General features: G+C 45.4%; 199 protein-coding genes, 1 other RNA gene, 5 pseudogenes and 3 other annotated features (1 of these 208 running past the window's edge). Of the genes and pseudogenes, 170 read left to right on the top strand and 35 right to left on the bottom strand.

Going from position 1 to position 190,032, the window contains the following annotated elements; all coding sequences use genetic code 11:
• Window positions 1-16: 16 nt before the first annotated feature.
• Window positions 17-433, bottom strand: coding sequence for a type II toxin-antitoxin system HicB family antitoxin (locus RUW00_RS08130; protein ID WP_032867698.1), 417 nt, complete (start codon window positions 431-433; stop codon window positions 17-19).
• Between the two features lie 26 nt (window positions 434-459).
• Window positions 460-645: a type II toxin-antitoxin system HicA family toxin gene (locus tag RUW00_RS08125; RefSeq protein ID WP_032867696.1), complete on the bottom strand. Its 186-nt coding sequence runs from the start codon at window positions 643-645 to the stop codon at window positions 460-462.
• Between the two features lie 298 nt (window positions 646-943).
• Between RUW00_RS08125 and RUW00_RS08120 the strand changes: the two genes are divergently transcribed.
• From RUW00_RS08120 to RUW00_RS07990, 27 genes are all read left to right on the top strand, one after another.
• Entirely contained in the window at window positions 944-1,231 is a 288-nt protein-coding gene (locus RUW00_RS08120) for a hypothetical protein (RefSeq protein ID WP_315956579.1), read from the top strand.
• Window positions 1,232-1,749: 518 nt separating this feature from the next.
• Entirely contained in the window at window positions 1,750-2,358 is a 609-nt protein-coding gene (locus RUW00_RS08115) for a hypothetical protein (RefSeq protein ID WP_315956578.1), read from the top strand.
• A complete protein-coding gene (locus RUW00_RS08110; RefSeq protein ID WP_265987823.1) occupies window positions 2,358-2,732 on the top strand; it encodes an HNH endonuclease signature motif containing protein in 375 nt (124 codons plus the stop codon). The genes RUW00_RS08115 and RUW00_RS08110 overlap by 1 nt, the downstream gene beginning before the upstream one ends.
• Window positions 2,692-3,027: a transglycosylase gene (locus RUW00_RS08105; protein WP_250620679.1), complete on the top strand. Its 336-nt coding sequence runs from the start codon at window positions 2,692-2,694 to the stop codon at window positions 3,025-3,027. The genes RUW00_RS08110 and RUW00_RS08105 overlap by 41 nt, the downstream gene beginning before the upstream one ends.
• 86 nt (window positions 3,028-3,113) lie before the next feature.
• Entirely contained in the window at window positions 3,114-3,620 is a 507-nt protein-coding gene (locus RUW00_RS08100) for a phage terminase small subunit P27 family (RefSeq protein ID WP_046559655.1), read from the top strand.
• Window positions 3,620-5,329 carry a terminase large subunit gene (locus RUW00_RS08095; RefSeq protein ID WP_315956577.1) on the top strand — a complete coding sequence of 570 codons (1,710 nt, stop codon included), beginning with the start codon at window positions 3,620-3,622 and terminating at the stop codon, window positions 5,327-5,329. Before RUW00_RS08100 ends, RUW00_RS08095 begins: the two co-directional genes overlap by 1 nt.
• Window positions 5,330-5,576: 247 nt before the next feature.
• Window positions 5,577-6,827 carry a phage portal protein gene (locus RUW00_RS08090; RefSeq protein WP_172870014.1) on the top strand — a complete coding sequence of 417 codons (1,251 nt, stop codon included), beginning with the start codon at window positions 5,577-5,579 and terminating at the stop codon, window positions 6,825-6,827.
• The gene (locus RUW00_RS08085) at window positions 6,817-7,443 is read left to right on the top strand and encodes an HK97 family phage prohead protease (RefSeq protein ID WP_172870015.1); all 627 of its coding nucleotides are present in this window, start codon (window positions 6,817-6,819) and stop codon (window positions 7,441-7,443) included. Before RUW00_RS08090 ends, RUW00_RS08085 begins: the two co-directional genes overlap by 11 nt.
• A 40-nt stretch (window positions 7,444-7,483) precedes the next feature.
• The gene (locus tag RUW00_RS08080) at window positions 7,484-8,677 is read left to right on the top strand and encodes a phage major capsid protein (protein ID WP_172870016.1); all 1,194 of its coding nucleotides are present in this window, start codon (window positions 7,484-7,486) and stop codon (window positions 8,675-8,677) included.
• A gap of 11 nt (window positions 8,678-8,688) precedes the next feature.
• Complete coding sequence (locus RUW00_RS08075) at window positions 8,689-9,003, top strand: hypothetical protein (RefSeq protein ID WP_165409700.1); 315 nt, start codon at window positions 8,689-8,691, stop codon at window positions 9,001-9,003.
• Between the two features lie 27 nt (window positions 9,004-9,030).
• On the top strand, window positions 9,031-9,504 hold the full coding sequence (locus RUW00_RS08070) for a collagen-like protein (protein ID WP_315956576.1): 474 nt from the start codon (window positions 9,031-9,033) through the stop codon (window positions 9,502-9,504).
• A 14-nt stretch (window positions 9,505-9,518) separates the two neighbouring features.
• Window positions 9,519-9,866 carry a head-tail connector protein gene (locus RUW00_RS08065; RefSeq protein WP_315956575.1) on the top strand — a complete coding sequence of 116 codons (348 nt, stop codon included), beginning with the start codon at window positions 9,519-9,521 and terminating at the stop codon, window positions 9,864-9,866.
• A complete protein-coding gene (locus tag RUW00_RS08060) occupies window positions 9,799-10,158 on the top strand; it encodes a phage head closure protein (RefSeq protein ID WP_315956574.1) in 360 nt (119 codons plus the stop codon). The genes RUW00_RS08065 and RUW00_RS08060 overlap by 68 nt, the downstream gene beginning before the upstream one ends.
• On the top strand, window positions 10,151-10,534 hold the full coding sequence (locus RUW00_RS08055) for an HK97-gp10 family putative phage morphogenesis protein (RefSeq protein ID WP_061521161.1): 384 nt from the start codon (window positions 10,151-10,153) through the stop codon (window positions 10,532-10,534). The genes RUW00_RS08060 and RUW00_RS08055 overlap by 8 nt, the downstream gene beginning before the upstream one ends.
• Window positions 10,531-10,911 (top strand): tail completion protein gp17, encoded by a 381-nt coding sequence (gp17, locus tag RUW00_RS08050; RefSeq protein ID WP_315956573.1) that lies wholly within the window; start codon window positions 10,531-10,533, stop codon window positions 10,909-10,911. Before RUW00_RS08055 ends, gp17 begins: the two co-directional genes overlap by 4 nt.
• On the top strand, window positions 10,912-11,520 hold the full coding sequence (locus RUW00_RS08045) for a major tail protein (protein ID WP_201488941.1): 609 nt from the start codon (window positions 10,912-10,914) through the stop codon (window positions 11,518-11,520).
• A gap of 51 nt (window positions 11,521-11,571) precedes the next feature.
• A complete protein-coding gene (gene gpG / locus RUW00_RS08040; RefSeq protein ID WP_172870021.1) occupies window positions 11,572-11,910 on the top strand; it encodes a phage tail assembly chaperone G in 339 nt (112 codons plus the stop codon).
• 23 nt (window positions 11,911-11,933) lie between these two features.
• A complete protein-coding gene (locus RUW00_RS08035) occupies window positions 11,934-12,098 on the top strand; it encodes a hypothetical protein (protein ID WP_164965951.1) in 165 nt (54 codons plus the stop codon).
• Window positions 12,099-12,110: 12 nt separating this feature from the next.
• Complete coding sequence (locus tag RUW00_RS08030; RefSeq protein WP_315956572.1) at window positions 12,111-15,986, top strand: phage tail tape measure protein; 3,876 nt, start codon at window positions 12,111-12,113, stop codon at window positions 15,984-15,986.
• Window positions 15,986-16,825 carry a phage tail domain-containing protein gene (locus tag RUW00_RS08025; RefSeq protein ID WP_061521165.1) on the top strand — a complete coding sequence of 280 codons (840 nt, stop codon included), beginning with the start codon at window positions 15,986-15,988 and terminating at the stop codon, window positions 16,823-16,825. The genes RUW00_RS08030 and RUW00_RS08025 overlap by 1 nt, the downstream gene beginning before the upstream one ends.
• Window positions 16,826-16,836: 11 nt before the next feature.
• On the top strand, window positions 16,837-18,540 hold the full coding sequence (locus tag RUW00_RS08020) for a phage tail spike protein (RefSeq protein ID WP_315956571.1): 1,704 nt from the start codon (window positions 16,837-16,839) through the stop codon (window positions 18,538-18,540).
• A gap of 38 nt (window positions 18,541-18,578) precedes the next feature.
• Window positions 18,579-21,140, top strand: a complete 2,562-nt coding sequence (locus RUW00_RS08015) for a peptidase G2 autoproteolytic cleavage domain-containing protein (RefSeq protein ID WP_315956570.1) — start codon at window positions 18,579-18,581, stop codon at window positions 21,138-21,140.
• 16 nt (window positions 21,141-21,156) lie between these two features.
• Window positions 21,157-22,389: a phage baseplate upper protein gene (locus tag RUW00_RS08010; protein ID WP_315956569.1), complete on the top strand. Its 1,233-nt coding sequence runs from the start codon at window positions 21,157-21,159 to the stop codon at window positions 22,387-22,389.
• On the top strand, window positions 22,386-22,748 hold the full coding sequence (locus RUW00_RS08005; protein ID WP_240679707.1) for a hypothetical protein: 363 nt from the start codon (window positions 22,386-22,388) through the stop codon (window positions 22,746-22,748). The genes RUW00_RS08010 and RUW00_RS08005 overlap by 4 nt, the downstream gene beginning before the upstream one ends.
• Window positions 22,745-22,933 carry an XkdX family protein gene (locus tag RUW00_RS08000; RefSeq protein WP_045510247.1) on the top strand — a complete coding sequence of 63 codons (189 nt, stop codon included), beginning with the start codon at window positions 22,745-22,747 and terminating at the stop codon, window positions 22,931-22,933. The genes RUW00_RS08005 and RUW00_RS08000 overlap by 4 nt, the downstream gene beginning before the upstream one ends.
• 51 nt (window positions 22,934-22,984) lie before the next feature.
• Window positions 22,985-23,407, top strand: a complete 423-nt coding sequence (locus tag RUW00_RS07995; RefSeq protein ID WP_045510252.1) for a phage holin family protein — start codon at window positions 22,985-22,987, stop codon at window positions 23,405-23,407.
• A 48-nt stretch (window positions 23,408-23,455) separates the two neighbouring features.
• On the top strand, window positions 23,456-24,469 hold the full coding sequence (locus tag RUW00_RS07990) for an N-acetylmuramoyl-L-alanine amidase (RefSeq protein WP_315956568.1): 1,014 nt from the start codon (window positions 23,456-23,458) through the stop codon (window positions 24,467-24,469).
• Window positions 24,470-24,513: 44 nt separating this feature from the next.
• On the opposite strand, the gene RUW00_RS07985 is transcribed toward RUW00_RS07990, so the two are convergent.
• From RUW00_RS07985 to RUW00_RS07975, 3 genes are all read right to left on the bottom strand, one after another.
• Window positions 24,514-25,257, bottom strand: coding sequence for a hypothetical protein (locus tag RUW00_RS07985; RefSeq protein ID WP_315956567.1), 744 nt, complete (start codon window positions 25,255-25,257; stop codon window positions 24,514-24,516).
• Between the two features lie 157 nt (window positions 25,258-25,414).
• Entirely contained in the window at window positions 25,415-25,846 is a 432-nt protein-coding gene (locus tag RUW00_RS07980; protein WP_045510257.1) for an SMI1/KNR4 family protein, read from the bottom strand.
• Complete coding sequence (locus RUW00_RS07975) at window positions 25,843-27,495, bottom strand: T7SS effector LXG polymorphic toxin (protein WP_315956566.1); 1,653 nt, start codon at window positions 27,493-27,495, stop codon at window positions 25,843-25,845. The genes RUW00_RS07980 and RUW00_RS07975 overlap by 4 nt, the downstream gene beginning before the upstream one ends.
• A 300-nt stretch (window positions 27,496-27,795) precedes the next feature.
• Between RUW00_RS07975 and RUW00_RS07970 the strand changes: the two genes are divergently transcribed.
• From RUW00_RS07970 to pheA, 17 genes and pseudogenes are all read left to right on the top strand, one after another.
• Window positions 27,796-28,908 carry a Rap family tetratricopeptide repeat protein gene (locus tag RUW00_RS07970; RefSeq protein WP_172870027.1) on the top strand — a complete coding sequence of 371 codons (1,113 nt, stop codon included), beginning with the start codon at window positions 27,796-27,798 and terminating at the stop codon, window positions 28,906-28,908.
• Window positions 28,908-29,054: a hypothetical protein gene (locus tag RUW00_RS07965; protein WP_164906834.1), complete on the top strand. Its 147-nt coding sequence runs from the start codon at window positions 28,908-28,910 to the stop codon at window positions 29,052-29,054. Before RUW00_RS07970 ends, RUW00_RS07965 begins: the two co-directional genes overlap by 1 nt.
• A gap of 181 nt (window positions 29,055-29,235) precedes the next feature.
• A pseudogene (radC, locus tag RUW00_RS07960) lies at window positions 29,236-29,538 on the top strand (RadC family protein); the annotation flags it as partial.
• A 91-nt stretch (window positions 29,539-29,629) separates the two neighbouring features.
• Window positions 29,630-30,643: a cell shape-determining protein MreB gene (gene mreB / locus RUW00_RS07955; RefSeq protein WP_003152647.1), complete on the top strand. Its 1,014-nt coding sequence runs from the start codon at window positions 29,630-29,632 to the stop codon at window positions 30,641-30,643.
• Between the two features lie 30 nt (window positions 30,644-30,673).
• Window positions 30,674-31,537: a rod shape-determining protein MreC gene (mreC, locus tag RUW00_RS07950; RefSeq protein ID WP_007408166.1), complete on the top strand. Its 864-nt coding sequence runs from the start codon at window positions 30,674-30,676 to the stop codon at window positions 31,535-31,537.
• Window positions 31,534-32,052 (top strand): rod shape-determining protein MreD, encoded by a 519-nt coding sequence (gene mreD, locus RUW00_RS07945; protein ID WP_003152650.1) that lies wholly within the window; start codon window positions 31,534-31,536, stop codon window positions 32,050-32,052. The genes mreC and mreD overlap by 4 nt, the downstream gene beginning before the upstream one ends.
• Before the next feature lie 53 nt (window positions 32,053-32,105).
• Window positions 32,106-32,786, top strand: a complete 681-nt coding sequence (gene minC / locus RUW00_RS07940; protein WP_003152653.1) for a septum site-determining protein MinC — start codon at window positions 32,106-32,108, stop codon at window positions 32,784-32,786.
• 2 nt (window positions 32,787-32,788) lie between these two features.
• Window positions 32,789-33,592 carry a septum site-determining protein MinD gene (gene minD / locus RUW00_RS07935; protein ID WP_003152655.1) on the top strand — a complete coding sequence of 268 codons (804 nt, stop codon included), beginning with the start codon at window positions 32,789-32,791 and terminating at the stop codon, window positions 33,590-33,592.
• Window positions 33,593-33,719: 127 nt separating this feature from the next.
• Window positions 33,720-34,523: a M23 family metallopeptidase gene (locus RUW00_RS07930; RefSeq protein WP_014418545.1), complete on the top strand. Its 804-nt coding sequence runs from the start codon at window positions 33,720-33,722 to the stop codon at window positions 34,521-34,523.
• Window positions 34,516-35,382, top strand: coding sequence for a M50 family metallopeptidase (locus RUW00_RS07925; RefSeq protein WP_014418544.1), 867 nt, complete (start codon window positions 34,516-34,518; stop codon window positions 35,380-35,382). The genes RUW00_RS07930 and RUW00_RS07925 overlap by 8 nt, the downstream gene beginning before the upstream one ends.
• Window positions 35,383-35,440: 58 nt before the next feature.
• Window positions 35,441-35,514: a sequence feature (ribosomal protein L21 leader region), on the top strand.
• A gap of 13 nt (window positions 35,515-35,527) precedes the next feature.
• The gene (gene rplU, locus RUW00_RS07920) at window positions 35,528-35,836 is read left to right on the top strand and encodes a 50S ribosomal protein L21 (protein ID WP_003152660.1); all 309 of its coding nucleotides are present in this window, start codon (window positions 35,528-35,530) and stop codon (window positions 35,834-35,836) included.
• A gap of 2 nt (window positions 35,837-35,838) precedes the next feature.
• The gene (locus RUW00_RS07915) at window positions 35,839-36,180 is read left to right on the top strand and encodes a ribosomal-processing cysteine protease Prp (protein ID WP_012118103.1); all 342 of its coding nucleotides are present in this window, start codon (window positions 35,839-35,841) and stop codon (window positions 36,178-36,180) included.
• Window positions 36,181-36,192: 12 nt separating this feature from the next.
• A complete protein-coding gene (rpmA, locus tag RUW00_RS07910) occupies window positions 36,193-36,477 on the top strand; it encodes a 50S ribosomal protein L27 (protein WP_003152662.1) in 285 nt (94 codons plus the stop codon).
• Between the two features lie 317 nt (window positions 36,478-36,794).
• Window positions 36,795-37,373: a sporulation initiation phosphotransferase B gene (locus RUW00_RS07905; RefSeq protein WP_014418543.1), complete on the top strand. Its 579-nt coding sequence runs from the start codon at window positions 36,795-36,797 to the stop codon at window positions 37,371-37,373.
• A gap of 31 nt (window positions 37,374-37,404) precedes the next feature.
• On the top strand, window positions 37,405-38,691 hold the full coding sequence (obgE, locus tag RUW00_RS07900; protein WP_007408172.1) for a GTPase ObgE: 1,287 nt from the start codon (window positions 37,405-37,407) through the stop codon (window positions 38,689-38,691).
• Window positions 38,692-38,744: 53 nt separating this feature from the next.
• A complete protein-coding gene (gene thrR, locus RUW00_RS07895; protein ID WP_007408173.1) occupies window positions 38,745-39,188 on the top strand; it encodes a transcriptional regulator ThrR in 444 nt (147 codons plus the stop codon).
• Window positions 39,189-39,201: 13 nt separating this feature from the next.
• Window positions 39,202-40,059, top strand: coding sequence for a prephenate dehydratase (pheA, locus tag RUW00_RS07890; protein ID WP_014418542.1), 858 nt, complete (start codon window positions 39,202-39,204; stop codon window positions 40,057-40,059).
• Between the two features lie 25 nt (window positions 40,060-40,084).
• On the opposite strand, the gene RUW00_RS07885 is transcribed toward pheA, so the two are convergent.
• Window positions 40,085-40,627 carry a transcription repressor NadR gene (locus tag RUW00_RS07885; RefSeq protein WP_182071877.1) on the bottom strand — a complete coding sequence of 181 codons (543 nt, stop codon included), beginning with the start codon at window positions 40,625-40,627 and terminating at the stop codon, window positions 40,085-40,087.
• Complete coding sequence (locus RUW00_RS07880; protein WP_280145353.1) at window positions 40,624-41,775, bottom strand: IscS subfamily cysteine desulfurase; 1,152 nt, start codon at window positions 41,773-41,775, stop codon at window positions 40,624-40,626. The genes RUW00_RS07885 and RUW00_RS07880 overlap by 4 nt, the downstream gene beginning before the upstream one ends.
• 106 nt (window positions 41,776-41,881) lie before the next feature.
• Between RUW00_RS07880 and nadB the strand changes: the two genes are divergently transcribed.
• From nadB to yajC, 13 genes are all read left to right on the top strand, one after another.
• Window positions 41,882-43,447, top strand: coding sequence for an L-aspartate oxidase (gene nadB, locus RUW00_RS07875; protein ID WP_095272518.1), 1,566 nt, complete (start codon window positions 41,882-41,884; stop codon window positions 43,445-43,447).
• The gene (gene nadC / locus RUW00_RS07870; protein WP_280145352.1) at window positions 43,429-44,277 is read left to right on the top strand and encodes a carboxylating nicotinate-nucleotide diphosphorylase; all 849 of its coding nucleotides are present in this window, start codon (window positions 43,429-43,431) and stop codon (window positions 44,275-44,277) included. The genes nadB and nadC overlap by 19 nt, the downstream gene beginning before the upstream one ends.
• A gap of 1 nt (window position 44,278) precedes the next feature.
• The gene (gene nadA, locus RUW00_RS07865) at window positions 44,279-45,382 is read left to right on the top strand and encodes a quinolinate synthase NadA (protein WP_280145351.1); all 1,104 of its coding nucleotides are present in this window, start codon (window positions 44,279-44,281) and stop codon (window positions 45,380-45,382) included.
• A 126-nt stretch (window positions 45,383-45,508) separates the two neighbouring features.
• Complete coding sequence (safA, locus tag RUW00_RS07860; protein WP_095272512.1) at window positions 45,509-46,714, top strand: SafA/ExsA family spore coat assembly protein; 1,206 nt, start codon at window positions 45,509-45,511, stop codon at window positions 46,712-46,714.
• 147 nt (window positions 46,715-46,861) lie between these two features.
• Window positions 46,862-47,455 (top strand): YhcN/YlaJ family sporulation lipoprotein, encoded by a 594-nt coding sequence (locus RUW00_RS07855; protein ID WP_014721606.1) that lies wholly within the window; start codon window positions 46,862-46,864, stop codon window positions 47,453-47,455.
• 132 nt (window positions 47,456-47,587) lie between these two features.
• Window positions 47,588-47,707: a hypothetical protein gene (locus RUW00_RS22985; RefSeq protein ID WP_007612850.1), complete on the top strand. Its 120-nt coding sequence runs from the start codon at window positions 47,588-47,590 to the stop codon at window positions 47,705-47,707.
• A gap of 132 nt (window positions 47,708-47,839) precedes the next feature.
• On the top strand, window positions 47,840-48,349 hold the full coding sequence (locus RUW00_RS07850; protein ID WP_012118093.1) for an intercompartmental signaling factor BofC: 510 nt from the start codon (window positions 47,840-47,842) through the stop codon (window positions 48,347-48,349).
• Between the two features lie 134 nt (window positions 48,350-48,483).
• Complete coding sequence (ruvA, locus tag RUW00_RS07845) at window positions 48,484-49,089, top strand: Holliday junction branch migration protein RuvA (RefSeq protein WP_003152683.1); 606 nt, start codon at window positions 48,484-48,486, stop codon at window positions 49,087-49,089.
• Window positions 49,090-49,099: 10 nt separating this feature from the next.
• Window positions 49,100-50,104 carry a Holliday junction branch migration DNA helicase RuvB gene (ruvB, locus tag RUW00_RS07840; protein ID WP_003152685.1) on the top strand — a complete coding sequence of 335 codons (1,005 nt, stop codon included), beginning with the start codon at window positions 49,100-49,102 and terminating at the stop codon, window positions 50,102-50,104.
• Entirely contained in the window at window positions 50,097-50,297 is a 201-nt protein-coding gene (locus RUW00_RS07835; protein WP_003152687.1) for a DUF2905 domain-containing protein, read from the top strand. Before ruvB ends, RUW00_RS07835 begins: the two co-directional genes overlap by 8 nt.
• 25 nt (window positions 50,298-50,322) lie before the next feature.
• Entirely contained in the window at window positions 50,323-51,351 is a 1,029-nt protein-coding gene (gene queA / locus RUW00_RS07830) for a tRNA preQ1(34) S-adenosylmethionine ribosyltransferase-isomerase QueA (RefSeq protein ID WP_267543398.1), read from the top strand.
• Window positions 51,352-51,378: 27 nt separating this feature from the next.
• The gene (gene tgt / locus RUW00_RS07825; protein ID WP_014305500.1) at window positions 51,379-52,524 is read left to right on the top strand and encodes a tRNA guanosine(34) transglycosylase Tgt; all 1,146 of its coding nucleotides are present in this window, start codon (window positions 51,379-51,381) and stop codon (window positions 52,522-52,524) included.
• 30 nt (window positions 52,525-52,554) lie between these two features.
• Window positions 52,555-52,815: a preprotein translocase subunit YajC gene (yajC, locus tag RUW00_RS07820; protein WP_007408187.1), complete on the top strand. Its 261-nt coding sequence runs from the start codon at window positions 52,555-52,557 to the stop codon at window positions 52,813-52,815.
• A 51-nt stretch (window positions 52,816-52,866) separates the two neighbouring features.
• Here yajC and RUW00_RS07815 read toward each other — a convergent pair whose 3' ends face one another.
• Window positions 52,867-53,253: a TIGR04086 family membrane protein gene (locus RUW00_RS07815; RefSeq protein WP_003152697.1), complete on the bottom strand. Its 387-nt coding sequence runs from the start codon at window positions 53,251-53,253 to the stop codon at window positions 52,867-52,869.
• Window positions 53,254-53,419: 166 nt separating this feature from the next.
• Between RUW00_RS07815 and RUW00_RS07810 the strand changes: the two genes are divergently transcribed.
• On the top strand, window positions 53,420-54,076 hold the full coding sequence (locus RUW00_RS07810) for a DUF421 domain-containing protein (RefSeq protein WP_280145350.1): 657 nt from the start codon (window positions 53,420-53,422) through the stop codon (window positions 54,074-54,076).
• 7 nt (window positions 54,077-54,083) lie between these two features.
• On the opposite strand, the gene spoVB is transcribed toward RUW00_RS07810, so the two are convergent.
• A complete protein-coding gene (spoVB, locus tag RUW00_RS07805; RefSeq protein ID WP_007408188.1) occupies window positions 54,084-55,640 on the bottom strand; it encodes a stage V sporulation protein B in 1,557 nt (518 codons plus the stop codon).
• A gap of 115 nt (window positions 55,641-55,755) precedes the next feature.
• On the opposite strand from spoVB, the gene RUW00_RS07800 reads away from it, so the two are divergent.
• The 8 genes from RUW00_RS07800 to dtd all read left to right on the top strand — a co-directional run bounded on the left by RUW00_RS07800 (window position 55,756) and on the right by dtd (window position 65,079).
• Entirely contained in the window at window positions 55,756-56,052 is a 297-nt protein-coding gene (locus RUW00_RS07800; RefSeq protein WP_021494385.1) for a post-transcriptional regulator, read from the top strand.
• Between the two features lie 36 nt (window positions 56,053-56,088).
• Complete coding sequence (gene secDF / locus RUW00_RS07795; RefSeq protein ID WP_014418530.1) at window positions 56,089-58,308, top strand: protein translocase subunit SecDF; 2,220 nt, start codon at window positions 56,089-56,091, stop codon at window positions 58,306-58,308.
• A 131-nt stretch (window positions 58,309-58,439) separates the two neighbouring features.
• Entirely contained in the window at window positions 58,440-58,937 is a 498-nt protein-coding gene (locus tag RUW00_RS07790; RefSeq protein WP_280145349.1) for a cation:proton antiporter regulatory subunit, read from the top strand.
• Between the two features lie 63 nt (window positions 58,938-59,000).
• Complete coding sequence (locus tag RUW00_RS07785; RefSeq protein WP_280145348.1) at window positions 59,001-59,327, top strand: LapA family protein; 327 nt, start codon at window positions 59,001-59,003, stop codon at window positions 59,325-59,327.
• Between the two features lie 55 nt (window positions 59,328-59,382).
• Complete coding sequence (gene recJ, locus RUW00_RS07780) at window positions 59,383-61,743, top strand: single-stranded-DNA-specific exonuclease RecJ (protein ID WP_280145347.1); 2,361 nt, start codon at window positions 59,383-59,385, stop codon at window positions 61,741-61,743.
• A gap of 5 nt (window positions 61,744-61,748) precedes the next feature.
• Window positions 61,749-62,261, top strand: coding sequence for an adenine phosphoribosyltransferase (locus RUW00_RS07775; RefSeq protein ID WP_003152714.1), 513 nt, complete (start codon window positions 61,749-61,751; stop codon window positions 62,259-62,261).
• Between the two features lie 157 nt (window positions 62,262-62,418).
• Window positions 62,419-64,623 carry a GTP diphosphokinase gene (gene relA, locus RUW00_RS07770; protein WP_003152716.1) on the top strand — a complete coding sequence of 735 codons (2,205 nt, stop codon included), beginning with the start codon at window positions 62,419-62,421 and terminating at the stop codon, window positions 64,621-64,623.
• A gap of 12 nt (window positions 64,624-64,635) precedes the next feature.
• Window positions 64,636-65,079 carry a D-aminoacyl-tRNA deacylase gene (dtd, locus tag RUW00_RS07765; protein ID WP_007408194.1) on the top strand — a complete coding sequence of 148 codons (444 nt, stop codon included), beginning with the start codon at window positions 64,636-64,638 and terminating at the stop codon, window positions 65,077-65,079.
• A 27-nt stretch (window positions 65,080-65,106) separates the two neighbouring features.
• On the opposite strand, the gene RUW00_RS07760 is transcribed toward dtd, so the two are convergent.
• Window positions 65,107-66,669, bottom strand: coding sequence for an N-acetylmuramoyl-L-alanine amidase family protein (locus tag RUW00_RS07760; protein WP_280145346.1), 1,563 nt, complete (start codon window positions 66,667-66,669; stop codon window positions 65,107-65,109).
• 130 nt (window positions 66,670-66,799) lie between these two features.
• Between RUW00_RS07760 and RUW00_RS07755 the strand changes: the two genes are divergently transcribed.
• The 5 genes from RUW00_RS07755 (at window position 66,800) to RUW00_RS07735 (ending at window position 71,484) form a co-directional block, all read left to right on the top strand.
• Window positions 66,800-66,970: a YrzK family protein gene (locus tag RUW00_RS07755; RefSeq protein WP_003152722.1), complete on the top strand. Its 171-nt coding sequence runs from the start codon at window positions 66,800-66,802 to the stop codon at window positions 66,968-66,970.
• 60 nt (window positions 66,971-67,030) lie between these two features.
• Window positions 67,031-67,263, top strand: a binding site (T-box leader).
• Window positions 67,264-67,326: 63 nt separating this feature from the next.
• On the top strand, window positions 67,327-68,601 hold the full coding sequence (hisS, locus tag RUW00_RS07750; RefSeq protein ID WP_061862430.1) for a histidine--tRNA ligase: 1,275 nt from the start codon (window positions 67,327-67,329) through the stop codon (window positions 68,599-68,601).
• 14 nt (window positions 68,602-68,615) lie between these two features.
• Entirely contained in the window at window positions 68,616-70,394 is a 1,779-nt protein-coding gene (aspS, locus tag RUW00_RS07745) for an aspartate--tRNA ligase (protein ID WP_007408199.1), read from the top strand.
• Between the two features lie 62 nt (window positions 70,395-70,456).
• A non-coding RNA gene (gene ssrS / locus RUW00_RS07740) (6S RNA) lies at window positions 70,457-70,648 on the top strand.
• Between the two features lie 71 nt (window positions 70,649-70,719).
• Window positions 70,720-71,484, top strand: coding sequence for a tRNA threonylcarbamoyladenosine dehydratase (locus RUW00_RS07735; RefSeq protein WP_022552891.1), 765 nt, complete (start codon window positions 70,720-70,722; stop codon window positions 71,482-71,484).
• Window positions 71,485-71,599: 115 nt separating this feature from the next.
• Here the strand turns inward: RUW00_RS07735 and RUW00_RS07730 are convergent, their stop codons facing one another.
• Entirely contained in the window at window positions 71,600-72,868 is a 1,269-nt protein-coding gene (locus tag RUW00_RS07730; RefSeq protein ID WP_017418226.1) for a replication-associated recombination protein A, read from the bottom strand.
• Between the two features lie 194 nt (window positions 72,869-73,062).
• Between RUW00_RS07730 and cymR the strand changes: the two genes are divergently transcribed.
• The 8 genes from cymR to RUW00_RS07690 all read left to right on the top strand — a co-directional run bounded on the left by cymR (window position 73,063) and on the right by RUW00_RS07690 (window position 79,828).
• Entirely contained in the window at window positions 73,063-73,479 is a 417-nt protein-coding gene (gene cymR / locus RUW00_RS07725; protein ID WP_003152730.1) for a cysteine metabolism transcriptional regulator CymR, read from the top strand.
• An 18-nt stretch (window positions 73,480-73,497) separates the two neighbouring features.
• Window positions 73,498-74,637 (top strand): cysteine desulfurase family protein, encoded by a 1,140-nt coding sequence (locus RUW00_RS07720; RefSeq protein ID WP_071391560.1) that lies wholly within the window; start codon window positions 73,498-73,500, stop codon window positions 74,635-74,637.
• A 36-nt stretch (window positions 74,638-74,673) separates the two neighbouring features.
• Entirely contained in the window at window positions 74,674-75,789 is a 1,116-nt protein-coding gene (gene mnmA / locus RUW00_RS07715) for a tRNA 2-thiouridine(34) synthase MnmA (RefSeq protein ID WP_280145345.1), read from the top strand.
• Window positions 75,790-75,876: 87 nt separating this feature from the next.
• Window positions 75,877-76,497: a tetratricopeptide repeat protein gene (locus tag RUW00_RS07710; protein WP_088461189.1), complete on the top strand. Its 621-nt coding sequence runs from the start codon at window positions 75,877-75,879 to the stop codon at window positions 76,495-76,497.
• 18 nt (window positions 76,498-76,515) lie between these two features.
• Entirely contained in the window at window positions 76,516-78,894 is a 2,379-nt protein-coding gene (gene recD2 / locus RUW00_RS07705; RefSeq protein ID WP_280145344.1) for an SF1B family DNA helicase RecD2, read from the top strand.
• Window positions 78,895-79,012: 118 nt separating this feature from the next.
• Complete coding sequence (locus RUW00_RS07700) at window positions 79,013-79,471, top strand: PRC-barrel domain-containing protein (protein WP_007408205.1); 459 nt, start codon at window positions 79,013-79,015, stop codon at window positions 79,469-79,471.
• 12 nt (window positions 79,472-79,483) lie between these two features.
• Window positions 79,484-79,675: a hypothetical protein gene (locus RUW00_RS07695; protein ID WP_003152738.1), complete on the top strand. Its 192-nt coding sequence runs from the start codon at window positions 79,484-79,486 to the stop codon at window positions 79,673-79,675.
• A gap of 21 nt (window positions 79,676-79,696) precedes the next feature.
• On the top strand, window positions 79,697-79,828 hold the full coding sequence (locus tag RUW00_RS07690; protein WP_003152741.1) for a YrzQ family protein: 132 nt from the start codon (window positions 79,697-79,699) through the stop codon (window positions 79,826-79,828).
• A gap of 35 nt (window positions 79,829-79,863) precedes the next feature.
• On the opposite strand, the gene RUW00_RS07685 is transcribed toward RUW00_RS07690, so the two are convergent.
• The 4 genes from RUW00_RS07685 to RUW00_RS07670 are packed head-to-tail and all read right to left on the bottom strand — an operon-like array spanning window position 79,864 to window position 82,822.
• The gene (locus tag RUW00_RS07685; protein ID WP_015417903.1) at window positions 79,864-80,520 is read right to left on the bottom strand and encodes an amino acid ABC transporter permease; all 657 of its coding nucleotides are present in this window, start codon (window positions 80,518-80,520) and stop codon (window positions 79,864-79,866) included.
• An 18-nt stretch (window positions 80,521-80,538) separates the two neighbouring features.
• Window positions 80,539-81,189, bottom strand: coding sequence for an amino acid ABC transporter permease (locus RUW00_RS07680; protein ID WP_007408207.1), 651 nt, complete (start codon window positions 81,187-81,189; stop codon window positions 80,539-80,541).
• A 56-nt stretch (window positions 81,190-81,245) separates the two neighbouring features.
• A complete protein-coding gene (locus RUW00_RS07675) occupies window positions 81,246-82,073 on the bottom strand; it encodes a transporter substrate-binding domain-containing protein (RefSeq protein WP_007408208.1) in 828 nt (275 codons plus the stop codon).
• A gap of 20 nt (window positions 82,074-82,093) precedes the next feature.
• On the bottom strand, window positions 82,094-82,822 hold the full coding sequence (locus RUW00_RS07670; RefSeq protein WP_007408209.1) for an amino acid ABC transporter ATP-binding protein: 729 nt from the start codon (window positions 82,820-82,822) through the stop codon (window positions 82,094-82,096).
• A 220-nt stretch (window positions 82,823-83,042) separates the two neighbouring features.
• On the opposite strand from RUW00_RS07670, the gene RUW00_RS07665 reads away from it, so the two are divergent.
• The 13 genes from RUW00_RS07665 (at window position 83,043) to RUW00_RS07605 (ending at window position 96,327) form a co-directional block, all read left to right on the top strand.
• Window positions 83,043-84,104 (top strand): AI-2E family transporter, encoded by a 1,062-nt coding sequence (locus RUW00_RS07665; RefSeq protein ID WP_021494373.1) that lies wholly within the window; start codon window positions 83,043-83,045, stop codon window positions 84,102-84,104.
• Between the two features lie 43 nt (window positions 84,105-84,147).
• Window positions 84,148-84,355: a binding site (T-box leader), on the top strand.
• Window positions 84,356-84,435: 80 nt separating this feature from the next.
• Window positions 84,436-87,072 carry an alanine--tRNA ligase gene (alaS, locus tag RUW00_RS07660; protein WP_280145343.1) on the top strand — a complete coding sequence of 879 codons (2,637 nt, stop codon included), beginning with the start codon at window positions 84,436-84,438 and terminating at the stop codon, window positions 87,070-87,072.
• 84 nt (window positions 87,073-87,156) lie between these two features.
• Window positions 87,157-87,423 (top strand): IreB family regulatory phosphoprotein, encoded by a 267-nt coding sequence (locus RUW00_RS07655; protein WP_003152749.1) that lies wholly within the window; start codon window positions 87,157-87,159, stop codon window positions 87,421-87,423.
• Between the two features lie 8 nt (window positions 87,424-87,431).
• Window positions 87,432-87,848: a Holliday junction resolvase RuvX gene (ruvX, locus tag RUW00_RS07650; RefSeq protein WP_003152750.1), complete on the top strand. Its 417-nt coding sequence runs from the start codon at window positions 87,432-87,434 to the stop codon at window positions 87,846-87,848.
• Between the two features lie 12 nt (window positions 87,849-87,860).
• Entirely contained in the window at window positions 87,861-88,142 is a 282-nt protein-coding gene (locus RUW00_RS07645) for a DUF1292 domain-containing protein (protein WP_003152751.1), read from the top strand.
• A 110-nt stretch (window positions 88,143-88,252) separates the two neighbouring features.
• Window positions 88,253-89,344, top strand: coding sequence for an endolytic transglycosylase MltG (gene mltG / locus RUW00_RS07640; protein ID WP_154817578.1), 1,092 nt, complete (start codon window positions 88,253-88,255; stop codon window positions 89,342-89,344).
• A 151-nt stretch (window positions 89,345-89,495) separates the two neighbouring features.
• A complete protein-coding gene (locus RUW00_RS07635; protein WP_007612793.1) occupies window positions 89,496-90,149 on the top strand; it encodes an O-methyltransferase in 654 nt (217 codons plus the stop codon).
• Between the two features lie 6 nt (window positions 90,150-90,155).
• The gene (locus RUW00_RS07630) at window positions 90,156-91,085 is read left to right on the top strand and encodes a peptidase U32 family protein (protein WP_022552896.1); all 930 of its coding nucleotides are present in this window, start codon (window positions 90,156-90,158) and stop codon (window positions 91,083-91,085) included.
• Between the two features lie 17 nt (window positions 91,086-91,102).
• Window positions 91,103-92,371, top strand: a complete 1,269-nt coding sequence (locus RUW00_RS07625; protein ID WP_017418217.1) for a peptidase U32 family protein — start codon at window positions 91,103-91,105, stop codon at window positions 92,369-92,371.
• A 6-nt stretch (window positions 92,372-92,377) separates the two neighbouring features.
• The gene (gene udk / locus RUW00_RS07620) at window positions 92,378-93,013 is read left to right on the top strand and encodes a uridine kinase (protein ID WP_003152763.1); all 636 of its coding nucleotides are present in this window, start codon (window positions 92,378-92,380) and stop codon (window positions 93,011-93,013) included.
• Window positions 93,014-93,266: 253 nt separating this feature from the next.
• Entirely contained in the window at window positions 93,267-93,740 is a 474-nt protein-coding gene (gene greA, locus RUW00_RS07615; RefSeq protein ID WP_003152766.1) for a transcription elongation factor GreA, read from the top strand.
• A gap of 52 nt (window positions 93,741-93,792) precedes the next feature.
• Window positions 93,793-95,547 (top strand): peptidoglycan D,D-transpeptidase FtsI family protein, encoded by a 1,755-nt coding sequence (locus RUW00_RS07610; protein ID WP_017418216.1) that lies wholly within the window; start codon window positions 93,793-93,795, stop codon window positions 95,545-95,547.
• A gap of 63 nt (window positions 95,548-95,610) precedes the next feature.
• Window positions 95,611-96,327, top strand: a complete 717-nt coding sequence (locus RUW00_RS07605; RefSeq protein WP_280145342.1) for a YrrS family protein — start codon at window positions 95,611-95,613, stop codon at window positions 96,325-96,327.
• Between the two features lie 39 nt (window positions 96,328-96,366).
• On the opposite strand, the gene RUW00_RS07600 is transcribed toward RUW00_RS07605, so the two are convergent.
• Complete coding sequence (locus RUW00_RS07600; protein WP_003152771.1) at window positions 96,367-96,570, bottom strand: YrzA family protein; 204 nt, start codon at window positions 96,568-96,570, stop codon at window positions 96,367-96,369.
• A gap of 183 nt (window positions 96,571-96,753) precedes the next feature.
• Here RUW00_RS07600 and RUW00_RS07595 point away from each other — a divergent pair, with 183 nt between their 5' ends.
• The 5 genes from RUW00_RS07595 (at window position 96,754) to RUW00_RS07575 (ending at window position 100,540) form a co-directional block, all read left to right on the top strand.
• Complete coding sequence (locus tag RUW00_RS07595) at window positions 96,754-97,395, top strand: class I SAM-dependent methyltransferase (RefSeq protein ID WP_137988059.1); 642 nt, start codon at window positions 96,754-96,756, stop codon at window positions 97,393-97,395.
• 20 nt (window positions 97,396-97,415) lie between these two features.
• On the top strand, window positions 97,416-98,111 hold the full coding sequence (gene mtnN / locus RUW00_RS07590; protein WP_003152774.1) for a 5'-methylthioadenosine/S-adenosylhomocysteine nucleosidase: 696 nt from the start codon (window positions 97,416-97,418) through the stop codon (window positions 98,109-98,111).
• A 47-nt stretch (window positions 98,112-98,158) separates the two neighbouring features.
• Window positions 98,159-99,082, top strand: a complete 924-nt coding sequence (locus tag RUW00_RS07585) for an O-acetylserine dependent cystathionine beta-synthase (RefSeq protein ID WP_015387961.1) — start codon at window positions 98,159-98,161, stop codon at window positions 99,080-99,082.
• Window position 99,083: 1 nt separating this feature from the next.
• Complete coding sequence (locus RUW00_RS07580) at window positions 99,084-100,226, top strand: bifunctional cystathionine gamma-lyase/homocysteine desulfhydrase (protein ID WP_123117349.1); 1,143 nt, start codon at window positions 99,084-99,086, stop codon at window positions 100,224-100,226.
• An 83-nt stretch (window positions 100,227-100,309) separates the two neighbouring features.
• Window positions 100,310-100,540 (top strand): YrhC family protein, encoded by a 231-nt coding sequence (locus RUW00_RS07575; protein WP_012118061.1) that lies wholly within the window; start codon window positions 100,310-100,312, stop codon window positions 100,538-100,540.
• 39 nt (window positions 100,541-100,579) lie between these two features.
• On the opposite strand, the gene RUW00_RS07570 is transcribed toward RUW00_RS07575, so the two are convergent.
• The gene (locus RUW00_RS07570; protein WP_007612765.1) at window positions 100,580-101,071 is read right to left on the bottom strand and encodes a helical membrane plugin domain-containing protein; all 492 of its coding nucleotides are present in this window, start codon (window positions 101,069-101,071) and stop codon (window positions 100,580-100,582) included.
• A 17-nt stretch (window positions 101,072-101,088) separates the two neighbouring features.
• Window positions 101,089-104,031, bottom strand: a complete 2,943-nt coding sequence (gene fdhF / locus RUW00_RS07565; RefSeq protein WP_087920802.1) for a formate dehydrogenase subunit alpha — start codon at window positions 104,029-104,031, stop codon at window positions 101,089-101,091.
• Window positions 104,032-104,337: 306 nt separating this feature from the next.
• Here fdhF and RUW00_RS07560 point away from each other — a divergent pair, with 306 nt between their 5' ends.
• The 7 genes from RUW00_RS07560 to RUW00_RS07530 all read left to right on the top strand — a co-directional run bounded on the left by RUW00_RS07560 (window position 104,338) and on the right by RUW00_RS07530 (window position 111,309).
• Window positions 104,338-104,706, top strand: a complete 369-nt coding sequence (locus RUW00_RS07560; RefSeq protein ID WP_007408224.1) for a Na-translocating system protein MpsC family protein — start codon at window positions 104,338-104,340, stop codon at window positions 104,704-104,706.
• A 267-nt stretch (window positions 104,707-104,973) separates the two neighbouring features.
• Window positions 104,974-105,774 carry a formate/nitrite transporter family protein gene (locus RUW00_RS07555; protein WP_007408225.1) on the top strand — a complete coding sequence of 267 codons (801 nt, stop codon included), beginning with the start codon at window positions 104,974-104,976 and terminating at the stop codon, window positions 105,772-105,774.
• A gap of 389 nt (window positions 105,775-106,163) precedes the next feature.
• On the top strand, window positions 106,164-106,304 hold the full coding sequence (locus RUW00_RS07550) for a YrzI family small protein (RefSeq protein WP_003152787.1): 141 nt from the start codon (window positions 106,164-106,166) through the stop codon (window positions 106,302-106,304).
• A 172-nt stretch (window positions 106,305-106,476) separates the two neighbouring features.
• On the top strand, window positions 106,477-106,632 hold the full coding sequence (locus RUW00_RS07545; RefSeq protein ID WP_007408227.1) for a hypothetical protein: 156 nt from the start codon (window positions 106,477-106,479) through the stop codon (window positions 106,630-106,632).
• Window positions 106,633-106,804: 172 nt separating this feature from the next.
• The gene (locus tag RUW00_RS07540) at window positions 106,805-107,344 is read left to right on the top strand and encodes a class I SAM-dependent methyltransferase (protein ID WP_280145341.1); all 540 of its coding nucleotides are present in this window, start codon (window positions 106,805-106,807) and stop codon (window positions 107,342-107,344) included.
• Window positions 107,345-107,553: 209 nt separating this feature from the next.
• Window positions 107,554-108,120, top strand: a complete 567-nt coding sequence (locus RUW00_RS07535) for a TetR/AcrR family transcriptional regulator (protein ID WP_021494366.1) — start codon at window positions 107,554-107,556, stop codon at window positions 108,118-108,120.
• Window positions 108,121-108,147: 27 nt separating this feature from the next.
• Window positions 108,148-111,309: a bifunctional cytochrome P450/NADPH--P450 reductase gene (locus RUW00_RS07530; RefSeq protein WP_315956564.1), complete on the top strand. Its 3,162-nt coding sequence runs from the start codon at window positions 108,148-108,150 to the stop codon at window positions 111,307-111,309.
• 149 nt (window positions 111,310-111,458) lie between these two features.
• Here the strand turns inward: RUW00_RS07530 and RUW00_RS07525 are convergent, their stop codons facing one another.
• Window positions 111,459-112,667, bottom strand: a complete 1,209-nt coding sequence (locus tag RUW00_RS07525) for an MFS transporter (RefSeq protein WP_315956563.1) — start codon at window positions 112,665-112,667, stop codon at window positions 111,459-111,461.
• A 124-nt stretch (window positions 112,668-112,791) separates the two neighbouring features.
• Between RUW00_RS07525 and RUW00_RS07520 the strand changes: the two genes are divergently transcribed.
• The 6 genes from RUW00_RS07520 (at window position 112,792) to manA (ending at window position 120,439) form a co-directional block, all read left to right on the top strand.
• Window positions 112,792-113,676, top strand: coding sequence for a LysR family transcriptional regulator (locus tag RUW00_RS07520; RefSeq protein WP_095272480.1), 885 nt, complete (start codon window positions 112,792-112,794; stop codon window positions 113,674-113,676).
• Window positions 113,677-113,743: 67 nt separating this feature from the next.
• Window positions 113,744-114,226, top strand: coding sequence for a Cys-tRNA(Pro) deacylase (ybaK, locus tag RUW00_RS07515; protein WP_063636726.1), 483 nt, complete (start codon window positions 113,744-113,746; stop codon window positions 114,224-114,226).
• A gap of 46 nt (window positions 114,227-114,272) precedes the next feature.
• On the top strand, window positions 114,273-115,190 hold the full coding sequence (locus tag RUW00_RS07510) for an MBL fold metallo-hydrolase (protein WP_280145339.1): 918 nt from the start codon (window positions 114,273-114,275) through the stop codon (window positions 115,188-115,190).
• 223 nt (window positions 115,191-115,413) lie between these two features.
• On the top strand, window positions 115,414-117,366 hold the full coding sequence (gene manR, locus RUW00_RS07505) for a mannose transport/utilization transcriptional regulator ManR (RefSeq protein WP_315956562.1): 1,953 nt from the start codon (window positions 115,414-115,416) through the stop codon (window positions 117,364-117,366).
• Between the two features lie 152 nt (window positions 117,367-117,518).
• Window positions 117,519-119,477 carry a fructose-specific PTS transporter subunit EIIC gene (locus RUW00_RS07500; RefSeq protein ID WP_280145338.1) on the top strand — a complete coding sequence of 653 codons (1,959 nt, stop codon included), beginning with the start codon at window positions 117,519-117,521 and terminating at the stop codon, window positions 119,475-119,477.
• A gap of 14 nt (window positions 119,478-119,491) precedes the next feature.
• Window positions 119,492-120,439, top strand: a complete 948-nt coding sequence (gene manA, locus RUW00_RS07495; RefSeq protein WP_280145337.1) for a mannose-6-phosphate isomerase, class I — start codon at window positions 119,492-119,494, stop codon at window positions 120,437-120,439.
• Window positions 120,440-120,533: 94 nt separating this feature from the next.
• Here manA and RUW00_RS07490 read toward each other — a convergent pair whose 3' ends face one another.
• On the bottom strand, window positions 120,534-121,259 hold the full coding sequence (locus RUW00_RS07490) for a MurR/RpiR family transcriptional regulator (RefSeq protein WP_280145336.1): 726 nt from the start codon (window positions 121,257-121,259) through the stop codon (window positions 120,534-120,536).
• Between the two features lie 224 nt (window positions 121,260-121,483).
• Between RUW00_RS07490 and RUW00_RS07485 the strand changes: the two genes are divergently transcribed.
• The 7 genes from RUW00_RS07485 to RUW00_RS07455 all read left to right on the top strand — a co-directional run bounded on the left by RUW00_RS07485 (window position 121,484) and on the right by RUW00_RS07455 (window position 126,923).
• Window positions 121,484-122,296, top strand: a complete 813-nt coding sequence (locus RUW00_RS07485) for a Cof-type HAD-IIB family hydrolase (RefSeq protein ID WP_280145335.1) — start codon at window positions 121,484-121,486, stop codon at window positions 122,294-122,296.
• 32 nt (window positions 122,297-122,328) lie between these two features.
• Window positions 122,329-123,132, top strand: a complete 804-nt coding sequence (locus tag RUW00_RS07480) for an HAD-IIB family hydrolase (protein ID WP_280145334.1) — start codon at window positions 122,329-122,331, stop codon at window positions 123,130-123,132.
• A gap of 707 nt (window positions 123,133-123,839) precedes the next feature.
• Complete coding sequence (locus tag RUW00_RS07470; RefSeq protein WP_003152812.1) at window positions 123,840-124,340, top strand: DinB family protein; 501 nt, start codon at window positions 123,840-123,842, stop codon at window positions 124,338-124,340.
• Window positions 124,341-124,499: 159 nt separating this feature from the next.
• Entirely contained in the window at window positions 124,500-125,021 is a 522-nt protein-coding gene (satA, locus tag RUW00_RS07465) for a streptothricin N-acetyltransferase SatA (RefSeq protein ID WP_174747246.1), read from the top strand.
• Window positions 125,022-125,133: 112 nt separating this feature from the next.
• Window positions 125,134-125,196, top strand: a complete 63-nt coding sequence (locus tag RUW00_RS22980; protein ID WP_134816631.1) for a tetracycline resistance efflux system leader peptide — start codon at window positions 125,134-125,136, stop codon at window positions 125,194-125,196.
• Window positions 125,197-125,229: 33 nt separating this feature from the next.
• A complete protein-coding gene (gene tet / locus RUW00_RS07460) occupies window positions 125,230-126,606 on the top strand; it encodes a Tet(L)/Tet(K)/Tet(45) family tetracycline efflux MFS transporter (RefSeq protein WP_280145333.1) in 1,377 nt (458 codons plus the stop codon).
• Window positions 126,607-126,704: 98 nt separating this feature from the next.
• Window positions 126,705-126,923: a hypothetical protein gene (locus RUW00_RS07455; RefSeq protein ID WP_280145332.1), complete on the top strand. Its 219-nt coding sequence runs from the start codon at window positions 126,705-126,707 to the stop codon at window positions 126,921-126,923.
• A 309-nt stretch (window positions 126,924-127,232) separates the two neighbouring features.
• On the opposite strand, the gene RUW00_RS07450 is transcribed toward RUW00_RS07455, so the two are convergent.
• Window positions 127,233-128,489, bottom strand: a complete 1,257-nt coding sequence (locus tag RUW00_RS07450) for an APC family permease (protein ID WP_280145331.1) — start codon at window positions 128,487-128,489, stop codon at window positions 127,233-127,235.
• Between the two features lie 132 nt (window positions 128,490-128,621).
• Between RUW00_RS07450 and RUW00_RS07445 the strand changes: the two genes are divergently transcribed.
• Window positions 128,622-129,521 carry a LysR family transcriptional regulator gene (locus RUW00_RS07445; protein WP_280145447.1) on the top strand — a complete coding sequence of 300 codons (900 nt, stop codon included), beginning with the start codon at window positions 128,622-128,624 and terminating at the stop codon, window positions 129,519-129,521.
• Window positions 129,522-129,619: 98 nt separating this feature from the next.
• Here the strand turns inward: RUW00_RS07445 and RUW00_RS07440 are convergent, their stop codons facing one another.
• The 8 genes and pseudogenes from RUW00_RS07440 to sigK form a co-directional block, all read right to left on the bottom strand.
• Window positions 129,620-130,492: an AraC family transcriptional regulator gene (locus tag RUW00_RS07440; protein ID WP_014418433.1), complete on the bottom strand. Its 873-nt coding sequence runs from the start codon at window positions 130,490-130,492 to the stop codon at window positions 129,620-129,622.
• Window positions 130,493-130,727: 235 nt separating this feature from the next.
• Window positions 130,728-130,844: pseudogene (locus RUW00_RS07435) on the bottom strand (sigma factor-like helix-turn-helix DNA-binding protein); the annotation flags it as partial.
• Window positions 130,845-130,944: 100 nt separating this feature from the next.
• Window positions 130,945-131,787 (bottom strand): hypothetical protein, encoded by an 843-nt coding sequence (locus RUW00_RS07430; RefSeq protein ID WP_003152826.1) that lies wholly within the window; start codon window positions 131,785-131,787, stop codon window positions 130,945-130,947.
• A 131-nt stretch (window positions 131,788-131,918) separates the two neighbouring features.
• A complete protein-coding gene (locus tag RUW00_RS07425) occupies window positions 131,919-132,374 on the bottom strand; it encodes an SMI1/KNR4 family protein (RefSeq protein ID WP_003152829.1) in 456 nt (151 codons plus the stop codon).
• 11 nt (window positions 132,375-132,385) lie between these two features.
• Window positions 132,386-134,239, bottom strand: coding sequence for a T7SS effector LXG polymorphic toxin (locus tag RUW00_RS07420; RefSeq protein ID WP_280145330.1), 1,854 nt, complete (start codon window positions 134,237-134,239; stop codon window positions 132,386-132,388).
• Window positions 134,240-134,782: 543 nt separating this feature from the next.
• Window positions 134,783-135,310: a PadR family transcriptional regulator gene (locus RUW00_RS07415; protein WP_065180886.1), complete on the bottom strand. Its 528-nt coding sequence runs from the start codon at window positions 135,308-135,310 to the stop codon at window positions 134,783-134,785.
• Window positions 135,307-136,149 (bottom strand): sialate O-acetylesterase, encoded by an 843-nt coding sequence (locus RUW00_RS07410; protein ID WP_280145329.1) that lies wholly within the window; start codon window positions 136,147-136,149, stop codon window positions 135,307-135,309. Before RUW00_RS07410 ends, RUW00_RS07415 begins: the two co-directional genes overlap by 4 nt.
• A gap of 473 nt (window positions 136,150-136,622) precedes the next feature.
• Complete coding sequence (gene sigK / locus RUW00_RS07405; protein WP_315956560.1) at window positions 136,623-137,348, bottom strand: RNA polymerase sporulation sigma factor SigK; 726 nt, start codon at window positions 137,346-137,348, stop codon at window positions 136,623-136,625.
• Window positions 137,349-137,806: 458 nt separating this feature from the next.
• Between sigK and RUW00_RS07400 the strand changes: the two genes are divergently transcribed.
• Window positions 137,807-139,063, top strand: coding sequence for an MFS transporter (locus RUW00_RS07400; protein WP_280145328.1), 1,257 nt, complete (start codon window positions 137,807-137,809; stop codon window positions 139,061-139,063).
• 212 nt (window positions 139,064-139,275) lie between these two features.
• On the opposite strand, the gene RUW00_RS07395 is transcribed toward RUW00_RS07400, so the two are convergent.
• Window positions 139,276-139,902 (bottom strand): TVP38/TMEM64 family protein, encoded by a 627-nt coding sequence (locus RUW00_RS07395; RefSeq protein WP_014418428.1) that lies wholly within the window; start codon window positions 139,900-139,902, stop codon window positions 139,276-139,278.
• Window positions 139,903-140,136: 234 nt separating this feature from the next.
• Between RUW00_RS07395 and RUW00_RS07390 the strand changes: the two genes are divergently transcribed.
• The 3 genes from RUW00_RS07390 (at window position 140,137) to RUW00_RS07380 (ending at window position 141,880) form a co-directional block, all read left to right on the top strand.
• Window positions 140,137-140,871: a polysaccharide deacetylase family protein gene (locus tag RUW00_RS07390; protein WP_267543310.1), complete on the top strand. Its 735-nt coding sequence runs from the start codon at window positions 140,137-140,139 to the stop codon at window positions 140,869-140,871.
• A 67-nt stretch (window positions 140,872-140,938) separates the two neighbouring features.
• Complete coding sequence (locus tag RUW00_RS07385; RefSeq protein ID WP_014418426.1) at window positions 140,939-141,670, top strand: SGNH/GDSL hydrolase family protein; 732 nt, start codon at window positions 140,939-140,941, stop codon at window positions 141,668-141,670.
• Between the two features lie 75 nt (window positions 141,671-141,745).
• Window positions 141,746-141,880, top strand: a complete 135-nt coding sequence (locus RUW00_RS07380; protein WP_254894354.1) for a hypothetical protein — start codon at window positions 141,746-141,748, stop codon at window positions 141,878-141,880.
• A 132-nt stretch (window positions 141,881-142,012) separates the two neighbouring features.
• On the opposite strand, the gene sda is transcribed toward RUW00_RS07380, so the two are convergent.
• Window positions 142,013-142,153 (bottom strand): sporulation histidine kinase inhibitor Sda, encoded by a 141-nt coding sequence (gene sda / locus RUW00_RS07375; protein WP_014418425.1) that lies wholly within the window; start codon window positions 142,151-142,153, stop codon window positions 142,013-142,015.
• 357 nt (window positions 142,154-142,510) lie between these two features.
• Between sda and RUW00_RS07370 the strand changes: the two genes are divergently transcribed.
• From RUW00_RS07370 to RUW00_RS07335, 8 genes are read left to right on the top strand one after another with little or no spacing between them, the layout of a single operon-like run.
• On the top strand, window positions 142,511-143,029 hold the full coding sequence (locus tag RUW00_RS07370; protein ID WP_007408254.1) for a YqeG family HAD IIIA-type phosphatase: 519 nt from the start codon (window positions 142,511-142,513) through the stop codon (window positions 143,027-143,029).
• 2 nt (window positions 143,030-143,031) lie between these two features.
• Window positions 143,032-144,132, top strand: a complete 1,101-nt coding sequence (gene yqeH, locus RUW00_RS07365; RefSeq protein ID WP_014418423.1) for a ribosome biogenesis GTPase YqeH — start codon at window positions 143,032-143,034, stop codon at window positions 144,130-144,132.
• A 19-nt stretch (window positions 144,133-144,151) separates the two neighbouring features.
• Window positions 144,152-144,994, top strand: coding sequence for a shikimate dehydrogenase (gene aroE, locus RUW00_RS07360; protein ID WP_280145327.1), 843 nt, complete (start codon window positions 144,152-144,154; stop codon window positions 144,992-144,994).
• Window positions 144,988-145,278, top strand: coding sequence for a ribosome assembly RNA-binding protein YhbY (yhbY, locus tag RUW00_RS07355; protein WP_003152858.1), 291 nt, complete (start codon window positions 144,988-144,990; stop codon window positions 145,276-145,278). Before aroE ends, yhbY begins: the two co-directional genes overlap by 7 nt.
• Window positions 145,279-145,288: 10 nt before the next feature.
• Complete coding sequence (locus tag RUW00_RS07350) at window positions 145,289-145,858, top strand: nicotinate-nucleotide adenylyltransferase (protein ID WP_007408258.1); 570 nt, start codon at window positions 145,289-145,291, stop codon at window positions 145,856-145,858.
• Window positions 145,848-146,408, top strand: coding sequence for a bis(5'-nucleosyl)-tetraphosphatase (symmetrical) YqeK (gene yqeK / locus RUW00_RS07345; protein WP_095272450.1), 561 nt, complete (start codon window positions 145,848-145,850; stop codon window positions 146,406-146,408). Before RUW00_RS07350 ends, yqeK begins: the two co-directional genes overlap by 11 nt.
• A gap of 17 nt (window positions 146,409-146,425) precedes the next feature.
• Complete coding sequence (gene rsfS, locus RUW00_RS07340; RefSeq protein ID WP_007408260.1) at window positions 146,426-146,782, top strand: ribosome silencing factor; 357 nt, start codon at window positions 146,426-146,428, stop codon at window positions 146,780-146,782.
• Window positions 146,779-147,516 carry a class I SAM-dependent DNA methyltransferase gene (locus RUW00_RS07335; protein WP_280145326.1) on the top strand — a complete coding sequence of 246 codons (738 nt, stop codon included), beginning with the start codon at window positions 146,779-146,781 and terminating at the stop codon, window positions 147,514-147,516. Before rsfS ends, RUW00_RS07335 begins: the two co-directional genes overlap by 4 nt.
• A 68-nt stretch (window positions 147,517-147,584) precedes the next feature.
• On the opposite strand, the gene comER is transcribed toward RUW00_RS07335, so the two are convergent.
• Window positions 147,585-148,406: a late competence protein ComER gene (comER, locus tag RUW00_RS07330; protein WP_029973401.1), complete on the bottom strand. Its 822-nt coding sequence runs from the start codon at window positions 148,404-148,406 to the stop codon at window positions 147,585-147,587.
• Between the two features lie 58 nt (window positions 148,407-148,464).
• Here comER and RUW00_RS07325 point away from each other — a divergent pair, with 58 nt between their 5' ends.
• From RUW00_RS07325 to RUW00_RS07315, 3 genes are all read left to right on the top strand, one after another.
• Window positions 148,465-149,079: a helix-hairpin-helix domain-containing protein gene (locus tag RUW00_RS07325; protein WP_014418419.1), complete on the top strand. Its 615-nt coding sequence runs from the start codon at window positions 148,465-148,467 to the stop codon at window positions 149,077-149,079.
• A 66-nt stretch (window positions 149,080-149,145) separates the two neighbouring features.
• On the top strand, window positions 149,146-149,715 hold the full coding sequence (locus tag RUW00_RS07320; RefSeq protein WP_003152868.1) for a ComE operon protein 2: 570 nt from the start codon (window positions 149,146-149,148) through the stop codon (window positions 149,713-149,715).
• A complete protein-coding gene (locus RUW00_RS07315; RefSeq protein ID WP_280145325.1) occupies window positions 149,716-152,067 on the top strand; it encodes a DNA internalization-related competence protein ComEC/Rec2 in 2,352 nt (783 codons plus the stop codon). It begins immediately after the preceding gene.
• A gap of 18 nt (window positions 152,068-152,085) precedes the next feature.
• Here RUW00_RS07315 and RUW00_RS07310 read toward each other — a convergent pair whose 3' ends face one another.
• Entirely contained in the window at window positions 152,086-152,220 is a 135-nt protein-coding gene (locus RUW00_RS07310) for a YqzM family protein (protein WP_003152870.1), read from the bottom strand.
• Between the two features lie 40 nt (window positions 152,221-152,260).
• On the opposite strand from RUW00_RS07310, the pseudogene RUW00_RS07305 reads away from it, so the two are divergent.
• A pseudogene (locus RUW00_RS07305) lies at window positions 152,261-152,412 on the top strand (hypothetical protein).
• A gap of 39 nt (window positions 152,413-152,451) precedes the next feature.
• Window positions 152,452-153,493 (top strand): annotated as a pseudogene (holA, locus tag RUW00_RS07300) (DNA polymerase III subunit delta).
• Between the two features lie 16 nt (window positions 153,494-153,509).
• Here the strand turns inward: holA and rpsT are convergent.
• Entirely contained in the window at window positions 153,510-153,776 is a 267-nt protein-coding gene (gene rpsT / locus RUW00_RS07295) for a 30S ribosomal protein S20 (RefSeq protein WP_003152876.1), read from the bottom strand.
• A 202-nt stretch (window positions 153,777-153,978) separates the two neighbouring features.
• Here rpsT and gpr point away from each other — a divergent pair, with 202 nt between their 5' ends.
• From gpr to mtaB, 12 genes are all read left to right on the top strand, one after another.
• A complete protein-coding gene (gene gpr / locus RUW00_RS07290) occupies window positions 153,979-155,085 on the top strand; it encodes a GPR endopeptidase (RefSeq protein ID WP_014418417.1) in 1,107 nt (368 codons plus the stop codon).
• A gap of 67 nt (window positions 155,086-155,152) precedes the next feature.
• The gene (gene spoIIP / locus RUW00_RS07285) at window positions 155,153-156,346 is read left to right on the top strand and encodes a stage II sporulation protein P (protein WP_007612673.1); all 1,194 of its coding nucleotides are present in this window, start codon (window positions 155,153-155,155) and stop codon (window positions 156,344-156,346) included.
• 16 nt (window positions 156,347-156,362) lie between these two features.
• Window positions 156,363-156,701: a YqxA family protein gene (locus tag RUW00_RS07280; RefSeq protein WP_007408270.1), complete on the top strand. Its 339-nt coding sequence runs from the start codon at window positions 156,363-156,365 to the stop codon at window positions 156,699-156,701.
• Window positions 156,702-156,833: 132 nt separating this feature from the next.
• Entirely contained in the window at window positions 156,834-158,669 is a 1,836-nt protein-coding gene (lepA, locus tag RUW00_RS07275; RefSeq protein ID WP_014418416.1) for a translation elongation factor 4, read from the top strand.
• 59 nt (window positions 158,670-158,728) lie between these two features.
• Window positions 158,729-159,868, top strand: a complete 1,140-nt coding sequence (gene hemW / locus RUW00_RS07270) for a radical SAM family heme chaperone HemW (protein ID WP_280145324.1) — start codon at window positions 158,729-158,731, stop codon at window positions 159,866-159,868.
• Between the two features lie 80 nt (window positions 159,869-159,948).
• Entirely contained in the window at window positions 159,949-160,980 is a 1,032-nt protein-coding gene (gene hrcA, locus RUW00_RS07265; protein ID WP_003152889.1) for a heat-inducible transcriptional repressor HrcA, read from the top strand.
• 59 nt (window positions 160,981-161,039) lie between these two features.
• Complete coding sequence (gene grpE / locus RUW00_RS07260) at window positions 161,040-161,615, top strand: nucleotide exchange factor GrpE (protein ID WP_160216930.1); 576 nt, start codon at window positions 161,040-161,042, stop codon at window positions 161,613-161,615.
• Between the two features lie 24 nt (window positions 161,616-161,639).
• Window positions 161,640-163,478 carry a molecular chaperone DnaK gene (gene dnaK / locus RUW00_RS07255; RefSeq protein ID WP_007408273.1) on the top strand — a complete coding sequence of 613 codons (1,839 nt, stop codon included), beginning with the start codon at window positions 161,640-161,642 and terminating at the stop codon, window positions 163,476-163,478.
• 185 nt (window positions 163,479-163,663) lie between these two features.
• The gene (dnaJ, locus tag RUW00_RS07250; protein WP_280145323.1) at window positions 163,664-164,791 is read left to right on the top strand and encodes a molecular chaperone DnaJ; all 1,128 of its coding nucleotides are present in this window, start codon (window positions 163,664-163,666) and stop codon (window positions 164,789-164,791) included.
• Window positions 164,792-164,814: 23 nt separating this feature from the next.
• Window positions 164,815-165,750, top strand: a complete 936-nt coding sequence (gene prmA, locus RUW00_RS07245) for a 50S ribosomal protein L11 methyltransferase (protein WP_014418413.1) — start codon at window positions 164,815-164,817, stop codon at window positions 165,748-165,750.
• 22 nt (window positions 165,751-165,772) lie between these two features.
• Window positions 165,773-166,543 carry a 16S rRNA (uracil(1498)-N(3))-methyltransferase gene (locus tag RUW00_RS07240; RefSeq protein WP_007408275.1) on the top strand — a complete coding sequence of 257 codons (771 nt, stop codon included), beginning with the start codon at window positions 165,773-165,775 and terminating at the stop codon, window positions 166,541-166,543.
• The gene (mtaB, locus tag RUW00_RS07235; RefSeq protein WP_014305444.1) at window positions 166,543-167,898 is read left to right on the top strand and encodes a tRNA (N(6)-L-threonylcarbamoyladenosine(37)-C(2))-methylthiotransferase MtaB; all 1,356 of its coding nucleotides are present in this window, start codon (window positions 166,543-166,545) and stop codon (window positions 167,896-167,898) included. The genes RUW00_RS07240 and mtaB overlap by 1 nt, the downstream gene beginning before the upstream one ends.
• A 37-nt stretch (window positions 167,899-167,935) precedes the next feature.
• Here mtaB and RUW00_RS07230 read toward each other — a convergent pair whose 3' ends face one another.
• Window positions 167,936-168,862 (bottom strand): Na/Pi symporter, encoded by a 927-nt coding sequence (locus tag RUW00_RS07230; protein ID WP_021494332.1) that lies wholly within the window; start codon window positions 168,860-168,862, stop codon window positions 167,936-167,938.
• Window positions 168,863-169,033: 171 nt separating this feature from the next.
• Here RUW00_RS07230 and rpsU point away from each other — a divergent pair, with 171 nt between their 5' ends.
• The 23 genes and pseudogenes from rpsU to cccA form a co-directional block, all read left to right on the top strand.
• Window positions 169,034-169,207: a 30S ribosomal protein S21 gene (rpsU, locus tag RUW00_RS07225; RefSeq protein WP_003152957.1), complete on the top strand. Its 174-nt coding sequence runs from the start codon at window positions 169,034-169,036 to the stop codon at window positions 169,205-169,207.
• 14 nt (window positions 169,208-169,221) lie between these two features.
• Window positions 169,222-169,668, top strand: a complete 447-nt coding sequence (locus RUW00_RS07220) for a GatB/YqeY domain-containing protein (protein ID WP_007408278.1) — start codon at window positions 169,222-169,224, stop codon at window positions 169,666-169,668.
• Window positions 169,669-169,790: 122 nt separating this feature from the next.
• Window positions 169,791-171,107 carry an NfeD family protein gene (locus tag RUW00_RS07215; RefSeq protein WP_280145322.1) on the top strand — a complete coding sequence of 439 codons (1,317 nt, stop codon included), beginning with the start codon at window positions 169,791-169,793 and terminating at the stop codon, window positions 171,105-171,107.
• A gap of 24 nt (window positions 171,108-171,131) precedes the next feature.
• Window positions 171,132-172,124 carry a flotillin-like protein FloA gene (gene floA / locus RUW00_RS07210; protein WP_014418409.1) on the top strand — a complete coding sequence of 331 codons (993 nt, stop codon included), beginning with the start codon at window positions 171,132-171,134 and terminating at the stop codon, window positions 172,122-172,124.
• A gap of 27 nt (window positions 172,125-172,151) precedes the next feature.
• Complete coding sequence (locus RUW00_RS07205) at window positions 172,152-172,586, top strand: hypothetical protein (protein WP_053284933.1); 435 nt, start codon at window positions 172,152-172,154, stop codon at window positions 172,584-172,586.
• A gap of 55 nt (window positions 172,587-172,641) precedes the next feature.
• Window positions 172,642-172,923 (top strand): sporulation protein YqfC, encoded by a 282-nt coding sequence (gene yqfC, locus RUW00_RS07200; RefSeq protein WP_003152966.1) that lies wholly within the window; start codon window positions 172,642-172,644, stop codon window positions 172,921-172,923.
• Between the two features lie 17 nt (window positions 172,924-172,940).
• Window positions 172,941-174,165, top strand: a pseudogene (gene yqfD / locus RUW00_RS07195) (sporulation protein YqfD).
• On the top strand, window positions 174,129-175,088 hold the full coding sequence (locus tag RUW00_RS07190; protein WP_007408283.1) for a PhoH family protein: 960 nt from the start codon (window positions 174,129-174,131) through the stop codon (window positions 175,086-175,088). Before yqfD ends, RUW00_RS07190 begins: the two are co-directional and overlap by 37 nt.
• Window positions 175,089-175,168: 80 nt before the next feature.
• The gene (locus RUW00_RS07185; RefSeq protein WP_280145320.1) at window positions 175,169-177,301 is read left to right on the top strand and encodes an HD family phosphohydrolase; all 2,133 of its coding nucleotides are present in this window, start codon (window positions 175,169-175,171) and stop codon (window positions 177,299-177,301) included.
• The gene (gene ybeY, locus RUW00_RS07180) at window positions 177,302-177,775 is read left to right on the top strand and encodes an rRNA maturation RNase YbeY (protein WP_003152973.1); all 474 of its coding nucleotides are present in this window, start codon (window positions 177,302-177,304) and stop codon (window positions 177,773-177,775) included.
• Window positions 177,756-178,130: a diacylglycerol kinase family protein gene (locus RUW00_RS07175; protein WP_003152974.1), complete on the top strand. Its 375-nt coding sequence runs from the start codon at window positions 177,756-177,758 to the stop codon at window positions 178,128-178,130. Before ybeY ends, RUW00_RS07175 begins: the two co-directional genes overlap by 20 nt.
• A 123-nt stretch (window positions 178,131-178,253) precedes the next feature.
• Window positions 178,254-178,664 carry a cytidine deaminase gene (locus RUW00_RS07170; RefSeq protein WP_003152976.1) on the top strand — a complete coding sequence of 137 codons (411 nt, stop codon included), beginning with the start codon at window positions 178,254-178,256 and terminating at the stop codon, window positions 178,662-178,664.
• Entirely contained in the window at window positions 178,645-179,550 is a 906-nt protein-coding gene (gene era, locus RUW00_RS07165) for a GTPase Era (RefSeq protein WP_280145319.1), read from the top strand. Before RUW00_RS07170 ends, era begins: the two co-directional genes overlap by 20 nt.
• Window positions 179,551-179,706: 156 nt before the next feature.
• Window positions 179,707-179,850, top strand: coding sequence for a YqzL family protein (locus RUW00_RS07160; protein WP_007408286.1), 144 nt, complete (start codon window positions 179,707-179,709; stop codon window positions 179,848-179,850).
• Window positions 179,851-179,886: 36 nt separating this feature from the next.
• Window positions 179,887-180,654 carry a DNA repair protein RecO gene (recO, locus tag RUW00_RS07155; RefSeq protein WP_007408287.1) on the top strand — a complete coding sequence of 256 codons (768 nt, stop codon included), beginning with the start codon at window positions 179,887-179,889 and terminating at the stop codon, window positions 180,652-180,654.
• 301 nt (window positions 180,655-180,955) lie between these two features.
• Window positions 180,956-181,843 carry a glycine--tRNA ligase subunit alpha gene (glyQ, locus tag RUW00_RS07150; protein ID WP_094031841.1) on the top strand — a complete coding sequence of 296 codons (888 nt, stop codon included), beginning with the start codon at window positions 180,956-180,958 and terminating at the stop codon, window positions 181,841-181,843.
• Window positions 181,836-183,875, top strand: coding sequence for a glycine--tRNA ligase subunit beta (gene glyS / locus RUW00_RS07145; RefSeq protein WP_280145318.1), 2,040 nt, complete (start codon window positions 181,836-181,838; stop codon window positions 183,873-183,875). The genes glyQ and glyS overlap by 8 nt, the downstream gene beginning before the upstream one ends.
• A gap of 100 nt (window positions 183,876-183,975) precedes the next feature.
• Window positions 183,976-184,614, top strand: coding sequence for a transcriptional regulator CcpN (ccpN, locus tag RUW00_RS07140; RefSeq protein WP_003152989.1), 639 nt, complete (start codon window positions 183,976-183,978; stop codon window positions 184,612-184,614).
• 25 nt (window positions 184,615-184,639) lie between these two features.
• The gene (locus RUW00_RS07135) at window positions 184,640-185,452 is read left to right on the top strand and encodes a pyruvate, water dikinase regulatory protein (RefSeq protein ID WP_017418169.1); all 813 of its coding nucleotides are present in this window, start codon (window positions 184,640-184,642) and stop codon (window positions 185,450-185,452) included.
• 255 nt (window positions 185,453-185,707) lie between these two features.
• Window positions 185,708-186,214, top strand: a complete 507-nt coding sequence (locus RUW00_RS07130) for a YaiI/YqxD family protein (protein WP_014418404.1) — start codon at window positions 185,708-185,710, stop codon at window positions 186,212-186,214.
• 21 nt (window positions 186,215-186,235) lie between these two features.
• Window positions 186,236-188,047, top strand: coding sequence for a DNA primase (gene dnaG, locus RUW00_RS07125; protein WP_007408290.1), 1,812 nt, complete (start codon window positions 186,236-186,238; stop codon window positions 188,045-188,047).
• A gap of 192 nt (window positions 188,048-188,239) precedes the next feature.
• Window positions 188,240-189,361: an RNA polymerase sigma factor RpoD gene (gene rpoD, locus RUW00_RS07120; RefSeq protein WP_003152998.1), complete on the top strand. Its 1,122-nt coding sequence runs from the start codon at window positions 188,240-188,242 to the stop codon at window positions 189,359-189,361.
• 350 nt (window positions 189,362-189,711) lie between these two features.
• Window positions 189,712-190,032, top strand: the 5' portion of a protein-coding gene (gene cccA, locus RUW00_RS07115; RefSeq protein ID WP_003152999.1) for a cytochrome c550. The gene runs 42 nt beyond the window's last position; 321 of the gene's 363 nt are visible here — the first part of the coding sequence; its start codon is at window positions 189,712-189,714; its stop codon lies beyond the right edge, outside the window.

Here is a 190,032-nt window from a genome sequence, read left to right as displayed (position 1 = left end):
AACAGGCTGTCTTTTTTTATGATGATCTTTTATTAATGCCAAGCCGCTCACGTAATGCAAATTGAAGAAGCTGCGAAAAGTTTACACCTTCTTTTTCTGCTGCTTCCGCCAGCCATTTAGGTACAGTAAGTGTCTTTTTCACCGCTTTGTTTTCCATTTCATCACGGACAATATCTGTCCAGGCGCTTACCATAACAACAAAACCGGTTGCCGGTACTTTGATATCTTTTGGAGCGGATGGGGAAGGGATGTCTTCGCCGTCTTCTTCCATGCCATATAGAAAGCCTTCGAGCGCATCTTTTGCCATACTCATAGCATCATCCACGTTTTCACCTTCTGAAATGCAGCCGGGTAAATCGGGGAAAGTAATTGTGTAGCCGTCGCTTCCGTCTTCTCCTGCATCAAAAATCGCCGGAAATAAATACTTTGCCATATATATAAAACCTCCTTACAAGGGGGCTATTTAAGCCCCGCCTGTTTAAGTATAGAGTTTAGTGTGCCGGGTTTGAAGTCCTTTTTTGGGTGTGGGACTGTTACCGTTCCCGGTTTGGTTGGATGTTTAAAGTGGTGATGACTACCAACAACCCGCTTTAAATACCACCCATCTTTTGTAAGTATCTTTATGATATCTCTTGAAGACTTCATGTTTCCCTCCCTTCATTTATATTATAACACGTATTATTTATACGTGTCGATACTTATTTTTGAAAAAAAGCATTTTTTGTCTTACGGTTGAGACTAATATGTGAAGGGAACTTTTGTTCGGAAAAGAAGAAATAATTACAGCGTGCTTGGGGGTGCTTTTTATATGGTGGGAGGTGAGAGCGGTGGCAAAGGAAAAACCGTCTAAGGATGATCTTATCTGGAATAAAGAATTAGGCATTTATATTCTCCCAAAAAATAAATGATGCTGAGAGCGGCTTCCGTATGTGGAGGTGTTGAAATGGCTGTGAGAATACAATTAGATGAGCGAACAACGTTAACAAGCGAAACAAGTGCAGGTGTTTTAGAATGGTTTGGCTATCCCGAGAAGAACTCATCCGAAGATATTCAAGAAATAATTATGCAGCACTATGAATTGAAGAAAAGTGAGGCGACGGATGTTTTTTATGGTGTGAAACATAATCCACTTATTAATCCTACGCCATATGTACTAAAACATATTAGCGAGAGAATGGAAGTACCATTAAAACCAGACCAAAATGGAATAGTAGCAGTAGAACAATTATGAGCATCCTTCGGGGTGCTTTTTTATTTGGGTAGTTGCATACCACTAAAGGTGTTCAGGTGCACATGAGCATTGGAGGAAAGGAACGTTTCAGGGGGAAGGGAAACCTTTAAACAGTCTTAATCCCCCTTGATTTTATGTTCTCTGTAAACTGCGTCCGGTAAATCTCAGGGAGAACAATTGGCGGTTAACGGCTTGAGTGCGGGGGCAGTTTAGAAAGAATATGAAGGAGGATAAGCATGAGTGTCATAAAGGGATTGACTCATATCGCATTCAGTCCACTGAAAGAGTGTACTAAGCCTCCGTTGGGTGTAATGCCCAATTGGTTGCATAACGAACGTAGAGCAGAAGATTTAAAAGCGGCTATTAATAGATACATTGACGCAAACTGCGAGATTCCCACTGAATGGATTGAGGAATACAATTTGTTGATTAGTTCGATTAGAGGTTGAAAAGATTAATGATCAGGCGCTTTCCAAGCATGAGGGCGTTTTTTACTTTGCCGAAAGGGAGCGATGTAAATGAAATTGGAATTAGCAAATAGAACCATCTTTGAGTTACTTAAAGAAGCACACGCGAAAGGAGAAATGATTGTTACGAACGCAAGGCAGAGAAGGCTAGGAAAAACAAAAGCGTTGATGTCATACGCAGAAATAAACCAACTGCCTGTAATTGTCCCGGAAAGACTAAAAAGAGATTATTTAAAAAGATACCCAAAGGTTCGTATATTAGGGGATGCAGAAGTTACCTACATTGACGCATTGCCTCTAGTACTTTTATGTGATGAGGGAGTGTCTCTCGATATTATCAAGGAGCTACAGCGACTCGGGAAATTATTAACAGGATTCGTATTAAAGGCCGATTCCGGTCTAACTTCAGAACAAAACACTGATGAACAAGGGGAGTTAAGAGATGGGAGGAAACGAAGTCTATTAACTAAAGCCATTCATGAAAATGTAAACAACATTGTAGACAAAGAACTTCCTGAATTAGAGAAAGATTTAAAAAGCGCAAAGAAGAAAGTATCTGTTATTGAAAAACGCATTGCTGAGAGAAGAGAGCTTGTTGATGAAGCTATCAAGAAATTTGGACATCCGATACCATCTTCTCCTTTTGAGGTGCTTCACTAATGAAGAAAGCTCTAAGGCCTTGCAATGAACCCGGCTGTCCCGACCTAACGCGAGAGGGCTATTGTGAACAGCACAGGCGAACCAAGCCGGCCTATGATCAATACCGGGAGTCTGCGGCCAAACGGGGGTATAACAGCAAGTGGAGACAGTCGCGCGCTGGCTACCTGTCCAAGCATCCGTTATGTGCCGCCTGCTTAATGCAAGGCAGAAGAACCCCGGCGACAGTTGTCGATCATATCGTTCCGCATAAAGGCGACAAAAAACTATTCTGGGACTCGAGTAACTGGCAGCCTCTCTGCGGGCCGTGCCATAGCCGGAAGACAGCAAAGGAGGATGGAGGATTTGGAAACAGAACATCAAACATGCGTGTGTGATCAATGCATGACCAGACTTCTTATCAAAGGCTGTTCAAAGATCAGGAAGCACGACGACGGAATCAAAGAGCATTATATCAAGTGTCCACGCTGCAAGGCTGAGTATACATCCTTCTATACGAACGAGGACATCAGACGAATGCAGCACAGAATAAGAAAGATGTTTGCTCTTCGTCGTAACATGAAAAAGGAATCAGCTGTCGATCTATATTCAAAGAAAATAGAAGCAGCACAAACCGAAATACAAGCAGCCATGAGCCAGCTGAAGAAGGAGATGGAGACCCCCCACCCTTAAATCCCTAGAGGACGTTTGCCGGAGACCGCGCTCCCCTCCCCATTTTGAAAAATTCCCTAAATGAAAATTCGGAAGGAGGTGAGGGAATGGCCAGACCGCGGGAACCTTTAGATTTGTTACTTTATAAAGGCAAGAAAAACTTGACAAAGCAAGAGATTGAGGAACGTCGGGAACAAGAAATAAAGGCACCAAACGACAAAGTAAAAGCTCCATCGTATTTGCCAAAAGACTTAAAAAGAGAGTTTAAAAAGATAGCGGATGAGCTAAAAAACATCGGAATTATGACTAATTTAGATGTGGACGCGCTTGCCCGCTTTTTGTTTGCTCGAAAACAATACTTGGAAATGACCGAAGTCTTACTCGAAACGCCCATTACTGCATTAGTTGAGGATGATGACGGAAATAAATTTGAAGTAGCGAACAAGACATACAGTGATTTGCTTATCAATCAAGACAAGCTGTTCAAACAATGCAGGCAAGCTTCCAGTGATTTAGGGCTGACCATTTCCTCTCGCTGTAAACTTATTATCCCGAAAAAAGATGATGGGAAACCGAAGTCAAAAGAGGAAGAACGGTTTGGGGGCCGCATGTAATGCAAGAGATTACAGCCGAAATTCTCATTGAGCGGGTTTGGTCATATGCTGGGAAAATTCGCTCCGGGGAAATTAAGGCAGGCAAAAAGCAAAAATGGGCTGTAGAGCGTTTTTTTAAAGATGTTGACCGGCTCGCAGAAGATGACTGTCCTTATTACTTTGATGCTGAAGCTGTTGTGGATTTTTATGAATGGTCGCGGCAATTTAATCATGTCGAAGGTATACTTGCAGGGCAGCCGATTGAATTAACAGATTTTCAGCTTTTTATTGCAGCCAACATATACGGATTCTATAAAAAAGAAAATGGCGCCCGCCGGTTTCGGAAAGCTTATATCCAGCTGGCCCGTAAAAATGCGAAATCGCAATTTTTAGCTTTAATCGCGTCGTATGAGATTTTCCCGACACAAGAAAAACACCGGGTATTTATCGCAGGCTGGTCCCGTGAACAATCAGATGAAGTATACCAGGCAATTCTTGAGCAACTGCATCACGCGCCGATACTCAAAGGGAAATATACCTCTGCCAACGGCCGCGTGAAAAAATATAAAACGAACTCCATTATCCAACCTCTTTCCCGTGAGGCTCGGAAGCTCGGGGATGGTAAAAACCCATCATTGGGAATTGTGGATGAATACCACGCACATGAAACAAGTGAGATTTACGACGTCCTGGACAGCGGGATGGTCGCCCGGCGCAGTCCGTTAATGGCCGTTATTACGACAGCGGGTTTCAACATGGAGCGGCCATGCTTTAAGGAATATCAATATACGAGTAAAATTCTTGATCCAGACATTGACACGGAGAATGATGATTATTTTGTTATGATCTGTGAACTGGACCCGGAAGATGACATAAAAGATGAATCAAATTGGATCAAGGCGAATCCGATTGTGGCAACGTACCCCGAGGGGATGGAGTCATTACGTTCTGCTTTAAAAGTGGCTCTTGAAGTGCCTGAAAAGATGCGTAGTTTCCTAACCAAAAATATGAACCGATGGGTTGACCAGAAGGACAATGGTTATATGAATATGACAAAATGGCGCAGTTGTAGCGGGGAAATTCCTGATCTGCAAGGACTGCCCGTTTATCTGGGCCTTGATTTATCAATGACAACAGACTTAACCTCCGTAGGATATGTGGCCGTGCAAGATGGCTTTTTCTATGTCGGTCAACATTCCTTTATGCCTGAAGCCCGAGCCAAAGAAAAAATGGCGACCGATAAAGTGCCATATGATTTGTGGAGAGAGATGGGATTTATCACTTATACGTCTGGCGAAGCAGTTGACTATCAATTAGTCGAACAGTGGATCATTGAATTTATCCATAAAAACCGTTTTCGGCCACAAGAGACCGCGTATGACAAGTGGAATGCTCTTCACTTAGCTCAGCGGCTTGAATCAAAAGGACATACAATGGTGGAACTGCCGCAGAGAATCAATCATCTGTCATTACCTACAAAAAGCTTCCGAGAGAAAGTATATGAAGGGAAAGTTGTACATGGTAATGATCCGGTTTTATCATGGGCGGTTAATAACGCAATTATGAAAATGGACCCGCAAGAAAATATCATGCTGGATAAAGCAAAATCACCGCAGAGAATCGACCCTATTGCGGCTGTTATAAATGCTTATGCCAGAGCGATGTATCACGACACAAACCATAGAGTAGATTTAAATAATCACTTCGGCTCTGGGAATTTCAGTTTTTAGGATGTGAGAAAATGAAAAAAGTCAGGAAAAAGATCAAAGCTTTTTTTAAGTGGTTTTTTCACCCCAAGTATATGAAAGCCCTGCTTTCTTTTTTCTGCTTGATAATAAATGATCTGCTGTTTATGGCGGGAGCCGCCTTTATCCTGACAGCTGTCTATAGATGGAGCACTAACATCGGTCTTATTCTGACGGGTGTCTTTTTAATGTTTTATGCCTACCTCATATCAAAGAAAGCGAGGTGATATAAATGCTGCTTGAACGAATGTTTGAGAAACGTTCTGGCTCGTCAGATCATGAAGATGGTTTTAACAACATTTTATTAAACATGTTCGGCGGCCGGAAAACAGCAAGCGGCGAAAGAGTGAGTGAAAGCAACTCACTTGTGCAGCCGGACATATTTGCATGTGTCAATGTATTGTCGGATGACATTGCGAAACTGCCGATTCACACATATAAAAGAACGGACGGCGGCATAGAGCGGAAACCCGAGCACATGTCCGCGCATGCTGTTTATGCACGGCCGAATCCTTACATGACAGCTTTCACATGGAAAAAGCTCATGATGACTCATGTTCTGACTTGGGGGAATGCATATTCCTATATTCAATTCGGACCACATGGTTATCCGGAAGCGCTCTTTCCCTTGCGCCCTGATTACACGAATGCTTACGTTCATCCAACAACAGGCATGCTGTGGTATCAAACTGTGATAAACGGGAAACCCGTTGAATTATATGACTACGAAGTGCTGCATTTTAAAGGGCTTTCGACTGACGGAATACATGGTAAATCACCTATTGGCGTTGTACGGGAGCATATCGGGGCACAAGCGGCTGCCACCAAATATAACGCCAAACTGTACAAGAACGAGGCAACTCCACGGGGAATATTGAAAGTCCCGGCGTTCCTGGATGAAAAACCAAAAGAGAACGTGCGCAAAGAGTGGAAACGGGTGAATCAAGGTGAAAATATCGCCATTATAGATAACGGACTGGAATATCAATCTATTTCCATGCCTCTGCAAGAAGCTCAATTCGTTGAGTCTATGAAGTTTAACAAAGCACAGATTTCCATGATTTATAAAGTACCGTTGCATAAGCTGAACGAATTGGATAAAGCGACATTTTCAAATATTGAGCATCAGTCCATTGAATATGTCAGAAACACGCTGCAGCCATGGATTGTGAATTTTGAACAAGAACTAAACGTTAAATTGTTCTTAGATCACGATCAGAAAAGCGGCCATTACGTGAAATTCAATATAGACAGCGAGCTGCGCGGCGACAGTAAGACGCAGGCAGAGTATTTGAAAACACTGCATGAAACAGGAGTGCTGAATAAAGACGAAATCAGAGAATTGCTTGAACGCAACCCTATTGAAAACGGCGACAAGTATATCTCCAGCTTAAACTATGTGTTCCTCGATTTTGTGGAAGAATATCAGCGGCTTAAAGCTGGCGGCGCCGTGAAGGGGGGTGACAACAAGAATGAAGGATAGAGAGGTTCGGCATTTGACGACGCCGATTGAGCTGCGTTCCGAAGGTGAGGGGCAGAGTGAATATATCGAAGGGTACGCTCTCAAATTCGAAAAATGGTCAGAACGCTTGGGATGGTTTAAAGAGATAATCAGCAGAACGGCCCTTGACTCAGCTGACATGTCTAACGTCATCGCCCTTTTCAATCATAAGCAGGATTTTCCCTTAGCGAGAAATACCGTTTCCGAGGATACTGGCCGTCTTGAATTAGAAATAGACGGGATAGGCCTCAAATTCCGATTCAAGCCCTCAGACACGTCATATGCGCGTGATTTAATGGAGAATGTCCGGAGCGGTGTGATCAATCAGTGCTCCTTTGCTTTTTCATTGGATTATGGGGATGCTGAGGCAGATGAATGGCGTATCAATGAAGATGAGGACATTTATGAGCGACGAATTAATAAAATCAATCGTATTTTTGACATTTCGCTCGTCACTACGCCTGCTTATAGCGATACTGAGGCGGTTGTAGGTGCCCGCAGTTTAGAAAAGGTTGAGCAGCTGAAAGAAAGACGTAATTCATCAGATGAAGCGTTAAAAATGGAATTGGAACTATTAGGCCTTGTACTCCCGGAGTAAGGGTCTTTTTTAGTTCAGAAAACAAGGAGGAAATGATTTTATGCCAATGCAAATGAGTAAAAAAGAAATCGCATTAAGACAACAGTTTACTGAAAAGAAGCAGCAAGCAGACAAGGCGCTGCAGGAGGGCAATACCGATGAAGCTCGTGCATTGCTCGATGAAGTGAAACAGCTCAAGAATCAAATTGAATTGATGACAGAAGGACGTTCACTTGATGTGCCTGACTTGCCGGGTGGTGTGAATTTTGTGCCTGAACAGGAGCGTAATCCAGAAGGCCGATCTGTCTCTGAACAAGAAAAAGAGGAAAGACAACAGCGATACCGTAAGGCTTTCTTTAAGGGTTTAAGAGGAAAGCGTTTAACAGAGGAAGAACGAGAAATTTTAGATAGACCTGAATTTAGAGCGATGTCCGGTAAGAACGAAGAAGATGGTGGGATTTTAATTCCGGAGGATATCGGGAGACAAATCAATGAACTGAAACGTCAGTATGAGCCATTAGAACAATATGTCACTGTTGAGCCGGTTACAAGTCGTTCTGGTACTCGTCTGCTTGAAAAAAATGTTGATATGGTGCCGTTCTCTCCTGTCGAGGAATTAGATGAGTTACCCGAAATTGATCAACCAAAATTTTCAAAGCTTGCATATTCAATTGTTGATTACGGCGGAATCATGACGCTATCAAATACGATGCAGAATGACTCAGATCAAAACATCATGATGCATGTTGCGAAATGGTTTGCAAAAAAATCTGTGGTTACTCGTAACAGTCTGATTTTAGCTGCCCTTGCATCATTGAAAAAAGTAGATATTGACGGGGTTGATGGTATCAAAAAAGCGTTAAATGTCACGCTTGATCCGATGGTGTCACCGGGTTCTATTGTGATGACAAACCAAGATGGATTCAACTGGTTTGACACTCTTAAAGATGGCACAGGCAAATATCTATTACAGCCAGACCCAACCAATCCGACAAAGAAACTGCTAGATGGACGACCTGTTGTACCTATTTCTAATAGAGTATTAAAAACTCAAAAAGGGAAAGCCCCTGTGATCATAGGGAATCTAAAAGAAGCAATTGTCCTGTTTGACCGCGAACAGCAGTCAATTGCTTCCACAGATACAGGCGCAGGAGCATTCGAAACAAATACAACTAAAGTCCGCGGTATTGAACGTGAAGATGTCCGCAAGTGGGATGAGGATGCTGTAGTATTCGGACAAATCACGGTTGAATAAGGAGAGATAATATGAGCTATTCAACAAAAAACTACACCGCCGACGGGGGAAATCGTACCGTCATCGGCGGTGTTTTAGAAATTGCCGGGGGCAAGGTCATTAAAGATGGACAAGAGGTCAGTTTAGACGGCGGAAACCAATCTGAACCAGGACCCGGAAGCGTAACCCATGAAATGCTGGCGGATAAGTCGGTCCGCAGCAGGAATATCGGCACCGGCAGTGTAATGGAAGAACACTTAAATTCATCTGTTTTAGATCGTCTCAAGGCTATTGAAGATAAATTGAAAGAGCTTGCCGGTTCTGAGTCTGACGGAAAAACGGAATAAAAAATAAAAGGAAAAGGATGATTACAGATGGCTGAAGATTATTTATATGAAAGTAATGGAGTCAAAACTTCATCTGAAAAAGGAAAAGACGGCAAGGCGATAACGCCGGTCTATCTCAAAGAAAACAGCGAAGAAAATCCTCTTTTTGTAAAAGGGTTGCAGGGTGAAAAAGGGGAGAAAGGTGAGCCGGGTCCTCAAGGTGAACCAGGCCCTCAAGGCGAACCAGGCCCTCAAGGCGAACCAGGCCCTCCAGGAGAGCCGGGCCCTCAAGGTGAGCCAGGTCAAAAGGGCGATCCGGCTGTTATTGAAGAGGGCAGCATTGTGCATGAAATGCTTGCAGAAAAATCCGTCCGGAGTAAAAACATCGGAACTGGTAGCGTGATGCCGGAGCATTTAAACAGCGAAGTTACAAAAGCGCTTGATGAATTGAAACAAAAAATGAATAACCTTGAAAGTGACCTGGCTGCTTTGAAAGGAACAGAAGAAGAACCGACAGAATAGGCGGTGTGTCCTGAATGGATTTAGAGGCTATTAAAAACTATTTAAAGGTCGAGCATGAAGAAGATGATAGTCAGCTTTTGAATCAAATGGCGGCGGCCAAAAGCTATATTATCAACGGGATAGGCAGGTATATTGAAGGGCACCCGCAATTTGAGCTGGTGCTTCAAATGCTTGTCCAACATTGGTATGAAAACAAAGGGATATATGAGTCCGGGGGGACCGGCTTATCTATCCCTTTTACTGCTGAAAATATATTGACGCAGCTGCGTTATATATCTGTGGAGGAACAAGAAAATGAGAAAAAAGATCAGCCAACTCCGGCACCGTCTGACCTTTCAAAAGAAAACCGAGACACAGGATGAAGAAGGTAACTGGAATGCAACCTATGTGGACTTATTCACGGTCTGGGGAGCTGTAGAGGGGGCTGGCTCTCTCGGAAATAGCGAAACTATGATTGCCGGAGCATTGGGGATCAAGACCCCCAAAAAAATCACGGTGCGTTACCGGAAGGATATAAAACCGAATATGCGGATTGTTAAGCGCGTTCCTAAAGAAAAGACGGAACGCGTTTTTGATATTTTGGACACTAACGATCCGGATGATCAAGGGGAAGAGCTTGAGATTCTTTGTCAGGAGGTGGGAATCAATGGCTGATATGAGCTTTGACGGCATAGATGATCTAACGCAGTATTTTGAGAAAATCGGCGGAGACGTCGAAAAGGTGGAACCCGTAGCTCTAAAGGCCGGCGGTGAAATTATCGCTGAACGGCAACGCTCCCACGTTAACCGGAGTGATAAAAAACAACCTCATATGCAGGACAACATCACAGTCTCCAATGTCAGAGAATCCAAAGACGGAGTGAGGTTTGTGGCCGTTGGTCCGAATAAAAAGGTAGCGTATCGCGGGAGTTTCTTGGAGTGGGGAACCTCAAAAATGCCGCCGCAACCGTTTATAGAAAAAGGCGGAAAAGAAGGGGAGGGGCCTGCTGTGGAATTAATGGAGCGAATACTTACAGCGCCGATCAAATGACCTACTCTCCTAAAATTGAATTGGTGAGCACACTTAATTCCAGTGCCTTATTAAAAAGCCTTGCATCTGGTGGAATTCATAACCTCGTTGCGAATGATGTCAGCGCATTTCCAAGAGTAGTTTTTTCGGAGATTCAAGATGCTGATGCGGATTTTGCAGACAACAAGGTCTATTCGTTTGAGGTGCGTTATCAGATCAGCATATTCACTCAAGCGAGCAATCGCGGCAAAGAAACAACGATTGCTGCCGAAATAGACAAGCTTATGCGAGAAATCGGTTACAACCGGTATGATTCGCAAGATTTATACGAAACAGACACAAAGGTCTTTCATAAGGCCAGACGTTATAGAAAAACCTATTATCAGGAGGGAAATTAGATGGAGGCGGGAAAAGTATTAACCGGCTTGGATATGTTTCATATCGCAGAAGTTTTGAAAGATACGAAAGATGAATTGGAATTCTCTGTTCCGGAAGAATTACCGGGCGCTGTCAATATGAAAGTGGACCCGAAATCAGAGACAGAAACATTTTATGCTGATAACGTAGCATATGCCCAGATGAGTAGTTTGGGAGATATTGACGGAGAGATGGAAGTGGCCGACTTGCCACTTGATATGCAAGCGAGAATATTCGGGAAAACAGTTGAAAACGGAATCCACTTTTCTAGCGCAGATGACCGGGCGCTTGAAATTGCATTAGGTTTCCGGGCCAAAATTTCAACAGGCGGTTACCGGTACTATTGGGCATTAAAAGGTAAACCAGAATTAGTACCGATTGAACATAAAACGGAGGAAGGGAAACCTACTCCCCAAACATCACAGGTGAAGATTAAATTCATGCCCCTTACTAATGTGAAAGAAGGTAAGCGCAGGTGGGAAGCAAAAGCAGAAGAAGGCAATGGAATCAATGCAGAAACATGGTTCAAACAAGTTGTCTATAAGGACATTACGAAAGTGGAAACGCCTGTCGTTGATGTCGGTAAATAATTCATTGAGCGCCTAAGAGCGCTCTTTTTATATGAAAAAGGAGGAACTTACATGGAAGCATTGTCTATTACACTCCGGCTTGATGGTAAAGATAAAAAATTTGTTACACCTGACCACATTACAGGTTTATTGTTCCGGAAGGCTGCAAAGATTGCTGACGATTTTGAATCACAAGATTCAGAGCGTCTTTTTACTAATGAACAGGTTGAATTTGTCTGTAATACCTTTGGCCAGAAATTTGCGCCTGATGAGTTTGAAAAAGGGATTGATGCCCGGCTGGTAGGAAGAACAATCTATGCTGCTGCACAGTATGTGTTGGGGAATATTGCAGAAGCAACGGCCCTTTTAAATAGCGGAGAAATTTCCAACGGTGAAGAGCCGGGGGAGTAAGTCTGTCCGAGTCAGTCCTTGATATGTATAACGCCCTTGAGGAAGTCGGATATACACAGAATCAAATTGACGAAATGGACATTGTCTATCATCTGAAAAGACTGGCTCGGAGAAAATCACAAGAAAAGAAACAAACGAAGGCCAAAAACAATGATGAACCTATTTATATTGATCAATTTCTCGGATAAGGAGGTGCCCGGTTGAGCAAAGACATAAAGGTCAAACTGTATTCGAATTCATCTGAGTTTAAACAAGAAATGCGCGCCTGTGCTGTTCAAATGAAAAATTTAAAATCGGAATTTGAAAAAAACCGTACGGCCGTGGGTGTGTGGGGAAACGCATTAAAAACTGCACAAGTAACCGGAAAATCTCTTACTCAGGAGCTTGAAAATCATAAACGCAAAGTAAAGGCTCTTGAGAGAGCATATGCAGATTCAGCGATTAAAAAAGGCAAAGATGCAAAGGAAACGCAAACCCTCGCCCGCCGTTTAAATAATGCCACAGCGCAGATGAACAAGACACAAAACGCGCTAAATAGTACGACTCAGAGGATAAAAGCGTTAGAGGAGGCGGCGAAAAGAGCTTCCTCCCGTGTTCGGATCATGGGCGAACGAATGGATTCAATTGGTGGAAAAATGCGTTCCGTTGGTTCGTCAGTAGCTATGACATCGGGCATCGCCTTTGGTGCGCTGGCTCTGTCTCTACGTGATGCTGTTCAGGTCGGTATGGACTTTGAAAAGCAAATGAGTAAAGTCCAGGCCATTTCCGGCGGATCGGCGGCAGAGATCGCGAAATTGAGAGAGCAAGCAAAAGAACTCGGTGCAACCACTGTCTTTACAGCAAGTCAGGCAGCGGATGCACAGGGTTTTTTGGCAATGGCCGGATTTAAGGTTAATGACATTTATGATGCAATGCCCGGGATGCTCAGTCTGGCGGCAGCCGGCCAACTGGAATTAGGTGCAGCCGCGGATATTACATCAAATATCATGTCTGCCTTTGCTCTAAAAGCAAAAGAGTCAGGACACGCCTCGGACGTCATTGCTTACGCCGCAGCCAACGCAAACACCAACGTCGAACAGATGGGCGAAGCCATGAAGTTTTTGGCGCCGAACGCTAATTCTCTTGGTTGGGGAATGGAAGAATCAGCGGCCGCCATTATGGCTTTTGGTGACGCAGGTCTGCAAGGTTCAATTGCAGGGCAGGCTTTTGGTACATCCCTGATCCGTCTCGCTTCGCCAACGGGGAAGGCTTCGAAGCTTGTCAAAAAATTAGGTTTTGATTTCTTCGATGCAGCCGGAAACATGAAAAGCATGCCGGAAGTCGTTGAGGAAATGGAAAAAGGTCTGAAAGGCATGACCAAAGAGCAACAGGCGGCCGCATTAAAAACGATCGTGGGCGCTGAAGCATATAAACATTGGGCTGTCCTTCTTCAAAAAGGTTCAAAGGCTCTTGGGGATAATACTAAGGCGCTTGAAAAATCAGATGGAGCCGCTAAAAAGATGGCGGATACAATGCTGGATAATGCACACGGAAGCATAGTAGCTTTTCAGTCAGCACTTGAAGGGGCAAAAATCAAACTGACGGAAAGCCTTTTGCCTGCCCTGGGCGATTTAGCAAACAAGGGCAGCGACTTGATTATGATGTTTAATAATCTGGATTCCGGCACCGTGCAAACCATAGCGAAAACAGCCGTTCTGGCGACAGGTGTATTAGGGGTTACGACAGCCGTCGCCACGCTTACAGCTGGAATAGGAGCGCTTTTGGCGTTTACCGGTCCTGTTGGCCTTGCGATTGTCGGAGGCACAGCGCTGCTTGGCGGTATTTCGGTTGCTACTTACGCTTACACTGAGCAATTGAAGAACCAGAAAAAGCAGCAAGAAGAGGCGCGGGAATCCGCCTTGCTTTACGGCGATGGCGTTTCTAAAGCAACACAAAAATCTGCTTCCGCCTATGTGGATTTAAGGGAAAAGGCAGAACTGCAGCTGTTTGAATTGACGCGGGTATCTGGTTCAGAAGCTCAAAAGATGTCAGCTAAATTAGTTGAAACATATGCCAGCATGCGCGACCAGTTGATACAAGAACTTGAAGGACTTAAAAAGGATGCTCTGGTTGTCTTAAAAGGGCTATATGCGGACACCGATGAGAAAACAAAAAAAGCCGGCGAAAAGATGACTGACAAGATGGTCGGCGCAATTGATAAAGATATGCAAGAGGCTAGGAATAAACTAAAGCAGTTAAACGCACTGCAAAAAGAGACAGGCCTCGTCACTTCCAATATGAATGCCTCACAAAAGAAGCAATTCAATGACATTGTTTCCTATTTTGAATTGTCTACAAGTAAATTTGCGGCCAATCAAAAAGAAGCATTAGCAATGCAAAAAGTAGTAACGGATCAGCAAGGACAGCTTTCATTTAAACAAGCTCAGAAGTACAACAACGACATTAAAAAAGTCTATGACGATGGTAAACAAGCCGCCAAGAAAGATATGGAATACAGAAATGATGTTATTGAGAAGTTGTTTGCGCAGGGATATATAGAGGCGGAACAAAGAAGATCATTACTGAGCAAAAGCACGGCTGACTATAATACCGCATTAGCAAAAAACACGGATGCCTATGAAAAAAATTCAAGAGCCTTATTTTCCAAAATGTCACGAGACGGCAAGCTGCTTGATTTAGAGACCGGAAAGGCATTGGATAAACAAGATGAGTTTATATCTAATTCAATGGGGATTATGGTCAAAACTGAAGAGTCAGAAGCTCAATATCAAGAACGATGGGCAGCCCGGCAAATAGATTTTCTTCAAAAATTAGGACAATCCAAAGAAGAAGCAATTGAGACTACCCAACAGGCTTTAGAAGAGTTTTACCAAGGCATGGGGATGACCCAAGAACAAGCCCGTGAAGAAGCAAGTCAGATGGTTGTCAATGTTGAAGGGGAATTAGATAAGCCGACAAGCGCCGAACAATCAGGGAAGAAGGTTGCCGAGGACTTTTCCGCTGGCTTGAAGCAGTCCACACCAGCAGTTATTGGCGGGGGGACGGTCTTACAGCAGGCCCTTAACAATTCGCTTTCCGCAGATAACACCACGCCCGCACAGGCCGGACAAAATAAAGGAAATGCCTTTCGTACCGGTATCAATTCTACAAAGCCCGGTAATGCACAAGCAGGATCGTCTATACTTCAATCTGCTTTAAATGAGATGAAGAAAGGCGGCGGGCAAGCAAATGCAGCAGGACAAAACAAAGGAAATAAGCATAAAGCTGGTTTAACGTCTACCAAAGGCGCCAATACATCTGCGGCCGGCTCTCTCAGCTCATCGGTAACGAGCAATTTAGCCAAAACCTCAGACGGCGGAGGCGGTAAAAAGGCCGGAACTGAATTGGCCAGCGGCGTTCTCAGTAAAAAGGGCACAGCAAACAGCGCCGGAAAAAGTGTTGCAAACAGCGCAAAAACGGGGCTGAAAAGCGTTAAGACACATAGTGTTGGTTCTGACTTTGTAACCGGCTTTATAAATGGAATGGGATCGCAAAACGGCTCTCTCTTCAGTGCGGCGTGGAACTTGGGGAAATCCGCCTTGAGGTCTTTAAAGAAATCTATTGACTCCCATTCTCCCTCCAAACTAACAAAAGCGGAAGGAAACAACTTTTCTGATGGGTTTGCGTTAGGGATAGAGGACAAAGCCAAAAACGTAAAACAAAGTGCTGCTTTTATGGCGCAGAACGCGATGACCTCGTTTAAGCAGGAATTAAATCAGATGGCTTTCAACATAAAGGGGGCTGCTGATCAGCTCATTTCAATGAAGTCAGAGCTTACCATCCGGAATGAAGTTGATACGCCTGCCTTAAATCAAAAGCTCGATGCTCTAATCACACTCCTGTCACAGCAACAGTCTGGTGGGGCAGGCCAGGCCGCGATACCTCAGCAGCCTATTATCATCCATCCGGCTGCGGTGCATATGGACGGCCAACAAATTGCGACGATCGCTTTTGAAAAAGGAGATGGCAGGATACTTGATCAGAAAGCTGCAGACCGATACAACCAGAATGCCTATAAAGGCGGTGTCAGATCATAATGCTAGATTTATATATTGATTTTAATAACGGTATGGGGGAACAAAGTTTAACAGGCATTCTCCCCCGTTTTAAGGTGCGCAGCTTCACGCCTGACTCACCGAATATTGAACGAGAAACAACAACACTTCCAAGGATAAACGGTTTAGTGCTGCCGCAGCACCCCCGGGACGTTGTTTACAAAGAGAGAGGCATCAAGGTTGATTTTTTATTAGATTCCGTCATTGCCGAAACCTTTTATCAGAACCGGCATGAACTTTATTCATTGTTAGTGCAGCCGTTTCCTTATTATATTTCGACGGACCTTCTGCCTAACCGTCGGTTCCTTGTTACGTGTGACGGGAATTTTACTATCACCAAGGACAAACAGAAAAACCATGCCACATTTACAGTAGATTTCACAGACATTCTGGGGCTTGCCGAGTCGAAATATACCTCTTCTACCATCCAGAACTTCAATGGGGAGCATTGGAGTCCCGGCATGGGAATCCTTCGGAGAGATGATCTTGAATATCATTTCAAGAACCAAAAACGATTCAGCGTTTACAATCCCGGCGGCGCCGCGGTCAACACTCTGCAGCATGATTATAACGTCTTTCTGTGGGCCAAAGGGACAAACGTAACCATTGCGAACCGAACGAACGGGGAAAAATTGAAAATTGAGCAGGAGCTTAAACGCTCGCAAAAAGTCACATTCATCAGGCAGTATACTGTAATCGGGGATAAGCGTCTGAAAACATCCGGCCGTCTGCCGACACTGGATGTAGGATGGAACGATTTTGAAATTATAAACTCAAATGACTTCGAAATTTTATTTGATACTCGTTTTTATTATAAGTAAGGAGGGATGACATGGCTGTGGCTGACTTTATTAAAAGGCTGGTACCCGGGGCGCAAAAGGTACGGAAAAAATATAATGTCCTTGCCAGCCTTGTCATTGCTCAAGGCTGTCTGGAAAGTGGGTTCGGCACGAGTGGCCTTTCCAAACAAGCTTACAATTTGTTTGGGATAAAGGGAACCTATAACGGAAAATACGTTTTGATGTGGACCAGCGAGCAGGACAAATACGGAAATGTTGAGAGGGTACAAGCTAAATTCAGAAAGTACCCTTCATACGCTGAGAGTTTGGCCGATCTGGGAAGCTTATATAATCGTCTTGATCGGTATAAAGCAGTGGTAGGGGAAACGGATTATAAAAAAGCATGCCGGGCCGTTCAAAAAGCTGGCTACGCAACAGACATCAACTATGCTAATAAATTAATTATCATGATCGAACAGTATAAGTTGATGCAATATGACGATACGTCAGAATTGCCGAACGAGCCTGATGATCCAGAATCCCCGGAGACCCCAGAAGAGGAACCGAGCTTTCCGAGTAAAGAATACGCGGGTAACGACATCCCTCTTAATAAAAAACTGCCGTCAGATGTGGACTTTCCTCAGCTGCATGTTTCCACGAAAGACGGAAATGACGTTGTGGAAGTAACAGGCGTGATCGTTGATCTTACAGACGATACTACCGGGAAAAAGAGCTTTACCTTTACAATTACCAAAACAGAGAGCAATGCGACTGAATTCGATTTACTGGTTAATGACAATATTCTTTACATTGACGAAAGAAGATTCAAACAACAAAAATACTATATTACAGATGTAGACTTGAAGCAGGCTAAAAACGTCCTGACAAAAACAATCACGGCCAACCATATTTTTACCGTTTTGCTTGCTGAGAATCGAGTGGATGATACATTAACGAAGAAACTGACCGTAAAAGAGGCCTTTGACATTGCGTTAAAAGGTACTGATTTTTCATATGTGCTGGAAGAGCCTGAAAGCAAATTCGCCACAGCCGAAGAAGAGAATTTCGGTGATAAAAACTCCACAGAATTAATAGATCAGCTCATAAATGATTATGAGTTAGAGCTTGACGTGGATAATTATAAAATTCATGTCTATAAGAAAATGGGGAAAGAGATCCCTTTCACATTTGACTCCCGTTACAATATGCCGGGCATCAGTATCAAAACCAACTCGCAAAACTGTTCTACTCGTGCATGGGGATACGGCGCGATGTCTAAAGACAGTAAGAGCACAGATAAAAAACCGAAATACGTATTTGAGCCGATCTTGTATATCCATCCAGAGGAAAAGAAATTCCTGCGGGAAGGTAAGCCGAAGTGGGCCGACCCGATCAGAGACGAAACTATAAAAAAGTCGGGCAGCATGGTTTCTGCACTGAAAAAACATGTGAATCCATATCCGGAAACAGTCGTCAGTGTAGATTATCAATATGTATACGAACCGAAATTGCTCAAGATTGAAAAGCCGTTCTGGAAAGGCGATACAGTCCACATTTTAGCCGACACAGCGGACGGAACGACTTATGAGGATGATGTGCGGCTCTTAACGATTCAATACAATCCGTTGAATCCATACAGCAGCCCGAAGCTGACTTTTGCCAATTTCAGAAAAGACATACAAGATATTGCGGTGAATCAGGCCAAAAAGCTGAGAGAACAAAAACGATATATTGATCAAATACTGACAGCGCTTTGATAGGCGTTTTTTATTTTGTCGAAAGGAGAGTGAATACAGTGTTGAGGTTGAAAAAAAATTACGATACCACTAGAAACTCTCGTTATGAGGATGAGCTATCTGGTGATATGGAAGCTATCGAGAGTAGCATAAACGGGCTTGAAAGTGAAATTACACGTCATAAGAAAGCTGCTACGGCGCATACATCTGAGCAAATTGATCACGGGGGCTTTTCTTTACGAACTTATATTGACGGCCTCTATAATCGGGTGCGCAATCTCATTCTTAATACCGACGGGACAAATGTAAAAGAAGTAGTAGATGCCCGTGTTACTGCTGATGGGGAAATTGCCCCGCTGCTGAAAGAGCGTCTTGACAAGGAATATAACAAACTTCTACGTAAGATCACCAGAAACGTTAACGTAGACGACTACGGGGCCGACCCTACCGGGGAGACAGACAGCACAGAAGCATTCAAAAGAGCGATCGGAAACGGAAAGGTGCGGCTCAATTTATCAGCCGGCGAATACGTCATAAGGGGCGTCAAGCTGCCGTCATGGACGTATTTGATCGGCCAGGGCATGGGCGTCACCACGCTGAAGCTGCATGAGGACACGCCGGCCAGTGAGTGGGTTGTCACAAATGCTGATCATGCGAAAGGCAACCGGAATATCGTGGTGGAAGGTATGTCACTTGACTGGAATCCTGATCGTCAGGGCGGCGTAGGCGCAACCGGAGGTGTACATTCAAGCTGTCTTCTTTTCGCACAAGTAAAGTTTGGCATTGCACGCGGCGTTGAAGGCATTAATCCCGGCTTACATTGTTTTGATGTATCAGCGCCTTCTTATGACATTACGGCAAAAGATTACACGGCAACGGGTAGCAAATTTATCTGGATTGATCAATGTGTTGGCTCGGGGTATGGTGACGACGGCATTACGACCCATTACAGCGAGTATATTTTCATCACAAATAATGTGATGACGAACCCGCGCGGCACTGCACACCGTAAAGGGGGAGCCAATTCAAACGGAATTGAAGTGGATGACGGCTCCAAGCATGTCTGGGTTATAGATAATTATACAGAGGGGAATGTGCGGGGCGTAGAGGTAAAAGCCCATAAGGAATGGCCGGCACCGAGTGACGTTCACATTCGCGGTCATGAATCATTTCGTGACGTTCGCTCATTTGATTTGCGGCATATTGATCACCATCTTGTAAAAGACCCTTGGAGCGAGACGGCTCGTGATGTGACGTTAATAAACTGCACATCCCGGGAACCCGTCTATAATTCGCTTTATGAAGGATTAGCTCCGAAAGCCCTTGTCGTTTCGGCGTACCAGCGTGTTCAGATTATCGGATTCAAAGCCATAGGTGATCCAACATATGATTACAAAGACGGCTCGATCGTTGCTTTCCAGTATAAGAGTAGGAAGATAACAGTAAACAACTTGCATATAACCGGGTTTAAAAAGGCTGATTGTGACATCTATATTACCGGCGGCGATCAGATGACTGACGATGTGTTTATTTCTGATTTTGTTATCCATGATTCCGCAAGAAACGGCATCGCGATAGGGGGCGGTGTGTATAATGTCAACTTGTTAAATGGGCTTATGCATGTGGGAAGCGGAACGGCCGGCATTACATCCCCGAACACCCAGACCAATATTTTTCTTGTCAGAGCTTACGGCTATAAAGATGCGGCTGTCCTTGCCGGAGAAAAACATTCAGTCGTTCCGAATAACGTCAAGGGAGGCTTTCGAGCAGCTTCCGGCTCCGGCCATGCACTAACGAAATACAGTGCGATTATTGCGTGTACGGGGGCGACGTACGCGAAGGGTGAGCGCAATCTGCTTGCAGGAAATGCGGGAGGTTCTTCCTCGGAAGGATCGCGCAACGGTGTCATGTTTTCATACGATTCTCATACAACAGGAGACGGGGCGTCCTCGGGTGTCATGTTCTCGAAGGCTACCAAGAATAGTAAATCTTACACATTGGCTTTAGGCCATGGAAACGGCAAAGCCTCGGAAGCCAACAAAAAAATTGAATTAAACGCAAAGAATGGAACAGTCAAGGCTACTGGCGCAATAGAAAGTGTATCGAATTTAAAAGACTTGGCGGAGTATTTTGAATCAGCTGACGGAGCAAAGATAGAGGCATCTTATCTTGTAGCGTTAGAGGGGGACAAAATCCGAAAAGCGCAAGAAGGCGACAAGATACTCGGGGTCGTTTCTAAGACTGCCGGCGTTGTGCTTGGCGGAGCTGCTTTCTATTGGAATGACCGTTTTCTCCGTGATGAATTTGGCGGCATTATCTACCGGGAAGTATTTGATGGCGATGATATCATTACGATTCCAGCTGAGAACCCGAACTATGACCCCGAAGCCGAGTATAGGCCTCGAGAGGAAAGAGACGAGTGGCATATTGTTGGATTAATTGGTCAAGTGTTCGTGCGCGTTGATGATACCGTTAACGTCGGTGACAGTGTTTCAGCAGTTGACGGCATCGCGACAAAGGCGGAAAGCGGCGGATACGGAACCGTGATGAGATTTGAATCCCCGTACGATGCGGAAAAAGGATACGGTGTGGCGCAAATGATGGTTACACCGCAGCACTAAGGAGGGATAAGCGACGATGTATAAAACGGGCAGCGTGCCGATCAACATTAATACAAATCCAATCAATGGCCGGAGTACAAATATACAATTTATGACGCAGGACACTGGCAGCGCAAAGCTGTTTTTTTCTTTTGCAAAGGATGGTGTACCGTTGCCTCTGTCAGCCGTAGACGCAAAAATTGTTCTCCTGTATGATGATGGATCGTTTTATAAAAAGAGCCTTACCATCACTGACAAGGTAAATGGCACAGCGGAATATGTGTTGTCGAATGCAGAACTCAAGCATTACGGAACGGTTAAGGCTGAAATCAAACTATATTACACGAACGGGCAAGCGCTGGCGACTTCATTTTTTACTTTCTCTATCGCCAAAACGTTAGAAGATCAAAACATCATTCCGACAGCTGACTATTACATTGACGATTTTGAAACGCTGAGAGACGGGATAAACCGCATCGTCGAAGAAATCAGCCAGACTGTCGAGGAATTACAAAAGAAATTTGCCGATCTGGAAGCCATTGAAACGAAAGAAGGCGCGCAGAAAAAAGCGGATGCTGCAGAGGAAAAGGCCAAGGCTTATACAAATGAACATGCGAATGATGAAGAAAAGCATATTACGGCTGCCGAAAGAAAGGCGTGGAATGCCAAGGAAACCCCCTCCGGCGCGCAAAAGAAAGTAGACGCCCATGCGAACGATCAAGAAAAGCATGTTTCTGCAGCTGATCGGAAAGCTTGGGACAGTAAAGAAACAGAAAGCGGGGCGCAGGAGAAGGTAAACACGCACGCCAATAACACGGACATACATGTTACGGCCGAAGATCAGGCGTATTGGGATGATATGACCCGGCAGTTCAAAGCTCATAATTACAACCAAGAACGGCATATCTCTGCAGCTGAACGGAAGATATGGAACGGGGCTGCCACCTATGCAAACATCATGCTGAAGAACGGAGCCGCCGCAGGGACGCGGACACCGATGTACGCAAAGTGGGGGGCGTTTTTAATCTTACGGGGGCATGTGAAAACAGACGCCGAAATTATATTCGGCTCCATCCCCGCGGAATACGCACCTACTGGCGGTTCCGTTATATCAGTGCCGTTAAGTGGTACAGGCGGCACAGCCAATTTAATCATTTATGATGATGGAGACTTGAAAATAAAATACCCGGACCCGGCGGACTCAAGTAAGATGGGTGGAGGTTACTATCTGGATGTGGTCGTGGGCTTTCAGGAAGGAGGGACAGCATGATTCAGGTTTATGAGTACGATGAAAATTTCATTTTGACCAAACCCGTTCCAATTGAGCCTGATGAAGAAGGAAACTATACAATTCCTGATAATTGCACAATGGTCCAGCCTCCTTCTTTTATAAAGGCGATGTATCATCCAGCTGAGAAGATATGGACGGAGGCGGCCACAGAGGAAGAGAAAAAATCCTTGGAAAAGCAAATTGAAAGCGGACGGGTTCCTTCTCCCGTCGATGAATTGAAAGCTCAGAATGCGGCCATTACAACGCAGCTTGCGGAAGCGCAGAGCCTGGCCGAGTCACAAGCGCAAATGATTGCAAATCTTTATCTAATGCTGGCGGAGGGAGGGAAAGGGGTATGATGGATTGGTTTACAAGCGTTAAAACCATCTACGGATGGGGGCCGCAGTATTACAGTAATGCAGACGTGGCCCGTTTTGTGGAGTGGGGAAGACTTACAGAAGATGAATACAAACAAATAACCGGCTTAACCTATCCGATGACAAAACAGCCTGTCAGTGTGGATTTAGGCGGCGCCGCAAACTGATCAACACCCGGAGAGGTGTTTTTTATTTTGCCTCGAAGGAGGTGATAACAATTGGAGGGAATATACGTGTGGATGAATTTTGAGAGCTTACAGATCGCAAGAGCATATCTTTTTGGGGAGGTGAAATATCTTGATTTAATGCTGGTGCTGAACATCATTGACATTATTACCGGTGTGATAAAGGCATGGAAATTCAAGGAGCTTCGGAGTCGTAGCGCATGGTTCGGCTATGTGCGTAAGATGCTCAGTTTCCTTGTGGTTATTGTGGCGAATGCTATTGATACGATTATGGATCTGAACGGCGTCCTGACCTTTGCGACCGTTCTTTTTTATATTGCAAATGAGGGCCTGTCCATCACAGAAAACTTGGCGCAGATCGGCGTTAAAATTCCGGCCGTCATCACTGACCGGCTTCACGTAATTGAAAGCGGCAACGATCAGAAAACAGAAAAAGACGATCAGGCAGCTGGTTAAACCGGGCTGCTTTTTTATATTTCAAAACAGAATAGGAGACGATGAAACATGGTGAAAATCACAAAAGACTTTATTCCAGTGGGACACAATAACAGACCGGGATATGCGATGAACCCGGCATACATCACAGTTCACAACACGGCGAACACGGCAAAAGGGGCAAGCGCAGCCATGCACGCCCGTTATGAGAAAAATCCGGAAACACCCACCAGCTGGCACTTTACAGTAGACGACAAAGAGATTTATCAGCATCTGCCATTAAATGAGAACGGCTGGCACGCGGGAGACGGAAACCGCGGAACCGGGAACCGGAAATCTATCGGCATTGAAATCTGTGAGAATAGCGATGGAGATTTTGAGAAAGCCATGGCGAATGCTCAATGGCTGATCAAAAAGCTCATGAAGGAGCAGGGGATTTCACTTGCAAACGTGGTCCCTCACCAGCACTGGTCCGGCAAGTATTGTCCACGCAAGCTGCTTGATCGATGGGACTCCTTTAAAGCGGGTATCAGCAGCGCCCCGTCTAAAACGGTAAATTCTCCTGTTGATAAAACAAAAGAATCTTATATTAAAAATACAGTTGTTGCTGACAGCCTTAATGTGAGAACTCAACGCAATGCCAACTCGTCTATTGTGCTTGCTCTTCCTAAAGGTTCGACTGTCCAATATAAAAAAGGATCAACTCAAAATGGTTGGGGTTACATTAAATATACCAATTCTAAAGGAGCCACATACAGCGGTTACGTTAATGTAAGATATATCAAGAGCGATGCAGAGTTAGGGAAAACCCCTTCAAAATCTGCTCCTGCTAAACCTTCAAACAAGACTAGCAGGGGTATTAAGTCTGTAGGCAAAATTAAAATTGTTGGTGTGAAAAGTGCAGCCATTATTATGGACAAACCAGACCGTAAAAACGCCAAGAATGTGGATACAATTGGTCTCGGCAAGACAATTAACATCTCAGGTTCTGTTAAAGGTTCAAACAACTCTAAAGGCTATTGGGAAGTCATCCACGGCGGCAAACGCCGGTATGTGTCTGGACAATATGGAAAAATGGTTTAAGTAAAACGCTTTTGAAATAATGAAAAAGCCCCCAAAAGGGGCTTTTATTTTGGTTCAATATTTATAATTAACGACATTTGAGGAATTTTAGCTAGTGTAACAAGATAGTCACCATCAAATACCTCAAGTGTATTTTGCTCGCTTTTTAGAAGATCGTTTACATGCTTAATATCAATTCCTAAAGCATGAAAAACCGCAAGTGTATTAACCAGGCCTATTTGAGAAGCCATATTATCTGAACCAGAAGTGGATAAATGTAAACGATAGAATTTATGATTCTCGTCATACCATGCTTCCAAAGTGAAAGTTCCACCGGAGTTATCAGTTTCTGTTTTCAGTTCTCTGGTGTAAATTGTACCATCTTTGGCTTCGGTAAGTTCAAAATCTCCGATATTATCTTTATTAATACGACTGAGACCAGTGGATTCAATATCTTCATCACTTTCAATATCTCGAGTCGCTTCATTGAAAGTCTGTACAAATTCTTCAAGACTGAAGTTAAATTCTTTTTGGTTATCCTCAACACTCTGAACGTCAGAGCCTTCCTCGTCTTCAGAATACATTGGCTCCTCTTCTGTACTTTCTGTGGCAGCAGTGACATCCTCAGTTTTGGATTCGTGAGACTCTCGATTCAACGCACCCATAATGAAAAAAAGAGATAAAGCCAAAACAAGGCTTATTGGAGCTATTTGTTTACCTATTTTCTTAGTTTTTTCAAAGAAGATAAAAATCAATGCTGTAATAAAGACAAAGGTTGCTAATGTTGCAATAATACCAAGAATAATCATATGATCCCCCTCTTATTTTAAAACGAACGTTTACATTTTAAAGCAAAGGAGGATTCATTTCTATGCATTGTAAAAACTTTGTTATAATCGGAAAACGAGTCGAGTACGAAAGCGAAACTGTAGTAAAATAGAACCCTTCTATATAAGAGGGCATAAATTAATTTTCTAATATTTTTTCTATACCTGTATCCTGAATTAATAAATCATTTAAAGATGGGGCAACTTTTACAGCTTCTTCGGGATCTAAATCTCCGAATCCCACAATATATAACCCAAAGCCTTCCGCTCCTTCGAAGTAAATCAGAGCATTCCCGCCCTCATCGTCGCCGACAGCAAGCGAGTTCGGTATGTAGTCCTGTATCTCATAGGATTCATTCATATCAACACAACCAGCAGGACTCCATATTCGTATATACTTTTCACCAGCTACATTTATTTCTACTTCTGTGGCTTCACTTACTATGTCTAAATAATCCGATGGTACATTAATAGGGGAAAATTCTGTTAATGCTTTGATTTCTTCTCCGGTTGCCGCTGCTTCTTTCGCATCTACTGAAAAACGAGAGCTTATTTTATTGAGCAAAGTCATTTCAAATCAATCCTTTCAAATTTTACTCCGAGCTTCTCTAACATCTTATATTGTTGTTCGAGTACATTTTCAATAGTTTTATGAGAAAACCCTGCTGCTTTTAAATCCTCCACTGTGTGATTGAGTTCTTCTTGTAAAGTCGATTCCCATTTCCCTTTCCCTTGAGCAACCCGTTCATTTCGTCTCATGTTCTGTCTTTTACTTATCTCAGTGTGGGGGAACCCTTTTCCTGTTTCAATAGTTATAGTAGGCGCTTTATTGGCATCATAACCATACTTTTTTAGGTTTTCTTTTGCCCACTGCTGTTGTAATCCATGATGGGATTGTAACCGTCCACCACTAGGGCCCGTACCTTTTGGTTTTGGCATTGAATCTTTATGAGTTTTGTTAAATATTACGAAATTATTAGTTGTGCCATTTGCTTTTACATTTAGTTTCCCACTAACTCCACGAACCCCGAACGGCACAAATGCAGCTAAGGCAGTGTGTATACTGTTATTTCGTTCTTCGTCCGATATTTTATTCCCGAACATATCTCGACCGGTTATTCCCTCACTAAAACCGTTCGCAGATGCAAGCCCATAAAGTCCTTTGTCAGAGTTTTGAAGAGCTTTAAAGGTTTTTGGAGTTTTATATATTTCAAGCGCTTTATCTGCTTTGTAAATTGCTTTTCCGGTTGCATAGATTGCTTTTCCGCCTTTAAAGATACGGCCGGCCCACCCGACAATTGGAATGTAACCTGCGGCTGCCATTCCCCCTGCTGCGACTCGCTGACCAGCAGTGAGTTTTTCACCTGTGACTGGGTCAACTCCATCAGCCGCTCTTTTATAATCATAATACCCAGTAACTTCTCCTGTAAAATTACAAACGACATCCCATGTTTTTTCGTACCAAGGTCTGTTCGCGAGCTCTTCCTGTTCCTTCGCAATTCTTCTTTCTTCTGCCTGCTGTTTTTTGAACGAAAGATATTCCGATGATTGTTTATGTAATCCTGCTTGCATCTGATGGATTTCACTTTCCCGGTAAGCCTTGGCATTATAGTTGAGTGGGGTGGCGTTTTTGCCTTTCCCTGTCGCATCTTGTAATGCCTGAAAATCTGCCATAATAAACGCCTCATTAGCTTCTGACAGCCCATATTCATTTGAAAGGTTGTTATCCAGCTCACCAATTTTATGTATTGTATCTCTTTTTGTTGTATCAGAATCATCTAATTTTTGATCCACGTTATCGGTTGAAAAGAGATCGAGCGGCAGTATATCAGCGATTTCATCAAGGATACCTTTCATTTCATTACGCTGCTCTTGCATAATCGCTTTTGATTTATCAAGTGCGTTTGTCAATTCATGTTCAAGGAAAGATTCTTCCACATAAGAGTCTGAAAGGCCGGCATCTTCAATCATAGCTTCTATGCTTGTGAGAAACGCAATTTTCATATCAATCAATTCCAGCCATTCATCTGTGACGCCAGCGTGATCTTGAAATAAAGCTTTGATGTTGTCGGCGCCTTTGCCCGAAAAATCGCTGTCGCCCAGGTCTGCCATGCCTTGGAACGCATTTTTCAGGTTCTTCATTTGGCTGCGCAATTCTTTGTATTCGGTTGCGCGTTGTTTGGCGGCAGAAAGCAGGGTGGTTGCTTCAAAGATTTTCATGATCATATCCTTTCGTGATAAAATGTTATTCAAAATTTTACCACGATGAAAGCCGGAGTAAATACATAACAAAACTTCCAAATACAAAATAGTTCTTTTGGGTTGGTTTATTTTTACTATTATCCTTCGATTCGAACTTCAAAAAATAGGTTGAATTGCCCTTTCCTCTGATTGCGTAAAAACGAAATAAGAATTGCGGCATGTCGAAAATTATTCCTATATATTACATATTATGCTAAACGTATGCTAGAATATTGTTTGAGAAAATTTAGAATATTTGTAGAAAGAGGGGTTTATCGTATGAGTAAACTGGCTTCTGAAAGAGTTGCAAATATATTAAATGATTGGTATATCGCGATAAAACAACAAGACGCTGAGTCTGCTGAGAAATATTTTGAAGAGATCAAACCGCTTTTAGATGAAATGGAAGAAGATCAAGAGGTTTTAATGTACTATTCTTTGTTGGAAGAGCGTCATAGAATGCTTTTGTATCAGGTGAGAGGTAAAGAGTTGCCTTCCCATTCATATTTTAATGAAAACCACGCTGATAAAATCCAAAAAACAGACCATATGATTGAATATTATTTTTATTTATTTGAAGCGCTGTACGAGTCATATAATAGAAATTTCGAGAGCGCCATAAGTTTATTTAATATCGCTGAAAAAAAGCTTTCATTAATACCGGATGAAATTGAAGCTGCAGAATTTTATTCAAAGGTTGCCTCTATGTACATGATGTTGGGCCAGAACATCGTATCGTTAAATTATATAACCAATGCAATGAATATCTATAAGAATAACGAAAATTATTTGAAGAAATTTGCAACCTCGTTAATGGTGGTTGCTCATAATTACACTGAATTGGGACAATACGAAAAATCAGAGGAACATTATTTGCAAGCAATTAAAGTGGCAAAAAAATTGGGCGATTCTTTTTTCGTAGCAATGATTCATCACAATTTAAGCATTACATACTCAGAGGCGAAGCGGTCGCAGGATTGTCTTAATGCCATCAAGCATGCATTAAGAAATAAAGACTGGTGCAGATCATCGTATTATATAAATTCATTATATATGATCGCAAAAGAGCTGGTGATGATGGGGGAAAACAATAAAGCCTCATATTATTTGAAAAAGGGACAGGAAAATCTTAGACAAAAACAGAATAAAATATACGAAGCTAAAATAAACATTATTCATGAGCTTTCACAAAGTCCTTTGAATGAGCGCGTTGATCGGATTCACAGTCATATGAACAGATTAGTAGAAAAAAATGACTTTGACAGCATTCGTGATCTGGCTTTAATCGCCTCAAAAAAATTTGAAGAAAGGGGACTTTATAAAGAGGCTCTGCAGTTTTCTAATAAAGCTATTTTAGCTGAGATGAAAATGAAGCAGTTGGAGGGAATTTGATGAAAAAGAGAATTCTATTTGCAGCATTATCTGTTGCTTGTTTGAGCGGGTTAGCTGTTGCGGGCTTTATGGGGTTTTCTAATAAACATGTAGCTGAAAAGCCGGTCGGTACCTATATATTAGCCGAAAAACCAGTTGGCACGTAATAAAGAGCAAAAGCCCCAGACAGGGCTTTTTATTTTAACTATATTCAAGCCCTGAGTAAGAGGGCTTTTTTTGGTTTGCTTTCAAATGATTTTTTTGAAAACGAACATTTTTGTGAAACCATTTATTTTTAGCGCCGTCTAACATTAGTGGGCCTAAAGATTTTTTCGTATTTGTGTAAAGTTTTCATGTTTATATTTAAATACCAAAAATCAAGTCATTCATAAACGCACCGTTTTTATCGGAAGTCTGAATTCATCTATTGTCCACCCGCGGGAGGTGTTTAAAGAAGCTTTCAAACGATCCGCCGCGTCCTTCATTTGCGTTCACAATCATCCTTCAGGAGATCCTACACCGAGCAGGGAAGATATAGAGGTAACCAGGCGGCTTTTTGAGTGCGGAAATTTAATCGGCATCGAGCTGCTGGATCATTTGGTCATTGGTGACAAAAAATTTGTGAGTTTAAAGGAAAAAGGATATTTGTAACACTTTTTTTTTCGTTGATTTAAGATATAATAGATTTTATGAGTTTTTCCCTTTAGGGTATTTTTGCTTTAAGAAAGGAAGATACATACATATGTTCGGAATTGGTACAAGAGACCTTGGTATAGATTTGGGAACCGCGAATACGCTTGTGTTTGTTAAAGGTAAAGGAATCGTAGTGAGAGAGCCGTCTGTCGTTGCTCTGCAAACGGATACGAAGTCCATCGTTGCGGTCGGTAACGATGCGAAAAACATGATCGGAAGAACTCCGGGCAACGTGGTTGCGCTCCGTCCGATGAAAGACGGCGTTATCGCTGACTATGAAACAACTGCGACAATGATGAAATACTACATTAATCAGGCTGTGAAAAATAAAGGATTGTTTGCGAGAAAGCCTTACGTTATGGTATGTGTGCCGTCAGGTATTACGGCCGTTGAAGAACGGGCGGTCATCGACGCGACAAGACAAGCGGGCGCACGTGACGCTTATCCGATTGAAGAACCGTTTGCGGCAGCAATCGGCGCGAATCTTCCGGTATGGGAGCCGACGGGCAGCATGGTCGTTGATATCGGCGGCGGAACAACTGAAGTGGCGATCATTTCTTTAGGCGGCATTGTTACGTCTCAGTCAATCCGCGTAGCCGGTGACGAAATGGACGACTCAATCATCAGCTATATCAGAAAAACATATAATCTGATGATCGGTGACCGTACGGCGGAAGCTATTAAAATGGAAATCGGTTCAGCAGAAACCGGTGAAGAAAATGCGTCAATGGAAATCCGCGGCCGCGACCTTCTGACAGGTCTGCCGAAAACGATCGAAATCACGGGAACGGAAATTGCAAATGCACTGCGTGATACAGTTCTCTCAATCGTTGACGCGGTGAAGAGCACGCTTGAAAAAACACCGCCTGAGCTGGCCGCTGACATTATGGACAGAGGTATTGTATTAACAGGGGGAGGCGCCCTGCTCCGCAATCTCGACAAAGTCATCAGCGACGAAACGAAAATGCCTGTTCTTATCGCTGAAGATCCGCTGGATTGTGTTGCGATCGGCACTGGAAAAGCACTGGAGCACATCCATCTTTTCAAAGGAAAAACAAGATAATCAGGAGTTAAATAGAAGAGGTGTATCACGATGCCGAACAAACGGTTAATGCTATTACTTCTGTGTATTATCATATTGGTGGCTATGATTGGATTCTCGCTGAAGAACGGCCGTAATACCACCTGGCCTGAAAAGCTGATCGGTGATACGACGGGAGTATTTCAAAACATTTTTCACACGCCTGCCGAATATTTTGCAGGGTTCTTCGGGGACATAAAAGACCTGAAAAACACGTACAAGGAAAACGAACGCTTAAGACAAAAGCTGGACGGACAGACACAATATGAAGCGAAGCTCCAAGAACTCAAAGATGAAAACAAGAAGCTGCGTGATGAACTCGGGCATGTCAAATCAATTTCCGACTATGATCCGATTTTAGCGACCGTTATCGCCAGAAACCCTGATCAATGGTACAAGCAGATCATGATCAATAAGGGAACGAAGCAGAAAGTGGCCAAAGACATGGCTGTCACGAACGAAAAGGGTGCGCTGGTCGGGAAGATCAAAAGCAGCGGACTCAACAGTTTCACATCCGCCGTTCAGCTGCTGAGCGATGTTGACCGCAATAACAGAGTGGCCACCAAAATCTCCGGCAAAAAGGGAAGCAAAGGCTACGGTTTAATTGAAGGGTATGATAAAAAGAAACAGACTCTGAAAATGACCATCCTTGAGCCGGATGAAAAACGTGAAGTGAAAAAAGGCGACCTCGTGGAGACATCCGGAACGGGCGGCGTATTTCCTCAAGGGCTGACGGTCGGGGAAGTGACCGATGTAGAATCAGATGCTTACGGCCTGACGAAAATCGCTTACGTGAAACCGGCTGCCGACCTGTACGATCTTGACCATGTCATCGTCGTGAACCGAAGCGTAGCAACAGGGGAGGAAGGATCGTGAAACGTTTCCTTCTCCCTTTGATTATGATTTTGGTCTTTTGTGCGGAAAGCATCTATACGGATCTGGTGCGTTTTCCTTTCGTTTCCGTCGAGCAGCAGGTCGTTCCGCATTTTCTTTTGCTTGCGCTGATTTTTATGTCCGCTTATATCAACCAAAAGCATGCGGTGATCTACGGTTTCATTTTCGGATTTCTTTATGACATCAATTATACGGGTGTTTTAGGCGTTTATATGTTTGGTTTTGCCGGTTTATGCTATCTGGCGGCCAAAGCGTTTAAAGTGCTGCAGACAAACGCCCTGATGGTCATTCTGGTCGCGGTGCTGAGCGTATGTGTGCTTGAATTTTACGTCTACGGCATTCAGACGTTAATCCGCAGCGGCACAATGACGTTTAACGATTTTGTCATTCAGCGGTTCTTGCCGACCGCTTTGCTGAATATTGCGGGAGCCGTTATATTAGTCCTGCCCTTCAGGCTGTTTTATATAAGTCTGAAGAAAGAATTAAGAGATGAGTAAAAAGGATTTTATCTTTTTTTGACGAAAAGAGTATGTTGTTGAGGTGAACATTGATGAAGACCAAAAAGCAGCAATATGTAACAATAAAAGGAACAAAAAACGGCTTAACATTGCATCTGGATGATGCGTGTTCTTTTGATGAGCTTCTCGATGGTCTTCAAAACATGCTGTCGATTGAACAATATACTGATGGCAAAGGCCAAAAAATCAGTGTTCATATTAAACTCGGGCATCGGTATCTGTATCAGGAACAGGCAGAGCAGCTGACTGATCTGATCGCGTCAAAGAAAGATTTAGTCGTGCATTCAATTGACAGTGAAGTCATCGCCAAAGAAGAAGCGCAGCGGATGAAAGAGGAGCAGGAAATTGTTTCTGTTTCCAAAATCGTCCGTTCGGGCCAGGTGCTTCACGTGACGGGAGATTTGCTTTTAATCGGAGATGTGAATCCCGGCGGTACGATCAGAGCCGGAGGAAATATATTTGTTCTCGGTTCATTAAAAGGGATTGCCCACGCGGGTTATAACGGAAATAATCGGGCTGTGATCGCCGCATCCGAAATGATGCCGACACAATTGAGGATCAATCACGTGTTAAATCGCTCCCCAGACCACATTCAAAAAGGGAACGACATGGAATGTGCTTATTTAGATACTGACGGAAATATGGTCATTGAACGCCTTCAGCAATTGGCTCATTTAAGACCTGATCTAACAAGGCTTGAGGGAGGAATGTGAAATTGGGTGAGGCTATCGTAATAACTTCGGGAAAAGGCGGAGTAGGTAAAACAACAACATCTGCAAACCTCGGTACCGCCTTAGCCATTTTAGGGAAGCGCGTCTGTTTGGTAGACACAGATATCGGACTGCGCAACCTTGATGTCGTAATGGGTCTTGAAAACAGAATTATTTACGACTTAGTAGATGTAATTGAAGGCAGATGCAAGACGCATCAAGCGCTTGTCAAAGACAAACGTTTTGATGATCTGCTTCATTTAATGCCGGCTGCCCAGACAAGCGACAAGACGGCTGTTGTCCCTGAGCAGATCAAATCGCTTGTGCAGGAGCTTAAGCAGGAATTTGATTATGTCATTATTGATTGTCCGGCCGGAATTGAACAAGGCTATAAAAATGCCGTCTCCGGAGCTGATAAGGCGATTGTTGTGACGACGCCGGAAATATCAGCGGTGCGGGACGCTGACCGCATTATCGGACTTTTGGAGCAGGAAGATATTGAACCGCCGCGCCTTATCGTGAACCGCATCAGAAATCACCTGGTGAAAAACGGTGACACGATGGATGTGGATGAAGTTGTTCATCATCTGTCTATTGATCTCCTCGGAATCGTTGCTGACGATGATGAAGTGATCAGGGCTTCAAATATCGGCGAACCGATTGCCATGAATTCCAAAAACCGCGCCAGCATTGCGTACCGCAATATCGCCCGGCGCATTTTAGGAGAATCCGTTCCTTTGCAGGTGCTTGAAGAGCAGCAAAAAGGGATGATGGCGAAAATCAAGTCATTTTTCGGCGTGCGTTCATAATATATACCAGAATACAAAGATCTGATGAAGCCCAGCTTATCAGGTCTTTTTTGTTTTTCAAGAGCGCATATTTGCAATGGACAAGACATAGGATGTACAAACCCAACGATTGCAAAGGATGATGGCGATGAGTCACAGAGCTGATGAAATTAGAAAAAGACTGGCCAAAAGAAGAAAACAGCGGCCTGAATCAAAACTTACTTTCGTTCAAAACGCCCAAACACAGAATTTTCCCGCGTGGCAGACGGTCAAGGAGCAGGAAAAGCACAAGCTTCTACCGGACTACGAATATCAAACGGAACACCCGCCCGAATTTAACGGACGGCATCCATTGATCAGCGCTCATTCTATTATTTTAAAATGCCTGCTGGCCGCCTGTCTCGTACTGATCTCCGCTATTGCCTATAAAACCGACAAACAGCCGCTGAGTCAGATCAAACCGGCGATCGCACAAACCTTTCAAAAAGAATTTCAGTTTGCTGCCGTAAGCAATTGGTTCGTATCTTCCTTCGGAAACCCGCTCGCTTTTCTTACGCCGGGAACGAAAAAGAAGGACGGTCAGGTGGCGGTCAGTCAGGATATGGCCGTTCCTGCCGCGGGGAAAATCCAGCAGGACTTTCAAAATAACGGAGAGGGCGTCGTCGTCGAAACCGCCAGCGAAGCCATTGACAGCGTAAAAGAAGGCTACATTATGGAAGTGAGCAAAGATAAAAAAACAGGACTGACGGTGAAGGTGCAGCATGCCGACAATACCAGCAGCATTTACGGCCGGCTAAAAGATGTTAACGTTTCATTGTATGACTTTGTCGATAAAGGGAAAAAGATCGGTTCGATCAAGCTCAACGATAAAAGTAAAGGCCAGTACTATTTCGCGATCCAGGATGGCGATAAATTCATAGATCCGATCCAGGTGATCACTTTTGATGAATAAATGGCTCAGCCTCCTTTTCAAAGTTCATGTCCATCCTTTTCTTTGGATTATCATGGGGCTTGGTCTTATGACGGGGCACATCAAAGCGCTGCTGTGTCTTTTGCTGGTCGTATCCGTTCATGAGCTGGGGCATGCTGCTCTGGCTGTGTTTTTTTCGTGGCGCATTAAACGAATCTTTCTGCTCCCTTTCGGCGGGACGGTTGAGGTGGAGGAGCACGGAAACCGGCCGCTTAAAGAGGAATTTGCGGTCATCCTGGCGGGCCCGCTTCAGCATGTGTGGCTTCAGGCGGCAGCCTGGCTCTTTTTCATGTCAGGTTTTGCAAGTGAGCAGACATTTGAGATGTTTACCTTTTATAATCTCTCCATTCTTTTCATCAATCTTTTGCCGATCTGGCCGCTTGACGGCGGAAAGTTTGTGTTTTTATACTTTTCTAAACAAATGGCTTTTCAAAAAGCGCATCTCCTCAGCCTGCAGACATCGGCCGTTTCCGCGCTTTTGCTCTGCTGCTGGATTGTGCTGGCCGTCCCCCTTCAGGTCAGCGCATGGGTGCTGTTCGTCTTTCTCGCCGCTTCTTTATGGGATGAATACCGGAAGCGGCATTATATTCAGCTGAGGTTTCTTTTGGAGAGATACTACGGCAAAAACCGTGATGTCACCATGCTGCATCCTTTGACGGTCGCGGCCGATGCCAAAGTGAAGCATGTCATGGCCGAATTCAAACGGGGATGCAAGCACCCCATTATCGTTGAAAAAGCTGGCGAAAAGCTCAGCCAGCTCGATGAAAATGAAGTGCTTCATGCGTATTTTGCCGATAAACGGACAGATTCCTCTATGGAAGACCTGCTGCTGCCTTACTAGAAATAGATTGACATATCCTTTTGGTTCTGATATATTTTTTAATGTTATGGATGTAGCACCAATGCTACAACCGCTCGGGACAGGTGATAAGAGCTTTAAAGCCCCCTGTTGCTGGCGAGTCTTAGTCTAATAGGAGGTGCAGAGAATGTACGCAATCATTAAAACAGGCGGAAAACAAATCAAAGTTGAAGAAGGTCAAACTGTTTACATCGAAAAACTTGCTGCTGAAGCAGGTGAAACAGTGACGTTTGAAGACGTATTGTTTGTTGGCGGAGACAGCGTGAAAGTCGGCAACCCAACAGTTGCAGGCGCGACAGTTACAGCTAAAGTTGAAAAACAAGGCCGTGCGAAAAAAATCACTGTTTTCCGTTACAAGCCAAAGAAAAATGTTCATAAAAAACAAGGTCATCGTCAGCCTTATACTAAATTGACAATCGAAAAAATCAACGCGTAAGCATGATTGAGGCAACAATTCGAAGATCCCGGAATGACGGGGGCATTTTGTCCTTTGAAATGACGGGACATGCCGATTTTGCTGAACATGGACGAGATCTCGTATGCGCCGGGGTCACGGCTGTCGTTTTCGGAGCGGTCAATGCGGTTATCGCGCTGGCTCCTCTCGAACCGATTCTTGATATAGGCGAGGACGGGGGTTATTTCTACTTTGAATTCCCTGAAGCCGCTGATCAGGAAGCTTTGCAAAAAGCGCAGCTGCTGATTGAAGGCATGATTGTTTCTCTTGAAACGATCGAGCGGGATTACAGTGAACACTTACGGTTGACTGCAAACCAAATATAGGAGGTGAGTTACATGCTTAGATTAGATCTTCAGTTTTTCGCTTCTAAAAAAGGTGTAGGTTCTACAAAGAACGGACGTGACTCTGAATCTAAACGTTTAGGCGCTAAACGTGCAGACGGTCAATTCGTAACAGGCGGATCTATCCTTTACCGTCAACGCGGAACGAAAATCTACCCAGGTGAAAACGTGGGCCGCGGAGGAGATGACACTCTTTTTGCTAAAATCGACGGAACTGTTAAATTCGAACGTTTCGGCCGTGACCGCAAAAAAGTGAGCGTATATCCTGTAGCTCAATAATGACACAAAAAACTCCGGTCGTTGACTGGAGTTTTTTTTGCAGTAAGCGGAGTAACATCAAGAATGAAAAGCAGAGGATGCGTGAGTGAACCCCGCCTTGAATGAGGACATCAGCTTCCCATACCCACTGGATATGTTCCCCAAGCAGTGATACCAAAAATGTTTCTGCCTGGCATCCGCATTGTATGCGATCCGAAAAAGGAACATGATGAACCAGGAAAAACAAGTGTTTTTTTAACAAAGCCTTCTCTGTTATAATTCATAGTACACACTTATCAAGACTCCTAAAAAGAAATTAAACGATTGGGAGTGCGAAAATGAAGGATGTATCGAAGAAACAAGAAGAACCTGTAAGCGATGCGGCTCTGATCAATGAGCTGATCCAATTAATGGGCCATTTCCGTCATGATTGGATGAATAAGCTGCAGCTGATAAAAGGAAACTTAAGTTTGCAGAAGTATGACAGGGTCGTTGAAATTATTGACGAAATGGTCATAGATGCAAAGCACGAATCAAAGCTCTCAAACCTGAAAACCCCGCACTTGGCGTTTGACTTTCTTACATTTAATTGGAAGTCCCGTTATATGAGGCTCGAATACGAAGTGCTCGGAGAAATTAAAGATTTATCGGCATATGATCAAAAGCTGTCGAACCTGATGAGAAAACTGTTTCATCTGTTCGGTCTGGCGGTAAACAATGAAAGTGAAAATCATCTGACCGTATCGCTGCAGACGGATCACCCTGACAGACAGCTTATTGTATATCTCGATTTTCATGGAACGATTGCAAATGCAGATGTGTTTGATGAATTTCGCAAATCCCGGTATGAGGACTTTGATGTCATGCAATTTGAGCTGACCGGCCATGAATGTGTGGCCGAAATTGGAATGAACTAGCGGTTTTTTACGGTTTAGAACGGAGGATATTATGTTTGTAGATCAGGTGAAAGTATATGTAAAAGGCGGCGACGGCGGTAACGGAATGGTTGCGTTCCGCCGTGAAAAATATGTGCCGAAAGGCGGGCCTGCCGGCGGTGACGGAGGTAATGGAGGCGACGTCGTTTTTGAGGTTGATGAAGGACTGCGCACGCTCATGGACTTCCGGTACCAGCGGCATTTCAAAGCGATACGCGGCGAGCACGGCATGTCTAAAAACCAGCACGGCAGAAATGCGGACGATATGGTTGTTAAAGTTCCGCCCGGCACAGTCGTAACGGATGACGATACAAAACAGGTCATTGCCGATCTGACTGAGCACGGGCAGCGCGCCGTCATCGCAAAAGGCGGACGCGGCGGACGCGGAAATACCCGCTTTGCGACACCGGCCAACCCGGCACCGCAGCTGTCAGAGCACGGAGAGCCCGGAAAAGAGCGCTATATCGTGCTTGAACTGAAAGTGCTTGCAGACGTAGGTCTCGTCGGCTTCCCGAGCGTCGGAAAATCTACGCTTCTGTCTGTCGTTTCATCGGCAAAGCCGAAAATCGCCGATTATCATTTTACAACGCTTGTTCCGAATCTGGGCATGGTGGAAACGGATGACGGAAGAAGCTTCGTCATGGCGGATCTGCCCGGTTTGATTGAAGGAGCGCATGAAGGAGTCGGCTTAGGCCACCAATTTCTCCGCCATATCGAACGGACGCGCGTCATCGTTCACGTCATTGACATGTCAGCGATGGAAGGCCGTGATCCGTATGAGGATTATGTGACCATTAATCAGGAGCTCAGTGAATATAATCTGCGGCTGACGGAGCGTCCGCAAATTATCGTTGCGAATAAAATGGACATGCCCGAAGCGGCTGAAAATCTTAAAGCGTTTAAAGAAAAGCTTCAGGATGATCACCCTGTCTTCCCGATCAGCGCGGTGACGAGAGAAGGGCTCCGCGATCTTCTGTTTGAAGTCGCCAACCAGCTGGAAACAACGCCTGAATTCCCGCTGTATGATGAAGAAGAACTGGCGGAAAACCGCGTGATGTACACGATGGAAGATGAAGAAATTCCATTTAACATTACCCGTGATCCGGACGGTGCGTTTGTGCTTTCAGGTGACAGCCTGGAACGCCTCTTTAAAATGACTGACTTCTCCCGTGACGAATCCGTCAAGCGTTTTGCAAGACAGATGCGCGGTATGGGCGTTGATGAAGCGCTCAGAGAACGCGGTGCTAAAGACGGCGATATCATCCGGCTTCTTGAATTTGAATTTGAATTTATTGATTAAAAAAACGGAGAGCTTGCGATGCAGGCTCTCTGATGTAAAAGGGAGGGGTGCAGGTGAAAGAAGAGACATTTTATTTAGTGCGTGAAGACGTTCTGCCTGATGCGATGCGGAAAACCCTTGAAGTCAAAAAGCTGCTCGACAGAAAAAAGGCTGAATCGGTTGCAGATGCCGTGCAGAAAGTTGATTTAAGCAGAAGCGCTTTTTACAAATACCGAGATGCGGTTTTCCCTTTTTACACGATGGTTAAAGAACAAATAATCACACTTTTCTTTCATTTGGAGGATCGGTCAGGCGCGTTATCCCAGCTTTTGCAGGCGGTGGCTGACTCAGGAAGCAACGTGCTTTCCATTCACCAGACGATTCCGCTTCAGGGCAGGGCGAATGTCACGCTCTCAATCAGTACGTCCGCAATGGAAGAAAACATTCATACGTTAATGAATAAACTGAGAAAATTTGATTTTATAGAAAAAGTTGAGATCTTAGGGTCAGGCGCGTAAGGAGAGAAGAGACATGAAAGTCGGTTATTTAGGGCCAGAAGCCACATTTACACATCTAGCAGTCAGTTCCTGCTTTCAAAACAGCGTGACACAAGTACCTTATCAAACAATACCGGCATGCATGGATGCGGCGGTTGCGGGAGAAGTTGATCTTGCATTTGTTCCTTTGGAAAACGCGCTGGAGGGCTCGGTTAACTTAACGATTGACTATTTGATTCATGAGCAGCCTCTTGCGATCGTGGGGGAAATGACGCTGCCGATTCACCAGCATCTGCTCGTTCACCCTTCGAGAGAAAATGAGTGGAAAAAGCTTGAGAAAATTTATTCTCATTCCCATGCGATTGCGCAATGCCACAAATTTCTTCACCGGCATTTTTCGTCCGTTCCTTATGAGTATGCGAAGTCAACAGGTGCGGCTGCCAAGTATGTCAGTGAGCATTCGGACCTTCCGATCGGCGTGATTGCAAATGAAATGGCCGCCGCTACATACGGATTGAGCATCGTAAAGCGGGATATTCAGGATTATCAGGACAACCACACGAGATTTGTCATTCTTTCACCTGAAAAAGACGTCTCATTCGAAGTGAATGCGAAACTGTCTTCACGGCCGAAAACGACGATGATGGTAACGCTTCCCCAAGATGACCAATCAGGTGCGCTGCACAGGGTGCTGTCCGCTTTTTCATGGAGAAACCTGAATTTATCAAAGATCGAATCGCGCCCGACAAAAACGGGTCTCGGCAACTATTTCTTTATTATTGATATTGAACAGGCGATGGATCAGGTTCTCATTCCCGGTGCCGTTCAAGAGATGGAAGCCCTCGGCTGCCGGGTCAAGCTTCTGGGAACATATCAATCCTATTCGATATAAAAAAAGCCCTTCAGGGGGCTTTTTTTTAATCTTTTATTAAAATACCCGCGTCGTCCAGCGCTTGGCAGGCTTGGTCAATCCGCTCTTTTGTCGGGGCGCTTAACGTATGGAGGTGCACGCCTCCGGTCAGCTGTGAAAGGTAAGCGGCATTTGTCGAGTTAATGTGATCCATGAATTGTTTGACTTCTTTCCGTGTGCTGACTCTTATGGCGGCGGTTAAATCGCCGTATACGGGGTGTTCAATAATGACGTCCTTTATGGTGACGCCTTCATCGACAATGAGTTCAAGCTCTTCTTCCGTCCGCTCCGGGCCGTGCAGACAGGCGACAATCCGTTCGGCGTTTTTTTCGCCGCCGGCATTCATGCTGATGTATAAGTAGCCTTGGCTCGTCGCGATGATCGGCTCGTTTTTTGCTTTCAAGAGTGATATGTCCTGCACGATCACCTGTCTTGAGACATTTGCTTTTTTGGCCAATTCGCCTCCTGTTAATGGCGAGCCGGCTTCTTTCAGCCAATGAAGCAGCATGTCGCGTCTTTTCGCCCCAGTAAGCTTCGTTCCTTCTGTCAAATTGCTGATTCTCCTTTCTTTTGCTCCCATAGCGCCGTAAATGTATGTATCAGCATATCGAGCTGTTCACATGTTGTTTCGTTTCCGAATGAGATTCGGAAAAACTGCTGCGCTTCCCGTTCGGTTTTTCTCAGCGCCTTCATAGCTGAAGAAGAGCCGTGGCTGCCGGCGGAACATGCGCTCCCGGTTGAGATGCAAATATCGTTACGATTACATTCTAACATAATATATTGTCCTTCAAAGGAGTGAAAAAAACACCCGACAATGTGGGGCAGGCATTCACCGCCGGTTTCTTCCTCTGAAAATGAAATGGGGAGGCCTTGACGCCGAATTTGGTCATACAAATAATTCCTCAGCCTGTCAGCATGCTCACGGTGTTCCTCCATATGTTTCACTGCATACTCCGCAGCAGCGGTAAAAGCGCCGATGGCCGGCACATTCACCGTACCGGGCCTGAACCCGTTTTCATGCACGGTATGCGGATAAACCGGGTTCCAGCTGACACCGGGCCGAATGTAAACAGCCCCGGTGCCTTTCGGGCCGTATACTTTATGACCGGAGACGGAAAGGGCGTCGATTCCCGCCTGATCCGCATCAATCGGCAGTTTGCCGAAACTTTGAACACAATCGCAATGCAGCAAAATGTTTCTCTGGTGAAGAAAAGCGGCCAGACGATTCACAGGCTGGATGAGGCCGGTTTCTGAATTGGCGTGCTGTATGGAAACGAGCCCCGTGTCAGGACGGATATGAGCCGCCAGTATGTCCTCGGTTATAAGTCCGTTCTCGTCGGGATATATGATGGTGACATCAATTCCCCGATCAGCTAAAAACGCCGCAGCATTATGGATCGAATGGTGTTCCATTGCGGTCGTAATAAAATGTTTTTTGTGATCGGGCAGACCGTGCAGCAATGATTGGACGGCCAAGATGTTCGCTTCCGTTCCGCCGCTTGTAAAGTAAATGCCGTCTGCCGCTCCGCCGATCAATTTTCCTGCAGAATGTCTGCAATATTCCAGCACGTCCGCCGCTCTTCCTCCGGCGTCATGAAGGCTGCTTGCATTGCCGTATACCTCTGTGCTGAGATGCTGAAAGACTTTCGCGGCTTCTTTGCTTAAAGGCGCTCCCGCCGCGTAATCAAGATAAATCATACAGCCCGTCTCCTATCCGTTTATGTTAAAAAAAAGCTTGAGTTTATTTTATCGCTGTGTAAATATAGGTGTCAAGACAGGTGTAAATATAACAGGAGGGTGATGTATGTCTGAAAAAACAATTATCGTCATTGGTTCGGGGACGGCGGCCCTTGCCTGTGCTTCCTCATTTCCTCCGTCATATCAAGTGACCGTCATCACAAAGAGAAACGTAACGAACAGCAATTCGCATTATGCTCAAGGCGGGATTGCTGTTTCATACGCAAAAGATGACTCTTTAGAATCCCATGTGAACGATACACTGTATGCGGGATGCGGACACAATGACGTGACAGCCGTGCGGCATTTGCTGAAAAGCGGACAGAGCATGATAAACAGGCTGATAGAAGGCCATTTCCCTTTTGATACGAAGTCGGACGGAACGTTTTGTCTCGGCAGGGAAGGCGCTCATTCCAAAAGGAGGATTCTGCACGCCGGGGGAGATGCGACCGGACGGATGTTGGTTGAGTTTCTGGTTCAGCAGCTGAGGGACGGCATTCGGATCATTGAACACGAGACGGTTGTTGATCTGCTGATTGAACACGGGCGATGCGCAGGCGTTGCCGTAAAGGATGCTTCAGGCGCCGTTTCTTACAGAAGAGCGGATTGTGTAGTGCTTGCATCAGGCGGCTGCGGCAGTCTGTACCAATATCACACAAATGATTCCGCCATAACGGGAGACGGCATCGCTCTTGCCTTCCGCGCTGGAGCTGAGATCACGGATATGGAGTTCACCCAGTTCCACCCGACCCTCCTTGTGAAAAACGGGACTGTGTACGGTCTGATTTCTGAAGCAGTGAGAGGAGAAGGCGGATATTTAGCGGATCGCTTCGGGCGCAGGATCATGGCTGGCAGACACGCACTAGAAGATTTGGCGCCCCGGGATGTGGTTTCACGGGCGATTTATGAAGAAATGATGAGAGAAAATCCTGTTTTTATAAATTGCAGCCGAATAGCTGATTTTAAGAAACGTTTTCCGACCATAACAGAAATTTGTCAAACAGCCGGTGTTGATCTTGAAAGCGGAATTCCCGTAGCACCCGGAATGCATTTTTTAATGGGCGGAGTAAAAGCCGATACATGGGGGAAAACGTCCGTGCCTGATTTGTACGCTATAGGCGAGACCGCCTGCACAGGCTTGCACGGGGCGAACCGCCTTGCGAGCAACTCACTGCTGGAAGCGCTGGCAAGCGGGCAACGATGTGCTGAACATATCATTCAAACACCGTTAAACGGAAGATATAAAAAAACCCCGAAGAAATTTGACGTCATCTTAGAAGTGCCGGACACAACGCTTCATGTGCTCCAAGCCAAAATGACAACCGGAGCGGGCATCGTCAGGGAAAAAGAAAACATGCAGGCGTTGGCATCCTGGCTTAACAACGTATCTGTGCGTCATATAAATGTGAAGGATATCACAATAGAACAAGCCGAGCTATCCTGCCTATGGAAGACTGCGCAACTTGTTGTGACCTCAGCCCTTATTCGGGAAGAAAGCAGGGGCGCTCATTTTCGCGCTGATTTTCCCGGGACGGAGAAAGAGTGGCACGGAAAACAAATCATTCATTCAACATCTGGAACAGTTATCAGAAAAAACGAAAGGATTGGGGAACTATGGACATTCTGCAGCTGAAACAAATGCTGACTCATTTTTTTCAGGAAGATATCGGAACGGGTGATGCGACGTCACAAGCGATTTTTTCTGATCAGCAATGTAAAGCGCGAATCATCGCAAAAACAGACGGCGTGTTTGCCGGAGAATCCGTTATCCGTGAAGGATGGAAGCTTTTACACGATGATATCCGCGTCCGCTCCCTGAAAAAAGACGGAGAACGGATGAAAAAAGGAGACGTGCTCGCTGAAATGGAAGGCCAGGCGGCGGCTCTTCTTACGGGGGAGCGGGTCATTCTGAATCTCATACAAAGAATGTCAGGCATTGCGACAATGACGGATGAGGCCAAAAGGAATCTTGATGATCCGTCCATCAAGCTTTGTGATACGAGAAAAACGACACCCGGGCTCAGAATGCTGGAAAAATACGCCGTTCGGGTCGGAGGCGGCTTTAATCATCGCTTCGGCTTATATGACGGCATCATGATAAAAGATAATCATATTGCCGCCTGCGGATCGATAAAGGCGGCCGTGGAGCGGGCAAGAAAAACGGCGGGGCAGATGCTTGCGGTTGAAGTCGAAATCGAATCGGAACAGCAGCTGCTCGAGGCAATAGAAGCGGGCGCAGACGTTATTATGTTTGACAACTGTCCGCCTGAGTCCGTCCGGCGTTTTGCAGGCATGACACCGGGCCATATCAAAACGGAAGCATCCGGAGGCATAACGCTCGACACATTGCCCGCTTATAAAGGAACGGGCGTCCAATATATTTCACTCGGATTTCTGACTCATTCAGTAAAAAGCGCCGACATCAGCATGGATGTTGAGGCTGCGGAACAGGGGGATTTTTAAGATGTCTATTTTTGACGTGTTAACTGCATCAGGCGAAATGATGCCGAGCTATTATAAAGACATGAGCACCGGAGAAATGGAGAAGCGGGTCGCCGCCATTAAACGGGATTTCGGAAAGCGCCTGTTCATTCCGGGGCATCACTATCAAAAAGACGAAGTAATACAATTCGCCGATACGGCAGGTGACTCCCTGCAGCTTGCTCAAGTGGCAGAAAAAAATAAAGAGGCGGAATATATTGTGTTTTGCGGCGTGCATTTTATGGCGGAAACCGCTGATATGCTGACTGATGATAACCAAACCGTCATTTTGCCCGATATGCGCGCCGGATGCTCGATGGCTGATATGGCAGATATTCAGCAGACGGACAAAGCATGGCAAGAGCTTCAAGAACTGTACGGTAACACCATCATTCCGTTAACATATGTTAACTCGACGGCGGAAATTAAAGCATTCGTCGGACGGCACGGAGGAGCGACCGTCACCTCTTCGAATGCCCGGAGTGTGCTGAAATGGGCTTTTAAACAAAAAGAGAGAATTTTATTTTTGCCGGATCAGCATTTAGGCAGAAATACAGCCTATGATCTCGGCATTCCGCTGACAGAAATGGCTGTATGGGACCCGGGGCAGAACCGATTGCTTACTGACCATCCGGAAAACATTAAAGTCATCCTTTGGAAAGGGCATTGCTCCGTACACGAAAAGTTCACAGCGGAAAATATTTCTCAGCTGCGGCAGCGGGATTCCGGCATCCGCATTATCGTTCATCCGGAATGTTCGAGGGAAGTGGTCTCGCTCAGTGACGACAGCGGGTCTACCAAATACATTATTGATACGATTGAACAGGCTGAACCGGGAAGCAAGTGGGCGATCGGAACGGAAATGAATCTTGTTCAGCGCCTCATTCAATCGCATCCGGATAAACAGATTGAATCATTGAATCCCGATATGTGTCCGTGTCTGACAATGAACAGAATCGATCTGCCGCATTTATTGTGGTCGCTTGAGCAGCTTGAAAAAGGCGAGCTGAAGGGTGTCATTAAAGTTCCGGAAGCGGTTCGGACAGAAGCGCTTCGTGCTTTGAACAGAATGCTGAGTCATACGTAATTATAAAAATTTCCCCTCCTTCCCAAATTTTTTATCATCATGCCCAGTCCATCGGCATATAGTGTGAAGAAACGTATTGTAATGACAAATGTACCGTTCACGTTTTGTGCATAGGAGGGGAAAACGTTGAAAATTCATATCGTTCAAAAAGGCGATTCGCTCTGGAAAATAGCTGAAAAATACGGAGTTGATCTTGAAGAGTTAAAAAAACTGAATCATCAGCTTAGCAATCCAGACTTAATTATGCCTGGAATGAAGATAAAGGTGCCTTCAGAAGCCGTTCCGGTCAGAAAAGAACCTAAGGCCGGCTTCGGAACGTCTGCGCATAAGCATGAGCATCCATATGCCAAAGAAAAACCGAAATCAGTTGTGGACATTGAAGACACCATACCGGAAGAACCAAAGCCGTCGATTCCGTATGTGCCGCCAATCCCTGAAAAGCATGAAAATGTGCTGCCGGAAGCTGATATGAACCAATATTACCCGTCCAATCAGCTGTTTCAGCCGTGGTCGCCTCCTAAGCCGGAGGAACCGGTGACACATTTTGTCGAGCCGAAAGAAAAAGAGCATGACAATAACATTCCACAACAGGAGGAAATGATCAACATGGAAAACGCGAATTACCCGAATATGCCAAAGGCGCCTGAAGCCGGAAAGATGGAAGAAGAAAACGCCGCTTATCATCTGCCGAACATGCCAAACATTCCGAATGTCCCGTTTCCGAATATGCCGGCCGTTGAACCGCCTTTTATGCATTACCCGATGCCGTGCATGCCTTGTCCTTGTCCGGTTCCGGTGACACCGATGCTGCCGGGTTCTGGATTATGCCATCCGTGCTTCCCGGTAGGCGGAGGTTTCGGCGGTTTTGGAGGAGGTTTCGGAGGCTTTCCGGTCATGCCGATGCCGTTACCGTACGGATTCCATCATCCGGGATTTGGGCCGCATGCGGGTTACGGTGAATATGAAAATCAGGCCCATGAAAATGCAGAGCATTATGATGGTTCTGCATCTGGTTTCGGTGGTGCTCCTTACGGTCAAATGCCGTATTACGGCGGATATTCGTCACATTACGCAAACGTGCCTCATCATGATGGAAAATATAAGGATGATGATTGCGGCTGCCATGATTCACATCACCACCACCATCATCACCACGGTTCACATCATCATGGTTCACATCATCATCACGCAAATATGCCTGTGCAGCCGTATCCGAATATGGGCGCAAGTGCCGGCTATTTTATGCCTTATGGCGGAGCAAATCCCAATGCCGCGCCGAATCAGCCGAGTCCAAATCAAGTATTCGGACGGCCGGAAGAAGAAGAAGATTAATGTTTCGGGACGATGTATGTCGTTCCTTTTTTTATGTCCAACTGAGGAATGGACATAACTGACAAGCTTAAACCCGCCGTCGGCCGCACATCCTAAACATGAGCGGAAAACGCTCAAACAGCGATGAATCCACGGGGGGTTTTTCCATTGGGTAAAAAACTGATGACAATCGCGGGCGTTTTAGCCGTGACGGCAAGCTTAACGGCATGCGGAGCAAATAATGCCATGAATGACGGACGCTACAATCAGTCAACACGTCCGGTCGGATATTATTCGAATGATAATGGTAACGGCAGAGGCCAGTACGGAATGGACCATCAAGGACCCGTTTCTGAAATGATGGAAAACCGAAACGGCCGTCATAATACGACAAACGTGTCCGACCAGTACGCGCCTAATGACGGGGTTCCGTTAACGACGGACGGCACATATAACGGCCGAAATGTCAATACGCCGCCGGCAGCAATGTCTTATAATGGGTATGACAACGCCGAAAACATCAGGTTGGCGGCAAAAGTTGCAAACCGCGTGAAAAAAGTAAAAGGCGTACAGGATAGTCAGGTCATCGTGACTGACACGAGAGTCGTCATTGCCGTCAGAACAAATCATCCTTTTACGAAAAATGATGATAAACATGTCAAACATGCGGCCAAAAAATTCGCGGACGGCCGTACAATTCAAGTGTTTACCGACAACGCTACTTTTACAAAGCTGCAAGACATGAACAGAAACAGCCGTTAAACGGACTGCCGGATGATTTCATCCGGCAGTATTTTTATGGATAAATCTTCATCATTTCTTTACATATTCTTAAAACACTCTTTATATTGCGGTGTTAACATAAAAGTAATAAAACGTAACGGAGGGGCCGGGATGAAAAAAACGGAGCATGACAAAAGCCGCGGAGCAAAAACTGTGTATCTGACCGTAAGGGGATACCGGCTCAAACTGACGCCCGGACAAATGAAACTGATTTCAGCCGGCCGGGCATAATCATCGGGGCAGCCCTCATATAGAGAGCTGCTTTTTTTCGGCTGAAACAGACAAATGAAAGCAAACGGTTAAGCACCGGCATCTTTGGTCAAACTAGCATCAAGAGTTTGATTGAATAAAGAGGTGTTATTGGTGAAACGAATTTGCGGTGCTCGTCTATTGTTTATGCTTATCTTATCGGCTGCAGTCCTGATTTGCGGAGGAAAAGGCGCATACGGGGCGGAGGTCGAGCATTACGGGCCGCTTCGGGTGCATGTCCAGCTGGAAAAGGTCTATCTTGACGGTGATGTCGGCATTGAACATACGGATGAAACCGTTTTAGCGATGGAGGATTTTTGGGCCGCATATGCCGGCTGGACGCTCGTTGAGCAGAAAAAAGGCTTCGTCCTTTTCCGTAAGCATGTTGATGATATTTCTCCGCTCAGTAAGGTTAACGGTTATATCGGCGTCACGGACGGAGGCGTCATCTCCACTTTTCACGGCCGTCCCGGATCGCTGGCCGAGCCGATTCAGTCTTTCTTCCAGATTGATATAGAAAGGCTGGAAAGCCGATTGCAAAAGCACTTGGAACACGGCATACCGTACAGAACAAAAGCGGAGTTTGAGAGCGTGATCGATCATATTAAGACTTACAGCGGCTGACTTTGACGCAAGACATGTGACACATGTCTTTTTTTTCTGAATGGAAGGTGTCAAAGCGAACATACGTTAACTTTTCTATAAGACTTTGGCTGTTTTTGTGTTACAATGATAAGCAGTCAAAGAGGTGAATAGGTGTGATTGAATTCGTGAAGGGGACGATTGATTACGTATCTCCCCAATACATCGTGATTGAAAACGGCGGAATCGGCTATCAGGTCTTCACTCCGAATCCGTTTATTTATAAGGTAAGCAATCAAGAGACCATTTTTACGTATCATCATATAAAAGAAGACGCCTTTTCTTTGTACGGTTTTTCAACCCGGGAAGAAAAAGCGCTTTTCACAAAGCTGCTGAACGTCACCGGCATCGGGCCTAAAGGGGCCCTCGCCATCCTCGGTTCCGGTGATCCCGGAGCCGTCATCGAAGCGATCGAACAGGAAGACGAAGCCTTTTTGGTGAAATTTCCGGGTGTGGGCAAAAAAACGGCGCGGCAGATTATTCTTGATTTGAAAGGCAAACTGGCCGACGTCGTGCCTGAAATGATTGACAACCTGTTCAATCATGAAGCGCGCATTGAAAAACAAGAGGCTGAAACGGCGCTTGACGAGGCGCTTGAAGCGCTCCGGGTTCTCGGCTACGCCGAAAAAGAAATTAAAAAAGTGCTTCCTCACTTAAAAGAGGAAACGGCGCTTTCAACAGATCAATATGTGAAAAAAGCATTGCAAAAATTATTAAAGTAAGGTGATGTTCATGGATGAACGGCTCGTTTCAAGTGAAGCAGACAGCCATGAATCAATAATCGAGCAAAGCCTCAGGCCGCAGAATCTCGCCCAGTATATCGGCCAAAAGAAGGTGAAAGAAAATCTGCGCGTGTTTATCGATGCGGCGAAAATGAGGCAGGAAACACTGGACCACGTTCTTTTATACGGGCCTCCGGGTCTCGGGAAAACAACGCTTGCGTCTATCGTGGCCAATGAGATGGGTGTGGAGATGCGGACGACGTCAGGTCCCGCCATCGAAAGACCGGGAGATTTGGCAGCCATTTTGACGGCGCTCGAACCAGGGGATGTGCTGTTTATAGACGAAATTCACAGGCTGAACCGCTCAATTGAGGAAGTGCTGTACCCGGCGATGGAGGATTTCTGCCTTGATATCGTCATCGGAAAAGGCCCGTCCGCCCGCTCCGTCCGTCTCGACCTTCCCCCTTTTACGCTTGTAGGAGCGACGACAAGGGTCGGATTATTGACCGCACCGCTCAGAGACCGGTTCGGGGTGCTGTCGCGCCTTGAATACTATACGCAGGAAGAGCTGACAGATATCGTGTCAAGAACGGCTGACGTTTTTGAAGTGGATATCGAAGAAGCTCCGGCTCTGGAAATCGCCAGACGGTCAAGGGGAACACCGCGGGTTGCAAACCGGCTGCTCAGAAGGGTGAGAGATTTTGCCCAGGTGCTCGGCGACAGCCGCATCACGGAAGAAATCGCTCACGATGCGCTCGAACGTCTTCAAGTCGATGCGCTCGGCCTCGATCATATCGACCATAAGCTGCTGATGGGCATGATCGAAAAATTCAGCGGCGGTCCCGTCGGCCTTGATACGATTTCCGCGACAATCGGCGAAGAACCGCATACAATAGAGGATGTGTACGAACCGTATCTGCTGCAGATCGGATTTCTCCAGAGGACGCCGAGGGGACGGGTCGTGACTCCCGCTGTGTATGAACATTTTCGATTGGAGGCGCCCGCCCGTGACTGACTTTCCGAAGGTTCTCATGGTTCTCGGTGCCGTTTTGCTTATTGCCGGCGCAGTCTGGCACTTTGTCGGAAGGCTGCCCGGAGATATTTTCGTTAAGAAGGGAAATGTTACATTTTTCTTTCCCGTTGTCACTTGTATTGTGATCAGTGTGATACTATCCATTCTGCTTAATTTTTTCGGCAGAATGAAATAACAATAGACAGAATTAAGGTGAAATGATGAAAGTCGATTTATTTGATTTTGAACTGCCTGAACGCCTCATTGCCCAAGTGCCGCTGAAAGAGCGTGACGCATCGCGGCTGATGGTGCTCGACAAACAGACGGGCGGGCTGACGGACAGTTCATTTAAAGAGATTGTAAGCTTTTTTAATGAAGGGGATTGCCTCGTCTTGAACAATACCCGTGTGCTGCCTGCAAGATTATTCGGCACAAAAGAAGATACGGGGGCGAAAGTGGAGCTTCTGTTATTAAAACAGGAAGAAAATGATACATGGGAAACGCTCGTAAAGCCGGCGAAACGCGTAAAAAAAGGAACGGTCCTGACATTCGGCGACGGCCGGCTGACAGCGGTCTGCACGGAGGAGCTTGATCACGGAGGCAGAAAAATAGAATTCCGGTATGACGGGATTTTTTACGAAGTGCTTGAATCACTCGGTGAAATGCCGCTGCCTCCTTATATTAAAGAGCAGCTTGATGATAGAGAACGGTATCAGACCGTCTTTTCAAAAGAAATTGGATCTGCCGCAGCTCCGACGGCCGGACTTCATTTTACGGAAGAGATTCTGGACGAGCTGAAGCAAAAGGGTGTGCGGATTGAATTTATCACACTTCATGTGGGACTCGGCACATTCCGCCCGGTCAGTGCGGATGATGTGGAAGAGCATAACATGCACGCGGAATTTTATGAAATGACGGAAGAAACCGCCGCCTCTTTAAACGAGGTCAGAAAGGCGGGAGGGCGCATCGTGTCGGTCGGGACGACATCAACGCGCACCCTGGAAACCATTGCCGGCGAGCATGACGGCGTATTTACCGCTTCAAGCGGCTGGACGTCCATCTTCATTTATCCGGGATATGAATTTAAGGCGATTGACGGCATGATCACCAATTTTCATCTGCCGAAATCTTCCCTTATCATGCTCGTTTCTGCGCTTGCCGGCAGAGAGCATGTTCTTTCCGCCTACCGTCATGCGGTAGAAGAGGAATATCGTTTCTTCAGCTTTGGCGACGCCATGCTGATTATCTAATTTGAATGACAGGAGGCCTCATACAAAGTGGCTGAACAACCGATACGTTATGAATTTATAAAGGAATGCAAACAAACGGGAGCGCGCCTGGGCAGAGTTCATACGCCCCACGGCTCCTTTGAGACGCCTGTATTTATGCCGGTCGGCACGCTTGCTACGGTAAAGACGATGTCTCCGGACGAGCTGAAATCTATGGATGCGGGCATTATTTTAAGCAATACGTACCATTTATGGCTCCGTCCGGGACACGACATTGTAAAAGAAGCGGGCGGGCTTCATAAGTTTATGAACTGGGACCGCGCGATTTTAACGGATTCCGGCGGTTTTCAGGTCTTTTCATTGAGCAAGTTTCGTAATATAGAAGAAGAAGGCGTTCATTTCCGCAATCACTTAAACGGAGACAAACTGTTTTTATCTCCGGAAAAAGCGATGGAAATTCAAAACGCCCTCGGCTCTGATATCATGATGGCGTTTGATGAGTGTCCGCCGTATCCGGCAGAGTATGATTACATGAAACGCTCTGTGGAACGGACCAGCCGCTGGGCGGAACGCTGCCTGGAGGCGCACGGGCGCTCAGATGAGCAGGGGCTGTTCGGAATCGTACAGGGCGGAGAATACGAAGATCTTCGGACACAAAGTGCAAAAGACTTGGTTTCGCTTGATTTTCCGGGTTATGCCATAGGCGGATTATCTGTCGGCGAGCCGAAGCACGTCATGAACCGAGTGCTTGAGTTTACAACTCCGCTTTTACCGAAGGACAAGCCGAGATATTTAATGGGTGTGGGTTCACCGGATGCCTTAATTGACGGCGCCATCCGCGGCGTGGATATGTTTGACTGCGTACTGCCGACCCGGATTGCCCGAAACGGCACGGTGTTTACGAATGAAGGGCGTCTGAACATGAAAAACGCCAAATATGAGCGTGATTTCCGTCCGATTGACGAAGAGTGCAGCTGCCATACATGCCAAAATTACTCCCGCGCTTACATCAGACATTTGATCCGCTGTAATGAAACGTTTGGAATTCGATTAACAACTTACCATAACCTTCATTTTCTGTTACACTTAATGGAGCAGGTCAGACAAGCCATCCGGGAGGATCGTCTTGGTGATTTCCGAGAAGAGTTCTTTGAGCGTTACGGCTATAATAAGCCAAATGCGAAAAGCTTCTAAATAAAACCATTCTTGAAAGGAGGGAAACAGATGGGTACTTTAGGCACAATCGTTCCTATTATTTTAATGTTTGCAGTGCTTTATTTCCTGCTCATCCGTCCGCAGCAAAAGCAGCAGAAGGCCGTACGCCAGATGCAGGAAGAGCTGAAAAAAGGGGATACAGTGGTGACAATCGGAGGATTGCACGGCACTGTTGATTCAATTGATGAAAGCAAGGTCGTCATTAAAACAGGTGATAACACCCGTTTAACATTTGACCGCCGCGCAATCAGAGAAGCTTCCGCTGAATAACAGCGAAGCTCATACATACAAAAAAAGAGCGGAGAATCCGCTCTTTTTTTATTACGCTGATCTGCTTCCTTTCAAATTCACTCCGAAAATGCCGCCCAGCATGCTGACTCCCAAAAAGCCGAGATGAAACAAAAGCTGACCGGATGTAAACGTTTTTCCGAACCCTAAATATTGAAACAGCAAGATGATTAATGAAAAACAGACGGCGGTTAACGCTCCGATCATCCAGCCTTTTTCCTTCGCTTTGCCGCCCGATATAAAACCGCCCGCAAATAAAGAAAGAAAGGAAAGCGCGGTGATCAGCCAGCTGAAAGATGATTCTTCCATTGAGGTAACCGTCAGTAAAAGCGAAATCGCCAAACTCGTAAGAAGCATCACCGCAAAGATAGCCACTAAGCCGTACAAGACGCCTCTTCCCACTTGTTTCGTTTCTTCCATTTTTATCTCCTCTCCGCCCTGTGGCCTGATATATGACAAGCCGGAGCCCGTCTTTTTCTAAATGTATTCTCTGAATGTTCGAATTAGACGTAAATGCATGATGTTCAGCCCTTTTCTTACATAATTCAGAGCCGGTGGCAAATGCTATGACCGTTGGAGGTGCGATATGGAAGATATTTTCATTATTACGTTTCGTACGATTGTGCTTTATTTTATCATTCTTGTGATTTTCAGACTGATGGGAAAACGGGAAATCGGAGAACTGAGCATTTTAGACCTTGTCGTCTCCATTATGATTGCCGAGATTGCCGTATTGGCAATTGAAAATGTAAAAGATAAGCTTTTGCATACAATTGTGCCGATTGTCGTTTTAATGATTATTCAAGTAAGCCTTGCTTTTATTTCGCTCAAAAGCCAAAAAATACGGCAGCTGCTTGACGGAAAACCCACCATTATTATAAAACAGGGAAAAATTGATGAACGGGCGATGAGATCGCAGCGCTACAATTTTGACGATCTTCTTATGCAGCTGAGGGAGAATAACATCGATAGAATCTCTGACGTGTCATACGCCATTTTGGAGTCTTCGGGCAAACTGTCGATCGTCAAAAAGAAAACTAATAAGGATAAGCAGATGGAAACATCGCTTATCGTTGACGGGGTCATTCAGAACGAGCATCTGGACAGAATCGGGAAAGATAAACACTGGCTCGAAAAAAGTTTAGCAAAAAGAGGATATCGCGATCTTTCGGTTATATCATTCTGCACGTTTACGGACGGCGCTTTTTTTATTGATCTTAAAGATGAAAAAGGGGAGCCATAAATCGGTTTCACCGCGTCACGAACTTGCCGATGACCGGAATCCGGATCAGCTCTTCCCTTTTAATCAGCCTGAATAACAGAAGAAGCGCAATGTACAAAATCGCGGTCATTGCAATCCAGCCTGTGAGATTAACAGCCTCTGACCCTGAAAAATGAACGGCGTGCTTGATGATGCGGCTGACATAACCGCAAATGAATATGACGGCAAAACAGAGCGCGTATTCTTTTATTTTAATGCTGATCGGAAGCACCTTGCTTACGGTGGCCGCATGCAGCAGGGTGACAAGGACCATCCCCGTTACAATCGCAAGTGCGGCGCCCATGATGCCCAATGAAGGCCTGGTCGCCAAAACAAAAATTAGGCCAGTTTTGACAGCGGCGCCGATAAAACTGTTCATCATGGCGGCCCCGGCTAAATTGAGAGCCTGCAGCACCGCCTGAAGGGGCCCCTGAAAATAATAAAGCAGAAAAAACGGCGCCATCACTTTAACAAATACCGCCGCATTAGTTGATCCGTACATGACGGACATCAGTTCATCAGCGAAAGAGAATAAAATAACCACCGAAATGCCTCCGCTTAAAAGACACAGCCTCATCGCCTGTTCCAGACGGTATTCGACAACTTGCAGCTTTTTTTGCTCCATTCCTTCACTGATCGCAGGAACAAGCGCCGTTGACAGAGAATAGGTTATAAAGCTGGGCAGCGTCAAAACCGTCATGGCAAATCCGGTCAGCTCCCCGTACTGGCTGGTGGCGGCAGCGGTGGCCACTCCTGCAATCGCAAGGCTTTGCGCGACGACAATAGGTTCAAAAAACCAAGATAAATTTCCGATGAAGCGGCTTCCGGTTGTCGGGAGCGACACGCTCATCAGCTGGCGGAAGGTTTCTTTTCCATTTGCAATCGACTTGAAAAATTGTTTTCTGATTCTGATTGTTTTATTTGCTTTAAAACAAATGAATAAATAAATAAGAGAGGCAAGCTCCCCGATGACAGACGAAATCATAGCTCCGGCTGCGGCATATTCAATCCCGTACGGCAGAAACACCGTCGTGCAGACTGCGACAAGTGAAATCCGCACGATCTGCTCAAGCACTTGGGAAAACGCCAGCGGGTTCATATTCTGCCTGCCCTGAAAGTAACCGCGCAGCACGCTGGAGATCGCGATAATCGGCACGACGGGCGTAATCGCCAGAAGCGGGTAAACCGTGCGCTGATCCGTCAGCATCGTTTCGGACATAATCGGCGCAAAGCATAAAAACAGCGGCGTGAAGATGAGACTTAATATCCCGGTGACGGTAAGCGACATCACTAAAATGTGTTTCATTTTCTGCCGGTCCCCCCGCGCGCTTGCTTCAGCGACAAGTTTGCTGATGGCAACGGGGAGGCCGAATTGAGTCAAAGTGGTGGCCAAAAAAAATGTCGGGGCAGCCATCATGTATAAACCGACCCCTTCTTCACCGATAAACCGGGCGATAACCACCCGGTTGACAAAGCCGAGCATTCTCGTAATCATCCCGGCTGCGATGAGAATAAGAGTGCCTCTTAAAAAAGTCTGTTTTGCCATTTTATAAACCCCTGCCTTCTCAAACTACCTGGAATCATATACAATAAAGATATGCGCCGATGTCGTCCGAGCATGACAAGTCTTCGAGAAAAATGGAAAAAGGAGCGAGCGCCCAGTGGAGAAACATCCCGCCGAAATATACAAAGATCATTTGCGGCCTTTTTTGTACAGTAAACTTGAAGAGTTCAAAATCCTCGGATACGATGATGTTGAGCACGAGAGTTTATGGTCATACTTAATACATAAAAAGTGGAAACAGAAAAAGGAACTGCCGCTGCATGAATTGGCCGGTAATATTTTATCAGTTAAAATTGGCGATTTTATGAACTATGCAACCGTTGAAGCTTTTAAGTCGTCTAATTGGCTGGAAAGCGATGAGGGTCAGGAAGCTTTAGATGAACTGCTGAGATAATGATTTGACGGCATAGGTTTAAGGAGGAAATACATAATGAAAAAAGGACGCTTGATTGCGTTTTTCCTGATCGTATTATTGATCGGCACAGGGCTGGGGTATTTTACAAAACCGGCTGCCAATAATATTACGTTAGGATTGGATTTACGCGGCGGGTTTGAAGTTCTGTACGATGTGCAGCCCGTCAAAAAAGGCGATAAAATCACAAAAGACGTGCTCGTCAGCACGGTGCAGGCGCTGAACCGCCGGGCTAACGTTCTCGGCGTAAGCGAGCCGAACATTCAGATTGAAGGAAATAACCGCATCCGCGTTCAGCTGGCGGGCGTCACGAATCAGAACAGGGCGCGCGAAATTCTGTCAACGGAAGCGCAGCTCTCGTTCAGGGATACGAATGATAAAGAGCTGTTAAACGGCTCTGATCTCGTGGAAAACGGCGCGAAGCAAACCTTTGATCCGACGACGAACGAACCGATTGTCAGCGTTAAGCTGAAGGATGCGGATAAGTTCGGAGAAGTGACGAAAAAAGTCAAGAAAATGGCGCCTAATAATCAGCTTGTGATCTGGCTTGATTACCAAAAAGGCGATTCATTTAAAAAAGAAGTCGGCAAAAAACATCCGAAATATGTATCCGCTCCGAATGTGAGCCGGGAATTAAACACGAAGGATGTCACGATTGAAGGCCAGTTCACCGTTCAAAAAGCGAAGGACTTGGCCAATATTTTAAACGCGGGCGCGCTGCCTGTGAAGCTGACCGAAAAATACTCTACTTCCGTAGGGGCGCAATTCGGACAGCAGGCTTTGCATGATACGGTAGAGGCCGGCATCATCGGTATTGCAATTGTTTTCTTATTTATGCTGCTTTATTACAGACTGCCTGGACTCATAGCGGTAATTACGCTTTCTGTATACGTGTATATTACGCTTCAAGTGTTTGACTGGATGCAGGCGGTGCTGACGCTTCCGGGTATTGCGGCGCTCATTTTGGGTGTCGGGATGGCGGTTGACGCCAACATCATCACCTATGAACGGATAAAAGAAGAACTGAAACTCGGCAAATCCGTCCGCTCAGCTTTCCGTTCAGGGAACAGACGGTCATTCGCGACGATTTTCGATGCGAACATCACAACGATCATCGCAGCGGTCGTGCTCTTTATTTTCGGGACAAGCTCTGTAAAAGGGTTTGCGACGATGCTGATTCTGTCAATTCTGACAAGCTTTATTACAGCTGTCTTCCTTTCAAGATTCCTGCTCTCTCTTCTCGTGGAAAGCAGATGGCTTGACCGGAAAAAAGGCTGGTTCGGCGTCAAGAAAAAACATATTATGGACATTCAAAAAACGGATGAAAATACTGAACCGCATACGGCATTCCAAAAATGGGATTTCACGAGCAAGCGAAAATATTTCTTTATTTTCTCAAGCGCTGTAACCATTGCGGGAATTATCATCTTACTGGTCTTTAAACTCAACCTGGGAATCGATTTTGCAAGCGGCGCGCGGATTGACGTGCAGAGCAATCATTCTTTGACGGCGCAGCAGGTTGAAAAAGATTTTGATTCTCTCGGCATGGAGCCGGAAAACATCGTGCTTTCTGGTAAAGAGAACCATGTTGCCGCGGCCCGGTTTGTCGGAGAGCCATCTAAAGAAAAAATAGCTGAAATCAAAACGTATTTTAAGGACAAATACGGATCTGAACCGAACGTCAGCACGGTATCGCCGACAGTCGGAAAAGAACTGGCCCGTAATGCTTTATATGCTGTCGCCATTGCATCAATCGGCATCATTATTTACGTGTCAATCCGTTTCGAGTACAGAATGGCAATCGCCGCAATTGTATCCCTGCTGTATGACGCTTTCTTTATCGTCGCGTTTTTCAGCATTACCAGGCTGGAGGTCGATGTCACCTTTATCGCCGCTGTACTCACCATAATCGGTTACTCGATAAATGATACGATCGTTACATTTGACCGGATACGTGAGCAGATGAAAAAACGTAAGCCGAAGTCATTTGCCGATCTGGAACATATCGTGAATCTGAGCTTGCAGCAAACCTTTACACGTTCGATCAATACGGTCTTGACCGTTGTGATTGTTGTCGTCGTGCTGCTCATTTTGGGCTCATCGTCAATTACAAACTTCTCCGTCGCTTTATTGGTCGGTTTATTGACGGGTGTTTATTCCTCTCTTTACATCGCCGCGCAGCTGTGGCTTGTATGGAAAGGAAAAGAATTTAAAGGGAAAAAATCAATCGAAGAGTAAAATGGGAACAGGCTGTCTTGCAGAAGGCAGCCTGTTTTTTCAGGCTGCATTGAACTTAAAACCTGCATTTGCTATAATGACATACGCTTACATAATCAATCATCATTGTAAAAACATGTAGGAGGGTTCTTATGAACGTTCGTGAGTCGGAGCTTCCGGGCATCGGCCAGAAAGTAGAAGTCATTACGAAAAATCACGATAAAATCAGTATTATTCTTCATGATGACGGCAGAAAAGAGCTCTATTACTTCGATGAGAATGATCATGACGAATGCCTGGCATCCGTTGAATTTAACGACGAAGAGGCGAGGCAGATTTCCGCTATTTTAGGCGGGATGACGTATAAGCCGAAAGCGCTGGAATCTGTGGAAGTCGCGCTTGATGGCCTCGTCATTGAGTGGTTTAAAGCCGAATCTCATGCACCGGCTGTCAGCCGTACAATCGGAGATTTGGAGGTCAAGAAACATTACAACGTCCAGATTATTGCGATCGTAAAGAAAAATCGGCAAAAACAGCTGAGCCCCGGCATTGATACCGTAATTGAAGAAGGGGACACCCTCGTCATATCGGGAGAAAGAAGCGGACTGAAAAAGCTGGTCCGCGAGCAGTTAACGGCCCGGATTTCCTGAGACCGGGGTTTACTCCCGGGAAAATGGGGGAAAAGATAAGAGTGAACGATTGGGGGCAGACGCATGAATAAACAATGGACTATTATATTCGCATTACTATTTACTCTGATTGTCGCCATTTTTGCTGTCATTAACGTGCGGGCGGTTGAGGTTGATTATCTGTTCGGAACCGCTGAATGGCCGCTGATTTTAGTCATTTTAGGTTCTGTGTTAATGGGAGCGCTGATCGTGTTTTCGGCCGGCATATTTCAAGTGATGAAGCTGAAGCGCGAAATTAAAATGCTGCGGAAAGAACACAGATCCGCAGGTGAATTGACGGCTGATTCGGACGGCCAAAAAACAGCCGCGCCGCCGGAAGAAATGCTTGAAGAGAAAAAAGGATCAGAATAACATTTGAAACCCCTCAGTCCGCTCTAGTATAATAGGGTGGTTGAGGGGTGAATTTATGTTAGCGTCAAAAATGCGCTGGGAAATCCAGCAGCCGGATCAGGAAAAAGTCAAATCACTCACAGAACAATTGGACATAACACCTCTTGTGGCATCACTGCTTGTAAAAAGAGGTTTTGATACTGCCGAAAGCGCAAGGCTGTTTTTACATACAAAGGATGCAGACTTTTATGACCCGTATGAATTAAAGGGAATGCGGGAAGCAGTTGATCGGATAAAACTGGCGGTTTCTCAAGGGGAACCGATTATGATTTACGGAGATTACGATGCAGACGGCGTTACAAGCACGTCGGTGATGCTGACGGCACTCAGACAGCTGTCGGCGGACGTTGACTTTTATATTCCCGACCGTTTCACAGAAGGCTACGGCCCGAATGAACAAGCTTTCCGCTCCATAAAAGAGCGGGGATTTTCGCTTATCATCACAGTGGATACGGGAATCGCCGCCGTCCATGAAGCTGAAGTCGCAAAAGAGCTGGGCTTAGACGTCATTATTACCGACCACCATGAGCCGGGACCCGAGCTTCCTGACGTATTTGCGATTATCCATCCGAAGCAGCCGGGATGCGGCTATCCGTTTAAAGAATTGGCCGGCGTCGGTGTGGCGTTTAAGCTTGCCCACGCGCTTACGGGTTCTTTGCCGGAAGCTATGCTGGACTTGGCGGCAATCGGTACGGTTGCAGATCTGGTGCCTCTTCATGATGAAAACAGATTAATTGCGTCACTTGGGATCGAAAGGCTTCGGACGACAAATCGGCCGGGCCTCAAAGCTCTGATTAAGCTTTCCGGCGGAGATATCGGACAAGCTGATGAGGAAACGATCGGATTTCAGGTCGCGCCGAGGCTCAATGCCGTCGGAAGAATAGAACAGGCCGATCCCGCCGTGCATCTGCTGATGACCGAAGATCAGTTTGAAGCGGAGGAACTGGCTTCGGATATTGACCGGCTGAATAAAGAGCGGCAGAAAATGGTGAAAACCATGACCGAAGAGGCTGTTGAAATGGTTCAGCAGCAAGGCGGAAACCCGTCTGCCATTGTAGTGGCAAAAGCCGGCTGGAATCCGGGAGTCGTCGGTATTGTCGCATCGAAGCTGGCTGAACGTTTTTACCGGCCCGCTGTTGTGCTTGGGATAGATGAGGAGCAGGGCATCGCTAAAGGGTCGGCGCGAAGCATCAGAGGCTTCAACCTTTTTACGAGCCTTTCACAGTGCAGAGACATTCTTCCTCATTTCGGCGGGCATCCGATGGCGGCAGGAATGACGTTGAAGGCTGAAGATGTGGCGGAATTAAGGGACAGGCTGAATCAAATGGCTGAAGAAACCCTTACGGAAGAGGATTTTATTCCCGTTCAGGAGGTTGATCTTGTCTGCGGCGTAGAAGACATAACCGTTGAAAGCATTACAGAATTGAATATGCTGTCACCGTTCGGCATGCTTAACCCTAAACCGCATGTGATGGTAAAAAATGCCGTGCTTGATGATGTGCGCCTGATCGGAGCGAATAAAAATCACGTGAAAATGACGGTGAAAAGTGATTCCGCCGTCCTTGACTGCGTCGGCTTTAACAAAGGAGAGCTTGAAGCCGGAGTTGTCCCCGGATCAAAGATTTCCATTGTCGGCGAGATGTCCATTAATGAATGGAACAACAGAAAGAAACCACAGCTGATGATTAAAGATGCTGCGGTGCCGGAATGGCAGCTTTTTGATATCAGGGGCAAGCGGACGTGGGAAGACACGGTCACCTCGCTGCCGAAGGAAAAACGGGTGCTCATCAGCTTTAACGAAAAAACCGCTCAGAAGCTTCGTGAAAAAGAGCTGTCGGGCGAGCTGGCCGGGATCACATCGGAATCCGAGGCGGAAGCTCTCCAGCTTGACGGAAAATATGCCGTTTTTCTGGATGTGCCGCCGTCAGCGGATCGCCTGCAGCATTTGCTTGACGGAAAGAAGCCGGAACGGATTTATTTTGTTTTTATCAATCATGAAGAACATTTCCTGTCCTCATTTCCATCGCGGAATGATTTCAAGTGGTTTTACGCATTTCTCTTAAAAAGGGGCGCTTTTGACTTCGGCAAGCATGGTTCAGAGCTTGCGAGACACAGAGGATGGTCAATTGACACAATCAATTTCATGACAAAGGTGTTTTTTGATCTCGGTTTTGTTAAAATAGAAGATGGTGTGCTGTCTGTCGTGAGCGGCGCGAAAAAACGCGACCTGGCAGATTCGCAAACCTATCAGGTAAAACAGCAGCTGATGGAATTAGACCAGAAGCTCAATTATTCCGCAGCCCATGAGCTGAAGGAATGGCTGAATAAGCTGATGAACCAAGGTTCAGAAGCTTATGAAAGTACGAGGAGGACATAGAACAGATGGATCTTAAAAAATACGTAACAATTGTGCCCGATTACCCGAAAGAAGGCGTACAATTTAAAGATATTACGACATTGATGGACAAAGGCGACGTATACCGTTACGCCACTGACCAAATTGTTGAATATGCAAAAGAAAAAGAAATTGATTTAGTTGTCGGGCCTGAAGCGCGCGGCTTTATTATCGGCTGTCCGGTTGCATACGCTCTCGGAGTCGGCTTTGCGCCGGTTCGGAAAGAAGGAAAACTTCCGCGTGAGGTCATTAAAGTCGATTACGGTTTGGAGTACGGAAAAGACGTACTGACAATTCATAAAGATGCGATTCTGCCGGGACAGCGCGTGCTGATTACTGATGACTTGCTTGCAACAGGCGGCACGATCGAAGCAACGATTAAGCTAGTCGAAGAACTGGGCGGCGTCGTAGCCGGTATTGCGTTCTTAATCGAGCTTTCTTACCTTGACGGCAGAGACAAGCTTGACGATTACGATATTTTAACATTAATGAAATATTAACCGCATATGGAAAAAAGCACTCGTGTCAGGGTGCTTTTTTCCTATTATTTCATCATCCTGACAGATTCTTTAGGTGTTTTGAACTTCTGCCCTTTACATCTCTCGTTTTTTTCTTGATAATAAACTAATACAGTTTACATTTAAAAAAGGTGATTCCATGGCGAACGAACAAGTATTGACTGCCGAGCAAGTAATAGATAAAGCGCGCACTTATCTGCCGGAGGAGCAGATTGCGTTTGTTGAGAAAGCTTACCTGTATGCGCAAAACGCGCATCGCGAACAGTACCGCAAATCAGGTGAGCCGTACATCATTCATCCGATTCAGGTGGCGGGGATTCTCGTCGATCTGGAAATGGACCCTTCCACAATTGCGGGCGGATTTCTGCATGACGTGGTAGAGGACACGGATGTCACCCTCGACGACCTGAAGGAAGCATTTTCTGAAGAAGTGGCGATGCTTGTCGACGGCGTGACGAAGCTCGGTAAAATTAAGTATAAATCTCAAGAGGAGCAGCAGGCGGAAAACCATCGAAAAATGTTTGTCGCTATGGCTCAGGATATCAGAGTCATATTGATCAAGCTGGCGGATCGCCTTCACAATATGCGGACGTTAAAGCATCTTCCGCAGGAAAAGCAGCGGAGAATTTCAAATGAGACGCTGGAAATTTTCGCTCCGCTGGCCCATCGGCTCGGGATTTCTAAAATCAAATGGGAGCTTGAAGACACCGCTCTCCGTTATTTGAATCCTCAGCAGTATTACAGAATCGTCAACCTCATGAAGAAAAAGCGCGCGGAACGCGAACTTTATGTCGAAGAGGTTGTCAATGAAGTGAAAAAACGGGTCGAAGAAGTGAATATCAAAGCGGACTTTTCAGGACGCCCGAAGCACATCTACAGCATTTACCGCAAGATGGCGCTGCAAAATAAACAGTTCAATGAAATATATGATCTGCTCGCCGTCCGTATTCTTGTCGGAAGCATTAAAGACTGCTACGCCGTACTCGGCATTATTCATACGTGCTGGAAGCCGATGCCGGGCAGATTCAAAGATTATATTGCGATGCCTAAGCCGAATATGTATCAGTCGCTGCATACGACCGTAATCGGGCCTAAAGGCGATCCGCTGGAAGTGCAGATCAGAACGTTTGAGATGCATGAGATCGCTGAATACGGGGTGGCCGCACACTGGGCATATAAAGAAGGCAAGGCTGCAAACGAAGAAGCGACATTTGAGAAAAAACTGTCCTGGTTCCGTGAAATTCTGGAATTCCAAAACGAGTCTACCGATGCGGAAGAATTTATGGAATCGCTGAAAATCGATCTGTTTTCTGACATGGTATACGTATTTACGCCAAAAGGCGATGTCATTGAACTGCCGTCAGGCTCTGTGCCGATTGATTTTTCCTACAGGATACACTCGGAGATCGGCAACAAAACAATCGGGGCGAAAGTGAACGGAAAAATGGTGACGCTTGACCATAAGCTCCGGACGGGCGACATCGTCGAGATTCTGACGTCCAAGCATTCATACGGCCCGAGTCAAGACTGGGTCAAACTGGCGCAGACGTCCCAGGCGAAACACAAAATCCGCCAATTCTTTAAGAAACAGCGCCGTGAAGAAAACGTCGAAAAAGGCCGTGAGCTTGTCGAGAAAGAAATTAAAAATCTTGATTTTGAAGTGAAAGATGTTTTAACACTCGAAAATCTTCAAAAAGTTGCCGACAAGTTCAATTTCTCAAATGAAGAGGATATGTACGCGGCGGTCGGGTATAACGGCATTACCGCTCTTCAGGTGGCCAACAGGCTCACCGAAAAAGAACGGAAGCTGCGTGACCAGGAAGAGCAGGAAAAAATCGTTCAGGAAGTCACTTCCGAGCCGAAACATTATCCGCAAGGGAGAAAACGGGAAGCGGGTGTGCGCGTAAAAGGCATTGACAACCTTCTCGTTCGCTTGTCGAAATGCTGCAACCCGGTGCCGGGCGACCATATCGTCGGTTTTATTACAAAAGGGCGCGGTGTATCCGTTCACCGGGATGACTGTCCGAACGTCAAAACGAATGAAGCGCAGGAACGTCTGATCCCTGTTGAATGGGAGCATGAATCACAGGTTCAAAGACGCAAAGAATATAACGTTGAGATTGAGATTTTGGGGTATGACCGTCTCGGGCTTTTAAATGAGGTGCTCCAAGCCGTAAATGAGACGAAAACCAACATCTCCTCTGTCTCCGGCAAATCCGACCGCAATAAAGTCGCTACGATTCATATGGCGATTTTTATTCAAAACATCAACCATCTGCATAAAGTGGTCGAGCGGATTAAGCAGATCAGAGACATCTATTCGGTCCGGCGGGTAATGAACTAAAAGGAGCTTGCTATGAAATTAGTTGTTCAGCGTGTAACAGAAGCAAGTGTGACGGTTGACGGCGCTGTCGCCGGCCGGATCGGACCCGGCATTATGGCGCTTGTCGGCATCACTCATGAAGATACAGAAGAAGATGCCGCTTACTTGGCGGATAAAATCGTGAATCTTCGGATTTTTGATGATGAAAGCGGCAAGATGAATTTATCGCTTTTGGATACGGGCGGGGAGATTTTATCCGTTTCCCAGTTTACGCTTTACGGCGAAACGAAGAAAGGGAGACGCCCGAATTTTATGAATGCGGCTAAACCGGATCAGGCTGTGCTCCTTTATGAAAAGTGGAACGAACTCCTTCGGGAAAAAGGAGTCAAAGTGGAAACCGGAATATTCGGAGCCATGATGGATGTTCAGCTGACGAATTCCGGGCCGATTACATTGATTATGGATTCTAAACAATAAAAAAAAGCTGCCGTTCGGCAGCTTTTTTTATGATTGAAAATAATGTTCCAATCCGCTTTCAATTCCGTCTGTCACTTTTTCCTGATAAGAGCCGCTATGTATGATTGTTTCTTCTTGCGGTTGACTGAGATAGCCGAGCTCATACAGCATGGCAGGCCGTTTATTTTCCCTCAGGACGTAATAATCGCCAAACAGAACGCCGCGATCCGGGATAGGGGAACGCTTCACTACTTCAGAATGGACGTCTGAGGCAAGCTGGCGATCCTTAGACGGACTGTAATAATAAGCCGTGCTTCCCCGTGTTGACGTATCGGCATAGCTGTCATAGTGAATGCTGATAAAGGCATCCGCATTCCGGTAATGAGAGGTTGAAACCCTGGCCTGCAGGCTGATAAAAGTATCATCCTGTCTGGTGATATACACGTTTGCACCGGATGCCCGCAATTTTTGGGCCAGCAGCTTAGCGGTTTTAATCGTTACGTTTTTTTCAAACTTTCCGGAGTAGCCGATCGTTCCGCTGTCTTTTCCTCCGTGTCCGGGATCAACGACGATCGTTTTGTTTTTAAGTGAGCCGCTGCCGCCTGACGTGTTGGGAGAAGGTGCTTCGCCTGTTTCCTCACCGCTTTTTGACGTTTGTACGACCCAGTTTGCCACATATGCGGTTTGTCCGTTTTCAAGCCGGACTTCATACCATTTGCCGCTTGAGCCGACAATCGGGTAGGCTGCGCCTTTATCTGCTCTTTTTACGATAGAAGCGGAAGTCGAGGCCGAGCTCCTTAAGTTGGTGCCGCCGTAAATAATATACGCTTTTTTCGAGGAGCCTGAGCCCGCAGAACCGTCTCCCGAGCCGGATGCGCTGTCCGATGAGTCAGTATCCTTTATGATGTAGTGGCTTGCTGCCCAGCCTTTTTGCCCGTTTGCTTCAATTTTCAGCCAGCCGTGGTCTTCACTTAAGATGGAAACCTTTGTTCCGCGTGATAATTTAGTCATAATCGCTGAATCATGTGATGCTGCACTTCTGACATTCAATGAAGAAACGCCGACCGTTCCGCTTTTTGACCCGCTTCGGGCCGAAGTTGCTTTCGTATCCGATCCGCCGCTGTCCGCGGTGACGTATTCGGAAGAAACCCATCCGGTTGTGCCTTGATAAGAAATGTTCACCCATCCGCTGTTCTTGTCCAGCACAGATGCATGTGCGCCTTGCGGAAGTTTGCCGATGACTTCATATGATGTCCCCGGGCCTTTTCTGATGCGGAGGTCAGGATCGGTGGAAGTGACCGTTCCGCTTGTTGCGGATGAATTGTCTGCTCCCCCGGCTGTTTTTGATATCAGCCAGGAAACGACCCATCCGGTTTTACCGGGGCTCAGCTGAAGCTGCACCCAGTCTCCCTCTTCTTTAGCGATCGGGTATCTTTCCCCTTTTTTTACTTCAGCCTTAATTCCATAGCTCAGGCCGGGACCGCCTCTGACATTGATCTTGTCTGTCGCGATGACCGCTTCTCCCTCTGCGGCGATTGCGGTGTGGAATGACGGAAGAAGCGCTGTGATGATGACGCCGCATAAAATAAGAGCAAGAGTTCTCTTCTTCATGGCTGTCCTCCTTTCTGAACTAACTAAAATACATTCTTGTATAATATCGTATTTTCCTTGCTGAATGTTAAATAAAAATAAAATGGTTTGTTTATACTAGTCATAAATACAGCGAAAAGGTGTGCAAATCATGAAATATCAACCAAAAATGGGACGCGCGCTGCACGATGCGGAAGGAAATCTGCACTTCAGTGATCAGAGCGATAGAGAAAAGGCGGGTTTTCTTGAAGAGACGGCGACGGAGTTCGGTCTCTTATCGAAAGAAGCGGTCGCAAGGAAAAACAGACGGAATAAAACTTGACAGGGGAGTGCAATCCCATTATTATAATAGAAATTGATGTACATAAGTCATGATAACGATTTTGAACCGATAATGGAGAAGAGTAGGTCAGAATGCATGGAGAAGAGAGGAACCGTCCCGGGCTGAAAGCGGATCCGCACTGCATCTTTCTCGAAACAACACTCCGGAGGTTCCCTGCTGAACGCTTTTGCAAGTCATTAGGCAGCGGACGTGAACCTGCGTTAAAGGTCAGAGCGGGGATGCTTCGGCATTCCAACTAGGGTGGCACCACGGGTATAACTCTCGTCCCTACTATACATGTATAGTAGGAGCGGGAGTTTTTTTATTTGAAGAAAGACATTAAGGAGGCCTGTAACATGGCATATCACATTCCGAGAGGCACACAGGACATACTGCCGGGTGAATCAGACAGATGGCAGTTCGTCGAACAAATTATGAGGGAGACGTGCCGCACTTATCAATATAAAGAAATCCGCACGCCGATTTTCGAGCATACGGAACTGTTCGCAAGAGGTGTCGGTGAGTCTACAGATATCGTGCAGAAAGAAATGTACACGTTTGAAGACCGTAAAGGGAGAAGCCTGACGCTTCGGCCGGAAGGAACGGCCGCTGCGGTCCGCGCGTTCAATGAAAATAAATTATTTGCGAACCCGGTGCAGCCGACGAAGCTTTATTATGTCGGACCGATGTTCCGTTACGAACGTCCGCAGACAGGACGTTTCCGCCAATTCTATCAATTCGGAATTGAAGCGATCGGCTCCAAAGATCCGGCCGTGGATGCAGAAGTCATTGCGCTTGCGATGAGTATTTACCGTAAAGCCGGTTTGAAACATATCAAGCTTGTGCTGAACAGCCTTGGTGACCAGGAGAGCCGCAAATCCTACCGGGAAGCGCTCGTCAAACATTTTGAACCGCGCATCGGAGAGTTTTGCTCAGACTGCCAGTCGCGTCTGCACACAAACCCGCTCAGAATTCTTGACTGCAAGAAAGACAGAGAGCATGAACTGATGAAAACGGCTCCGTCCATTCTTGATTACTTAAATGAAGAATCAGCCGCTTATTTTGAGAAAGTAAAACAATACTTAAACGATCTCGGCATCCCGTTCGAAATAGATCCGAACCTTGTCAGAGGGCTTGATTATTATAACCATACCGCTTTTGAAATTATGAGCAATGCCGAAGGATTCGGAGCGATTACAACACTTGCCGGCGGGGGCCGCTATGACGGGCTTGTTGAACAGATCGGCGGACCTGAAGCGCCGGGTATCGGATTTGCGATGAGCATCGAACGTCTGCTGGCAGCCATTGACGCTGAGAAAACAGAGCTTCGCGTCAATCAGGGGATTGACTGCTACATCGTGACGCTCGGAGAAAAAGCGAAGGATTATTCCGTTTCCCTCGTGTACAAACTGAGAGAAGCGGGCATCTCAAGTGAAATCGATTATGAAAATAAAAAGATGAAGGGCCAATTCAAAACGGCTGACCGCCTCGGCGCACGTTTTATTGCGATTTTAGGGGAAGATGAACTTGCCCAAAATAAAATCAATGTAAAAGATGCGGAAACAGGAGAGCAGCGTGAAGTGGTGTTAGACGAGCTGATACAAGTGTTAAAGGCAGATCAAAAGCAGTGAAGGAGAGGAACGCTATGTTTGGAAGAACATATTATTGTGGCGAGATAACTGAAAAAGCGATTGGCGAAACCGTCAAACTGAAAGGGTGGGTGCAGAAACGGCGCGATCTCGGCGGCTTGATTTTCATTGATTTGCGTGACCGCTCGGGTATTGTGCAAGTCGTGTTCAACCCTGACGTATCGAAGGAAGCCCTTGCCGCAGCGGAAGCAATCAGAAACGAATATGTGCTTGATATCGAAGGCACGGTTTCTGCCCGTGAAGAAGGCACGGTGAATCCCAACCTGAAAACCGGTAAAATTGAAATCAAAGCTGAAGCGGTGACGGTGCTCAGCACGGCGAAAACGCCTCCGTTTCCGATCAGTGACCAGGCGGCTGACGTTTCTGAAGACGTCCGGTTAAAACACCGTTATTTGGATTTGCGCCGCCCGGCGATGTTTCAAACATTGCAAATGCGCCATCAAGTCACAAAATCCATCCGCCATTTCTTGGATGAAAACGGATTTCTTGATATTGAAACACCGATTTTAACAAAAAGCTCTCCCGAAGGCGCCCGTGATTACTTAGTGCCGAGCCGGGTGCATGAAGGAGAATTTTACGCCCTTCCGCAATCGCCGCAGATTTTTAAACAGCTTCTGATGGTGTCGGGCTTTGAACGGTATTATCAAGTGGCCCGCTGCTTCCGCGATGAAGACTTGCGTGCCGACCGCCAGCCGGAATTTACGCAGATTGATATCGAAATGTCCTTTATGAGTCAAGAGGACATCATGGCTCTGGCGGAAGAGATGATGGCGAAAGTCATGCTTGAAACAAAAGGTGTTGAAGTACCGCTTCCGCTTCCGAGAATGACATATGAAGAAGCGATGAACAGCTACGGTTCCGACAAGCCTGACACCCGCTTCGGCATGCTGCTGACGGACGTGTCAGACATAGTGAAAGATACTGAATTTAAGGTGTTCTCATCAGCCGTGGCAAACGGCGGCGTTGTAAAAGCGATCAATGTCAAAGGCGCTGCCGGCGACTATTCCAGAAAAGATATCGATGCGCTCGGCGTTTTTGCCGGAAATTACGGCGCGAAAGGTCTCGCTTGGGTGAAAGTTGAAGCTGACGGCGTAAAAGGCCCGATTGCGAAATTCTTTGATGAAGAGAAGCAGGCAAAACTGGCTGAAGCGCTTGATGCTTCTGAAGGCGATCTGCTCCTGTTCGGGGCTGATAAGTTTGAGGTTGTGGCTCAATCCCTCGGCGCGCTTCGCTTAAAGCTCGGCAAAGAACGCGGCCTGATTGACGAAAGCCTCTTCAACTTCCTGTGGGTTGTGGACTGGCCGTTACTGGAGCATGACGAGGAAGAAGGCCGTTTCTATGCGGCTCACCACCCGTTTACAATGCCTGTCCGTGAAGATCTTGACCTGATTGAAACGGCGCCTGAAGATATGAAAGCGCAGGCTTACGACCTTGTCTTAAACGGCTATGAACTCGGCGGAGGCTCAATCCGTATTTTTGAAAAAGACGTTCAGGAAAAAATGTTCGGGCTTCTCGGCTTTACAAAAGAAGAAGCGGAGGAGGAGTTCGGATACCTTCTTGAAGCCTTTGAATACGGCGCCCCTCCGCACGGCGGAATCGCGCTCGGCTTAGACCGGTTGGTTATGCTTCTTGCAGGCCGCACAAACTTAAGAGATACGATCGCTTTCCCGAAAACGGCAAGCGCAAGCTGCCTTCTTACGGAAGCGCCCGGCGAAGTGAGCGACGCCCAGCTTGAAGAACTTCACCTTTCTGTCAAAAGAAAAGTGAAACAGTAAAGATCAGCAGTTTGTTTCTTGAAAATCAAAATCTGCTGTGATATGATTTTGACAAGTTAAATAAAGTCCTGATGTGTTAGTTGTACACCTAGTTTTGACCGAACATTTTTTTGATTTGGGAGCCCGTATTTTTAAATGGCGTACATGCCTCTTTTCATTCGTTAAGAGGACTTACAAGATTTAAAAAAGGGCACCCACCTGCTGAGAGCGGGTTCAAAACGAAGGAAAGCTGCAACGGCACAATTGGGACTTTATTTTTTGTGCGCTAAAACCAGCGGCTTTTTGACAAGCCGAGTTTATAAAACCAGAATGTGGAGTGAGGTTCTTGTTACATCAGTTTTCCAGAAATGAGCTAGCGATTGGAAAAGAAGGGCTGGACACGTTAAAAAACAGCACGGTGGCCGTTCTCGGCGTCGGCGGAGTCGGTTCATTCGCAGCCGAAGCATTGGCGAGGTCCGGAGTGGGGCGGATCGTGCTTGTCGATAAAGATGATGTTGACATTACAAACGTAAACCGCCAGCTGCATGCGCTCTTGTCGACGGTGGGACAGCCGAAAACAGACTTGATGAAAGAGCGGATCGCGGATATTAATCCGGATTGTGACGTCGTCGCCTTAAAAATGTTTTATACGGAAGAGACGTATGAGCAGTTCTTTGAGTATCCGCTTGATTACGTCATTGACGCGTCGGATACGATTCATTATAAAATTCATCTGATGAAAGAATGTCTGAAACGGAATGTTCCGCTGATTTCAAGCATGGGAGCGGCGAATAAAACAGACCCGACACGCTTTCAGATTGCTGATATTTCAAAAACCCATACCGATCCGATTGCCAAAGTCGTCCGCACAAGGCTTCGCAAAGAGGGCATTAAAAAAGGCGTACAGGTCATTTTTTCTGATGAAAGCCCGATCGTCATCCGTGAAGACGTCAGAAAAGAAGTCGGGAATGATGAAGCGAAAATCCGCAAAGCGCAAATGCCGCCGTCTTCCAACGCCTGGGTTCCGTCAGTGGCCGGTCTGATTATGGGCGGACATGTTGTCATGGAGCTCTTAAAGGACATCGACATTAAACGGGTTAAAGATAAATAAAAAGAAAAACAGCCTTCTTCAGGGAAAGGCTGTTTTTTATTTGAATCCGCCGTTTACACGAAAGATTTTGGCCGGTATCAAAAAAGACAAGAACACATAGGGTGTCCTTGTCCGGTTATTTTTTCTGCTTCATCAGTTTTTCATACACTTGCTTTATGGCGGCTTCAAATTTCCCCGTTTGTTTCGGTTTATAGTATTGCTTGTTTTTTAACGGATCAGGCAAATATTGCTGTTCGACCCATCCGTTCTCGAAATCGTGAGGATATTGATAGCCGATCCCGCGTCCGAGCTCTTGGGCCCCTTTATAGTGGGCGTCTTTTAAATGTTTCGGCACATCGCCGATTTTACCCGTCCTGATGTCTTTGAGCGCCTCATCAACGGCTGAGATGGCGGAGTTTGATTTTGGCGAGAGGCATAATTCGATTACCGCATTGGCCAGCGGAATTCTCGCTTCCGGAAAGCCGATCCGTTCTGCGGTCTGAATCGCGCTCAGCACCCGGGGGCCTGCCTGCGGGCTTGCGAGGCCGATATCTTCATAGGCGATCACGAGAAGCCTTCTTGATATGCTTTCAAGGTCTCCGGCTTCGATCAGACGGGCCAGATAATGAAGGGCGGCGTTTGCGTCCGAGCCTCGGATCGATTTTTGGAAGGCGGATAAGACGTCATAATGCGCATCGCCGTTTTTATCATGAGTATAGCTTTTTTTCTGCAGACATTCTTCCGCCGTTTCCCGTGTAATCCGGATCGTGCCGTCGCTTGATTCCCTTGTGGAGAGCACGGCAAGCTCCAGTGCGTTCAAAGCGGAGCGAACGTCTCCTCCGCACCCTTGTGCGAAATGATCCATCGCGTCGTCGTCCACCGAAACGCTGTAGGAACCGAGTCCCCGGTGTTCATCTGTGAGCGCTCTTTTCAATGCCTGCTTGATCAGGTCGGGTGTTAACGGTTCGAGCTCAAATATCTGGGTCCGGCTTCTGATGGCCGGGTTAATGGCATGATAAGGGTTGGCGGTCGTCGCGCCGATTAAAATAATCATGCCGTTTTCTAAATAGGGCAGCAGAAAATCCTGCTTTCCCTTATCAAGCCTGTGCACTTCGTCAAGGATTAAAATGACCTGGCCTGACATTTTCGCTTCCTGTACGACAATCTCCATGTCTTTTTTATTATGAATGACGGCATTCAATTTCCTGAATGCGATGCTTGTCGATCCTGCGATCGCTGTGGCGATGGACGTTTTTCCGATGCCCGGCGGTCCGTACAGGATCATGGATGATAAGTGCTTTGCACGCACCATTCTGCCGATGATTTTATCTTCTTTGACCAAATGTTCCTGGCCGATAATGTCTTCGATATTGGCAGGCCGCATCCGATACGCCAATGGTTTCATGAACATCTCTCCTTACATATACAGGGTAACGGAAAACGGACGATTAGAAAAGCGAATTGCGGCGGGCCCCGTGTTTCAATGAAAATTAGGATAAGTTATGTTATAATAACAGTTGGTCTATAAGATACTAAACAGATTATTCATATCCATTTACTTGTATAAATTAACAATTAGAATTGACTGGGGTGTTCATATTGAAAATATCGACAAAGGGAAGATACGGGCTCACCATTATGATTGAATTGGCGAAAAAGCACGGAGACGGTCCGACGTCGCTCAAAAGCATCGCCCAAACAAACAGCCTTTCTGAGCATTACTTGGAACAGCTTGTATCACCGCTCAGAAACGCGGGACTCGTAAAAAGCATCAGAGGCGCTTACGGGGGTTACGTGCTCGGGGGCCAGCCTGAAGAGATAACGGCCGGAGACATTATCAGAGTGCTGGAAGGGCCGATCAGCCCGGTAGAAGTGCTTGAGGATGAAGAGCCTGCCAAGCGGGAGTTATGGATCCGCATCCGCGACGCTGTAAAAGACGTGCTGGACAGCACGACGTTAGAAGACCTTGCGAGCTACACGGACGGCGAGCAGGAAGCTTATATGTTCTATATTTAAACCAGAGGTGTACAGACAATGGAACGGATTTATTTAGATCATGCCGCGACTTCCCCGATGGATGAGCGTGTGCTCGAAGAAATGAAGCCCCATTTCTTCGGCAGTTTCGGCAACCCGTCAAGCATTCATTCATTCGGGAGAGAATCCCGGAAATGGGTCGATGAAGCGAGAGCGGACATCGCGCGCGAAATCAGTGCGAAAGAACAGGAAATTATTTTCACAAGCGGCGGCACGGAGGCTGATAATTTAGCGATTTTCGGAACGGCTGCCGCCCGGAAGAATGAAGGAAAGCATATCATTACGACCGCTGTTGAGCATCATGCTGTATTGCACGCCTGCGAAAAGCTGGAAGAAGACGGCTTTGAGGTGACATACCTCATCCCCGGCCCTTCAGGACGGATCAGTGCAAATCAGGTGAAAGAAGCGCTCCGTGATGATACAATCCTTGTTACCGTCATGTATGGCAATAACGAAGTCGGAACCATTCAGCCGATTGACGAAATCGGAGAGCTGTTAAGCGGGCATCAGGCCTATTTTCACACAGATGCCGTCCAGGCATTCGGTTATATGCCGATTGACGTGAAAAAAAGCAGAATTGACATGCTGTCTGTTTCCGGTCACAAGCTTAACGGGCCTAAAGGGACAGGCTTTTTATATGTAAATCAAGAGGTGAAGCTGTCACCGATTCTTCTCGGGGGAGAGCAGGAACGAAAGCGCCGCGCGGGGACGGAAAATGTACCGGGCATCGCCGGCTTAAAAGAAGCGGTCGTCCTTTCAAACCGTGAGAGGGAAGAGAAAACAGCGAAGTATAAGGAGTTTAAGAACATCATCATGAGCACGCTGGAAGAAGCCGGCGTTACAGCGGAGGTGAACGGAGATGCCGAGAAATGCCTGCCTCATATTTTAAACCTTTACTTTCCCGGTGTGCCGGTGGAAGCGCTGCTGGTCAATCTTGACATGGAAGGCATTGCCGTCTCCAGCGGATCTGCTTGTACGGCAGGATCCGTTCTTCCGTCCCATGTGCTTACGGCCATGTTCGGAAGTGAGAGCGGCAGGCTGACTTCGTCAATCCGCCTCAGCTTCGGCCTCGGCAATACGGCGGAACAAATCGAAACAGCCGCCGAAAAGCTTGCCGCCGTCGTTAAACGGCTTGCTTAAAACGGCGGACTTACGTTTTTAATGGAGTGAATGCAAATGGAAAAACGGCCGGAGGATACAAGAGTCGTAGTCGGCATGTCCGGCGGCGTGGACTCTTCCGTGGCGGCCCTTCTGCTGAAGGAGCAGGGCTACGATGTAATCGGAATCTTTATGAAAAACTGGGATGATACGGACGAAAACGGTTTTTGCACGGCGACGGAAGATTATGAAGACGTCATCCGGGTCTGCAACCAGATCGGAATTCCGTATTATGCCGTCAATTTTGAGAAGCAATATTGGGAAAAGGTATTTCAATATTTCCTTGATGAATATAAAGCCGGAAGAACCCCCAATCCGGATGTCATGTGCAATAAAGAAATTAAGTTTAAGGCTTTCTTGGATCATGCTCTGTCACTCGGCGCGGATTATCTTGCGACGGGCCATTACGCCCGCGTGGACAGAAGCGCAGGTACAGTGCGCATGCTCCGCGGTCTGGATGAAAACAAGGACCAGACTTATTTTCTGAATCAGCTCAATCAGGAACAGCTCAGCAAAGTCATGTTCCCGATCGGTGATCTGCAAAAAAGCCGCGTGCGGGAAATCGCCAAAGAAGCGGAACTTGCGACAGCTGCGAAAAAAGACAGCACGGGAATCTGCTTTATCGGCGAACGCAACTTCAAAACGTTTCTCAGCCAATATCTCCCCGCTCAGCCGGGCGATATGATGACAATGGACGGAGAAGTAAAAGGGCGTCATGACGGTCTGATGTATTATACAATCGGACAGCGCCACGGTCTTGGAATCGGCGGAAGCGGCGAGCCGTGGTTCGCCGTCGGTAAAGATCTTGAAAAAAACATTCTGTATGTTGATCAAGGATTCCATAATCCGCTTCTGTATTCCGATAAGATCACGGGGACAAATGTCAGCTGGACGCGTCCCGGTCTGATGGACGGCGGCGAAATGACATGCACGGCGAAATTTCGCTACCGTCAGGAAGATCACAAAGTAACGGTGAAAATGACGGGTGATGATGAAGCGGAAGTCATTTTTGACGGGCAGGTACGCGCCGTCACACCGGGACAAGCCGTCGTTTTTTATGACGGAGAAGAGTGCCTCGGCGGCGGAACGATAGATGACGTTTATAAAGACGGAACAAAACTGTGGTACGTATAACACATGTAAAAAACCTCAACTCGCATGTTGGGGTTTTTTAGCGAAAGGAAGTTAAAAATGGATTATAATAAAATCGGGATTGACGCCATGCAGGAGGGCGATTTTGAAAAAGCGGCAGAGGCTTTTACGAAAGCGATTGAGGAAAACGGCCAAGATCCGGTGCCGTATATCAACTTCGCAAATCTGCTTTCTTCTGTGAACGAACTCGAACGGGCGCTTGCATTCTATAACAGAGCGCTCGAATTGGACAATTCGGCGGCAGCCGCTTATTACGGTGCGGGAAACGTATATGTGATGAAAGAATCGTTTTCCGAAGCGAAGGATATGTTTGAAAAAGCGCTTCGCTCCGGAATGGAAAACGGAGATTTGTTTTATATGCTGGGGACCGTTCTCGTTAAATTAGAGCGGCCGAAGCTTGCACTGCCGTATTTGCAGCGTGCCGTTGAATTAAACGAAAATGACACGGAAGCACGCTTCCAGTTCGGAATGTGCCTCGCAAATGAAGAAATGCTGGATGAAGCTCTGGCGCAGTTTGAGACGGTGATCGAGCAGGACCCAAGCCACGCGGACGCATTTTATAATGCCGGAGTCGCTTACGCGTACAAAGAAAATCGTGAAAAGGCGCTTGAGATGCTGGAAGGCGCAATCGGCATACAGCCTGATCATATGCTTGCGCTTCATGCGAAACAGCTTATCACCCAGTCATAACAAAAGGAGGGAAGGCTCGTGGACCAGCTGAACATCGAAGAACAGCCGTATGTAAAAGGCGTCATTCATACGGTCATTTATCATAATGACACCAACCTGTATACAGTGCTGAAAGTCAAAGTTGCAGAAACGTCTGAGGCGATCGAAGACAAGGTCGTATCCGTAACGGGCTACTTCCCTCTGCTGCAAGAAGATGAGACCTACACATTTTACGGAAAAACCGCCACGCATCCTAAGTTCGGCCTGCAATTTCAGGCTGAACACTTTAAAAAAGAAATTCCGACCACAAAAGAAGGGATCATTCACTATTTATCAAGTGATCTGTTTGAAGGAATCGGAAAAAAAACGGCGGAAGAAATCGTCAAAAAGCTCGGTGACGGCGCGCTCAATAAAATTCTGACGGATGCGTCGGTGCTTTACGATGTGCCGAAAATGTCGAAAAAGAAAGCGGATAAGCTTGCCGGAGAGCTGCAGCGGCATCAGGGGCTTGAGCAGATTATGATCTCTCTGAACCAATACGGTTTCGGGCCCCAGCTATCAATGAAAATATATCAGGCCTACGAAACGGAAACCCTGGAGAAAATTCAGGAAAATCCTTATCAGCTTGTAAAAGACGTTGAAGGCATCGGCTTTGTGAAAGCTGACGAGCTGGGCGGAAAAATGGGTCTGTCAGGAAACCACCCGGAGCGGATCAAAGCGGCAATCTTATATACGATTGAATCGACCTGTCTTTCAGAAGGCCATACGTACATAGAGACAAAGCAGCTGATTATCAATACGCAAACGCTCCTGAATCAGTCAGCTGAAGGCGGCCGCGTTACGGAGATGGATGCGGCTGACGGCATCATCGCCCTCGGGGAGAGTAAGGATATCGTCATTGAAGGAGAGCGCTGCTATTTTCCGTCCTTGTTTTACGCCGAACAAAACGTCGCAAAACGCGTGCTCGACATTGCGGCTCAGACGGAGTATACCGATCAATTTCCTGAATCGGAATTTCTGCTTGCACTCGGTGAACTGGAAGAACGGATGAATGTTCAATACGCACCAAGCCAAAAGGATGCCATTCAAAAAGCGCTGTCTTCACCGATGCTTTTACTGACCGGAGGACCCGGGACGGGGAAAACGACCGTTATTAAAGGAATCGTGGAATTATACAGTGAACTGCACGGAGTATCGCTTGACCCCGGTGATTATAAAAAAGACGAGGCGTTTCCGGTGCTGCTTGCCGCGCCGACGGGAAGAGCCGCAAAACGGATGAGCGAATCTACGGGGCTGCCGGCTGTTACGATTCACAGGCTGCTCGGCTGGAATGGCGCTGAAGGCTTTACCTACAATGAAGATCAGCCGATTGAAGGGAAACTGATCATTATAGACGAAGCGAGTATGCTCGATATCTGGCTCGCCAGCCATTTGTTTAAGGCGCTTCCTAAGCACATTCAGCTCATTGTCGTCGGTGATGAAGACCAGCTTCCTTCAGTAGGACCGGGGCAGGTGCTCAGAGACCTTTTGGCTTCTGAGGTGCTGCCGACCGTGCGTCTGACAGATATTTACCGTCAGGCTGAAGGATCATCCATTGTGGAACTTGCGCATGATATGAAAAAAGGACTGCTTCCAAAGGGGCTGACCGCGCCGACAAAGGACCGCTCATTTATCCGCTGTAATTCTTCACAGATGAAAGAAGTCGTGGATCAGGTCGTTTCGAACGCGTTAAAAAAGGGGTATACCTCCAGGGATATTCAAGTGCTTGCCCCGATGTACAGGGGAAAAGCGGGAATTAACGAGCTGAATATGCTTCTTCAAGACATCATGAATCCGCCGAAAGAAAAAAGGCGGGAGCTGAAATTCGGTGATGTCGTCTACAGGACGGGCGATAAAATATTGCAGCTTGTCAACCAGCCGGAAAACAATGTGTTTAACGGCGATATCGGCGAAATCGTGTCCATTTTTTATGCCAAAGAAAATACGGAAAAAGAAGACATGGTCGTCGTCTCGTTTGACGGCAACGAAATCACCTTTACGAAAAAGGATTTCAGCCAGTTTACCCACGCTTACTGCTGTTCCATTCATAAGTCGCAGGGAAGCGAATTCCCGATTGTCGTCCTGCCTGTCGTCAAAGGCTACTATCGAATGCTCAGGAGAAATCTGCTTTATACCGCCATAACAAGAGCGAAAAAATTTCTGATTCTTTGCGGAGAAGAAGAAGCGCTTGAATGGGGCGTCAAAAACAATGATGCCACCGTCAGACAGACGTCGCTTAAAAACAGGCTCACAGAGCAGACTGAAGAGATGGATGCAGAACTGGCCGCCCTGCAAAAAGAGCTGCCGTTCAGTGTATATGATGCGAACATCGGAATGGAAGGCATCACGCCGTTTGACTTTATGGAAGAAAAAGCGTAAATAAAACCCGGAGCATAAACATGCGCCGGGTTTTCGCCTGTGGAAGTCATTTCAAAGTATGCTGCCCGGCTTCTTGGCAAAACCTATACGTGTTCAACAAAAGGTGGTTGATCACACTTTGAGAACATGCCATGCAGCTGAAGGACGAACAGTATATGACGAAAACACCGGGCGCAGTCTCGGGATGATATCGGATGTTTGTTTCTCTCTGGACGGCCGGTTTCTCGGTTTCGTGCTGGAGCAGAAACGCCTGTTTCACAACCGCCATCTTTTTTTAGAGGCAAGTGATATAAAAGAGATGGATCAAGAAGCCGTAGCTGCCGGTCATGCTCATTTGCAGCCTTTGCCGAAGAGCTGTTTCACCTTTGAACAGATTAAAATGCAGCCGGTGAAATCGCCTGATGGTGAAATGTTCGGTTTGCTGGAAGATGTATACTTTTGTTTGGACAGGGGCATAATCGTAGCATATGAACTCTCGGACGGCTTCTTTTCAGATCTGGCTGGCAGACGCCAAGTGCGCCGCGCCGCCGATACGCTTATTGAAGCGGGGAAAGAAGGCATCGTCCTGAACGGATAAGAGGTGTAGTCTGTGCTTGTATGTCCGAACTGCAAAAGCAAAGATATCGGCAAGATCGGCGTAAACCAATACTATTGCTGGGGCTGCTTCATTGAGCTGACGGTGGCCAAAGGCAAAATTGCGACACATCAAGTAGAGGAAGACGGCACGTTAAGCAGTCTTGATGATTTGTTTTCTGAAGACGAACGCAGTATCAATTTTTAAAGTTGAAAGGAGATACGCGCGATGGGCAGAACAATGACCTCTCTGTTGGCTTTAGGAGCTGGAGCCGTTATGTATCGTATGGCTTCTCAGTCCGATATGCTGAATAAAAAAGGTATGAAACGGATGAGAAGACGAGTCATGAAAATGTTTTAAGCAGAAAAAAGGATACTTCTCCGGAAGTATCCTTTTTACGTTTGTCTCGCTTCCAGCCGTCTGGCTGCGAGAGACAGGCTGTAATTGACCGCGAAATACATCAGGGCCGCCAGCAGAAAGATCGGGAAAAAATACCCCCCGTCAGCGCTTTGTCCGTTTAAAATCTGCGCGTTATGAATCAATTCGGGCAGAGCGATGACGACCGCAAGTGACGTATCCTTTAATAAAGAAATAAACTGGCTCACAATCGGAGGAACCATACGCCTGAGCGCCTGCGGCATGACGACGAGAAAAAGAGTCTGCGTGTACGTCAGTCCTGAAGAACGCGCCGCTTCAATCTGTCCTTTGTCAACGGATTGCAAACCGCTTCTGATGATTTCTGACAGCATAGCCGATTCAAAAATCGTCAGCGCCGTGATGGCGGCCGCGGTAATTTCCAGTTTGATCCCGATTTCCGGAAGGGCAAAAAACGTAAAGAAAATGATTAATAACAGCGGCAGGTTGCGGATGGTTTCCACAATGGCCGCTATAATGCCCGAGACGATAGGAATTTTCGCATAGCGCAAAGTGCCGGCGGCAAGCCCGAAAATAAAACTCAGGACAATGGAGATCAGCGCAACATAAAGTGTGACCAAAAAGCCGTCCCATAAAAACAGCAGATGGTCAGGTGTATAGGCGCCGCTAAAATCCATGTTTTTCACTCTCCTTCTCTAATAACTCTTTCCGAGACGTCTTTCCAAATAGTGAACCCCGATGCTGAGCGGGATCGTTACTATCAAATAAAAAAGCGCGACGAAAATATAGACATCAAACACGACAAGAGTACTTGAGGAAACGAGATCCGCCTGATACATCAAATCGAGTCCCGCCACCACTCCGAGTATTGATGAGTTTTTGACAAGGTTGAGAAATTGGTTTCCGAGCGGGGGAATCACGATTTTTACGGCCTGAGGAAGAATGACGTATCTCATCGCCTGACTGTAGGTGAAGCCTGACGATCTGGCCGCTTCCATCTGCCCTTTGGAGACAGTCTGAATTCCGGCTCTGATGGCTTCTGCGATAAAGGCCGACGTGTATATCGTCAGCGCAATCGTTCCCGCCTGAAAGCCGTCCAGTCTCAGCCCGGCGTTCGGAAGTCCGAAATAAAAAACGAATGTGATGAGAAGAAGCGGGATGTTCCGGATAAATTCCACATACGCAGTGCCGATCCATTGAAGGGGTTTGAAAGCTGTGATTCTCATGACTGCGATCAGAACGCCCAGCGCAAAGCTGCCTGCCAGCGCGATGAAGCTCGCAAGCAATGTGTGCAGGAAACCGTCCATATACATATCGAAGTTTTCCGTTAAAATTGAAAAGTTCATCTATGTCACTCCTTATAAAACGGGGATGAGCATGCCTGCTCATCCCGCGGTCCTTTCTATTTTGCCGGTTCTTCTTTAATCCATTTTTTATAGATTTTTTCGTACCTGCCGTCGGCTTTCATTTTTTTCAAAGAGGCGTTGATTTCCTTGATAAGTCCGGATTGGCCTTTTTTGACGGCGATTCCGTAAGGTTCATCGGTGAAGGTTTCGCCTGTCAGCTGATATTGTTTATTTTCATCCGCCATGCCGTATAAAATCGCATTATCGGTTGTGAGCGCATCTCCCTGTCCCGCTTTAAGCGCAGTGAACGCTTCGGCGTAATTTTCAAATTCCAGCACTGAGGCGTCAGGCGCTTTTTCTCTGATGTTTTGTGAGGAAGTAGAGCCTTTTACCGCCAATACTTTTGAGCCTTTTCCCAGGTCTTCGGTGCTTTTGATGCTGCTTCCTTTTTTGACGAGCAGGGATTGCCCGGCTTCAAAATAAACATCTGAGAAATCAACTTCTTTTTTTCGCTCATCCGTTATCGTCATCGTGGCGGTGATGGCGTCGATATCGCCGTTTTGCAGCATCGGAATTCTCGTTTTTGACGTTACTTCTTTAAATTCCGCTTTCTTCTCATCCCCCAGAATATCTTTTGCGAGCTGTTTTGAGATATCGATATCGAAGCCTTCAATATCACCGGAGCTTGGGTTTTTCAGTCCGAATAACCTCGTGTCGGTTTTGACGCCGAAGATGATTTTGTCTCTGTCTTTAATAGAGGCTAACGTGTCTTTTCCCGTTCCCTTTGAATCCCCGGACGTTTCTTTCCCTCCGCAGGCTGCCAGCATAAAGACGGCCAGCAGTGATATCAATCCGAATGACAACCATTTTGTTACGCGTGACATAAGCGCTCCTCCGTTTCTTTTCAGTGATTTAAAATACGGCTTAAGAATAAACGCGCCCTCTCTTCACGGGGGCTTTCGTAAAATTCAGCCGGTGCAGCTTCTTCTAAGATGGCTCCGCCGTCGATAAACACGATGCGGTCCGCCACTTCTTTTGCGAATCCCATTTCATGTGTGACGACTGCCATGGTCATGCCTTCTTTTGCGAGTGTTTTCATGACATCCAGCACTTCCCCGATCATTTCCGGATCAAGCGCGGATGTGGGTTCGTCAAACAGCATAATTTCGGGCTTCATCGCAAGCCCCCTGGCGATGGCGACACGCTGCTGCTGGCCGCCCGAAAGCTGTGAAGGATAAGCGTCCGCTTTTTCCGGTATACCGACTTTTTTCAAATAGTATAAGGCCGTTTCTTTTGCTTCTTCTTTTGATTGCTTAAGCACTTTGATCGGTGCGAGCATAATGTTTTGCAGAACGGTTTTGTGCGGGTACAGATGAAAATGCTGAAACACCATGCCGATATTGCGGCGGACTTTATTTATATCCGTTTTCTTGTCATGGATGGAGACGCCGTTTACCGTTAAGGCGCCTCCATCAACTGTTTCCAGCTGATTAATGCAGCGGAGAAGCGTGCTTTTTCCCGATCCTGAAGGTCCGATGATAACGACGACTTCCCCTTTTTTAATGTGCAGATTAATGTTTTTCAGCACGTGGAAATGTCCGTAGTGCTTATTTACATCCTGAAATGAAATCATGGCCATCCTCCTTAAAAAAACAAGAGTCATATTGACTGGACAGTTTTTGAAATCCTTTAACACATTACGATGGTTATACAGATTTTTATGAATATTATTTAGATTATTTCGTAATTTCTGATAATTATTTCCGTCAAGAGGTCTGCGTCATAAGGCGGAGTTTATGAAACGGGAATAATTCCGGCTTTCTGTCAAAAGATAAAGCAAGAGGTGAAACGTCATGCTTCAAAAACCGCTGCAGCTCTTAATGTGGACGGCTGTATGTCTGCTCGTTTTGTTAACAGTGTATGTCTTTTGCATGCTCGATATGTTATGGTCTCCCATTTGGCTTGTTATAAAATCTCTCTTTATTCCTATATTCATCGCAGTATTTATTGCTTATCTTTTACTTCCGATTACTGAATGGCTTCATAGAAAAGGGATGCCTAGAACTTTAAGCCTGCTTCTGATTTATTGCCTGTTTTTCGGCGGAATCGGCTGGGGGGTTTATAAAGGGGTTCCTGTTTTAATTGAACAGCTGCAGGATCTGTCTGAGAGCATTCCCGGTCTTGCCAAAAACTACAACAGCATGCTGACGCATCTGCATAATCACACGGATCATTGGCCTGACGGCATGCACCATCGGATGGACAAAATGATTCAGCAGACAGAAACGTTTCTTGCCGGCACGATTGAAAGCACGATCAGAAGCATCCGTTTCGTGCTTGATTATATCCTGATCGCGGCGACGATTCCTTTTCTCGTGTTCTATATGGTGAAGGATATAGACGTCATGAAAAAGACAGTCTGGTATTTGACGCCGAAGTCCTGGAGAAAAAGGGGGAGTGAATTTCTGCGGGATGTGGACGACTCTCTCGGTGATTACATCCGCGGTCAGCTTCTCGTTTGTTTTTTGCTCGGGTTAATAGCCGGCGTTTCATTTTGGCTGTTCGGGCTTCCTTACCCGCTGATTTTGGGCCTTGCCATCGGGATTACGAATGTCATCCCGTATTTCGGTCCGTTTATCGGCGCTGTACCGGCGCTGCTCCTTTCGCTGGCGATTTCTGCTAAAGCTGTGATCATCGTAATCGTCACGATTTTTATTCTGCAATTTATAGAAGGAAACATTTTGAGCCCGCTTATTGTCGGGCGCAGTCTCAGAATGCACCCCGTCGTGATCATGCTGGCGCTCCTTGCCGGAGGAGAGCTCGCGGGCATCCCCGGCATGATTCTCGCTGTTCCGGCGGCAGCCGTTTTAAAAGTGACGGCCATTCACTTTTTGCGGATCAGGACGGAACATTGACATTCGGGTTCTGCTTGTCTATAATTTCGAGTAGAATACATACGAATCTCGAGTGACGGATATGAGTACGCCGAAGCCCTGTTTAAGAGAGAAGCTCCGATACGCTGAAAGGAGCTTCAGCAGAAGATCGGCCGAAGCTAATCCTGAGTGCAGTTAAAGGCTGCCGCAGTCCTGCGTTACGGGATGAAAGGTGACAGGCCTTTTTCGGCCTGTAATCAGGGTGGTACCGCGAGACAGCTCTCGTCCCTGTGTGAACGCATGGTTTGCATAGGGAGAGAGCTTTTTTGCTGTCGCAAAAGAGAATTTCGGGTAGTGATAAGGAGGAATATAGATGAAACACTTAACTTCTGCTGAAGTGCGTCAAATGTTTTTAGATTTCTTTAAAGAAAAAGGCCATGCCGTTGAACCGAGCGCCTCATTGGTTCCGCATGAAGATCCGTCTTTACTATGGATCAACAGCGGCGTTGCGACGCTGAAAAAATACTTTGACGGCCGCGTTGTGCCGGAGAATCCGAGAATTGTAAACGCGCAAAAATCAATCCGTACAAATGATATTGAAAATGTGGGGAAAACGGCGCGCCACCACACGTTCTTTGAGATGCTCGGAAACTTTTCCATCGGTGATTATTTTAAAGAAGAAGCCATCACGTGGGCATGGGAGTTTTTAACGAGCGAAAAGTGGATCGGCTTTGATCCGGAGCTGCTGTCTGTAACGGTTCACCCTGAGGATGAAGAAGCTTATACGCTATGGGCGGAAAAAATCGGCGTTCCGGAAGAAAGAATCATTCGTCTGGAAGGGAACTTCTGGGATATCGGCGAAGGCCCGAGCGGACCGAATACGGAAATTTTCTATGACCGCGGCGAGAAATACGGCAATGACCCGTCAGATTCTGAATTGTATCCGGGCGGCGAAAATGACCGCTATCTTGAAGTGTGGAACCTGGTATTCTCAGAGTTCAACCACAACCCGGACGGCACGTACACACCGCTTCCGAAGAAAAACATTGATACGGGCATGGGGCTTGAACGGATGGTCTCCGTGATTCAGGACGTCCCGACAAACTTTGACACTGATTTGTTTATGCCGATTATTGAAGCAACAGAGCGCATTTCCGGAGATGCTTACGGAAAGGACGCAGTGAAGGATACGGCTTTTAAAGTGATCGCCGATCATATCAGAACGGTCGCATTTGCGGTAAGCGACGGAGCTCTGCCGTCAAATGAAGGGCGCGGGTATGTACTGAGACGCCTCTTGCGCCGGGCAGTGCGATACGCGAAAACCATCGGTATCAGCCGTCCGTTTATGTACGAGCTGGTACCGACTGTTGCAGGAATTATGGACGCTTTCTATCCGGAGGTGAAAGAAAAGCAAGAGTTTATTGCCAAAGTCATCAAAACGGAGGAAGAGCGCTTCCACGAAACATTAAACGAAGGTCTGGCCATTTTATCCGACGTGATAAAGAAAGAGAAGGAAAAAGGCAGCGGCATCATCTCCGGAAAAGACGTATTCAAACTGTACGATACGTACGGATTCCCGGTTGAATTAACGGAGGAATACGCGGAAGATGAGCAAATGAAAGTTGACCATAAAGGCTTTGAAGCCGAAATGGAAAAACAGCGTGAACGGGCGAGAAATGCGCGCCAAGATGTAGGAAGCATGCAGGTGCAGGGCGGCGCATTGCGCGACATTACCGCAGAAAGCACATTTGTCGGCTACAGTGCCGTAAAAGCTGAAGCGAAGGTGATCGAGCTTCTTCATGACGGGCAATTAATCAGTGAGGCGCATGAAGGGGATACCGTCCAAATCCTTCTTGACAAAACGCCTTTCTACGCTGAAAGCGGCGGACAGATCGGTGACAGAGGAGTGCTGAGAAGCGAGCAGGCTGTCGTAATCATTAAAGACGTGAAAAAAGCTCCGAACGGTCAGCATGTACACGAAGGCACGGTGGATAGCGGCACGATTCAAAAAGGCGCAAGCGTGACGGCTGAAGTGGAAGATCAAATGAGAAGCGGCGTGGTGAAAAACCATACGGCTACCCACCTTCTGCACCAGGCGCTGAAAGACGTTCTCGGCACACATGTCAACCAAGCGGGGTCACTCGTTACCGAAAACCGTCTGCGTTTTGACTTCTCTCATTTCGGTCAAGTGACGAAAGAAGAACTTGAACGCATTGAAGGAATCGTCAACGAAAAAATCTGGGAGAGCATTCCGGTAGCGATTGATTTGAAACCGATCAATGAAGCAAAAGAAATGGGCGCGATGGCCCTGTTCGGCGAGAAATACGGCGATATCGTCCGCGTCGTACAAGTCGGAGATTACAGCCTTGAGCTTTGCGGCGGATGCCATGTCACGAATACGGCTGAAATCGGCCTGTTTAAAATCGTATCCGAATCAGGGATCGGCGCAGGTACGCGAAGAATCGAAGCCGTAACAGGAAAAGGCGCTTATCAGGAAATGAACAGCCAGCTCAGCCTTCTGCAGCACGCTGCGGACGAGCTGAAATCAAACGTAAAAGACGTACCGAAGCGAATTCAGTCTCTTCAAGCGGAGCTGAAGGAAGCGCAAAGAGAAAATGAATCATTGCTCAGCAAACTCGGCAATGTGGAAGCCGGAGCCATTCTGTCTAAAGTAAAAGACATCGGCGGCGTAAAAGTGCTGGCTGAAAAAGTAAATGCGAAAGACATGAACCACCTTCGCACTATGGTGGATGATCTGAAAGCGAAGCTCGGTTCTGCGGTCATCATTCTCGGCGCCGTGCAAAATGAGAAAGTCAACCTTTCAGCAGGCGTGACGAAAGACCTGATCGAAAAAGGCCTTCATGCCGGCAAAATGGTCAAACAAGCGGCTGAAGTCTGCGGAGGCGGAGGCGGAGGCCGTCCGGACATGGCGCAGGCCGGCGGAAAGCAGCCTGAAAAATTGGAAGAGGCGCTCGCATCTGCGGAAGATTGGATAAAATCCGTTTTATAATCCTTTCAACTAGTGTAGAATGATGATAAGATGAGGACCTCAGGCTGAACTTTGCCTGCGAATTTGGGAAAGAGGTGCAAAACGGTGAGCTCGTTTGATAAAACGATGAAATTTAATTTCTCCGATGATTCTGCTGAAACAAACGTCGAAGAAGTGCTGATTACGGTATATGATGCGCTTCAGGAAAAGGGGTACAATCCTATCAACCAGATTGTCGGATACTTGCTGTCTGGAGATCCTGCATACATTCCTAGGCATCGCGACGCCCGGAACTTAATTCGCAAACTGGAACGTGACGAATTAATCGAGGAATTGGTAAAATCCTATCTAGAACAGCATAAAGAGGCGTAAATACATTCATGAGAATATTGGGACTTGATCTTGGAACGAAAACACTCGGCGTAGCTTTAAGCGATGAAATGGGCTGGACCGCTCAAGGCATTGAGACGATAAAAATAAACGAGGCTGAAGGAGATTACGGTCTGGACCGTTTATCCGAGCTGATGAAAGACTATAATGTAGAGAAGATCGTGCTCGGTTTTCCGAAAAACATGAACGGGACGATCGGTCCAAGAGGCGAAGCCAGCCAAACATTTGCGAAACTGCTTGAAACAGCGTACAATGTCCCTGTTGTGCTGTGGGACGAGCGTCTGACGACGATGGCGGCTGAAAAAATGCTGATCGCGGCTGACGTCAGCAGGCAAAAACGAAAAAAAGTCATTGATAAAATGGCGGCTGTCATGATCCTTCAAGGATATCTGGACAGTTTAAACTAAGAGGTGAAAGAAATGGAACACGGCGAAAAACACATTACAATTGTCGATGATCAAGGAAACGAACAGCTTTGCGAAGTGCTGTTCACATTTGAAAACGACACATTCAACAAATCTTACGTACTTTATTATCCGATTGATGCTCAAGACGATGATGAAATCGAAATTCACGCTTCAAGCTTCGAACCGAACGAAAACGGTGAAGACGGCGAACTGATGCCGATTGAAACCGATGAAGAGTGGGAAATGATCGAAGAAACGCTGAACACGTTTTTAGCGGAAGAAGACGAAGAATAAAATGAACGGAAAAAGCCGGAGCGCATATGCGCTTCGGCTTTTTTTTGTAATAAATTGCCGAATGCACTTGAATCATGTAGTATAAGAGCTGTTGGGAGGAAAATACTTGTATGAATATCAATCAGACTAAAAATTCATTTCCGCGTAAAAACAAAAAAACGACGATAATACTGTCCTCCGTGATCGCTCTGCTTATCATCATTGGCGGTGCTTTTTTCTATGGAAAATCTCTGCTGTCCCCGGTTGACAAAGGCAGCAAAACGGCAGTCAATATTAATATTCCGAGCGGTTCTTCCGTTTCGGCAATCGCTGAAATTCTTGAGGATCAGCATGTCATCAAAAGCAAAAAAGCATTTCAGCTGTATGTGAAGTATAAAGGCGCTTCCGGGTTTCAGGCGGGATTTTACCACCTGAATAAAGGAATGGATGCTGATGCGATTATCAAAAAACTGACCGCGGGATCAACGGGATATGCCTTTCAGATCTCCGTTCCTGAAGGAAAACAGCTTACACAGATTGCGGATGCGATCGCAAAAGAAACATCATATTCAAAAGAAGAGATCATGGCGAAACTGGATGACAAAACATTCATCGGCAAACTGAAAAAACAGTTTCCTGATACGATAACGGACGCGCTTTCAAACAAGAAGCTCAAGCATCCGCTCGAAGGCTATCTGTATCCGGCCACATATCCGTTTAATGATCCGGATGCATCGCTTGACACGATTTTGACGGCAATGGTTCAGGAAACAAACACCCGTATCGAAACGTATAAATCTGAACTGAAAAAAAAGAAACTTTCCGTCCATAACGCTCTGACGATGGCATCGCTTATTGAAGAAGAAGCCACCGCCAAAGCCGACCGTCACAAAATCGCCAGCGTTTTTTACAACAGGCTCGAAGAAAAAATGCCGCTGCAGACTGACCCGACGGTATTATATGCGGCCGGTAAGCATAAAAGCCGGGTCTACTACAAAGACCTGAAAATTGATTCTCCGTTTAATACGTATAAACATAAGGGGCTGCCGCCGGGACCGATTGCAAATGCCGGCGATTCATCATGGGAAGCGGCTCTCCGCCCTGACAAAACGGATTATCTCTATTTCCTTGCAAAATCAAACGGCGAGGTTGTTTTCACCAAAACATTAAAAGACCATAATAAAGCGAAGGAAAAGTATATTTCCAAAAAAGACAGCGAATAAAAGGAGGGCAAAAGCTCTCCTTTTATTCCATTCTGAAAGGTTTTATGATAAAATATATCGGGTTGTTTACTTATGGATAAAGAAGTGTCTTAAGAGAGTGTCCCCGCGGATTCGTCAGGGGCACTCCTTTTTAGAACGGAGGCTGTTTGCCGTGAATGATCGGTATGAACAAATAAACGAGTATATAAACGCGATGCTGAAGCCTCGGCCTGATAAAGTGAAAAAGCTTGAAGCCTATGCAAAAGAGCACCATGTTCCGATTATGGAAGAAGCGGGCATTGAAGTGCTGCTTCAAATGCTGTCGATTCAACAGGCGAAAAACATTTTGGAAATCGGCGCGGCAATCGGATATTCCGCCATACGGATGGCGCTTGAGCTTCCGGATGCGAATATTTACACGATTGAACGGGACGACAAACGCTATGAAGAAGCTGTGAACAATATAAAAGACTTTGAAATGGAAAATCGGATTCACGTAATGCACGGGGATGCGCTGGAACTTTCTGAGTCTGTCCGTGTCACGGCTCCTTATGATGCCATTTTTATCGACGCGGCCAAAGGCCAGTACACGAACTTTTTTGAGCTCTATGAACCGATGCTTGCGCCGGATGGAGTCATTTTTACGGACAATGTTCTGTTTAAAGGACTGGTGGCGCAAAATCACTCGGACATTGAGCCGAAAAGAAGACGGAAGCTTGTTGAAAAAATTGATCAATATAACCAATGGCTGATGGACCGGCCTGACTATCAAACGGTCATACTGCCGGTCGGAGACGGCATCGCCATCAGTAAAAAGAAGAGGTGAAGGATCATGAAAAAACCTGAACTTTTGGTGACTCCGACTTCTGTACAGGATATTCTTCCGCTCATTCAAGCGGGCGCAACGGCCCTGTTAGTCGGAGAACAGAGATACGGCCTGAGACTGGCCGGTGAATTTTCAAGAGAAGATATAAAAGAAGCCGTAAAGACAGCTCATCAGGAAGGCGCGAAAGTGTACGCCGCCGTCAATGCTATTTTTCACAATGAAAAAGTGGACGAGCTGACCGGCTATCTTGCCTTTTTGCAGGAGGCCGGCGTTGATGCGGCTGTTTTCGGTGATCCGGCCGTTTTAATGGCGGCGCGTGAAGCGGCTCCCGAGCTTAAACTGCACTGGAGCACGGAAACAACGGGAACCAACTACTATTCCTGCAATTACTGGGGACGCAAAGGCGCACGGCGGGCAGTGCTGGCTAAGGAATTAAATATGGACAGCATCATTGACATAAAAGAGAACGCCGAAGTGGAAATTGAAATTCAAATCCACGGCATGACGTGCATGTTCCAATCGAAGCGTTCTTTAGTGGGCCATTACTTCGAATACCAGGGTAAAGTCATGGACATCGAACAGAAGAAAAAAGAAGCGGGGATGTTTCTGCATGACAAGGAACGGGGCAATAAATACCCGATTTTTGAAGATGAAAACGGCACGCACATCATGAGCCCGAACGATGTGTGCATGATTGATGAATTAGAGGACCTGATGGACGCCGGCATCGATTCTTTCAAAATCGACGGAGTTTTGAAGTCTCCTGAATACTTAACTGAAGTGACCCGCATGTACAGAGAAGCAATCGATTTGTGCTTCGAAAGCCGAGAGACATACGAAGAGAAAAAAGAGAGCTGGATAGAGCGGATTGAAAGCATTCAGCCTGTGAACAGAAGCATCGACACAGGATTCTTCTTTAAAGAAACGGTCTATTAAAAAGGAGGGTGCAACGGATGACAGCCGTAAATCAAACCATTTCCAAAGTCGTAAACGGAAAACGCGTCATTACGAAAAAACCTGAACTCCTTGCTCCGGCAGGAAACCTTGAAAAATTAAAAATTGCCGTTCATTACGGAGCGGACGCGGTTTTTATCGGAGGACAGGAATACGGACTCCGCTCAAATGCGGATAACTTCTCAATAGAAGAAATCGCAGAGGGCGTAGAATTTGCCAAAAAATACGGGGCAAAAATATATGTGACAACAAACATTTTCGCCCATAATGAAAATATGGACGGTCTGGAAGAATACTTAAAAGCGTTGGGAGACGCAAAAGTTGCCGGAATTATCGTCGCTGATCCGCTGATTATTGAAACATGCCGGAGAGTGGCCCCGGACGTAGAAATTCACCTCAGCACACAGCAGTCCCTTTCCAACTGGAAAGCGGTGCAGTTCTGGAAAGAAGAAGGGCTTGACCGCGTGGTGCTTGCCCGTGAAACGAGCGGACTGGAAATTAAAGAAATGAAGGAAAAGGTGGATATTGAAATTGAAACCTTTATCCACGGCGCCATGTGTATCGCTTATTCAGGCCGATGCGTGCTGAGCAATCACATGACGGCCCGGGATTCCAACCGCGGCGGCTGCTGTCAGTCCTGCCGCTGGGATTATGACCTGTATCAGACAGACGGTGCAAACGCGGTCGCGCTCTATGATGAAGAAGACGCTCCGTTTGCGATGAGCCCGAAAGATTTAAAATTGATTGAATCCATTCCGCAAATGATCGAGATGGGCATCGACAGCCTGAAAATTGAAGGCCGGATGAAATCAATTCATTACGTTGCGACGGTTGTCAGCGTGTATCGCAAAGTCATCGACGCATACTGCGCTGATCCTGAAAACTTTGTCATTCAAAAAGAATGGCTGGATGAGCTGGACAAATGTGCAAACCGGGATACCGCGCCTGCTTTCTTTGAAGGCACGCCCGGGTATGAAGAGCAGATGTTCGGTGAACACGGAAAGAAAACAACATTTGATTTTGCCGGTCTCGTGCTCGCGTATAACGAGGACACTCAAATGGTGACGCTCCAGCAGCGCAATTTCTTTAAACAAGGTGACGAAGTGGAATTTTTCGGTCCTGAAATCGACAATTTCACATTCACAATCGGCACTATTTGGGACGAAGACGGAAACGAGCTTGATGCTGCCCGCCATCCCCTGCAAATCGTTACATTTAAAGTAGACAAAAAGATTTATCCGAGCAACATGATGAGAAAGGGGAAGTAATCACCAATGGGTAAGAGTCCTGTAGTTATAGGCATCGCAGGAGGTTCCGGATCAGGAAAAACAAGCGTCACCCGTTCCATCTATGAACAGTTTAAAGGACACTCGATTTTAATGATCCAGCAAGACCTTTATTATAAAGACCAAAGCCATCTTCCGTTTGAAGAAAGGCTGAACACAAACTATGACCACCCGCTCGCATTTGATAATGACTATTTAATCGAGCATATTCAAGAGCTTTTGAATTACCGGCCGATAGAAAAGCCGATTTATGATTATAAACTGCATACGCGTTCTGAGGAAACCATTCCGGTTGAGCCGAAGGATGTCATTATTCTGGAAGGCATTCTTGTTCTCGAAGATAAAAGACTTCGCGACCTCATGGATATGAAACTTTATGTCGACACGGACGCGGATCTCCGTATCATCAGACGGATTATGAGAGATATTAACGAAAGAGGCCGTTCAATCGATTCTGTCATTGAGCAGTATGTGTCCGTCGTCAGACCGATGCACAATCAGTTTGTTGAACCGACGAAACGCTACGCGGACATCATTATTCCGGAAGGCGGGCAAAACCACGTCGCGATCGATCTGATGGTCACGAAGATTCAAACGATCCTTGAACAAAATGCAATTTTGTAATACCATAGCATAGACATAAATAACTCAGACCATATTATGTATAGGCTGGAAGGGAATGAGACAGTTCCCTTCTTTCCCTGTTTATAAACCGAAACATTTGCAGAAAACACACATTCAGTTTAAGATAAACAGTACCTATATGGGAGAGAAGAACGAGGACTGCCCTGTGTTCTCATTCTTGATTTTTTCGTTTATGCTCTCATACATAATCACACGTTATTGTTGAGGGACAACCACCAAGGAGTGAAGGAACATGGCACAAGAAAAAGTTTTTCCGATGACTCACGAAGGAAAACAAAAACTTGAACAAGAATTAGAGCAATTGAAAACGGTTAAACGTAAAGAAGTAGTAGAACGCATTAAAATCGCAAGAAGCTTCGGAGATCTGTCAGAGAACTCTGAGTATGATTCTGCAAAAGAAGAACAGGCATTTGTGGAAGGGCGCATCACGACGCTTGAAAACATGATCCGCAATGCGAAAATCATCGAGGACGACGGCGGTTCAAATGTAGTCGGTTTGGGAAAAACCGTATCATTCATCGAATTGCCGGACGGTGAAGAAGAATCTTACACGATTGTCGGAAGCGCTGAAGCTGATCCGTTTGAAGGGAAAATTTCAAACGACTCGCCAATCGCCAAAAGCCTGCTCGGCAGAAAAGTGGACGAAGAAGTGACAGTTCAGACGCCGGGCGGAGAAATGCTCGTGAAAATTGTGAAAATTTCATAAGATCCGTTTAACAATGAAACACCTCGTCCAAAATGTGGATGAGGTGTTTTTTATGATCGTATCAAAAAGGCTGAAAACGGCCGTGATTTGTTTTCTGCTCGTGTTTTTCTTTCTCCTTGCGAGGCTGGCTGAAATTCAGCTGTTTTTCACAGAATCTTTTTCAAAATCCAATATTAATCTGATTCAGGAGAGCGTCAAGCAGCGGACGGAAGAAGTCCTTATTTCAGACGGACGCGGCTCTTTTCTTGATCGGAACGGCAAAGAACTGACCGGAAAAAAGCAGCCTGCGGTCATACTGTTTCCCTTTCTCGTGACGCAGGATTGGCCGGTTGACCGGGTATCAGACATTCTCGGAATGAAACAGGGGGAGCTCAGGCAGCTGCTCACGGAAGCAAAAAAACCGGTGATCCTGAACAGCAGAAAAATAAAACATTTGACGAAACAATCCGTGTCAAATATCAATTCTTTGAAATATCCCGGCATTTACGGCGTATATATGAAAGACAGCAAAGAAACAAACATAGCCGCTCATCTGTTGGGCGCGACAAACCAGGACCCTGAGCTTTTGAAAAAGAAATACCCCGGCAGGAAGGAACTGCCGATCACGGCAAAAATCGGGACAAGCGGGATGGAGCGGACGTTTGATGAGTTTTTACTGGCGGATCAGGACACAAAACTTTTGTATCATGTCGACGGAAGGGGAAACCCTTTATTCGGAATGGACGTCAAATATACGGCTGAAGCAAACGCGTTTTATCCGCTGCAAGTCAAAACCTCCATCGACCGCAATATTCAAAAAGCAATGGAAGATGTATTGAAAGACCGCGGGTTAAAAAAGGGGGGAGCCGTCCTTTTAGACATTGAAAAAAGCAGTGTGCTCGGAATGGTATCAAAGCCTGACGCCGACATGTCAAAGCAGCAGACACTGCAAAATTACATGCTGACGCCGATTTATCCGGGATCAGTATTTAAAACGGTGATCGCCGCAGCCGCAATAGAACAAAACGAAGTGAAGCCGGGCACATCCTTTAACTGCAATCTCAACCTGTACGGAGAGCCGGGGGATGACAAAGGCACGCTCAGTTTTGGAGAAAGCTTTGCCCAAAGCTGCAATTATACGTTTACAAGCCTTGCGGAAAAATTGATCAAAAAAGATGATTCCGTTATTGAAAACATGGCGGAAAAACTCGGTCTCACCCAGCGGGCGGGCTGGGAAGGCAAGCTGTACCGGGAAGACGGATTCAGGCAGCTGTATAATGAAAAAAGCGGGGTCATTTGGGGAGATGACAAAGACAAAACCGTAAAAAAAGCCGTCGCACAGACAGCGATCGGGCAAAAAAACGTGAAAGTCACGCCTCTTGAAGTCGCCAATATGATGGCGGCGATCGCGCGCGGCGGTGAAAAAAAACAAGTCAAAATCGCGGACAAAATTGAATACAAAAACAAAACGACGATGGCGTCATTCAAAGATCAGCCGTTAAAAGGGGAAAACATCGACAAATATACGGCGCAGCAGCTTCAAAAAATTCTCAGAGAAGTCGTCACCTCACCGAAAGGAACCGGCCGAAGGTTTCAGGATCTGCCGTATGAGATAGCAGGCAAATCGGGAACGGCCCAGACGGGAATGTTCACAAAAGAAAAACAGACGCTTTACCACAAATGGTTTGCGGGATACTTTCCCGCGGACAAGCCGAAATACGCTCTCGTGGTGCTGCACATGGACACGCCGGGGGATAAGGCTCTGACAAATACAGTGTTTTATGATATTGTTAAAAAGGTACATGAAAATGAAATAAATCAGACATAGAACAACCGCTCAGCCCATGTTAAAATATATGCTGAGCAAGAGGGATAAAGGAGTGCAGAATGATTGAGCAATAAACAATCTCGTTTTGAAAACCGTGATAAGCGCAGAAAAGCAAATATGGTGCTTAACATTTTAATTGCTATCGTATCTATTCTTATTGTCGTCGTTGCCGTCAGCCTCTTCATCAACAGTCCGTCGGGCGACGTGAGCGAAAAAGCGGACACGAGCCAGAAGCAGGAAACACCTGCATCAGGCAAGTCGAAGCAGACATCGGATGAAGACATAAAAGACAGCAAAAAAGATACGGCATCAGACGATGACAAAAAAGATAAACAGGATAAGGACACATCTGATTCATCTTCAGACTCTGACAGCAAAAAAGACGATGATTCATCGAAAAGTGATGACAGCAGCAAAAAAGACTCTGGTTCAAGCGATCCTTTTAAAGGCGCAAAAATAACAGAGGGCGGCTCATCAAGCGATGTCGAGAAAACAATTGTTAACCCAAAATGGAAAGCGGTCGGCACAAAGCAGACGGGAGAACATGCGGCGACGTATGACTCAAGCTCTGAAGACTGGTCCGAAATGCTTGACGCCATCTCTTACGCAACCGGCGTGTCAAAAGATCACATGACAGTGCTGTGGCTCGGAAACAATGGAAGCCCGCAAGATGCGAAGGGTAAAGTTTTAGACAAAACGAACGGCAAAAAGTATCAGGTCACCATCACTTGGAAAGACAAAAAGGGCTGGAAGCCGACAAAAGTAGAAACCTTAAAATAACCGCAAAAAAGCAGCTGAGTAATCAGCTGCTTTTTTCTGTCATACGTCAGCTGAAAAATGCACCGACGCGCTGTAAAGGATTCTGCCGTCAACGGCCGTCACCTGATGGGATACGGAACGGACGCGAAGCATAATCGCCTGGTTGTTTTCAATCTGAACGTTTATTTTCTTTTCAAGCTCCTGCAAAGATGCCGCTTCGAAAAATTCTACTTTATCTTTGATTAAATCCAATTGAAAATTCATCAGTACAGATCCTCCTGATTTTTCTTCTGAGTCAATGAAAGTATAAGCCTTTCTGCCGTAATTGCGCAATAATCCCAAAGTATTTTAGTACCCTTCCATTCTTTTTTGTGGTAGGATAGGAACTGTTCCATGATTAATCCATACTATACTCATAGGAATTATAAATTATGGAGAGTGAAAAATATGGGCCGTGAATTTATTCCTTTATTTGAAGATTGGGCAGCGACTTATGATGCCACAGTGCACGGGGCTGACAAACAATATGCTGCTGTTTTTAAAGGATATGACAATATTCTTGACAGCATTGTCGCACTTTCAGGTTCAAACGTTTTAGAGTTCGGACCGGGAACGGGGAATTTAACGGCGAAATTAGCCGCCGCGAACAAAAAGGTGTTTGGTGTAGAACCGTCTCCGTCAATGAGAAAACTGGCGGCTGACAAGCTTTCTGACAAAGCCGTGTTCAGTGACGGAGATTTTCTGGAGTTTCCCGCTCCGCCTTTTCAAATAGATACCATCGTCAGCTCGTACGCCTTTCATCATTTAACCGATGAAGAAAAGCGAACGGCTGTAAAGCAGTATGGCGCAATCCTTCAGAAGCATGATAAAATAGTGTTTGCCGATACTGTCTTTAAAGATCATGAAGCTTATGATGAAGCCATTCAAAAAGCAAGCCGAAAGGGCTATCATCAATTAGCGGACGATTTAAAGACGGAACATTATCCGACACTCGGGACAATGAAAAACATCTTTTCAGAAGAGGGATTTGCCGCGCGGTTTACGCAGCAAAATGACTTTGTCTGGATAATGGAGGCGATTAAACGGTAAATCGAAGGGATTGTGTATAAATGAAACTGGCAGTCATCGGAGCAATGGAAGAAGAAGTTACGATTTTAAGAAGCAAACTGAAAGACGCAAAACAAGAGATGATCGCTCACTGTGAGTTTACAACTGGCAGCTATGAAGGCGTCGAAGTCATCTTGCTGAAATCAGGTATCGGGAAAGTCAACGCCGCGATCAGCACGACGCTTCTGCTTGACCGTTTCAAACCTGATTATGTGATTAACACAGGCTCAGCGGGCGGTTTTCATCATACATTGAATGTAGGCGACGTCGTCATCTCAACAGATGTCCGCCATCATGACGTGGATGTGACGGCGTTTGACTATGAATACGGACAGGTGCCGGGTCTTCCGGCAGCATACAAAGCTGATGAAAAGCTGATCAGCATTACTGAGGAAGCGGTTTCTGAACTGAACGGCATTCAAGTCGCCAAAGGCACAATCGCTACGGGAGATTCTTTTATGAATGATCCGAAGCGGGTTGAAGACGTACGCGCCAAATTTGCGGATTTGTACGCGGTTGAAATGGAAGCTGCGGCTGTCGCACAGGTGTGCCACCAGTTCAAAACGCCTTTTGTTGTCATCAGAGCTTTATCTGATATTGCCGGAAAAGAATCTGATGTTTCATTTGATAAATTTTTAGAACAGGCTGCCGTTCATTCAACTGAGCTTGTCCTGAATGTCATCAAACGAATTCACTAAGCGGGGGATTCTCGTTCTCCTCCGCTTTTCCAGGAGGAGGACACATATTGAACGTGATAACAGATATTACAGAACTGATCGGAAATACACCGCTGCTCCGTCTCAAGCACTTTGATATACCGGAGGGAACAGCGGTTTATGCTAAGCTTGAGATGATGAATCCGGGCGGAAGCATTAAAGACAGGCTGGGCGGGATGCTCATTGAAGATGCGCTTCGCACGGGAAAGGTGAAACCGGGCGGCGTTATCATTGAGGCGACTGCCGGAAACACCGGGATCGGACTCGCTCTGTGCGCCAGAAAGCATCAGCTTCGCGCCGTTTTTTGCGTCCCGGAGCATTTCAGCAGAGAAAAGCAGCAAATTATGAAAGCTCTCGGAGCGGACATCGTGCATACGCCGAGAGAAGAAGGCATGCAGGGAGCCATTCGAAAAGCGCTTGAACTGGAGAGAGAGATTAATAATTCTTATGCCGTTCTGCAATTTAAAAACCGAGTAAATCCATTGACTTACTATAAAACGATCGGACCCGAAATATGGAACGCGCTCGGCGGGGATATCCACGCTTTTGTCGCAGGAGCAGGTTCCGGCGGCACCTTTGCCGGTACAGCAGCTTATTTAAAAGAGAAAAATCCTGCCGTCAAAACGGTGATCGTTGAACCGGAAGGCTCGATCCTGAACGGAGGAGAGCCGCATGCCCATAAAACGGAAGGCATCGGCATGGAGTTTATCCCGGATTATATGGACGAGAACCATTTTGACGCCATTTACACGGTGGAAGACGATACGGCGTTTTCGCTTGTCAGAGAAGCGGCCGAGAAAGAAGGCCTCTTAATCGGAAGCTCTTCAGGGGCGGCTCTTTATGCAGCGCTTGAAGAAGCGAAAAAAGCGCCCGCCGGATCAAATATCGTCACCATTTTCCCTGACGGCAGCGATCGATATATAAGCAAAAACATTTTTCAAGGAGGTCAGTAAGATGAAGAAAAAAACGCTGATGGTGCACGGAGGAATTACGGGAGATGAAAAAACAGGAGCGGTTTCCGTACCGATTTATCAAGTAAGCACGTACCGGCAGCCGAAAGCGGGCGAGCACACGGGTTATGAATATTCAAGAACGGCCAATCCGACGCGGACGGCGCTTGAAAGCTTAATTGCGGAGCTTGAAGGCGGAGCGGCGGGATATGCGTTCGGCTCAGGCATGGCTGCGATTACTGCCGTCATGATGCTGTTTGACAGCGGCGATCATGTTATTTTGACGGATGATGTATACGGCGGCACTTACCGGGTGATGACAGGTGTGCTGAACCGCTTCGGCATTGAAGCGGACTTTGTTGATACGAGCAATGAAGAAAAAGTCAAAAAGGCCATTCGCCCGAATACGAAAGCCATTTATATCGAAACACCGACAAACCCGCTATTGAAAGTGACTGACCTCAAACTGATGTCTGACATCGCAAAAGAAGCGGGCGTATTGCTTATCGTCGATAATACGTTTTACACGCCGTATTTCCAGCAGCCGCTCAGCTTCGGCGCGGACATCGTGCTGCACAGCGCGACGAAATATCTCGGCGGCCACAGCGATGTCGTCGGCGGCTTAGTCGTCACGGCTGATAAAGAACTGGGCGAAAAGCTTCATTACGTGCAAAACTCAACGGGCGGCGTTTTAGGACCGCAGGATTCATGGCTTTTGATGAGAGGGATTAAAACGCTGGGACTCAGAATGGATGCCATCAATCACAGCGCCGGAAAAATCGCCGGGCTGCTTGAAGCGCATGATGCCGTTCAAACGCTTTATTATCCGGGATCTGCGAAACATCCGGGCCATGAGCTGACAAAAGCGCAAAGCTCCGGTTTCGGCGGAATGATTTCCTTTGATGTCGGCAGCAGCGAACGCGTCGACGCGTTTTTAGAAAAATTGAACCTGTTTACGATCGCGGAAAGTTTAGGAGCGGTTGAAAGCTTAATTTCCGTGCCATCCAGAATGACGCACGCTTCGATCCCGCGCGACCGCCGGCTTGCGCTTGGCATTACCGACGGGCTCGTACGGATCTCAGTCGGTATTGAGGATACTGAGGATTTAACGGCGGATGTGAAACAGGCGCTTGATTCACTTTTATAAAGAATGGATAGATTTACATTCTCTGTCGGCTGTCAGCTTGTATTATAATGTTGGTAGACTATAAAACTGGCAGGTGACCTTATATGGAGAAGAAAAGACTGAAATCATTAATAGAAGATTTTAAGCATTACGCATTTATTCTGCTTGCAGTCAGCACCTTCATTTATATCGGCGCGGTTCTTCCCGGACAAGGGCTGACTGCGGGCCAGAAAATGCTGATGTTTGTAACGGATTGTGTATTTTTAGCGGGCGCTTATTTCTGCGTTGACCGTTCACTTATTTATAAAAAGAGGCTGGAAGAGGCCGATGAATAAAAAAAAGCCATTGTCTTTTGACAATGGCTTTTTCGTTTCTTATTCAGACGGGGTTTCGCGTAATTCTTTTCCCATTCCTTTTAAAAACTGCAGCCCGAAGCCGAGCGCGCGGTTAATATCAGGATCACCGACGGCTTTCATCAGTTCAAACATACTGACTTTCCTGTCCTCTTTTAAAAATCTTTGCGCCTGATCCGTACCGGCCATGGCGCTTTCTAAAAGTCTGCCCATAAATTCGGGATCAGCTTTTGACAGCGCGCCTCCCGCGGCCATCATCGTATTCAGGAGATTGGTGACAGGTTCCCGGGAAATCTGTCCGAGTGCGATTTTGGCAATCTCCTCTTTTGCCTGGAGCATATAGCCGGCGGCATCAAAAATGCCCAAGCTATTCAGCTCTGCCATGATGGACATCGTTTTCGCGACGGCTTCTTCATTTTCTGCGAGAAGCGTCTTCAGCTCTTCCAGTTTTTCAGCTTTCAGCTGTTCCTCTGTTTTCGTTTCTTTTTGAATTTCAGTAATTGGGCTTGCCACAATGTTTCCTCCTTTCCTTAATCAGTTAAGTGCACATAGCCCGGACGGTTCCATTTTCGCTGAGCTTCCACACCGTTTTGCGGATGACGTTTTTTGTTCCGCGGATTCGTTTTCGGAAGCGGCGGAGTATCACAGGAACCGAGCACTTCCATGCGGACTTTTGTCTGCTTATAGGCAGGTGTATGTGTCCGTGAATCATACGCAGGCCCGGTCAGGAAATTAATCGCAGAATCTTTATCTGTAGAGTTCATCGGCAGATAAAGCTCATTTGCGCGGACGCGGTCTGTCACAAGCGCGTTCAATTTAACCGCCCCAAAAGGAGAGACGAGCCGGATCATTGTTCCGTCGCAAATTCCGCGTTCAGCCGCGAGCTCCGGCGATACTTCAACAAATACATCCGGAACTTTAGACTGAATGCCTTTTGACTTGTTTGTCATGTTTCCTTCGTGGAAATGTTCAAGCATCCGTCCGTTGTTAATATGCAGGTCATATTCTTCAGGGAATACAGCAGGCTCCACCCAATCGCTCAGCGCAAAGCGGGCTTTTTTGTCCGGGAAGTTAAAGCCGTCTTCATAAAGAAGCGGAGTGCTTTCTCCCGTAAAGCTTCCCCACAGGAAGCTGTTCCAGCCGCTAAGAACGTCGTAGCTTGCTTTTCCGAACAGCGGAGAAAGGCTCGCCATTTCTGAGAAAATGTCGCTAGGATGCGTGTAATTCCAATCAGCGCCTAAACGATTGGCGACTTCCTGAATAATCCACCAGTCGGGTTTTGCATCGCCGAGTGTCGGAAGCGCCTGATACAACCTTTGCACACGCCGCTCTGTGTTTGTAAATGTTCCGTCTTTTTCAAGAGATGGAACCGCAGGCAGGATGACATCCGCGTATTGCGCCGTTCTTGAAAGGAAAATATCCTGTACAACAAAGAAATCAAGGCTGGATAAAATGTCATGAACATGGTTGGCGTTTGAATCGACGAGCGCCATATCTTCACCGACGAGATACATGGCTTTCATGTTTCCTTCTTCAATCGCATGGAGCATTTCGATATTATCAAGACCCGGCTTGCCGTCAATTTCAACACCGTAAGCTTTTTCGAATTTAGCGCGTGCCGCATCATCGGTAATATGCTGATATCCCGGAAGCCAGCCTGGAAGAGTTCCCATATCGCAAGCGCCTTGAACGTTGTTATGTCCCCGCAGCGGATAGGCTCCGGCGCCCGGACGGCGGTAGTTTCCTGTGGCAAGCAGCAGGTTGGAAATCGCCGCTGATGTATCAGAGCCGCCTGTATTCTGGGTTACGCCCATGCCCCAAAGAACACAAGTGCCGTCTGCATCACGAATCATTTCGGCAATGCGGATGATCGTATCCTGAGAAAGTCCGGTGATGCGCTCCGCATATTCCAATGTGTATTTTTCCAGCGTTTCTTTATAATCATCAAAGTAGTTGACATTTTCATCAATAAACGCTTGATCGTGCCAGCCTTGGTCAATCATATATTTCGTTACTGCCATGAGCCAGACCTGGTCAGTCCCTTGTTTCGGGCTGATAAAGAGGTCGGACCGTTCAGCCATTTCATTTCTGCGCAGATCGGCAACAATCAGTTTTTGGCCGTGCAGCTTATGGGCGCGTTTCACGCGAGTGGCCAGAACCGGATGTCCTTCCGCCGGATTGGCACCGACGATGAGCACGAGGCCCGCTTTTGCGATATCTTTAATTGTGCCGGCGTCTCCGCCCATACCGACGGTGCGGAATAAGCCGTCCGTTGCCGGTGACTGGCAGTAGCGTGAGCAGTTATCCACGTTGTTGGTTTCAAATACTTGGCGTGCCAATTTTTGAATGACGTAGTTGTCTTCATTCGTAATTTTAGAAGAAGAAATAAAACCGACAGAACCATTTCCGTGTTCGGCCTTGATCGAACCGAGTCTTGAAGCGACAAGGTCAAGGGCTTCTTCCCATGACGATTCAACAAATGCGCCGTTTTTCCGGATGAGCGGTTTTGTAATCCGTTCTTCCGAATTCACGAAGTCCCAGCCGAATTTCCCTTTCACACAAGTGGAAATCGCGTTAACCGGAGCATCGGAAACAGGCTGAATTTTAAGGATGTCACGGCCTTTTGTCCATACTTCAAAAGAGCATCCGACGCCGCAGAACGTGCAGACTGTTTTTGTTTTTTTCGTCCGTTTATCGCGCATAGCCGCTTCCACTTCAGACACGGCGAAGATGCTTGTATAGTCGGGTTCAACATTTTTTACTAAATCAATCATCGGTTCCATAACATCTTCTTTTATACCTGTCATAAATCCGGCTTGGCCGAGCATTGATTTTTCCATCAGTGCGTTACAAGGACAGACAGTGACACACTGGCCGCAGCTGACGCAGGAAGATTCATTAATGGCGACGCCTTCATCCCAAATGACCCGCGGGCGGTCGCGCTCCCAATCAATTGAAAGGGTCTCATTCACCTGAAGGTTTTGACACACTTCCACACATTGGCCGCAGGCGATGCATTGGTTCGGATCATAGCGGTAAAACGGGTGAGACATATCAACCGCGCACTTTGAATCATCTTTCGGCGTATATGGATATTTCTGATGCTCAATTCCCATCATTTCCGCTGTATTATGCAGTGTGCAGTTGCCGTTGTTGTTATCGCAAACCGTACAGTAAAGCAGGTGATTCTCGAGAAGACGGTCCATGGCCTCTGTCTGAGCCTCTTTTACCCTTCCCGACGTAAGCGAGATGGACATCCCGTTTTCTGCAGCCGTGGAACAAGAGCGCTGCAATTTCCCGTTTACTTCAACAATACAGGTGTCACATGTTTGAATCGGATCCACTTCCGGTACATGGCATATTTGCGGAATCTCAATTCCGTTTTGGTTTAAAATATCTAAAATCTTAGACCCCTCTGGTGCTTCATACTCCGTGCCGTCAATTTTGACACGGATAGACTGAACGTCTGTCACTTCCAATTCCCCTCCATCTTTTAAACTCGAAAAAAAGCCATGCACATAGATACCGGCCTCCTGTCCGGAGAACGGTATAAATACGCATGGCGGAATAGTTCACTAGCAAGTCTTACTAACAGACCAATCCTATTTGTATAAAACGATAGACTCGTAACACGTTTCCTATTACAAATCCATCTTCACTGCTTTTATTATAAGGTGATATTTATTATAATACAATACGAAAGGAAAACTTTAACCAGGTGAAATGTCACAAAGGGGAACCGGGAATGTCTTTCATAGGCTAAAATCGGAGGGGACAATATGTCTAAAAAAATTCATGAATTTAACGATATTATCCGGAAATTGCGCAAAGAATTATTTGGAAAGGGGCCTGAACGAATTCACACCGTTTTTGTGGATAACATGGCGGTATCTACACTTTACGGCAATCTAAGCGCAAGTGAGCAGTTTATCGCACGCACGCCTGAAGGAAGAGAAATGGTTCATGCGGCGCGAACCAGCTTAATTCAGGAACTGTATTCAAAACAAACGCCTGACGGAATGGAAGAGCTCATCGGAGCAAAGCTGGTGCATCTGTTTTCAGATATAAAAATAGAGGAAAATATTGCTGTATCGGTGTTTGTCTTTGACCGCTCAATTGAAGAGCATAAAGAAGAAATCAAAAGCTGACAATATTCAATTGACACGAAATTGTCACATTTGATATGATATGAACTGCTGGCAGTGGCCTAAGGACGATTTTTTATGGAATGTGTGCATGATCTGTACATATTCTATACCGCATATTTTCATTCTGCTTGATATTGTTGTATGGGTATGCATACAAGTTAGGCAGCATTCAAACCCTCGTTTTTTCAGACGGGTTAGTTGAATGCTGCCTTTTTTGTTAGGCGTCTTTGGAAACTGCGGGCTGAATTGTTAAATGGAGGGGTTATTATGGCTTTTCGTAAACCGGACGAAATAGCGGAGCTTGCGGTCGAATCAGGGGTAAAAAAGGTGCATTCACCGCTTTCAGCACTGATTGTATTAGGATTTTTGGGAGGAGCGTTTATCGCACTCGGTTATTTGCTTGATATCCGTGTCATCGGCGACCTACCGAAAGAATGGGGAAGCCTGTCGAGTTTAATCGGGGCGTCCGTGTTTCCCATCGGATTGGTGCTCGTCGTTCTTGCCGGCGCGGAGCTGATTACGGGAAATATGATGTCGGTATCCATGGCGCTGTTTTCCAGAAGAATATCCGCCGGTGCATTAGTGAAAAATTGGGTGATCGTGACGTTGATGAATCTTGTCGGCGCACTGTTTGTCGCTTACTTTTTCGGACATGTTGTCGGATTAACCGAAACAGGACCTTACTTGGAAAAAACGATTGCGGTCGCACAAGGCAAATTGGATATGCCGTTTGGAAAAGTCATTGTTTCGGCGATCGGCTGTAACTGGCTTGTCTGTTTGGCCGTCTGGCTTTCTTTCGGCGCAGAAGACGGAGCCGGAAAAATCGCGGGTATATGGTTTCCGATTATGGCGTTTGTCGCAATTGGTTTTCAGCACGTTGTAGCCAATATGTTTATCATCCCGGCTGCGATATTTGCAGGTTCTTTTTCGTGGGGTGATCTGATTGGCAATCTCATTCCGGCCTTTATCGGGAATGTCATCGGCGGGGCAGTGTTTGTCGGCCTTATTTATTTTATTGCATATTCAAAAAAAGATCAGAAAAAGCAAGGGATGAAAAGAGTTTCCTGAGGTAAGAAAGATGCCGGAAAACACGGACAATTGAAGCGGAATGCCAGCACATTTTCCGTCCAAATCTTGAAAAAAATGTTTACAAAATGGAAGCTGATGGATATACTTACAAAGTAAGAAAAAAGCAAAGGGAGGTTGAATCACATGACGACGTTAAACGGCAATCAAAATCTACAATTGAACCGATTCAGCCTGTGGAAGAGTTCGTGTCCTTCCTTAACCTCTGCCCGTCAAGCACGTTAATTTCGGAGTATCAGGACATTCGCAGCTCCCCGCAGGGAAAGAAGCACCGTCTTCTTTTGTCTGCGGATTTAGTCTGCCCGCAGCGCATATGAACTTTGCTGCGGGTTATTTTCGCTTGTGCGGATATTGAAAGGGGGTGAGCGATAATGACCATTAATCTTTTCTTTTTAACACTGACCATTTCAAAGCGTTTTAAAAGTGCGGAAGAGTATGAACGAGAACAGCAGGTCGAAGAGTTTTATAATGAAGCGAAAGAACGCCAGCTGAAACATTTTTATATGAACTAACGGACACGAAGGGCCAAAACGGAGGAGAAGGAGGAGATCATCATGTTCAGAATTGAACTGCTGAATCATTACACAATGGAGAAGGACCAGGTTTAGCGAGGATGCTGCTGTCACGTCGCAGACGGCCTGCATACCATGGTAAAGAAAGAAAAATTGGTTAGCGGGTGATAGCATGCAGGGCGGTCAGAACAGAATTCCATCCATCGGGCACGGGTATGCGTCAATGCCCCATTCATTTAAACACGGCTACGGCAACCCGTACCGCCGGCAGAGAATGGCGGCGCTTTCCCGGCAGACAAGATATATAGCACCGTATTATTGGTACTAGAGCAGGCGGAAAACCTACGTTTTCCGTCTTTTTTTTATGAAAACAAATATAAATTTCAAATAAATCGAAACGTTCATGAAGAGAAGTGCGTCTAGTTAGTACCTCATACTAATACGAGGTAATATTATTTCTGAATAATAAATCACAGGAATGGAAAAGCGGGTGTTATACAATGTTGCAACATACATCTTCAGCATTAAAACGAATGCGCGCGAAATACTTTGCTGCATCAGAACCGGCAGAGTCAGTCATTCAGCAAATCTTGATGGACATACAGGAATACGACCGCATTTTGGAAATCGGGACCGGAAACGGCTCAATGTTTAAACAAATCATCGGACAGCTTGAAAAGGGCAGTCTTAAAAGCATAGAAACATCGAAATGTAAAATACGGAAAACACAGCGCGCAAACCGTTCGGTTATAAAAGCCGGGCTCGGAAACATTCAGCAGGGGAGGCCGGAAAGCATACCGTTCCGCGACCGCAGTTTTCATAAAGTCTTCTCGTTACATACTGCTGAAACAGTCAGCGATTACCGGACAGCATGTAAAGAAGTGTATCGCGTTCTTCAAATTGACGGGTGTTTCTATATGGTTTTGAAACCTTCGCGGATGAGTGAAAAGGATGTGATTGAGGTGCTCTATGATCAGCATTTCAGAGACATTTCAGTTGTCAGCAGAGATTCATTCCATTTTATTACTGCCATTAAATAGAATATTTCTTGGGAAATAAAAAGAGCTGCTTAAGTCACTGCAGCTCTTTTTGTGAAATTGGGCATATTTCCTTATTTTTGGTTATTTCACATATATTTTATATTAAAAAAAGTTTTTTTCTTATACAATGGTAATCAGATGACCGTACATTTTAAATATTTTGAACAAACGGAATGAATATTCATTCCGCATTTAGAAAGGGGGATGAAATGACAGCTTCAAACAAGGTTGAACTCATTATGAAAGCGTCGCTTACTTTGTTTACAGATAGAGGATTTGACGCCACGACGATTCCGATGATTGCCGCTCAGGCCGATGTCGGAACCGGCACAATTTACCGTTACTTTGACAGTAAAGAGACACTTGTGAACGTACTGTATCAGGAAAGTGCGCAGCGTTTTATGAAAAAAGTCAAAACGGACTTTCAGGATATATCTGTAAGAGAAGGGTTTCATCACCTGTTTTATTGTCTGATTGATTTTACGAAGGAAAGTGAGTATGCATTGTTTTTTCTTGAAACGAATAAGGACGCCTACTTTCTGAATGAAACGAGCCGTAAGCTTCTTGATGAAATAACACAGATGCTTGACGTCTTTTTTCAGCGCGGCAAGTCTGAAGGCGTGCTCCGCAATCTGCCGTCCAATGTGCTGATGGCGCTGCTGCTCGGGGCATATCTCAAACTCTATCAGCTTGTCCGGACGGGAAGCGTCGAAATAACAAAACCGTTTCTGAAAGAATTGGAACAATGTTCTTGGGATGCCATCAGAACTCATTAATTATACGCCGAAGGAAGGAAGATCGATATGAAACAGCTAAGCGCTATACCGCAGCCGAAAACATACGGGCCTCTGAAAAATCTCCCTCACTTGGAAAAAGAAAAACTGTCACAATCTCTTTGGAAAATTGCCGAAGAATACGGCCCGATCTTTCGTTTTGAATTTCCGAGCTCTGTCGGGGTCTTCGTATCAGGCCGCGAGCTCGCGGCAGAAGTCTGTGATGAAAAGCGATTTGACAAAAATCTCAGCAAAGCCCTGCTGAAAGTCCGTGAGTTTGGCGGTGACGGACTATTTACGAGCTGGACTCACGAAAAGAACTGGCAGAAAGCGCATCGGATTTTATTGCCGAGCTTCAGCCAGAAGGCGATGAAAGGCTATCATTCAATGATGCTGGATATTGCCATGCAGCTCGTGCAGAAGTGGAGCAGATTAAATCCGAATGAAGAAATTGACGTTGCCGAAGATATGACGCGCCTGACGCTGGATACAATCGGCCTGTGCGGATTTCATTACCGCTTTAACAGCTTTTATCGCGACACACAGCATCCTTTTATCACAAGTATGCTTCGTGCGCTGCAGGAGGCAATGCGCCAATCGCAGAGACACAGCCTGCAGGACAAGCTGATGATCAAAACGAGACATCAGTTCCAGCAGGATATTGAAGAGATGAATACGCTTGTAGACCGGATCATCGCTGAGCGGAGGGAAAATCCGGATGAGAATCTGTCTGACCTTTTAGCATTGATGCTTGAAGCGAAAGACCCTGTAACGGGGGAAAGGCTGGATGATGAAAATATCCGTTATCAAATCATTACCTTTTTGATCGCTGGGCATGAAACCACAAGCGGGCTGCTTTCTTTTGCGATATACTGCCTGCTGAAAAATAAAGATAAATTGAAAAAAGCCGTTCAGGAAGCCGAGCGGGTGCTGACGGGAGAGACACCTGAATATAAGCAGATTCAGCAGCTGACATATATCCGCATGGTGCTAAACGAGACTTTGCGGCTGTATCCGACTGCCCCGGCATTTTCTCTGTACGCGAAGGAAGATACGGTTCTCGGCGGGAAGTATCCGATTGAGAAGGGACAGCCGGTGACGATTCTGACTCCGCAGCTGCACCGGGATAAAAGTGCGTGGGGAGAAGATGCCGAGTCATTCCGCCCGGAAAGGTTCAGCGATCCCGCGGCCATTCCGGCTGATGCGTATAAGCCGTTCGGAAACGGACAGCGCGCATGCATCGGGATGCAGTTTGCCCTGCAGGAAGCGACAATGGTGCTCGGCCTTGTCCTGAAACACTTTGAACTGATTGATCATACTGATTATGAGCTTACGATTAAAGAAGCTCTAACCATTAAACCCGGTGATTTTAAAATCCGTGTGAAAAACAAGGACGTGTCCAATCATCAGCCCGTACAAAACCATAAAGCTGAAGGAAGCGGTCACAAAGAAGAAACGAAAGAAATCCCGTCCCACGGAACACCGCTTCTCATTCTTTACGGATCAAATTTAGGAACTGCGGAAGGAATCGCGGAAGAGCTGGCTGATATCGGAAGAAGCAAAGGATTTTCAACTGAAACCGGACCGCTCGATGATTATGCCGGGAAACTGCCTGTAAAAGGCGCGGTCGTTATTGTTACGGCTTCTTATAACGGGGCGCCGCCTGATAATGCGGCGGGTTTTGTGAAATGGATGGAAAGCCTTGAAGATCAGGAATTAAAGGGTGTTTCTTACGCCGTCTTCGGCTGCGGAGACCGCAACTGGGCCGCCACTTACCAGAGGATCCCCCGCCTGATAGACAAAGTGCTTGAAGAAAAAGGGGCAAAACGGCTGACCTCTATCGGGGAGGGCGACAATGCCGATGATTTTGAGTACAGTCAGGAAGCCTGGGAAGACTCATTCTGGAAGGACATCATGAAGGCTTTTCATATAGAGGCCGCTCCAAAACAGACAAACAAATCACAGTTATCAATCGAATACGTGAGTGAAGCAGCCGAGACGCCGATTGCCAAAACGTACAAAGCATTTGAGGCGGAGGTCATCACGAACAAAGAGCTTCATACCGAAAGCAGCAAGCGCTCAGTCCGGCATATTGAGCTGCGTCTCCCCGAAACAGAAACGTATCAGGAAGGAGATCATCTCGGGGTGCTTCCGCAAAACAGCGGGGAACTGATCAGCCGTGTCATTCGCCGATTCGGTCTTGATCCGAACCAGCACTTTAAGATCAAGGGCCGGCAGCTGCCTCATCTGCCGATGGACCGGCCGGTTAATGCGCCGGAGCTTTTGGCGTCCTATGTAGAGCTGCAGGATCCGGCAACGAGAGCCCAGCTTCGCGAACTTGCCGCACATACCGTGTGCCCGCCGCACCAAAAAGAATTGGAGCATCTTTATTCTGATGATGCGGCATATAAAGAAAACGTGCTGAAAAAACGAATGACCATGCTGGACCTGCTGGAAGATTATCCTGCATGTGAACTGCCGTTTGAGCGCTTTTTAGAACTTCTGCCATCCTTAAAGGCGCGCTATTATTCAATCTCAAGCTCACCGAAGGCAGCCAGCGGGGAGCTCAGTATCACGGTCGGCGTTGTGACGGCTCCGGCATGGAGCGGCCGTGGGGAATACCGGGGCGTGGCTTCGAACTATTTAGCCGGATTACAGAATGGCGATCCTGCCGTCTGTTTCATCCGCTCGCCGCAGTCGGGTTTCGCATTGCCTGAAAATCCGAAAACGCCTCTCATTATGGTCGGAGCAGGCACAGGAATTGCGCCGTTCAGGGGATTTATCCAGGCGCGGGCTGCCGAAAAAATGTCCGGAAACAGCCTGGGCGAAGCTCATTTATATTTCGGCTGCCGGCATCCGGAAGAAGACGATCTGTACAAAGATGAATTCGACCATGCGGAGAAAAACGGCCTTGTCACCGTGCATCGGGCGTATTCCAGGTTAGATCAGGACTGTAAAGTTTACGTACAGGATGTTCTGCTTCGCGAGGCTGAACAAATTATTGCTCTCCTTGACCAAGGCGGCCATCTCTATATATGCGGTGACGGAAGCAAAATGGCTCCGGCCGTCGAAAATGTACTGCTTCAGGCGTATGAAAAGGTGCATAACACTGATTCAAAAGTTTCCTTGAATTGGCTTGAACAGCTGCAGGCGGAAGGAAGATATGCGAAAGATGTTTGGGCAGGTATGTAACAGAAGAGTGAGACAACTGAAGAATGTTTTTTAATTGAAGAAAGCCGGCACGATATTTGAAATCTACTGAATCAAAAGGAATAGTTATAGGGAGTATCGTGCCGGCCTTAACTTTAGTATCGGACAAAAGACACAAATCTTTAATGTTTTTATTGATTTACATGCAGGCGGCTATGTCCCTTTTTTCTGAATTCCGCCAGAAATAAAACCGGATAAGACACTAATAGCAAAACCGAAATAAATGAAATGATACCGATCCAATGAAAATGCGTCCAAAAGAAACCGCCGCAAGACCCTGCCACGCTTGAACCGATATAGTATGCAAGCAGATATAATGAAGAGGCTTGCGCGCGATGATCACCGGCTGCGCGGCCGACCCAGGCGCTTGCGATCGAATGCGCGCCGAAAAAGCCGAAGGTAAAAACGGCAATCCCCGCGATTTTAAGCGCAAGCTGGGGCAAAAGTGTCACCGCTGCGCCGGCAAGCATAACAAAAATCGCAACCTTAATCATTTTTGCGCTTCCGAAAAGATCTGCTTTTTTCCCCATATAGACAGAGCTGAACGTTCCCGCGAGATAGACAATAAAAATAAAACCGATCACAGTCTGCGACAAATGATAAGGAGCCGCCATTAAATGAAAGCCGATATAATTATATAATGTCACAAAACTCCCCATTAATATAAATCCCAGAGATATTAACAAAAGCAGCCGTTTGCGGTGCAGGACCGCTCCGTATTCCTTACATGCCGCTTTTACGCCCTCATGCCGCTGAGATGAATGGCGCGGAGCCGGAAGAAAACGCCAAAACAAATAGCTTAATACAATAGAAAGAATGCCGATGATGGCAAGCGCCGGCCGCCAGCCGAATACATCGGTCAGAAGCCCCGTTAACAGCCTGCCGCTCATTCCCCCGATGCTTGTGCCGCTGATATACAAGCCCATCATTTTCCCGAGGCCCTTCGGATCAAACTCCTCGCCTACATATGTCATAGCGACAGCCGGAACGCCTGCCAGGAAAATACCGAGCAGCGCCCTCATCGCCAAAAGCGCCGGAAAAGCCGGACTGAACGCTGTTAATAGACCTAAAACAGATGTAGCTGTTAACGACAGCACCATTAATTTTTTTCTGCCGAATCCGTCAGACAACGAAGCGGCGGCCAATAATGAAAATGCCAAAACGGCTGTTGAGATGGATAAAGTTAAGCTGGCAGCCGCAGCGGAAATATGAAACTCTTCCGAAAACAAAGGCATAAGCGGCTGTGTCGTGTAAAGCGTGGCGAAGGTCACAAAGCCGCTGATAAACAGAGCCAAGCTGGCCTTTCTGTAAGCCTTTGTATGAGGCTGAATAAACGTCATGAATGTCCCTCTTTTCTCACTGTTGGTTATATATGTATCGTACGCTTTTCATTTCAATGTGTCTAATTTATAATAACTATAGAATTAATGCGTGTAGGTTATGAAGAAAGGGGAGAAGGAGAAAATGGAGCTTCATCAAATTGACAACTTCATTGCGGCGGCAACTCATCAGCATTTCACAAATGCGGCAAAAGAAAGAATGATTTCTCAGCCGGCATTAAGCCGATCGATTATCAGGCTCGAAGAAGAATTAGGCGCGCCGTTATTTTACAGAGAGACAAAAGCCGTCCGGCTGACAAGGCACGGGGAGCAGTTCTTAATAAAAGCAAAACAAGCGAGACGAGCTTTAAATGAAGGCGTTGAACAAGTGAAAAAGAATATGAGCCTGGAGCACGGCGAAATATCTGTATCATTTCTTCATACACTCGGGCTGCGCTTAATGCCTCAGCTGATTGCCGAATTTAAAAAGCTATACCCAAACGTGACCTTCCGGCTTTATCAAGGCGCAAATGAAACGCTTCGCAAAATGGTGGAAACGGGAGAGGCGGATATCTGTCTTAGCTCCCCGCCGCTTCCCAGCGAGCTTTTACAATGGACAGTGCTGGAGAAAGAGCCTCTTTATGCGGTGCTTCCTGAGAACCACCCGCTTGCAGGAAATAAAAGCATTCAAATGAAAGAGATGCAGGACGAGGATTTTGTCGGATTTAAACCGGGATACGGACTGAGGTATATGTTTGATCTGATGTGCCGGGATTTGAATATACACCCGCATCTCGCATTTGAAGGAGAGGAAGTGTCAACCATATTAGGGCTGACCGCCGCGGGTCTGGGGGCTGCAGTGCTGCCGAAAACCGCGGAGCATTCATACTTTCCGGTCGTTTTTCTTCCGGTTGCAGATTACCAATGCGAACGCACCATAGCGTTAGCCCAGCTGAAAAACCATGCTCTCTCTCCCGCTGCTGAGCGTTTTAAACAGTTTGCACTTGAGTATTACAAAGCACGCAACTGAGCGGTCATTTTATTAAAATCGAAGTTGAAAATAAAGCAGACAGAAATACAGAAAACGGAGGAAAACCATGGCGAAAAAAACAGTGAAAACAAATGCTGTCCGTATCATTGAGCAGCAAAACATTCCCTATGAGCTATTAGGTTACAAAACAGAAGGGGGACAGCCCGCAGACGGTCTTTCCGTTTCACAAAAAATAGGATACGCTGCCGAATATGTTTATAAAACCTTAGTAGCATCTGCAGGAACAGATCGTTATTACGTCTTTGTCATTCCCGTTGCAAAAGAACTGAATCTGAAAAAGGCTGCGAAGGCGGCAGGTGAGAAGAAAATAGAAATGATTGCCATGAAGGACCTTTTAGGAGTGACCGGCTATATGCGCGGCGGCTGCTCTCCGATCGGCATGAAAAAAAGGTTTCCGACTTTTATTGATAGATCCGCTGAAACACTGGAGTTTATGATCGTCAGTGCGGGGAAAATCGGAATGCAGCTGAAAGCAGCGCCTCAAGATTTAGCCGAAGCAAGCGGGGCGGTATTTACAGACATTGTATAAATGTCCGATGAATCTAATGGAATACACGTGTCAAGGGAGAATGATAATGAAAAAAAGATATGAAAACTTGAATGGCGTGAAGAATGAACATGGATTCAGGGACATGTTGAAATGGATGAAAGAACGAAGAGAGAAAAGTAAAGACTTAAGCGAGAACATTCCGAAAGCGGTCACTAGGGATGTCCGTTATGTTGCCGTCAATCGGACGGAAACCGCCATAACATGGATCGGCCATTCTTCATTTCTGATCCAAATACAGGGGCTTAACATAATGACCGACCCTGTATGGGCGCGGCGGATGGGTTTTCAAAAACGGCTGACAGAGCCGGGATATGAATTGAGCGAACTGCCTGACATTGATGCCGTGCTCATTTCACACGGGCATTATGACCATCTTGATTTTCCGAGCATAAAAAAACTGAGAGGAAACCCGGATTTTTACGTGCCTGCGGGACTGAAAAAGCTGTTCATCAAAAAAGGCCGCAAAAAGGTCCATGAAATGAATTGGTGGGATCGTTTTGAGATGCGGGGGGTGAATATATCATTTGTTCCGGCCCAGCACTGGACACGGAGAACGCTTTGGGATACCGATACCTCTCATTGGGGAGGCTGGGTCATAGAAAGCGAAAACGGCGAGTCCATCTATTTTGCAGGAGATACAGGCTATTTTGAAGGCTTTAAAGAAATCGGAGAGAGGTTTCGTATTAAGGCGGCTCTGATGCCGATCGGAGCATACGAACCGGAATGGTTTATGCAAGTGTCACATATCAATCCGGAAGACGCCGTGAAAGCGTTTTTGGAGCTGAAGGCTGACAGCTTCATTCCGATGCATTACGGGGCATTCCGGCTTGCTGATGATACAGGCCCGGAAGCATTAAGCAGACTGCACGGCGAGTGGGACCGGCTTGCATTACCTCCTGAAAACCTGAAAGCATTAGCGCTTGGCGAAACATTTTGGCTGTAACAGCAGGTTTTCGCTGCCGACACCAATCGTTTAAAAACGGTTGGTGTTTTATTGTCAATGTGAATAGCTCTGTATAAAACATGATTTTTCCGGAACCTGCGGTAAAAAACAAAACTTTTTACTCTTTTGTTTCACTATAAAATGAAAACGGTTTCGTATGCGCAGTATATTTAACCTATCACAATTGCTTCAGCAGAAATGGACAGGAAGGATAGAAAAACAGATGAAATACATGAATTCAAGGCAGAAAAAGATTTTGTATCTGTTGTTATCTGAACCTGATGACTACTTAGTTGTGCAAGATTTCGCAGACAGGGTCCGCTGTTCTGAAAAAACGATCAGGAATGATTTGAAAACGATTGAAGATTTCCTGAATGAACATGCTCAAGCTCAGCTGATCCGCAAACCGGGATTAGGCGTCTATTTACATATATCTGAACAGGAAAGGTCACGGTTAAGCCGGCAAATTTATAATGAGCACTTTACATGCAGGCACAAGACCGATGAAGAAAGAATACTTCACATCGCTTATGATTTATTAATGAATTCAAAGCCCGTTTCCGCAAAAGAAATTGCCGCACAGCATTTTGTAAACAGAGCTTCGATTAAAAAGGATGTAAGTGCGGTTGAAGAGTGGCTGAAGCGATTTGATCTCACGCTGGTTTCTAAACAGCGGCTCGGCTTAAAGATTGAAGGGGACGAAAAAAACAAAAGAAAAGCATTGGCGCGAATTTCAGATTTGATTGATAATACGGAGTTTACAAGCCAATTTATAAAAAGTAAGTTTTTAAGTCATGAAGCGGACTTTGTGAGAAAAGAAATCAAGTTATTACAAAAAAACCATTCTATCTATTTTACGGATGAAACATTTGAAAGTTTGCTGCTGCATACATTGCTGACGATCCGCCGTATCAAAATGAAACAGCCGGTCGCCATTTCTGCAAGACAGCTGGACGCGGTAAAAAAGAAGAAAGAATATGAATGGACACTGGCTTGTTTAAAACGGCTTGAGCCGGTATTTGCCATCCGGTTTCCTGAGGAAGAAGCCGTCTATTTAACTTTACATATTATAGGCGGGAAAGTCCGCTATCCATCGCAGCAAGAAAAGAAGCTTGATCTTGAAGATTCTGAGCTTTCCAAAGTCGTCAGGCATTTGATCAACTGTGTTTCAGAACTGCAAACGCTGGATTTTCATAAAGACCAGGAACTGATCAACGGATTGAACATTCATCTCGATCCGGTGTTGAAGCGGCTGAGCTATGATCTCTCTGTTTCAAACCCCATGCTTCACGACATCAAAAAAATGTACCCTTATTTGTTTCATCTTATCATTGACGTTTTAGAAGACATCAATCAAACATTTGATCTCTGTATTCCTGAAGAAGAGGCGGCATATTTGACGCTGCATTTTCAGGCAGCGATCGAACGGCTGCGCCGAAGCAGTCATAACCCTAAAAGGACGATCATCGTCTGCCATATGGGCATTGGCATGTCGCAATTGCTGCGGACTAAAATTGAACGCAAATTTCATCACATTACGGTAAAAGACTGTATCGCAAAAGCGGAGCTGACAGAGTATATCAAAAAGCATAAAGATATAGATTTCGTCATTTCTACGATAGGGCTTGGAAATGTAACGATCCCTCATATTGTCGTATCACCGCTTTTGGAGTCTGCTGATGAAAAGAAGCTCAGCGCATTTATGCAACAGCTTGATACATCACATCGCCGGGAGCAAAAAACGTTTAAAATGCTGAACGACACGACTCCGTTTCTCGTTTTTTTACAGCAAGAGACAGAGCACCGTTATCAGGTCATTGAAAAGCTGGCGCAGGCTTTGTATGAAAAAGGCTATGTAGAAAAAGAGTATGGCATTCATGCAGTAATGAGAGAAAAAATGTCGGCGACAAATATCGGGGCGGGTATTGCCATCCCTCATGCGAACTCTAAATATATCAAACAATCAGCCATTGCAATCGCCACCTTAAAAGAGCCGATTGAATGGGGGACAGAAAAGGTGTCGCTCGTTTTTATGCTTGCCGTCAAACACGAAGATCAAAACAAGGTAAAGCAATTATTCAGTGAGCTTTCCTATCTTAGCGAGCAGCCGGCATTTATTCAAAAACTGACGGAAGAAAAAAATGTGATGACGTTTTTATCTTATTTAAACTATTAAAAGCAGGGAATGGCTCCCTGCTTTTTTTCTGTTTATAGGGAAAAATGCCGTTATTTCCGGAACTTATGGTAAAAAAACGCGCTTATCACAGGCTGATTTCAGTATAAAGTTGAGACAAGTTCTTGAAATTCAGACTGCAAAGGAGGATTTATATGAAACTGTTAGCGATTACATCATGTCCGAACGGCATTGCCCATACGTATATGGCTGCTGAAAATTTACAAAAAGCAGCCGGCAGATTAGGCGTTGAGATCAAAGTGGAAACCCAGGGCGGAATCGGGGTGGAAAATAGGCTGACCGAAGAGGAAATCCGGGAAGCGGACGCAATCATTATCGCGGCGGACCGTTCGGTGAACAAAGACCGATTCGCGGGAAAAAAGCTGCTGGCTGTCGGGGTTCAGGAAGGCATCCGCAAACCGGAAGAATTAATTCAAAAAGCGCTTAGCGGTGAAGTGCCGGTCTATCAATCTGCTTCAAAAGCTGAATCCGCAAGTCAGCAGGGCAAAAAACAAAACCCGATTTACCGTCATTTAATGAACGGCGTTTCTTTTATGGTTCCTTTCATTGTCGTCGGCGGATTATTGATAGCGGTTGCATTGACGCTTGGAGGAGAAAAAACACCAAAGGGGTTAGTCATTCCGGACGAGTCTTTTTGGAAAACGATTGAACAGATCGGCAGTGCTTCTTTTTCATTCATGATCCCGATTTTAGCCGGGTACATCGCGTTCAGCATCGCTGATAAGCCGGGTCTTGTCCCCGGAATGATCGGCGGATATATTGCGGCATCCGGCAGCTTTTACGACAGTGCAAGCGGCGCAGGATTTCTTGGAGGAATCATTGCGGGATTTTTGGCGGGATATGCGGCGCTTGCAATCAAAAAATGTAAAGTTCCTAAAGCAATACAGCCGATTATGCCGATCATTATTATTCCGGTGTTTGCCTCACTGATCGTCGGTTTGGCGTTTGTATTTCTGATCGGCGCCCCCGTCGCTCATATTTTCGCATCATTAACGGTTTGGCTTGCGGGAATGAAAGGTTCGAGCTCAATTCTCCTGGCATTGATTTTAGGAGCGATGATCTCCTTTGATATGGGAGGACCCGTAAACAAGGTGGCCTTTCTTTTCGGATCGGCAATGATCGGAGAAGGAAATTATGAAATTATGGGCCCGATTGCCGTTTCCATTTGTATACCGCCGATAGGGCTTGGGATTGCGACGTTTTTAGGAAAAAGAAAATTCGCCGCCGCAGAAAGAGAAATGGGAAAAGCATCATTTACGATGGGCCTTTTCGGTATCACGGAAGGAGCCATTCCATTTGCGGCCCAAGACCCCCTTCGAGTGATCCCGAGTATTATGTCGGGTTCTATGACCGGCTCGGTGATAGCGATGATCGGCCATGTGGGGGACAGAGTGGCACACGGCGGCCCCATCGTTGCTGTACTTGGAGCAGTAGATCATGTATTGATGTTTTTTATCGCTGTAACAGCAGGCTCTCTTGTCACCGCTCTGTTGGTTAATGTACTGAAGAAAGATATGGCGAAATCCCCCGCGTCCGGCGAGGTGCTGCCGTCTGCCGCACCAAATGAAGCTGCAGCGGCAAAAGAAACTAAGGAACCATCTCAGGCTGACAGCCGAAAAGCCGGGATGACCGAAATCAAAAAACTGACTGACATTATCAGTACGGACTTGATTGAACCGCATTTATCCGGCGAAACGAGGGATGACATTATCGATGAAATGATCGAGAAAATGTCCCGTCAAGGTATGCTGCTGTCTGACAGCGGATTTAAGCAGGCCATTTTGAGCCGGGAACAGCAGGGAACCACGGCGATAGGTATGAATATCGCCATTCCGCACGGAAAGTCTGAAGCCGTCAAAACACCGGGTGTCGCTTTCGGAATAAGACGTTCGGGTGTTGACTGGAACAGCCTTGATGGTTCTGATGCAAAACTGATTTTTATGATTGCCGTACCGAAGGAAAGCGGCGGAAATCAGCATCTGAAAATATTGCAGATGTTATCCCGAAAACTGATGGATGACAGCTATCGGGAAAGGCTGCTCTCCGTTCAGACAAAAGAAGAGGCGTATGAGCTTCTGGAAGAAATCGAATAAAGCGGGGGATGATCATGTCTACTGAACCGATATTTTTCAATCCGGTTTTCAAAGAAAGAATTTGGGGAGGCGCCGCCCTGCGTGATTTTCACTATAATATTCCGTCCGAGCGGACAGGGGAGTGCTGGGCCTTCGCCGCTCATCAAAATGGACAGAGCACAGTTCGAAACGGCATGTATAAAGGATGTACGCTCGGTGAATTGTGGGAGCATCACAGAGATTTATTCGGAAACCTTGAAGGAGACCGTTTTCCTCTTCTTACAAAAATTTTGGATGCGGACCAAGACCTGTCCGTTCAGGTGCATCCGAATGATGACTTTGCCAAAATGCATGAAAACGGGGAACTTGGAAAAACCGAATGCTGGTATATCATTGATTGTGCAAAAGATGCGGAGATCATTTTCGGCCACAACGCAACTACAAAAGAAGAACTGATATCCATGATTAAGCGCGGAGAATGGGACGGGCTCCTGAATAGAGTAAAGGTAAAGCCGGGAGATTTCTTCTTTGTTCCAAGCGGCACTGTTCACGCGATTGGAAAGAGCACACTTATTTTAGAGACGCAGCAAAATTCAGATACGACTTACAGATTGTATGACTACGGAAGAAAAGATGCGGACGGCAGGATGCGCGAGCTCCATTTGGAAAAAGGTATAGACGTGATAGACGTTCCATCTGTCCGTGAACGGCCGACCGTTCACTATAAACAAACAGATGATCTGCTTGCGGCTATTTTAATAGAATGTCCTTATTTTTCAGTCGAAAAGTGGGATGTAAAAGGTGAAGCAAATCTATTCCAGCATCAGCCCTTCCTTCTTGTCAGCGTGATCGAAGGAGACGGAATAATGATTGCAGGCGGGCATGAATATCCCTTTAGAAAAGGAGATCATATTCTCCTGCCTTCCGGTTTGGGAGAATATAAACTGGCCGGCCATGCAAATTGTATTGTGTCTCATCTGTGATCCTCAAAACCCTTCTCTAGCATCAGAGAAGGGTTTCTCATCACTTTTGCAAAAATGCCGAAATTTCCAGCGTATCAGTGGTTCGTTCCTGAATTTATTCTCTCAATTTGTATATCTCCCGAGCCATTGATTCAAGTATGTACATAGCGGGGATTTGGGTGGTGACATTCGCATTTTCAACCCATTCTTCCGTCACGTAATATGAAATATTCACATCGGACATTTTGGCAATGGTTGAATGTTTATGATTTGTAATACTGATGACCCGGCTGCCTTCTTGTTTCAGCTGATTCAGATGAGTCACCGTAGAATCTCCTTCACCTGAAACCGATAATGCGATCGTGATGCTGTTATGACGGAAATGGGAATGGGCCGGAAAGTAAGGATCTTTAATATACATTGAAAGTTTCCCTAAGCACGAAAAATATCTGGCTCCGTATTCGGCGAGAATTCCTGAACTTCCCACTCCGATAAAAATGACGCTTTCTGCATCGGCCGCAAGGGCTGCTGCTTCCTTCAGCTTTTCTTCCATGCCTCCGCTTACTGTTCTTTCAAAAAATTCGGCAACGGAATGATGAGGACTCTTTAAAATCGTTTTTTTATTTGCCTCCGTATACATTTTCAGCTTCACCTTAAACTCCGAAAACCCTTCACAGTTTATTTTTTTGCAGAAACGTAAAATAGAAGCCGTCGATACATGGGTTTCATTTGCCAATTCACGGATTCGCATATAGACGACTTTCTCGCTGTTTTGGGAGATGTAGTTGTATAAAGAAGTTTCAAGCACGTTAAATGAAGCAATCATTTCGTGTGTGAACATGCAGGGGGATTCTCCTTTTTATGAGAATGGTGAATGTACATCTAATCGTAACATATCATTTTTAAAAGAAACATAGTGTTATATTGATGTGACAAATCACTTTTTGTGTCATTCAAAACAAGACGTCAGCCAATGATTTACGGCGCAAAACAACTGCGGATATAATTCGTTCATACGCTTTATGCGTGATCTCTTCTGGGAGCAGCTGATAAAAGGAGGACAATATGAGTATCAAACTGATAGCGGTTGATATGGACGGAACGTTTTTGAATGATGAAATGGCATATAACAAAGAGCGTTTTATGAATCAGTATCGTGAATTAAAAGCGCGGGGAATTAAATTTGCCGTAGCAAGCGGAAACCAATATGCGCAGCTTACATCCTTCTTTCCGGAAATCAAAAGTGAAATCGCTTTCGTTGCCGAGAATGGCGCTTTCGTCGTGAATGCCGGAGAAGAATTATTCGCGGGTAACATGTCTGAAGACACTATAAAAGCAGTAATCCGTGCTTTAGAGCAGTATGAGGTGAAAAACGTCATTGTCTGCGGAAAAAAAAGCGCGTATATTCATGAAAATGCCAGTGAAGATGAATATCTGCATGCCAGTAAGTATTATTATGTGTTAAAAAGGGTGCCGCATTTTGAAAACATCGATGATGACATTTTTAAATTTTCCATCAGCTTTCCCGCCGAACATTGTTCCGTACTTCTGAGCCATTTGAAAAACGCCCTCGGGTCTTTCGTCACGCCTGTATCAAGCGGGCACGGTGACATAGATCTGATCATACCGGGGCTCCATAAAGCAAGCGGGATGAAGCTTCTCCAGAAACAATGGGGGATAAATGATGAAGAATGCGCGTCCTTCGGAGACAGCGGAAATGATCTGGAGATGGTGTCCGCCGTGAAATACGGGGTCGCCATGGATAATGCGCATGAAAGCATTAAACAGGCTGCCGCGCATATCACGCAATCAAACAATGAAGAAGGAGTCTTAAATGCGATTGATTCCATTCTCAAATGTGAAAAACCCTTTGTCTGAAAAAGACGTTTTAACTGCGGAGGTGCTGAACGATGATTAAATTAGTGATTACGGATTTAGACGGCACATTTTTAAATAATCAATGCGATTTTGACAGAACGTTATTTGAAAAAACAAAACGAGTAATGGAGGAACAGCATGTCGCTTTCGCCCTCTGCACCGGGAAGCAGTGTGAAAGGGTGGAAGCCTTATTCGGAGAAGATGCGAAAGATTTTTGGATTTTAGGAGACAGTGCCACACGTATAAAAAAGAACGGCACATTCGTATATGAATCTTTGATCAGCAATGAAGCGGGACTGTCAATTATAGGCGCTTTAGAAAAAATCAGCTGCGGGCATAGCATTATCGCATGCACAAAAAATGGCGCGATCGTAAAAGAAAATCTGTCTGAAAGTGAAATGAAATATGTAAATGCTTCTTATGCACATGTAACGAAAATAACTGATTTTACTGAGATAAAAGACGATTTTATCAAGATTACGGTTCATGATCCCGACGCCAACTGTCCGGAAACGAGAGAAAAGCTGCATGAATTTTTTCACCAATTATATATCGTAGCATCAGAGGATACCTGGATGGACATATCAAATATCGGAATACATAAAGGAACAACAGTACAAGAACTGCAGCGATTATTAGGGGTTTCGGCTGATGAAACAATGGCGTTCGGAGACGGCCGCAATGACAAAGAATTGATGGAAGCGGCATCCTACAGCTTTGCGGTTAAGAATGCCATTGACGAAATAAAAGATGCGGCGCACTTTGTCATCAAATCAAATGAGGAAAGCAGCGTCATGCACACGATTATGAGAATATTAGCGCTGCAAAAACAATGATGGGCTAAAGCCAATGCGGCAGGACCTTACTAGGGAAAGAAAAAGCTAATTCACTCCTGATTTTTCTGAAATATGTTAAAAGTGAATAAATATCTATATTTGACTCGATTTCATTGGTATAATATGTATAAAATGAATGAAACTTTGTAATATCAAGATGAAAAAAATCACTTCATATCAGACAAAAAGCAGGAACTGCCTCGTTTTGAAATTGGGAGGTGTTTGTATTAGCCCGCTGTTGAGTCCCGCGTATATCATTCTTATTTTTCTTCCGGCAGCTTCTTTTCTGTTAGGGATATTAGGGTATTTCATCTTTAAAAAAGTATAGATGATGGTTGTTATTGTCTTCATTTTGTCCTTGATATTCATGTTTATTGTAATAGGTGCCGAACCGACATTTTTCATTTGGGTGGCTATGATGACGAGGAGCTGTTTTGTCTCCGGTTCAATCACTAAGACGATATGGACTTTTGCAAAGCGAAAATATTAGACAGAAGAATCCTGTTTGAACAGCTATCCTTTTTTTGTCGATTGAAGAAAAAGAAGTATAGAGTTATCCGTTATGTTCTTATATTTTGTCTGTTGTTGTCAGATCGGGCTTTCTGTTAAAAATGTCTGTCTATCGTTTTGTTCTTTTTTAACTAAACGGAGCACTATAATTGAACTGTAGATACATAGAAAAACAAAAAAGGATAAGGAGGATTTTTATGTTTCAAACCTTAGACCATTTTTTGAAATCTTGGGAATTCGAAGCCGATGCGACACAAAAACTGCTGAATCATCTGACTGATGAATCACTTAAACAAGAAATCACTTCACAACATTGGACTTTAGGCCGTATTGCATGGCATACTGTCGCGGCCATTCACATCATTACCTCAAACACAGATTTAACGTTCCACGCTCCGGCTGAAGATTATCCTGTTCCTGCATCGGCGCGGTTTATTGCTGAGAGTTATCATCAAGCCAGTAATGCATTTGTACAGGCGTTAAAAACGCAATGGACTGACGATACACTTCAAGAATGTGTCAACTTTATTGGTCAGCAATTGCCGAATGGTTCACTTTTGATGTTTTTAATTCAACATCAAAACCATCATCGAGGACAAATGACTGTCCTTATGAGACAAGCAGGTTTACCTGTTCCGGGTATTTACGGACCGGCAAAAGAGGAATGGACAACATTCGGTTTGGAGGCTCCGAAATAGGATATTGTTAAGGGCTCGAATGAATAGATGATACCAATCGATGTTGGTATCTTTTTTGTTTTAGTCCTAGAGTTATTAAACCGGTATCCATGACATGCAGACGAATCAACAGTTCAAAAGATGTAAGTTAAGGTCAATAAATGCAGAAAGGTGATTATGATGATAACTAAAATGACGCGATTCAATATGAAAGACTTCAATAAACCAAACGAACCTTTCGTTGTTTCAGGGAGAATCATCCCTTCATTTAAGGACAATGTTTGGACATATACAGAGGAGAAATTTGCTGAACCTTATGTCAAAAAATATGACGATGAAGACATTGATGTCAATTATATTGAAGAAGAGGATAAAGCTGTCTTTTTTTATTACGCAGAGAACGACTGTGTCGGCCGGAGTAAGCTTCGTTCTAATTGGAATGGATACGCACTGATTGAAGACATTGCCGTTGCAAAAGATTATAGAAAAAATGGTGTCGGGACGGCTCTATTACATAAAGCGATTGAGTGGGCAAAGGAGAATCATTTATGCGGTCTTATGCTTGAAACACAAGATATTAATGTTTCAGCTTGTCATTTTTATGCCAAAAATAACTTTGTCATAGGAGCGGTCGATACAATGCTTTATTCCAATTTTTCAACAGCAAATGAAATTGCGGTTTTTTGGTACTGTAAATTTTAAATATAACAGTATTTGATGTTTCGTCATTTAGCGGGTGTGGTCGCAAAGTATTCAAAACATCGGCTTGAAGATTTATAATAAGGTATATCAATCAATGCAGGGGGAGTTATGTATGAAGTGCAAAAAAATGAACAGGGTACAATTAAAAGAGGGAAGCGTATCAATGGCCCTATAAACTGCGTCTGCCCTCATTAATGGAGGGAAATTTGTGAATACGCCTTATTCACAGTCAGCTTTACGGCACAATCAAGTGTTCATTTGGCTTTGTGTTTTGTCATTTTTCAGCGTATTAAATGAAATGGTTTTGAACGTCTCATTACCTGATATCGCCAACGATTTTCATAAACTGCCGGCGAGTGCAAACTGGGTGAACACGGCCTTTATGTTAACCTTTTCCATCGGAACTGCTCTGTATGGGAAGTTATCAGATCAGCTGGGCATCAAAAAGCTGCTTCTATGTGGAATTATGGTAAATGGCTTTGGGTCGATCATTGGATTTGTCGGACACTCTTTCTTTCCTGTACTCATTCTGGCCCGATTTATTCAAGGGGCTGGTGCAGCCGCATTCCCGGCTCTTGTGATGGTTGCAGTAGTACGCTATATTCCGAAAGAAAACAGGGGTAAAGCATTTGGTCTGATCGGGTCGCTGGTGGCAATGGGGGAAGGTGCCGGACCAGCTATTGGCGGAATAATCGCTCATTATATTCACTGGTCATATTTGCTGCTTATTCCGACAGCAACAGTTATCACCGTTCCATTCCTGATGAAACTGCTGGAAAAGGAAGAAAGAATCAGCGGGCGCTTTGATATGGCGGGAATTATATTAATGTCTGCAGGCATCGTATTTTTTCTGCTGTTTACAACGTCATATAGACTATCTTTTCTGATCATCAGTATTCTGGCTTTCCTGATATTTGTGAAACATATTAGGAAAACTCAAGATCCCTTTGTTGACCCTGCACTGGGGAAAAATGTCTTGTTTATGATGGGCGCCCTTTGCGGAGGCCTGATATTCGGCACTGCTGCAGGATTTGTGTCTATGGTTCCTTATATGATGAAAGATGTTCACCATTTAAGTACTGCGGCAATTGGAAGCGGGATTATGTTTCCCGGAACGATGAGCGTCATCATCTTCGGTTACATTGGGGGATGGCTTGTTGATCGGAAAGGTTCTTTATATGTGCTGACCATTGGGATTGCATTGATGTCTTCCAGCTTTTTAATCGCTGCCTTTTTTATAGATGCGACACCATGGCTCATGACCGTTATCATCGTTTTTGTTTTTGGGGGGCTCTCCTTCACAAAAACGGTTATATCTACAATGGTATCTGGCAGTTTAAAACAAAAGGAAGCCGGCGCCGGAATGAGTCTGCTTAATTTTACGAGCTTTTTATCAGAGGGAACGGGTATTTCGATTGCAGGCGGTTTATTATCGATCCGCTTGCTGGATCAAAGGCTGCTGCCCGTTAACGCTGATCATTCCGCTTATTTGTACAGTAATATGCTCATTCTTTTTGCAGGAATCGTTGTTATGAGCTGGCTGGTAACCATGAATGTCTATAAACGTTCGCAAAGAAATGACTAAAAAGGGAAAAGGATCAAACTTGATAAAAGTTTTGATCCTTTTTTTGAGGAGCTTCCTTATTCCGAAACCTTTTGTCGATCAATGAAAGGGGAGTTAAAGTGAATTACATTTATAAGAAAAAGGAAAAGAAAAATGGAAATTGTATCATTTCAATCAGAGATAAATGGGAGAATGCACTTATTGAGTTTGAACAAAAAAATAATCAAATTGAGATTATGATCAATTATCGTAACGAGAAAACAACCAAGTTTTCACTGCCAATCGAGACTTTTGAGAAAGTGTATGAGGAAATTAAAATAGGCCGGAGAGAAAGTTAATCACTGTTTGAAAATGACCCATGATGAAAGATTAGATTGTTAATAAATGATAAATAATATGGAATCATTAAAAATGGATTTTTGGCGGCTCTGATAGATATGGCATCAGTAGGCATTGCCTGCACCGATTATTAAGGGATTAGCGGAATGCAAAGAAGCCGGAATTTTAGACCGGCTTTAAAATGCGTAAATGAGCGGAAGGTGTCCCGCAAGTAATCATTGTAAAAGAATAACTATGTCCTATACGAACTGTAAAATCTCCCGTTCTTGTTTATACATCCAAGTATGGGTGAGAAATTTCATGACTTCTTAAAATCGTAATTTGTCTTGAGAATTAGTAGCGGATTTCTTTAATTGACGCATCCAAATAAAGTGTCGGATCAAATAAAAAGCAGTTATAAGGGCAATCATTAATAAAACCCATATTGATGAGAAAGAAAGGATAATCAAAAAGCTGATAATAAGCATTAATGATAAACTCTTTGAAAACTTACCAGGTAGCAGTTTATATGCAGACAAAATACCGCAAATCGCATTACTAATAAAGAAAGCATTTGCTATGCCGACAATTTGTTCAACATTAATGAAGTTTATAAATAAAAGAATAAAAACGATTGCATGAATTAATGTTAATAAGCCTATGGCTCCAATTGGTATGTTTGTTTTGGAGCGGAAAGAAATCAAGGTTGTTTTTTTATTCTCTGAGGCTATTAAACGTGATACTCCGCCAGTAACCAATAAATATGTGCTCATACATAATATTGTTGTGATGAAAGCCATTGTCGGTGAAGCAAACGTTCCAAGCAATGGAATTAAAATAATCGTTAATGTGTGTGTGTGATGTAAATCAATCCATTGATAAGAAGCAGCTACAACGATACAAACCGTTGTGATGACCACTGAGCTTATTACTATTGCTTGGGGAATCGTTCTTTTTCTGTTTTTGACATCCAAACTATAATTCCCTATAATTTCCCAACCTACTAGAGCCCAAAAAAGTAATAGAATACTATAACCAAAATCATCAAGATGAAATGGTGTTTTAATAAAAGCTTTATCCCTCATAAAGTGAATTGAACTAATTCCGCCACTTAACAATATTGCTGTGGCAAATGTGGAGAACATAAATGACACTTTTCCTACAGAAGAGATATTCAATAATAGAACGAATAAACAAATCATCATCAGAATGATTCCATATGTCTCTAGCGGCCAACCATTACTTTTGAACAAAGCCTTTAGATATTGACTGGCTGTCATGAGAACGGCAACTGGCCCCACACTGCCCGCAATAATAAAAAATACAGAAGTTAATTGTTTTATATGTTGCCCAAATGCAAGTTCGACTGTATGCGCAACACCAGATTCATTCGGAAATAAAACACTCAATTTTCCAAACAATGAAGCAAATAGAAAACTAATGATCATCATCATAAACCATGCTAATATGGCATAATCTCCAGTCTTACCATAAATGATTGGTGGAAGCAATATAATTCCCGATCCTAAAATAGGACCAACAATTAATCCGCTTAAAAGTACGGGGCCGAGTTTTCTTTCTCTCACTTTCCATTCCATCCTTTCCTAAACGTGTTTTATGATCATATTCTAATTGTAATTTGTTTCCTTTCATCGGTAAAATAGATATATATGAACTGTTCCATCGGAATTAGTGATGTTCAAAGGGGGGGAGACATGATGGAAATACGGCACTTAAAAACATTTATAACAATTGTGGAAAAGGGAGGATTTACAAAGGCAGCTGAATATTTGGGTTATGCCCAATCGACCATAACTTCACATATTAAAGATATTGAGCAAGAAATAGGAAAACCGTTATTTAATCGTTTTGGGAAGAAAATGCTGTTAACTGAAGCGGGGGAACTTTTGTTTCCTTATGCAAACGAAATGATCAGGATATCTGAAAAAGTAAAACAAATACAATCAAACGATGAACCGATGGGGACTCTCGTTATTGGTGCTCCGGAATCTTTAACGGTTTACCGTTTACCTCCAATTATTCACGAATTCAAAAAGCTCTTTCCTAAAGTGAAAATAATATTAAGATCATCGACATGCTGGGAATTAAAAAATGATCTCCGAAATGGGAAGGTGGATTTAGCGTTTCTTTTGGAGCACGAACAAGAGGAAACTGATTTATATATAGAAAAATTGATAACTGAACCAATGATATTGATATTCCCTGAACATCATCAATTGAAAAATATTCCATTTGATGAATTTTATTTTTCACCTGATGAAGTGATTTTATATACAGAACATGGGTGCAGCTACCGTACTTACTTTGAAGAGTATATGAAACACCAAGGACCGGTTTCGGAGAATACCTTTGAATTCTGGAGTGTAGAGGCAATTAAGCAGTGTGTGATGTGCGGATTAGGAATTTCGTTATTACCGTTGATCACTGTACAAAAAGAGTTGAAAGAAAACAAATTAAGTGGATTGATTTTGAATGAAACACGTATTTTAACGCAGATGGCTTATCATAAAAAAAGATGGCTTTCCTTAGCGATGGCTGAATTTATAAATATCGTAAAAAAACATGCGGAATTATGGAAAAGAACTCAGACTTTATAGTCGATGTTCATTAAAGTCTTCGAGTCGGTGCAAAAAGAGGAGGGGATGAGACCCCTCCCTTAAAACCTTCAATTCCTCTAATTTCATTGTAAGATATATTACTTTTTTGAAATGGGGATCCAAATTTCACTTTTAAAAGATGGCGATGTTACATCTTTATGCTCGTTCCACAGGATTTCTGGGCCTTCAATTTGTTCATAATGTGACGATGGAAACCATTCGGAATAAATCCGCCCCCATACTTCTTGCAGTGCATCCGGAAATGATCCGGCTGCTTCGAATACAGCCCATGTTGAGGCAGGGACTTCAAGCTGTGATAGGTGATTTGGGCAATGTTTCGTTGTGGCTGCGCCAATATAGTGATCAAGCTCTCCGTTTTCCTCTGTCCGGCCTTCAGAAAAGTTCGTGGATGCACTAATAAGTCCTACAGGCGCTACATTAGAAAGCTCTTTTAGTTGATTGATTGCTGCTTCATCTAAACTTTCCCACATCGATGCAATGTCAGGATTCACGCCTTTAAACAAAATAGGGACTCTTTTTTTAATGCCGACGATGCGAAATGCCTCTTTTTCTTCAATGCGATAGTTCATTTCATTTCCTCCTTTGATTGATAACTGGAAGGTCATTCGCGGATAAGCTTTAAGTGAATGGCCATTATGTCTAGCTTCTGATGGTCTTATGCCATGCAGATTTTGAAATGCTCGTGCAAAAGAATCTGGTGAGTGATAACCGTATTTTATTGCAAGATCAATCACCTTTACGCGGCTGTCTTTAAGTTCAAAAGCTGCAAGAGTAAGACGTCTGCGGCGAATATATTCCGATAATGAAATACCTGTAAGGAAGGAAAACATCCTTTTAAAATGATATTCAGAGCAGAAAGCAAGCCTTGCTGCTTCTTTGAAATCAATATCGTTCGTGAGGTTTTCTTCAATATACGTTAATGCGCTGTTCATCCTTTTAAGCGAATCCATTTATTTGACCTCCTTTAACAAAAGAATAACAGGAGCGAAATGTATCTACCCGACATTTCGTGCACAGTTTTGCAGGATAACTTATATGTAATAAATTAAGTGATTCACCTGTATTTGTACAGATAAAGAAAACCACCTAATAACTGCTTGGGTTGCGTAAGATGAAAGAAAGTTATCATTGTTTTATATTGAAAAGAAAATAAAAAAAGCCGGAATGTCAGATCCGGCTTTTCGCTCATTTCCCCTTCGACTTCTTCCGCTTCTCTTTCTCCGCCCGGTAAAACTCATGGAACATTTTCATCAATGCGCGTTTTTCAATCCGCGACACATAACTCCTTGAAATGCCGAGCTTATCGAGATGGTATTTATAGACTGAAAGAGCAACTTAAAACTTTATTAAAATAAGAGAAGACCCTCTATAGGGGCCTTAACATTAATAAATTTGACATTTTTTATTTGCGTGCCCATTCATTCCATAAAGGTTCTAAGCTGTTTTTTAGATCTATGAATATCCATGGGTAGAGTGAGAAAAAAATAAGAATAATAACAAAAATATAAGAAGAAAGTTCATTAAACAACACTTTTCTTCTGTTGAAAGAATTGTGTTTATAAATTGGTAATGCATTCTTGCCTGTTGAATAGAATACAAAAAGAGTAAGAATCAACATCCCTGCGCTTCTAAAAATGAAAAAATAAAAAGTAGTAGTATTCCATATACTGAATGTGTATTTAAATAAGTCTATAAGCCAAATTTTAAAGGAGGTGCCTCCTTCAAAATTTACTTTTATATGATCAGCAACTATTTGTAATTCCTGTGGTGCTGAAAAAAACAGCAGACTTAGAAGAATGCAACATAAAATTATTTGCTGGATAAAATTGATGAAGAATTTACTTTTGTCATATAAGTTTGATGTAAGCTTTATGGCAATTGAAAAACGAATAAACTTAATAAACCGGATTATAAAGACAGCCAACAGAATTGCAACAAACCAATAATAGTAACTAGTATAAAATGCACCAAAGATAATGATAGCTATATAAAAAAGAACAATCATAAAATAGTTATCTGAGCCGGGCTCCCTTTTTGCATTGGTGACTTTATCTATTTGATTTTGACTAGGCATGAAAATGTTTATTATATTGATTTTCTTTTTTCCAATATGCACAGAGTTGTTATTGCCTCGTTGAATTATTTTAGTAGGAGTTTCTTTGGTAGCGGCAAACCCTATAATTATTGTTATGATGGTTAACAATGATGCAATAATACTTAGACCGGTATTTGTAAGATCAATCAATAGTTAAACTCCTTCTGTTCTAAAAATGAATTATCAAACATTATTCAATATTCCTCTGCTATTTTTAGAACCTTGAATGCCAAGGACACTCAGAGTTATGTTCGGAAATTTCAGAACTATAGTCAAAAAACTTAATGTTGTTCTTCAAGCTTGTCCATTAAGTCTGTAAATGAATCACAAACATAGCTAATGGAACTTCCCTTATCTTCATTAGCGATCTCATGATCCCAAAAAACAATTACGGGTTCTTGAGAAGACAATCTATAATCAAAACAAAAGAGGTTTCCCCCTGCATCTGTAGCAAAAGGTATGATCTTATCAACTAACCGATCTTTAACATTATCAAGTGTACTAAGGAGATCAATTGGTCGAGTTGGATCTCCTATACTCAGTAAATTGTTTATTGATTCTCGAGAATTTTGGAATGAGACAACCTTTTTATCTATAGGAGAGCATCCATTATGGTCTTTAATGAACTCTCTGTAATCTGTCGGGAACTTGATTTTTAATTTTTCTTCTACCTCTTCGATCTGACTGTTTGTCGCCTCTTTAAAAGTGCTTCGTTTTCTCCATTTAATACTTTGCATTGATTAACCTCCTATTTCTCATCTTTCCCCCAAATTTTATATCCGCCAGTGTGACCAGTTTTAGCATGAATGACTCGATCTACTAGCTCCATTTTTCCAGGAGTTTGATGGTGGTGCCATGTGTATTTCTCTGGTGTTATTCCATCTTGAAGATCAAGTAAATCATCTTCGTTCAAATCAAGCTTCTTAATCAATGATGGATCTTCTTCAATCTGCTTATATAATTGTTTATTTAATTTGTCAAAATGCTGGTCTCTACTTTTTTTAAAGTCGGCTTTATCAAGTGTGAGTGTATGTTTTGATTCGAATATTGGAAATCCGTCTTTATCATAGGGAACTTTTGTTACTGGATGGACATCATTTTTCAAATGACCCATTCTTAAGTTAATGGTCGTTGTTTTGCCCGCACTGTTTTCGTACGTGTATGGTGCAGCTTTAACAAATTGATCATGTTTGGATTGTATTGCTTTTTTTAATATAGACGTATTCTTTACATTATGGGTATTCTCAATATCTTGTGCTATACCTACAAGTGCTAGATCATCTTTATTTCTAGATAAAGAATTTATGTAGTTTTTCCCTACGGTAATCCCTTTGTTTACATGTCTAGTAGCTGCTTTTTCTCCAGCTTCAATCACTTTATCTACTTTGGCAGCACCGGCTTTACCAAGTTTGCTTGTTACTTTCACAGCAGAGCCAACGCCTTTTAGTCCAACAAGGCTCCCGACCACATAGGTAACATAATGAGATCGTGAGTAAGCATCTCCGTTAACCATTTTATCATTCCATGAATCCGCTATGTTTGTCCATATGATTTTTGCATAGGAAGGTGTCTTCAATACAGCTGAAATTGTTTTGGCTAATTTTTGTTCTTCGGAGAGCTGGGAAAACTCCCAAGTCCCGACAGCTAAATCTTTAACGCCAGTCACAGTATCCTTAGCGACATCGTAGAGACCGACTCCAACTCCTTTCAGGACTTCCCATGTGGTTTCACCAACTTCTTCGAGCTGTTGTGCTTGTTCAAGCTGAATCACATATTGTTGCTGGGAAGGTTCAAGATTCTCGTAACCGATCTTCTTCGCAATTTCCAAGTATTCATCCGGATCGGTCACACCGTCAGCGAGCTTTTTCTTCAGATCCTTGATTTCCCGCTCTTTCGCTTCTTCCTTCTTAATCGTCAAATAAGCATCCGAATGTCTTGCAATCTCGCCTTTTTTCTTATGTATGTCACTTTCCCTGTAAGCTTTAGCGTTATAGTGAAGTGGTGTTGCGTTTTCCCCTTTGCCCGTGGCATTTTGGAGCTGCTGAAAATCTGCCTGAATGAAATGTTCATTTGCCTCGGTTTCCGCGTATTCTTTCGTTAGATCGTGATCAAGCTTTCCGAGTTTATGTATGGTATCGTTCCTTTTTTTATCTGCTGATTCCAGCTTTTGATCGACATCTTCTGTAGAGAAAACATCAAGATGGACAATATCGCTTATCTCGTTAAGAATATCCCTCATTTCATTTCGTTGCTCCTGCATGATAGCTTTTGATTTATTCTTCGCATGAATCAGCTCGTGTTCTAAAAATGACTCTTCCACAAACGAATCGGCCAATCCGGCATCAGCTACTTTTCCTGAAATACTGTTAAGAAACGCAATCTTCATATCGATCAAATCAAGCCAGCTGTCAGTAACACCTGCATGGTCTTGAAAGAATGCTTTGATGTTATCAGCACCTTTACCTGAAAACTCACTGTCATCCAAGTCAGCCATTCCCTGAAAAGCTTTCCTGAGATTGATAAATTGTTCTCTAATCTGATCATATTCTTTTGCTCGCTTTTCCGCTGCTGAGATTAACGAGGATGCTTCAAATACTTTCATATCTGTCTCCTTCCCACTTAATCTTATCTAAATTTTACCACATTATATTACATGTAAGAAGCTTCTTCCTTTTGTTAAAGATACTTTCTTTAGGAGATTTGAACTTTAACAAAATCTTAAAATAGGATTAATTCAGTTGATGAAAAATGGAAGAAATGGTTAGGCATTGGTGCATTATCTCTAAGCTTTACTTTGGCTGCATGTGGGTCTGATTCTGCTTCTACAGATAAAACAGATTCAGATAAAGCTAAAACAACAGAGCAAGCAGCAGTTTAGCGGAAGAAGGAGAAAAATCAGTTGACTTACTTGAATACTGAATAGGTGTAAAAAGTGGTTATTCATACGGATTGAAAAAGAAGAACACGCAGCAGATTCACTTGCTCTTGTTTGGGGCAAGTGTTGACAACCCTATACTGGTTTAATTAAAGAAGGAGTATAAAACCTGTATCAATGGTGTTACTAGATATCTGCGACACAGGTTTTATATGTAGGTAACTAATATTCTGATATATGTAACATTGCATTTTTTTATTATGCAATAGTTCACTCTATTTCTGCTTTCAATTTTTCGAACCACTCTAAATTAACCAAGTGATGTGAACGGGAATTTTCATTCATACGGCGAAAGTAATTGATTGTGCCGGGAATTTCTTGAGTGATGGACAGGTATTCATCAAGGAGCTCGATTCGAGTTTTAGTCTGATCGATTTGTGATTGGATCAGATCCAGTAATTTATTTTTGTCGAATTCATCGGCAAAGAGTAACGCCCCATAAAATTGCAGGTTCACATATTCCGATTTGGTGCCGTATTTGATCATTAATTTCTCGAATTCTGCCCTTCCCGAATCTGTGACTTTAAAGTTACGGATTTCACGCCCGCTGGTTGAGGGTTTCTGCTGAATCTGTTCAATCAAACACTTTTCTTCAAGTTGCTGCAGATTGTAATAAAATGAACCTTTCGTGAAGTTAACAATGTATTTGTAATGACGTTTTTCCATTAAAGCCAGAAGTTCATAGCCGTGAGCTCCGGGGTTTTGGATGAGCAAGCCAAGGATAAGTAAGGGAATCATGGTTTCATCTCCTTCGCCATCCGCGCCTCAAATTCCGCGTACGTGATTTTACCCGAAGCCAAATCCATACTATGAAGGTAAATCTGTTCTGTTTTAGAATAGTCACCATGCACTTTCAGTGATTGCTCCTCTCCTGAAATGGGTTTAAGGATATGGTGCTTTTTCGAAAAAGCCTCGAAATAGCGGTAACCGAATTTACGTTGTGAAACTGCGTCTAAATGAATGCCATCAGGATTCGCAGTCAGACCTGCCGCAGTAACAAAATAACAATTCTGTTGTTCATTAGCAAAACGCAGCAATTGTTCATTAACCTGTCGAAATTCAGTCGCGTGCTGTCCAAAACCGGTCTTCCCAAGAAAGTCACCAAGCCCTCCAATAATCAACGGTACCTCATCAAGTTTCAACTCGTTTCTTAGCGTTTCGATGATAAGAGTTAATTTCTCGTAATAAGTTTCATGCAGCGAACGATAACTGTCACTCTCACCTTGGTGCCAAAGGATTCCGCAAATTTGACTGGACTGGAGGGCGAAGCGGGCTTCGGACAAAGCATGCTGAAAAAGGATGCCTTCCGGATGCCAGTCATTCAATGAACTGCCGCCTTCCGCACAGGGGATCAAGCCAATTTCTTCATCGGGATGAGCTTTCGACCATGCATCTGCAAAAGATGCCGCCAGGCCAACGCCGGAAACCGGACGGTCGTAATTAATCGGCTCTGTCATCATCTGCCACTGTCCATTGCGCAGCATTTTTATTTTTTCATTATAGATAGGGTCTACTTCATTCAAAAATCCACGGCCCGCCATATTCGACTGCCCCAACATTAAAAAAGACTTTATCATCTAATTTTTCACTTCTTTACATCAATATTTTAGTCTAATTAGACTATAGTCAATTCAGCTTGTCTTGTAAAGTTTCAACTAGGTTTTATTTTTATTATTAGTATGTATGAAGAACAAACTAACATTGAACATTTGGTGGATGTATTTGAGAATTAGCTAGTTCTTTTGCTTTAGGTCTTGATAAACATGAAAAAACAACAAAAACCCTGTTATGTAAGGGTTACTACGAGGTTCAAAATCATTTTTCATAGGAAATACATTCAATGATGGAGGTGTAGCCCAAATGAAATGGATTGTTAAAAAGGGAGGGCTATGTTGAAGGGGTTAAATATCAATAAAAAATTATTAAAAAGGTTAACGATTGTACCAATTCTATTCATTTGTTATGTTTTATTTTTAAATCCTGAAGTTATACTTGAAGAGCGATGTCCTAAAATGCAGAAAAAGCCGGGATGTCAGATCCGGCTTTTCGCTCACTTTCCCTTCGACTTCTTCCGCCTCTCCTTCTCCGCCCGGTAAAACTCATGAAACATCTTCATCAATGCGCGTTTTTCAATCCGCGACACATAACTCCTTGAAATGCCGAGCTCCTTTGCGATTTCGCGCTGCGTTTTTTCTTTTTTTAGATCAAGCCCGAAGCGGCCGACGATGACTTCTTTTTCGCGGTCGTCTAAAATGTCGATATATTTTTTGACCTTTTCAAGTTCCATGTTGAGCTGAATAGTGTCGATCACATCTTCGCTTTCCGACTTGAGGACATCGATCAGGCTTATTTCATTCCCTTCTTTATCCTGGCCGATCGGATCATGAAGGGAGACGTCTTTTTTCGTTTTTTTCAATGCGCGCAGATGCATTAAAATCTCATTTTCAATACATCGTGCGGCATATGTGGCAAGCTTCGTGCCTTTTCCGGCTGAATAGCTTTCAATTCCTTTGATCAGCCCGATTGTACCGATGGAGATCAGATCTTCTGCGTCCTCTCCCGTGTTTTCGAATTTTTTCACAATATGGGCGACTAAACGGAGATTATGTTCGATCAGCATGTTGCGGGCGTGTTCATCTCCTTCAGCCATAAGGTCTAAGTATTTTTTCTCCTCATTATTTGAGAGCGGTTGTGGAAAGGCATTATTTTTCACGTATGATACTAAAAACACAAGTTCTTTCACAATAAACCCGAGCGCTGCAAAAACACCTGTCACCGTCCTCACCTCCACAAAGTTATGTAGGCAATCGCCTATATGTAACTGTATGTGTCGGTAGGGCTGTTTGTGTCTGTACAGGGAAATTAATCAAAATCGGGTTTTATTTCTCACAGCCTCTTGATTTTTGCTGATTGAGCCTGTATATTGTTAAAAAAAGTAAGGGTAAAAACAATATAACCGAAAAGCGCTGAAGAGACGAGTAGACAGATATCATTCATGACAGAGAGCTCCGGGAGCTGTGAAGGAGTATGAATGGATGTGTTGAAACAAACCTCTTAGCTTCGCATCGGAATCATGCAACACGAGGATGATGCGGCGGATACTCCTGTTACCGAGTAAGCTTTGTACCCGGCATGGCCGGCACCAAACCGAATTGAGGTGGCATAGCGGGCTGTTTCCCGTCCTCAAGACTTTATTGTCTTGAGGGCGTTTTTTATTTCTAAGGGAGGGATAAGATGAAAAACCTGAAGTCTTGGCGGTACCCGATGTTTCTGTTAACCGGAATCGGGATAGCAAATATTGGTGAATGGATCTATTTTTTGTCTCTTAATCTTATTGTCTTAAAAGAAACGGGGTCTGCTTTTGCGGTTTCCATCCTTTATTTAATCAGGCCTGCGGCTGTTTTGATGACAAATGGGTGGGCGGGCAGCATCATCGACCGGTGCAACAAACGGAATATGATGATGTCGCTTGATTTCATCCGGGCTGCATTCATTGCCGTTCTGCCGCTGATGTTTACTGCACGGTCTTTATTTTCCGTTTATTGTATCGTGTTTTTGATTCAAATGGCCAATGCGATGTTTCGACCGTGTTCCATGGCGTATGTGACGATGCTTATCCCGGCTGAAAGGAGAAAACGATTCAATTCACTAAGGGCTTTGTCGGAATCAGGGGCTTTTCTCCTCGGGCCGGCTGCGGCCGGGCTGCTTTTTATCGCCGGCACGCCGATTTTTGCGATTTGGGTGAATGCGGCGGCTTTAGTGCTGTCCGGGTTCATCACGATGATGCTGCCGAACCTTGAAAACGAGCCTCACGTACATTCTCCCGCACAGAAGCTTTCTTTGGCAGTGTACAAAGAAGATTGGAAGCTCGTCTATCGCTTCAGCCGAACGGCGCGAAACGTCATGATCATTTATTTTTTATTCAGTCTGGTCATGAACGTTATGCTATCCGCGCTTGATTCGCTTGAAGCCGCTTTTGCAAAAGAGGTTCTTCAGCTGACTGATGCCGATTACGGTTTTCTCGTCAGTGTCTCAGGGGCAGGCATTATTGTGGGGGCGCTTGTCAATGTGTTCTTTAATAAAAAAATGCCGGCTTCTTTATTGATGGGAATGGGCTCTTTATTCACAGCGGCCGGATATATGATTTATGCGTTTTCTGACGTTTTTTGGACGGCTGCTTTCGGATTTTTCCTTCTCGCTTTTTTTCTGGCATTTGCCAATACAGGCTTTCTGACGTTTTATCAAAAGAATGTTCCGGTGGACATCATGGGGAGAGTGGGGAGCTTTTATTCATTAGTCGAAGCTGTCTTCATTATAGTGGTAACGGCGGTTTTCGGAGCGGCTTCTGTCAGTTCGTCCGTCCGCGGCATCGTCATCGCAGGCGCTGCTGTTATGCTGGCGTTGGCAGCCGTTTTATGTTCGTTCTTATTTGCGGCCGCAAAAAGGAGGACTCCTGATGTATTTCAAGCGGATCAATGTAAACAAACATAAAGAGACGGCCGTTTCATTTCGTGAGGATTCGTTTTTCGTCAGCTTTTCAGAGCGAAGGGTGTTTCGGAATATCACCTGAGAGTTTCGGGGGCAATGAAGCGGCTCTGTCATTTTACAGAAAGAAAAACATGGAAGTGATCGGTTCAGAATGTAACAGAAAAGTTCTCAGAATGAGAGGAGCCGTACCGCCGGAATAGGGGGCGGTACGCGCTTCATTTTTTCGTTGTTTTTAAAAGGCCGGGAAACTTCTTATAAATGACCGCCATTAAGACGAGCATATACATTCCGTAAATCCCGAAAGACAGCAGTTTGTTGCTTGTAAATGAAGCGCCTGCGACGGTCACGATCACAATGTTCGGAATTTTGCCGAGCACCGACGCAGAAAAAAAGATCGGCCATCGGATATGACTCAGCCCGCAGACGGTATTCATGGCAAGCGACGGTATAATCGGAATCAGCCGTCCGAAAAGCACCGCCGTAAACGCGTGCTGATGAAATGAATCTTCATATTGGGCCGCGGCCGGGTAAGCCAGCAGCTTTTTTCTGGCCCAGTCTCTGAATCCGTACCGGACGAGAAAAAACAATGCCATTGTTCCGAGCATCGCGCCTGACAATGTAATCCACACCCCATTTACAATCCCAAAAACCGCTCCGTTTAAGGCCGCGATAATGGCGAATGGAACAATCGGAAAAAATACGTCAGCTGCGACCAGCAGGATACTCATAAGCACGGCGTACATGCCCCCCGCGCGAATCATGCTGAGCCAGACGTCTTTTTGCATAAAGCCGATCATCACGACAGCAATGATGACGGCAAGACTGAATCCCTTTTTTATCATCTGCACGTTCACCTCTTTTCAATTAGTATACAGCACAAATCTATCTCCTTCTATTAAAATAAGCTGTCCGATAAGCATATTTGTTTATCAGCATTTGCCGTTTGATGAGAAACGGCTGCACTCGGATTTGGACAAAAACAAGCGGGAAGCGGGTGATGTGCATCATTTGATGCAGAGAATGATTTTTTATAAAAGGGGACACGTTAACAGTAGTGTTTACTGGAGGTGTAAACGTTGAGATGCTTTCATCTGATCATCATGATATGCGTCCTCACGAGTCTCACTGCCGTGTCCGCCGATGCGAAATCTTTAAAAAGAAGTGACATGGAGAAGACGGGAAACGTGTACTGGGATATAAGGTCTGAAAAAAAGAAACTATCTTTAACCTTCGATGACGGCCCCCATCCTGTCTATACGGAAGCTGTGTTAGACGTGCTGAAACAGCACAATGTGAAAGCAACCTTTTTTTGTGTCGGGAGCCGTATAGACAAATACCCCATAACGGCAAAACGCATCGTTGAAGAAGGGCATGAAATCGGCAACCATACGATGAACCATGTTTATTTTCACCGTCTGAAACGCAAAGACATTTTAAAAGAGCTTCACAGCTCCGCGCATCATATCACATCGCTTCAGCCGGAAGGAGACAAGTTATTCCGCCCGCCGGGAGGGTCGCTGAATCATACGGCTTTCAAAAGCATCTTAAAAGAGGGCTATCATATCATCATGTGGTCATGGAACCAAGACCCGAGAGACTGGAAAAGGCCCGGGAAAGGGAAAATCGTCAGGCACGTTGTTTCACATGCCAGAGATGGAGATATCGTTCTTCTGCATGATGGCGGTGGAAACCGGCGCCAGACGGTTGAGGCTTTGAAAGAAATCATTCCCAAGCTGAAAAAGCAGGGCTACACGTTTGTTAAGGTTTCGGATTTGATCGGACAGGATTCCGGTCCTTTTCATATCCAGTAAAGAGCGCCGCGTTGAAAGCCGCCAAAGAGATGTGTACCATAGGAGGTAAGGTTTGGGGGGAGAGAAAATGAAGTTTGCTGTTCTTTTTATTACGATAATCTGTCTGTTATCAGGATGCGCCGCGGGCAAAGAGAAAAGTGTTGTCGCGTTCGGCGACAGCAATACGCGCGGTTCCAACTGGGATTATCGTGATTATCCGAAGGCGCAGCAGTGGGTAAACATGTTAAAAACAGCGGAACGCGGCCGTCTTACGGTTATAAATGCGGGAATAGGCGGCCAGACGACTGAGGATGCGCGCCTGCGCTTTCAAAGCGACGTGCTGAACCGTAAGCCCCAATATTTATTTATCATGTTCGGAACAAATGATGCGGGAATTTTGACGGGCGATCAGCCGCGGGTATCAAAGAAACGGTTTAAAGAAAACCTGACTTATTTCATAAACGAAAGCAGAAATCACGGCATAAAGCCGATTTTAATGACGTGCATCCCGGTTATAGAAGGAAACGGAACGCATCATCTCTATTACTATTCGAGATATAAAGCCTCAGCCTTTAAAGAAAAAGGCGGCGCGAGAAAATGGCATAATTCCTATAACGGCGTTACGAGGCAGGTTGCAGCTGAGTTGAAAGTGCCGCTGGTGGATAACTGGAAACACTTTATACGCGCGGACGGCGGCAAAGATACAGACCGGGCGCTGATCCAATCCGGACTGATAGATCCCTCCGGAAATCATATGACGCCAAAAGGCGCCAGAATCTTAATTGAAGGCATAAAAAATGGGCGGGTTTTGGAACGCTGACGCCGTCAGCTGCCTAAACCGTTTTGCTTCTGCTTCATAGGCTGTAGAAAAAACATCTTTTTGGAGGCGATTGCTATGAACCGCGGTTTCCCTCCGCAACATCCTGTATGCCCGCCTCCTCGGGTGAATGCGGGGTACTGGTACGCATTTTTTGTTGTGCTGCTCGTCGTCATTCTCGTCCTGGGCGGTCTGTATTGGTTCAATATATAGCAGCCGTCCTCTTAAACACCTCTATTTTAGGGGTGTTTTTTGTTGAAAGTGGTAGTAATGCGCATAACCGAAGTGATATAATATCAGTCATCTGAGTAAAAAAAGGAAATTCGCCCGGAAATTTTTTTCTGTTTAAGAGGAAACGGAAATAATGTGTCCGAGCGATCTTCTTTTGATTTCGTTTTCAATTAACTCGATAAATTCACGGCTCAAATTCATTTCAGTGGCTTTGAAATAAGATTCTATTAGTAATTCATCAGAAAGCTTTCTCATGCCGGGGACCCAATTAATGGGAGTGGCACCTCCTTACAATTGTAATCAATCATCAGACGCAAGCATATGATGGAAGGTTGCGTTTCAATCATGGTGAGGTTATCTTTAATCTACCATGAAATACAAATAAGAACAATCGTTCTGTTATCCACACTCGTAAGTGGATAACTTGTTAGTATCTTGTTTATAATCTGGATAAATCCGGATGTAATAAGAGTGGATAATGTGTGTAATTTTATCCACAACTGGTGAAGAAACCCAATTTTTGTCGAAATTTTTTTACCGAGTCCGACTTTGTTTTTAAATCTGACAGGTTTCGACATATAGATGATAGAAAGAAAAGGAAGGGTGCGGGTTTTGTTAAAAAAGTTTTTTTTACCTGACGAATTTGTGAAAAATATATTTCATATCACACCGGAAAAGCTCAAAGAACGCAATGTGAAAGGGATTATTACAGACCTTGACAACACGCTTGTGGAGTGGGACAGACCGAGTGCGACACCTCGATTAATCGAGTGGTTTGAAGAAATGAAGGAGCACGGCATTAAAGTCACGATCGTCTCCAATAATAATGAACGAAGAGTGAAATTATTCTCGGAGCCGCTTGGCATACCGTTTATTTATAAGGCAAGAAAACCGATGGGACGCGCCTTTAAAAGAGCCGTCAGCAGCATGGATCTGAAAAAAGAAGACTGTGTGGTCATCGGCGATCAGCTGCTTACTGATGTTCTCGGCGGAAACAGAAACGGGTATCATACGATCCTCGTCGTGCCTGTCGCTTCCTCTGACGGAGTCATGACGCGCTTTAACCGCCGGATTGAACGGAGAATATTGAGTTCTTTGAAACGTAAAGGCCATATTCAGTGGGAGGATTAGAAATGGAAAAGGTTGTTTGCATCGGCTGCGGAGTAGCGATCCAGACCGAGGATAAACAAGGTCTCGGATACGCGCCAAAGGCATCGCTCACGAAAGAGAATGTCATCTGCCAGCGCTGTTTCAGACTGAAAAATTACAATGAAATTCAAGATGTTTCATTAACGGATGATGACTTTTTAAATATCTTGCACACAATCGGCGATACTGACTCTCTTATTGTCAAAGTCGTTGATATTTTTGATTTTAACGGAAGCTGGATAAACGGGCTGAACCGCTTTGTCGGCGGTAATCCGATCATTCTTGTCGGTAATAAGGCCGATATCCTGCCGAAATCCGTAAAACGGGAACGCCTCGTTCAATGGATGAAACGCGAAGCGAAAGAATACGGCTTAAAACCCCTTGATGTCTTTTTAATCAGCGCTTCCCGCGGACAAGGGATGAAGGAAGTCATTGACGCCATTGAACATTACCGCGAAGGCCGCGATGTGTATGTGGTGGGCTGTACCAATGTCGGCAAATCCACATTTATCAACCGGATTATTAAAGAGGTCTCAGGGGAAGAGAATATTATTACCACCTCTCAATTTCCGGGCACGACGCTTGACGCGATTGAAATCCCGCTCGATGACGGATCTGCGCTTTATGATACGCCGGGAATCATTAACCATCACCAGATGGCGCATTACGTGGACAAGCGTGACTTAAAGGTGCTGACACCGAAAAAAGAACTGAAGCCGCGCACTTTTCAGCTGAATGAAAAACAAACGCTTTATTTCGGCGGGCTTGCCCGGTTTGACTATGTATCAGGCGATAAAACGGCGTTTGTCTGCTATATGCCGAATGAATTGATGATTCACAGAACAAAGCTTGAAAATGCTGATGCCTTATACGAAAAGCATGCGGGAGAACTGCTTACCCCGCCCGGAAAAGATCATTTGGATGAATTTCCGGAGCTTACGCCTCACACGTTTACGATTAAAGAAGGAAAGACGGATATCGTTTTTTCCGGTCTCGGCTGGGTCACGGTGCAGCAAGCAGATAAAAAAATAACGGCATACGCTCCGAAAGGCGTACACGTATTTGTCCGCCGTTCATTAATATAGAGAGAAGGGGAGAGGGAGCATGAAACAATTGTACGGAGTAATCGGAAATCCGATCGGGCATTCAATGTCACCCGATATTCATAACGCGGCTTTGCAAGATAAAAACATCAACGGGCAGTATTTTGCGTTTCAAGTGGAACCCCATCATCTCAAGGACGCCGTTAACGGAATCAAGGCGCTTGGCATCTGCGGAGTGAACGTCACAGTCCCGCATAAAGTCGCGATCATGGAGCATCTGGATGAAATACATGAAAGCGCGAAAGTACTTGGGGCCGTAAATACCGTCAAAAGAGAGGGAGACAGGCTCATCGGGTATAATACTGACGGAGATGGGTTTTATAAATCCTTAGTCAAAGTATTGGACAAACCGATATCAGAGCTCTCCATCCTCATGATTGGGGCGGGAGGAGCGGCAAGAGCGATTTTTACGACGATCGTCCGCAGAGAGCCGAAACAATTTGACGTTTGCAACCGCACGCCGGAAAAAGCAGAAAGTCTGATTGCGGCTGCTCCCTCTTTTCAGCAGAAACGCGCCCTTACTTTAAAAGAAGCTGAAAATCAGCTTGAACAATATGACGTCATTATTCATACAACATCTGTCGGCATGTATCCGAAAACGGATGCCGTGCCGCTCTCATTGGAACGGGCCAAAAAGGGCGCCATCGTTTGTGATATCGTATACAACCCGATTCAAACGGCGTTCTTAAAAGAAGCTGAAAAAAGAGGTTTAACAACCCTTGACGGTGTCGGCATGTTTGTGGAACAGGCCGCACTGTCTTTCAAGCTGTGGACGGAACAAGAGCCTGACAGCGGCTTAATGAGAGCGATTGTTGAAGGAAAACTAGGAGGAACACAATGTTAACAGGAAAACAAAAACGGTTTTTGCGTTCAAAAGCGCATCATTTAACGCCTATTTTTCAAGTGGGAAAAGGCGGAGTCAACGAAAACATGGTGAAACAGATTGCCGAGGCTTTAGAAGCAAGAGAGCTGATTAAAGTCAGCGTGCTTCAAAACTGCGAAGACGATAAAAATGATGTCGCAGAAGCCCTTGTGAAAGGCAGCCGCTCACAATTGGTGCAGACGATCGGAAATACGATCGTATTGTATAAGGAATCAAAGGAAAATAAACAAATCGAGCTTCCGTAAGGTGGTTAACATGAAGAAAATCGGAATATTCGGGGGCACATTTGACCCTCCGCACAACGGACATCTTCTGATGGCTAATGAAGTCCTTCATCAGGCGGAGCTCGATGAGATTTGGTTTATGCCAAATAAAATCCCTCCGCATAAGCAGAATGAAGACTTTACAGACAGCCGGCACCGGGTGGAGATGCTGAAGCTTGCCATCAGCTCCAATTCCGGCTTTAAGCTTGAGCTTGCGGAAATGGACCGGAAAGGCCCTTCTTATACCTATGATACCGTCCGTTTGCTGAAGGAGCGGCACCCGAACGACAAGCTTTTCTTTATTATCGGGGCGGATATGATTGAATATCTGCCGAAATGGTACAAACTGGACGAACTGCTCACGCTCATTCAATTTATCGGAGTGCGGCGCCCGGGGTATCATATTGAGACCCCGTACCCGCTGCTTTTTGCCGACGTTCCGGAATTTGACGTTTCGTCAACGATGCTGAGAGAACGTCTCAAAGCAAAAAAGCCGACGCAATACTTAATGCCGGATAAAGTGAGGCAGTATATAGAGGAGAATGATTTATATGAATCGTGAGGAAGCACTTGCCTGCGTCAAAGAGCAGCTGACCGAGCATCGCTACATCCACACAATCGGCGTGACAGATACGGCGGTTATTCTCGCAGGCCGGTTCGGAGCAGACCCGAAAAAAGCGGAAATGGCGGCTATTTTTCATGATTATGCGAAATTCCGGCCGAAAGAAGAAATGAAGCAGATCATCGTGCGGGAAAAAATGCCGGCTGAGCTCTTGGATTACAATGCCGAGCTGTGGCATGCCCCTGTGGGAGCGTATCTGGTTGAGAAAGAAGCGGGGATCACTGATCCTGAGATCTTGGATGCAATCCGCTATCACACGTCAGGGCGTCCCGGAATGACCCTTTTAGACAAAGTCATTTACGTTGCGGATTACATTGAACCCGGCCGCCATTTTCCCGGAGTGGAAGAGGTGCGCCGTCTGGCGGAAACGGATCTGAACGAAGCGCTCATACAAGCAATGAAAAATACAATGATATTTCTGATGAAAAAAAACCAGCCGGTCTTTCCGGAGACGTTTGCAACCTATAACTGGCTGGTGTCTCAAAATTGACAGGAGGAATTTGAAGAATGAATCAAGCTTCCGTATTAAAAATCGCGGCAAAAGCATGCGACGATAAACGTGCAGAAGATATTTTAGCGCTGGACATGGAAGGAATCTCACTTATAGCGGATTACTTTTTAATCTGCCACGGGAATTCTGATAAGCAGGTTCAGGCAATTGCGCGTGAAATTAAAGATCAGGCAGAAGAAAACGGCATTGATGTCAAAAAGATGGAAGGGTTTGATGAGGCCCGCTGGATTTTAGTTGATCTCGGCGACGTCATTGTCCACGTTTTCCATAAAGATGAAAGAAGCTACTACAATCTTGAAAAGCTATGGGGCGACGCGCCGCTCGCAGAGCTTGAGCTCGGCTTGAACTCATGATTTACCAAGGCTTCGCCGGCGTATATGACGAGTTAATGTCACATGCGCCGTATGATGAATGGGCGGGCTGGATCGAAGCGTCTCTTCCGGAAAAGGGAAGGGTGCTTGATCTTGCCTGCGGAACCGGAGAAATATCCATCAGGCTTGCTGAAAAAGGCTGCGAAGTCACGGGGATTGATTTGAGTGAAGATATGCTGAGCTGTGCCCAGCAGAAAAAAACGGGAAAGCCGATTCTTTTTCTCCAGCAGGATATGAGAGAGCTTTCCGGTTTTGAAGAACAGTTTGATGCTGTAGTCATCTGCTTTGATTCCCTAAATTACTTAAAAACGAAAAATGATGTCTTAAGCACCTTCAAAAGTGTTTTTCAAGTTTTGAAGGAGGGCGGCCTGCTTCTGTTTGACGTCCATTCCCCATTTAAAATGACGGAGCTTTTTCCGGACAGCACCCATGCGGATCAGGATGAGCAGATCAGCTATATCTGGCAAAGCTTTGCCGGCGATGAAGAGCTTTCTGTCATCCATGATATGTCCTTTTTCGTATGGAACGGACAATCTTATGACCGCTATGACGAGACGCATGAGCAAAAAACATTTTACATTGAAGAATATGAACAAATGCTTGCAGAGACCGGATTTGAACTGAAGAAGGTGACGGCTGATTTTACAGACCGGCCTCCTTCAACAGAGTCTGAACGTCTTTTCTTCACGGCAGGCAAACCAAAAACCATCGTTTAAACGGAACGATGGTTTTTAAAATGCATTTTTTTCGATTGGCGCGGTAAAGCACTTTATGGCATACTCAGTTACACGTGAAATTGCTTCTTCACTAACGATATATCTTCATCGTATTTGTCATGTGTACGCTGAAAGACACGGTTGAACATATCCTGAACACCGCTTTCGAGAGCCTTCAGTCCTTCTCCGGTGACGCCGCCTTTTACGCATACTTTTTCCTGCAAGGCGGGAAGCGTGTAATGCCCTGTTTCAAGAAGCTTTCCGAGACCGACAAGCATTTCCGTCGACATAATTACTGCTTCTTCTTTGGTGATGCCCGTTTCTTCCACTGCCGCGTCAATAAAGCGCTGAACGAGATAACTCATAAAAGCGGGCCCGCAGCTGACAATGTCTGACGCCGCTCTTGTAATGCCGCTGCTGATTTCTACAGGTTTTGAGATATGAGTGAACAGCGTTTCAATATCCACTTTTGCAGACTCGCTGCAGCTTTTGCCGAACGTAACAAGCGAGACGCCGGCCAAGGCGCGGTTCGTAATGCTCGGAATGACGCGGACCGTCTGACACGGAACCGTATGTTCAATCTGATCCGTCTGAACGGGACTGGTAATGGAGATTAAAATGTGATCTTTCCGTAAATGCGGTGTGAGTTTCTTCAGCAAAGGATATATATCCAGCGGTTTTACACAAATGAATATTATTTCATTTTCCTGTACGAGCTTTTCCTGATCCTCGGTGACATGGATGCCTCTGAAACGTTCTTTTAGTTTTAATGCTTTTTCGATTGTTCTGTTTGTGATGGTGATATGTGAGGGATCGGCAGCGTTTGATTCGATAAACGATTCAATCAGGATCGTTCCCATGTTTCCGGTGCCGATAAAGCCTATTTTCAATGAATTCCCCTCCTTTTTCCCTTAATCCTCTAAACCTTATGCGGGGAGGCAATGCAATATGACGAAAGCGATGATGACGGAGCGGCTGCGGCGGAACCTGAAAATTCTGGGCGCTTGTCTTGCTGCAGGAGCGGTTTTTATCTGTATTTGGCTGTTTCGTTCTGAAAAGGAAGAGCCGGTCAAACAGCAGTCCGTGCTCGGCCAAACAGCCTCAGCATCCGTCGCGGACAAAAAAGACACCGCAGACGATAAGATTATGATTGATGTGAAAGGCGCGGTCCGAAATCCCGGCGTGTATGAAATGGAAGCGGGAGACAGAGTGACGCAAGCCATTGAAAAAGCCGGCGGCCTGAAGAAAAAGGCGGATGAATTGAATGTTAATTTAGCAGAGCAGCTGCAGGACGGGACGATTGTTTATATTCCGAGTGAAGGCGAAGAGGAGAATCGCCCGAAAACAACAGCGGGTGAAAAGGAGAATGCAGCTGTCAATATCAATACGGCATCTCTGGACGAACTTCAGGCGGTTTCCGGGGTGGGGCAGAAAAAAGCGGAAGCGATTATCGCCTACCGAGAAGAAAACGGACGGTTTCAGACTGCTGAAGATTTGATGAATGTATCAGGCTTTGGAGAAAAGTCATTTGAGCGGATAAAAACTTCCATTACGGTAAAGTGAATTGACGGTTTTGCTTAAATCTATGTAAACTTAGAAAAGCAACAAGACTTTTTGGAGGGAACACTTGTGGAACGAATCTCATGGAATCAATATTTTATGGCGCAAAGCCATTTGCTGGCGCTGAGAAGCACATGTCCGAGACTGTCAGTCGGGGCAACCGTAGTCAGAGACAAGCGGATGATCGCCGGCGGATACAACGGCTCAATTGCCGGAGGCGTCCATTGCGCTGATGAAGGATGCCTTTTAATAGATAATCATTGCCAGCGGACCATACATGCAGAGATGAATGCGATTCTGCAATGTTCTAAGTTCGGTGTTCCGACGGAGGGCGCCGAAATTTATGTGACGCATTATCCTTGTATTCAATGCTGTAAATCAATTATTCAGGCAGGTATCAAAACGGTTTATTATGCCGAAGATTACAAAACACAGCCTTATGCAAAAGAGCTGTTCAGCCAAGCCGGAGTCAAGGTGGAGCAGGTCGAACTTGATGAAATGATCATCGATCTGAAAAACCGCGAAAAATTGTCTTTTGTAGCAGGTCTGATTCAGCAATTATCTGATGCGGGGGTTAAGGCAGATGAACTGAAAAAAATTCATGAACAGGCCAATGAGCTGTTTACCAGTTACGTATAAATGAAATATAAATACCTTCTTCTGCCTCTGGCGGCGGTTTCTGCAACTGCGGGAATTGCCGCCGCTCATGTCTTCTGGGTTCTGCTCCTTTTTCTTCTGTATCTTCTCTTTATTATTGTAAAAACAAAGCAGAATGCTCCGGTTATCGTCTGCCTCGTTTCTTTTTGTCTTTATTTCTTTCTTTATACGGTTTGTGACGCTGCGAATGTAACGCGGTATCAGGCCGGCAGTTATACTGAACAGGTCGTCATCACTAACATTCCGAAGGTTGACGGAGCGAAAATGTCAGCCGTTATCCGTACACATGACAAGGAAAAATGGGCGGCTTCGTACAAAATCCGGTCTCTTGAGGAAAAGAGACTCATTGAACAGCTTGAACCGGGGATGCGCTGCACGTTTACAGGTTCTCTGGAGCAGCCTGCACATGCGACGGTTCCCGGAGGTTTTGATTATAATGAATATCTTTACTCTCAGCAGATTCACTGGTTATTTTCCGTGACTTCCATTCAGCAGTGTGAAAAATCCAAACAGCCGCTGTTTAAACTGCTGAACATCAGAAAAAATTTGATTTCGATCATTCGGAATCACGTGCCTGAATCTTCCGCCGGAATTGTTGAAGCGCTGACCTTAGGTGAAAGATTTTCTATAGAGGACGATATACTGAGTGCATATCAAAATTTGGGAGTCGTTCATTTAATGGCGATTTCCGGAATGCATGTCGGTCTTATTACGGCGGGATTATTTTATGCTCTGATCAGAATCGGGCTGACAAGAGAAAAAGCGGGAATTTTGCTGATGTTGTTTTTGCCGGTGTATACGCTGCTGAGCGGTGCCGCCCCATCCGTATTGCGCGCATCCCTCATGCTGGGATTTTATATCGCCGGAACTCTTGTTAAACGCGGCATTCATTCCTCCGCTGCATTGTCCCTGTCTTATCTGCTGCTCCTGCTGTTTAATCCTTACTTCCTTTGGCAGGCGGGCTTCCAGCTTTCCTTTGCGGTAAGCGCCTCTTTAATTCTGTCATCCTCCATTTTAAAGAAAGCAGGGAAAAGCAGACTTGCCGGGCTTGCGATGGCTTCATTCATTGCGGAGCTCAGCTCACTTCCGTTTCTTCTCTATCATTTTCAGCAAATTTCACTTGTCAGTTTTCCGATGAATATGGTGATGGTGCCATTTTATACGTTATTTGTCATTCCGGTTTCTGTCATCGGTTTCCTTCTTCTTTTACTTTCAGGGCAGATGGGAGAATGTTTGTTTGATATGTTCGACCTTGTGATGAAGCCTGTACATGATTTCATTACATATGCGGCATCCGTTGATTTATTTACTATGATTGTGTCAAAGCCTGACTTTGTTTCCCTTCTTCTGCTTGCGGTTTCCGTTTTTACTCTTTTTGCGGCTTTGGAAAAGGGAGGTTTTTTAAAACTCAGGAAATCGGTTCTTTTTTTCTGCGCGGTTTTGGCTTATTTAATATGCCGTCCGTATTTCAGTCCATGGGGAGAAGCGGATATGCTTGATATCGGGCAGGGAGACTCACTGTTTATAAGCGCGCCGCACCGCAAAGGGACCGTAATGGTTGATACAGGGGGAGTGATTGCTTATCCCGGAGAATCATGGAAAGAAAAACGCCACCCGTATTCTATCGGCGAGAAGGTTTTGATTCCGTTTTTAAACGGAAAAGGGGTGAAAAAGCTGGATGCGCTGATTTTAACCCATGCGGATCAAGATCACATCGGAGAAGCCGGAGTGTTAATCAAAAATCATAGAGTCAAACGGTTAATTGTCCCCGTGGGATTCGTAAAAGAACCGAAAGATCAGAACATATTAAATATGGCGAAAGAAAACAACATTCCCGTTGCCGAAGCAAAGCGGGGCGACACCATTACAGCCGGTGATCTTCAGTTTCAGGTGCTGTCTCCGGAGTCGTCTGACGGAAGGAGTAAAAATGATTCGTCACTGGTGCTTTGGACGGTTTTAAGCGGAGTGAGCTGGCTTTTGACGGGAGATTTAGAATCGGACGGCGAAACGGAAGTGCTGAAAACGTATCCGAATCTGAAGGCTGATATATTGAAGGCGGGTCATCACGGCAGCAAAAGTTCAACGAGTGAAGCCTTTTTGAAACAGCTTCAGCCGGAAGCGGCGCTGATTTCAGCAGGAAAAGAGAATCGATACCATCATCCGCATGAAGAAGTGCTGGCTCGTTTGAAGGCGTACTCTGTCAATGTGCTTCGCACCGATATCAGCGGAACGATTCAATACAGATTTAAAAAAGGCGCCGGAACGTTTTCCGTCTTCCCTCCATATGATATAGAAGAAACCAGGGCGCAAGAAGTAAAAAAGACTGCCGATTGACAGCAGCCCGGAATGCGGCTAAGAGCCGATAAGATGGATGGCTGTTGCCATCACGAACAAAAAGGCGAAAAATCCGAAGGACACGACAAAACCGACAGCTGAGTCAACAGCATCATTTCGTTTGCTTTGAACGTTTTTTTCAAAATCATTCAATTTCATCCCTCCTGACTTCCCTAAGTATACTGGAATTGTTTTGAAAAATCTAGAAGTGATGGTAACGTTTTCTGTTCTTGTGATTATCGCCTTTTTACAAGCAGACCCGGGAGCTTGTGAATCAGGCGTTTATTATAAATGAGGAAGCTGTCCTTAAAGCTTCCTCTTTACTATTTGCCGAACTCAATTTAGGATAGAAGGGGATCAAGAAAGAGAGGAAGTCATACGATCATGGTATTTGATGTTTGGAAAGCCCTGAAAAAAGGGGATGTCCGCTCCGTTTATTGTTTATACGGAAAAGAAACGTATCTGCTCCAAGAAACTGTCAGCCGGATCAGACAAGCTGTCGTTGATGAGGAGACAAAAGATTTTAACCTGTCTGTTTTTGATCTTGAAGAAGATCCGCTTGACCAGGCCGTAACCGATGCGGAAACGTTTCCGTTTATGGGAGAGAAGCGGCTGGTCATCGTAAAAAATCCGTCTTTTTTAACAGGGGAAAAAAAGAAAGAAAAAATAGAGCATAATACAGCCGCTCTGGAGACTTATCTGAAGGAGCCTGCGCCTTACACGGTCTTTGTGATTGTGGCTCCGTATGAGAAACTGGACGAACGGAAAAAGCTGACGAAAGCGCTGAAGCAAAAAGCCCTTATGATTGAAGCTAAGGAGCTGAATGCAAAGGAGACGACTGATTTTACGATTAATCTGGCGAAATCCGAAAATAAAATGATCGATACAGAAGCTGCCGAGCATTTGGTTCTGCTTGCAAACGGCCATCTGTCTTCCATATATCAGGAAATACAAAAACTCTCCGCCTACACCGGTGACAGACATGAGATCACACTTGAAGATGTCCGGGAGCTCGTCGCAAGAAGTTTGGAGCAGAATATTTTTGAGCTGATCAACAAAATCGTGAACCGAAAACGGACGGAAAGTCTTCAAATATTTTATGATCTTTTAAAACAAAACGAAGAACCGATCAAAATTATGGCGCTGATCGCCAACCAATTCCGTCTGATTATGCAGACGAAGTATTTTGCGGGACAAGGATACGGCCAAAAGCAAATCGCTTCCAACTTAAAGGTGCACCCCTTCCGGGTAAAGCTGGCGATGGATCAGGCGAGGCTTTTTTCTGAAGAAGAGCTGCGGCGTATTATAGAAAGACTCGCAGTGATGGATTATGAAATGAAAACGGGGAAAAAGGACAAGCAGCTCTTGCTGGAGCTCTTTCTCCTTGAGCTTCTCCGGACTGAATGAAAAAAACGATCCCCGTTAAAGGGATCGTTTTTGTATTATGCAGAAAGTCCGTTCACTTGTTTCGCAAGTCTAGATTTGTATCGAGCTGCGGCATTTTTGTGTACAAGACCTGTTTTCACTGCTTTATCAATGCGTTTCGCTGCTTCAGAAAGAGCAGTTTTCGCTTTATCCGCTTCGTTGTTAGCAACAGAAGCTTCAACTTGTTTGATTGCAGTACGCATAGCAGATTTGATTGTCGCGTTATGAGCGCGGCGTTCGTTGTTTGTTTTTGTACGTTTAATCGCTGATTTAATGTTTGGCATGTGTTTCACCTCCTAAGATACAACCTGTAGCACAGTGTCTTAAGGTTAAATCTTCTTCACAATAGAACAAATTGTATTCTATCAAACAGAACTTTAGATTGCAATATAAATGTAAAGTATTTTTCGTTGATGGGTAAATTCGCATGATTCGTTTTGTAAATGGCCACACTATGTACCACGATGATTGAAGGAGGTCTTCCCTGTGAAAAACAACGAACTGGATGTCAATCAATTTCTGATACGGACGGATTTAGCGGTAGAAACGAAACAGGCGGTAAAAGACGGACAAGCCGGTCAGAAAAAAGAAATAAACGGGTTTATTGAAAAAGAACGCGACAAGGGCGGCATTAAAGTCAGAACCGTCGATATTACCAAAGAAGGCGCCGAGCTATCGGGGAAAAAGCAGGGGCGCTATGTCACGATCGAGGCTCAAGGGGTTCGGGAACACGACTCTGAGATGCAGGAAAAAGTAACAGAAGTGTTTGCCGAGGAATTTTCCGCCTATCTGTCGGCATTAAAGATTCCAAAGGATGCAAGCTGTTTGATCGTCGGTCTGGGCAACTGGAATGTGACGCCGGATGCGCTCGGCCCTCTCGTGACCGAAAACCTTCTTGTGACAAGGCATTTGTTCAGGCTTCAGCCGGAAAATGTGCAGGAAGGGTACAGGCCGGTCAGCGCGCTTGCTCCCGGTGTGATGGGTTTAACGGGAATTGAAACGAGCGATATTATTCAAGGTGTGATCAAAGAATCAAAGCCGGATTTTGTGATCGCGGTAGACGCTCTTGCGGCAAGAGCCGTTGAAAGGGTGAACACGACCATCCAATTTTCTGATACGGGCATTCACCCGGGATCAGGCGTCGGCAATAAGAGAAAAGAATTAAGCAAGGAGACGCTCGGCATCCCCGTCATCGCAATCGGGGTACCGACTGTCGTTGATGCGGTTACGATCGCAAGCGATACGGTGGATTATATTTTAAAACATTTCGGCAGAGAGATGAAAGATGACAGCCCGTCAAGATCTCTGGTGCCCGCCGGAATGAACTTCGGCAAAAAGAAGGTGCTGACAGACGAAGACCTTCCCGGAGAAAAAGAACGCCAATCCTTTCTCGGTATTGTCGGCACGCTGGACGAAAACGAAAAACGCCAGCTGATTCACGAAGTGCTTTCTCCGCTCGGCCATAATCTGATGGTCACGCCGAAGGAGATTGACACCTTTATTGATGATATGGCGAATGTGCTTGCAAACGGGTTAAACACCGCCCTTCATGAAAAAGTGTCACAAGATAACAAAGGTTCTTATAATCATTAAAATGGTTCTACCTCCTCTAGCTTGTTCATAGAGTAATTACTAGACAAGCGCTGGAGGGATTCAAATCATGAGAAAAAAACGCAGAAACCGTCAAATTGTCGTTGCAGTAAACGGTGGAAATGCGCTCAAGGGCATGTTTTTGTTTATGACAAGCCTTATCGTTATTTTCGTATTATCGGGTGTGCTCACATCGCTTCGCCCTGAACTGAGGCTTTCTTCGGATTCTCTTCACGGAATTGCCGGAGAACTTCCGGGTGACGCGTTTGCACACCTCCTCGGCATGGAAAATCATTATTTCGCCTCAGAGCTTCCTGAAAAAGACTCTTTTCAGCTGTCCCGGCTTTCCTTAAAACTGGCGACAAGCATTAATATGGAAGACCCGCGGAGTTTCTTGGGACGTGAGCTGCCGGGATTTGCCCAATACGATACGGAGATCCTTCTGGCGGGGCAGGGGACGGATTATACGAATATGCCGGCTGAATCTCCGCCGCCGTCAAAGGTGATGGAAAAAGAAAAAGAAGTGAACCTGGCAGAAATCGAAAACAAAACGAAAAAAGAGGAAACGGCGCCGCCGAAACATTCAACAGGCAGCAAAAAAGTCGTTTTTATTTACCACACTCATAATACCGAATCCTATCTTCCTCTGTTAAAGGGGGAAACAAATCCGGATAACGCCCGCCATTCGAAGGCCAATGTCACGCTTGTCGGAGATATGTTCGGAAAAGCGCTTGAAGCGCAAGGTGTAGGAGCGACCGTAGATAAAACCGACATTCAGGCCCGCCTGAACAAAGACGGCTTAAATTATGCGCGAAGCTACGACGAATCAAGGCCGGTCGTAAAAAGCGCGCTCGCCAAAAATAAAAACCTGCAATATACCATAGACATTCACCGGGATTCCCGCCGCAAGAAAAATACGACAGCCGACATTAAAGGAAAAAGCTATGCCAGAGTCGCCATCGTCGTCGGCAAAAAAAGCGCTAATTTTGAAGAAAACTATAAACTCGCAAGTGAACTTCATAAGCTGATGGAGAAAAAATACCCCGGCTTAAGCGTCGGTGTTTTATCAAAAGGCTCTCCGGGAGATAATGGAGTATACAACCAAGATTTAAACGATCGGTCGCTTCTGCTGGAATTCGGGGGCGTGGATAACAATCTTGAAGAACTGAGGCGCGCATCAGATGCCGTGGCCGATGTGTTCAGCGAACTGTACTGGGATGCAGAAAAGGTCAGCTCACAATCAGGAGAGAAGAAAAAACAATAGAAATCAGGTGATTCAAATGATCCGTTTTACCGGCAAATGCCTGCTGATCGCCATTGTCATGTTTTTCGGCGTTTTGTTCGGCATGCAGCAGGCAAACAGCGGAATGCTTGATATGAAAGGATACAAAGATCCCTCCTTAAAAGGAGCATTCACGCTCGGCGGCGGAGAAGGACAGGAAAAAGAAGCTTCCATTTTGGGGCAAACCGTTACGGCGAAAGATCTGGAAGAAAAACAAAAACAGCTGGAACAGGCGGAAACCTTCAACCTGTTTTCAAAAGCCGGAGAAACCCTTTCAAATACCGTGACGGACTCGGCGCAGGCGATGTATGAGTGGGTTTCGAAACTGAACCGTTAGCATTGATGAAGAGAAAAGCGGATGATTCCTTAAAGGAAGCTTTTCTCTTTCTTGTTTTAATTGAATGTTTACAATCCTATTGATATAATCTAAGCTAGTGTATTTTGCGTTTAATAGTAGGAGTGATAGATTGTGACAGATAAAGAAAAGCGTTTAGAGAGGCAGTCAAGAATCCGGAATTTCTCCATCATCGCCCACATAGACCACGGCAAATCGACCTTGGCGGATCGGATTTTAGAAAAAACATCGGCGATCACCCAGCGGGAAATGAAAGAACAATTGCTTGATTCAATGGACCTTGAACGCGAACGGGGAATTACCATCAAATTAAATTCCGTTCAGCTGAAATACAAAGCAAAAGACGGAGAAGAATATATATTCCATCTCATCGACACGCCCGGACACGTCGACTTTACATATGAAGTATCGCGAAGCCTGGCTGCCTGTGAAGGCGCGATTCTCGTTGTTGATGCGGCTCAGGGAATAGAAGCGCAGACATTGGCGAACGTCTATCTGGCGCTTGATAATGATCTTGAGATTCTTCCTGTCATTAATAAAATCGATCTTCCGAGCGCAGAGCCAGAACGTGTGCGTCAAGAGGTTGAGGACGTTATCGGCCTTGACGCTTCAGACGCCGTCCTCGCTTCAGCGAAAGCGGGCATCGGCATCGAAGACATTTTAGAGCAGATCGTAGAAAAAGTGCCGGCTCCTGCGGGAGATCCGGAAGCTCCGCTGAAAGCGCTCATCTTTGACTCGCTTTATGACGCGTACCGCGGAGTCGTCGCGTATATCAGAGTCGTAGAAGGAACGGTCAAACCGGGCCAGAAAATTAAAATGATGGCAACCGGAAAAGAGTTTGAAGTGACAGAAGTCGGTGTGTTCACGCCGAAAGCAACTCCGACAGATGAACTGACCGTCGGCGATGTCGGCTTTTTAACTGCTGCGATCAAAAATGTCGGTGACACACGCGTCGGTGACACGATAACAAGCGCGGCCAATCAGGCTGCCGAAGCATTGCCTGGATATCGCAAGCTGAACCCGATGGTGTATTGCGGTTTGTATCCGATCGATACGGCCAAATACAACGATTTAAGGGAAGCTCTTGAGAAGCTTGAACTGAATGACTCATCGCTTCAATATGAAGCAGAGACATCCCAAGCGCTCGGATTCGGTTTCCGCTGCGGATTTTTAGGTATGCTTCACATGGAAATCATTCAGGAGCGGATTGAGCGTGAGTTTAAAATCGACCTGATCACAACGGCACCGAGTGTTATCTATGATGTGTATATGACAGACGGCGAAAAGGTTGTTGTCGACAACCCGTCCAACATGCCTGACCCGCAAAAGATCGAAAGAATCGAGGAGCCGTATGTAAAAGCGACAATGATGGTGCCGAACGATTATGTCGGTGCGGTGATGGAGCTTTGCCAAGGAAAACGCGGCAATTTTATCGACATGCAATATTTAGACGCAAATCGTGTCAGCATTGTCTATGACATGCCATTAGCGGAAATCGTCTATGAGTTTTTTGATCAGCTGAAATCAAGCACAAAAGGCTACGCGTCCTTTGATTACGAACTGATCGGCTACAAACCGTCTAAACTTGTCAAGATGGACATTATGCTGAACGGAGAAAAAATCGACGCGCTGTCATTTATCGTGCATCGCGATTACGCGTACGAACGCGGAAAAGTAATTGTGGAAAAACTAAAAGAACTTATTCCGCGCCAGCACTTTGAAGTACCGATTCAAGCAGCGATCGGACAGAAAATCGTGGCCCGCTCGACCATTAAGGCCATGCGGAAAAACGTCCTTGCAAAATGTTACGGAGGAGACATCTCGCGGAAACGGAAGCTTCTTGAAAAACAAAAAGAAGGAAAACGCCGGATGAAGCAGGTCGGCTCAGTAGAAGTGCCGCAGGAAGCGTTTATGGCCGTTCTTAAAATGGATGACAGCCCGAAAAAATAACGGAAGCCGCCGCAGTCCCGCACTGCGGCTTCTTTCTGTAAAGAAGAAGGTGTTTCAAAATGAAATCAGCTTATATTCATATCCCGTTTTGTGAGCATATCTGCCACTATTGCGATTTCAATAAATATTTTATTCAGAGCCAGCCTGTCGATGAGTACTTAAACTCACTCGAAAAGGAAATGATAAATACAATAGAACGGACGGGACGCCCTGATCTCCGTACGATTTTTATCGGGGGAGGCACGCCGACATCGCTCTCACCCGTCCAGCTGGAAAAATTGATGGATTCCATTCACCGCGTGCTGAAGCCTTCTGACGGACTCATAGAATTTGCCGCGGAAGCGAATCCGGATGATTTGTCCCCGGAAAAATTAAAAATCATGAAAAATGCCGGTGTCAACCGGCTGAGCTTCGGTGTTCAAACCTTTGAAGATGAGCTTTTACAAAAAATCGGCAGAGTGCATAAACAAAAGGACGTATTCACTTCCTTTGAACGTGCGAGGGCTCTCGGCTTCGACAACATCAGTCTCGATTTGATGTTCGGCCTGCCGGGTCAGACGCTGGCCGATCTTGACAATTCCGTCAAAACGGCTTTGTCTCTTGATGCGGAGCACTATTCCGTTTACTCGCTGATCGTAGAGCCGAAAACGGTGTTTTATAATTTAATGCAAAAAGGCCGCCTGCATCTCCCGGCGCTAGAACAAGAGGCCGAGATGTATGAAACGGTCATGAGGCAGATGAGTGAAGCGGGCATCCGTCAATACGAGATCAGTAACTTTGCAAAGCCCGGATACGAATCGCAGCATAATCTGACGTATTGGAGCAATGAAGAGTATTTCGGTTTTGGCGCTGGCGCTCACGGATATATCAGCGGCACGCGCACCGTCAACGCCGGGCCTGTGAAACATTACATGCAGCTCATCGAAGAAAAGGGGCTGCCTTACCGTGACACGCACGAGGTGACACGTGAGGAGCAGATTGAAGAAGAAATGTTCCTCGGTCTCAGAAAAATGTCCGGCGTACAAAAGCAAGCTTTTCTCGATAAATTCGGACGCTCGGTCGACGAACTGTTTCCCGATGTTCTCAAAGATTTAACCGAAAAAGGCCTGATCTGTGACACGGAAGAATCGGTTGCATTAACGCATGAGGGCAAATTATTAGGAAATGAGGTTTTTGGCGCTTTTTTGGGTGAGTTATAATTGACATTTTTCTTTTGGTTTGTTACTTTTGATATAGAATTAGCACTCGCTGACCTTGAGTGCTAACAGGGGTGATGATGATGTTAACAAATCGTCAGCTGTTGATCCTGCAAGTGATTATTAATGATTTTATACAATCAGCGCAGCCTGTAGGATCAAGAACTCTTTCAAAAAAAGACGAGATTACATTCAGCTCTGCAACGATCAGAAACGAGATGGCTGACTTGGAGGAATTGGGCTTTATTGAAAAAACCCATTCATCCTCAGGACGGATTCCGTCGGAAAAAGGGTACAGGTATTATGTCGATCATTTGCTGTCACCCGTCAAGCTGACAAAAACCGATCTGGATTTAATTCACTCGATATTTAAAGAAAAAATCTTCGAGCTGGAAAAAACAGTCCAAAAATCAGCGCAAATCCTGTCCGACCTGACAAACTACACATCGATTGTCCTCGGGCCGACGCTGAGCGAGAACTATCTTAAACAGATTCAAATCGTTCCGATCCAGCCGGATAAGGCGGTCGCCATCCTCGTCACGAATACGGGGCATGTCGAAAACCGCACCATCAATTTCCCGGCTAAAGTGGATTTGGCCGATATTGAAAAACTGGTCAATATACTAAACGATCGATTAGCGGGCGTGCCGATGGACGAACTGAATGAGCGCATTTTCAAAGAGGTTGTCACATATTTAAGGCAGCATATCGCTAACTATGACAGCATACTTGAATCGCTCCGCTCCACATTCCATCCGGCGGCCCACGTTGAGAAATTGTTTTTCGGCGGAAAGATCAACATGCTGAATCAGCCGGAGTTCCATGATATTGAAAGGGTCCGCTCGCTCTTATCTTTAATTGAAAAAGAGCAGGATGTTCTGAAGCTGTTTCAGTCATCAAAAGCCGGGATTTCAATCAAAATCGGGAAAGAAAACGACTACGAAGAAATGGAAAACTGCAGCTTAATCACAGCCACCTATACAGTTGATACGAAACAGATCGGATCAATCGCCATTATCGGGCCGACGCGCATGAATTATTCAAGAGTCGTCAGCCTGCTGCAGCACGTGACTTCGGACTTGTCAAAAGCATTCACAAGTTTGTATGATGAATAAGGGAATTTTGGCAATCATTTTCAGTCATCTTTTTACAGCATTTGAGGGAGGTGAACACAATGTCAGAAGAAAAACAAACCGCAGAACAGGTTGAAGCAGCAGAACAAGAAGAAGTGACAGAACAGGCAGAACAAGCCGCTTCACAAGAGCAGCATGAAGAAACGGCAGGTCAGGAAGAAACCCTTCAGCACCAAATTGATGAATTGCAGGGTTTGCTTGATGAAAAAGAAAACAAGCTTTTGCGTGTTCAAGCAGACTTTGAAAACTATAAACGACGCAGCCGCCTTGAAATGGAAGCTGCTCAGAAATACCGTTCTCAAAACGTCGTAACGGAAATCCTTCCGGCTCTCGATAACTTTGAACGGGCGCTACAGGTAGAAGCTGAAAGCGAGCAGACAAAAAGCTTGCTGCAAGGTATGGAAATGGTCCGCCGCCAGCTGATGGACGCACTTGAAAAAGAAGGCGTTGAAGCCATCGAAGCTGTCGGTCAGGAATTTGATCCGAACCTTCACCAAGCCGTCATGCAGGTGGAAGATGAAAACTTCGGCAGCAATATTGTTATCGAAGAACTGCAAAAAGGCTACAAACTGAAGGATCGCGTCATCCGTCCTTCAATGGTAAAAGTGAATCAATAACTACATAGCAGGAGGTAATTCAAAGTGAGTAAAGTAATCGGAATTGACTTGGGTACGACAAACTCATGTGTGGCAGTGCTTGAAGGCGGAGAGCCTACAGTCATCGCCAACGCTGAAGGAAACCGTACGACTCCGTCAGTCGTTGCATTTAAAAACGGCGAGCGCCAAGTAGGGGAAGTGGCGAAACGCCAATCAATCACAAATCCTAACACAATCATGTCTGTCAAACGCCATATGGGTACTGACTATAAAGTGGAAATCGAAGGAAAAGACTACACGCCTCAAGAAGTGTCAGCTATTATCCTTCAGCATCTGAAAGCATATGCTGAAAGCTACCTCGGCGAAACAGTTTCAAAAGCCGTTATCACGGTTCCTGCATACTTCAACGATGCAGAGCGCCAAGCGACAAAAGATGCCGGTAAAATCGCCGGTCTTGAAGTAGAGCGTATTATCAACGAGCCGACTGCAGCAGCGCTTGCATACGGACTTGATAAAACGGACGAAGACCAAACAATTCTTGTTTACGACCTTGGCGGCGGTACGTTTGACGTATCTGTTCTTGAACTTGGCGACGGCGTGTTTGAAGTCCGTTCAACTGCCGGTGACAACCGTCTTGGCGGGGACGACTTTGACCAAGTCATCATCGATCATCTCGTAGCAGAATTCAAAAAAGAAAACGGCATTGATCTTTCAAAAGACAAAATGGCGCTTCAGCGTTTGAAAGATGCGGCTGAGAAAGCGAAAAAAGATCTTTCCGGCGTATCATCCACACAAATTTCTTTACCGTTTATCACGGCGGGAGAAGCAGGTCCGCTTCACCTTGAGCTGACACTGACCCGCGCTAAATTCGAAGAGCTTTCCGCTCACCTTGTTGAGCGCACAATGGCTCCTGTCCGTCAGGCTCTTCAAGATGCGGATCTTTCTGCAAGCGAAATCGACAAAGTTATCCTTGTCGGCGGATCAACACGTATTCCTGCCGTACAGGAAGCAATCAAAAAAGAAACGGGTAAAGAAGCGCATAAAGGCGTAAACCCTGATGAAGTTGTAGCGCTGGGTGCAGCGATTCAAGGCGGCGTCATCACGGGAGACGTAAAAGACGTTGTTCTTCTTGACGTTACACCGCTTTCTCTCGGTATTGAAACAATGGGCGGCGTGTTCACGAAACTGATCGACCGCAACACGACAATTCCGACGAGCAAGTCTCAAGTATTCTCAACCGCTGCTGACAACCAAACGGCTGTTGACATTCACGTGCTTCAAGGTGAGCGCCCGATGTCTGCCGACAACAAAACGCTCGGCCGCTTCCAGCTTACTGATATCCCGCCGGCACCGCGCGGCGTACCGCAAATCGAAGTTTCTTTCGATATTGACAAAAACGGTATCGTAAACGTAAGAGCGAAAGACTTAGGCACAGGAAAAGAACAAAACATTACTATCAAATCTTCTTCAGGTCTTTCTGATGATGAGATCGAACGCATGGTAAAAGAAGCGGAAGAAAACGCTGACGCTGATGCGAAGAGAAAAGAAGAAATCGAAGTCCGCAACGAAGCTGACCAGCTTGTGTTCCAAACGGAAAAAACATTAAAAGATCTGGAAGGCAAAGTGGACGAAGAGCAAGTGAAAAAAGCAAACGACGCGAAAGACGCGCTGAAAGCCGCTATCGAGAAAAACGAAATTGAAGACATCAAAGCGAAAAAAGATGAGCTTCAAACAATCGTTCAAGAGCTTTCTATGAAGCTTTATGAAGAAGCTGCAAAAGCGCAGCAGGCTGAAGGCGGAGCAAACGCTGAAGGCAAAAAAGCGGACGACAACGTTGTCGATGCGGAATACGAAGAAGTAAAAGACGACGAAACGAAAAAATAAGTTCTTTCCCGCATGGCTATAGGCGGAAGAACACACAGCATATTCTGATTCAACAGACAGAAAGTCAAAGTCAGGCATCTCTTGGCTTTGACTTTTTTTCTTGCCCGGGATAAAAGGAATTGAAAAAACATAATTCGAAATGATACAATCTAATTTATGTGAGAAATTCGGGAGAGTGAAGCGAGATGAGTAAGCGTGATTACTATGAAGTGCTTGGGGTAAGTAAGAGCGCTTCAAAGGATGAAATCAAAAAAGCCTATCGGAAGCTTTCAAAAAAATATCATCCTGATATCAATAAAGAATCCGGAGCAGATGAAAAATTCAAAGAGGTAAAAGAAGCGTACGAAGCGCTCTCAGACGACCAAAAACGCGCTCAATATGACCAATTCGGCCATACAGACCCTAACCAGGGATTCGGCGGCGGTTTCGGAGGCGGCGGAGACTTCGGCGGCTTCGGTTTCGATGACATCTTCTCAAGCATCTTCGGAGGCGGCACGAGACGCCGTGACCCGAATGCGCCGCGGCAAGGCGCGGATCTGCAGTATACAATGACCCTGTCATTTGAAGACGCGGCTTTCGGAAAAGAAACGATCATTGAAATTCCGCGCGAAGAGAATTGCGAAACATGTAAAGGGTCTGGCGCGAAGCCGGGAACAAAGCCGGATACGTGCTCGCACTGCGGAGGTTCAGGCCAGCTGAACGTCGAACAGAACACGCCGTTTGGCAAAGTGGTTAACCGAAGAGTCTGCCACCACTGTGAAGGAACAGGAAAAATCATCAAAAACAAGTGTTCTGACTGCGGCGGCACGGGCAAAGTGAAAAAACGGAAAAAAATCAATGTCACGATTCCTGCCGGTGTGGATGACGGACAGCAGCTGCGCGTTCCGGGCCAAGGTGAACCGGGCGTAAACGGAGGGCCTGCGGGAGATCTGTTTGTCGTATTCCATGTGCGCGCCCACGAGTTCTTTGAGCGCAACGGAGACGATATTTATTGCGAAATGCCGTTAACGTTTGCCCAAGCGGCACTCGGAGACGAAGTGGAAGTGCCGACGCTTCACGGAAAAGTGAAATTGAAAATACCTGCCGGCACACAAACCGGCACGAAATTCAGATTAAGAGGCAAAGGCGTTCAAAACGTCCGGGGCTACGGACAAGGCGACCAGCACATTGTCGTCCGCGTCGTCACACCGACGAATCTGACAGATAAACAAAAAGACATCATCCGCGAGTTCGCTGAAGTCAGCGGAAACCTGCCGGATGAACAAGAAATGAGTTTCTTTGACAAAGTAAAACGCGCATTTAAAGGCGAGTAATGATTGGATAGGAGTTGGTAGTTTTGAAATGGTCCGAAATCAGCATTCACACAACACATGAAGCGGTCGAACCCATCTCAAATATTTTGCATGAAGCTGGTGCGAGCGGGGTTGTCATCGAAGATCCGCTTGATTTAATGAAAGAGCGTGAGAATGTTTACGGGGAAATCTACCAGCTCGACCCCAATGATTACCCCGATGAGGGTGTCATTGTCAAAGCGTATCTGCCGATCAACAGTTTCCTCGGCGAAACGGTGGACGGCATTAAAGAGACGATTAACAATCTGCTTTTGTACGACATTGATTTGGGCAGAAACAAAATCACCATTTCTGAAGTTAATGAAGAAGAATGGGCGACAGCTTGGAAAAAGTATTATCATCCTGTGAAAATTTCTGAAAAGTTCACGATCGTTCCCACATGGGAAACGTATACACCTGTTCATACAGATGAACTGATTATCGAAATGGACCCGGGTATGGCATTCGGTACGGGAACGCATCCGACAACGGTTTTATGCATTCAGGCGCTTGAGCGTATCGTTCAAAAAGGCGACCGTATCATTGATGTCGGCACCGGTTCAGGAATTTTAAGCATCGCGGCCGCCATGCTTGAGGCCGAATCGGTTCATGCGTATGACCTTGATCCGGTCGCTGTTGAAAGCGCGCGTCTGAATGTGAAATTGAACAAAGTGAGTGATACGGCCGAAGTGAAGCAGAACAATTTGTTAGACGGCATCACGGGCGAACATGATGTCATTGTCGCAAATATTTTGGCTGAAGTGATTCTCCGCTTTACATCACAGGCGTACGACCTGCTCAAAGACGGAGGCCATTTTATTACTTCAGGCATTATCGGCCAGAAAAAACAGGAAGTAAAAGAAGCGTTGGAAAAAGCCGGCTTTACCATCATAGAAATTCTGTCTATGGAAGATTGGGTCAGCATCATCGCGAAAAAATAACAGTTAGTAGGTGTCACAGCGTATGCAACGATATTTTATCGAGCTCACGAAGCAGGAGATGGACGAAACTCCTGATTTTCAAATCACGGGGGAAGACGTCCACCATATAGCGAACGTCATGAGAATGAGTGCGGGAGACCGGATTATCTGCTGTTCGAAAGACGGCCATGAAGCGTTATGCCTGCTTAAAGAGGTTTCTAAAGATCATATATCATGCAGCATTGCTGAGTGGACGGGTGAAAACCGTGAACTGCCTTTGAAGATCAGGATCGCAAGCGGCCTCCCGAAAGGCGATAAGCTTGAATGGATTATCCAAAAAGGGACCGAGCTGGGGGCAAGTATGTTCATCCCTTTTCAAGGCGCCAGATCCGTCGTTAAGCTTGACGATAAAAAGGCAAAGAAAAAACGGGAGAGATGGGCGAAAATCGCGAAGGAAGCGGCGGAGCAATCGTACCGCAATGAAATTCCCGAAGTGAAAACCGTTCATACGTTCCGGCAGCTGCTTGAAATGGCGGAGAATGTCGATAAATGTGTCGTTGCATACGAGGAGTCATCAAAGCAGGGAGAAACGGGCGCTTTCGCCGCGGAGCTCAAAAGCCTTCCGCAAGGTTCGTCTCTTTTAATCGTATTCGGCCCTGAAGGCGGTCTGACTGAGTCTGAAGTTCATCAGCTTTCAGAAAAAGGCGCCGTCTTATGCGGCCTCGGACCGAGAATTTTACGGACTGAAACTGCGCCTCTTTACGCGTTAAGCGCAGTTTCCTATCATACAGAGTTATTAAGAGGTGATCAGTAATGGCAACTGTTGCTTTTCATACCCTTGGCTGCAAGGTCAACCATTATGAAACAGAAGCAATCTGGCAGCTGTTTAAAGATGCGGGTTATGAACGAAAAGAATTCGAACAGACAGCAGATGTATATGTCATTAATACATGTACGGTAACAAACACGGGAGATAAAAAAAGCCGTCAAGTCATCAGACGGGCGATCCGCCAAAATCCTGACGGCGTCATCTGCGTAACAGGGTGCTATGCGCAAACCTCTCCGGCAGAAATTATGGCCATCCCGGGTGTTGACATCGTCGTCGGCACGCAGGATCGTGAAAAAATGCTCGGTTACATTGAGCAGTACAGGGAAGAGCGCCAGCCGATCAACGGCGTCGGCAATATTATGAAAGCACGCGTGTTTGAAGAGCTGGATGTTCCCGCTTTTACTGACCGCACAAGAGCGTCGTTAAAAATCCAAGAGGGCTGCAACAACTTCTGTACGTTCTGCATTATCCCTTGGGCGCGCGGCCTGCTTCGTTCCCGCGATCCGGAAGAAGTCATTAAACAGGCGCAGCAGCTGGTGGATGCCGGCTATAAAGAAATCGTCCTGACGGGGATTCATACGGGCGGCTACGGCGAAGATATGAAAGATTATAATTTCGCCAAGCTTCTCCGCGAGCTTGATACACGTGTAGAAGGACTGAAGCGGATCAGAATTTCATCTATTGAAGCAAGCCAAATCACTGATGAAGTGATTGAAGTGCTGGATGCGTCTGATAAAATCGTCCGTCACCTTCATATCCCGATTCAGTCAGGATCAAACACCGTTCTGAAACGGATGAGACGCAAATATACGATGGAATTTTTCGCGGACCGTTTAAATAAGCTGAAAGAAGCGCTGCCGGGTCTGGCCGTCACATCTGATGTCATCGTCGGTTTCCCGGGTGAAACGGAAGAAGAATTTATGGAAACATACCGGTTCATTAAAGAACATAAGTTTTCAGAGCTTCACGTATTCCCTTACAGTAAACGCACCGGAACACCTGCGGCCAGAATGGAAGACCAGGTTGACGAGAACGTGAAAAACGAACGGGTGCATAAGCTGATCGCGCTGTCTGACCAGCTTGCAAAAGAATACGCCTCCGATTATGAAGGAGAGGTTCTGGAAATCATTCCGGAAGAGGCGTTTAAAGAGTCTGATGAAGACGGCATGTTCGTCGGCTATACGGACAATTACATGAAAGTCGTCTTCAAAGGCACGGAAGATGTAATCGGCAAACTTGTCAAAGTCAAAATTCAAAAAGCGGGCTATCCGTATAACGAAGGACAATTCGTCCGCGTCGTTGAGGATGAAATGACCCGGAACATGCGCATGTCTTCATAACAGATAAAAAAACCGGTGCCTTCCCGCATCGGTTTTTTTACGGTTTCGGAGGAATCAGCCTGTCAATCAGCCGGTAAAACAAATGTGTGAACGGCAGAAACAATAAGGCGGTGACTACGTTAAATAACAGGCTGAAATGCGCAATCATCTGCGCGGGATCATCAGACAGGCGCTCCGTAAAACCTGCTGATGCGGACAGGAAGGGAAATACGAGCAGCACGCCGAGAATATTAAACACAACGTGAGCACCGGCGGTCTGTCTGGCGGCATAACCGCCTGAAACAGCAGCCATGACGGCCGTGACGCATGTCCCGATATTAGATCCCAGAACGACGCTGACCGCTTGTTCAATGCCGATCACCCCTTCGTTCATAAAACTCATCAAAATGCCGATGCAGACGGAGCTTGAATGAATGATTGCCGTCAATATCATACCGATAAAAAGAGCGGACCAGCTCGAATCATTCACATGTCGCAAAACCTCCGCCCCCGCCTTCATTTCTGTCAGCGGAACGGCGAGCCGGCTGAAGCATGTGATGCAAAAAAAGATGATGCCGAGACCGAGGAAGCTTATGCCGATCTGTCTGAACGGATATTTACGGATGAGGATAAACACAAGGCCTCCGATAAAAAGCACCCAAATGAGCACATCCATTTTTATGGCTAAAAACTCCGTCGTAAACGTGGAGCCGACATTCGTGCCGAGAATCATCGGAATGGTCCGTTTAAAAGATAAAGCGCCTGCGCTGACAAAGCCGATGACAATGACCATGAAGGCTGAGCTGCTCTGAAGAAAACCAGTGAATACGATGCTTATGAGAAAAGCTTTCAAAGGGTGGTCGGTAAATAAGAGCAGGCTCTTCTCAATTTTTGAATACGTTAATGCGATCAGCCCCTGCCTGAGCAGGCTCATTCCGAGTAAAAAAATCAGGATAAGTGCGGTAAAGAGAATCAGTATCATCAAATGAAACACCCCTTTCCATCATTATATAGACAAGCAGCCTTATTCATGACGGAAAAGTGAGCTCGCTTAGTTGACCTGACTGATGGCTTATATTATAATGTCAAAGTACATGTTTATATATGTATCTTTTTAAAGGTAGTCGATTGGTGTATTCGGAGGGAGGGAAAGAGAATGTCAAAAACGGTCGTTAGAAAAAACGAATCGCTTGAAGATGCTCTTCGTCGCTTCAAACGCAGTGTATCAAAGACAGGTACTTTGCAAGAAGCAAGAAAGCGCGAATTTTATGAAAAACCTAGCGTAAAGCGCAAGAAAAAGTCAGAAGCTGCTAGAAAACGCAAATTCTAAAAGAGGGTGGATTTATGAGTCTTCTTGAGCGACTTAACCAAGATATGAAGCTGTATATGAAAAGCCGTGAGAAAGACAAACTGACTGTCGTTCGAATGGTGAAAGCTTCACTTCAAAACGAAGCAATTAAGCTTAAGAAAGACAGTTTGACCGAGGATGAGGAACTTACTGTCCTATCTCGTGAACTTAAGCAACGTAAAGACTCCCTCCATGAATTTTCAAACGCTAATCGTTTAGATTTAGTAGATAAAGTTCAAAAAGAGCTGGACATTTTAGAAGTTTATTTACCGAAGCAGCTTTCTGAAGAAGAGCTGCAGACAATCGTAAATGAAACCATCGCTGAAGTCGGTGCGAGCTCCAAAGCGGACATGGGCAAAGTGATGAGTGCTATTATGCCTAAAGTAAAAGGTAAAGCTGACGGCAGCGTAATTAACAGACTTGTCAGCAGTCAATTATCTTAATTGACAAGAAAAAAGACATCTTTCCTAGAGAGATGTCTTTTTTTATACATAAAAAAATGAAACTAAAGTACATTTGTTACGTATATAAAGAAGAACGAAACGGGAAGGAGGGTATATTTGCCTTGTTCCGAAAAAAAACCGGAATTGCTGTTGCTCTATTGGGCTTATTTGTATTATCTTTATTAGGGGTTCAATTGAACGCGAAAGCTGATCACCCATCGGTTTATGTCATCCCGGTTGAGAAAAATGTCGAACAGGGGCTCGCCTCGTTTTTATCGCGTTCTTTCAAAGAAGCGAAGGAGTCCGGCGCGTCACACATTATTCTTGACATCAATACACCGGGAGGCGCCGTTCAATCAGCCTTGGATATTGCGGATATCATCGGCCGCGCGGATGTGCCTGTTACCGCTTACGTTAATAAACGGGCGCTTTCTGCCGGAGCGTATATAGCGCTTCAGGCAGATGTAATCTACATGGCGCCGGGCGGAAAAATGGGTGCCGCAGCCATCATCGACGGAAAAGGAAACGCGGCAGACAAAAAGGCCCAATCACTGTGGCATGCAGAAATGGAGGACGCAGCGGTTAAAAACAATCGAAATCCGAAATACGCCCTAGCCATGGCAGATCCCGCCATCAATGCAAAGGAAGCGGGCGCCCCAAAGGGAAAACTGCTGACACTGACAGCTGAAAAAGCCAAGGAAGTCGGATATTCGGAGGGCACGGTTTCAGACCTTGATGCTCTATATACAAAGCTCGGTTTTGACAAAGCGGATGTTCACCATGCAGAAGAAGGTTTTGTCGGCAAACTGGGCCGATGGCTGACAAATCCGTTTGTTGTCCCCGTCTTATTAACGCTTGCTTTGCTTGGTTTGACCATTGAATTGTTCTCGCCGGGCCTCGGGATACCGGGTGCCGTCGGACTGACGGCCATGCTGCTGTTTTTCACCGGGCATATCGCTGCCGGATTCGCCGGCTATGACAGCGTATTCTTATTTTGCGCGGGCTTGGTTTTTATCCTTTTAGAGATATTCCTGCCCGGAGGCATAATCGGTCTTATCGGTATTGCAGGCGTTATCGCGAGCCTCTTTCTCGCTGCGGGCAGCTTTACCGTAATGGCGGTTTCTCTCTTGATCGCCATTGCTGTGTCTATTACAGCCTTTATCATATTAACAAGGGTGTTGGGGAAACGAATGAAATTCTTTAAAAAATTAATATTAACTGATTCAACAAGCACGGAGAGCGGTTATGTTTCAAATCAGAACCGGACGGAGCTGTTGGGAAAAGTCGGCATTACCGCTACAGCCCTCAGACCGTCAGGCACCGTCATTATTGATGATGAACGTCTGGATGTCGTCTCGGAAGGATCATTCACTGAAAAAGACAGACAGGTGAAAGTAGTGAAAGCGGAAGGCTCACGCATTGTCGTGAGAGAAATATAGATGATAACCTTGAGGAGGAATTAGATGGAACTGTCAAGTTTGGCGATTTTAGCATTAGTTGCTGCTGCCATTATTGTGTTAGCCATATTCTTCACCTTTGTACCGGTGATGCTATGGATTTCGGCGCTTGCGGCAGGAGTCAGAATCAGCATTTTCACTTTGGTCGGGATGAGGCTGCGGCGCGTCATACCAAGCCGCGTTGTCAATCCGTTAATTAAAGCGCATAAAGCCGGCCTATCCGCAACAACAAATCAGCTCGAAAGCCATTATCTGGCCGGAGGTAATGTCGACAGGGTGGTCAATGCCCTGATTGCGGCACAGCGCGCCAATATTGAACTGACATTTGAACGCTGCGCAGCCATTGACCTGGCCGGGCGTGACGTATTGGAAGCCGTACAGATGAGCGTCAATCCGAAGGTCATTGAAACACCGTTTATCGCGGGTGTCGCCATGGACGGAATTGAAGTAAAAGCAAAAGCCAGAATCACGGTAAGAGCCAATATTGAGCGCCTTGTCGGAGGAGCGGGAGAAGAGACGGTTGTCGCCCGTGTCGGAGAAGGGATTGTCTCGACAATCGGTTCTTCACACAATCATAAAAAAGTGCTTGAAAATCCTGATATGATTTCGCAGACTGTACTTGGCAAAGGGCTGGATTCAGGCACCGCATTTGAAATTCTTTCGATTGACATTGCCGACGTTGATATCGGCAAAAACATCGGAGCGATTCTTCAGACGGATCAGGCAGAAGCAGACAAAAACATTGCGCAGGCCAAAGCCGAAGAGCGCCGCGCCATGGCGGTCGCCCAAGAGCAGGAAATGCGCGCTCGCGTAGAAGAAATGCGTGCAAAAGTCGTGGAAGCAGAAGCCGAAGTGCCGCTTGCGATGGCAGAAGCGTTGCGTGAAGGAAACATCGGCGTCATGGACTATATGAACATAAAAAATATCGACGCGGATACGGACATGAGGGATTCTATCGGCAAGCTGACGAATGACCAGCAAGATGAAGACCAACAATAACCTCTCTATTAAGGAGGGAGCCGCTATATGCACGAGATTCTGACAAATCCGCTCGTCATTGCCGCCGTCATCGGCATTATATCGGCAATATTCGGCAAGAAAAACAAAGATGAAAAACGTCCGCCGGGTACACGTCCCGGAAATCAGGCAAAAAAGCAGGATCAAAAACAGCCGCAGAAAGAGCATAAGCCGGAAGCGGAAGAATTGCCTGCCGTTTCAAAAGAGAACCCTTTTGAGCAAAAAAGAAGGGAAGCTGAAAAGCGCCTAGCGGAGACGGAGCAGATGTTTAACGGGATTGAACATAAGCTGACATCCGCACGCGCACGAAACGCGTCTCTGAAGAAATCAGCCCTCAAAATAAATAAAGAAACTGCGGTCCAAGGTATTATATTCAGTGAGGTTTTGGGTCCGCCCCGTGCAAAAAAACCGCACCGGACCATGCGGAACATCGGTAAAAAATAAAGTGTTAGAACCCCTTTTCAAATCATACATATGAGATGAAAGGGGGTTCTTTTTTATGGGGCAAAGAAAGAATCGTGTAAAGGCATGGCTGACAAGAGCATTGGAAATTCCCCCGGACGTTATGATGGATCTGCCTCGTATTACGATGGTCGGCAGACTTCATATCTACATAGAGAATCACAGAGGCCTCCTGCTGTTCAGCGAAGAAGAAGTCAGGCTGATGCTCAAGCAGGGGCAATGTATCATATCAGGAAAAAACTTGGTCATTAAGGCAATCCTTCCTGAGGAAATTCTTTTGGAAGGCACGATAGATCACGTACGATATGTCGATTCATAAAGCCGGGGGGAAATAATGTGAAAAACAAATGGCTGTCATTTTTTTCAGGTAAAGTCCAAGTAGAAGTTAAAGGAAAAGGGATTGAACGGCTGCTGAATGAATGCACGAGAAACGGAATCGCCATCTTTGCGGTGAAAAAAAAGCAAGACTGTGTCCTGCTGATGATTCAGCTTCAGGATGTACATGCTTTCAGAAGAGTCATCAGAAAACATGAATGCAAAGCAAGCTTTACAAAAAGAAAGGGTCTTCCCTTTCTGCTTCTCAAATCAAAATTAAACCTGGGCTTCACTGCGGGATTTGTGATATTTTTTGTTATATTGTTTCTTTTGTCCAACATGATTTGGGAAATTGATATTAAAGGGGCCAAGCCCGAAACCGAGCATCAGATGGTAAAGCACCTTGAAGAAATCGGTGTGAAAAAAGGCCGTTTGCAATTTTTAATGATGACGCCGGAGAAAATTCAAAAATCATTAACAAACGGTATCGATAATATTACGTGGGTCGGTGTGGAATTGAACGGGACAGCCCTTCATATGAAAGTTGTCGAAAAAAACGAACCGACAAAAGAAAAGTACGTGAGCCCCCGCCATATCGTTGCCAAAAAGAAGGCGGTCATCAAAAGGATGTTCGTGCAAAAGGGGCAGCCGATGGCTTTTGTCAACGATCATGTTGACAAAGGACAGCTCCTCGTCTCAGGACTGATCGGAAATGAAGACCGGAAAGTCGCCTCAAAAGCGGAAATTTACGGAGAAACATGGTACAAGTCAGAAGTAACCGTGCCTCTTGAAACATCATTTACGCTATATACGGGTAAAGTAAGGACGAAGCACAAGCTGTCTTTCGGATCATGGGGCGTGCCTTTTTGGGGCTTTGAATTTAATGAGAAGCCGCTGAAACATCCGAAAACAGAGGAAGAAAAGCATCCGTTTCAATTTCTGGGGATGAAGCTTCCGGTTTCTTACGTTCAAGAACAGACAAGAGAAAGTGAAACATCCGTGCGGACTTATACGAAAGGCGAAGCGGTTCAGGCCGGTATCAAAATGGGAAGACAAGATGTAGAAAAGCGATTAAACGGCAACGGAGAGGTGGAAAGTGAAAAAGTTTTGCACCAATCCGTTGAGAATGGTAAAGTAAAGTTGATTATTCTCTACCAAGTTATAGAAGATATCGTTCAAACCACACCTATTGTTCAGGGAGACTAAAGAATGGCAGAACATTTACTTGCGATTAATCACAAACTGAAAAGCCCGGACGAAGCACTTTCTTTGTTCGGCAGCCAAGATGCTTTTTTGCATTTAATGGAGAAGGATCTGGGCATTAGCCTCATCACACGCGGTGAAACCATTTACGTTTCCGGGAATGATGAAACATTTGAGATCGCTGACAGATTATTGGGCTCGCTCCTTACTTTAATTCGCAAGGGGATCGAGATTTCGGAACGTGATGTGCTGTATGCCGTGAAAATGGCAAAAAAAGATGAACTGGACTATTTTGAAAGCATGTATGAAGAGGAAATAACGAAAACGGCAAAAGGCAAACCGATCCGTGTCAAAACCATCGGCCAAAGAGAATATGTGGCGGCGATGAAGAAAAACGACATGGTGTTCGGCATCGGGCCGGCGGGAACCGGCAAAACTTATTTGGCGGTCGTAAAAGCGGTGCATGCTTTAAAAAACGGCCACATTAAAAAAATCATTTTAACAAGACCCGCTGTGGAAGCCGGCGAGAGCCTCGGCTTTCTGCCCGGAGATTTAAAGGAAAAAGTAGATCCTTATCTGCGCCCGCTGTATGACGCGCTCCATGATGTGCTCGGAAGCGACCATACGGAGCGTCTTATGGAAAGAGGGGTTATCGAAATCGCCCCGCTTGCCTATATGAGAGGGCGGACGCTTGACGACGCGTATGTGATTCTTGATGAAGCCCAGAATACCACTCCCGCTCAAATGAAAATGTTTTTGACGAGATTGGGTTTTGGCTCTAAAATGATCATTACGGGCGACGTAAGCCAAATTGACCTGCCGAAAGGCGTCACATCGGGACTTGCAGTAGCGAAGGACATGCTGAAGGACGTAAACGGCATCTCCGTGATTGAACTTGACCAGACAGATGTGGTCAGGCATCCGCTTGTTGCAAAAATTATTGAAGCTTATGATAAGCAAAAGTAATGCAAAAATGACCCGATCTCCCGTTATCGGGTCATTTTTATATGATGTGTTCCTGATGTTTCAGGGAGGAGGTTCTTGTTTTGAAAAAGAAGGGAAAGGGCAAAAGCGCCCGGGAACGGTTCCGCAGTTTCAGACATGCCCGCTCAGCCCATGTGCTGCTGTACCTGCTGCTTTCAGCGATCATGTTTGGTTTGCTCTTTATTCATGTAAAACCTGAATCACTTAATTTGGATTTGTTTGCAGTCAGTGATAAGACGATTTACGCGCCCGCCACAGTGGAAGATCAGCAGGCGACGGAATCGAAAAAGCAGGCGGCCGAAGATGCGGTGGAAGATCAATACACTCTGAAAAAAGGCTATACCGACAACCGGCTTGACCTGATTACTTCCATTTTTGACAGCCTCGGCGAAGTGAAAAAAGATGCGGAAAAAGACAAAAAGTCACCTTCGGAAAAATCACTGGTAAAATCGGTGAAAAACAAGCTGACACAGGATGTCAATGAATCCGTCTCGGAAGATGCCATTAAATCGCTTCTCCATGCAAACAATGAAGATTTCTCATTTGTGAGGGATTCCGTCATTACCGCGGTGAATACGGTGATGAGCAGTGAAATTCCTTCTGAAAAGCTTGCCGAAGCGAAGGATAAGGTCGCAAAAGAGCTGAAAAGCGCTTCTGTGCCGTCAAAATATTTAGCGGCTGCGACTGAAATCGGAAAATACGCGGTCATCCCGAATTACGTGTTTGATCCGAAAGCGACGGATGAAAAACGCCAGGAAGCGTCAGACAGCGTCCAGCCGGTACAGATCAAACAAGGACAGGTTCTCGTGGAAGAGAATGATCTGATCGACCGGGAAGTATACAGGAAGCTCGAACTGACGGGGCTTTTGAATAATTCCAACCTGTTAAAACCGATCAGCGGTCTCCTTCTGATGATCGGGCTGTTTATTGCCACGCTTGTCTACTATTTTGAGAAACAGCAGCAGGAGCTTAAGCTGAAAAATAAATCTCTTTTGCTGTTTTCTATCATTACAACGCTTATTCTCGTCATTATGGAAGTCGTCAGTCTCTTTCAGAAGATTGAATACACCAATATCGGCTATCTTGTGCCGATCGCCGCCGGCGCGATTTTAATCAGGCTGCTGCTCAATGAAAGGCTCGCCATTTTAGGAAGCATCATTCTGGCGATCTGCGGCAGTATGATGTTTAATCAGGGTGTGACGGGAACATTTAATTACGTCATCGGCATTTACTATTTAATCAGCAGCATTTCAGGCATTCTGTTTCTGGGAAAACATAATGCGAGATCAAAAATATTGCAGGCGGGACTGTTCGTCTCATTTATTAATATGATTATCGTGCTGTCGCTTTTATTAATACAAAATACGGCGCTGTCACCGGTTGAAATCGGAACGCTGATGCTGATGGGGGCCGTCTCGGGACTTGCTTCATCCGTTCTGATTATCGGTCTGATGCCGTTTTTTGAGACGGGATTCGGCATTCTTTCAACGATGAGGCTGATTGAACTGTCTAATCCGAATCATCCCCTGCTTCGAAAGATTTTAACGGAAACACCCGGTACATATCATCACAGCGTCATGGTGGCAAATCTGTCGGAAGCGGCTTGTGAAGCCGTAGGGGCAAACGGTCTTTTAGCACGGGTCGGAGCGTATTATCACGATCTCGGCAAAACGAAACGTCCGCAATATTTTATTGAAAATCAGATGAATATGGATAATCCGCATGACAAGCTGTCTCCGCAGCTCAGCAAAAATATCATTATCGCACATACGACAGACGGTGCGAATATGCTCAGAAGCTATAAGTTTCCGAAAGAGCTTGTGGATATCGCGGAGCAGCATCACGGAACGTCCCTTTTGAAATTCTTTTATTATAAAGCGAAAGAAAAGGGCGACCAGATTACAGAGAAAGAGTTCCGCTACCCGGGGCCGAAGCCGCAATCGAAAGAAGCGGCTATTATCTCAGTGGCCGACAGCGTTGAAGCCGCCGTCCGTTCCATGCATAATCCCAATCCCGAGCGGATCGAAAAACTGGTGCGGGGAATTATATCCGATAAGCTTCAGGACGGACAATTCTCAGAATGTGATCTCACGTTCCGAGAACTGGATACGATCGCAAAAACACTATGTGCGACGTTAAAAGGAATTTTCCACTCCCGGATTGAATATCCGGAGGCTACGAAGAAGGTGAAATAAATGGGTTTACTCATAGATATTGTTGATGAAACGAACAGCGTCTCAGCTGATGCGCTCCAAGAAGTGGAGAAGCTGCTCCAATTCGCGGCGGAAAAAGAAGGCGTTCAGGATCAGGCTGAAGTATCGGTCACGATTGTGACAAATGAAGAAATCAGAGAAATCAACAGAGACTACCGGGGAAAAGACACTCCGACTGACGTCATTTCGTTTGCGCTTGAAGAAGAAGGCGAGGACGAGGTTGAAATCGTAGGCGCCGACATGCCGCCTGTTTTAGGAGATATTATCATCAGCGCAGACAGAACGAAAGAGCAGGCGGAAGAGTACGGCCATTCGTTTATGAGAGAGCTCGGTTTTCTGGCCGTCCACGGCTTTTTGCATTTGCTTGGCTATGATCACATGACAAAAGAAGAAGAGGAAGAAATGTTTTCAAAGCAAAAGGATTTGCTGGATGAGTATGGACTCACGAGATCATAAAAACGAGTGGAGCAGGTTCCTGAAGAGCTTTGTCCATGCATGGAGGGGAATCTGGAAAACGGCGCGGTCAGAGCGGAATTTTCAATTTCATATTACCGCGGCCTGCGCCGTTATCGTTTGCGGTTTTCTCACCGGGCTGAGCACAGCCGAATGGGCCGTTGTTTTGGTGCTGATCGGAGGGATGCTTGCTTTGGAGCTTTTAAATACGGCGATAGAGCATGTTGTGGATTTAGTTACCGATCAGTATCACCCGCTCGCAAAAGCGGCAAAGGACGCGGCCGCCGGAGCCGTTTGCGTCTTTGCCGTGATATCGTGTATCATTGGTTTACTCATCTTCTTGCCGAAGATATGTTAGCAGAAGATTCTTACAATTATTTTACATTGCCAAAAATGGGCGTGAAAAACCAATCATAATTATGTAAAATAAAAGTGACAGCGGTATCATACAGGATAAAGGTAAGAGAGGAATTAAGTACACATGAACAGACAAGAATTGATTGCAGAAGCATTAAAAGCGCGGGACACAGCGTATGTGCCGTATTCAAATTTCAGAGTGGGAGCCGCTCTTCTTACCAAAGACGGAAAAGTGTACAGAGGCTGCAACATTGAAAATGCGGCATACAGCATGTGCAACTGTGCTGAACGCACGGCGATATTCAAAGCTGTTTCCGAGGGGGATACGGAATTTGCGATGCTCGCCGTGGCTGCCGATACTCCGGGACCGGTTTCGCCGTGCGGAGCCTGCAGACAAGTAATTTCCGAGCTGTGCTCAAAGGATATGCTTGTTATTCTGACCAACTTACAAGGACAAATAAAAGAAATGACTGCGGAAGAATTATTGCCGGGCGCATTTTCATCGGAGGATTTACATGACGAACGAAAGCTTTAAATCAGGATTTGTATCTATCATCGGAAGGCCGAATGTAGGAAAGTCTACCTTTTTAAACAGGGTCATCGGTCAAAAGATCGCCATCATGAGCGACAAACCCCAGACGACAAGAAATAAAGTCCAAGGGGTGCTGACAACTGGCACGTCGCAGACCATTTTTATTGATACACCGGGCATTCACAAACCAAAGCACAAGCTTGGCGACTTTATGATGAAAGTGGCCCAGAATACGCTGAAAGAAGTTGACTTGGTGTTATTTATGATTAACGCCGAAGAAGGGTACGGAAAAGGCGACGAGTTTATCATTGAAAAGCTCGGACAGACGTCCACGCCGGTCTTTCTGATCGTAAACAAAATTGATAAGATCCACCCCGACCAGCTGCTTCTTTTAATTGATGAGTACCGTACGCGCTATCCGTTTAAGGAAATCGTGCCGATCTCAGCTTTGGAAGGGAACAACGTCGAAACCCTTCTCGCGCAGGTTGAAGCGTATTTACCGGAAGGGCCTCAGTTCTATCCGAGCGATCAGGTGACTGACCATCCCGAGCGGTTCATTATTTCTGAACTGATCAGGGAAAAGGTGCTCCATCTGACAAGGGAAGAAGTGCCGCACAGCATCGCTGTCGCTATCGAGTCCATTAAAGGGCAGGAAAACGGCTCCGTCCATGTCGCCGCCACGATTGTGGTCGAGCGGGATTCTCAAAAAGGCATCGTCATCGGCAAAAAAGGAGCGCTTCTGAAAGAAGTCGGCAAAAGAGCGCGGGCTGATATTGAAGCTCTTTTGGGTTCGCGCGTTTACCTGGAATTATGGGTGAAAGTGCAGAAGGACTGGCGGAATAAAATGTCTCAGCTGCGTGATTTCGGCTTCAAAGAGGATGAATATTAATTCATCTAAGGCGCATGCCTGAGGTGTGAGATTACCTCACAGAAGCAGGGATTCGTTAGCAAAATTTGTTTAACATGAAAAGGAGGACATCAGGTCAAGATAAGGGTAAGAATTTGGATTGCAAAAGCTAGTTTAATGATGAAAGGTGGGTTTTTTGTGTTGAATTTTACCTGGAACGTATTTTCTCAAACAGGAAGTGTTGATACGTACCTTCTTTTTAAAGAACTGGAAAAAGAGAACCTGGAAAGACCCGAAGAACCGGAAGATGAGCTAGCCCGAATTGATTTTCCAATTTTGTAAACCTCTTGGCCCCTCCCGTTGTTGGAAGGTGCGGAAATGCTGACTAAATGTGAAGGAATCGTGCTCCGTACGAATGACTACGGGGAGACGAATAAAATCGTGACATTGCTGACGAGGGAACACGGCAAAATCGGCGTCATGGCAAGGGGCGCCAGGAAGTCAGCCAGCCGGCTGTCAGCAGTCAGCCAGCCGTTTTTGTACGGGTCATTTTTAATGCAAAGAACATCCGGACTCGGCACGCTTCAGCAGGGTGAAATGATTCTCAGCATGAGAACGATCAGAGAAGATTTATTTTTGACGGCGTATGCCGCTTTTATCGCTGAACTCACTGACAAAGGAACGGAAGAGAAGAAACCGAACCCCTATTTATTCGAATTGATTCTCGAATCCTTTAAGAGGCTGAATGACGGGACTGACCCGGACGTGATCACCTTCATCGTGCAGATGAAAATGCTCGGCGTCATGGGGCTGTATCCGGAGCTGAATCATTGTGTCCACTGCAAAAGCGGGGAAGGGACGTTTCATTTTTCGATAAGAGATAACGGGTTTATCTGCCACCGCTGCTTTGAAAAGGATCCGTACAGAGTTCCGATTTCGCCGCAAACGGCAAGGCTGCTAAGGCTTTTTTATTACTTTGATATCGGAAGGCTCGGCAGCGTCTCGTTAAAACAGGAAACCAAAAACGAAATTAAACGGGTCATTGATCTGTATTACGAGGAATACTCAGGACTTTATTTAAAGTCAAAACGGTTTTTAGACCAGATGGAAAGCATGAAGAACCTTTTGGATGAAAACAAAAGTTGACATTCTGCCCATCTTTTTATATGATCATTTATTATAAAATATGTTGCAGTGACAGAAAGAAGTACTTGCGTCCAACTCATACAAGCGACCTTAGGGCAGTGTAAGCTAAGGATGAGCGCGCAACGAAAGGCATTCTCGAGCAACCCTTTAAAAAGAGGCTGAGTGATTCACATCCTCAGCAACTAGGGTGGAACCGCGGGAGAACTCTCGTCCCTATGTTTGCGGCCGGCAAGCATAGAGACGGGAGTTTTTTGGTTGCCGCCGCACTTGTAAAAGAATGGAGAAAGTGGAGGTGCTTGAAATGAACATTCAAGATATGATTTTAACCTTGCAGAAGCACTGGTCGAATGAAGGCTGTGTGCTCATGCAGTCGTATGATGTAGAGAAAGGCGCAGGCACAATGAGCCCGTATACATTTTTACGAAGCATCGGGCCGGAACCGTGGAGAGTGGCTTACGTTGAGCCGTCCAGACGGCCTGCGGACGGACGGTACGGTGAAAACCCGAACAGGCTCTATCAGCATCACCAATTCCAAGTCATTATCAAGCCGTCGCCTGATAACATTCAAGAGCTTTACCTTGATTCATTGCGTGCGCTCGGCATTGACCCGCTTGAACATGATATCCGTTTCGTAGAAGACAACTGGGAAAACCCGTCTTTAGGCTGTGCAGGTCTCGGCTGGGAAGTATGGCTTGACGGGATGGAAATTACTCAGTTTACATACTTCCAGCAGGTGGGCGGAATTGAATGTAAACCGGTATCTGTTGAGATCACGTATGGTATTGAACGTCTCGCGTCATATATTCAGGACAAAGAAAACGTCTTTGATCTTGAATGGACGTCAGGATTTACTGTGAAAGATTTATTTATGATGGCTGAATATGAGCATTCCGTTTATACTTTTGAAACATCTGACGTGGATATGCTTTTCCGTTTGTTCAGCACCTATGAAAAAGAAGCGATCAGACAAATGGATAACGGGCTCGTGCATCCGGCCTATGATTATGTGCTGAAATGCTCTCACACATTTAATCTGCTCGATGCAAAAGGCGCGATCTCGGTGACAGAGCGGACGGGTTATATCGGCCGTGTCCGCAACTTAGCGAGAAAAGTGGCAAAAACGTATTATGAAGAACGGGAAAAATTAGGGTTCCCAATGCTTAAAGAGGAGGGCTCTTCCCATGAGTAAACAAGACTTGCTTTTAGAGATCGGACTCGAGGAAATGCCGGCGCGGTTTTTACATGACAGCATGGTGCAGCTCGGTGAAAAGCTGACCGGCTGGCTGGCTGAAAAAAATATCGCCCATGGCGAAGTGAAACTTTTTAATACGCCGAGACGTCTGGCAGTATATATAAAAGACGTAGCAGAAAAACAGGCTGATATTCAGGAAGAAGCAAAAGGCCCTGCGAAAAAAATCGCTCTGGATGCTGACGGAAACTGGACAAAAGCCGCTATCGGATTTTCAAAAGGCCAAGGCGCCGGAGTGGATGACCTGTATATAAAAGATGTAAACGGCACGGAATATGTCTTCGTTCAAAAATTCCAGGCGGGACAAGAGACGAAGACACTTTTACCGCAGCTGGAAAATTTGATTGCCGGAATGCATTTTCCGAAAAACATGCGCTGGGGCACGCAGGATCTGCGCTATATCCGTCCGATCAAATGGATTGCCGCCCTCCTTGGAAAAGATGTCATTCCGTTTGAAATCACAAATGTCGAGACGGGCCGGAACACGCAGGGACACCGCTTTCTTGGCCAAGAAGTATCTGTTGATGCGCCGTCATCATATGAAAAGCTGCTGAAAGAACAAAGCGTCATTGCTGACCCGAAAGAACGCAAACAAATGATCCAAAGCCAGCTGGATGCGCTTGCGGCTGAGAAGAAATGGAACATTCCGATCGATGAGGACCTGCTGAACGAAGTCAACCATCTGGTGGAATACCCGACGGCGCTTTACGGATCTTTTGAATCCGAGTTTCTTTCTATCCCTGAAGAAGTGCTTGTGACAACAATGAAAGAGCATCAGCGCTACTTCCCGGTAAAAGATGAAAACGGGAATCTGCTGCCTCATTTTATTACGGTAAGAAACGGGAACAGCCATGCAATTGAAAATGTTGCCCGCGGAAACGAGAAAGTGCTGAGAGCAAGGCTTTCAGATGCTGCGTTCTTCTACAAAGAAGACCAAAAGCTGAACATTGATGAAAACGTGAAGAAACTGGAAAATATCGTTTTCCATGAAGAGCTCGGCTCCCTTGGAGATAAAGTAAGAAGAGTGGCCGCCATTGCGGGCAAACTTGCCGTCCGCCTGAAAGCGGATGAACAGACGCAAAAACTTGTGAAGCGCGCCGCAGAGATTTCTAAATTTGACCTGGTTACACATATGATCTATGAGTTCCCTGAGCTTCAAGGCGTAATGGGAGAAAAATATGCGCGCATGCTCGGTGAAGATGATGCCGTCGCTGCCGCTGTCAATGAGCACTATATGCCGAGAGCGGCCGGGGGAGAAGTGCCTTCAACCTTTACCGGCGCGGTCGTGGCGTTAGCTGATAAACTGGATACGATTGCTTCCTTCTTCAGCATTGACGTAATTCCGACAGGTTCTCAGGATCCGTACGGATTGCGCCGTCAGGCAAGCGGCATCGTTTCCATTCTGATCGACCGCAATTGGGGCATTTCGTTTAAAGAGCTGCTGTCATTGACAGAAACGGAAAAAGAAAATGAGCTCCTCGATTTCTTTACACAGCGTCTGAAATACGTCTTAAACGCTGAAGACATCCGTCATGACGTTATTGAAGCCGTTCTGGACAGCACAGAGCTTGAGCCGTATGCAGCCGTTCATAAGGCAAGAGTGCTTGAGAAGCACCTCGGCACACCCGGCTTTAAAGAAACGGCTGAATCACTCGGCCGGGTTATCTCCATCAGCAAAAAAGGCGAGAGCCGCGATATCAAGCCGGATCTGTTTGAAAATGAACAGGAGAAAAAGCTGTTTGACGCTTATCAAAAAACAAAAGACAGTGTCGCGGAAAGCTTTGCCTCCAAAAACTATGAACAGGCGCTTGATGTGCTCAGCGGATTAAAGGAGCCGATTGAAGACTACTTTAATCACACGATGGTAAATGCGGACGATGAAGCATTAAAAACCAACCGTTTAGCGCAAATGACCGCTCTTGCAGATGTGATCAAGTCTTTTGCTAATATGAATCATCTTATTGTAAAATAAAGAAAAAGACGGTTGCTGTGTGATCGGCAATCGTCTTTTCCCCTTTTACATAAACATCACAGAATGAAAACATAGATAAAGAAACCCTTCCATAAAGGTGGTGAGTACGATCGAATTAAATAAACGGCAAGAACAAATTTTACAGATTGTAAAGGAAAACGGCCCGATTACCGGCGAGCATATCGCAGAACAGCTCAATTTAACGAGGGCCACGCTGCGGCCGGACTTGGCCATACTCACCATGTCAGGCTTCTTAGAGGCCCGTCCGCGGGTCGGTTATTTTTATACGGGGAAAACGGGAAATCAGCTGCTTGCGGATAAACTGAAAAAGCTGCAAGTGAAAGATTTTCAATCGATCCCTGTTGTCATCAATGAAAATGTCTCGGTATACGATGCCATCTGCACCATGTTTTTAGAAGATGTCGGCACGTTATTTGTCGTAGATCGTGATGCTGTCTTAGTCGGTGTGCTGTCACGCAAAGATTTGCTGCGGGCGAGCATCGGCCAGCAGGAACTTGCCTCAATACCTGTTCATATTATCATGACAAGAATGCCGAATATCGCCGTCTGCCGGCGTGACGATTATGTGATGGACATCGCCAAGTATTTAATTGAAAAACAGATCGATGCCCTGCCCGTTATTAAAGATACGGATAAAGGCTTTGAGGTCATCGGCCGGTTTACCAAAACGAATATGACTAAGATACTTGTCAGTTTATCAGAAAATGAAATCATATAAGCTTGAAAACTAACGGGGGGATAACATGGACAATCGCATCATTTATGTAGTATCAGACTCAGTCGGAGAAACCGCCGAACTCGTTGTAAAAGCCTCGCTCAGCCAGTTTAACGGCTCAGCCGATGATACGCATATCAGAAGAATACCTTATGTGGAAGATATCGGCACCATTAATGAAGTCGTGTCTCTCGCCAAAGCGGACGGCGGCATTATTTGTTTTACGCTCGTTGTTCCTGAAATACGCAAATACCTGGTTGAACAAGCGGAAAAAGCGAATGTGCTGTATTACGATATTATCGGTCCGCTCATCGATAAAATGGAATCGGCTTACGGTCTGACCGCCAAATATGAACCGGGCCGCGTCCGCCAGCTTGATGAAGATTATTTCAAAAAGGTCGAGGCGATCGAGTTTGCCGTCAAATATGACGATGGCAGAGATCCAAGAGGCATTTTAAAAGCCGATATCATCCTGCTCGGGGTATCCAGAACGTCTAAAACCCCATTATCACAATATCTTGCCCATAAGCGTCTGAAAGTGGCCAATGTGCCGATCGTTCCTGAGGTCGATCCGCCGGAAGAACTGTTCAGCGTTGATCCGAAAAAATGCATCGGCTTAAAGATCAGCCCTGATAAACTGAACCATATACGAAAAGAACGGTTAAAATCTCTCGGCTTAAATGACAAAGCCATTTACGCCAATATCAACAGAATTAAAGAAGAGCTGGAGTATTTTGAGAAAATCGTGGACCGGATCGGCTGCCAAGTCGTTGACGTTTCGAATAAAGCGGTCGAGGAAACAGCGAACATCATTCATCATCTCAAAACAAAGGGCCGATAACTCAGGACGCTTTATCCTGGGTTTTTGGGTATGCAAATAGGGAATAAACAAAAAGGATGGCATCTTCGCGAAGTTTGTATTATAATAAAAAATTGTGATAAAATGTTTATTTTTAGGTTTAAGCTTCGTGTGATACGAATAAACTATTATGGGTAAGATGTCAAGAATAACTCCCGGAAATTTTTCGACAAAGCTCAAAATAGATCCGCAGTCATGGAGCATATGCGATTTCGCTTGTTTTTATGCAGGAGATTGATGGAGGGATGGAGAATTAGTCTTCTAAATGAAAAAGAAAAGACGATTTTTGTCGATGCAGACGCATGCCCCGTAAAAGAGGAAATAATGCTCATTGCATCGCAATTCAGCGTTCGGGTTATTTTCGTCGCATCATTTGAACACTACCAGCTTTCCAGAAGCAAAGACGAGAACTGGGTATACGTTGATCCTCATAAAGAAGCGGCGGATTTATATATCGCAAACCATGTGAGATCGGGAGACGTCGTAGTCACGCAGGATATCGGTTTAGCCTCTCTTTTGCTGAACAGAAATATTGCCGTCTTATCGGAAAGGGGCCGTTCTTATACTGAAGACACGATTGACTTCGCTCTGATGAGCCGTCATATGTCAGGCAAAATGAGAAGAAGCGGCATTCATTCCAAAGGACCTAAAAAATTAAATAAAGAAGATCGGAATCGATTTGTTACCCTGCTTAAAAAAATCCTGTCGAATGATGAAGGGATTTCAAATCAAAACATCGAATAATGTACGACGGAGTGTTATAAGATGGGAAACCGCATACCAGATGAAGTAGTTAATCAGGTGCAGCAGTCAGCAGACATTGTTGAAGTCATAGGTGATTATGTCCAATTGAAAAAGCAAGGCCGCAACTACTTTGGGCTCTGTCCGTTTCACGGGGAAAACACGCCCTCGTTTTCCGTCTCCAGCGATAAGCAGATCTTTCATTGCTTCGGATGCGGTGCGGGCGGGAACGTTTTCTCTTTCTTACGGCAGATGGAAGGCTATTCATTTACGGAAGCTGTTTCTCACCTTGCGGATAAATATCAGATTGATTTCCCTGATGATATAACGATTCACTCTGCATCCAGGCCGGAATCTTCCGGAGAGCAGAAGATGGCGGAAGCCCACGAGCTTCTGAAGAAATTTTACCATCATTTGCTAATAAATACAAAGGAAGGCCAGGAAGCGTTAGATTACCTTTTATCAAGGGGTTTTACGAAAGAGCTCATAGATGAGTTTGAAATCGGCTACGCGCTGGATTCCTGGGATTTCATGACGAAATTCTTGAAAAAGCGCGGTTTTGAGGAAGAACTGATGGAAAAAGCGGGTCTGCTGATCAGAAGGGAAGACGGCAGCGGGTATTTTGACCGTTTCAGAAACAGAATTATGTTTCCCATTCATGATCACCACGGAGCCGTGGCGGCTTTTTCAGGAAGGGCGCTCGGAAGCCAGCAGCCGAAATATATGAACAGCCCGGAAACGCCGCTGTTTCATAAATCTAAGCTGCTGTATAACTTTCATAAGGCGCGCCTGCCGATCAGAAAAGAGGAGAGAGCCGTTCTGTTTGAAGGCTTCGCTGACGTCATATCCGCCGTCAGCTCAGGCGTAAAAGAAAGTATCGCCACAATGGGGACATCGCTCACCGAAGAACATGTGAAAATCCTCAGGAGAAATGTTCAGGAGGTCATTCTCTGCTATGATTCGGATAAAGCCGGGTACGAAGCTACGCTGAAAGCGGCCGGCCTGCTCCAGAAAGCCGATTGTAAGGTAAGAGTAAGCATGCTGCCTGACGGGCTTGATCCTGATGATTATATCAGAACCCGGGGCGGAGAAAAATTCCGGACCGATATCATTGATGCAAGCGTTACGGTCATGGCTTTTAAAATGCAGTATTTCCGCAAAGGGAAAAACTTATCTGACGAAGGAGACCGGCTCGCTTACATGAAAGAAGTGCTGAAAGAAATCAGCGCTCTTTCAGGGTCGCTTGAGCAGGAAATGTATGTGAAGCAGCTCGCCTCGGAATTTTCTCTTTCGGTAGAATCTTTGACGGAACAGCTTTCCATCTACGCCAGACAAAACGCCCCCGGCGACAAAAACGCCGAACCGCAGACAAGACGGGCCCGGGTGACGACAAAAGCGAAACGGCGCCGTCTCCGTCCCGCCTATGAGAACGCGGAAAGACTTCTGCTCGCTCATATGCTGAGAGACCGAAACGTCATAAAGAAAGTGATTGAGCGTGTCGGCTTTGAATTTAACATTGACGGACATCGTGCGCTGGCAGCATACCTGTACGCTGTTTATGAAGAGGGTGCTGACATGACGCCGCAGCATCTTATGGCGAGAATGCAGGATGAGGAAATCAGCCAGCTGCTTTCAGATATAGGGATGCTCCAAGTAAACGAGGAGCTCTCAGAGGCCGAGTTATCCGATTACGTAAAAAAAGTGTTGGATCACCGAAAATGGTCAATGATAAAGGAAAAAGAAGCAGAAAGAGCAGATGCGGAGAGGCAGAAAGACTTCGTGAAAGCTGCGTCTCTGGCTCAAGAAATTGTTGCATTGAACCGATCATTAAAGTAACACCAAAAAGAGGCTTGCGTTCTGATTGGCAATGATTCCTTGCGGAGGAGCAAATAGATCGCTTAACCTCATCATGAATTGTCATTTATTATCCGCAGCCCTGCATGCTGAAAAAGAGAGAAGGCTTCCGGGTCGGATAAGAAACATACCGCTTTTAGAATTCGTTGCAAGCTTTGGAAGGAGGGATCCATAATGGCTGATAAACAAACCCACGAAACAGAAACAGAACTTACATTAGACCAGGTAAAAGAACAGCTTACTGAAACTGGAAAAAAACGTGGCGTTTTAACATATGAAGAAATTGCTGAACGCATGTCCAGCTTTGAAATTGAATCAGACCAAATGGATGAGTATTATGAATTTTTAGGAGAACAAGGTGTTGAATTAATTAGTGAAAATGAAGAAACGGAAGATCCTAATATTCAACAGCTTGCCAAAGCCGAAGAAGAATTTGACCTTAATGACCTCAGCGTACCGCCTGGCGTAAAGATCAATGATCCAGTCCGCATGTACCTTAAGGAAATCGGACGGGTAAATCTTCTTTCTGCTAAAGAAGAAATCACCTACGCTCAAAAAATTGAAGAGGGTGACGAGGAATCTAAACGCAGACTGGCTGAAGCAAACCTTCGTTTAGTTGTCAGCATTGCTAAACGGTATGTCGGCCGCGGCATGCTTTTCTTAGACTTGATCCAAGAAGGAAACATGGGTCTCATGAAAGCCGTCGAGAAGTTTGACTACCGTAAAGGATATAAATTCAGTACGTATGCGACTTGGTGGATCAGACAGGCGATTACACGCGCCATCGCTGACCAGGCGAGAACAATCCGTATCCCGGTTCACATGGTGGAAACCATCAACAAATTAATCCGGGTGCAGCGTCAGCTTCTTCAGGATCTTGGCAGAGAGCCGACACCGGAAGAGATTGCTGAAGACATGGATCTTACGCCTGAAAAAGTCCGTGAAATATTAAAAATTGCTCAAGAGCCTGTTTCTTTAGAAACGCCGATCGGTGAAGAAGACGACTCACATCTCGGTGACTTCATCGAAGACCAGGAAGCGACATCTCCGTCGGATCATGCGGCATATGAGCTTTTAAAAGAACAGCTGGAAGATGTGCTGGATACGTTGACAGATCGTGAAGAAAACGTGCTGCGTCTCCGTTTCGGTCTGGATGACGGACGCACAAGAACTTTGGAAGAAGTCGGCAAAGTGTTTGGAGTAACGAGAGAGCGTATTCGCCAAATTGAAGCAAAAGCGCTTCGCAAATTGAGACATCCGAGCAGAAGCAAACGTCTGAAGGATTTTCTCGAATAGAATGGAACGGGTCTTTTTGATCCGTTCTTTTTTATGTATAAGATATATGGATAATATACCTTTATTTTACTGGATAAGCATATGTTTTGCAAATGAGTTCGGAAAAAATGCGGCATGTCCTGAAAGGGGGAAAATGAGATAAGTTTATTTATATTCTTTATTGTAAGCGTATACAATTCATTATACAATAGAATAAAGATAATTTTGTGATAAACAAAACAGTTATTTTTGCTTTTTGTATAAATTGTGAAATCAATGAAATTGCTGAGCAAGACCATTTACTTTTTGTAAAAATAAGTTAGAATTAGAAGTGTTTACATAGGGGGAGAATGAAAAAGGGGGATGGAGATATGAAGTGGAATCCGCTGATTCCTTTTTTGCTCATTGCAGTGCTGGGAATAGGGCTGACTTTCTTTTTAGCTGTAAAAGGCAACGGAGATGCGCATCAGATCGCAAGCGGCGGTGAAAGCAAAAATGCCGAGAAGGAAACTGCAAACGCTTCACCTGAAGAGATTTATAAAGCGAACTGCATCACCTGTCACGGGGAAAACTATGAAGGTGTGTCAGGGCCGAACTTAAAAGGCGTCGGCAAAAGAAAAGATGTCGCTGAGATTAAAACAAAAATTGAAAAAGGCGGCAACGGGATGCCCGCGGGCCTTGTGCCGGCCGAA

Origin of the sequence: Bacillus sp. IS1 (genome assembly GCF_032461585.1) — a bacterium.
Lineage (GTDB): Bacteria > Bacillota > Bacilli > Bacillales > Bacillaceae > Bacillus > Bacillus velezensis.
The sequence above is the reverse complement of the archived record's forward strand: the minus strand, read 5'-3'. Positions and strand labels throughout refer to the sequence as shown.

Coding starts and splice junctions, on each gene's coding strand:
- RUW00_RS08130 (WP_032867698.1), bottom strand. CDS start 433: ATGGCAAAGTATTTATTTCCGGCGATTTTTGATGCAGGAGAAGACGGA.
- RUW00_RS08125 (WP_032867696.1), bottom strand. CDS start 645: ATGAAGTCTTCAAGAGATATCATAAAGATACTTACAAAAGATGGGTGG.
- RUW00_RS08120 (WP_315956579.1), top strand. CDS start 944: ATGGCTGTGAGAATACAATTAGATGAGCGAACAACGTTAACAAGCGAA.
- RUW00_RS08115 (WP_315956578.1), top strand. CDS start 1,750: ATGAAATTGGAATTAGCAAATAGAACCATCTTTGAGTTACTTAAAGAA.
- RUW00_RS08110 (WP_265987823.1), top strand. CDS start 2,358: ATGAAGAAAGCTCTAAGGCCTTGCAATGAACCCGGCTGTCCCGACCTA.
- RUW00_RS08105 (WP_250620679.1), top strand. CDS start 2,692: ATGGAGGATTTGGAAACAGAACATCAAACATGCGTGTGTGATCAATGC.
- RUW00_RS08100 (WP_046559655.1), top strand. CDS start 3,114: ATGGCCAGACCGCGGGAACCTTTAGATTTGTTACTTTATAAAGGCAAG.
- RUW00_RS08095 (WP_315956577.1), top strand. CDS start 3,620: ATGCAAGAGATTACAGCCGAAATTCTCATTGAGCGGGTTTGGTCATAT.
- RUW00_RS08090 (WP_172870014.1), top strand. CDS start 5,577: ATGCTGCTTGAACGAATGTTTGAGAAACGTTCTGGCTCGTCAGATCAT.
- RUW00_RS08085 (WP_172870015.1), top strand. CDS start 6,817: ATGAAGGATAGAGAGGTTCGGCATTTGACGACGCCGATTGAGCTGCGT.
- RUW00_RS08080 (WP_172870016.1), top strand. CDS start 7,484: ATGCCAATGCAAATGAGTAAAAAAGAAATCGCATTAAGACAACAGTTT.
- RUW00_RS08075 (WP_165409700.1), top strand. CDS start 8,689: ATGAGCTATTCAACAAAAAACTACACCGCCGACGGGGGAAATCGTACC.
- RUW00_RS08070 (WP_315956576.1), top strand. CDS start 9,031: ATGGCTGAAGATTATTTATATGAAAGTAATGGAGTCAAAACTTCATCT.
- RUW00_RS08065 (WP_315956575.1), top strand. CDS start 9,519: ATGGATTTAGAGGCTATTAAAAACTATTTAAAGGTCGAGCATGAAGAA.
- RUW00_RS08060 (WP_315956574.1), top strand. CDS start 9,799: ATGAGAAAAAAGATCAGCCAACTCCGGCACCGTCTGACCTTTCAAAAG.
- RUW00_RS08055 (WP_061521161.1), top strand. CDS start 10,151: ATGGCTGATATGAGCTTTGACGGCATAGATGATCTAACGCAGTATTTT.
- gp17 (WP_315956573.1), top strand. CDS start 10,531: ATGACCTACTCTCCTAAAATTGAATTGGTGAGCACACTTAATTCCAGT.
- RUW00_RS08045 (WP_201488941.1), top strand. CDS start 10,912: ATGGAGGCGGGAAAAGTATTAACCGGCTTGGATATGTTTCATATCGCA.
- gpG (WP_172870021.1), top strand. CDS start 11,572: ATGGAAGCATTGTCTATTACACTCCGGCTTGATGGTAAAGATAAAAAA.
- RUW00_RS08035 (WP_164965951.1), top strand. CDS start 11,934: ATGTATAACGCCCTTGAGGAAGTCGGATATACACAGAATCAAATTGAC.
- RUW00_RS08025 (WP_061521165.1), top strand. CDS start 15,986: ATGCTAGATTTATATATTGATTTTAATAACGGTATGGGGGAACAAAGT.
- RUW00_RS08020 (WP_315956571.1), top strand. CDS start 16,837: ATGGCTGTGGCTGACTTTATTAAAAGGCTGGTACCCGGGGCGCAAAAG.
- RUW00_RS08010 (WP_315956569.1), top strand. CDS start 21,157: ATGTATAAAACGGGCAGCGTGCCGATCAACATTAATACAAATCCAATC.
- RUW00_RS08005 (WP_240679707.1), top strand. CDS start 22,386: ATGATTCAGGTTTATGAGTACGATGAAAATTTCATTTTGACCAAACCC.
- RUW00_RS08000 (WP_045510247.1), top strand. CDS start 22,745: ATGATGGATTGGTTTACAAGCGTTAAAACCATCTACGGATGGGGGCCG.
- RUW00_RS07990 (WP_315956568.1), top strand. CDS start 23,456: ATGGTGAAAATCACAAAAGACTTTATTCCAGTGGGACACAATAACAGA.
- RUW00_RS07985 (WP_315956567.1), bottom strand. CDS start 25,257: ATGATTATTCTTGGTATTATTGCAACATTAGCAACCTTTGTCTTTATT.
- RUW00_RS07980 (WP_045510257.1), bottom strand. CDS start 25,846: ATGACTTTGCTCAATAAAATAAGCTCTCGTTTTTCAGTAGATGCGAAA.
- RUW00_RS07975 (WP_315956566.1), bottom strand. CDS start 27,495: ATGAAAATCTTTGAAGCAACCACCCTGCTTTCTGCCGCCAAACAACGC.
- RUW00_RS07970 (WP_172870027.1), top strand. CDS start 27,796: ATGAGTAAACTGGCTTCTGAAAGAGTTGCAAATATATTAAATGATTGG.
- RUW00_RS07965 (WP_164906834.1), top strand. CDS start 28,908: ATGAAAAAGAGAATTCTATTTGCAGCATTATCTGTTGCTTGTTTGAGC.
- mreB (WP_003152647.1), top strand. CDS start 29,630: ATGTTCGGAATTGGTACAAGAGACCTTGGTATAGATTTGGGAACCGCG.
- mreC (WP_007408166.1), top strand. CDS start 30,674: ATGCCGAACAAACGGTTAATGCTATTACTTCTGTGTATTATCATATTG.
- minC (WP_003152653.1), top strand. CDS start 32,106: ATGAAGACCAAAAAGCAGCAATATGTAACAATAAAAGGAACAAAAAAC.
- RUW00_RS07930 (WP_014418545.1), top strand. CDS start 33,720: ATGAGTCACAGAGCTGATGAAATTAGAAAAAGACTGGCCAAAAGAAGA.
- RUW00_RS07925 (WP_014418544.1), top strand. CDS start 34,516: ATGAATAAATGGCTCAGCCTCCTTTTCAAAGTTCATGTCCATCCTTTT.
- rplU (WP_003152660.1), top strand. CDS start 35,528: ATGTACGCAATCATTAAAACAGGCGGAAAACAAATCAAAGTTGAAGAA.
- RUW00_RS07915 (WP_012118103.1), top strand. CDS start 35,839: ATGATTGAGGCAACAATTCGAAGATCCCGGAATGACGGGGGCATTTTG.
- rpmA (WP_003152662.1), top strand. CDS start 36,193: ATGCTTAGATTAGATCTTCAGTTTTTCGCTTCTAAAAAAGGTGTAGGT.
- RUW00_RS07905 (WP_014418543.1), top strand. CDS start 36,795: ATGAAGGATGTATCGAAGAAACAAGAAGAACCTGTAAGCGATGCGGCT.
- obgE (WP_007408172.1), top strand. CDS start 37,405: ATGTTTGTAGATCAGGTGAAAGTATATGTAAAAGGCGGCGACGGCGGT.
- pheA (WP_014418542.1), top strand. CDS start 39,202: ATGAAAGTCGGTTATTTAGGGCCAGAAGCCACATTTACACATCTAGCA.
- RUW00_RS07880 (WP_280145353.1), bottom strand. CDS start 41,775: ATGATTTATCTTGATTACGCGGCGGGAGCGCCTTTAAGCAAAGAAGCC.
- nadB (WP_095272518.1), top strand. CDS start 41,882: ATGTCTGAAAAAACAATTATCGTCATTGGTTCGGGGACGGCGGCCCTT.
- nadC (WP_280145352.1), top strand. CDS start 43,429: ATGGACATTCTGCAGCTGAAACAAATGCTGACTCATTTTTTTCAGGAA.
- nadA (WP_280145351.1), top strand. CDS start 44,279: ATGTCTATTTTTGACGTGTTAACTGCATCAGGCGAAATGATGCCGAGC.
- RUW00_RS22985 (WP_007612850.1), top strand. CDS start 47,588: ATGAAAAAAACGGAGCATGACAAAAGCCGCGGAGCAAAAACTGTGTAT.
- ruvB (WP_003152685.1), top strand. CDS start 49,100: ATGGATGAACGGCTCGTTTCAAGTGAAGCAGACAGCCATGAATCAATA.
- queA (WP_267543398.1), top strand. CDS start 50,323: ATGAAAGTCGATTTATTTGATTTTGAACTGCCTGAACGCCTCATTGCC.
- yajC (WP_007408187.1), top strand. CDS start 52,555: ATGGGTACTTTAGGCACAATCGTTCCTATTATTTTAATGTTTGCAGTG.
- RUW00_RS07815 (WP_003152697.1), bottom strand. CDS start 53,253: ATGGAAGAAACGAAACAAGTGGGAAGAGGCGTCTTGTACGGCTTAGTG.
- RUW00_RS07810 (WP_280145350.1), top strand. CDS start 53,420: ATGGAAGATATTTTCATTATTACGTTTCGTACGATTGTGCTTTATTTT.
- spoVB (WP_007408188.1), bottom strand. CDS start 55,640: ATGGCAAAACAGACTTTTTTAAGAGGCACTCTTATTCTCATCGCAGCC.
- secDF (WP_014418530.1), top strand. CDS start 56,089: ATGAAAAAAGGACGCTTGATTGCGTTTTTCCTGATCGTATTATTGATC.
- RUW00_RS07790 (WP_280145349.1), top strand. CDS start 58,440: ATGAACGTTCGTGAGTCGGAGCTTCCGGGCATCGGCCAGAAAGTAGAA.
- RUW00_RS07785 (WP_280145348.1), top strand. CDS start 59,001: ATGAATAAACAATGGACTATTATATTCGCATTACTATTTACTCTGATT.
- recJ (WP_280145347.1), top strand. CDS start 59,383: ATGTTAGCGTCAAAAATGCGCTGGGAAATCCAGCAGCCGGATCAGGAA.
- RUW00_RS07775 (WP_003152714.1), top strand. CDS start 61,749: ATGGATCTTAAAAAATACGTAACAATTGTGCCCGATTACCCGAAAGAA.
- relA (WP_003152716.1), top strand. CDS start 62,419: ATGGCGAACGAACAAGTATTGACTGCCGAGCAAGTAATAGATAAAGCG.
- dtd (WP_007408194.1), top strand. CDS start 64,636: ATGAAATTAGTTGTTCAGCGTGTAACAGAAGCAAGTGTGACGGTTGAC.
- RUW00_RS07760 (WP_280145346.1), bottom strand. CDS start 66,669: ATGAAGAAGAGAACTCTTGCTCTTATTTTATGCGGCGTCATCATCACA.
- RUW00_RS07755 (WP_003152722.1), top strand. CDS start 66,800: ATGAAATATCAACCAAAAATGGGACGCGCGCTGCACGATGCGGAAGGA.
- hisS (WP_061862430.1), top strand. CDS start 67,327: ATGGCATATCACATTCCGAGAGGCACACAGGACATACTGCCGGGTGAA.
- aspS (WP_007408199.1), top strand. CDS start 68,616: ATGTTTGGAAGAACATATTATTGTGGCGAGATAACTGAAAAAGCGATT.
- RUW00_RS07730 (WP_017418226.1), bottom strand. CDS start 72,868: ATGAAACCATTGGCGTATCGGATGCGGCCTGCCAATATCGAAGACATT.
- RUW00_RS07720 (WP_071391560.1), top strand. CDS start 73,498: ATGGAACGGATTTATTTAGATCATGCCGCGACTTCCCCGATGGATGAG.
- mnmA (WP_280145345.1), top strand. CDS start 74,674: ATGGAAAAACGGCCGGAGGATACAAGAGTCGTAGTCGGCATGTCCGGC.
- RUW00_RS07710 (WP_088461189.1), top strand. CDS start 75,877: ATGCAGGAGGGCGATTTTGAAAAAGCGGCAGAGGCTTTTACGAAAGCG.
- RUW00_RS07690 (WP_003152741.1), top strand. CDS start 79,697: ATGGGCAGAACAATGACCTCTCTGTTGGCTTTAGGAGCTGGAGCCGTT.
- RUW00_RS07685 (WP_015417903.1), bottom strand. CDS start 80,520: ATGGATTTTAGCGGCGCCTATACACCTGACCATCTGCTGTTTTTATGG.
- RUW00_RS07680 (WP_007408207.1), bottom strand. CDS start 81,189: ATGAACTTTTCAATTTTAACGGAAAACTTCGATATGTATATGGACGGT.
- RUW00_RS07675 (WP_007408208.1), bottom strand. CDS start 82,073: ATGTCACGCGTAACAAAATGGTTGTCATTCGGATTGATATCACTGCTG.
- RUW00_RS07670 (WP_007408209.1), bottom strand. CDS start 82,822: ATGATTTCATTTCAGGATGTAAATAAGCACTACGGACATTTCCACGTG.
- RUW00_RS07665 (WP_021494373.1), top strand. CDS start 83,043: ATGCTTCAAAAACCGCTGCAGCTCTTAATGTGGACGGCTGTATGTCTG.
- alaS (WP_280145343.1), top strand. CDS start 84,436: ATGAAACACTTAACTTCTGCTGAAGTGCGTCAAATGTTTTTAGATTTC.
- ruvX (WP_003152750.1), top strand. CDS start 87,432: ATGAGAATATTGGGACTTGATCTTGGAACGAAAACACTCGGCGTAGCT.
- RUW00_RS07645 (WP_003152751.1), top strand. CDS start 87,861: ATGGAACACGGCGAAAAACACATTACAATTGTCGATGATCAAGGAAAC.
- mltG (WP_154817578.1), top strand. CDS start 88,253: ATGAATATCAATCAGACTAAAAATTCATTTCCGCGTAAAAACAAAAAA.
- RUW00_RS07630 (WP_022552896.1), top strand. CDS start 90,156: ATGAAAAAACCTGAACTTTTGGTGACTCCGACTTCTGTACAGGATATT.
- RUW00_RS07625 (WP_017418217.1), top strand. CDS start 91,103: ATGACAGCCGTAAATCAAACCATTTCCAAAGTCGTAAACGGAAAACGC.
- udk (WP_003152763.1), top strand. CDS start 92,378: ATGGGTAAGAGTCCTGTAGTTATAGGCATCGCAGGAGGTTCCGGATCA.
- greA (WP_003152766.1), top strand. CDS start 93,267: ATGGCACAAGAAAAAGTTTTTCCGATGACTCACGAAGGAAAACAAAAA.
- RUW00_RS07610 (WP_017418216.1), top strand. CDS start 93,793: ATGATCGTATCAAAAAGGCTGAAAACGGCCGTGATTTGTTTTCTGCTC.
- RUW00_RS07600 (WP_003152771.1), bottom strand. CDS start 96,570: ATGAATTTTCAATTGGATTTAATCAAAGATAAAGTAGAATTTTTCGAA.
- RUW00_RS07595 (WP_137988059.1), top strand. CDS start 96,754: ATGGGCCGTGAATTTATTCCTTTATTTGAAGATTGGGCAGCGACTTAT.
- mtnN (WP_003152774.1), top strand. CDS start 97,416: ATGAAACTGGCAGTCATCGGAGCAATGGAAGAAGAAGTTACGATTTTA.
- RUW00_RS07580 (WP_123117349.1), top strand. CDS start 99,084: ATGAAGAAAAAAACGCTGATGGTGCACGGAGGAATTACGGGAGATGAA.
- RUW00_RS07575 (WP_012118061.1), top strand. CDS start 100,310: ATGGAGAAGAAAAGACTGAAATCATTAATAGAAGATTTTAAGCATTAC.
- RUW00_RS07560 (WP_007408224.1), top strand. CDS start 104,338: ATGTCTAAAAAAATTCATGAATTTAACGATATTATCCGGAAATTGCGC.
- RUW00_RS07555 (WP_007408225.1), top strand. CDS start 104,974: ATGGCTTTTCGTAAACCGGACGAAATAGCGGAGCTTGCGGTCGAATCA.
- RUW00_RS07550 (WP_003152787.1), top strand. CDS start 106,164: ATGACCATTAATCTTTTCTTTTTAACACTGACCATTTCAAAGCGTTTT.
- RUW00_RS07545 (WP_007408227.1), top strand. CDS start 106,477: ATGCAGGGCGGTCAGAACAGAATTCCATCCATCGGGCACGGGTATGCG.
- RUW00_RS07540 (WP_280145341.1), top strand. CDS start 106,805: ATGTTGCAACATACATCTTCAGCATTAAAACGAATGCGCGCGAAATAC.
- RUW00_RS07535 (WP_021494366.1), top strand. CDS start 107,554: ATGACAGCTTCAAACAAGGTTGAACTCATTATGAAAGCGTCGCTTACT.
- RUW00_RS07530 (WP_315956564.1), top strand. CDS start 108,148: ATGAAACAGCTAAGCGCTATACCGCAGCCGAAAACATACGGGCCTCTG.
- RUW00_RS07525 (WP_315956563.1), bottom strand. CDS start 112,667: ATGACGTTTATTCAGCCTCATACAAAGGCTTACAGAAAGGCCAGCTTG.
- RUW00_RS07520 (WP_095272480.1), top strand. CDS start 112,792: ATGGAGCTTCATCAAATTGACAACTTCATTGCGGCGGCAACTCATCAG.
- ybaK (WP_063636726.1), top strand. CDS start 113,744: ATGGCGAAAAAAACAGTGAAAACAAATGCTGTCCGTATCATTGAGCAG.
- RUW00_RS07510 (WP_280145339.1), top strand. CDS start 114,273: ATGAAAAAAAGATATGAAAACTTGAATGGCGTGAAGAATGAACATGGA.
- manR (WP_315956562.1), top strand. CDS start 115,414: ATGAAATACATGAATTCAAGGCAGAAAAAGATTTTGTATCTGTTGTTA.
- RUW00_RS07500 (WP_280145338.1), top strand. CDS start 117,519: ATGAAACTGTTAGCGATTACATCATGTCCGAACGGCATTGCCCATACG.
- manA (WP_280145337.1), top strand. CDS start 119,492: ATGTCTACTGAACCGATATTTTTCAATCCGGTTTTCAAAGAAAGAATT.
- RUW00_RS07490 (WP_280145336.1), bottom strand. CDS start 121,259: ATGTTCACACACGAAATGATTGCTTCATTTAACGTGCTTGAAACTTCT.
- RUW00_RS07485 (WP_280145335.1), top strand. CDS start 121,484: ATGAGTATCAAACTGATAGCGGTTGATATGGACGGAACGTTTTTGAAT.
- RUW00_RS07480 (WP_280145334.1), top strand. CDS start 122,329: ATGATTAAATTAGTGATTACGGATTTAGACGGCACATTTTTAAATAAT.
- RUW00_RS07470 (WP_003152812.1), top strand. CDS start 123,840: ATGTTTCAAACCTTAGACCATTTTTTGAAATCTTGGGAATTCGAAGCC.
- satA (WP_174747246.1), top strand. CDS start 124,500: ATGATAACTAAAATGACGCGATTCAATATGAAAGACTTCAATAAACCA.
- RUW00_RS07445 (WP_280145447.1), top strand. CDS start 128,622: ATGGAAATACGGCACTTAAAAACATTTATAACAATTGTGGAAAAGGGA.
- RUW00_RS07440 (WP_014418433.1), bottom strand. CDS start 130,492: ATGGATTCGCTTAAAAGGATGAACAGCGCATTAACGTATATTGAAGAA.
- RUW00_RS07425 (WP_003152829.1), bottom strand. CDS start 132,374: ATGCAAAGTATTAAATGGAGAAAACGAAGCACTTTTAAAGAGGCGACA.
- RUW00_RS07420 (WP_280145330.1), bottom strand. CDS start 134,239: ATGAAAGTATTTGAAGCATCCTCGTTAATCTCAGCAGCGGAAAAGCGA.
- RUW00_RS07415 (WP_065180886.1), bottom strand. CDS start 135,310: ATGATTCCCTTACTTATCCTTGGCTTGCTCATCCAAAACCCCGGAGCT.
- RUW00_RS07410 (WP_280145329.1), bottom strand. CDS start 136,149: ATGATAAAGTCTTTTTTAATGTTGGGGCAGTCGAATATGGCGGGCCGT.
- RUW00_RS07400 (WP_280145328.1), top strand. CDS start 137,807: ATGAAAAACCTGAAGTCTTGGCGGTACCCGATGTTTCTGTTAACCGGA.
- RUW00_RS07395 (WP_014418428.1), bottom strand. CDS start 139,902: ATGATAAAAAAGGGATTCAGTCTTGCCGTCATCATTGCTGTCGTGATG.
- RUW00_RS07385 (WP_014418426.1), top strand. CDS start 140,939: ATGAAGTTTGCTGTTCTTTTTATTACGATAATCTGTCTGTTATCAGGA.
- RUW00_RS07380 (WP_254894354.1), top strand. CDS start 141,746: ATGAACCGCGGTTTCCCTCCGCAACATCCTGTATGCCCGCCTCCTCGG.
- sda (WP_014418425.1), bottom strand. CDS start 142,153: ATGAGAAAGCTTTCTGATGAATTACTAATAGAATCTTATTTCAAAGCC.
- yqeH (WP_014418423.1), top strand. CDS start 143,032: ATGGAAAAGGTTGTTTGCATCGGCTGCGGAGTAGCGATCCAGACCGAG.
- aroE (WP_280145327.1), top strand. CDS start 144,152: ATGAAACAATTGTACGGAGTAATCGGAAATCCGATCGGGCATTCAATG.
- yhbY (WP_003152858.1), top strand. CDS start 144,988: ATGTTAACAGGAAAACAAAAACGGTTTTTGCGTTCAAAAGCGCATCAT.
- RUW00_RS07350 (WP_007408258.1), top strand. CDS start 145,289: ATGAAGAAAATCGGAATATTCGGGGGCACATTTGACCCTCCGCACAAC.
- yqeK (WP_095272450.1), top strand. CDS start 145,848: ATGAATCGTGAGGAAGCACTTGCCTGCGTCAAAGAGCAGCTGACCGAG.
- rsfS (WP_007408260.1), top strand. CDS start 146,426: ATGAATCAAGCTTCCGTATTAAAAATCGCGGCAAAAGCATGCGACGAT.
- RUW00_RS07335 (WP_280145326.1), top strand. CDS start 146,779: ATGATTTACCAAGGCTTCGCCGGCGTATATGACGAGTTAATGTCACAT.
- RUW00_RS07325 (WP_014418419.1), top strand. CDS start 148,465: ATGACGAAAGCGATGATGACGGAGCGGCTGCGGCGGAACCTGAAAATT.
- RUW00_RS07315 (WP_280145325.1), top strand. CDS start 149,716: ATGAAATATAAATACCTTCTTCTGCCTCTGGCGGCGGTTTCTGCAACT.
- rpsT (WP_003152876.1), bottom strand. CDS start 153,776: ATGCCAAACATTAAATCAGCGATTAAACGTACAAAAACAAACAACGAA.
- spoIIP (WP_007612673.1), top strand. CDS start 155,153: ATGAGAAAAAAACGCAGAAACCGTCAAATTGTCGTTGCAGTAAACGGT.
- RUW00_RS07280 (WP_007408270.1), top strand. CDS start 156,363: ATGATCCGTTTTACCGGCAAATGCCTGCTGATCGCCATTGTCATGTTT.
- hemW (WP_280145324.1), top strand. CDS start 158,729: ATGAAATCAGCTTATATTCATATCCCGTTTTGTGAGCATATCTGCCAC.
- hrcA (WP_003152889.1), top strand. CDS start 159,949: ATGTTAACAAATCGTCAGCTGTTGATCCTGCAAGTGATTATTAATGAT.
- grpE (WP_160216930.1), top strand. CDS start 161,040: ATGTCAGAAGAAAAACAAACCGCAGAACAGGTTGAAGCAGCAGAACAA.
- dnaJ (WP_280145323.1), top strand. CDS start 163,664: ATGAGTAAGCGTGATTACTATGAAGTGCTTGGGGTAAGTAAGAGCGCT.
- RUW00_RS07240 (WP_007408275.1), top strand. CDS start 165,773: ATGCAACGATATTTTATCGAGCTCACGAAGCAGGAGATGGACGAAACT.
- mtaB (WP_014305444.1), top strand. CDS start 166,543: ATGGCAACTGTTGCTTTTCATACCCTTGGCTGCAAGGTCAACCATTAT.
- rpsU (WP_003152957.1), top strand. CDS start 169,034: ATGTCAAAAACGGTCGTTAGAAAAAACGAATCGCTTGAAGATGCTCTT.
- RUW00_RS07220 (WP_007408278.1), top strand. CDS start 169,222: ATGAGTCTTCTTGAGCGACTTAACCAAGATATGAAGCTGTATATGAAA.
- floA (WP_014418409.1), top strand. CDS start 171,132: ATGGAACTGTCAAGTTTGGCGATTTTAGCATTAGTTGCTGCTGCCATT.
- RUW00_RS07205 (WP_053284933.1), top strand. CDS start 172,152: ATGCACGAGATTCTGACAAATCCGCTCGTCATTGCCGCCGTCATCGGC.
- yqfC (WP_003152966.1), top strand. CDS start 172,642: ATGGGGCAAAGAAAGAATCGTGTAAAGGCATGGCTGACAAGAGCATTG.
- RUW00_RS07190 (WP_007408283.1), top strand. CDS start 174,129: ATGGCAGAACATTTACTTGCGATTAATCACAAACTGAAAAGCCCGGAC.
- ybeY (WP_003152973.1), top strand. CDS start 177,302: ATGGGTTTACTCATAGATATTGTTGATGAAACGAACAGCGTCTCAGCT.
- RUW00_RS07175 (WP_003152974.1), top strand. CDS start 177,756: ATGGACTCACGAGATCATAAAAACGAGTGGAGCAGGTTCCTGAAGAGC.
- RUW00_RS07170 (WP_003152976.1), top strand. CDS start 178,254: ATGAACAGACAAGAATTGATTGCAGAAGCATTAAAAGCGCGGGACACA.
- era (WP_280145319.1), top strand. CDS start 178,645: ATGACGAACGAAAGCTTTAAATCAGGATTTGTATCTATCATCGGAAGG.
- recO (WP_007408287.1), top strand. CDS start 179,887: ATGCTGACTAAATGTGAAGGAATCGTGCTCCGTACGAATGACTACGGG.
- glyQ (WP_094031841.1), top strand. CDS start 180,956: ATGAACATTCAAGATATGATTTTAACCTTGCAGAAGCACTGGTCGAAT.
- glyS (WP_280145318.1), top strand. CDS start 181,836: ATGAGTAAACAAGACTTGCTTTTAGAGATCGGACTCGAGGAAATGCCG.
- RUW00_RS07135 (WP_017418169.1), top strand. CDS start 184,640: ATGGACAATCGCATCATTTATGTAGTATCAGACTCAGTCGGAGAAACC.
- RUW00_RS07130 (WP_014418404.1), top strand. CDS start 185,708: ATGGAGGGATGGAGAATTAGTCTTCTAAATGAAAAAGAAAAGACGATT.
- dnaG (WP_007408290.1), top strand. CDS start 186,236: ATGGGAAACCGCATACCAGATGAAGTAGTTAATCAGGTGCAGCAGTCA.
- rpoD (WP_003152998.1), top strand. CDS start 188,240: ATGGCTGATAAACAAACCCACGAAACAGAAACAGAACTTACATTAGAC.